Annotated in this window: 206 protein-coding genes, 7 pseudogenes and 3 riboswitches (1 of these 216 running past the window's edge); of the genes and pseudogenes, 123 read left to right on the top strand and 90 right to left on the bottom strand. The window is 45.9% G+C overall.

What is annotated here, in order from left to right:
- Positions 1-153 precede the first annotated feature (153 nt).
- A pseudogene (locus WA407_RS00515) lies at positions 154-1089 on the bottom strand (glycosyl hydrolase); the annotation flags it as partial.
- Positions 1090-1517: 428 nt separating this feature from the next.
- Between WA407_RS00515 and WA407_RS00520 the strand changes: the two are divergent.
- Positions 1518-1712, top strand: coding sequence for a hypothetical protein (locus tag WA407_RS00520; RefSeq protein WP_235306777.1), 195 nt, complete (start codon positions 1518-1520; stop codon positions 1710-1712).
- A 344-nt stretch (positions 1713-2056) separates the two neighbouring features.
- Here the strand turns inward: WA407_RS00520 and WA407_RS00525 are convergent, their stop codons facing one another.
- From WA407_RS00525 to WA407_RS00535, 3 genes and pseudogenes are all read right to left on the bottom strand, one after another.
- Positions 2057-3502 (bottom strand): DEAD/DEAH box helicase, encoded by a 1446-nt coding sequence (locus WA407_RS00525; protein ID WP_336076550.1) that lies wholly within the window; start codon positions 3500-3502, stop codon positions 2057-2059.
- A 418-nt stretch (positions 3503-3920) separates the two neighbouring features.
- A complete protein-coding gene (locus WA407_RS00530; protein WP_336076551.1) occupies positions 3921-4379 on the bottom strand; it encodes a GNAT family N-acetyltransferase in 459 nt (152 codons plus the stop codon).
- Between the two features lie 226 nt (positions 4380-4605).
- A pseudogene (locus WA407_RS00535) lies at positions 4606-4839 on the bottom strand (TetR/AcrR family transcriptional regulator); the annotation flags it as partial.
- Between the two features lie 325 nt (positions 4840-5164).
- Here WA407_RS00535 and WA407_RS00540 point away from each other — a divergent pair.
- The 3 genes from WA407_RS00540 (at position 5165) to WA407_RS00550 (ending at position 7284) form a co-directional block, all read left to right on the top strand.
- The gene (locus WA407_RS00540) at positions 5165-6121 is read left to right on the top strand and encodes an endo-1,4-beta-xylanase (protein WP_336076552.1); all 957 of its coding nucleotides are present in this window, start codon (positions 5165-5167) and stop codon (positions 6119-6121) included.
- 240 nt (positions 6122-6361) lie between these two features.
- Complete coding sequence (locus WA407_RS00545; protein ID WP_235306774.1) at positions 6362-6913, top strand: TetR/AcrR family transcriptional regulator; 552 nt, start codon at positions 6362-6364, stop codon at positions 6911-6913.
- Complete coding sequence (locus WA407_RS00550) at positions 6913-7284, top strand: DMT family transporter (RefSeq protein ID WP_235306773.1); 372 nt, start codon at positions 6913-6915, stop codon at positions 7282-7284. The genes WA407_RS00545 and WA407_RS00550 overlap by 1 nt, the downstream gene beginning before the upstream one ends.
- Positions 7285-7326: 42 nt before the next feature.
- On the opposite strand, the gene gnd is transcribed toward WA407_RS00550, so the two are convergent.
- The 4 genes from gnd to WA407_RS00570 all read right to left on the bottom strand — a co-directional run bounded on the left by gnd (position 7327) and on the right by WA407_RS00570 (position 12474).
- Entirely contained in the window at positions 7327-8730 is a 1404-nt protein-coding gene (gene gnd, locus WA407_RS00555) for a decarboxylating NADP(+)-dependent phosphogluconate dehydrogenase (RefSeq protein ID WP_336076553.1), read from the bottom strand.
- A 107-nt stretch (positions 8731-8837) separates the two neighbouring features.
- Positions 8838-10184, bottom strand: coding sequence for a GntP family permease (locus WA407_RS00560; protein WP_023991059.1), 1347 nt, complete (start codon positions 10182-10184; stop codon positions 8838-8840).
- A 27-nt stretch (positions 10185-10211) separates the two neighbouring features.
- A complete protein-coding gene (gntK, locus tag WA407_RS00565; protein ID WP_336076554.1) occupies positions 10212-11750 on the bottom strand; it encodes a gluconokinase in 1539 nt (512 codons plus the stop codon).
- Positions 11743-12474, bottom strand: a complete 732-nt coding sequence (locus tag WA407_RS00570; protein ID WP_254326328.1) for a GntR family transcriptional regulator — start codon at positions 12472-12474, stop codon at positions 11743-11745. Before WA407_RS00570 ends, gntK begins: the two co-directional genes overlap by 8 nt.
- A 221-nt stretch (positions 12475-12695) precedes the next feature.
- On the opposite strand from WA407_RS00570, the gene WA407_RS00575 reads away from it, so the two are divergent.
- On the top strand, positions 12696-13991 hold the full coding sequence (locus tag WA407_RS00575) for a GntP family permease (protein WP_336076555.1): 1296 nt from the start codon (positions 12696-12698) through the stop codon (positions 13989-13991).
- A 21-nt stretch (positions 13992-14012) separates the two neighbouring features.
- A complete protein-coding gene (locus WA407_RS00580; protein WP_336076556.1) occupies positions 14013-15158 on the top strand; it encodes a glycerate kinase family protein in 1146 nt (381 codons plus the stop codon).
- A gap of 173 nt (positions 15159-15331) precedes the next feature.
- Here the strand turns inward: WA407_RS00580 and WA407_RS00585 are convergent, their stop codons facing one another.
- The 5 genes from WA407_RS00585 to WA407_RS00605 form a co-directional block, all read right to left on the bottom strand.
- Complete coding sequence (locus tag WA407_RS00585) at positions 15332-16372, bottom strand: CdaR family transcriptional regulator (RefSeq protein ID WP_336076557.1); 1041 nt, start codon at positions 16370-16372, stop codon at positions 15332-15334.
- Between the two features lie 294 nt (positions 16373-16666).
- A complete protein-coding gene (locus WA407_RS00590) occupies positions 16667-17788 on the bottom strand; it encodes an RDD family protein (RefSeq protein ID WP_336076558.1) in 1122 nt (373 codons plus the stop codon).
- Positions 17789-18135: 347 nt separating this feature from the next.
- Positions 18136-18978, bottom strand: coding sequence for a GNAT family N-acetyltransferase (locus WA407_RS00595; RefSeq protein ID WP_336076559.1), 843 nt, complete (start codon positions 18976-18978; stop codon positions 18136-18138).
- A 123-nt stretch (positions 18979-19101) separates the two neighbouring features.
- Positions 19102-19539 (bottom strand): MerR family transcriptional regulator, encoded by a 438-nt coding sequence (locus tag WA407_RS00600; RefSeq protein ID WP_336076560.1) that lies wholly within the window; start codon positions 19537-19539, stop codon positions 19102-19104.
- 23 nt (positions 19540-19562) lie between these two features.
- Entirely contained in the window at positions 19563-20291 is a 729-nt protein-coding gene (locus WA407_RS00605) for an SDR family oxidoreductase (protein ID WP_336076561.1), read from the bottom strand.
- 150 nt (positions 20292-20441) lie between these two features.
- Between WA407_RS00605 and WA407_RS00610 the strand changes: the two genes are divergently transcribed.
- Together WA407_RS00610 and WA407_RS00615 are read left to right on the top strand one after the other, a co-directional pair.
- On the top strand, positions 20442-22394 hold the full coding sequence (locus WA407_RS00610) for a BglG family transcription antiterminator (protein WP_336076562.1): 1953 nt from the start codon (positions 20442-20444) through the stop codon (positions 22392-22394).
- A 165-nt stretch (positions 22395-22559) separates the two neighbouring features.
- The gene (locus WA407_RS00615) at positions 22560-24539 is read left to right on the top strand and encodes a PTS fructose transporter subunit IIABC (RefSeq protein ID WP_336076563.1); all 1980 of its coding nucleotides are present in this window, start codon (positions 22560-22562) and stop codon (positions 24537-24539) included.
- Positions 24540-24622: 83 nt separating this feature from the next.
- Here the strand turns inward: WA407_RS00615 and WA407_RS00620 are convergent, their stop codons facing one another.
- Positions 24623-24964, bottom strand: a complete 342-nt coding sequence (locus tag WA407_RS00620; RefSeq protein ID WP_254328054.1) for a DUF3243 domain-containing protein — start codon at positions 24962-24964, stop codon at positions 24623-24625.
- 160 nt (positions 24965-25124) lie between these two features.
- Positions 25125-26039: a phosphatidate cytidylyltransferase gene (locus WA407_RS00625; protein WP_336076564.1), complete on the bottom strand. Its 915-nt coding sequence runs from the start codon at positions 26037-26039 to the stop codon at positions 25125-25127.
- 94 nt (positions 26040-26133) lie between these two features.
- Between WA407_RS00625 and WA407_RS00630 the strand changes: the two genes are divergently transcribed.
- Positions 26134-26676 carry a hypothetical protein gene (locus WA407_RS00630; protein WP_023991046.1) on the top strand — a complete coding sequence of 181 codons (543 nt, stop codon included), beginning with the start codon at positions 26134-26136 and terminating at the stop codon, positions 26674-26676.
- A gap of 18 nt (positions 26677-26694) precedes the next feature.
- Here WA407_RS00630 and WA407_RS00635 read toward each other — a convergent pair whose 3' ends face one another.
- Complete coding sequence (locus WA407_RS00635; protein ID WP_336076565.1) at positions 26695-27585, bottom strand: diacylglycerol/lipid kinase family protein; 891 nt, start codon at positions 27583-27585, stop codon at positions 26695-26697.
- Positions 27586-27724: 139 nt separating this feature from the next.
- Between WA407_RS00635 and WA407_RS00640 the strand changes: the two genes are divergently transcribed.
- Together WA407_RS00640 and WA407_RS00645 are read left to right on the top strand one after the other, a co-directional pair.
- Positions 27725-28591: an SDR family oxidoreductase gene (locus tag WA407_RS00640; RefSeq protein WP_336076566.1), complete on the top strand. Its 867-nt coding sequence runs from the start codon at positions 27725-27727 to the stop codon at positions 28589-28591.
- Between the two features lie 189 nt (positions 28592-28780).
- Positions 28781-29122: a zinc ribbon domain-containing protein YjdM gene (locus WA407_RS00645; RefSeq protein WP_336076567.1), complete on the top strand. Its 342-nt coding sequence runs from the start codon at positions 28781-28783 to the stop codon at positions 29120-29122.
- Between the two features lie 40 nt (positions 29123-29162).
- Here the strand turns inward: WA407_RS00645 and WA407_RS00650 are convergent, their stop codons facing one another.
- Positions 29163-29918 (bottom strand): AIM24 family protein, encoded by a 756-nt coding sequence (locus WA407_RS00650; protein ID WP_068939217.1) that lies wholly within the window; start codon positions 29916-29918, stop codon positions 29163-29165.
- A gap of 237 nt (positions 29919-30155) precedes the next feature.
- On the opposite strand from WA407_RS00650, the gene WA407_RS00655 reads away from it, so the two are divergent.
- Entirely contained in the window at positions 30156-31208 is a 1053-nt protein-coding gene (locus tag WA407_RS00655) for an LLM class flavin-dependent oxidoreductase (protein WP_134902742.1), read from the top strand.
- Positions 31209-31310: 102 nt separating this feature from the next.
- Here the strand turns inward: WA407_RS00655 and WA407_RS00660 are convergent, their stop codons facing one another.
- The 3 genes from WA407_RS00660 to WA407_RS00670 form a co-directional block, all read right to left on the bottom strand.
- On the bottom strand, positions 31311-31820 hold the full coding sequence (locus WA407_RS00660; protein ID WP_336076753.1) for a DUF1036 domain-containing protein: 510 nt from the start codon (positions 31818-31820) through the stop codon (positions 31311-31313).
- An 81-nt stretch (positions 31821-31901) separates the two neighbouring features.
- Positions 31902-33410: an aminotransferase class V-fold PLP-dependent enzyme gene (locus WA407_RS00665; RefSeq protein ID WP_235306758.1), complete on the bottom strand. Its 1509-nt coding sequence runs from the start codon at positions 33408-33410 to the stop codon at positions 31902-31904.
- A gap of 135 nt (positions 33411-33545) precedes the next feature.
- Entirely contained in the window at positions 33546-34022 is a 477-nt protein-coding gene (locus tag WA407_RS00670; protein WP_023991039.1) for a DsrE/DsrF/DrsH-like family protein, read from the bottom strand.
- 242 nt (positions 34023-34264) lie between these two features.
- Here WA407_RS00670 and WA407_RS00675 point away from each other — a divergent pair, with 242 nt between their 5' ends.
- The 3 genes from WA407_RS00675 to WA407_RS00685 all read left to right on the top strand — a co-directional run bounded on the left by WA407_RS00675 (position 34265) and on the right by WA407_RS00685 (position 36872).
- The gene (locus WA407_RS00675) at positions 34265-34651 is read left to right on the top strand and encodes a hypothetical protein (protein ID WP_235306757.1); all 387 of its coding nucleotides are present in this window, start codon (positions 34265-34267) and stop codon (positions 34649-34651) included.
- A 97-nt stretch (positions 34652-34748) separates the two neighbouring features.
- A complete protein-coding gene (locus WA407_RS00680; RefSeq protein ID WP_235306756.1) occupies positions 34749-35711 on the top strand; it encodes a radical SAM protein in 963 nt (320 codons plus the stop codon).
- A 186-nt stretch (positions 35712-35897) separates the two neighbouring features.
- Positions 35898-36872 (top strand): aldo/keto reductase family protein, encoded by a 975-nt coding sequence (locus WA407_RS00685; RefSeq protein ID WP_336076569.1) that lies wholly within the window; start codon positions 35898-35900, stop codon positions 36870-36872.
- Positions 36873-36878: 6 nt separating this feature from the next.
- Here WA407_RS00685 and WA407_RS00690 read toward each other — a convergent pair whose 3' ends face one another.
- The 5 genes from WA407_RS00690 to WA407_RS00710 form a co-directional block, all read right to left on the bottom strand.
- Entirely contained in the window at positions 36879-37274 is a 396-nt protein-coding gene (locus WA407_RS00690) for a hypothetical protein (RefSeq protein WP_336076570.1), read from the bottom strand.
- 187 nt (positions 37275-37461) lie between these two features.
- The gene (locus WA407_RS00695; RefSeq protein WP_250260055.1) at positions 37462-39402 is read right to left on the bottom strand and encodes an ABC transporter permease; all 1941 of its coding nucleotides are present in this window, start codon (positions 39400-39402) and stop codon (positions 37462-37464) included.
- On the bottom strand, positions 39392-40153 hold the full coding sequence (locus WA407_RS00700) for an ABC transporter ATP-binding protein (RefSeq protein ID WP_254328063.1): 762 nt from the start codon (positions 40151-40153) through the stop codon (positions 39392-39394). Before WA407_RS00700 ends, WA407_RS00695 begins: the two co-directional genes overlap by 11 nt.
- Before the next feature lie 102 nt (positions 40154-40255).
- Complete coding sequence (locus tag WA407_RS00705; protein WP_336076571.1) at positions 40256-41260, bottom strand: sensor histidine kinase; 1005 nt, start codon at positions 41258-41260, stop codon at positions 40256-40258.
- Positions 41253-41948: a response regulator transcription factor gene (locus WA407_RS00710; RefSeq protein ID WP_235306750.1), complete on the bottom strand. Its 696-nt coding sequence runs from the start codon at positions 41946-41948 to the stop codon at positions 41253-41255. Before WA407_RS00710 ends, WA407_RS00705 begins: the two co-directional genes overlap by 8 nt.
- A 218-nt stretch (positions 41949-42166) precedes the next feature.
- Between WA407_RS00710 and WA407_RS00715 the strand changes: the two genes are divergently transcribed.
- Positions 42167-42796, top strand: coding sequence for a YfbR-like 5'-deoxynucleotidase (locus tag WA407_RS00715; protein WP_069290707.1), 630 nt, complete (start codon positions 42167-42169; stop codon positions 42794-42796).
- A gap of 174 nt (positions 42797-42970) precedes the next feature.
- Positions 42971-43957, top strand: coding sequence for an aldo/keto reductase (locus WA407_RS00720; RefSeq protein WP_254328065.1), 987 nt, complete (start codon positions 42971-42973; stop codon positions 43955-43957).
- Between the two features lie 91 nt (positions 43958-44048).
- On the opposite strand, the gene WA407_RS00725 is transcribed toward WA407_RS00720, so the two are convergent.
- From WA407_RS00725 to WA407_RS00755, 7 genes are all read right to left on the bottom strand, one after another.
- Entirely contained in the window at positions 44049-44348 is a 300-nt protein-coding gene (locus WA407_RS00725; protein ID WP_025719163.1) for a spore coat protein, read from the bottom strand.
- Positions 44345-44554 carry a hypothetical protein gene (locus WA407_RS00730; protein WP_235306748.1) on the bottom strand — a complete coding sequence of 70 codons (210 nt, stop codon included), beginning with the start codon at positions 44552-44554 and terminating at the stop codon, positions 44345-44347. The genes WA407_RS00725 and WA407_RS00730 overlap by 4 nt, the downstream gene beginning before the upstream one ends.
- 30 nt (positions 44555-44584) lie before the next feature.
- The gene (locus WA407_RS00735) at positions 44585-45721 is read right to left on the bottom strand and encodes a zinc-dependent alcohol dehydrogenase (protein ID WP_336076572.1); all 1137 of its coding nucleotides are present in this window, start codon (positions 45719-45721) and stop codon (positions 44585-44587) included.
- Complete coding sequence (locus WA407_RS00740; protein ID WP_336076754.1) at positions 45718-46098, bottom strand: spore coat protein; 381 nt, start codon at positions 46096-46098, stop codon at positions 45718-45720. The genes WA407_RS00735 and WA407_RS00740 overlap by 4 nt, the downstream gene beginning before the upstream one ends.
- 41 nt (positions 46099-46139) lie before the next feature.
- Entirely contained in the window at positions 46140-46391 is a 252-nt protein-coding gene (locus WA407_RS00745; protein ID WP_061829797.1) for a hypothetical protein, read from the bottom strand.
- A 165-nt stretch (positions 46392-46556) separates the two neighbouring features.
- Complete coding sequence (locus WA407_RS00750) at positions 46557-48095, bottom strand: FAD-dependent oxidoreductase (protein ID WP_336076573.1); 1539 nt, start codon at positions 48093-48095, stop codon at positions 46557-46559.
- Positions 48096-48272: 177 nt separating this feature from the next.
- On the bottom strand, positions 48273-48896 hold the full coding sequence (locus WA407_RS00755; RefSeq protein ID WP_069290703.1) for an acetate uptake transporter: 624 nt from the start codon (positions 48894-48896) through the stop codon (positions 48273-48275).
- A gap of 216 nt (positions 48897-49112) precedes the next feature.
- Here WA407_RS00755 and WA407_RS00760 point away from each other — a divergent pair, with 216 nt between their 5' ends.
- From WA407_RS00760 to WA407_RS00770, 3 genes are all read left to right on the top strand, one after another.
- Positions 49113-49469 (top strand): nucleotide excision repair endonuclease, encoded by a 357-nt coding sequence (locus tag WA407_RS00760; protein WP_023991017.1) that lies wholly within the window; start codon positions 49113-49115, stop codon positions 49467-49469.
- 116 nt (positions 49470-49585) lie between these two features.
- A complete protein-coding gene (locus WA407_RS00765; protein WP_336076574.1) occupies positions 49586-50530 on the top strand; it encodes a helix-turn-helix transcriptional regulator in 945 nt (314 codons plus the stop codon).
- A gap of 67 nt (positions 50531-50597) precedes the next feature.
- On the top strand, positions 50598-51119 hold the full coding sequence (locus WA407_RS00770) for a DinB family protein (protein WP_336076575.1): 522 nt from the start codon (positions 50598-50600) through the stop codon (positions 51117-51119).
- On the opposite strand, the gene WA407_RS00775 is transcribed toward WA407_RS00770, so the two are convergent.
- The 4 genes from WA407_RS00775 to WA407_RS00790 all read right to left on the bottom strand — a co-directional run bounded on the left by WA407_RS00775 (position 51052) and on the right by WA407_RS00790 (position 53652).
- Positions 51052-51588: a Crp/Fnr family transcriptional regulator gene (locus WA407_RS00775; RefSeq protein WP_069290701.1), complete on the bottom strand. Its 537-nt coding sequence runs from the start codon at positions 51586-51588 to the stop codon at positions 51052-51054. The genes WA407_RS00770 and WA407_RS00775 overlap by 68 nt on opposite strands.
- Before the next feature lie 36 nt (positions 51589-51624).
- Entirely contained in the window at positions 51625-52365 is a 741-nt protein-coding gene (locus WA407_RS00780) for an SDR family oxidoreductase (RefSeq protein WP_235306742.1), read from the bottom strand.
- 30 nt (positions 52366-52395) lie between these two features.
- The gene (locus tag WA407_RS00785; protein WP_061829804.1) at positions 52396-52974 is read right to left on the bottom strand and encodes a TetR/AcrR family transcriptional regulator; all 579 of its coding nucleotides are present in this window, start codon (positions 52972-52974) and stop codon (positions 52396-52398) included.
- A 132-nt stretch (positions 52975-53106) separates the two neighbouring features.
- Complete coding sequence (locus WA407_RS00790; RefSeq protein ID WP_336076576.1) at positions 53107-53652, bottom strand: glutathione peroxidase; 546 nt, start codon at positions 53650-53652, stop codon at positions 53107-53109.
- A 228-nt stretch (positions 53653-53880) separates the two neighbouring features.
- Here WA407_RS00790 and WA407_RS00795 point away from each other — a divergent pair, with 228 nt between their 5' ends.
- A complete protein-coding gene (locus tag WA407_RS00795; protein ID WP_165178168.1) occupies positions 53881-54660 on the top strand; it encodes a YheC/YheD family protein in 780 nt (259 codons plus the stop codon).
- A 115-nt stretch (positions 54661-54775) separates the two neighbouring features.
- Here the strand turns inward: WA407_RS00795 and WA407_RS00800 are convergent.
- Positions 54776-55228 (bottom strand): annotated as a pseudogene (locus tag WA407_RS00800) (SDR family oxidoreductase); the annotation flags it as partial.
- A 96-nt stretch (positions 55229-55324) separates the two neighbouring features.
- On the opposite strand from WA407_RS00800, the gene WA407_RS00805 reads away from it, so the two are divergent.
- Both WA407_RS00805 and WA407_RS00810 read left to right on the top strand, forming a co-directional pair.
- Complete coding sequence (locus WA407_RS00805) at positions 55325-55675, top strand: winged helix-turn-helix transcriptional regulator (protein ID WP_069290696.1); 351 nt, start codon at positions 55325-55327, stop codon at positions 55673-55675.
- A gap of 161 nt (positions 55676-55836) precedes the next feature.
- The gene (locus tag WA407_RS00810) at positions 55837-56325 is read left to right on the top strand and encodes a hypothetical protein (RefSeq protein ID WP_336076755.1); all 489 of its coding nucleotides are present in this window, start codon (positions 55837-55839) and stop codon (positions 56323-56325) included.
- Positions 56326-56412: 87 nt separating this feature from the next.
- Here WA407_RS00810 and WA407_RS00815 read toward each other — a convergent pair whose 3' ends face one another.
- On the bottom strand, positions 56413-57153 hold the full coding sequence (locus WA407_RS00815; RefSeq protein ID WP_336076577.1) for an SDR family NAD(P)-dependent oxidoreductase: 741 nt from the start codon (positions 57151-57153) through the stop codon (positions 56413-56415).
- 157 nt (positions 57154-57310) lie between these two features.
- Between WA407_RS00815 and WA407_RS00820 the strand changes: the two genes are divergently transcribed.
- Entirely contained in the window at positions 57311-58207 is an 897-nt protein-coding gene (locus WA407_RS00820; protein ID WP_336076578.1) for a LysR family transcriptional regulator, read from the top strand.
- A gap of 102 nt (positions 58208-58309) precedes the next feature.
- Here WA407_RS00820 and WA407_RS00825 read toward each other — a convergent pair whose 3' ends face one another.
- The gene (locus tag WA407_RS00825) at positions 58310-59179 is read right to left on the bottom strand and encodes an AraC family transcriptional regulator (RefSeq protein WP_336076579.1); all 870 of its coding nucleotides are present in this window, start codon (positions 59177-59179) and stop codon (positions 58310-58312) included.
- Between the two features lie 316 nt (positions 59180-59495).
- On the opposite strand from WA407_RS00825, the gene rlmN reads away from it, so the two are divergent.
- The 5 genes from rlmN to WA407_RS00850 all read left to right on the top strand — a co-directional run bounded on the left by rlmN (position 59496) and on the right by WA407_RS00850 (position 64999).
- The gene (rlmN, locus tag WA407_RS00830; RefSeq protein ID WP_023991003.1) at positions 59496-60593 is read left to right on the top strand and encodes a 23S rRNA (adenine(2503)-C(2))-methyltransferase RlmN; all 1098 of its coding nucleotides are present in this window, start codon (positions 59496-59498) and stop codon (positions 60591-60593) included.
- A gap of 139 nt (positions 60594-60732) precedes the next feature.
- Positions 60733-61434: a dihydroorotate dehydrogenase electron transfer subunit gene (locus WA407_RS00835; RefSeq protein ID WP_069290692.1), complete on the top strand. Its 702-nt coding sequence runs from the start codon at positions 60733-60735 to the stop codon at positions 61432-61434.
- Positions 61415-62347, top strand: a complete 933-nt coding sequence (locus tag WA407_RS00840; protein WP_061829812.1) for a dihydroorotate dehydrogenase — start codon at positions 61415-61417, stop codon at positions 62345-62347. The genes WA407_RS00835 and WA407_RS00840 overlap by 20 nt, the downstream gene beginning before the upstream one ends.
- Before the next feature lie 268 nt (positions 62348-62615).
- Positions 62616-64265: an ATP-binding protein gene (locus WA407_RS00845; protein WP_336076580.1), complete on the top strand. Its 1650-nt coding sequence runs from the start codon at positions 62616-62618 to the stop codon at positions 64263-64265.
- Positions 64262-64999, top strand: coding sequence for a response regulator (locus WA407_RS00850; protein ID WP_336076581.1), 738 nt, complete (start codon positions 64262-64264; stop codon positions 64997-64999). Before WA407_RS00845 ends, WA407_RS00850 begins: the two co-directional genes overlap by 4 nt.
- A gap of 50 nt (positions 65000-65049) precedes the next feature.
- Here WA407_RS00850 and WA407_RS00855 read toward each other — a convergent pair whose 3' ends face one another.
- Both WA407_RS00855 and WA407_RS00860 read right to left on the bottom strand, forming a co-directional pair.
- Positions 65050-66069 (bottom strand): 2-hydroxyacid dehydrogenase, encoded by a 1020-nt coding sequence (locus WA407_RS00855; RefSeq protein WP_336076582.1) that lies wholly within the window; start codon positions 66067-66069, stop codon positions 65050-65052.
- 17 nt (positions 66070-66086) lie between these two features.
- Entirely contained in the window at positions 66087-67142 is a 1056-nt protein-coding gene (locus WA407_RS00860; protein ID WP_069290688.1) for an AEC family transporter, read from the bottom strand.
- A 334-nt stretch (positions 67143-67476) separates the two neighbouring features.
- Between WA407_RS00860 and mmuM the strand changes: the two genes are divergently transcribed.
- Entirely contained in the window at positions 67477-68424 is a 948-nt protein-coding gene (mmuM, locus tag WA407_RS00865) for a homocysteine S-methyltransferase (protein WP_235306732.1), read from the top strand.
- Positions 68425-68534: 110 nt separating this feature from the next.
- Here the strand turns inward: mmuM and WA407_RS00870 are convergent, their stop codons facing one another.
- The 5 genes from WA407_RS00870 to rhaB all read right to left on the bottom strand — a co-directional run bounded on the left by WA407_RS00870 (position 68535) and on the right by rhaB (position 75685).
- Positions 68535-70805, bottom strand: a complete 2271-nt coding sequence (locus WA407_RS00870) for a GDYXXLXY domain-containing protein (RefSeq protein ID WP_336076756.1) — start codon at positions 70803-70805, stop codon at positions 68535-68537.
- A 138-nt stretch (positions 70806-70943) separates the two neighbouring features.
- Positions 70944-71837, bottom strand: a complete 894-nt coding sequence (locus WA407_RS00875; RefSeq protein ID WP_254328081.1) for an AraC family transcriptional regulator — start codon at positions 71835-71837, stop codon at positions 70944-70946.
- A 198-nt stretch (positions 71838-72035) separates the two neighbouring features.
- Positions 72036-72881 (bottom strand): rhamnulose-1-phosphate aldolase, encoded by an 846-nt coding sequence (gene rhaD / locus WA407_RS00880; protein WP_069290684.1) that lies wholly within the window; start codon positions 72879-72881, stop codon positions 72036-72038.
- 53 nt (positions 72882-72934) lie between these two features.
- Positions 72935-74191, bottom strand: a complete 1257-nt coding sequence (gene rhaA, locus WA407_RS00885) for an L-rhamnose isomerase (protein WP_254328083.1) — start codon at positions 74189-74191, stop codon at positions 72935-72937.
- Between the two features lie 12 nt (positions 74192-74203).
- Positions 74204-75685 carry a rhamnulokinase gene (gene rhaB, locus WA407_RS00890; RefSeq protein ID WP_336076583.1) on the bottom strand — a complete coding sequence of 494 codons (1482 nt, stop codon included), beginning with the start codon at positions 75683-75685 and terminating at the stop codon, positions 74204-74206.
- Between the two features lie 353 nt (positions 75686-76038).
- Positions 76039-76142, top strand: a riboswitch (purine riboswitch).
- 157 nt (positions 76143-76299) lie between these two features.
- Between rhaB and WA407_RS00895 the strand changes: the two genes are divergently transcribed.
- The 16 genes from WA407_RS00895 to WA407_RS00970 all read left to right on the top strand — a co-directional run bounded on the left by WA407_RS00895 (position 76300) and on the right by WA407_RS00970 (position 93377).
- Entirely contained in the window at positions 76300-76917 is a 618-nt protein-coding gene (locus WA407_RS00895) for a xanthine phosphoribosyltransferase (protein WP_025720187.1), read from the top strand.
- On the top strand, positions 76911-78218 hold the full coding sequence (locus WA407_RS00900; protein WP_336076584.1) for a nucleobase:cation symporter-2 family protein: 1308 nt from the start codon (positions 76911-76913) through the stop codon (positions 78216-78218). Before WA407_RS00895 ends, WA407_RS00900 begins: the two co-directional genes overlap by 7 nt.
- 748 nt (positions 78219-78966) lie before the next feature.
- Positions 78967-79170: riboswitch (cobalamin riboswitch) on the top strand.
- A gap of 217 nt (positions 79171-79387) precedes the next feature.
- On the top strand, positions 79388-80968 hold the full coding sequence (locus WA407_RS00905; RefSeq protein ID WP_336076585.1) for an ABC transporter substrate-binding protein: 1581 nt from the start codon (positions 79388-79390) through the stop codon (positions 80966-80968).
- Between the two features lie 15 nt (positions 80969-80983).
- Positions 80984-81913: a nickel ABC transporter permease gene (nikB, locus tag WA407_RS00910; protein ID WP_039271928.1), complete on the top strand. Its 930-nt coding sequence runs from the start codon at positions 80984-80986 to the stop codon at positions 81911-81913.
- Positions 81914-81927: 14 nt separating this feature from the next.
- On the top strand, positions 81928-82743 hold the full coding sequence (locus tag WA407_RS00915; protein WP_165178125.1) for an ABC transporter permease: 816 nt from the start codon (positions 81928-81930) through the stop codon (positions 82741-82743).
- Positions 82743-83660 (top strand): ABC transporter ATP-binding protein, encoded by a 918-nt coding sequence (locus WA407_RS00920; protein ID WP_336076587.1) that lies wholly within the window; start codon positions 82743-82745, stop codon positions 83658-83660. Before WA407_RS00915 ends, WA407_RS00920 begins: the two co-directional genes overlap by 1 nt.
- Positions 83657-84433 carry an ABC transporter ATP-binding protein gene (locus tag WA407_RS00925; protein WP_254328091.1) on the top strand — a complete coding sequence of 259 codons (777 nt, stop codon included), beginning with the start codon at positions 83657-83659 and terminating at the stop codon, positions 84431-84433. The genes WA407_RS00920 and WA407_RS00925 overlap by 4 nt, the downstream gene beginning before the upstream one ends.
- Before the next feature lie 142 nt (positions 84434-84575).
- The gene (nikA, locus tag WA407_RS00930) at positions 84576-86201 is read left to right on the top strand and encodes a nickel ABC transporter substrate-binding protein (RefSeq protein WP_254328092.1); all 1626 of its coding nucleotides are present in this window, start codon (positions 84576-84578) and stop codon (positions 86199-86201) included.
- 46 nt (positions 86202-86247) lie between these two features.
- Positions 86248-87192 carry a nickel ABC transporter permease subunit NikB gene (nikB, locus tag WA407_RS00935; protein WP_165178117.1) on the top strand — a complete coding sequence of 315 codons (945 nt, stop codon included), beginning with the start codon at positions 86248-86250 and terminating at the stop codon, positions 87190-87192.
- Positions 87192-88022 carry a nickel ABC transporter permease subunit NikC gene (nikC, locus tag WA407_RS00940; RefSeq protein ID WP_254328331.1) on the top strand — a complete coding sequence of 277 codons (831 nt, stop codon included), beginning with the start codon at positions 87192-87194 and terminating at the stop codon, positions 88020-88022. Before nikB (WA407_RS00935) ends, nikC begins: the two co-directional genes overlap by 1 nt.
- 20 nt (positions 88023-88042) lie before the next feature.
- Entirely contained in the window at positions 88043-88867 is an 825-nt protein-coding gene (locus WA407_RS00945) for an ABC transporter ATP-binding protein (RefSeq protein WP_235306721.1), read from the top strand.
- A gap of 38 nt (positions 88868-88905) precedes the next feature.
- The gene (nikE, locus tag WA407_RS00950) at positions 88906-89715 is read left to right on the top strand and encodes a nickel import ATP-binding protein NikE (RefSeq protein ID WP_254328093.1); all 810 of its coding nucleotides are present in this window, start codon (positions 88906-88908) and stop codon (positions 89713-89715) included.
- A gap of 143 nt (positions 89716-89858) precedes the next feature.
- The gene (locus WA407_RS00955; protein ID WP_039271912.1) at positions 89859-90668 is read left to right on the top strand and encodes a transporter substrate-binding domain-containing protein; all 810 of its coding nucleotides are present in this window, start codon (positions 89859-89861) and stop codon (positions 90666-90668) included.
- Positions 90669-90698: 30 nt separating this feature from the next.
- The gene (locus tag WA407_RS00960) at positions 90699-91415 is read left to right on the top strand and encodes an amino acid ABC transporter permease (protein WP_013312615.1); all 717 of its coding nucleotides are present in this window, start codon (positions 90699-90701) and stop codon (positions 91413-91415) included.
- Positions 91416-91419: 4 nt separating this feature from the next.
- Positions 91420-92187, top strand: a complete 768-nt coding sequence (locus WA407_RS00965) for an amino acid ABC transporter ATP-binding protein (RefSeq protein WP_029518797.1) — start codon at positions 91420-91422, stop codon at positions 92185-92187.
- A gap of 173 nt (positions 92188-92360) precedes the next feature.
- Complete coding sequence (locus WA407_RS00970) at positions 92361-93377, top strand: asparaginase (RefSeq protein WP_336076588.1); 1017 nt, start codon at positions 92361-92363, stop codon at positions 93375-93377.
- Positions 93378-93425: 48 nt separating this feature from the next.
- Here the strand turns inward: WA407_RS00970 and WA407_RS00975 are convergent, their stop codons facing one another.
- Complete coding sequence (locus tag WA407_RS00975) at positions 93426-94373, bottom strand: Gfo/Idh/MocA family protein (protein ID WP_336076589.1); 948 nt, start codon at positions 94371-94373, stop codon at positions 93426-93428.
- 112 nt (positions 94374-94485) lie between these two features.
- Between WA407_RS00975 and WA407_RS00980 the strand changes: the two are divergent.
- A pseudogene (locus WA407_RS00980) lies at positions 94486-95031 on the top strand (helix-turn-helix transcriptional regulator); the annotation flags it as partial.
- Between the two features lie 43 nt (positions 95032-95074).
- Here WA407_RS00980 and WA407_RS00985 read toward each other — a convergent pair.
- Entirely contained in the window at positions 95075-95320 is a 246-nt protein-coding gene (locus tag WA407_RS00985) for a DUF6953 family protein (RefSeq protein WP_013312611.1), read from the bottom strand.
- 213 nt (positions 95321-95533) lie between these two features.
- Here WA407_RS00985 and WA407_RS00990 point away from each other — a divergent pair, with 213 nt between their 5' ends.
- On the top strand, positions 95534-96934 hold the full coding sequence (locus WA407_RS00990; RefSeq protein ID WP_268819784.1) for a transcriptional regulator: 1401 nt from the start codon (positions 95534-95536) through the stop codon (positions 96932-96934).
- A gap of 211 nt (positions 96935-97145) precedes the next feature.
- Here the strand turns inward: WA407_RS00990 and WA407_RS00995 are convergent, their stop codons facing one another.
- On the bottom strand, positions 97146-98882 hold the full coding sequence (locus WA407_RS00995) for an ABC transporter substrate-binding protein (protein WP_336076590.1): 1737 nt from the start codon (positions 98880-98882) through the stop codon (positions 97146-97148).
- Positions 98883-99029: 147 nt separating this feature from the next.
- Between WA407_RS00995 and WA407_RS01000 the strand changes: the two genes are divergently transcribed.
- The 4 genes from WA407_RS01000 to WA407_RS01015 all read left to right on the top strand — a co-directional run bounded on the left by WA407_RS01000 (position 99030) and on the right by WA407_RS01015 (position 101954).
- On the top strand, positions 99030-100616 hold the full coding sequence (locus tag WA407_RS01000; RefSeq protein ID WP_336076592.1) for a DUF4153 domain-containing protein: 1587 nt from the start codon (positions 99030-99032) through the stop codon (positions 100614-100616).
- 13 nt (positions 100617-100629) lie between these two features.
- Positions 100630-101196: a hypothetical protein gene (locus tag WA407_RS01005; protein WP_336076593.1), complete on the top strand. Its 567-nt coding sequence runs from the start codon at positions 100630-100632 to the stop codon at positions 101194-101196.
- A gap of 12 nt (positions 101197-101208) precedes the next feature.
- Positions 101209-101355 carry a hypothetical protein gene (locus tag WA407_RS01010; RefSeq protein WP_254328102.1) on the top strand — a complete coding sequence of 49 codons (147 nt, stop codon included), beginning with the start codon at positions 101209-101211 and terminating at the stop codon, positions 101353-101355.
- Positions 101356-101516: 161 nt separating this feature from the next.
- Positions 101517-101954: a hypothetical protein gene (locus tag WA407_RS01015; protein WP_069012257.1), complete on the top strand. Its 438-nt coding sequence runs from the start codon at positions 101517-101519 to the stop codon at positions 101952-101954.
- 73 nt (positions 101955-102027) lie between these two features.
- Here WA407_RS01015 and WA407_RS01020 read toward each other — a convergent pair whose 3' ends face one another.
- Positions 102028-103143: a WG repeat-containing protein gene (locus WA407_RS01020; protein WP_336076594.1), complete on the bottom strand. Its 1116-nt coding sequence runs from the start codon at positions 103141-103143 to the stop codon at positions 102028-102030.
- 194 nt (positions 103144-103337) lie between these two features.
- Positions 103338-104051, bottom strand: coding sequence for an SAM-dependent methyltransferase (locus tag WA407_RS01025; RefSeq protein ID WP_322158988.1), 714 nt, complete (start codon positions 104049-104051; stop codon positions 103338-103340).
- 318 nt (positions 104052-104369) lie between these two features.
- Here WA407_RS01025 and WA407_RS01030 point away from each other — a divergent pair, with 318 nt between their 5' ends.
- From WA407_RS01030 to WA407_RS01050, 5 genes are all read left to right on the top strand, one after another.
- Entirely contained in the window at positions 104370-104687 is a 318-nt protein-coding gene (locus WA407_RS01030) for a PTS sugar transporter subunit IIB (RefSeq protein WP_013312603.1), read from the top strand.
- Positions 104680-105012 (top strand): PTS lactose/cellobiose transporter subunit IIA, encoded by a 333-nt coding sequence (locus WA407_RS01035; RefSeq protein ID WP_013312602.1) that lies wholly within the window; start codon positions 104680-104682, stop codon positions 105010-105012. The genes WA407_RS01030 and WA407_RS01035 overlap by 8 nt, the downstream gene beginning before the upstream one ends.
- An 84-nt stretch (positions 105013-105096) precedes the next feature.
- On the top strand, positions 105097-106425 hold the full coding sequence (celB, locus tag WA407_RS01040; RefSeq protein WP_322158987.1) for a PTS cellobiose transporter subunit IIC: 1329 nt from the start codon (positions 105097-105099) through the stop codon (positions 106423-106425).
- 72 nt (positions 106426-106497) lie between these two features.
- Positions 106498-107907 carry a glycoside hydrolase family 1 protein gene (locus tag WA407_RS01045; protein ID WP_250262157.1) on the top strand — a complete coding sequence of 470 codons (1410 nt, stop codon included), beginning with the start codon at positions 106498-106500 and terminating at the stop codon, positions 107905-107907.
- Between the two features lie 204 nt (positions 107908-108111).
- Positions 108112-108822 carry a GntR family transcriptional regulator gene (locus WA407_RS01050; RefSeq protein ID WP_039271892.1) on the top strand — a complete coding sequence of 237 codons (711 nt, stop codon included), beginning with the start codon at positions 108112-108114 and terminating at the stop codon, positions 108820-108822.
- Between the two features lie 93 nt (positions 108823-108915).
- Here the strand turns inward: WA407_RS01050 and WA407_RS01055 are convergent, their stop codons facing one another.
- On the bottom strand, positions 108916-110457 hold the full coding sequence (locus WA407_RS01055) for a family 43 glycosylhydrolase (protein ID WP_336076595.1): 1542 nt from the start codon (positions 110455-110457) through the stop codon (positions 108916-108918).
- A gap of 329 nt (positions 110458-110786) precedes the next feature.
- Between WA407_RS01055 and hmpA the strand changes: the two genes are divergently transcribed.
- Positions 110787-112016, top strand: a complete 1230-nt coding sequence (gene hmpA / locus WA407_RS01060; protein ID WP_235306700.1) for an NO-inducible flavohemoprotein — start codon at positions 110787-110789, stop codon at positions 112014-112016.
- A gap of 112 nt (positions 112017-112128) precedes the next feature.
- On the opposite strand, the gene serS is transcribed toward hmpA, so the two are convergent.
- Positions 112129-113418 (bottom strand): serine--tRNA ligase, encoded by a 1290-nt coding sequence (gene serS, locus WA407_RS01065; RefSeq protein ID WP_235306699.1) that lies wholly within the window; start codon positions 113416-113418, stop codon positions 112129-112131.
- Between the two features lie 296 nt (positions 113419-113714).
- A complete protein-coding gene (locus WA407_RS01070) occupies positions 113715-114098 on the bottom strand; it encodes an AbrB/MazE/SpoVT family DNA-binding domain-containing protein (RefSeq protein ID WP_442952015.1) in 384 nt (127 codons plus the stop codon).
- Positions 114099-114481: 383 nt separating this feature from the next.
- On the opposite strand from WA407_RS01070, the gene WA407_RS01075 reads away from it, so the two are divergent.
- Positions 114482-115213 (top strand): hypothetical protein, encoded by a 732-nt coding sequence (locus WA407_RS01075; RefSeq protein ID WP_336076596.1) that lies wholly within the window; start codon positions 114482-114484, stop codon positions 115211-115213.
- A 38-nt stretch (positions 115214-115251) separates the two neighbouring features.
- Here the strand turns inward: WA407_RS01075 and WA407_RS01080 are convergent, their stop codons facing one another.
- Positions 115252-115470: a hypothetical protein gene (locus tag WA407_RS01080; RefSeq protein ID WP_053326394.1), complete on the bottom strand. Its 219-nt coding sequence runs from the start codon at positions 115468-115470 to the stop codon at positions 115252-115254.
- 875 nt (positions 115471-116345) lie between these two features.
- Between WA407_RS01080 and WA407_RS01085 the strand changes: the two genes are divergently transcribed.
- The 4 genes from WA407_RS01085 to WA407_RS01100 all read left to right on the top strand — a co-directional run bounded on the left by WA407_RS01085 (position 116346) and on the right by WA407_RS01100 (position 123785).
- The gene (locus WA407_RS01085; protein WP_336076597.1) at positions 116346-118898 is read left to right on the top strand and encodes a DUF2339 domain-containing protein; all 2553 of its coding nucleotides are present in this window, start codon (positions 116346-116348) and stop codon (positions 118896-118898) included.
- 161 nt (positions 118899-119059) lie between these two features.
- Complete coding sequence (locus WA407_RS01090) at positions 119060-120409, top strand: sodium-dependent transporter (protein ID WP_235306694.1); 1350 nt, start codon at positions 119060-119062, stop codon at positions 120407-120409.
- Positions 120410-120683: 274 nt separating this feature from the next.
- Positions 120684-122642 carry an acyltransferase family protein gene (locus tag WA407_RS01095; RefSeq protein ID WP_336076598.1) on the top strand — a complete coding sequence of 653 codons (1959 nt, stop codon included), beginning with the start codon at positions 120684-120686 and terminating at the stop codon, positions 122640-122642.
- A 195-nt stretch (positions 122643-122837) separates the two neighbouring features.
- Positions 122838-123785, top strand: a complete 948-nt coding sequence (locus tag WA407_RS01100) for a polysaccharide deacetylase family protein (protein ID WP_254328110.1) — start codon at positions 122838-122840, stop codon at positions 123783-123785.
- Positions 123786-123865: 80 nt separating this feature from the next.
- Here the strand turns inward: WA407_RS01100 and WA407_RS01105 are convergent, their stop codons facing one another.
- The 3 genes from WA407_RS01105 to WA407_RS01115 form a co-directional block, all read right to left on the bottom strand.
- Complete coding sequence (locus WA407_RS01105) at positions 123866-124993, bottom strand: glycoside hydrolase family 88/105 protein (protein ID WP_336076599.1); 1128 nt, start codon at positions 124991-124993, stop codon at positions 123866-123868.
- A 49-nt stretch (positions 124994-125042) separates the two neighbouring features.
- Positions 125043-126575 (bottom strand): MFS transporter, encoded by a 1533-nt coding sequence (locus WA407_RS01110; RefSeq protein WP_013312587.1) that lies wholly within the window; start codon positions 126573-126575, stop codon positions 125043-125045.
- 112 nt (positions 126576-126687) lie between these two features.
- A complete protein-coding gene (locus WA407_RS01115) occupies positions 126688-128040 on the bottom strand; it encodes a right-handed parallel beta-helix repeat-containing protein (protein ID WP_336076600.1) in 1353 nt (450 codons plus the stop codon).
- Between the two features lie 331 nt (positions 128041-128371).
- Between WA407_RS01115 and lepB the strand changes: the two genes are divergently transcribed.
- Positions 128372-128992 carry a signal peptidase I gene (lepB, locus tag WA407_RS01120; RefSeq protein ID WP_336076601.1) on the top strand — a complete coding sequence of 207 codons (621 nt, stop codon included), beginning with the start codon at positions 128372-128374 and terminating at the stop codon, positions 128990-128992.
- Between the two features lie 61 nt (positions 128993-129053).
- Here lepB and WA407_RS01125 read toward each other — a convergent pair whose 3' ends face one another.
- On the bottom strand, positions 129054-130256 hold the full coding sequence (locus tag WA407_RS01125) for a GTP-binding protein (protein ID WP_336076602.1): 1203 nt from the start codon (positions 130254-130256) through the stop codon (positions 129054-129056).
- A 331-nt stretch (positions 130257-130587) separates the two neighbouring features.
- Between WA407_RS01125 and WA407_RS01130 the strand changes: the two genes are divergently transcribed.
- Positions 130588-132276, top strand: coding sequence for a methyl-accepting chemotaxis protein (locus WA407_RS01130; RefSeq protein WP_336076603.1), 1689 nt, complete (start codon positions 130588-130590; stop codon positions 132274-132276).
- 102 nt (positions 132277-132378) lie between these two features.
- On the opposite strand, the gene WA407_RS01135 is transcribed toward WA407_RS01130, so the two are convergent.
- Positions 132379-133209 carry a carbohydrate ABC transporter permease gene (locus tag WA407_RS01135; protein WP_039271872.1) on the bottom strand — a complete coding sequence of 277 codons (831 nt, stop codon included), beginning with the start codon at positions 133207-133209 and terminating at the stop codon, positions 132379-132381.
- Entirely contained in the window at positions 133209-134105 is an 897-nt protein-coding gene (locus WA407_RS01140) for a carbohydrate ABC transporter permease (protein ID WP_254328113.1), read from the bottom strand. The genes WA407_RS01135 and WA407_RS01140 overlap by 1 nt, the downstream gene beginning before the upstream one ends.
- A gap of 122 nt (positions 134106-134227) precedes the next feature.
- On the opposite strand from WA407_RS01140, the gene WA407_RS01145 reads away from it, so the two are divergent.
- The 7 genes from WA407_RS01145 (at position 134228) to WA407_RS01175 (ending at position 143051) form a co-directional block, all read left to right on the top strand.
- Complete coding sequence (locus tag WA407_RS01145; protein ID WP_336076759.1) at positions 134228-136087, top strand: cache domain-containing sensor histidine kinase; 1860 nt, start codon at positions 134228-134230, stop codon at positions 136085-136087.
- The gene (locus WA407_RS01150; RefSeq protein ID WP_336076604.1) at positions 136080-137726 is read left to right on the top strand and encodes a response regulator transcription factor; all 1647 of its coding nucleotides are present in this window, start codon (positions 136080-136082) and stop codon (positions 137724-137726) included. The genes WA407_RS01145 and WA407_RS01150 overlap by 8 nt, the downstream gene beginning before the upstream one ends.
- A gap of 106 nt (positions 137727-137832) precedes the next feature.
- On the top strand, positions 137833-139137 hold the full coding sequence (locus WA407_RS01155) for an ABC transporter substrate-binding protein (protein ID WP_254326265.1): 1305 nt from the start codon (positions 137833-137835) through the stop codon (positions 139135-139137).
- Positions 139138-139456: 319 nt separating this feature from the next.
- Positions 139457-140485 (top strand): NADH:flavin oxidoreductase/NADH oxidase, encoded by a 1029-nt coding sequence (locus tag WA407_RS01160; RefSeq protein WP_336076605.1) that lies wholly within the window; start codon positions 139457-139459, stop codon positions 140483-140485.
- A gap of 173 nt (positions 140486-140658) precedes the next feature.
- Positions 140659-141585, top strand: coding sequence for an ABC transporter ATP-binding protein (locus WA407_RS01165; protein ID WP_336076606.1), 927 nt, complete (start codon positions 140659-140661; stop codon positions 141583-141585).
- Positions 141569-142288 carry an ABC transporter permease gene (locus tag WA407_RS01170; RefSeq protein ID WP_336076607.1) on the top strand — a complete coding sequence of 240 codons (720 nt, stop codon included), beginning with the start codon at positions 141569-141571 and terminating at the stop codon, positions 142286-142288. Before WA407_RS01165 ends, WA407_RS01170 begins: the two co-directional genes overlap by 17 nt.
- 28 nt (positions 142289-142316) lie before the next feature.
- Complete coding sequence (locus WA407_RS01175; RefSeq protein ID WP_336076608.1) at positions 142317-143051, top strand: ABC transporter permease; 735 nt, start codon at positions 142317-142319, stop codon at positions 143049-143051.
- Positions 143052-143243: 192 nt separating this feature from the next.
- Here WA407_RS01175 and WA407_RS01180 read toward each other — a convergent pair whose 3' ends face one another.
- From WA407_RS01180 to WA407_RS01190, 3 genes are all read right to left on the bottom strand, one after another.
- Positions 143244-146834, bottom strand: a complete 3591-nt coding sequence (locus tag WA407_RS01180; protein ID WP_061829510.1) for a family 14 glycosylhydrolase — start codon at positions 146832-146834, stop codon at positions 143244-143246.
- Positions 146835-147141: 307 nt separating this feature from the next.
- A complete protein-coding gene (locus WA407_RS01185) occupies positions 147142-149310 on the bottom strand; it encodes an alpha-glucuronidase family glycosyl hydrolase (protein WP_061829509.1) in 2169 nt (722 codons plus the stop codon).
- Between the two features lie 35 nt (positions 149311-149345).
- Positions 149346-151544, bottom strand: a complete 2199-nt coding sequence (locus tag WA407_RS01190; RefSeq protein ID WP_061829508.1) for a glycoside hydrolase family 52 protein — start codon at positions 151542-151544, stop codon at positions 149346-149348.
- A 166-nt stretch (positions 151545-151710) separates the two neighbouring features.
- On the opposite strand from WA407_RS01190, the gene WA407_RS01195 reads away from it, so the two are divergent.
- On the top strand, positions 151711-152655 hold the full coding sequence (locus WA407_RS01195; RefSeq protein ID WP_336076609.1) for an AraC family transcriptional regulator: 945 nt from the start codon (positions 151711-151713) through the stop codon (positions 152653-152655).
- 59 nt (positions 152656-152714) lie between these two features.
- Positions 152715-152822, top strand: a pseudogene (locus WA407_RS01200) (SDR family oxidoreductase); the annotation flags it as partial.
- A gap of 112 nt (positions 152823-152934) precedes the next feature.
- On the opposite strand, the gene WA407_RS01205 reads toward WA407_RS01200, so the two are convergent.
- On the bottom strand, positions 152935-154113 hold the full coding sequence (locus WA407_RS01205; protein ID WP_322171973.1) for an MFS transporter: 1179 nt from the start codon (positions 154111-154113) through the stop codon (positions 152935-152937).
- A 156-nt stretch (positions 154114-154269) separates the two neighbouring features.
- On the opposite strand from WA407_RS01205, the gene WA407_RS01210 reads away from it, so the two are divergent.
- Complete coding sequence (locus WA407_RS01210) at positions 154270-154713, top strand: Lrp/AsnC family transcriptional regulator (protein WP_023990936.1); 444 nt, start codon at positions 154270-154272, stop codon at positions 154711-154713.
- Here the strand turns inward: WA407_RS01210 and WA407_RS01215 are convergent.
- Positions 154699-155880, bottom strand: a complete 1182-nt coding sequence (locus WA407_RS01215; protein ID WP_336076610.1) for a serine hydrolase domain-containing protein — start codon at positions 155878-155880, stop codon at positions 154699-154701. The genes WA407_RS01210 and WA407_RS01215 overlap by 15 nt on opposite strands.
- Positions 155881-156135: 255 nt before the next feature.
- Here WA407_RS01215 and WA407_RS01220 point away from each other — a divergent pair, with 255 nt between their 5' ends.
- The 3 genes from WA407_RS01220 (at position 156136) to WA407_RS01230 (ending at position 157624) form a co-directional block, all read left to right on the top strand.
- Entirely contained in the window at positions 156136-156327 is a 192-nt protein-coding gene (locus WA407_RS01220) for a hypothetical protein (protein ID WP_336076611.1), read from the top strand.
- Positions 156328-156848: 521 nt separating this feature from the next.
- Positions 156849-157022 carry a hypothetical protein gene (locus tag WA407_RS01225; protein WP_172828283.1) on the top strand — a complete coding sequence of 58 codons (174 nt, stop codon included), beginning with the start codon at positions 156849-156851 and terminating at the stop codon, positions 157020-157022.
- The gene (locus tag WA407_RS01230; RefSeq protein WP_322158962.1) at positions 157019-157624 is read left to right on the top strand and encodes a zeta toxin family protein; all 606 of its coding nucleotides are present in this window, start codon (positions 157019-157021) and stop codon (positions 157622-157624) included. The genes WA407_RS01225 and WA407_RS01230 overlap by 4 nt, the downstream gene beginning before the upstream one ends.
- A 191-nt stretch (positions 157625-157815) precedes the next feature.
- Here WA407_RS01230 and WA407_RS01235 read toward each other — a convergent pair.
- The 5 genes and pseudogenes from WA407_RS01235 to WA407_RS01255 form a co-directional block, all read right to left on the bottom strand.
- Positions 157816-158719: pseudogene (locus tag WA407_RS01235) on the bottom strand (helix-turn-helix transcriptional regulator).
- Positions 158720-158850: 131 nt separating this feature from the next.
- Entirely contained in the window at positions 158851-159147 is a 297-nt protein-coding gene (locus WA407_RS01240; protein ID WP_250260121.1) for a hypothetical protein, read from the bottom strand.
- Between the two features lie 244 nt (positions 159148-159391).
- Positions 159392-159739 carry a KGG domain-containing protein gene (locus WA407_RS01245; RefSeq protein WP_061829502.1) on the bottom strand — a complete coding sequence of 116 codons (348 nt, stop codon included), beginning with the start codon at positions 159737-159739 and terminating at the stop codon, positions 159392-159394.
- Between the two features lie 123 nt (positions 159740-159862).
- Entirely contained in the window at positions 159863-160624 is a 762-nt protein-coding gene (locus tag WA407_RS01250) for an ABC transporter permease (protein ID WP_336076612.1), read from the bottom strand.
- Positions 160621-161361, bottom strand: coding sequence for an ABC transporter ATP-binding protein (locus tag WA407_RS01255; RefSeq protein ID WP_336076613.1), 741 nt, complete (start codon positions 161359-161361; stop codon positions 160621-160623). The genes WA407_RS01250 and WA407_RS01255 overlap by 4 nt, the downstream gene beginning before the upstream one ends.
- Positions 161362-161608: 247 nt before the next feature.
- On the opposite strand from WA407_RS01255, the gene WA407_RS01260 reads away from it, so the two are divergent.
- The 4 genes from WA407_RS01260 to WA407_RS01275 all read left to right on the top strand — a co-directional run bounded on the left by WA407_RS01260 (position 161609) and on the right by WA407_RS01275 (position 166075).
- The gene (locus tag WA407_RS01260; RefSeq protein WP_336076614.1) at positions 161609-162208 is read left to right on the top strand and encodes a TetR/AcrR family transcriptional regulator; all 600 of its coding nucleotides are present in this window, start codon (positions 161609-161611) and stop codon (positions 162206-162208) included.
- A gap of 100 nt (positions 162209-162308) precedes the next feature.
- A complete protein-coding gene (locus WA407_RS01265) occupies positions 162309-162950 on the top strand; it encodes an SDR family oxidoreductase (protein WP_254328125.1) in 642 nt (213 codons plus the stop codon).
- 509 nt (positions 162951-163459) lie between these two features.
- Complete coding sequence (locus tag WA407_RS01270; RefSeq protein ID WP_336076615.1) at positions 163460-164170, top strand: MBL fold metallo-hydrolase; 711 nt, start codon at positions 163460-163462, stop codon at positions 164168-164170.
- A gap of 99 nt (positions 164171-164269) precedes the next feature.
- Positions 164270-166075: a glycosyltransferase 87 family protein gene (locus tag WA407_RS01275; RefSeq protein WP_336076616.1), complete on the top strand. Its 1806-nt coding sequence runs from the start codon at positions 164270-164272 to the stop codon at positions 166073-166075.
- 131 nt (positions 166076-166206) lie between these two features.
- Here WA407_RS01275 and WA407_RS01280 read toward each other — a convergent pair whose 3' ends face one another.
- From WA407_RS01280 to WA407_RS01295, 4 genes are all read right to left on the bottom strand, one after another.
- A complete protein-coding gene (locus tag WA407_RS01280; protein ID WP_336076760.1) occupies positions 166207-166911 on the bottom strand; it encodes a Crp/Fnr family transcriptional regulator in 705 nt (234 codons plus the stop codon).
- A 61-nt stretch (positions 166912-166972) separates the two neighbouring features.
- Positions 166973-167143 (bottom strand): rubredoxin, encoded by a 171-nt coding sequence (gene rd / locus WA407_RS01285; RefSeq protein WP_007432984.1) that lies wholly within the window; start codon positions 167141-167143, stop codon positions 166973-166975.
- Between the two features lie 2 nt (positions 167144-167145).
- On the bottom strand, positions 167146-168339 hold the full coding sequence (locus WA407_RS01290) for an NAD(P)/FAD-dependent oxidoreductase (RefSeq protein WP_336076617.1): 1194 nt from the start codon (positions 168337-168339) through the stop codon (positions 167146-167148).
- Positions 168340-168375: 36 nt separating this feature from the next.
- Positions 168376-169611, bottom strand: coding sequence for an FprA family A-type flavoprotein (locus WA407_RS01295; protein ID WP_190298233.1), 1236 nt, complete (start codon positions 169609-169611; stop codon positions 168376-168378).
- A gap of 228 nt (positions 169612-169839) precedes the next feature.
- On the opposite strand from WA407_RS01295, the gene WA407_RS01300 reads away from it, so the two are divergent.
- The 8 genes from WA407_RS01300 to WA407_RS01335 all read left to right on the top strand — a co-directional run bounded on the left by WA407_RS01300 (position 169840) and on the right by WA407_RS01335 (position 181395).
- Positions 169840-170181 carry a cupin domain-containing protein gene (locus tag WA407_RS01300; protein ID WP_025721355.1) on the top strand — a complete coding sequence of 114 codons (342 nt, stop codon included), beginning with the start codon at positions 169840-169842 and terminating at the stop codon, positions 170179-170181.
- Between the two features lie 191 nt (positions 170182-170372).
- Positions 170373-171146, top strand: coding sequence for a class I SAM-dependent methyltransferase (locus WA407_RS01305; protein WP_336076618.1), 774 nt, complete (start codon positions 170373-170375; stop codon positions 171144-171146).
- 269 nt (positions 171147-171415) lie between these two features.
- Positions 171416-173047 carry a response regulator transcription factor gene (locus tag WA407_RS01310; RefSeq protein ID WP_336076619.1) on the top strand — a complete coding sequence of 544 codons (1632 nt, stop codon included), beginning with the start codon at positions 171416-171418 and terminating at the stop codon, positions 173045-173047.
- Positions 173044-174807 carry a sensor histidine kinase gene (locus WA407_RS01315; RefSeq protein WP_336076620.1) on the top strand — a complete coding sequence of 588 codons (1764 nt, stop codon included), beginning with the start codon at positions 173044-173046 and terminating at the stop codon, positions 174805-174807. Before WA407_RS01310 ends, WA407_RS01315 begins: the two co-directional genes overlap by 4 nt.
- A 210-nt stretch (positions 174808-175017) precedes the next feature.
- A complete protein-coding gene (locus WA407_RS01320) occupies positions 175018-176685 on the top strand; it encodes an ABC transporter substrate-binding protein (protein WP_235306662.1) in 1668 nt (555 codons plus the stop codon).
- Between the two features lie 14 nt (positions 176686-176699).
- A complete protein-coding gene (locus tag WA407_RS01325; protein ID WP_165178022.1) occupies positions 176700-177680 on the top strand; it encodes an ABC transporter permease in 981 nt (326 codons plus the stop codon).
- 596 nt (positions 177681-178276) lie between these two features.
- The gene (locus WA407_RS01330; RefSeq protein ID WP_336076621.1) at positions 178277-179200 is read left to right on the top strand and encodes a carbohydrate ABC transporter permease; all 924 of its coding nucleotides are present in this window, start codon (positions 178277-178279) and stop codon (positions 179198-179200) included.
- Between the two features lie 62 nt (positions 179201-179262).
- Complete coding sequence (locus WA407_RS01335; protein ID WP_336076622.1) at positions 179263-181395, top strand: endo-1,4-beta-xylanase; 2133 nt, start codon at positions 179263-179265, stop codon at positions 181393-181395.
- A gap of 141 nt (positions 181396-181536) precedes the next feature.
- Here the strand turns inward: WA407_RS01335 and hxlB are convergent, their stop codons facing one another.
- Positions 181537-182094, bottom strand: a complete 558-nt coding sequence (hxlB, locus tag WA407_RS01340; protein ID WP_250260134.1) for a 6-phospho-3-hexuloisomerase — start codon at positions 182092-182094, stop codon at positions 181537-181539.
- 5 nt (positions 182095-182099) lie between these two features.
- Positions 182100-182735 (bottom strand): 3-hexulose-6-phosphate synthase, encoded by a 636-nt coding sequence (gene hxlA, locus WA407_RS01345; RefSeq protein WP_013312540.1) that lies wholly within the window; start codon positions 182733-182735, stop codon positions 182100-182102.
- A gap of 446 nt (positions 182736-183181) precedes the next feature.
- On the opposite strand from hxlA, the gene WA407_RS01350 reads away from it, so the two are divergent.
- Positions 183182-184057: a DNA-binding protein gene (locus WA407_RS01350; RefSeq protein ID WP_336076624.1), complete on the top strand. Its 876-nt coding sequence runs from the start codon at positions 183182-183184 to the stop codon at positions 184055-184057.
- A gap of 188 nt (positions 184058-184245) precedes the next feature.
- Here the strand turns inward: WA407_RS01350 and WA407_RS01355 are convergent, their stop codons facing one another.
- A complete protein-coding gene (locus WA407_RS01355; RefSeq protein ID WP_336076625.1) occupies positions 184246-185082 on the bottom strand; it encodes a methyl-accepting chemotaxis protein in 837 nt (278 codons plus the stop codon).
- 201 nt (positions 185083-185283) lie between these two features.
- Positions 185284-186519, bottom strand: a complete 1236-nt coding sequence (pepT, locus tag WA407_RS01360) for a peptidase T (protein WP_061829481.1) — start codon at positions 186517-186519, stop codon at positions 185284-185286.
- A 180-nt stretch (positions 186520-186699) separates the two neighbouring features.
- Between pepT and WA407_RS01365 the strand changes: the two genes are divergently transcribed.
- From WA407_RS01365 to gpmA, 5 genes are all read left to right on the top strand, one after another.
- On the top strand, positions 186700-187764 hold the full coding sequence (locus WA407_RS01365; RefSeq protein ID WP_336076626.1) for a LacI family DNA-binding transcriptional regulator: 1065 nt from the start codon (positions 186700-186702) through the stop codon (positions 187762-187764).
- Between the two features lie 199 nt (positions 187765-187963).
- Entirely contained in the window at positions 187964-190258 is a 2295-nt protein-coding gene (locus WA407_RS01370; protein WP_336076627.1) for a glycoside hydrolase family 2 protein, read from the top strand.
- 242 nt (positions 190259-190500) lie between these two features.
- Positions 190501-190788, top strand: coding sequence for a hypothetical protein (locus WA407_RS01375; protein WP_069290641.1), 288 nt, complete (start codon positions 190501-190503; stop codon positions 190786-190788).
- Positions 190789-190931: 143 nt separating this feature from the next.
- Positions 190932-191672, top strand: a complete 741-nt coding sequence (locus WA407_RS01380) for a Bax inhibitor-1/YccA family protein (RefSeq protein WP_023990900.1) — start codon at positions 190932-190934, stop codon at positions 191670-191672.
- Positions 191673-191806: 134 nt separating this feature from the next.
- Positions 191807-192556, top strand: coding sequence for a 2,3-diphosphoglycerate-dependent phosphoglycerate mutase (gpmA, locus tag WA407_RS01385; protein ID WP_013312531.1), 750 nt, complete (start codon positions 191807-191809; stop codon positions 192554-192556).
- A 64-nt stretch (positions 192557-192620) separates the two neighbouring features.
- On the opposite strand, the gene WA407_RS01390 is transcribed toward gpmA, so the two are convergent.
- Positions 192621-194117 (bottom strand): alpha-amylase, encoded by a 1497-nt coding sequence (locus WA407_RS01390; RefSeq protein WP_069290639.1) that lies wholly within the window; start codon positions 194115-194117, stop codon positions 192621-192623.
- A gap of 264 nt (positions 194118-194381) precedes the next feature.
- On the opposite strand from WA407_RS01390, the gene WA407_RS01395 reads away from it, so the two are divergent.
- Complete coding sequence (locus tag WA407_RS01395) at positions 194382-195209, top strand: HNH endonuclease (protein WP_336076628.1); 828 nt, start codon at positions 194382-194384, stop codon at positions 195207-195209.
- A 24-nt stretch (positions 195210-195233) separates the two neighbouring features.
- On the opposite strand, the pseudogene WA407_RS01400 reads toward WA407_RS01395, so the two are convergent.
- Positions 195234-195377, bottom strand: a pseudogene (locus WA407_RS01400) (rhodanese-like domain-containing protein); the annotation flags it as partial.
- 493 nt (positions 195378-195870) lie between these two features.
- Between WA407_RS01400 and WA407_RS01405 the strand changes: the two are divergent.
- From WA407_RS01405 to WA407_RS01415, 3 genes are all read left to right on the top strand, one after another.
- Entirely contained in the window at positions 195871-196302 is a 432-nt protein-coding gene (locus WA407_RS01405; protein WP_013312528.1) for a DUF1641 domain-containing protein, read from the top strand.
- A gap of 27 nt (positions 196303-196329) precedes the next feature.
- A complete protein-coding gene (locus WA407_RS01410; protein ID WP_061829474.1) occupies positions 196330-197511 on the top strand; it encodes an NAD(P)/FAD-dependent oxidoreductase in 1182 nt (393 codons plus the stop codon).
- Positions 197512-197709: 198 nt separating this feature from the next.
- Positions 197710-198513, top strand: a complete 804-nt coding sequence (locus WA407_RS01415) for a copper amine oxidase N-terminal domain-containing protein (RefSeq protein ID WP_336076629.1) — start codon at positions 197710-197712, stop codon at positions 198511-198513.
- 80 nt (positions 198514-198593) lie between these two features.
- Here the strand turns inward: WA407_RS01415 and WA407_RS01420 are convergent, their stop codons facing one another.
- Together WA407_RS01420 and WA407_RS01425 are read right to left on the bottom strand one after the other, a co-directional pair.
- A complete protein-coding gene (locus tag WA407_RS01420; protein WP_069290637.1) occupies positions 198594-199640 on the bottom strand; it encodes a stalk domain-containing protein in 1047 nt (348 codons plus the stop codon).
- A 255-nt stretch (positions 199641-199895) separates the two neighbouring features.
- Positions 199896-200072 (bottom strand): CsbD family protein, encoded by a 177-nt coding sequence (locus WA407_RS01425; RefSeq protein ID WP_071643790.1) that lies wholly within the window; start codon positions 200070-200072, stop codon positions 199896-199898.
- 156 nt (positions 200073-200228) lie between these two features.
- Between WA407_RS01425 and WA407_RS01430 the strand changes: the two genes are divergently transcribed.
- Both WA407_RS01430 and WA407_RS01435 read left to right on the top strand, forming a co-directional pair.
- Complete coding sequence (locus WA407_RS01430) at positions 200229-200744, top strand: DUF2179 domain-containing protein (RefSeq protein ID WP_023990890.1); 516 nt, start codon at positions 200229-200231, stop codon at positions 200742-200744.
- A 245-nt stretch (positions 200745-200989) separates the two neighbouring features.
- Positions 200990-201202 (top strand): cold-shock protein, encoded by a 213-nt coding sequence (locus WA407_RS01435; RefSeq protein ID WP_025721956.1) that lies wholly within the window; start codon positions 200990-200992, stop codon positions 201200-201202.
- Positions 201203-201357: 155 nt separating this feature from the next.
- Here the strand turns inward: WA407_RS01435 and WA407_RS01440 are convergent, their stop codons facing one another.
- The 3 genes from WA407_RS01440 to WA407_RS01450 all read right to left on the bottom strand — a co-directional run bounded on the left by WA407_RS01440 (position 201358) and on the right by WA407_RS01450 (position 204955).
- Complete coding sequence (locus WA407_RS01440; RefSeq protein WP_336076630.1) at positions 201358-202371, bottom strand: substrate-binding domain-containing protein; 1014 nt, start codon at positions 202369-202371, stop codon at positions 201358-201360.
- Positions 202372-202583: 212 nt separating this feature from the next.
- Positions 202584-203783, bottom strand: coding sequence for a glycoside hydrolase family 130 protein (locus tag WA407_RS01445; RefSeq protein ID WP_250260144.1), 1200 nt, complete (start codon positions 203781-203783; stop codon positions 202584-202586).
- Positions 203780-204955: an AGE family epimerase/isomerase gene (locus WA407_RS01450; protein WP_336076631.1), complete on the bottom strand. Its 1176-nt coding sequence runs from the start codon at positions 204953-204955 to the stop codon at positions 203780-203782. Before WA407_RS01450 ends, WA407_RS01445 begins: the two co-directional genes overlap by 4 nt.
- A gap of 235 nt (positions 204956-205190) precedes the next feature.
- On the opposite strand from WA407_RS01450, the gene WA407_RS01455 reads away from it, so the two are divergent.
- The 14 genes from WA407_RS01455 (at position 205191) to WA407_RS01520 (ending at position 219975) form a co-directional block, all read left to right on the top strand.
- On the top strand, positions 205191-206510 hold the full coding sequence (locus tag WA407_RS01455; protein ID WP_235306645.1) for an ABC transporter substrate-binding protein: 1320 nt from the start codon (positions 205191-205193) through the stop codon (positions 206508-206510).
- 67 nt (positions 206511-206577) lie between these two features.
- A complete protein-coding gene (locus WA407_RS01460) occupies positions 206578-207462 on the top strand; it encodes a carbohydrate ABC transporter permease (protein ID WP_235306644.1) in 885 nt (294 codons plus the stop codon).
- 2 nt (positions 207463-207464) lie between these two features.
- Positions 207465-208298, top strand: a complete 834-nt coding sequence (locus WA407_RS01465; protein ID WP_025721962.1) for a carbohydrate ABC transporter permease — start codon at positions 207465-207467, stop codon at positions 208296-208298.
- A gap of 60 nt (positions 208299-208358) precedes the next feature.
- Positions 208359-209408 carry a glycoside hydrolase family 130 protein gene (locus WA407_RS01470; protein WP_336076633.1) on the top strand — a complete coding sequence of 350 codons (1050 nt, stop codon included), beginning with the start codon at positions 208359-208361 and terminating at the stop codon, positions 209406-209408.
- Positions 209409-209419: 11 nt separating this feature from the next.
- Positions 209420-210379, top strand: a complete 960-nt coding sequence (locus WA407_RS01475) for an acetylxylan esterase (protein ID WP_336076634.1) — start codon at positions 209420-209422, stop codon at positions 210377-210379.
- 57 nt (positions 210380-210436) lie between these two features.
- Positions 210437-210536: riboswitch (purine riboswitch) on the top strand.
- Between the two features lie 69 nt (positions 210537-210605).
- Entirely contained in the window at positions 210606-211784 is a 1179-nt protein-coding gene (locus WA407_RS01480) for an MFS transporter (protein ID WP_235306641.1), read from the top strand.
- An 80-nt stretch (positions 211785-211864) separates the two neighbouring features.
- Positions 211865-212008, top strand: a complete 144-nt coding sequence (locus WA407_RS01485) for an RAxF-45 family protein (protein ID WP_016822706.1) — start codon at positions 211865-211867, stop codon at positions 212006-212008.
- A gap of 103 nt (positions 212009-212111) precedes the next feature.
- On the top strand, positions 212112-214187 hold the full coding sequence (gene abc-f / locus WA407_RS01490; RefSeq protein ID WP_336076635.1) for a ribosomal protection-like ABC-F family protein: 2076 nt from the start codon (positions 212112-212114) through the stop codon (positions 214185-214187).
- A gap of 343 nt (positions 214188-214530) precedes the next feature.
- The gene (locus WA407_RS01495) at positions 214531-215259 is read left to right on the top strand and encodes an ABC transporter ATP-binding protein (protein WP_250266909.1); all 729 of its coding nucleotides are present in this window, start codon (positions 214531-214533) and stop codon (positions 215257-215259) included.
- Positions 215256-216056, top strand: a complete 801-nt coding sequence (locus WA407_RS01500; protein WP_336076636.1) for an ABC transporter permease — start codon at positions 215256-215258, stop codon at positions 216054-216056. Before WA407_RS01495 ends, WA407_RS01500 begins: the two co-directional genes overlap by 4 nt.
- A 14-nt stretch (positions 216057-216070) precedes the next feature.
- Entirely contained in the window at positions 216071-216838 is a 768-nt protein-coding gene (locus tag WA407_RS01505; protein WP_336076637.1) for an ABC transporter permease, read from the top strand.
- Between the two features lie 197 nt (positions 216839-217035).
- The gene (locus WA407_RS01510) at positions 217036-218268 is read left to right on the top strand and encodes an ABC transporter substrate-binding protein (RefSeq protein WP_336076761.1); all 1233 of its coding nucleotides are present in this window, start codon (positions 217036-217038) and stop codon (positions 218266-218268) included.
- 16 nt (positions 218269-218284) lie between these two features.
- Positions 218285-219151, top strand: coding sequence for a carbohydrate ABC transporter permease (locus WA407_RS01515; RefSeq protein WP_053326352.1), 867 nt, complete (start codon positions 218285-218287; stop codon positions 219149-219151).
- On the top strand, positions 219151-219975 hold the full coding sequence (locus tag WA407_RS01520; RefSeq protein ID WP_235306635.1) for a carbohydrate ABC transporter permease: 825 nt from the start codon (positions 219151-219153) through the stop codon (positions 219973-219975). The genes WA407_RS01515 and WA407_RS01520 overlap by 1 nt, the downstream gene beginning before the upstream one ends.
- Before the next feature lie 108 nt (positions 219976-220083).
- Here the strand turns inward: WA407_RS01520 and WA407_RS01525 are convergent, their stop codons facing one another.
- The 3 genes from WA407_RS01525 to WA407_RS01535 form a co-directional block, all read right to left on the bottom strand.
- Entirely contained in the window at positions 220084-221769 is a 1686-nt protein-coding gene (locus WA407_RS01525) for a DUF4179 domain-containing protein (RefSeq protein WP_336076638.1), read from the bottom strand.
- The gene (locus tag WA407_RS01530) at positions 221729-222289 is read right to left on the bottom strand and encodes an RNA polymerase sigma factor (RefSeq protein WP_322158930.1); all 561 of its coding nucleotides are present in this window, start codon (positions 222287-222289) and stop codon (positions 221729-221731) included. Before WA407_RS01530 ends, WA407_RS01525 begins: the two co-directional genes overlap by 41 nt.
- Before the next feature lie 234 nt (positions 222290-222523).
- Complete coding sequence (locus WA407_RS01535) at positions 222524-223531, bottom strand: acrylyl-CoA reductase family protein (protein ID WP_336076639.1); 1008 nt, start codon at positions 223529-223531, stop codon at positions 222524-222526.
- Between the two features lie 357 nt (positions 223532-223888).
- Here WA407_RS01535 and WA407_RS01540 point away from each other — a divergent pair, with 357 nt between their 5' ends.
- The 3 genes from WA407_RS01540 (at position 223889) to WA407_RS01550 (ending at position 226756) form a co-directional block, all read left to right on the top strand.
- Positions 223889-225298, top strand: coding sequence for an MATE family efflux transporter (locus WA407_RS01540; RefSeq protein WP_023990870.1), 1410 nt, complete (start codon positions 223889-223891; stop codon positions 225296-225298).
- 258 nt (positions 225299-225556) lie between these two features.
- On the top strand, positions 225557-226570 hold the full coding sequence (locus tag WA407_RS01545; RefSeq protein WP_235306631.1) for a LacI family DNA-binding transcriptional regulator: 1014 nt from the start codon (positions 225557-225559) through the stop codon (positions 226568-226570).
- Positions 226571-226579: 9 nt separating this feature from the next.
- Entirely contained in the window at positions 226580-226756 is a 177-nt protein-coding gene (locus tag WA407_RS01550; RefSeq protein WP_155765236.1) for a hypothetical protein, read from the top strand.
- On the opposite strand, the gene WA407_RS01555 is transcribed toward WA407_RS01550, so the two are convergent.
- Entirely contained in the window at positions 226753-227709 is a 957-nt protein-coding gene (locus WA407_RS01555) for a sugar kinase (RefSeq protein ID WP_235306629.1), read from the bottom strand. The two genes, WA407_RS01550 and WA407_RS01555, sit on opposite strands and share 4 nt — an antisense overlap.
- A gap of 340 nt (positions 227710-228049) precedes the next feature.
- On the opposite strand from WA407_RS01555, the gene kduI reads away from it, so the two are divergent.
- The 4 genes from kduI to WA407_RS01575 all read left to right on the top strand — a co-directional run.
- Positions 228050-228880 (top strand): 5-dehydro-4-deoxy-D-glucuronate isomerase, encoded by an 831-nt coding sequence (gene kduI, locus WA407_RS01560; protein WP_250266902.1) that lies wholly within the window; start codon positions 228050-228052, stop codon positions 228878-228880.
- Between the two features lie 79 nt (positions 228881-228959).
- A complete protein-coding gene (locus WA407_RS01565; protein WP_025683172.1) occupies positions 228960-229604 on the top strand; it encodes a bifunctional 2-keto-4-hydroxyglutarate aldolase/2-keto-3-deoxy-6-phosphogluconate aldolase in 645 nt (214 codons plus the stop codon).
- A gap of 49 nt (positions 229605-229653) precedes the next feature.
- On the top strand, positions 229654-230430 hold the full coding sequence (gene kduD, locus WA407_RS01570; protein ID WP_061831955.1) for a 2-dehydro-3-deoxy-D-gluconate 5-dehydrogenase KduD: 777 nt from the start codon (positions 229654-229656) through the stop codon (positions 230428-230430).
- A 246-nt stretch (positions 230431-230676) separates the two neighbouring features.
- Positions 230677-230686, top strand: the start of a protein-coding gene (locus tag WA407_RS01575) for a CynX/NimT family MFS transporter (protein WP_336076640.1). Its footprint extends 1229 nt past the window's final position; only the first 10 of its 1239 coding nucleotides appear in the window; it begins with the start codon at positions 230677-230679; its stop codon lies off the right edge, out of view.

The raw sequence follows: 230686 nt of genomic DNA on the forward strand, positions 1-230686 counted from the left end.
TTGGTTTTCATTTGTTACCGTCAAGGTAAAACTGCCCTGCGTCGGTATGATCTTGTCGGAGATCAGGTAACCCGTATCCGCATAGGAGGACTTGGTTGTTCATTGTGCACTTACGACACACCGTTAATTGTTTTGGCCGTAATGATCTACATCCGGTAGCTCATCGAGCGTGATCACGTTTGGATGGTTAAACACTTTGTTCAAATGCTCCCGGCTATTGTTTGCGCCATCGGTCAGGAACTCTCCCGTCCAGGTAGTGAACCAGCTCCAGTTCGTTCCGTCACTGGAGAGTAAATCCGGATCCGGGATCGCGCCGTTCTCGGTTAATGCGACCAGCTTCTGGTTGTTCACAAGCGAGACGAGTGCGTCATACTTGTCAGTGACCGGACTATAGTCGCCCGCAGACGGATAATGATCCGTACTCACGATGTCTACAACATCGTGTCCCGGATACCACTCCGGTGCGCTAGAGTTCCAGACCCAAATCAAATTGTTCAGACCATGCACGCTCGTTAAGCGGTCGTACACCAGGTGGTAAAGTTTCTTTGACGGCTCCGGACCTTTTGCGCCCCACCAGAACCATCCTCCTTCAGCTTCATGCAACGGCCGGAAGAGCACGGGGATTTTCGCATCTTTTAGCTTTTGAAGCTGTGCCGCAATGGCATCGATATCCCGCAAAATAAGTTTATAATCCTCGGATTCCGGGTGGTTCAACGCGTAATCAACGTCGAAAGTGGTGGAATCCCCGAAGAATCCCTTGTACCACTCTTTACCAGGTTGGTCAATTAAACCCTTCGGCGCGTTCCAATGCCATACAACGGTGACAATACCGCCTTGGCTGTGCCAATCGATCGCATTCTCGATCTCAGAGGAGGAAGCGCCGTGCTCGACGCGAGACGGTGAATAATCCATCAGGTCGAATCCGACAATGGCTGGCTTTTTACCAATCGCGTCCTGCATCCAGCTAATGTTAGAACTGTTCTGCTGACCGGATAGTACACTCTTGCCGTATTGATCGACCAGATAGCTCATCAACGATTTGGCTTCAGGCGAGGCGTTGGGATTAACGAGTGTCTTCCTAACATAATGCTCCTTAGTGACCGTCGATTTTTGAAACTCGGCCACCCCCCCGTTCAGAACGCCTGATTCTGCTTCATACACAGCTTCAGACACGGTAACCGGTTCTTCGGATGCATGGGCAAAAGACAAAGGATACAGTAAAATTGCAACCCCTGCGGTACATAGAAGTGCTGGCCATCTTTTAAACATAAATCCTCCCAAAATAACTAAAAATTTATTCCTTTAATTTTGTTTTGCTAAAACCTGTTTTTATTATGTAATCTAGATTAGTTTGCAAAACACTATCATTTCATTGGCATTCTAACATTTACCAAATTTATTGTCAACAAATGTCGAATCCTAGATAAAGCTAACAGAGAAGGAAAAACTCACAGTTAAGGCAAAAGCAGAGCGAAAGAAAATAAAATCTACGTGATGGAGAAATTTTTGATTATCGCGTGTTTGTTGCTGAAGGATTCCAAGTAGTTCATGAAGACAATAAACGAATTCTGAATTTTCATATTAAAAACAAAGAACGTGGCTTGGCATTGGCCAGTCCCATTCTCGGTTCAGGGCTCCAAATTTCTGAAGCACTATCGCTTGATTTTCCTGATATTGATTGGTTTAAGGAAAAAGTAGATGTTACGAGGTAATAAAACGAAATTTCAATTGTTCTATTTAGACATTACATTTTTAATAACTTTAGACGTCGCAATAGTAAGTAATCTCTGAAACGATTCAGGAGTGCTTTTTCAAAATAACTTATGGATTAGGTGAAGCGGAAGGAATGAGAGATAGAATAAAATTAAGTTATTGATAAGGTGAAGATGACGATATGGTTTTATCCAAGAGAGCATGCGATTTTCTTGCAAATTCAAAATGGAAAGATAAATTAAACGATCAAGAGATAAACTCGGCAATCCCTCCCGTATAGCTAACGAAAACCATCGGCTATGCTGGGCGGGATTGCCTCATCCTCTTTAGTGCAGCGTATCTTCTACTTATTCCCTTTACGTACCTTTAACAGCTTACCCTTTACGGTTGTATTCTTCATAATCTCAAGCACCAGTGGACCTTTACCATTCAGAATCTCAACATCTGTCGCATAATCCAGAATCGTAATGATCCCGATATCATCTGCGGTGACCCCGTCAAGCTTAGCGATGGTCCCCACGAAGTCGACAGCTCTAAGTTTTTTCTTCTTACCGCCGTTAAAGTTCAGCTTCATAATCTGTTGGTTTAGTTGCTCGCGCTTATCTTTTTTGAGTGTGGTTTTTACATGCAGTTTCTGCTCAAAATCTTCTCTACGCAGATCAACAGCCTCTTCTGAGGGGGCTTTTACCTGCGGAATCGCGAACCCAATATATGCTTCAATATCAGCTAATCTTCGGCCATCCTTAGGAGTGATGAGGGAAATGGCTTTACCCGTTTTGCCAGCACGTCCCGTACGTCCTGTGCGGTGAACATAGCTTTCCTTCTCAAGGGGGATATCGTAGTTAATGACATGGGTGATATTCGTGATATCAATTCCTCTGGCGGCAACATCTGTCGCGATCAAGTAACGGAATTGACCCCTTCTGAATGCATTCATCACCTCAAATCGCTCATCCTGCTCCATGCCACCATGAATGCGATCACATGGATATTCAAGATCAGCCAATGCTCTGAATAATGTATCTACATTCTCCTGCGTACGACAGAAAATAATGCAGCTGTCAGGATTCTCAACAATGAGCAGATCTTGCAGTAGTGCCAGCTTGTCTGACTCCTTCACCTGAATAAGAGAGTGATCAATTGTAGCGGTCGTTATACCGGTTGCTTTTATTTCAATTTCAACAGGATCGTTCATATACTTGTGTGACAGTCTGGCTACATCCTCAGGAAAAGTAGCGGAGAATAACATGGTAACCCGGTCACTAGGTAGGGCCTGAATGATCGACTGAACTTGCTCGATAAAGCCCATATTCAGCATCTCGTCAGCTTCATCAATCACGAGGTAGGCCATTCGATCTAACGATAGCGTGCCTCGTTCAATATGGTCCAGTACACGTCCTGGCGTACCTACAGCCATATGTGTTCTTTGTTTTAACTCGGCCTTTTGTATATGAAAAGGATGTTTTCCATAAAGGGGCGTTGCTTTTATCCGCTTAAAGCGTCCAATATTCGTGATGTCCTCGGTGACCTGTAATGCAAGTTCACGGGTTGGCGTCAGGATTAAAGCTTGGGGCTTATTCTCATTCCAATCTACTAGCTCACAAAGTGGAATACCGTATGCCGCTGTTTTGCCGCTACCTGTTTGCGATTTGGCGACAAGGTCCTTCTTCTCAAGCGCAACTGGAATGACTTCCGTCTGAATCTCTGTTGGCGTCTCATAGCCCAAGCTATTCAGCGCTCTTACAATTTCTTCACTTAATGCGTAATCTGTAAAATGCTTCTGACTCATTTTCAACCTCTTCTGCGCTGTATTTGAATACCAATACATATATAATGTCATCGTGTATCGAACTTATACTCATCTAGTATACTCTATATCCAGGTTTACTCTAATACATATCGATATTAACTGTTTGTCTAACTGAATCCTTGGAGCGTTTAACGAAGGGCTCGTCCATTTTCTCGTGTATGGTATCTGATGTGTTGGTCTACTGAGCTATTTTGGAATTTAACGACCGACAAACTTTACCCATATGGATCTACGTTGAACAATTTCATGGAGAATTAATTTTGTCTTGCTGTTTTCCAGTACGTATCTTCAATTGTATCGGCATGTTTCCATATCCGCATGGCGTGAAAACATGTATTACGAACAAAGGGCACCCAATCGGGTGCCCTTTGAACTGCCGTTAGCGCGGAAAATCGTATCAAAAGTATTGTTGCGATGAAAAGTGAACCCAATCTCTCCCTTGGATAGCATCCATCTTTTTAAAGAAAATTTGAGCGCGTTTATTCTCAGTAGAAGTTATCCAGGTCATTTGAGCATATCCATGATTTTGTGAGAACTTTTGACATTCTAAAAAAAGCTGTGATTCTACTTCTGTATCTCTAAAGGGTTCCAATACAAATAGGTCGTTCATAACTGTGATTTTGTCTGCTTTCATCGTGCTAAAGGTAAAGAATAATGTAGCAAAGCCGATTAATTCTCCATTTTGTTCCGCCACAAACTGTATACCGTTTTGCTGCTCAAAAAGGGTTTGAATCAAATTATGAATTTTTTCGATAGGTGGCCTAGGGTTTTGATAAAAACCAACGATGTATTCATACATTAACTCGGTCAAACTGCTTAAATCATCAGGCTTAGCGTTTCTTATTAAAAATGACATTAGATGTACTCCCTTTTCATTGGTTTTGAATTAATATACATCATTAAGTATATATATGCAAAACTAAGATCAGTAAAGGAATCGTTTGAACTCATGCAGATGCGAAGAAGTATGTAATATGAGCGCAACAAAGGCTGCCGAGAAAATGTATCCGGCAGCCTTTGTTGCGCTGAGGGACATGTGCGTCGAGAATACACCCATTCGTTAAAATTGAATTCACTCTGAATTACTTAAGAAGTGTAAGTGTCACCTCTATCGTGTTATCAATAAATGATCGTTCTGGACGAGACTTTATCATTACCGTCAGTCCAATTAACGATACGACTAGCGCCTGTGATACAGCCTTCGCATCGAGCCCGATCTCAAGTTCACCTGATTGTATACCTCGTTCAATGGTTTCTTGAAATATAACTGATAGGTACATTTGATGTTCCCTTGTAAGAATTTCAAATTTCTCATCAACTTTGAGGGGATGGTTCCGCAAGCAGAAGTAAGCCAGCGTGCTAGCCAAAGTTATGTAGACGCAATTGCAAGAGCGCTTAATCCTTAAACTATTAAATGGGCAGTCTCCAAAGTGATATGCTACGAGGCTAGATTTTAATCGAAACGATGTGTTAAAGGAGCACCAGGGTGTTCAGTAACCCCGCAATGATGTAAAGTTTTTCGGGTAAAATCTTTACTTTTACATGTAGCGGACAATAACCTTTCATTCTTATAATTGGAAATGTAAGCGATTTATTTAGAGGTAGGAATATTAAAAACTATACGTATGAGGAGGAGATTTTATGTCGAAATTTAAAGTGGGCAAGTTGGTAAGCAGCTTGGCGTTGGCGGGTGTGTTGTTATCATCAGTTCTGATAAACCCGGCTAGTGCCAGTATGGCGAACGGTGGCAAATTCCTCGGGAATATCATTGCTGGTAGTGTCCCTGCAAGTTTCGGAACATACTGGAACCAGGTGACGCCAGAGAATTCGACCAAATGGGGGTCGGTTGAAGGCAGCCGTAACAACATGAACTGGTCGCAGGCGGATACCGCCTACAATTATGCCCGTAACAATGGCTTCCCGTTCAAGTTCCATACATTGGTATGGGGTGCTCAGGAGCCAGGTTGGATTAGCGGACTGTCGGCTGCTGATCAGAAGGCGGAAGTGACCCAGTGGATTAAAGCAGCAGGTCAACGCTATTCGAATGCGGAGTTTATAGATGTGGTGAATGAGCCCCTGCATCAGAAGCCATCCTTCCGCAATGCCATAGGCGGTGACGGATCGACCGGATGGGATTGGGTTATATGGTCGTTCCAACAGGCAAGACAAGCCTTTCCAAATGCCAAGCTGATGATTAATGAATATGGAATTATCAACGATCCCTCGTTAACCGACCAATATGTCAATATTATTAATCAGCTCAAGAGCAGAGGCCTGATTGACGGAATTGGTATTCAGTGCCACCAGTTTAGCATGGACACTGTTTCAGTTAACACGATGAACACTGTACTGAACAAGCTGGCGGCAACAGGATTGCCAATCTATGTGTCCGAACTGGATATAACTGGAGACGACAACACCCAGCTTGCCAGATACAAGGAGAAATTTCCGGTATTATGGAAGCATTCTGCGGTGAAGGGAGTTACGCTCTGGGGGTATATCGAGGGACAAACTTGGAAGCCGAACACACATCTGCTGAATTCTAACGGCACGGAACGTCCCGCGCTCCAATGGCTGAGACAATATGTGCAGAGTTAAACTATAAGTGGCACTTAAAACCCAACAGATGCGAACTTTTGCCAAATGTCTGGGCTGGGTAGATGTTTATTTGACGAAGTCTTGGCTGAAATGTTATAAGCCCAAGGCTTCTTTTTATTTAGCTTAAACCTAACGTATCAAAACCTAATCCAACTCAATTAGGCTTACATACCCAATTCATAACTTTAACCCACTTGAAATAAAACCGTCTGGACGGTATGGTAAAGAGGGGTGATCCATATGAATACAACTAAAAAAGCATTAAAAAGAGAATTAATTCTTAAAGCGGCCTCGATGATTGTGCACGAAGAAGGAGTAGAGAAATTAACGTTAGAAGCGGTGGCTAAGAAAGCGGGAATAAGTAAGGGAGGATTGCTTTACCATTTTCCGAATAAAGATGAATTGATTTTGGGAATGGTTGAACAACTATCGACCAGCTTTGTCTCCGAATTTAATGAGAGAGCAGAAAACGATATGCATTCCAAAGGAAGATGGACTCGCGCGTATATGAATACATCATTTTCTGGCGATCGGAATGCAAGTGACCTGTATACCGCTCTCTCAGCAGCACAGTTTACGAACCCTCACATGTTAAAATTACTTCAGGACGAGTATGAGAATATCCAAAATAAAATTGAAAACGACGAATTGGACCCCGTTCGTTCCACGATAGTCCGATTAGCTATAGACGGTTTGTGGTTTGCTGAAATGTTTGGGCTTGCTCCTCCCAATGAAGAAATGAGGCAAAAAATGATGGGAGAATTGAAAACATATATAAAGGAGAATGAATAATGGCTTATCTTTTCTTGGCAATCTCTATTGTTGGTGAACTTGTTGGAACTTCAATGCTTAAAGCTTCAGAAGGTTTCACCAGACTGTATCCGACTTTATTCACAATTGTGGCGTTCGTGATCTCTTTCTTCTTTATCTCCTTATCCCTTAAGACGCTCCCCTTAAATATGACTTATGCTATCTGGTCAGGTGTAGGAACTGTTGCTACAACGCTTATTTCAGTATTGATTTGGAAAGAAAAAATCAATACAGGAAGTATCGCAGGTATTGCTTTAATTGTTATTGGCGTGGTGGTACTGAACCTATTTGGTGCAGGACATGGTGAGGCAAAAGGAACAACAGAAGCAACGAGTTCAATCGTTCAAAAATGAGATGAAATAGTATAGACACTGGAGATTTACTACCACTATCGATCACTGCCAGTTTGTGTGAAAGGACCCTGCTGCATCACTTCGTTCATAAGTATGGGCACCAAAATAATCCCTTTGTGCTTGCAAAAGGTTAGCATTCGAAATGCCTGTCCGGTAACTATCATAATAAGTAAGTGAAGCACTTAAACATGGAAACGAAGTGCCAGAATTAATACCCTCACAGACAACTTTTCGCAATCCTTTTTGATACTCTTTAACCTTTTCAGCAAAATACGGGGCGATTAATAGATTAGCCAAATTCGGCTGTTCTTGATATGTTTCGCTTATTACGTTTAAGAATTCAGCACGAATGATGCAACCACCACGGAAAATAAGGGCTATATCCTTTAAAGGTAAATTCCATCCGTAAAGTTCAGAAGTCATTTTATATTGTATAAATCCTTGCGCGTAGGCACAAATTTTACCCATATAAAAAGCTTGTCTAATGTACTCAATCCACACATCTTTATTTAAACTTCGCTGATCAATCCCTGGTCCTGTTAGAATATTTTCTGCATAAACTCGTTCTTCTTTTAAAGAGGAGATGTAACGGGCAAACAATGACTCTGTAATAATGGATGATGGGATCCCATTGTCAATTGCTTGAATGCTTGTCCATTTACCTGTGCCCTTTTGCCCTGTTTTATCAAGAATCACATCGATTAGTGGTAAGCCTGTTACATCATCCTTTTTCCGTAAAATCTCTGCTGTGATTTGGATTAAATAACTTTTCAGTTCCCCTTGATTCCATATTTCAAAGATATCAGCAATTTCATTCACAGATAAACGTAACCTTTTTCTTAAAAATGTATATGTTTCTGCGATTAATTGCATATCTGCATACTCGATTCCGTTATGTACCATTTTTACAAAGTGACCGGAACCTTTTGGACCCATATAAACACAACAAGGGTCTCCGTCCACGTGGGCCGCTATTTTTGTTAGAATAGAAGCTGCTTTTTCATATACGTTTTTATCTCCACCAGGCATGATCGAAGGTCCATTTAAAGCCCCAACTTCGCCGCCGGAAATACCGATTCCTAAATAACCGATTCCTTTTGACTTCAATTCATCATATCTACGTTCCGTATCTTTGTAATGGGAGTTACCACCGTCCATGATCACATCGCCTGCTTCAAGGAAGGGTACTAATGTACCTATTACCGAATCGACCGGTTTGCCCGCTGTTACCATAAGGAAGATTTTCCTTGGAGTTTTTAAGGAGTAAACAAAATTTTGAATTTCGTAGTAGGGATGGATGGAGTGACCTTCACTTTTTTTAACAAGATCATCCGTTAAATCCCTCGTATAATTATAGACAGCGACTTGCTCACCCTTACCAGCCATATTTAAAGCGATATTACGGCCCATTACCCCTAAACCAATGACACCAATTGTGTTGGACATTTTTTCTGCTCCTTTTATTTGAAATGAATAGGCCATAGATCCTCACTTATAGGCTTAGAAGATTCTAAGAAAAATAAGTGGGGGATCTACCGCCCGGGAATCATGGTTTATACGAATAAACTTAGTACTAAAATAAATCCTAATCCAGCTACAGAAATGATGGTCTCAAGCAATGTCCATGTTGCAAATGTTTCTTTCATGCTTAAACCAAAATATTCTTTAAACATCCAGAAACCAGCATCGTTAACATGTGAAGCTATTAAACTACCCGCTCCCGTTGCAAGCACAACTAAAGCAAGATTAACGTCGGATTGTCCTAACATCGGAATAACTAAACCAGCGGTTGTTAAAGCTGCAACAGTTGCAGAACCTAAGGAAATACGTAATATTGCAGCGATAATCCAGGCAAGTAAGATGGGTGATAATGTAGTTCCATTGAATAATTCAGCCACATAGTCACCTACGCCGCCATTAATCAGTACTTGTTTGAAGGCTCCGCCACCCCCAATGATTAAGAGCATCATCCCAATATGAGTAATAGCCGTTGTACAAGATGCCATTACATTTTTGATTGGAATTTTTCGTGCTATTCCCATGGTGTAGACAGCTACCAGTAAGGAAATTAACATGGAAGTTGATGCATCACCAATAAAACGGATCGCTGCTAGTAAACTGCTATCTTCAAATCCCATTGTTTTTTGAAGCAAAGTAATAACCGTAGCAATAGACATTAAAATAACAGGAAGCATTGCAGTAAATACACTGATACCAAATCCCGGAGTTTCCTCGGATTTAAATACTTTTTGTTCACCTAAAGAGGCGATATTACCGGTTTTCGTAAATGATGCAGGTACGAGTTTTTTGGCAAGCTTAGTAAATACAGGTCCAGCTAAAATAACGGTTGGAATGGCAATAATGAAACCGTAAAGTAAAACCTCACCAAGGTTCGCGCCATATTCACCAGCAATAACTGTTGGCCCTGGATGTGGAGGTAAGAAACCATGTGTTACGGATAAAGCTGCAACCATCGGAATCCCGAGATATAAAATAGAAACTTTTAATTCTTTTGAAATGGCAAATATGATTGGAATTAACAATACTAATCCTACTTCAAAAAATAACGCCACACCGATAATGAATGAAGCAGCTACGACTGCCCATTGGATATTTTTTTCACCAAATTTGTCTACGAGGGTCATGGCAATTCGTTGAGCACCACCAGAATCGGCGATCAACTTACCTAACATCGCTCCAAGTCCAAAGATTAACGCTAAGTGACCAAGGGTTCCGCCTAATCCGGCTTCGATGGTTTTGACAATTTCCTCTAATGGCATTCCAAGTGCTAAAGCGACGCCGAACGATACAATGATTAATGAAATAAAGGTATTCAATTTGAAGCCCATTATTAAAACTAATAATGCTAAAATTCCAATCGCTACGATAACTAATGGCATTGTAATTACCCCCTGCTTTTTATCTTTTTAGTGTTTAATTAAGCTTCTTTGATAATTGGAAATCCGTGTATAATCATCTTCTAATACTCTGGATAGGTTAATGAAAATCGGCAGTAATTTCCTATATTCCTTGGTTGCTTCTTCTTTTGGTGTATGTTTGTTGGTACTGCCAACCATTTCAGAAACGACTTCAAAGGACTGGATTTGTCCGGTGGCATACAAGCCTAAAATACAAGCTCCTAGACAAGAACTTTCGTAGCTTTCTGGAACGACGACTTCAGATGAGAATATGTCAGACATCATTTGCCGCCAAACATCTGATCTTGCGAAGCCTCCAGTAGCTTGAATTCGGGTCACAGGACCGTCCATACATTCGGTTAAAGCTAAAAATACGGTGTACAAATTGTAAATGACTCCTTCTAGGGCTGCGCGAATCATATGTTCTTTCTTATGTGACATCGTTAAACCGAAGAATGAGCCACGTACGTCTGGATTCCATAATGGCGCACGTTCACCAGCGAGGTATGGATGGAATAACAATCCGTCAGATCCTGGTCTTACACGTTCAGCAATCTTGGTTAGTACATCATATGGATCAATTCCTAGCCTTTTCGCTGTTTCTACTTCTGATGAGGCAAGTTCGTCACGGATCCAGCGAAGGACCATCCCGCCATTGTTCACCGGCCCCCCAATAACCCAGTGCTTTTCTGTTAAGGCATAACAAAATATTCTTCCCTTTTCGTCTGTTTGAGGCTTGTCTATAATGGTTCGAATAGCTCCGCTTGTCCCGATTGTAACGGCAACTTCGCCTTTTCGTATCGCATTTACACCTAAATTAGAAAGGACTCCATCACTAGCTCCAATGACAAACGATGTTTGTGGATCGATCCCCATCTTTTTTGCTAAATCTGAATCACAGTTGGTAAATATCCTGGTTGTTGGCACGAGCTCAGATAATTGAGAAGGGGTTATACCAGCAATTTTTAATACTTCTTCATCCCAATCTAATTTTTCTAGATTCATCATGCCCATGGCAGAAGCTAGGGAATAATCCACTACATATTGATCAAAGAACTTTTTGAAAATATATTCTTTAATTCCGATATACTTTTTAACCTTGACAGCGGTTTCAGGAAGGTCATTCACAATCCAAGCTATTTTTGTTAAGGGTGACATGGGGTGAATGGGTGTTCCTGTTCGTTTATAGACTTCATGGCCATTCAGCTCATCTTTTATTTTATGTGCCCATGCTTCACTTCGATTATCTGCCCAAGTGATACAAGACGTCAGTGGGCGGTCATTTTCATCCATCGCAATGACACTATGCATGGCACTGCTAAATGAAACAAACGATAGCTTTTTTTGTGAGTGATGTTTCATGATATTCGAAATGGCCTGTAGGACAGCCTGAAATATCTCTTCTGGGTTTTGTTCAGCTGTCGCTATGTCCGGTGTATAAAGCGGGTATCCAATATTCTCTTGTTGGATGACTTCACCTTTTTCGCTAAATAGAACGGCTTTTGTACTTGTGGTCCCGATATCTACACCCAACATATAGTTAGTCATTTTGTTGCACGACTCCTTTAGATAGCATTTGTTGTGACATCCATAGGTCTTCTACTTTACCTTGAACATCATCAAAGTTTTCATGTAAAGACTTGATCATGAGGTCTCTATCTTTTACTTTGATTGCTTCAATATAAAGTTCGTGATTGTTTATAATCCGTGTAAAATCTTCATACTTTTCAGTGAAGCGCATACGCATCGACAAAAGAATGAGACTTTCCATAACAGGCTTTAAATTATTCCAGATCATCAGAATATGTGAATGATTGACAGCACGAATAATCGTTTCATGGAACAAGACATCTTGATATGAAAACTCATCAGCATCATTATATTTGACGGCGACTTTCATCATTTCGAGAATTTTACTAAGTTCCTTCGCCAAATCATTAGTGTCCATCTTTACAAGACGTTCAAATACGAAGGATTCTATGAGCAGACGGACATCATAAATTTCTTCTATCTCTTTTTCTGATAAACCAATAACAACGGCTCCCATTCTTTCTAATCGAATGATATTTTCGGATGCCAGTATTTTTAACGCTTCACGAATGGGTGAGCGACTTACAGTGAAATCAGCAGCTAGTTTATTTTCAGATAATATGGTACCGCTTTCAATCCCGCCAGAAATAATGCGCATTCTAAGCTCGGATGTTACGCGATCACCAGCTGAGGCTTTTAAAAGCCATTTGGAGGGATATAGGAATTCTGATTCGACCATCATTTCACCTTCTCAATTAATCAAGTATACTTGTATACAGGTATTATAATCTGAAATTTTAAATTTGCAAGCGTATTCATTAAATTTGTTTTGTAAAGGTTCCAATTGAAGTTCGGATTTTTTGTTCAAATGCACAATCAATTTCGTCTGTTCTTCAATATTTTTAACGTGCGGCAATCGATATAATGAAAGCGTAATCAAAAATTGCCCGGGGGGTTAGACAGATGGAAGGATTGACGATCAGTTGGATAGGAGCTCTGGCAGGGCTGGCTATTGCAATTATTCTGATATTAAGAAAGCTGAATCCGGTTTACGCTTTATTTTTGGGAGCTATTGTAGGCGCCTTATTAGGCGGAGCCAATTTGGAGCAGACGATCAGCGTGTTAATAAACGGTACGCAAAGTGTGATGGGGACGGTCATTCGTGTGCTTGCCGCAGGTGTATTGGCAGGTGTAATGATGGAATCCGGGGCAGCGGAGACGATTGCGCAGGCTATTGTAAAGAAGTTCGGCGGCAGTAAAGCGATACTCGCGCTAGCCTTGGCGACGATGATTATTACGGCGGTAGGTGTATTTATTCCCGTTGCCGTGTTGATTGTGGCACCTATTGCATTGTCGGTCGGTAACAAAATGGGGATTTCCAAGTTGGCGCTCCTGTTGGCTTTGTCTGGAGGCGGAAAAGCGGGGAACATCATCTCTCCCAATCCTAATGCGATTGCAGCGGCGCGCGGATTTAATCTGGATTTAAGCCACGTGATGTTGGCGGGTGTGGTTCCTGCGATATGCGGTTTAATCATGACTGTTTTGGTGGCATCTTTGTTGAAAACCAAAGGTGTGAAGGTGTCCGACCAGGATATCATGGACAGTGATGTCGATACATCGAAATACCCGGCGTTGGGACGGGCGATTGTAGCCCCGCTGGTAGCTGTTATTTTGCTGATGATTAACCCGATTGGTTCCATCTCTGGTATTGAAGCACTTTCGAATTTCAAGGTGGATGCAATGTACATTTTGCCGATCGCTGGGATTGTGGGTATGCTGGCCATGGGACAAGGGCGCAATATCCTGAAGTATTCGGCCTCCGGTTTGAATAAAATGACGGCGACCGTGCTGATTTTGATCGGTGCAGGAGGGATTGCGGGTCTGATCTCTGCCTCCAACTTGTCTGCTCAGGTGGTTGGCCTGATTGAAGCTTCGGGAGTTTCCGGTACATTTTTGGCACCGCTTGCAGGTATTCTGATGGCAGCTGCTACGGCGTCCACCTCGACGGGCGTTATTTTGGCAACAGGCTCGTTTGGGGAAGCTATTCTGAACATGGGAACAGCCCCACTCGCTGCAGCTGTGATGGTGCATACAGGAGCTACAGTCATTGATTCCTTGCCGCAGGGCAACTATTTTCACGTCACGGCAGACAGCATGAAAATGAGCATTAAACAACGGATGGGATTGATTCCTTACGAAGCTATTGTGGGTGGAACGATGGCAATTGTAGCGACAATTATGTATGGATTTTTACTTTAATATTCACGATGGGGTGAGAAGATGAGAGAGAAAACATTTGTGCTGGCACCAGATTCTTTTAAAGAAAGCATGACGGCTAAAGAAGTGTGTATCGCGATGGAGAAAGGACTGCGCAAGGTCTATCCGGCGGCGAATTATGTCCACGTACCGATGGCGGACGGCGGTGAAGGAACGGTGCAGTCACTGGTGGATGCGACAGGCGGGCAGATTCGTTATATCGAGGTGACAGGACCGCTTGGAGAACCTGTAACTGCTGCATACGGCTTGCTGGGAGACGGCACCACGGCGGCAATCGAGATGGCATCTGCTAGTGGAATCCATCTGGTCAATAAGGATAACAAAAACCCGTTAAAGACAACAACCTACGGCACAGGGGAGTTAATCCGTGAATGTCTGAACCAGGGAATTCGAAAAATTATCATCGGCATTGGTGGAAGCGCAACGAATGATGGCGGTACAGGAATGGCGGAAGCGCTGGGCGCTAGATTTCTAGATGCAACAGGCAATACTCTTCCGCGCGGCGGCGGTAGTCTGGGCGAGCTGGCCAGTGTTGATATTTCATCACTGGATGACCGCTTGCAGCAGGTACAATTGATTGTAGCCTGTGATGTGACAAATCCGCTGTGCGGAGAGCATGGGGCATCTCAAGTATTCGGGCCACAAAAAGGGGCAACCCCGGAGATGGTGCAGCAATTGGATGCCAATCTTGCTCATTACGCCGATGTGGTGAAACAGCAGCTGGGCAAGGATGTGCGCGATTTCCCAGGCGCAGGCGCAGCAGGTGGATTGGGCGCGGGCTTATTGATTTTCACTCAGGCGACGCTGCAAAAAGGCATTGAAATTGTGATTGAATACACCGGTTTAAAACAAAAGCTCGCCACTGCCGATATCGTTTTGACGGGGGAAGGCGGTATTGATTTTCAGACCAAATTCGGTAAAACTCCTTATGGAGTAGCTCAGGCGGCAAAACAGTCTGGTAAAAAGGTCATTGCGGTCGCAGGTTATATTGGGGACGGGATCGACACGTTGTACAAGGAAGGGATCGATGCGGTGTTTGGCATCGTGCCGGGAGCCTCGGAGCTCGGTAAGCTGCTGGCCGAAGGGCCGCAAAACGTAGAGCGTACGTGCGAGAATATCGCAAGAGTACTTCAGTTCAGCGAGAAATGAACAGATGGAGAAGAGGGTTATAAACATAAAACGGCATCATACAAATACGATATAATACGAGCGCTCGCCTGTAATCCCGAACTTAGCCAAAGCTGGATTGGCTGAGAAATTGGGGAGTGACGGCGAGCGGAAATATGATATTACTGGTGCATGGTCTGGCGTGAAACAGCAGTTCATTGATACAGTGCCAATAAGCCATGCGTAAGCTCAAAAAGCTGAAGGAGGTTCCGGGGATCTTTACCGGTTAAGGTATGGATGCGCTTCAGGCGGTATTGCAGCGTATTTCGGTGAATATTTAATTCATCTGCGGTAAAGGAGACACTGCCGTTATGGTTAATAAAGCTTCGCAGCGTATCCAGCAAATCCACAGTATCTTCCAGCTTGCTAACCAGATAGATCGTGTTCGTCAGGTTCGTTTGACTCAATTTGACCAGAAACTCGACTTCCGCAAAAGAAATTTTTTGCACAGGCGGGCGCAAAGCCAGTAAAACATTCATAGCTGACTTGGCTTGCATATAAACATCCGCAATGTTGTGCTCCTGTCTGCTGACCGTAATCAGCACATCGGGATGGCTGCGTACAAGTGGCTCTAGCAGTTTGTCTGTCGGCTCCTGATTTTGTATCAGGATGAGATAGCAGTCTTCCTCCATACGAAAGGACGGATGCTGCATGAATATATTGGACAACTCGGCTAAATGAGCTAGATCAGCAGGCAGATACTTTACATATACAGCCGAAGTTTTTAGAAGCAAATCAATGTGATATTGAGCTGCTTCTTTTTTTATTTTTTGCGTGTAGGCTCCCTGATGATTTAACAACATTTCCAGCACAGATTTTTTGCGATTGGCTTCATGGGCCAGATGCTCCAATGAGATCCGCTGTTCAATCAGGAGAGACACTGTAGTTTTAACAATATTGCAAAAAGGACGCACTTCATCGGGATTGCCTGAAATACCAATGACACCAACTAACTCATGATGAATGACAATCGGTTCATTGGTTCCTTTTTTCTCATAGTGGCCGTCCTGCCACACTTCAACCATTTTCCCAGTTTCGAGCGCCTGAACAGCTCCTTGGTGAATGGTTCCGATTCGTTCACTCTCGCCGCTGCCAATGATGATGCCTCGTTCATTCATAATATTGATATTGTATGGAATATCCTTCATCATTTTGTCTACGATGTCTTGGGCTTGTTTTTCGGAGAGCTGAAACAAAATCCGGATTCCTCCTTTATCTATAGTGATATAGCGTATTTTAATGTACCACCTTAATGAAAGGGTTTTCAATTCATTGTGCATCTGAACAATATGATAAGGCGGATTACCGAACATGTCAGTCAATTTTATCATAGATGTGAAATTGCAGCGTATTATGATAATCCATTAGACGATGTTATATATTTTTGTATTGAGTGTAATCTAAGGAAGAGTATAGTTGTACGCAAAAAAACAGGGCTCATAGGAGCACCTGCTTTTTGTGTCTATCCTTTTTATTGCCAGCCACGCTGTCTAATGACGAACCTCGCGGAAGCTATAGGTTATGTCGTGTAGTTCTTTCTTTAAACGGGCATCTTTAGACGCTGGTGCATATCCAAGCACCTGGTAGTAATTACTTTCGGTCTCAATAATCGCTACATGGGTAACATATTTGTCCACATCTTTCTTGCCTTTAATCACGAACTCAAGGGCAGGATATCCATAAATGGTTGTGTTAGAGACAGCTCCTACACTGGACAGGTTCCACTCTTTGGTTAAGTTATTTTCAGCTTTCTTACCATACTGTTGGAGAGTTATATTGCCCAATTGCTTTTTTGAGTGGGATAGTACCACAACGGACTTTTGGATGTACGGATTAAATATTGCAATCTCTGCCTTTCCTTCACGGTCCGGGTCTGTTGACCAGTCCAGCGGGGCCGTGATTTGAAATCGTCCATCTTTACTTACATAGCTTTGCTCTTTCTTGCTCACTGGAACTTCAGGAGGTACGTAACTGTCTGCAAGTATAAAAATAGCATTTACAAACGAGGCTCCCAAGATCACCATTGCGGTAAAAAATATAAAGAGCGAACGTTTCATTGTCTTTTTGCTAATCGGCTCTAAATCCCGTACCTTTACAACATATGTACCTGCAGCTAAATCTCCAATTCGTTGTCTTGATGCAGTTACTAACACACTGATACCAGCAGGTATCCCACCCATTAGCAATGGATTGGTGTCGATTAGCCTGAGCAGCGTACGAATGAGTGATTTAAGAAAACCAGGAGGCTTTCCTTCCCCGTTAACCACCTGAATACGAAAAACGAACTTACCCAGCGTATAGCCTGTGTAACCTTCCAAAAGTAAATAATAGCTGAAGAAAGCAATAAGCAGAATACAACGGGTTGCAATCGCTAAAGGCAAAAACCATCTGTCCGTTATTTGAATGACAGAAATAAAAAAACAAATATACCCGATTACAAAAAATATGCAATCAAAAACCGTTGCTCCCCACCGTCTAAACAGAGTAGAATTCCCGTATGTTTTTGATAACGCCGCCATCCTGTTTGGATCTACCCCATAATTTTGACCATGCTGAATGTACGTCTGTCTTGAAGTTTCCTGCGGATTGTGTGATATGTGCTGTTCGTCCAAAAAATACACCTCTTCTTAATAATTAAAAACACACTCCTTATATTAACGGTCATTTTATAATCCATGTTTAGGAAAACATTCTATAAACAAAGAAATTATTATAAATATCCCTTTCTCTCGTTGAACCGTATTCAGGCGCTAGTAGAGCCAGAGAATGCCCAATCCTTGCGGTTGCTTGAAAAAGCAGGCTTTCGGCAAGAAGGGCTCCTCTCCCAATATGAATTTACGTTAGGGAAATATGATGATCTTTACATGTGCGCATTGGTCAAATCAGAGTATATCAATCGTTCTCAGAAATGATAGATTAGGTGAATCAAGCAGGGGAGCATGGATAGGAAGAAGGTTGATCATTGTACAACATGATCGACCTTCAGCAGCATACCCATTTCATATTGCTCAATGGAGTCTTTCGAGAGATCTATTTTTTGGATAAAGCCTTCAAGAGAGTCATTGTCGGACAGACAGATGTACACCTTCTCAATCTTTTGGATCTCTGCTGCTCTATGAAGGAGGGCGCATCCTAATCCTTGGTTGCGATGCTTAGGATCGACCCAAAGAAAGTTGATTTTACCCTTAGCACTCATGCTCACCATGCCGAGGCACGTTTGATTTACTTCGTAGATGCCGAGAAAAGCTTCCTGTCTACTGGTGGCGTAATAAGGTGTGTCACTTTGCCAATGGATGTGGCAGTCGATAAGGGTCTTTCGAAAAGCTGCGATGTCATCAAATGTAACTTCCTTAAAAATATACGAAGATGAGAGGGCAGCGGGTGGGGCGGAGGGCAGAGTGCCGTTGTAGTATTTCAGCGTATAGCGTGGCTGATAGCCTTGCTTTTCATATAATTTGACGGCCCGATGATTATCCTTGATGACTTCGAGCCATAGCTGCTGGCAACCCGCGGAGATGGCTGTTTGTTTATGTAATTCCAGCAACTTGTTGCTAATCCCCTGACCGCGGTAAGCCGGAGCGATGCATAGCGTGCCGCAACGCATGGTCTTGTACCCGTCGAACTGCCGGACACCGCCGAGAATTAAGCCGATCGGTTGATCCTCATCCATGGCAAGGAAAGAGTGATTCCGTGTATTACCCTCTGGACCAAAAAAACGTGCTGCGAAATCGTCCTGATCCGTGGTCAGGCGAATGGAATAATCCGAGAACCCAAGCGAAAATGCTTGGAAAATGTGTTCCATGCTGACGTCGTTGCATCTCATATAGGTGATTATCGTTATTCCCCCCTAGAAATTCATGCTATATTTGGATTATAGGGAATTAAGGGTGCTCCATCAATCTCCCGCTGAAAATAAAAAAACCCCTTAAAAAAGGGGATTGGTGCTGTGTGTTGTAGGGTTGCAATTCTTATCGCTAAGATCAGGATTGGTAGAGAGGTCACGATAATGGTTGAGCTTATATTCAATAATTTTTTGGGTTTCCATCAGTCTGGAAATTTCTTGTTGAATCTTCTGATTATGTTTTTCAAGTAAGGAGTACCTGTCAGGAAGGGTAATGTTACCTTGCTCCGAAAGTTCTCGATAATGCTTCATTTCCTCTAGGATCATCCCAGTGGCTTTTAATCGGGTTAAAAAGATAATTCCGAGAATCTGATCTCTACTGTAGAACCTGTGGCCGTTAGGCTTTCGTTCCGCATAAGGCAGCAAGCCAATTCGCTCATAATAGCGTATGGTATCTTCTGTTAAACCTGTTAGTTCTGCGGCTTGGCTAATAGAGGTTATCGTCTCCGGAATTTCTTGCAAAGTATTCAGCTCCTTAGTAGCAGTTACCAAGGTACTTCTCCGTTGGCGTCGAAAAATCCTCCTGTCGGCCCTCCATCATTTAAAGTGGCTAAACGAACAACGACAGCAGCGGCTTGCTGTACCGAACCCGTTCCTGTAAAGCCATTTAAGTCGGTGGCGGTAAACCCAGGGTCAGCCGAATTGATTTTGAGAGGTGAGTCTTTGAATTCTTTGGCAAGGGTGACGGTGAACATATTAACCGCTGCTTTACTGCTATTGTAAGCAAGCAAATTAAAATGGGCATGCTTATGCTCAGGATCGCTATTAAAGGTTAAAGAACCAAGGCCACTCGACAAGTTAACGATTCTACCGCATGGGGATTCTTGCAATAAAGGTAGCATGGCTTGCGTCACGGCGACCAAACCGAATAAGTTTGTTTCATACGTTTCTCTTAAATCGTCCAAAGAGAACTGACTTGGAGGAGTGGCTCCTCCCCGAGATACGCCGGCATTGTTGATGAGTACATCAAGGGAACCGAATTCTTGTTTGATCTGTTGGACTGCGGAATCAATCGTACTTTGATTCGTCACGTCTAACAAAATCAATCGGGCTTCTACTCCCTCATTAGCCAACTTAGCCACCGCTTCCCGGCCGTTCTGCTCATTCCGTGAGCCAATCAGGATTGTAAGACCCATCCCCCCCAATTGTCTGGCTGTTTCATACCCGATGCCTTTGTTGGCCCCAGTAATAAGGGCTGTTTTCCCAATAGTCATGAGCGATTCCTCTTTTCATTATTCTTGAATTTGGCGGCCACCATGCTTTAAATGTACTACTTGGAGTATACTTAAAGTCAACACAAAACCAGCAAAAATATAGCTCGAAATGCCCTGGACATTCTTTATTTTGGAAGATGGGAGAATGGAATGAATAAAAGGCAAATGGAAATTTTACGCATGTTGCTAACTGAACCGGACCGGTTGTGGTTGGCGCAGGATCTGGCGGATCTGACCGACTGCTCTGAAAAGACGATCCGCAACGATCTGAAAGTAATTGAAGATTATATCGTCAAGCATTCTGATGCCAATCTGGTGAGAAGGCCGGGACGCGGCATTTATCTGGAGATGGGTGAAGCGGATCAGAATGAATTGTTCCATCGACTGTATGCGGACGAGAGTACAGCCCAACATGAGTCGGATGAGGAAAGGGTGCTGCATCTCGCCTATCGGCTCTTGATGAATGCCAAGCCTGTGACCATCCAGGATCTAGCTTCACAGTATTATGTGAACAAGACGGTGATTCGTAGAGATATGGAGAAGATCGATGGCTGGCTGCACAGCTTTGATCTGGCTTTGATTACCAAGCAGCGCGTTGGATTGACCATTCAAGGCTCTGAGAAAAATAAGCGCATCGCTTTGGCGCGGATGAACCAGCTGATTGACAGTCCTGAGTTAACAGGACAGATGATGCGCAAACAGTTTGAATCGCACGAGATTACAACCATAAATCATGAATTAAAAGCATTTCAAAAACGCCATGAGCTCAGCTTTACTGACGAAGCTTTCGAAGCTCTAATGCTGCATATCCTCTTAATGGTCAAACGAACCAAGATGGGGCAACCCATTTCGCTCTCCAAGCAGGACATTGCCTTTTTGCAGGAGAGACGCGAATTTACATGGGCTACGTCTTTTTTGCAGCAGTTGCAAAAGTTGTTTGCTGTGCCTTTTTCCAAGGAAGAGACGGCGTATTTAACTCTGCACCTGCTTAGCGGGAAGTTCCGTTACCAGCAGGAGGGAAGAACAGGAAAACAAGGTGAGCTGGCAGATAGCCACCCGCTTTTGCCTGAGTTGATTGAGCAGTTAGTCCGGCGGATGTCCGAGCTGAATATGATTGCCTTTTCTAAAGACAAGATGTTACTGAAAGGGTTGAATGTCCATTTATATACGACCCTGAACCGTCTTCAATATGGATTGACCGTGTCCAATCCTATGCTGGCCGAGATCAAGAAGATGTACCCCTACATGTTCGACCGAGTTATTATTACACTGGAGGAGGTGGGAAAATGGACCCGGCTATCCTTCCCCGAGGAGGAGGCGGCGTATTTAACGCTGCATTTTCAGGCTTCTGTGGAGCGATTGCACCAGAAAGAGAGTCATCCCCAGAGAGCCATCATCGTGTGTCACATGGGCATCGGTATGTCCCAACTGCTACGCACCAAGGTGGAACGTAAATTTCCGGCTGTATATGTGGAGACAACCCTTTCCAAAGCAGAAGTCCAGGACTATCTGGCAGCCCAGGAGGTGGATCTCGTCATTACCACTGTAGATCTCCCAGAGATGAACATTCCGCACATTCTCGTCTCTCCCTTGCTGGATGTCAAGGACGAACGTCGACTGGAGCAAGTGATCCGACGACTGGATGAGCCGGAACATAGGGCAGCAGAAGAATCGGTATTTTTTAAATATACAACACCTTTTTTGGTCTTTCCCCAGCAGGAAGTGCAGCATCCGGAACAATTGATCTCCAAGCTGGCGCAAATACTGGAGGACAAAGGATATGTGGAGCCCGGTTATGTGGACAGCGTACTGGCGCGAGAAAAAATGTCGGCCACGACGATTGGGGGAGGCATAGCCATCCCGCATGGCGGTTCTGAGTGGATAAGGCAGTCCTCCATTGTAATCGCTACCTTGAAGCAACCGCTTACCTGGGGAACCGAGAAAGTAGAGCTTGTGTTCTTGCTTGCGGTCAAACAGGATGGGCGGGAAGAGATGCGCCAGTTATTTAAGGAATTGTCCCTGATCAGTGAGCAGCCTGCTTTGGTTCATGCCTTATCTAAGGAGACTGATGCGATGAGATTATTAGGGAGAATGAAGGGATAAACTAAAAAGCTGTGCTCTGGAACAGGACTTATAGATAAGTCCTGTTTTTTGCCGGTATAATTCCTTTTTTCCGAAAGTTCCGGTAAAAAGTTCGTCCGATAACAGCAAGATAGGCGTTTATACTATCAATGTAAGCGGAAACAACAGAGAGAAGGGGAATAGACTATGAAGATATTGGCGATTACCTCATGTCCTAACGGAATTGCACATACGTATATGGCAGCTGAGAATCTGCAAAAGGCAGCAGCAAAGCTGGGCATCGAGATGAAGGTCGAGACACAAGGCTCCATTGGAGTCGAAAATCAACTGACCGAGCAGGAGATCCGTGAGGCAGATGGCATTATTATTGCAGCGGATAAAACGGTGGTTAAAGACCGCTTCGTCGGTAAGAAACTGCTGGTCGTTGGCGTACAGGATGGCATTCGCCGTCCAGAAGAATTGATCCAGCAGGTGATGAAGGGTAATGTACCTGTGTACCAAGCAGAGTCACGTTCTGCCGAAGGTAGCTCACAGGAGAACAAACCGAAACAAAATCCCATCTACCGCCACTTGATGAACGGTGTATCCTATATGGTACCCTTCATCGTCATTGGGGGATTGCTCATTGCCATTGCGTTGACGATTGGCGGTGAGAAGACACCAGGCGGTCTGGTTATACCGGACGGTTCATTCTGGAAGACGGTTCAGGATATCGGTTCGGCTTCGTTTACCTTTATGATACCGATCCTCGCCGGATTTATCGCGATGAGTATTGCAGATAGACCGGGGCTTGCACCGGGTATGGTTGGCGGATTCATTGCTGCGAACGGCAGCTTTTATGGAAGTGAGGCGGGGGCTGGATTTATCGGCGGCATTATCGCTGGTTTCCTGGCGGGTTATGTTGCACTTGGGATTCGAAAAATCAAGGTTGGCCGAGCATTACAGCCGATCATGCCTATAATTATTATCCCTGTATTGGCATCTTTAATTGTTGGATTAATCTTTGTCTTTGTGATTGGTGCTCCAGTCGCACAATTGTTTGAAGCTTTGACAGGTTGGCTTGCAGGTATGCAAGGTACAAGTTCAATTCTACTGGCATTGATTCTAGGTGCGATGATCTCCTTTGATATGGGCGGCCCTGTGAACAAAGTTGCTTTCTTATTCGGTTCGGCCATGATCGGCGAAGGGAATTATGAAATTATGGGGCCAATCGCCGTTGCGATTTGTATTCCGCCGATTGGGATGGGACTTGCAGCGATGATCAACAAACGTAAATTTGCACCTGCGGAACGCGAGGCTGGGAAGGCAACATTCACAATGGGGTTGTTCGGTATTACCGAAGGTGCAATTCCATTCGCGGCGCAAGATCCACTACGTGTTATTCCTAGTATCATGGTAGGATCCATGGTCGGTTCAGTCATTGCGATGTTGGGGAATGTAGGTGACAAGGTAGCTCACGGTGGACCGATTGTAGCTGTACTTGGTGCAGTAGACCATGTGCTTATGTTCTTTATCGCCGTTATTGTCGGCGCAGCCGTATCGGTTGTCTTAGTGAGCTTGCTGAAAAAAGATATTGCAGCAACTGTAACTCCGGATGCTACTGGGGAAGCTGGACAATCTGCGATTACTACAACGGACGCTACGGAGTCATCTGCTTCAACAACTGTTACAAATAATGGGCCAGCCGTTTCTCCACAAGCCATTCACATTGAGAAACTGACGGATATTGTAACGATGGATCTGATTAATTTGGATCTGGAAGGAACGACACGAGATGCTGTGGTTGATGAAATGATCGGAGCACTTGAGCGAACTGGAGCCGTAAGCTCTGCCAGTGATTTCAAACAGGCGATATTAGCCAGAGAGGAAGAAGGCTCCACAGGCATTGGAATGAATATTGCCATTCCTCATGGCAAATCGGAAGCGGTCCTGAAGCCAAGCGTGGTCTTCGGCATCAAGCAGGGCGGTGTTGACTGGAATAGTGCAGACGGAAGTGAAGCAAAACTGATCTTCATGATTGCCGTACCGCGCAACAGCAAGGAAAATGCGCATCTGAAAGTGCTGCAAATGTTGTCGCGTAAGCTGATGGACGATCATTTTAGAGAAGCGCTCATGGCGGTTAAAACGAAGGAAGAAGCATATCAATTGCTGGATCAGGTGCATTAATTCAATGCGATAAGAACTTGAATTAAAGAAGAGAGACTCCCGAAGTTTCAGCCGGGAGCCTCTTTTTTCTAAAGCATGTATTCTTACGAGGATTGTGCCATGCGTACTAGCATATGGGCAAGCGCATGCTGCTGCTCTTTGTCCCCCGCTTTCCACAGCTCCTGAAGGAGCTTCTCCTCGCTGTTTCGAGGTTCTTCTTTGGCTGCCAGATATCCAGCTATCTTCTCAGCTGCTTTTGCGATCAATTCCTCATTCAGACCAATATTTTGAGCCATTTCAATCTTGTCGCTCAAATAACTTTTGAATGAATCAAAGTTGCTCAGAATGTCATCCTTTTTGCTGTCGTCTATCCGATTTAAAGCGTTATCTACTTTGTTCAATGCCAATTCGCCTTCCTTATTTACAACATGATTGTGCTCTGCCATTTCTAATGCCTCCTCAAGATTGTTTTTAAGGGATAAGGACTTTTCCGATATAGTGTACTTACCCCGACTAACTAAAGTGAAAACGTGAGAAGCAAGCAGAGTATCGTGGAGTGATGAAGGAAAACAGAGTAGAGAGATTCCAAGAAAAATACAGTTGATCCTACATAAAGTCAAAAAAATAACGGATTACGTGGAAAAAGACGGGCGAGGTGTAGGTCAAGCTATCCACCCGGCTTAAGTAGCTTTTTTTCAAAGCATCGAACTTATCATCATCGCCGATTAATAAATCCCGCTTCAGCACGGAAACCGTTAAGCTGCCGAAGAAACCGCTCAAGCTGATTAGCATGCCGAAAATAATTCCAAATTTCAGGTCAAACGGCGTCAGGTAGGGATAGATGAGATAGGAGGCCGCTATAGTTGCGGGAAAAGCGAATGCAAAGCCTTCCCAAGTTATATTGGGATTGGATGTCGGGACGATTTTCCGCTTTCCGAAATAGAGTGATGCTAGATAGTGTACGACATCATTGAGCTGCGTCAGTACCACTAGAAAAAGTACAAGTTTCGCTCCGTATTGCGGCGTAGCAAACTGAAAATAGGCCAGATGACTCAACCCGAAAACCATCAGCATGAGTCCCCATTGGGTCGAGCTGACACTGCGCAAAAAACCAACCGTTCCTTTGTTGATCAATCGCGGAAGCGGTAGCAGCAAGAATACATAGATAGGGATAAAGACAATAAACATTCCGTACCACCCGATATAAATCCAATAAAATTGTACGGGAATCGCCAAGTATGCCCATAGAAACAATCTGCGATCAGCTTTTCTAGATCTAATCATGGAAAAGTATTCTTTTAGCGCAAAAAAGGTGAGTGCCATCAAGGAAAGCAGTGAAACGATCGGATTGAAAAGAGTTGCCAAGCAAAAGATAAAGAACATGCCCCACCATGTCTTGATGCGAAGCCCAATAGCTGCATAGTCTTTGTCTGGCTGTGTTTTGACTACTACTATGTAAATCAGATGGATGACCAATAAGGCTGTAAAAATAAGGATTAACGTTAATAGCGAACTATCCATTACCACTCACCAACTTATCGCGAAATAGGGTTCCATTAGGGCTCTATGTTATTATGAAGGAATAATTCAAACTTGATAAGGGGAAATTTCGTAAATGGTAGCAGATCAATCCGTCTTTATCTTGCTTACGAATACGGGAACGTTTCTTACGAGAGTCATTAAAAGCTATACGAGAGCGCCATACAATCACGCCTCCATTTCCTTCAACCGGGAACTTTCGGAGTTATACAGCTTCGGGAGAAAGACCCCTAATAACCCTCTGGATGGTGGTTTCGTGAAAGAAGATATTAAGACAGGTACATACAGCAGATTTCCGAATACAACATGTGTTATCTACGAGCTTCAAGTAACCGACCGTGAAGTTGAAAAAATGAAGCGAGTTTTACATGTATTTATCCGAAGTCGTCAAAAATATATGTATAACTTACTGGGTTTGATTGGTATTGCACTCAAAGAGCCAGTCGAGTTCAGCAATTCCTATTTTTGTTCCCAATTCGTCGCGGAAATTTTACAGCGATCCGGCATAAAAATATGGAACAAACTGCCCGCTCTTGTTACGCCAGATGATTTTCGTCAAAGTGATCGATTCCATTTGATCTACGAGGGGAAATTGAGCGAGTATGATCCTCAAGCTTGAGGACCAGCACCGCATTACTTAAACGTCTTCCGGCACAATTACCTCGATATGACGCGGTAAAATACCAAGCTCGATAGGCAAAGACGGCCCTTCCTCACCGTCTACATTCGTACTGACCGGTTCTGCGGAGCTGACACTTACATGCTTTGCGGTAAAGTAAACGATATCACTATGATCCTTCAGGTTGCCTAAAAATAAGGATATGCTGGCCGTCACGGTGTTCAATATATTGAGGTTTTTGAAAATAAAGCAGTGAAGTAGACCATCGTCAACAGCTGCATCGGGAGCCAGTTTCTCGAATCCGCCAACTGAATTGGTTAACGTAGCCAAAAAGAGTGGGGATTTGCCTTCCCAGGTTTTGTCATCATAGTGGATGATAAGTGAGTGGGCAGGATGGCTGATAAGCTCTTTCATGCCTTCTTTGAAGTAGGCAAACGTGCCAAACATGGATTTATCGTCTGATGATACAGCTGATAGCGATTCAGCAAGCGAACCTGTGGCAACCACATTGGCAAACATTCGGCCGTTTAAGAGGCCCATATCTACGTTTTTCACGCGGGTAGAAGTCAGTGTACGGATTGCCAGCTCAGGACTTAGCGGAATGTGTAAGGCACGGGCAAAATCATTGACTGTCCCAAGGGGGATGACACCCAGTCTTGGACGGTGGTCTTGATCCATGAAGCCGTTGATGGTTTCGTGAAGTGTGCCATCCCCACCGATGGAAACGACTAGGTCACAAGCTTCCTCACACGCATTAACGCAAAAACGGGTGGCGTCCAGTTCCTTTGCCGTCTCTTTAACCGTAACAACGTATCCTTGATCACGTAGAATTTCTTCTACGCTGCTGACATGTTGGAGGGATTCCTCTTTGCCGGAAGAGGGATTTACAATGATCATAGCTTTCTTCATATACAGGTTCCTTTCTCTGGGGAAAGTTTGGGTTACCCACTCTTACCCGAAAAGCAGACCTTTAGACTCTAGATTAGACATGTGTTATATTTTTAGTTACTATATAAAAGTAAACAAAAATCTGAATGGAGGATTTCATATGAAAATCGCATTAACAGGAGCAACGGGGCAACTGGGTTCCATCGTGGCAGATACGTTGCTTACATTTGTCTCCGCAAACGATCTTATTGTTAGCGTAAGAAATCCAGAAAAAGCAGAGAACTTAAGGTCTCGTGGCGTTGACGTTCGTCATGGCGACTTTGATAAACCGGAGACGCTGGATCAGGCGTTTGCTGGAGTAGACCGATTGCTGATTATATCCGCAGACGGGGATAATGATACTAGAATCCGTCAGCATAAAGCGGCTGTTGATGCTGCTGTACGTGCTGGAGTAGGCTTCATCACCTATACTAGCGCTGCCAATGCCGCTGACAGCACTCTATTCCTTGCCCCCGTACATCGCATCACGGAGGAGTTCATTCGCGAGTCAGGTATTCCTTACTCCTTCTTGCGTAATAATTGGTATCTGGAAAATGAAGCAGGCACGATCCAATCCGTACTCGCGGGGGCTCCTTGGCTAACCTCGGCAGGGTCCGGTAAAGTAGGTTGGGCTACCCGCGCAGATTATGCGCAAGCAGCTGCAACCGTTTTGTCTGGCGAAGGGCATGAGAATACAATATACGAGCTCTCCGGTAAGCCGATTACCCAAGAAGAGTTTGCAGCAGTACTTGCTGAGGTTCTGGGCAAAGACGTTCCTGTGCAGCAGGTGGATGATGCTACGTATGCCGAGGTTATGCTCGGTGCGGGAGTCCCGGAAGGTGCAATCCCTATTGTTGTCGGTATTCAACAAGCGATTCGCGAAGGAGCTCTGGATGTCGTAAGCAACGATTTCGAGAAGCTGTTGCAACGCCCCCTTACGCCGCTTAGCCAGGGAATTAGTGAACTGATAAAGCAAACAAAAGCATAACAAACGTGCCGTAGAGTACAATTTCAACATATGATACTGCTTATGATTAAAACGGATGCTACCTAGAGAGGTCAGCATCCGTTTTAGTTACATTCATAAGTGGAACCGCGACTGATTATCCAATATACTTGTAGGGAACTCCAAGGTAGGCTTGGAATAGAAATAAAAATGAATGGAGTACATAATACCATGTCTAATTTACCAAATTGTCCTGAATGTAATTCAGAGTACACTTATGAGGACCGCAGTCTGTTCATTTGCCCGGAATGCGCCCATGAGTGGTCTGCCGAGTCAGAATCTGAAAGCAGTGAAGACGTAAAAGTCGTCAAAGATGCGAATGGCAATATTCTGAAGGATGGTGACTCTGTAACGGTCATTAAAGACCTTAAAGTGAAGGGAAGCTCATCCGTCTTGAAAATCGGCACCAAAGTAAAAAATATCCGTCTGGTGGATGGCGATCACGATATTGACTGCAAAATTGATGGTTTTGGAGCAATGAAGCTCAAATCGGAGTTTGTAAAAAAGAATTAAAATGTAAGAAAGGAGAAGCCGGTGCTTCTCCTTTTTTTGTTTATAAGGGCGCTAACCATACGGTTCCTGTTCCCCTGTACACATTTACCAGCCCTTCGCCGGAAGCAGCCGAGCCCATTTTGGTTTTTCCAGATTTTTCGACGGTGAACTGTAAGGTATTGGACCACATGAGGGCAAAGTTACCATCCACCTTCAGCACATCATTTTGCAATTCTATAACGACCGCTTCCTCGGAAGGGATTGGCGCTTGAAGTGCCAGAACTCCTTTTCCGCGGGCGCTTAAATTAAATAACCCTTCTCCACCCAGTGCGGCAGAGGAAAGATTACTACGTGCAACGACGGATATGTCCAGCGTCGTGTCACAAGCCAAAAACAAGCCGTCTTCGATGGCAATATCATCATTGTCCACATCAATAAGCCAAATATATTGGTAGGTAGGCTCCAGCATGATGGTACCCGTGCCTTTATAGTGTGGTTTAATGGCACCTGTCCCGGTTACAGCACCGGACACCAAGTTTCGCATTAAGCCTCCAACGCCTTTTACACCGGTAGTCATTTCCATGCTACCCACAGTATATTGCATGGCTCCCGCCTTCATCATAATCTCGCTATTGTTGATTTCGATCATGAGTTGTTTGCGGCGCATATTACTTTTGCTCATATAGTAATTGTTTTTCGCAGCCTCCACCGAGGTGGAACTCAAATCTGTTATGTATTCCAGTACCGTAAATCCGCCTAATTGGTCAGTGATGGCAACATTGCTGTTATCCTTTAAATTGTTAATGACAAAAGCCATAAATGTATGTGCCTCCTTGTTGTATTCATGTTGTGGGATGGGAATCTTCTTTATTCCATACAATATTCGACAAAGAGACTTCTTTTCCTGCGGCGAATCTAGACACTTCCCTTGGCTGGTTTTCAGACTTAGAAAAAGAGAGCTTGAAAAAGATGCAAAAAAGGTTCAATATAAAGATATCGGTTTTTAAAATGATTGGCTTCGAAGGCAGCCGTATGAAAATAGGGGGTAGAACAAGTGGAGATAGGGATAAGCACGTTTGTAGAAACAACGCCGGATCCCCAAACGGGTGAGGTCATCAGTCATGCACAACGAATACGTGAAGTTGTCGAGGAGATTGTGCTTGCAGATCAGGTAGGGCTGGATGTGTACGGCGTGGGGGAGCATCATCGTAAAGATTATGCAGCATCTGCTCCGGCCGTTATCCTCGCTGCTGCTGCTGCGCAGACCCAACGAATTCGGTTAACCAGTGCAGTTACGGTGCTTTCATCGGATGATCCCGTACGTGTGTTTCAGGATTTTGCTACACTGGACGGCATTTCGAATGGACGAGCTGAGATTATGGCAGGCCGGGGTTCTTTTATCGAATCGTTCCCGTTATTTGGGTATGATTTGGATAACTACGATGAATTATTCGATGAAAAGCTGGAGCTATTATTGAAAATACGGGAGTCCGAGAAAGTTACCTGGAAAGGCGGACATCGGCCGGCAATCAACAATTTGGGTGTGTACCCGCGTCCAGTTCAAAATCCGTTGCCCGTATGGATTGGGAGTGGGGGCAATCAGGAATCTGTGGTTCGTGCAGGCTTGCTCGGATTGCCGTTGGTTCTGGCGATTATTGGGGGTAGTCCTGTACAGTTTGCCCCGTTGGTGGAACTGTATAAAAAAGCCGCTAGGCATGCCGGTCATGATGCATCGCTGCTTCCGGTTGCATCACACTCACATGGTTTTATCGCAGAGACGACTGAGCTGGCAGCGGATAAGTTCTTCCCTTCTACCCAGCAGAGCATGAATGTGCTTGGGCGTGAACGGGGTTGGGGTCCTTACACTCGCTCCAGCTTCGATGCCGCACGCAGCTTTGAAGGAGCGTTGTATGTAGGCGATTCCGACACGGTTGCCAAGAAAATCATCCATCTGCGTAAACAGGTAGGCATTACACGTTTTCTGCTCCACGTGCCCGTCGGGACGATGCCGCATGATGATGTCATGAGAGCTATTGAGCTATTGGGAACAGAGGTAGCACCACGGGTGCGTGAAGAGATATCCAAGTGGGAATCCGAGAGTAAATAAGCGGGTTACCTCATAGATAAAAGAGAAAGGAGCAGGCCATGGGGGGGAGGTCGCTCCTTTTTTGGGTTCTAAAAAACTATATGTGAGCTGGTAGATCGTTTTTTATTTTGTCCGTTTTTTATGCGTGATGCGTTTTTGCAATAGGGTTTTACCTTGTTTTAGTCTCTTAGGTTTAGCAGGAACTCTGCGCAAGATAGGTTTCTCTTGGGTTGCTTTGGAAGGCAATGTCATGCGGAGTGTGGAAGATGCAGGTTTTCTTTGACTGCTGCTCGTTACAAAGTTGATAGTATAGTCGAAGACGAACGGGCTAACTGCGATTCTCCGCAGTCCCACGCTTCTACAAGTGGTACAGCCTGTATCCCAGCACCAATTGAAGGCATTCTCAGGAACTTGAGTGAAATATGAACCCCGCCATTCGCGTCCAAAATCATCTTCAGCGTAATAAAAGAACGTATTCCCTCCTGCGAAGCCGCTCCACAACTGAACAGTCTGTCCGGGGTTAACACGGTACCAGCCTGCTTTAGAGTAGTTAACAGGAGTACAGCTGAAGTCCGGGTAGGCAAAGACTACAAAGATAGCCGCATTAGTACTGTTGCGAAAATTGAGACCCATTGTCGTCACTTCTTTCCTCATATATTAATCCTACAGAATATTCTATGAGAGTTTTGAAGGAAGGGAACGGACAGGAGTCTCTTAATCGCTAAAATTGAACCATTTGCTGATGTCTATTTTGTGATGTTCATTCATAGATTGCCATTCATTCGTATCTGGTTGATAGATATAATCTTTTTGCCAGGTCATGATGTTTTCCACGATTGCCCGTATGGAAGAGGCGATATAGGAGACTTCCTGATTCGTCATCATGGGATGGAGCGACAGACGCACCCAGCCCGGTTTTCGAGATAAGTCTCCCGCATGGATCAGGTCTGTCATGTGTTTAGATGTTTGTGGGTCGATGCCCAGCAAATAATGTCCGTAGGGGCCTGCACAAGAGCAACCGCCCCTGACTTGAATGCCAAACCGATCATTCAATAGTTTTACAATCAGGTTATAGTGAATATGGCCGACAACGAAAGAAACGATTCCCATTCGTTCTTGGCTGCTTCCTCCTAAGATGTGTAGCCCTGGTATGGTACTCAAGCTCTTTAGTAATAATGATGTCAGTTCCTTTTTGCGCTCCAACAGACGCTTCTGTCCCATCTGTTCTTTTAGCCGAATGCAGAGCGCGGTTCGAACGGCCTGTAGAAAGGCAGGCGTCCCTCCATCCTCACGGGCTTCAGCATTATCTTTATACTCGTATCCACCCCAAGGATTGGTCCAGTTAACTGTGCCTCCTCCGGGCTGATCTGGAGCACAATGGAGGAACAGCCTCGAATCCATAATTAAAACGCCGCTTGTACCGGGACCCCCAAGAAATTTGTGGGGTGAAAATACAATCCCGTCCAGTTTCTCAAGGGGATCTGTGCGGTGCATGTTGATCTCGGTATAAGGTGCGCTTGCCGAAAAATCAACGAAACAAACGCCGCCATGTTCGTGCATTTTGCGGGCTAGCTGGTAAATCGGTACTTCGAACCCTGTAACATTGGAGCAAGCGGTAAAGGCGCCGATTTTGATAGGGCGATGCCGGAATTGAAGCAGCAGTCGTTCGAGATGAGTTAGATCGACCATTCCGCCGGGACCTGGAGGAAGACACACAACGTCGCCAATGGTTTCTGCCCAGGAAATATGATTGGAATGATGCTCCATGTGTGTAACGAAAATAACGGGGCGTTCTTTTTCGGCGATGGGGTAGAGAGGCTTTAGTTTTTCATGTATTTTCAATCCTAACAGTCGCTGAAGCTTATTCACTGCACCTGTCATACCGGACCCGGCGAACAGGATGATATCATGTTCATTGGCATGAACGTGGCTTTTAATGATTTGTTTCGCTTCTTCATAGGCTTGGGTCATCAGAGTTCCTGTCAAATTAGACTCCGTATGCGTGTTCGCCACGAAAGGGCCTAATTCATTTGCTATTTTCGACTCGATGGGTCCATACAGACGGCCGCTGGCTGCCCAATCCGCATAAATCAGCTTTTTTTGCCCGTATGGAGATTCAAAGGTCTGGTGATATCCGATTGTACTTTCACGATACCTTTGGAAATAAGCCTCGTTAGAAGGCTGATACCTACAATTACTGCTTCCAATTCGAGCCATGAGCATACGGCGCCTCCCAAGTCGTTCTGTCTTCTTAGGGTACGTAGGTAGGCCCGAATGGGTTAAAAAAAATAGGCGAGTGTCATCATTTAGTCACAATAAAAGCCTCATCCAAAAGCGGGATAAGGCAGTAGGTCTATCTTATATAAACAACTGCATATCGGATTCGAGCGCATCTTTTAGATACGTTTTGGCCTCGATAATTTCCAGTTCAGGTATAAATTCTTCCGGTTTAAAACCCATAATATCGACCGATAGCTTACAGGCATAAAATTTTACATTTTTCTTCCGCGCTCCTTTCAAGAAATGAATGAGCTTCGGGGCTTCGTTATCTTCGATCATTTCCGTCAGCATCAGCTTGCCAAGGCCACTAAAATTCATTTTGGACAATGGCAGTTCCTCGGGTCCTTTTGGAGTCATCCAGCCCATGATTTTTTCATAAATCGTCTTGTCTTCAAACGTCATCTTGTCAGGGTCACGAACCAGAAATAGTCCCCAGAACGCAAAAAACATCGTCACGTCCACATCCAGCTCCCGAGCTGTATTTGCCAGAATCAGTCCAGCCATTGCCTTATCATAATCGCCGCTGAACATAAGCAGATTCATCCTTTTATCCATAATTCCCGCCTCCATTACCAACAGATATATTCAGTATGGATTTGGGAATGAGAAGTATGCCCAGTTCACATATTAATCACAATTACAGGACATGTGTCGGATTCAAGAGCACTATTCAATATATGTTATTATTATTATCTACGGAAATTACATAGCACCATTGTTTTATGGAATATTAGTAGGATAAATGTGAAAGGAACGGGGTTTGAAATTTATGAAAAGGGATGGATCATCCTAACGGGGTGAAAACGTTGGTGGTATTCCCTTCCGAGTCTACAGGTTGGCCGCTCGACCTGTCTTCAACTGGAGAATCGGAAGCCTTTGACGAGTTTGGGGAATTGAAAGCAGGCTATAGGCTTCAAGCGAGCGTTTACGACTTTGATCATGATGGAACTAACGAGTTAGTCATTGCAGCGGGTGACTTAGCTACGAATGCTGAGATATGGGTTTTTTCATTTACAAATGTAGAAAACATTAAAAAGATAGATCCTTTTCATCAGGAGTTAGCCGTAACAGGGCAATCCTATATTACTTTGAATGGACATGAATTAGATGTGCCTTATGGCTCTCAAGGTTTATTTGAGACGTATAAGTATGTAGATAAAGAATTTCTTACTTCTGTCAAGTAGCCCGCCGTTACCAATGTCATATCTACAAACCGCTCCCATCTGTATAATCTCAAGGGAATTCAAGACTTAAGCCTGAGATTGGGAGGATCATGAGAAAGTGAGTATAGACAACAAATATAAAGCACTTGAACTGGAAAAGCCGGGCATCTACGAGCTGGAGGGACTGGAAGTCGGGGTTACCTCCAATTGCAACTTCAAGTGTGATTACTGCTGTGCGTATCAGCGGAACGACGGGCAATGCATCAGCAGCAAAGAAGTCATTGATATTATTGATGACATTCCAACGTTAAAACGTGTGCGACTGTCCGGGGGAGAAGTGACCTTGAAATATGAGGATTGTCTGGACATCGTGGCTCACTGTTCAAGCAAGGGCATCGCTACCCAGCTCAACACCAATGCCAGCTTGCTCAGCCCTGAACGAATTGAGAAACTGCGTGATGCAGGACTTTCCAATATTCATATCTCCTTCAACTTCACGGATGCCGATAAGTATGCAGCTTATTATCATGTACATCCTCGCATGTATGAGAAGATTGTACAGAATATTCGGTTATGTACCGAAGCCAAGCTAGAAACGGTGCTGGAGACGTTGCTGTTTGCAGAGACGCAGAACAACATGCCAGCCATTAGTGAAAAGGTATATGAACTCGGTGTGCGCATCCATGAAATCCAAAACAGTATCGTGATGGATCATACGAACTGGAACGCTATTTCTACCAAGGAAGCGCTCGTTCGTTCCGTTCATGACCTGATTGCACATAAAAAGGACGATACTGTGCTGTATTTCACCTGTATGGACCGTTTTGCAGAAGCACTGGGCTTCAAGGAACAGCCGGGTGTTTATTTTTCCAACTGCGTTGATGGTAAAAAACAGCTCCATCTTCACGGGAACGGGGACATCCTGATCTGTGAGCTATGCCACCCTGTGGTCATCGGCAATATTTATAATGAAACTTCCCTAAAGGATATTTATAAAAATAAACCGAAGCAGCTTGAGGAGTTTCTCGATAAACTGCCTTGTCCTGCATATGATGCGCTTTTTCCTGTAGGAAGCAAGTAGACATGATTTAAGATTGTGAGGCTATGAGCATCTACCATCCAAATAGGTTGGATGGTAGATGTCCTTCATGTAACTCCATGAATCCTTTATTATTTCAGGATTTTGCAAAATCCTCATTTGTTTTAATGAAAGGGTTTACATGTTAAAATATAAAAATATGATCCTCTTATGAAAGAAGGAGTAGATATGAAATATAGAAATGTAGGCAACAGTGGTCTTAAAATTAGTGAAATCGGTCTAGGGAGCTGGTTGACGTACGGTACAGCCGCCGAGCAGGAAGCAGCTCATACCTGTATTGCCAAAGCCTTTGAACTCGGGATTAATTTCTTTGATACCGCGAACGCGTATAACCGGGGAGAAGGCGAGAAGGCTATGGGAGCTGCCTTGAAGCCTTATCGAAGAGAGAGCTATGTGTTATCTACCAAGGTGTACTTCCCTATGGATTCCGGTCCCAATGACAGGGGACTGTCACGCAAGCATATTATGGAGCAATGTGAAGCGAGTCTGAAGCGTCTTGGTACGGATTATATCGACATGTACTTCTGTCATCGTTATGATTCGGATACTCCTTTGGAAGAGACGCTGAGAGCGCTCGATGACCTTCAGGCTCAGGGTAAGATTCTGTACGCTGCTGTCAGTGAATGGAGTGCTGCCCAGCTCACGGATGCTTATGGGATTGGAAAAAGGCTGAATTTGCGCCCGCTGATTGCCAATCAGCCGATCTATAATATGTTCGAACGTTATATCGAACATGAGGTACTTCCTGTATCCGGACAGATAGGTATTGGCCAAATCGTATTTTCGCCTCTGGCTCAAGGGATTCTCACGGGTAAATACAAGCCGGGACAGCCTTTACCGACGGGTAGCCGGGGGGCTGATGCCTCTGTCAATAATGTCATCAGCAGTTACATGAACGATACCGTTCTAAACTGTGTTCAGGATCTGGATAAGCTGGCGAAGGACTTGGGTGTCACCCTGTCACAGCTCGCGCTTGCCTGGATTCTGAGAGAACCGGGTATCAGCGCTGCACTCATTGGGGCTACTAAACCGGCACAAATTGAAGAGAATGTGAAAGCAGTCGAAGTGACGCTACAACCGGAGACATGCGTGGAAATTGAGCGAATTCTGAAGCAAGCAGAGGGTTTTGCACCTTTGCGTTAAGCATTTTTAACTTGCTTCAAGCATGGCATAAATACCTGAACCCACACTAAATACAATCCCGCTCACTAAAACAAGGATTTGCTTTTTACTGAGATCCAGCGGATCAAAAAAGATGGGCAACAGCCATTTTAGGCTGATGACAGCCCATAAACCCTCCAGTAATCCTAGCATCAACACCTTTTGTCCCCAGTGAAACTTCATTTGCGGTGTTAGCGGACCTTCAAGAAACAGGTCACCTGAAGTATGGAGGTTCCAAGAAACGATAACTACGAATATAACAAGAGTTAATAGGGTCGACATAATATAGGTGATATCTTTTTTAGCCTCTTTCGTAAGTCTCGGCGATTTTTTAAACTCAGGCAAGCCAATCAGGAAAAAGACGATTCCTACGATAATAGCCACGCCTACAGAGGAACCAAGTATGATATTGGCTAAGATGCCGATGCCATTGATGATTAATAATAAAATAAGCTCTCCCCCTTTGGGGTTACGATGATAGTTATTTTATTGTACACATAGGAACGAAAATGCTCAAATATTTGGAAAATCCCCAGCGCTTTCGCCTGGGGCTTTTTTTGCTTTTTGCCGATTATAATGCTGATTTAATGACCTTTTTATAATACAGGATGGATAGTATCCCAAAAATGGAATATAAGGCGGTGTACAGCACCATAACGATGATCATAGGCATCCAAATTTCAGTTCCAAACAAGAACCAGCCGGATTGGACGGCGAAATAGCTATGTGAAAGGCCAATCACTAATGGGATGCCGAAGTTAAAGAGTTGTTTTATTTTAATACCTCTAAGCAGGTCACTTTGAGTGAACCCTAACTTTCTTAACACGGTGTAATTGGCTTTTTCGTCTTCGCTCTCATCCATTTGCTTAAAATAAAGGATACATCCTGATGTAATGAGAAAGGTGAGTCCTAAAAATCCAACTACAAACATGATCACTCCCATGTTCCGCTTCTGATTGCTGCTCATTTCAAGGCGTGATGTTTGTTGATCATTAAAATCCGCAGCTGCAAAGAGACGATTGGCTTCTTCAATCTGTTCTGCATTTATCATATCAATTCCAATATATAAGGATGATTTCTTTTGAATCTCAGGATTTACATCTTTCTTTAACCGCTCAAATATGGTTTCGTCTACAATGGCAGTGGGTAGTCCCCCGGCTGTAAAATAGTAGGGAATCACATACTCCTTTTTTAGACCCAAATATTGTTGATGTATGACTTCTTTTTTTCCCTTCAAATCCAATGGACCAAAGTTTTTCAAGGACATAAATTTCTGTAACAGATCATTATAGCCCATTAAAATTGCTTGACCTGGAGATACATCCGTACCCTCCACAGATTGATCGCTTATGACAGGCAACGTCATGGAATTCGCACCGATATTTAACCCTTCCAGAGGAGTCTCCATGATTTGCGCTGTGCCCACACTGACTTGAATAACTTCAATTTTCTTCTCACGATACTTTATGTCATGCTCCTGAAGTAACGTTTTGAATTTCTCAGCATCCGGTTCATTCGTCATTGCAAAATGGGAAGGTACATTGTCCTCAGCTGATTGATCCGCAGAATAATAGGCGATATAGCTTAAGGAAAGTAAACCGATGGCAAGTGCCGATACTGTTGTAATAATGGTCAACAACAAAGCATTGGATTTCATGCGGAACATAATGGATGAGAGAGATAGCACCTCATTAATGTTCAAATAGCCGCCTTTACTTTTTCTGATGATATTGGAAATAAAGCGGATAGATCCTTTATAAAAAAGTAGTGTTCCGATGATGACAGTGCCCAAAATAAACACCATAGCCATAAACAATTCATTCATGGATGTAAAGTCTCCGCCAAATAATTTGGAGGAAACATAGTAACCTAAAGCGATGAGAGAGATGCCAATGATCCCGATGATCATCTCATAGATCGTTATTTTCTTGATTTTCCCTTCGGTGGTTGAGTTCACTCTGAACAAAGATAAAATACTTTGTCTCTTGATAAAGGAATAATTCATGAGCATGATCAACAGGTAGATGATACAAAAAACGATGAGTGTTTGAATCAGTGCTTGGTTAGAGAAATATAGAGTGGCAATGGCTTCGACGCCTGTCGTCTTAAATAAGATCATGATCACTAATTTAGAAAAGGAAAATCCAACTCCGATTCCAATAAACAGGGAACTGAAGTATAGAATTAAGTTTTCAGCACTCAGGATGCGGAAAATTTTGTTTTTGGTCATTCCGATCAATTGAAATAGGCCAATTTCTTTGCTGCGTCTTTTTATAAAGATATTATTAGCATATAAAAGGAAGATGCAGACAATGGCGACCAATAAAACGGAAGCTGCCCTTATGGAAGCTGCCCCTTTAACAGAACCCTTCACTTCGTCCATGGAAGGATCGTATTGTAATGTGACGAAAGCGAAATAGAGCGCAACACTAAAAATGAGAGCAAAAACATACAGGTAATAATTCTTTAGATTTTTTTTCAAATTCTTTAGAATGAGCAGATTAATGTTCATATTGGACCCCGCCTAAGACCCCTTGGGTTTTCATGATATCCTGGAAGAAGCTTTGTCTTTCCTGCTCGCCTTTATGAAGCTGCGTATACATCTGCCCATCCTTAATAAAAATGACCCGACTGCAATGGCTGGCTGCGACAGGATCATGCGTGACCATAATAATGGTCGCCTTGCGTTTTTGGTTCAACTGGCCCAGCTTATTTAATAAATCGGAGGCCGACTTGGAATCCAGCGCACCCGTAGGTTCATCGGCAAAAATAATACTGGGCTCATGAATAAACGCTCTGGCCGCAGATGTACGCTGCTTCTGTCCACCCGAGATTTCATTAGGGTATTTGTCCTTGAGTTCATAAATTCCCAGTTCTGTAGCTACTTCCTGAAATTTTTGGTTGGCTTCTTTTTTAGGCGTTTTGGTGATGGATAAGGGTAAGAGAATATTCTCCTTCACGGTTAGCGTATCCAGCAGATTATACTCTTGAAAAATAAAGCCTAAATGCTGTTTGCGAAATTCAGCCAGTTGCTTTTCTTTCATTTTCGTCATTTCGATATCATTGATTTTAATGGAACCTTGGCTCACTTTATCAATAGAGGAAAGAACATTCAGCAGTGTGGTTTTACCTGAGCCGGAGGCTCCCATAATACTGACAAATTCCCCTTCTTCAATAAGAATATCTATTCCCTTCAAAACCTCCTGCATATTTAACTTATTACCGTAGCTTTTATGAATTTTATGGGCTTCTAAAATATTCACTTCGATGCACTCCTTATTGTTCTTGTAGCCTTATTATAAAAATAGAGCCGATGTTTTTCCTTTGATTGGGCGAACAATACATAAAAGCATGTGACATCTCTGTCACATGCTCACCATGCTCACGAAATCATTTCGTTTGGGAAAAATTAAAGTGAAGGTTGTACCCACGTTCAGTGTGGAGTGCACATCTATATGTATGAGCAAGGACTGGGCTGCTTTTTTCGTTAAATATAACCCCATGCCCGTTGAAGTATAATCAGAATGTTGGGTTGTGGAGGTAAAACCTTTCTCGAAAATACGGGGTATATCCTTCGGATCAATACCGCGCCCAAAGTCTTGGATCTCAAGCTGTATTCGATCCCTCTGTTCATAGCTGTGAATGATAATATCACTGGCATCGCTATATTTGATGGCATTAGTTAAGAGCTGTCTGATGATAAAGGCCAGCCATTTGGCATCACTCAGCACTTCCATGTGCTCCAATTGGATGTCAAAACCGATCCCTTTTTGGATGCACCATGACTGTAATGCTTTGATTTCATTAAAAACCAGAGATTTTAAATTCACTTGCTCGACATACAGATCATTTTCAATAAAGGATATGCGTTTGTGATGGAGCTGCTGATCCAGCAGTAAGTGGATTCGTAGCCATTCATAGGTTAACTGAGCTTTTAGGGGCTTATCGTCCAACCGCTCAATCATCAAATGCATGGTGGTCAAAGGCGTTTTTACCTCATGAATCCAGGATAATAGTTCATCTTTTTCATGTTCAAGTGTCAATTGATTTTGCGAGATGATCTGTTGTAACCGTTCGGTCTGGTCAGTGATTTTTTGTTCAATGATTTGCTCAAACGGACTCTCCGGTTCGCCTATACCCGTTAGTTCAAGAGGGCTCCTCCATTCTTCTAGTGTTGTATAGAATTTGGTTTCCTTGGGATAGCGCATGATTAAAAAAACCAAGAAAATCATCATGGATAAGAAGACGATATAAAGGATGGGCATTAACGGAATTGCTGCATCCACATAAGCAATGAACAGGATCAGAAATTGCTGGCATACAAACAGTAGAATCCAGCTCCGCCTCTCTATAAGATATTTTTTAATCATAGGAAGGTGCCTCTTCTGTAGCCATGTAGCCTTGTCCGACTTTCGTTTCAATGAAACGGCCCAAATCCAGCTCGTCTAATTTTTTACGCAGGCGGTTCAAGTTGACGGTCAGGGTATTGTCGCTGACAAAACGTTCATCATCCCAGAGGCTTTTAATTAATTCTTCTCGTGCGACAATTTTATTTTTTTGTTCGATTAGCAACTTCAAAATAAAAATCTCGTTCTTGGTTAATTCGATGGAGCCAGCCTCATTGGCTACTACATTTTTTTCATAATCGACCGTCGCTCCACACCATGTTTTCAGGGAGACGGGTTCTGTATTGTAATTATATACGCGGCGGAGTGTCGCCTGTAATTTTGCAATGAGTACATCAAAATGAAACGGTTTTTGGATAAAATCATCTGCTCCAAGCTGCATCGACATCACCATATCCGTAGGATGATCCCGTGACGATAAGAAAAGGATGGGGACGTTAGAGTGGGATCGAATCATTCGACACCAATGAAACCCATCAAATTTCGGCAATTGAATATCTATCACGACCAGATCAGGCTTTATCGTTGTGAATTCCTGAATGACTTTATTAAAGTCCTGGATGCCATACACATCATAGTTCCATTGAGTTAACCGATCCTTCATTTCATGGAACAAAGTTTCATCATCTTCAATTAGTAAGATTTTGAACAACGATTTCACCACTTTATACTTTTTTTGGTTTTTGGAAAATTCGATTCCAGTCGCTTATTGGATTTTGCAAACTCCTCTTTTATAAAGAGTATAGCAAAAATTGTGTATGTGCTACATGGTGGACTCAACTTGATATTGCGATAATCTACTGTTAATAGTTGAGGTTTATAGTGGGTTTATATTGACTATCTCATATAATTTAAAGGATGGATGCAATGATGGGAATTCACACGTATTTTCGGTCGCTAAATGAGCTGGAAAGAATCATCCGTTGTCCAGGGAAGTTTAAATTTGAGGAACACAGCGTATCGGCTCATTCCTGGAAAGTGGTGCAATATGCCAAAACGCTGGCTGATATTGAAGAAAGAAATGGTGTCAGTATTGACTGGAAAAAGCTATACGAGATTACGAGCAGTCACGATTACGGGGAGATTTTTATTGGAGACATCAAAACGCCCGTTAAGCATTCCTCTAAGGAACTACGGCTATTAATCCAGCAGGTCGAAGAAGGTATGGTTGAGTATTTTATTGAAGAGAATATTCCCGAGGATTTTAAAGCCATTTTTCGCAAACAGCTAAGGGAGGGTAAAGATGATTCTGTAGAAGGTTTAATCCTTGAAGTTGCGGACAAAATGGATCAGGTGTACGAAGCATTTGCTGAGCTTCAGCGGGGAAATACTGAAAAAGAATTTATAGTCATGTACCGTAATGCACTTGTGAAAATCAAGAATATTCAATTACACTGCGTTAATTATTTTTTGGAAAATATCCTGCCCGATATGGTTAAGGAAGAAACGCCCTCATCCATTGATATCAAAAAGATTACGGAAGAAGCCTTAGCTTTGTAAATGAATTCCCCTACCGTCCAGAAGCTACTGAAGCGCTTCTGTCCATACATAATAATTCCCCTTGCAAAACCAGACAACGCTTGACTTCAAGTTAACTTTAAGTAGTAACATACGGAATGTGACGTAGTGATTAGGAAATGCGATGACTATTCTGAGAATTGAGGAGTGATACAAATGAAAAAGAAACAACTGGGTAACAGTGACCTTCAAGTATCTGCACTGGGTCTGGGCTGCATGGGTATGTCCGAATATTACGGTGAGTTGAACGATCAGGAGTCGATCAAAACGCTTCATCGTGCGCTGGAGCTAGGGATAAACTTCTGGGATACTGCCGATGTCTACGGTGTGGGGAAAAATGAAAAACTGATTAGCCAAGTTTTGCGGAACCACCGTGACGAAGTAGTGTTAGCTACTAAATTTTCTATTATGCGTGGGGAAGATGGCGCATTTATGGGGGTAAGCGGCCGTCCCGAATATGTAAAAGAGGCATGCGACCGCAGTCTGCAAAGACTAGGAGTAGATGTGATTGATTTGTACTACCAGCACCGTGTCGATCCGAATGTACCTATCGAGGAAACGGTGGGTGCGATGAGTGACCTGGTTCAGGCGGGAAAAGTCCGCTATTTGGGGCTGTCCGAAGCTTCTCCTGGGCTCATTCGACGCGCTCACAAGGTACATGCGATTACAGCCCTGCAAACGGAATACTCCTTATGGAGCCGGGAAGCAGAAGATGAAGTTATACCGACGTGTAAGGAACTGGGCATCGAATTTGTGGCCTACAGTCCACTTGGACGCGGCTTTTTGAGCGGGCAAATTCAGAAGTTTGATGATTTTGCAGAAGATGATTTCCGTCGCTCTGTGCCACGTTTTCAACCTGAGAATTTCCAGAAAAATCTGGATCTCGTGCAGCATGTTAAGGACCTTGCTGCCCAAAAAGGGGTCAAACCTTCTCAACTGGCGTTAGCATGGCTGCTTGCGCAAGAGGGAATTGTACCGATTCCAGGAACCAAGCGGGTTACGTATTTAGAGGAAAATGCAGGAGCCGTCGATGTGGTTTTATCCGCACAGGAAATGGAAGCTATTAACGCAATCATCCCCAAAGGAATGGCAGCAGGCCTTCGGTATCCTGCAGAGCGGATGCCGAATTGGCAAGCTGAATAATGAAGATAATGAGATAAACCCAAAAGCCTTCTTTCACGCGGATCGGCGTGAAAGAAGGCTTTGCGGGTTTCATACGGCCAAAGTTATCTTTTTACAAAACGGGAGCTTGCAATGCAGTATTGATATTTTGCAGATCCATCGAAAGCTGCTCTTTTACGTTCCAAGGGTGATACCAGCCGCGTTCAATCATGTATGTGGAAATTTGTTCATGCGTATCAATAGCTTCATCCAGTTGCTTTGTAAGAATTGCCTTAATTTCTGGAGTTCCCGCTTCTGTTACGGCCATAGCGTAATTTCTCACACCGCTTTTGGCCGCGTTCAGAAAATCGGCTGCAATGACTTGGTCCGTTAAGGTATGCAGTCCGGTCAAATGCTCCAACAGTGTATTCATGGCTTAACCTCCTGTGAAATGGCTTGATCTAAGAGGGTGCCGAGTTCTTGTATTTGGCGGGTTGATAAGTCAACATCCTGCTGTAATATAGCTTTGAGAGTCGGATCAGAGATTAATGCTTGCATTGTTTTGGACTTGGTAAGACATACTGCCTTGAACGCTGACAGTTCATGGACTTCAAGGGTTTCATGCAGGCCATACACCATATGACGTTTGCCTCCATTCAAAATATATAGTTAAGGTTTAAGTACCACTTTGATGCAATTGTCTTGTCTGGTATCGAAAATTTCATATCCACGTTTGGCGTCGCTTAACGGAATGACGTGTGTAACAACGTCTCCTGGGTCCACCTTTCCCGTATCAATCAGCTCATACATATAGGGCATATAGTGAATAACGGGAGCTTGTCCCGTACGTAAATTAACATTTCGCTGAAAAATGTCTCCCAAAGGAAAACCGTTATATCGTCCGCCGTATACACCGGTAACTTGAATGGTCCCGCCTTTGCGGACAGCTTGTGTGGCTATGACCAATCCTCCTAAAGCTCCACCGTGAAGTTTGAGACCAGAAGCCAAGGATTCTAGCGGAGACATTTTACCGCTCATGCCGGAACAATCAATAACTACGTCCGCGCCTCCTTTGGTCATCTCCTTCAGGTAGTTGCCAACGTTTTCTTGCGATTCCACATTAACGATCTCCACGTGATTGGTACGCTTCGCATGTTGCAGACGATAATCCAGATAGTCTGCCGCAATGACTCGTTTTGCCCCTTTGAACCAGGCGAACTTTTGCGCTAACAAACCTACCGGCCCACAGCCAATAACAATGACAGTATCCCCGTCCGTTACCCCTGCATTATCGACGCTCCAGAACGCAGTGGTCATGGCATCAGAGATCAAGCAGAGCTTCTCGTCAGAATGTTCACAACTCTCCGGAATTTTGAAGTGAGTGAAGTTGGCAAAAGGCACACGTAAATATTCAGCTTGTCCACCCGGATATCCACCAGTTGTTCCTGAATAGCCGAAAAAACCGCCCATTTCTCCATGCTCATTAGAATGATCACATTGGCTTTCCAATTGGTTTTTACAATAAAAGCATTCACCGCACGCTATGTTGAACGGAATGATCACGCGGTCTCCCTTTTTCAAGTTGGTTACGCCGCTGCCGACTTCCTCTACAACCCCCATCGGCTCATGCCCAATTACATAATCCTCTTGTAGATTCGGAATCATTCCATGAATGAGATGCAGATCTGAACCACAAATAGCGGTTGTCGTCAGTCTGACAATCGCATCGTCGGCTTTATGAATACTCGGGTCCGGGACATCTTTAACCACCACGTTTTTGATACCTTGGTAGGTCACTGCTTTCATGCCTGGTTTCCTCCCATATGTTCGTCCGGCGTGCGATCAAACATACCCTTGCGGGTGGTATTGTCTGGGAACAGTTTCATTTTACTGATGTCCACCGTCTTGTTGGCTGATAGTTGATCCAATTGATACTGCTTTTGCAGATCATAGGGATGAAACCATTTTTTTCGTACCATAAGATCAGTGATTTCCTGATGAAACGCGATGCCTTGATGCAATTGATTGCGCAACAGAGTTCTGGCATCTGGAGAGACGGTTTCCGTCAAGGCTATGGCTGTATTTCGAACCCCTTCCTTGACGCGAATCAGAAAGTCCATCGCAAATGTCATGTCTGCCATTTCCGGCATATTTAATGAGTTTTTTGGATCCACATAATCCATTCTTGCGGACTGGGTCTGATTTAATGTCACATCATTTCACCTCAATTTAAAATTGGTGTTGGTCGGAATTCTGGAACAGGTGCCTGAAACGGTGCTTTAACATACAATGCTTGCAAATCGGCAATAGCTTGTATAGATTGCTGAACATCTTTTTCCATTAAATCCTTTAGCTCTTGATCGAATACCAAGCCCTGCATTAATTTGGACTTGGCTAAGCATAACGTTTTAAAATTTAGCGCTTCGTGGATCTCTAGGGACTCATGCGCCGCTAATGCAGACTGTTGGCTTATCATAGGATCACCTTTCTTTTATGATTCTCAAAGGTATGTTGTCCAGCGTAACTATGTTTATTCAGAGCTATGAAAAGGTTAGGTTACCGAACGAGGGGGACTCTTTTGGAAGACCAGCGAGCGATTCCAGTAAGGCCTGTGCTCTTGAGTCTCCTTCAAAGGTTGGTGCTATTCCCCTTCAACCTTGCCAAGCGATTTTTTGGCCGGACCTTCAATGACTTCGCCTTGATATGAAAAGCGTGAGCCATGACAAGGGCAATCCCATGTTCTTTCCGCCTCATTCCACTCGACTTCGCAACCCATATGGGTGCATGTTGTGTCCACTAGGTGTAATGCTCCTTGTGGGTCTCGGTATGCGCCCGCCCTTTTGCCGTTCACCCGAATGACCGCCCCTTCGTCGTGCTGCAGTTCTTCGGCTTTTTTGTAGTTGATCCCCAATTTCCCAGCAATCAAATGTTTAGCCACATTCGCATTTTGAGTCACAAATGTTTTAATGTCGGGGTCCATATGAAATCTTGAAGGGGAGAAAAGATCCTGATACGGGCTTTCCTCCCTGGTAATCAGATTTGTATTTAATAAAGCCGCCGCTACACTTGTGGTCATCCCCCATTTTCTATATCCCGTAGCAACGAGGATGTTAGAAATGCTAGATAGTTCCTGCCCAATATAAGGGAGTTTGTCTAGCGTATACAAGTCTTGAGCCGACCAGCGATAAACGATCTCCTTTAATCCAAATGTTTGCTCTGCAAACTTTTGTAAAGCTTCATAGTACTGGAAAGTACAGATTCCTTGTCCCGTTTTGTGGCCTTCCCCACCGACGATGACCATCGGTTCACCGTTTATTAGTACAGAGCGAAGCGAACGTTTGGGGGTTTCCGCACTTAGGTACATACCACCCGGATAGGTTTTGTCCGTCTTGACCGCTAGTACATAAGACCGCTCGGCATGCAATCGCGCAAAATAAAGACTGTTTGGATCATTGAACGGAAAATGCGAGGAGGATACGACATAGTTGCAGGTGATTTTGTGCCCGTCGCTTGTATTAATAATGGAGGGGGTTCCCTTATCCACACCCACAACGGTGGTCTGCTCATAAATCTTCCCGCCTTGCCGGATGACTTGATTGGCTAGATACCTTAAGAAAGGAATCGGATTAAACTGAGCTTGGTTTTCCATCATAATAGCTGCTTTAGTTGAAAAGGGCAGAGGCGTTTGTTCGACATAACTTCCCGGGATGCCAAGTTCCTTGTAAGCTTTATATTCGTCGTTGATTTTTTCCACATGCGTATCCGCACATGTATAAACGTAGGCATCTTCTTCTGTAAATTGACAATCGATATGATACTCTTCTACCGTTTGTCTGATAAATTGAAGAGCATCACGGTTAGCTTCATAATAGAGTCGGGTTTTTTCCTTGCCAAAATGTGAAAGAAACTCGCTGTAGATCAAATCATGTTGTGCGGTAATTTTGGCGGTCGTATGGCCCGTTGTTCCATGAAGTATCCGTCCTGCGTCGACGACTGCGACGTTTAGTCCTTTTTTAGAAAGTAAATAAGCAGTGGTAATACCAGTAATCCCCGCACCTACAATGGCAACATCCACCTGAATATCTTCACTAAGTTTGGGAAAGTTGGGGATGTCAGTTGAAGCTAACCAATATGATTCGGGAAATTGCGGAAATGTGGTACGACATTCGCCTTGTGTCATTTTTACAAATACCCCTTTGATTACAATTTATGTATATTGTTATCATTGTGGGCTTTTATATTCACTAAACGACTCTCTTTAGTTTTTTTTTGATACGGAGGGAGTGATGGAAAAGAAACAAAACCGTCCTTAACGCGGATCGGCGCGAAAGGCGGCTTTGTAGGTTTACATATACAGCTAAGGACGTGGCTTAAAAATGCCGAAAGGACGCCCGACGGGCAGGAATGTACGGCCAAAATGAGCATTCAGAACGGCAGCTCCTGTACCATACAGTGAGAGCAGACCAATGCCCATTTCAGCATAAGCGGCGATGGTATGGAACACCTCTGGGGCAACGCCAAATGCATCGAAGCTAAGACCGAGGAACAGAAAATCAATCAACACAAAAATAAAGAATAGAACCTTATGCGTCTCCATCGCTCCAATGGTCATGAAAAGCGTAAAGATGAGATAGCCCGCAAAGGCAAAGCCGAGCTGTTTGCCATCTACAGCAGATGCCAGCTCTGAGCCGAATACGCCCATTTTAATCATCCAGCTACTGGCTACGGCCAACCAGAAGAAGGCGTAAGCACCAAATGCCGTCATGCCGAAGGTGTTGTTATGTTTTGCATCCTGAATGGAGGCAAATAGCTGTGCAAAAGCACCGAGAAATATAGCCCAAGGGATGATGAAGCTTAAGCCTTCGGTGAGGCCAAGCTTTTGGGATGAAGCCACAAGCGTTACAATAGCCAAGCCAAACAGGCCGATCGCACTCGGATCGGCCGTTATGATTTTTACGTTAGAATGAGATTCATTTTGCATAAAAAAATAGAAGCCTCCAATAATGTTCAAGTACGCGTCAATCTGCCGATGCCAGAATCACACTGACATATTGTAACGGAAACCGACGTACTCGCATAGTAGGTAAGTTATAAAATTTCTACCGATCTGTCTTGTGATGGGGCAAGGATTATTAAATGGTGTTACCGCAGGATTTGTGATAATATTTACACCTATATAGAATGAGGAAGTGACATAGTGATTAATATAACAATTCCAACTCCGGATATCACGATTACCAAACAGGTTAACCCTGAGCTTAGCCATATTTACGGATTTACCGACTTTCACCTGATCCCTAGAGATAAGGCTGGTATCTTTATGTTCTACAACACACAGGAGGAATTGCTGTTTGTTGGTAAAGCAAGAAAGCTGAGACAAAGAATCAAAAAACATTTTGAAGATACCGTATCGCCGATCAAGGACAAGCGGAACGAAGTAGCGATTATTGAGGTTTGTATTGTGGAAGATGCAGTAGAGCGAGAAATTTATGAAACCTACATCATCAATTCACAAAAGGCTAAATATAACGTCGAAAAAGTATTTTTTAAGTAATGGAGTAACTTCCATATGAAAAAAGAGCAATAAGTCGCAGTGACTGTACTGCCCTTATTGCTTTTTTGTATTTCTGCATTTTTGCATTTTTGATCCTTCCAGAGAGGGGCCGTGGTATGAATAAAACAGATCGTATGCTAGCGATCTTGCTAGAGTTGCAGCGTAAGGATATTGTACGAGCCGAGGATTTGGCAGCCATATTCGAAACGAGTGTGAGGACCATCTATCGGGATGTTCAGGCTCTAAGTGAATCGGGCGTACCGATTGTAGGAGCACCGGGCATTGGATATTCCTTGATGGAGGGGTACTTCCTGCCCCCCTTGAGCTTTACCGCAGAAGAGGCTGTGGCGTTGCTAATCGGAACGGATTTTGTCGAACAAAAATTTGATACAGACTACGGTATCAAGGCGCAAGCTTCCCGCAGAAAGATTGAAGCCATTTTACCGGAGAGCGTTCGCAGGGAAGTCTCCCGGGTGCGTACGACCATCAGACTGCTCGCAGTGGGTGAAGGAGCAAACCATAGAGAGAAAACCTATCTGGAAACGCTGCGTCTCGCTGTATTGGAAAAACGGAAAGTACAGTTTGGCTACTCCAAAAGAATGCCAGAGGCTGACGGGAATCGTCAAAGTGTGCGTGTGGTCGCTCCTTATGGTCTTGTCCTGCTCCGTGGTTCTTGGGTGTTAATTGGGCAATGTGAATTGAGGCAGCAGCTTCGTCATTTCCGTCTGTCACGTATGGACGAGCTTATCGTGCTGGAGGACAGGTTTCAGTTGCCCGCCGATTTTCATTTGCAGGATTACAAGCAAACCGATGACCGTCATGTAACTGTTCGCATACTAGCACGTTCGGATATCGCAGATAAGGTGAAGGAAGCGAACAACTTTTATATGGAGGCCATAGAGGAGCGTGCAGATGGACTACATATACTCTTCCGCGTCAGACAGCCGGAGGAATTACTGCAATGGGTACTTGGATGGGGCGCGGATATGGTTGTGCTGGAGCCTGAGTCGCTCCGGGAGCGGATACGTACGGAAGTGGAAAAAATGTTGAAATGCTACTGACATAATGCTGTCAGTAGCATTTTTGTATAGTAAAGCTACTTTGATAGAGAGGGGCAATTATTAATATATGAATACAACTGAAACATTACAGCGTTTCGAAGAAACGGCACAACACTATCTTCTTGAATTGGACAGCTTTAGCTTGGAGCAACTGCAGTACACACCTCAGGAGGGTCAATGGTCGCTTGGACAAATGTATCTTCATTTGGTGAACTCTGCACTGTATATGCATCTTAAGAACATTGATCTTTGTCTACAGCCTAATGGGGGGACCGGAGTTAAAACGGAGGCGGGTACGGCCATTTTTAATCTGGGGAGCTTTCCACCAATGCGTATCCAAGTTCCACCATCCCCGCAGTACACTCCCCAACAACCCACTAGCAAAGAAGAGATTGTGGAGGGATTAAACGTCGTGATCCGCAAGATGAGAGAGATTGAGCCAACCGTTGGGAAATCAACAGGGCCGTCTACCGTCTCTCATCCCAGTTTCGGCGCGCTGAATGCTGGAGAATGGTTTTCGCTCATCGAGATGCATTATCGTCATCATCTTTTGCAGAAGGAGCGCTTGAAGCACGCAATAGCCGATTAATCGTCTCCCGACGCAGCCCTATAAACTGGCCGATTTCCTCCTGCGTCAGCACGTCCGTTAACGTGGCGGGTGCGATGTAGGAGTGGAACCAGCGTTGAAGCTTCCGAAGCTTCTCGGCAGGTGACACCTCGGTGAGCTGGTCAATTCGTTGCTGCATCATGCGCAATTTGTCCTGTAGCTGCAAAGCGATCTCCCGACATTGAGCTGGGTCTTGCTCCAGCTTTAGATACCATTCTTTTTGCGACAAAACCCCAATCTCAGAGGTTACCAACGCCACCGCTGTACCATAATAAGGATTGGGGCTGATCAGGGAGTGGTGCGGGATGATTTCATCGGGCACAATCACATTAACTAAAATTTGCGAGCCGTCTTCATGGACTCGGACAATTTTTAACAAGCCGCTCTTTAAGTGATATAAAGGACCGGATTCTCCTTGTCGAAATAAGGTCTCGCCTTTGTGTAATATCATGAACGTAAATAGCCTCCATTCCATGTATTCCAGCTTTTAGATAAACCCGCCATTGACGCGGATCGTCTGCCCGGTAACCCACTGTGATTTGGCGCTGACCAGGAACTCAATCACATCAGCGATATCTTCCGGTTCGCCGAGCCGACCCATAGCATTCATTTTTTTCATGCCTTCGATTTGCTGCTCGGTTTTTCCTGCTTGGAAAAGCTCGGTGTTCACAGGACCGGGAGCCACGGCGTTGATCGTAATTTGCTTGCTTCCGAACTCCTTGGCTAGCTGACGTGTAAATTGCTCCACTGCGCCCTTGGTACCTGCGTATACGCTATATGCCGGGAACATTTGTCCGATCACGGATGTGGACAGGTTCACGATTCTTCCGTAGTTCTCCATATATTTCATGGCTTGCTGACAGGCAAAGAAAGTGCCCTTTACATTCAGTGCGAATTGTTTGTCAAAATCAGCTTCGGTTACCTCAGCCAGAGGTTGGGTGATCATCAGCCCAGCGTTGTTAACCAGAATATCCACTTTACCGAATTCAGCAATCGTATTTGTAAATAATGCTTCAATATCACTCATTTTGCCCAGATCAGCGTGAAGTGCTATGGCTTTGCCGCCTTTTTGGATAATGCCCTCCACGACTTCTTGGGCTTTATCCGGACTGCTGGCATAATTGATGATTACATTAGCGCCTAGATCAGCCAGTTGCTCGGCAATGGCACGTCCAATCCCTCTGGAGGACCCGGTGATAATTGCTGTTTTTCCGTCCAAATGCTCCATATGTGTTCAGCCCTGCTTTCCATATCTATTTTAAGTGATTCCTTTTTCTAAAAGCGTCCACACATCCGAAAACTCTTGATTAATCACAGGGCTCTTCCATTCGTAAGCATGAGCGGGGTGATGAAAACGGGCTGTGGCATAGAAAAGGGTACGCGCCAGTTGGGCTGGCTGATCTGATATGATGTCCCCGCGTGCAATGATATCAGCGAGATGATCCACAATGTGGGCGATATGCTGGTCGATTAAATCAGCGGCTTGCTCGGTGACCCTCGTATACATCTCGAACATTTCCTCGTCGTCGCGGGCATAATACTGTTTGAGTTCAACCAAGGTCTGTATATATCGTTTTAAGTGTGGCGTTCCCAGTATAGATGAATTCTGACAGACCTCCGTTAACGGGCCAATAATCTTTTCGTTCAGCCATTTCTCGGTCACGCCTTCAAGAAGCTCGGCCTTACTTTTAAAGTGTCGGTAAATGGTGCCATGACTTACTCCCAATACTTTGGCAACATCGGTTACGGAGGTTTTGGCTACACCAAAACGCCTAAGTGTGTCTTCAGTAGCAATGAGAATCTGTTCCTTGGTTAGCACATCTGAGGATTTTTCCATAGGGACACGGTCAAGTGCCGTGTGAGTCACCTCCTTGAAGTCAGGATAACACAAAGAGTATCAAATGACAAATATTCATTTTTGTCATTTGATACTCTTTTTTTTAAGAATCCAAAGAAATGAACAGAAAAACTACAATAGCGATTCGATGACAGGATCAATGGTGCAGGACTCCGTTGTTACTTCAAACCTTCCTTTTACCTGGCCATCGCGATCGACCAAGAATTTAGAAAAATTCCACTTGATACCGTCGCCATCGTATATTTCTGGATACTTATCCCGCAGGAAATCCTCCATCCATTGACCGTCTTTGGTTTGGGTATCGAAGCCTTGAAACGGTGCGTGTTGGGTCAGATATTGAAATAAAGGATGAGGAGATGAGCCTCTTACATCCGTCTTCTCAAAGAGCGGGAAGGTTACTCCATGGTTAATTTGACAGAATCCCTGAACCTCCGAATTGCTACCTGGCTCTTTTTCATTGAATTGGTTACAAGGAAACGCGAGGATTTCAAAGCCTTGTTCCCTCCGTCTCTCGTAGAGCCTCTGCAGATCCGCGAATTGACTGGAGAAGCTACACTTGCTGGCTGTGTTTACAATGAGGAGAACCTTTCCTCTGTAGTCTGAGAATTCAATCGGTTCCCCGTTAATTGAGGTTGCTTGAAAATCATAAATAGACATGTTAACGTTCCTCCTCACGTTATTATTTAATACATCATATATCCAGAATTATTATTGGTCTAATATATTATTGGGATCAACTTTATAGGTATTTACAATAACTTCGTCATGCAGAATACATTGTCCATCTCTCTCTTGAAATCAAAGAAGACTCGCCTTAAAGAAAGTAGGAGATTTGCCTCTTTCATAGCAAACTGTGGCATTCGCCGTTACCAAGATAGAATATAGATGCATATTCATGTAATGTGTGCAAAAACCCAACAGAATCGAGGGATATTCGTGCCCATTGGAAAGATGATTCAATACAAGGAAATGCAACAACATCCCATTTTACGTTCTCACTTGCCCGAAACCCGCTGGATCAGTAATGCAAGGATTTTACGGATGCTGGATTCCTATCGCACAGTCTTTATCAAGCCTAATTATGGGAGTGGAGGAACTGGCATCATACGTGCGAAAAAGCTGGGGAGGAAATATGAGGTTCGTTGTGGCTCCAGTCGCAGAGTCGTTAGATCCCACGCCGTAAGAAGAGCAGTTAGAACCTATCGGAGACCTCATCGTCGTTATTTGGTACAGCAAGGACTTAAGTTAGCCAAGTACAAAGGTTCCATTTTTGATGCCAGAGTGTATATGCAGAAGCCGGAATCGGAATGGGTCATTTCAGGAATAACCGGTCGTGTCGCTGCACCTCGAAAAGTCGTTACCAACTATCGGAAGGGAGGACATGCGGCGCCGTTGTCCAAAGTGCTTTTAAGGGTCTTTAAAAATGACAGAATAAAAATGAAAGAGATTCTGGACCAGATCATCGAGCTTTCTAGAATCATTGCCGACACGATAGATAAAAATCATCCGGTTCGCGAGCTGGGTATCGATCTTGCTATTGAAAAGAGCGGTCAAATCTGGATTATCGAGGCTAATCCGCATCCCGGACATATGTTGTTCAGGCAGCTCCCCAATCACAAGATGATTCGCAACATTTTGAGAAACAAACGTCGTATTCATCATTAGGATAAAGTTTTTGAAATCATTCATTGATAAGAAAAGGAGGAGAACGCCCAAGCAAAAGTGCGGGAGCGTTCTCCGTTTTTTTTGTTAAATGACTGACGGATTTAAGACGAAGCTTTTATGTTAAAATATGTCCGCCATCCACATGAAGGACGGTTCCGGTCACAAACTGATTTTGAATCAAATAAAGTACACCTTGTGCAACATCCTCCGCAAGTCCAACTCGCTTTACAGGAAGCTTATGCGCGACCGTATCATAGAATTGATTACGCGTATTTTCAGGCATTTTGCTGCGGGAAGGTGTATCAATAATGCCGGGTGAGACGACATTCACGCGGATGGGAGCAAGTTCTAACGCCAAGGTTTGACCAAGATTCGAAACCGCTGCATTCACAGCACCGAGCGCAGAGGAGCCAATCATCGGCTTGTATGCCACCACTCCTGAAAATAAAGTAATGGAACCCTTGGTTGAGAGTTGGGAAGCCCCGTATTTAGCTGCATAATATTGGCCCCAAAATTTGTTTTCGAATAGCTTGCGGGCTTGATCCGTCTCCAACTGAAGGAATGACCCGCTTTAGGGAAGTAGTGATATTTAATTCATATAGTTTCCCAAAAGGAACTATTGTGATACCATTGGTTTTAACAGATGATTTTTGGAGGAGTTCCCATGCACGCCCAAGAACCTATTGAATTGACCAAAGGAATACCAGGCAAGCCGTGCCCTATTGCCCAAACACTTGATTTGATCGGAACGAAATGGACTTTTCTAATCATCCGTGATCTGCTTATCGAAGGAACACTGAGATTCAGCCAACTTCAGAAATCCATGAAGGGGATTAGTCCCAAAACGCTTTCCCTACGCCTGAAGGAACTTGAAGATAACGGCCTGTTAGAAAGAAAGGTATATGCCGAGGTTCCACCGCGAGTTGAATATTCGTTAACGGAAAAAGGGAAGCGACTGGAAAGTGTTTTTATTGAGCTGAAGAGATTTGGCTTAGATTTAGAAGCAGATCATTGAGGGATATGACTGCAACATTCCGAGGTATCGTTGAGCTGAACGATGCCTATTTCTTATATATATAAAGGGAAGCGCTTACTATAAAGTTCACAGAAAGTTCACTTATGTGGAGGTTTTGACTATTTATATAATTACCAAGGTACACAGAAGGGATGATGGAATTGCCAACAACGAAGAAAGAAAATTTTTATTTTGGTTTAATGATGTGCTTGGGGATGGTCGTATTCATGACATTTTATAATCTATATACAAATGACTTGATTGGCATAATATCTCTAAAAGTAATGTTTCTTCAATTTATTTTATGTTTTATCATTGCTTTCGTATTGGAATTATTTATTGTCGGTCCACTAGCAAAGAAGATAGCCTTCTCATTACCATACGACAAATCTAAAAAGGTATTTGTGATTCTGTCCCTTTCATGCTGTATGGTCATTGGAATGGTTCTTTGTATGTCACTTTATGGATTGGGAACAGCTTACTTTTTTAATGGTCTTTCGGGAGATTCATTATTTAAAAATTACTTATCTTTAGTTTTTAAGAATTTTATTTTTGCTTTCCCTCTGCAGCTCTTAATTGTAGGGCCGCTTGTTCGGTACTTATTTGCTAAATTCGTGAAAGGAACACGAATTGCGGTATCTATAAGCTAAAACGTAGTCAATGACGTTATACGATAGCTCAAAAGCCGCCTTCTGTCTGAGAAGGCGGCTTGTTTTTACCCAGAAGTCTCAGTATCTTTACAGTGTTTGTCCGCTGTCCACCGTAATAATCTGGCCTGTCATGGCTTCCTGTTCCAAAGCAGAGCAGATCATGCTGGCAATATCCTCCGGCGTAGAAATGCGCTGTAGGAGCAAATGAGGAAACAGTTGCTTCATTTGTTCTTCCCTGCCTGCCCACCATCTTGTCGCCACGGCTCCCGGCACGATGCAATTGACGCGAATATCCGGTGCCAGTACTCGTGCTAAAGATTTGGTCAGCCCGTGGACGGCCGCTTTGGATACCGCATAGGGAAGAGAGGAACCTAGCCCTGTTTGCCCTGCTATACTTCCCAGATTGACGATAGCTCCTTGTTTACTACGCTTCATAAAAGGAGCTACGGCTCTGGCACAGTAAAACATGCCTTTTACATTTACATCAAATAGATCATCCCATACCTCTTCCGTGGCTGCCTCCAGATCATCCATAGGAATGTGATGTGTAATGCTAGCGTTATTCACGAGTATATCAATCGTACCGAATTGCTGGACAATCTGGCCAACCATAGTTCGAACTTCCTGATCTCGGGAAACATCTGCCTGTAATGCGATAGCACGTCCGCCCTTTTCAAGGATCATACGTACCGTTTCCTCAGCATCGTTTTTAGAGCGGGAATAGTTTACGACTACCGTAGCTTTTCGATCTGCCAAGGCCATACATACGGCTCTCCCAATTCCTGTACCTCCACCTGTAACCAGTGCTACTTTTTGATGTAAATCCATATATATTCGCTCCTTCTCCAAACAGTTCATTTTGCGTCTGAAAATAATATGATCTGATATGTATCATTGTAGAGGATGTATTGTGTTCTGTATAATTGAATTAACTGAATTTATGATTCAATAAAATTGAATTAATTGGGCATATAGGAGACTGAGAATGGACATTAAAACGCTTAAAACATTTCAAATGATTGTGAATTACGGGAGTTTTATGCGTGCAGCGGAAGAGTTGAATTATGCACAATCTACCGTGACGATGCAAATACAGAAGCTGGAGTCCGATATGGGAATTCAACTGATCGAACGGGGCAAGAAAATAAAGTTAACTGAAGCGGGCAGGATGTTTTACGAGCAAAGTCTACATATTGTAAAGGATATGGAGCAATTGCAGGAAAATATGGACAATCTGCAAAGAGGGACTACAGGTAACATTCGTATAGGAGTGACCGAACCGACTGCCAGTTATCGACTACCAGAAATTTTAAAACGCTTCTTAACCCATTATCCGAATATTCGGGTTTCTATTGAGTTTGGGAATACCCCTACCTTAAGCGAGCGTATTCTCAAGGGAGATATTGACTTAGCGCTGTGTTCCACACCAGATGTGGGCACAGAGCTATATTTTGAACCTTTATTTAAGGAGAATTTTGTAGTTTTGATGCCTGAAAATCACCCGCTTGCGGAAAAAGAAAACATTGGGCCAGAGGATTTACAGGGGCACCGGTTGCTTATTACATCGGCCACCTGTCCATATCGTCGCAAACTTGAAATGGTCATGAAGGAATATGGAATAACCACGCTAGACACGATGGAGATTGGCAGCATGACGGCTCTGAAATTTTATGTGGAAAGCGGTTTGGGTATTGCCCTTGTGCCACAGATTCTGGTCAGTCCTATCCCGGCAGGAGTAGCGGTGAGGGAATTAAGCGGCAGCCTGATCGATATGACCTTCGGCCTTCTTTGCAAAGCAACAGACTATCCGCTAAGGCTGGCAAGCTCAAGGCTATATTCTGTGTTGAAGGAGGAGCTTGGGGAATGGTCCTCGGTGCATTGAGCTAGAGTAGCGAGTATGCAGGGAATTGTGTTTTCTGTCACCTTATGATGTAAATGTAGTACGGTATAAAACCGACTGCAATCGGCAGTCGGTTCGGTTTGTTTACTTTTTCTTAATCGGAATCCAAACTTCACTTCGGTAGTCTTCAGCATGTGAATCTCCCATAGTGTACACTTCCAGTTCCGGGCCGCCTGAATGCTCATAATTACTGGCAGGGAACCATTCCTGAAAAATTCTTTGCCATACCTTTTGGATCGAGTGAGGCATAGGGCCGATGGATGTAAACACTGCCCAGGTTGAAGCCGGAATGGTTCTGGATTCCAGCCCATTCGCGGTCGCTACGTCTTCGCTGCCTTCTGCGGCGATTAAGTAACTAAACGTCTCCTCCCCATGTTTCATGTCCAAGCATATACCGAGTATATCGTCGCCTGTCCCCAAGGCATGAATCCGATCCGATGTACCATCCGCATTCAGTTCGTTCCAGAATTTTGGGATTTCTCGAAGATTATCGCCGTTCTTAGTGGTGACTTGAATGGACTTGCCAATGACCGTAAAGGCCGCTTTCTCTACAATTTTGTAATCCATTTCCTGATCTCCCTTCAACGATAGATGGAAGGTGATGCGTGGAAAAGCTTTCAGGTTCACCCCAGGGCTTCTGGCCTCAGTGGGAGAAATACCGTGTACCTTCCGGAACGCTTTAGAAAAAGATTCGGGGGAATCATATCCGTATTTGAACGCTACATCCAACACCTTGGCGGAAGAAAGACTCAATTCCTGAGCAGCCAAGGTCAATCGACGTTTACGCACATATTCTGCTACCGTGACGCCGGTTAGCATATGAAACATACGTTGAAAATGGAAAGGAGACGAATAGGCTGCCTTTGCAATTTCCTCGATATCGAGTGGCTGCTGCATTCTCTCTTCCATCAGATCGAGAGCGTTCTTGATCCGAAGCAACCATTCCAACCGCATCACCTTCCTTAGTTGTAATCATATCATTAGGAGTATCTGTAATCCTGTCTTTGCGTGCTCTAGTTGAACAGGTTCTGTCGCCTAGTTTAATGTGGCTTGTACTTGGTTTCAAGACATAATTTCACAATGAAATTTTGGAGAAACAATGTGCCTGCCCCCTTGTGTTCATAATTAAAATTTGGGACAATGAAAGAGGCGCTTAAATAGCGCAGATAGCTTAAACATGCTATGATGCAATGATGGTTGAGACGAATGGTGCGTGCTTAGTTTTATATAGAGGAAGACGAATTTGAATGTTTTGAAAAGAGGATCGAACATGAAAAAAGAATCCATTTATGGATTAACGCTAGATCAATTGACAGCATGGCTCATCGAGCATGGACATAAGAAATCCCGGGCATTGCAGGTATGGGACGCATTGTACCGGAAGCGGGTTACTGATTTTGCAGCGATGGCAGAGGTTCATGAGGATTGTACTCGCCTGTTGGCAGAGCACTTTTCCATTGAAACACTTGAAGAACACGTGAAGCAACAGTCAGCAGACGGGACGGTCAAGTTCTTGTTCCGGCTTCAGGATGGTAATTTGATTGAGACGGTATTGATGCGGCATAAGTTTGGCTTATCCGTATGTGTGACTACGCAGGTAGGATGTAACATTGGGTGCAGCTTCTGTGCGAGCGGATTGTTGAAGAAGAGCCGTGATCTGTCCAGCGGTGAAATTGTAGAGCAAATTATGAAGGTCCAGCTGTATCTGGATCAGGAACGTCCGGGCGACCAAGTCAGTCATGTTGTTGTGATGGGAATTGGCGAACCGTTTGATAACTTCGTGAACCTGTCCGATTTCATTCGGGTCATTAAGGATCACAAAGGGCTGGCGATTGGGCCGCGGCATATTACCGTTTCCACAAGTGGACTTGCTGATAAAATCATTGAATTTGCAGATTCCGACCTGCATGTCAATCTGGCGATCTCCCTCCACGCTCCGAATAATGAGATTCGTACTCGCATTATGAAGATCAACCGTGCGATTCCGATTGAGAAACTCATGCAGGCGATTGATTATTATTTGGACAAAACAAATCGTCGGATTACGCTGGAGTACATCCTGCTGAAGGATGTTAATGACGGTAAGGAGCATGCGCTCGAACTGGCTGAGCTGGTGGGCCATCGTCGTAATCTGGCCAATGTAAACCTGATTCCGTACAATCCGGTGGATGAGCATAGCCAATACCAGCGGAGTGAGTCGGAGTCGATTACGGGCTTCTATGATGTGCTGAAAAAACAAGGCATTAGCTGTAGTGTTCGGCTGGAGCATGGAGTCGATATTGACGCAGCCTGCGGACAGCTACGCAGCAAGCAAATCCGTAAGGATGCCAAGGGTAGCCGCAATGCGGAGCGCGAAGCCATTAGTTAAATACACAAGCGTACTCTCTAACAGGAGTACGCTTTTTTATATCACGAGTCGTAGGGCGAAACGTTGCCCTAAAATGTGAAAATAGTCACGTAATAGTTGCTGCTTTTACGTTATAGTGAGTGGTTAGTGGAGGGGTTATATGGCTAACGTAATTTCGAATGTGGCGCTCGTTCCGGGCATCTATGTGATGAAAATAGAGGGAAAGTTTAAAGGGAACATGGGGCAGTTTTACATGCTGCGCAGCGGGACAGGTTATCCACTGCTGCCCAGACCCATCAGCATTTATGATATCGGGGAAGAGAGTATTTCCTTTTTGTACCGGGTTGTTGGAGAGGGGACAAATTTGTTTTCCCAATTACAGCCTGGTCAGGAGATTCAGTTAGAAGGACCTTTCGGAAACGGTTTTCCGCAGGTAGAGGGTAGTTTGGCTTTAATCGGCGGTGGCATGGGTACAGCTCCGTTGCTGTTGGCTGCAAAGTACTACCCGCATGCGCATGTTTACCTGGGGTTTGCACAGCAAGCCTTCGGGGTTGAAGCGTTCGAAGCTGTGGCGGCATCTGTACAGGTCAAGGTAGGGGGAAGCATCGTCGAACAGGTCGATCCGACGCTTTATGCAAATATGTTCTCCTGCGGGCCAACTCCGATGTTGCAAGCACTCGCCATGAAAACGGTGGATACGTCGTCCCGTTTATATATTTCAACTGAAAGACACATGGCCTGTGGTATTGGCGCATGTTTGGGCTGTACGATGCGTACCCGTGGAGGCAATCGGAGGGTATGTAAAGAAGGGCCTGTATTCCCGGTGGAGGAGGTGGAGTTCGATGATCTCCATGGCGTGTAATATTGCGGGTGTACCGTTCAAGAACCCAATCATCATGGCTTCCGGTACGTTTGGATTCGGACGTGAGTATGCGGAATTTTATTCTCCTGAATTATTGGGCGGTATCGTCGGCAAGGGACTAACCCTGCATCCGAAGGCTGGTAATACGGGATCACGAATACATGAGACAGCATCCGGCATGCTCAATAGTGTAGGGCTGGAGAATCCGGGGGTTGCCGCCTTTTTGAAGGATGAACTGGATGACATGACTCACTGGAACACGGCTATTATTGCCAACGTAGGCGGCTCCAATCTGGAGGAATATGTTCAGGCCGTAGCGATGATTACGGAAAACGCGCAAAAACGACGCACGATGAATCGAAGAGGCGTCGATATGCTGGAATTGAACATTTCGTGTCCCAATGTGAAGCAGGGTGGAATGCAATTTGGTATCCAGACGGAGGTAGCGCGGGAGGTTGTGCGTCAGGTGCGCAATGTGACTGCGCTTCCATTGGTCGTCAAGCTGTCTCCAAACGCAGAGAACATCACGCAGATGGCGGTTATGTGCGAGGAAGAAGGCGCAGACGGAGTTTCGCTGATCAATACATTTTCTGCAATGAAAATAGATATACGCCGGCGTCGCAGTGTCTTCGCCAACACGTATGCTGGTCTTTCCGGCCCGGCAATTAAGCCAATTGCCTTGCGCATGGTTCACCAGGTGGCACAGGCGGTGTCGATTCCGGTAATCGGGATGGGCGGGATTAGCTCGGTAGAGGATATTATTGAATTCACCATGGCAGGGGCCGCTGCCATTCAGGTGGGAACGTACAACTTTGTCCATTTACATGCAGGGGCTGAACTGGTACATGGACTTGAACAATGGATGCAGCGGGAAAAGGTGCAGTCATTGGATGAGATACGGGGAATTTTGTGAATTTGAAATCTTTTAGCATACACTAATTCATATAGAACCGGCTTGTCTTTAAAAGACAAGCCGGTTTTATTTATTTACTGAAATAGCCAAGCTTCAACTAGTGGTTAATATCGCACTTGTTCAAGATGAACGAAATTTTTGATTTTCCAGCCGATGAATGGCTTACGAAATAAGAAGGAAATTGTCAAACGGTGTCGAATAACAAGGGATTATAGGGAAAGAGATAGGCTCTTTTTCCTAATGGAGAGCTTGACAAAGAAGCTGGGTGATGGGATTGCGGTTAATAGGTAAGTCGAAGCCGAGACGACAATTCAAGGTTTCGCTACAATTCATGATTATTATTTTGGTTGTTTTAGTTATTATTATTTCCTTAATTATATCCTTGCTTCTCATTCGTAATTTCGTAATTAACCAACATTTTGATAATACGAAGGAAAAACTTTCGGGTATTGCCAAGGTGGTCGCTAGTGACAACGATGTTATTCGTAATGTTGAGCAGAGAGTCCCTGTGAAGCAGATCCAAGACTACTCGCTTGGAGTCATGCACAACGTTAATGTGGATTTTGTAGTCATTCTGAACCACGATTTAATTCGGCTATCTCATCCGAATGCAACGATGGTTGGCAAACCGTTCTCTGATTTGAATGATGCCAGAAGAGCGCTATCCGGTCAGGGACATTTTTCTGAGAATATAGGTATTTTGGGCAAAGGTTACCGATATTTTACGCCGATATTTAATCAACAGCATGAGGTCATTGGGATTGTATGTGTAGGGCTGACCATGAGAACCCTAAATCATGATTTGATGCAGGCGCAGTATACCATTTTTGGGGGGCTGATGCTGGGACTCTTTAGTGGAGTTTTGGGCGCGATCATTCTGGCTCAGAAAATCAAAACGATTTTATTTGGGCTTGAGCCGCAAGAGATAGCAACACGATTGCGCGAAAAAGAAATTATTGAAAATGAGGTCGCTGAAGGAATTATAGCCATTTCGGCGGACAAGAAAATTATGCTCATGAACAAAGAAGCTCAGGCCAAGTACCAACTGGCGAACCAAGAGATAAAAGCCCCGATTGGCGAGCAGCTAGATACCAACTTTTATAACGTGCTCTTCAAGAGAGTGTTTGATGATAAGAAGAAGATCAAGGATCGCTCATTTTATGTGAATGGTATAGAAGTCATTGCGACAGTAACCCCTATATATATAGAAAATGAGTTTTTTGGAGCGGTTGCAACGTTACGCGACCAATCCGAGATGATTCATCTTAGCAACCAGTTAAGTGGTACAAAATATTATATTAACTCCCTTCGCGGACAGACCCATGAATTTATGAACAAAATGCACGTAATATCCGGGCTGATTGAAATGAGGAAATATGCGGAGGTCAGTCAATATATTCAGCAGCTAAATCACCGGTATCAAGATGAGGTAGGTTTTCTGACTGAGAGAATTAAAGTTCCGGCATTAGCAGGTTTTATTATGGGTAAAATCAACGAAGCACGCGAACAGAATATTTCGGTTCTTCTTGCAGAAAGCTCGAATGTCTCTAATGTGGAGATGCAGGATATCGTTCATGATGTCATACACATCCTGGGTAATTTTTTTGACAACGCCATAGATTCCATCTTACAAAAAAAAGAACCCGGCAAAATTGAGCTGAAATTGAACTATGAGTGTGAGGGAAATGTATTTATTTTGAAAGTGAAAGATAATGGGTTGGGGATTGATTTTGAAATGCAAAAAAGAATATTCGAGCATGGCTTTTCAACCAAAGGAGAAGACAGAGGCTACGGCTTGAATCTGGTAAAAACCATGGTGGAAAATCATCAAGGAATCATTGAGCTTGATAGCCAACCGGGTCTGGGAACAAGTATTTATGTAGAGTTGCCCTGTACATTGGAGGTGACAAATGAATGAAAGTTCTAATTGTTGAGGATGATCCGATGGTTGCTGAGCTCAATCAACAGTTTATCGAGCGCATGGACAATTTGGACGTTGTATGTAAGGCAGATACCGTCAAGAAAGCACAGGACTGTCTTCAAAAATGGAAACCGGATCTGGTATTACTGGACGTTTATTTACCTGGAAAAAGCGGATTAACTTTATTATCACATATGCAGGAGCATCAATATCATGCTTCGGTTATTTTAATTACGGCTGCAAAAGATATTCAGACGGTGAAGGAAGCTGTTTTTTATGGTGTTGCAGACTATTTAATTAAACCCTTTACATTCGAACGCTTTAGACTGGCTGTTGAGAAAATCCAGCGCCTAGCCTCGGTGATGGAGGAAGGGAACGGAATTAATCAAGCTGTCATTGACCATTATTTTAATAAAGAAGAGTATACGGGTGTGGAGAAGAAAAAACCTGTTGAACATCCATCGCATAATCTACCGAAAAACCTGTCTAAAAATTTGTCCAAACTGACCATGACTACGATACTGAAGAGTATTCAAGAGCTGGACGGACCATTCTCGGTTGAAACGTTAGCCAGAGAAGTGGACCTGTCCCGTATCACGGTAAAAAAATATATTCAGTTCCTGGTGGACGATGGCTTCCTGGTTGAATCGATAGAATATCACAAGGTTGGCAGGCCGCTAATGCTCTATCAGTTAAATCCTGATGTAAAAGAACCGCTATTTCCATTGTAATCTGGAAATAGCGGTTCTTTTTTTGTTCACAAGAGTACCGGGCTTCCTAATTATTTCATAGAGAGAACAGGAAGTGGGACTAGGTTATCTGAAGAATGAGTTGTAACGATATCATGGAAGTTGTCATAGCTAGTTTCAATCATGTTGGATAACGCCGTAACGGTATTCGAGCCAGCATGAGGCGTTACCAAAACTCTTGGATACAGCTCCACAAGCTTCTGGATCGTTGGGTCCGGGAGCATTTGCCATGGTTCAAAGGCTCTAAAGAATAATTCATCTTCTTTAGGGAAGACATCCGTAGCGAAGCCTTCCAGATGGTTACTGAGCAAAGCGTCCAAAATGGCTTGGTTATCTTGTAATTCTCCACGTGATGTATTGATGAGAATAGATCCTTTTTTCATTTTTGCTAAAAAGCTGGCGTTAATCATTTTGTCGTTCTGTCCCGGCAGATAAGGAACATGCACACTAACGACATCACACTCTGCCAGTAATTCATCCAAGGTTGTGAATGGAATGACTTCCTTGGCCGCGTCCGATTGGTACACATCATAGCCGATAACAGAAGCACCTAATCCTTTAAATAATTTGGCTTCCGTCAGACCGATGCGGCCGACCCCAATAATCCCAACTTTACAATTGTGAATCTCTTTGCTGAATGTATGCTCGTCCACAATGAAATTTTTGAACGAGCTTTTGGTAGTCATATAAGCGGTGTGTCGGAACAGCATCATTGCTAAGGTTAAGGAGAGCTCGGCGATGGCATTCGGAGAGTAGGATGGCACGCGTGCCACCTTCATTCCGAATTCGCTGCAGGCATCCAAATCAATGTGGTTGATTCCGACTGTTCTGGTAAAAACATATCGAATGCCGTATTTATTGAATTTTGTGATATTTTCCCGATTGGCAGCACAGTTTCCTCTTAGCAAAACGGCATCGTGATGCTGTGCCAATTCTGCATTGCTAGTGGTTAACAACTCTTCTACCAGCGTTAGTTGAAAGTTATATTTATTGAGATCCTGGAAATAGGGTTTCTCATAAGAACGGACACCATAGCAAATGATTTTTAACATGTTGTTTTCCCCCTGATTTAGAAAATTCCAATTTTATCAATGACATTGAGCGTAACGATCCACACTGGAATCATGACGACAGAAGTAATAGTTGATAGAAGCGATGCATTGGAGGTCAATATGGCTTCCTTATCAAAACTGATCGCATAGGCTGCGGCTACGGTAGCTGTTGGAGTAGCCATCATGATGACAATAGTAGCTAAAGCGACAGAATCGACTGACAGAATATGAGATACAGTCAACAAAGCCAGCAAAACGATGTTAACAATGGGTACAAGCCAAACCTTAACTATGCTGTAATACCAAGAGGTCTTATCAGTAGCTGCCGACTTGAAGCTGATCTCCCCTAATGTCGAGCCAATCGATAACCAGGCTAACGGAGAAGCTAGTCCAGCAAGGTAGGTCATGGGCTTGAACAGCCAGACAGCGGTTTGATCAATTCTCAGAAAGGCGAACTGCTGAATGGCCCCATCCTCTGTAGCTACACTCATCTGTGGCAAATAACCTTGAAACAACCAAACAAACAAGCCTAGAAACGTGGCGATAACGATCGGATTCAAAAACATGGTTTTGAGATTTTTAAGCTCCATTTTTAAGCCGCTCATTTTGATATAGCCATAGGAGTATAAGAAAATGCGGTACCCTATGTTAAAAATGGAACTGTACATGACTCCGGTAGGACCGTAAATGGCTCCGACAATTGGAATTCCGAAGAAAGTCGTAGAACCGAAAATGGTTAACACCCGTAAAACATCCTGTTTATCCTTGTTGTAGCTCAGAAAGAACGGTTTAGAAATAAAGATGAGAATAATATAAATTAGAACTCCCCATATTAAAACATTCATTCCTTGTTTTAACATTGTAGGATTAATGTCCTGCATGAAAGAATTAAAGGCTAGTGCTGGTAGAGCCACGGTTAGAACAACCTTGGATAACATCTTTCCTACTGCTGCGTTAAAAATCCCCTTCTTGCGGCAAAAGAAACCAAGAAGAATAATAAAAACGGTGGAAGCGATAGAACTGACAATTTTGTTATCTGTTAAGGTCGCTGTAATCATTTCTAGTAAAGACATAGATAAAACCCTCTCTTGTACCTTTTTTCACATAAATGACGATGCAGAATGTGACGATGCAATTCCCTGATCTTTTGGCCAAAGTGTTGGTTTGCACTTTTATAGTAAAATGACTTTGTGAAAAAAAGAACAATATCTAATTAATTTAACTTATGAAACTAATTTAAAAAATTTATACGTTACATCAGATGGCAAATGAAACGAAAGGGGAAGTCTTCACGGAATGATTATTTCTTGGCTTTGTGAGTGCTCATCAACATTCGTGCTATAATGTAAATCATTAAAACCCACTTGATTAGTGGGTTTAGTAGAAAAGACGAGCAGGAGGGGCCGCATGAATCCGATACAACATATACTGGACGAATTTCAGCTGATCGTGCTGGACGGCGCAATGGCGACCGAGCTGGAGCGTCATGGACATGATCTGAACGATAGCTTATGGTCAGCTAAAATCCTCCATGAGCACCCGGAGTCGATCAAGCGCGTACATAGAGATTATTTTGAGGCTGGGGCAGATTGTGCGATTACTGCGAGCTATCAGGCCACCGTTGAGGGCTATGTTAAACGAGGCCTAAGCGAAAATGAGGCGCTGGAGCTGATTCAATCATCGGTACGGATTGCTGTGCAGGCACGCGATGAGTTTTGGGCTGACGTGATGGCTACTGCAAGTCAGCGACATCGTCCCAAGCCGCTAGTCGCGGCCTCTGTAGGCCCTTACGGGGCGTTTTTGGCAGATGGATCAGAGTATCGCGGCGATTACAAGCTGAGCGAGGAACAGCTAGTAGAGTTCCACAGGCCGCGTATGAAAGCTCTGATTGAGGCGGGTGCAGATATTTTAGCTTGTGAAACAATACCCTGTCTGGTTGAAGCCAAGGCCATCGCCCGATTGCTGAAGGAATTCCCTGGCACGTATGCCTGGATCAGCTTTAGCGCAAAGGATGGGCAGCATATCAGCAATGGTGAGTCTGCCGCTGCATGTGCTGAGTGGCTGAATGGGCGTGAGCAAGTGGCTGCTGTGGGAATCAATTGCACTTTGCCGAAATTCGTTCCATCGCTTATTCACGAAATACGCAGCCGCACGGATAAGCCTGTGGTGGTATATCCCAATCTGGGGGAGGAATATGACCCGGTCACCAAGACATGGCACGGCAGCACATGTACAGAGACATTCGGACAAAGTGCCCGCCAATGGTATGAAGCGGGAGCTCGTCTGATTGGCGGTTGTTGCCGGACTCAGCCGCAGGATATTGAGGAAATAGCATCATGGTCGAGAGATGAATAAACGGAGATAAACGATGGCCCGAAAAAGAACAAGCAGGCTGAACCAAGTTGTGCTCCAGTAATGGAGGGGCTTGGTTCAGCCTGCTTTGTTTACTGCCTTCGCCGATCCGGTCAGCTTTCTGCCAAACGTTCCAGCAGCCCGTCTCCATTGCGACTCACCCGAATATGGGCAAAATGAGCGTTCTGTTCTACAGTGCGTCCGGTTCCCTCAGGAATGAAATAATTCTCAATACCGTACAGAATACGGGAACCATACCATTGTCCATTTAGAATGACCTCATGGCTGGCAAGTTTTTCACCATCTTGATATAGGCGATCCGCGACGTATACTCCTTGGCTATCTGGTGTGAGAACGACTTTGACCTTGCCTCGGCTCCATTCCTCCTCCTGAAGAGGGGGCTTGGAAGGCGGGGTAGATATGTCGTAATTCAGTGCCACATAATCGCCTTGCAGCAGGGAGCGCGGGTCTACAGGAGCTAGTTTGAGCTTAATAGAAGCCCCTGTGGCGAGCAGGGTTTCACTTCTCGCCGTCTGATAGCCGATGATCCCCAGCTGTAGCACGATGACAATAGCGATGAGTAACGGGCTTAAGCGCATAAAGCTAAAGCTGCGGTGATCGGCATCGAATGCTGCTTTGCCGCTATGGGCCATTCGCCGATCCGCCCACCAGGTAATTCCGAGCGCAATGATCCCCAGTAGCGCCAGCGTAAAAGATTTATACAGTAGCGTCCACAATAAATCATAATATTTGAAGCCGATAAAAATAAACCAGAAGACAACGCTCGTGATAGCCTCCGATTTTTGTTTCAGACGGGCAAAGGCAAAGACCATCCCGGTAACGATAACAAAATAAAAAATGTTAATGAACATATAAGAGTGTGGAACGACATCCTCGAAAAACGTCGCCCAAAACAGGAACAGCAAGCTGAAAAATAATGAGCTATTCCGTAGATGTTCTTTTAACTCCGTCTTGGATATAAAGTAACTTACCCCATATAACACGGCATTGACGATGAAAAGAGAGAAGATGATGAACTTATAGGTCCAGTTCCAACCATCCCACTCCTGATACTGCTGAAATAAAATGGTCGCCAGATTCAGGTTTACAAAGGTGTAGGCAAAAAACAACTGCCTTTTCCCCTTGGAGCGAAACCATCCAGCGATGGAAACGATCAGAAATAATACCGAAAGCAGCGACTGATCTGACCATAGAATGGCCGCCAAGCCTGTAATATAGCTGATGGTCAGCAGTGTATAACGTATTACCGAATCCAGCTTTGATTCCGGTATGACAATCATCAAAATCATAAGCAGCAACGACACAACCAACAGTACATATTCGGTGTGGTTTACATTCGTGCTAATCATAATCAATCCGATGAGAGATATACTGCCGATCAGCACTCCAACCACTTTGATCACACGGGATACGGTTTTGCTAATCCATTCACTGCCATGTTCCTCTTGGATGGTCGTCTCAGTCTTTGATGTACTAGTGTCCGTTGTCCCTGCTTCCGGCAGTGTTTTCCCCAAACGATTCAAATAGCGGAAAAACCACACGTTACCCGTCAGCAGCAACGCCACAAAAATCAAACCAAAAACAAAAAACAGAGATGAGGAGTATGCCTCTGCTAGTTCAATAAATTTAAAGACAGCAAAAGCCGAAAGTGCCAATGCATTCAAGGTCAGTAGCGTTTTATTCAGCCGCACCTTGATAAATATATAAAATCCTAAAGCAATCACAGCAATATGCGGTACATTCATGATCAGGCCATACTCATCAAATGCAAAAGAATTGGTCATCGCTAACATGGCTATATGGAAAACCGTAAAGCTCATATATTGTAGTGGAGCAGAATGTATACGATGGAGGAACGTCAATAAAAATAGCAGCAGATTGACTATTGCGAACATTCCGGCAATGGACAACGATTCCAGATCGCTATAAGGCACACTTTGCATCGTAGGGTAAAAATAAAGCCACAAACCAAGATGAATTAGTACATAAGACAGCATATAAAAAGGATTGTAGCGAGTAATCCAGCTAAGCAGTAGAGCCGGCACCGACCAAATGAAAAACAATCCGTAGCTGTCCGCATGGGAATTGTAAATTTGACCGAGCAATGCCACGGAAACGCCAAAGGCTATACAGCCAGCCACCAAAAACATATTAGACAGAAAAGCTTGTTGACCGGGAACAGCACGTATCCGTGCAAATACAAAAGACAAGCCATAGAACAGAACAATAAGCGCAGCAGCAAGTACAATCTTGAATGTCCGATCCAGTCCGCCCCAATTGGAGGCGAAAAAATAAATAATTGCGGCCAGTATCAGTGAGATGCCCAGCAGATAGCCCGTACGTATCGCATTGAATCGCAGCATGGATTTCACGTACCTTTCCTGTTGGTTTGATGCCTATTATAGCGTTGAAAGGGCTCAGAACCAAGTGGGAATTAGGATCAGGTCATAAAAAGAGAGACATCGTATACGGCGGCTCTCTTTAACGTTACTGGATTCCGACTAAGCGTTGACGGTACGAATCTCTTGCCGGGACTGATGTCGGAAGCGATACTCACGCGGTGGAATCCCTGCTGTTTTCTTAAATGCCTTGGAAAAGGTGGACATATCGGTATAGCCGATGGACTGGGCTATGATCGACAAATTGTAAGTCGTCTGCTCCAGTAATCTTTTGGCTTCGTTAATCTTGAGGTTTTGCAAATACTTGGCGGGAGAGATGAGGAAGGTGGAATGGAATTTACGTGAAAAATGCGCACGATCCACACCTACATGCTCGGCAATTTGTTCAATCGTAACACGGTCACAATAATGCATTTCAATGTAATCTTTCCCCTGCTGGAGCCAATAATCAGAGCATACAAAGTTGCGCAGCACATCAGATGTGTTGCGGGATAACTCCTCGAAGATCTGGTGCAGTGTAATCAAGCGGGCCAGATCGCTGCCCTGTCTGCTGTTGTCGTGTACGATGGAAAACAGGTTGGAGATAAGTCTGAGGATTTCCTCGCTCGTTGCGTTAGCCATCAATGGCGTAGAGGGATTAATTCCGATCCGCTCCAGCAATGCGAGGGACTTGGGTCCCTCAAAGGCAATCCATACCTTTTGCAACGGGTGCTCCTGATCGGTGTAATATTCATGGGCAAGATGCGGAAAAAAACAGAATAAATCAGACTTTTGGACGCGGTACTTTTGTTGCTTATAAATAAACTCAGCCTGACCTTCAAGTACAAAAATCAAATAAAAATAAGGAACAGCCTTGGGACCGACATGGTAGCTTGTTTTCGAAATATCCATACCTAGTCTGACAGGCCAAACGGCACTGGATTTTTCCAATTCGGTGGCTGTGAAATAATGGTCTTCCACGATGTCGAAGTGATCTTCATTTTTTGCTCTTTTCATAACTTGTCACCTCTCCTTTGGTGGAGATAAGGGAATTTTGATTTTATTGTATATAAAGGAAAGCATAATTACAAGTTAATTCATTGGAATTAAGGGTTATATAATTGAAACTAGGTATGCCAAAGGCTCCATGGCCGGTTTGAGACGATCCATGGAGCCTTTTAAGTTCTGTATTATGAGATAAAGATTAGCCTATATTTATACGTTCAGGATTCCTTCTTTTGGAGTAACGTTGAAGGCTTTGGCCAGATCGGCCAATTCCTGATCTGTAATCCGTTGCTGAATATTATGGTGAGCAATGAGCATATAAATTTGCGCCGCTTTTTCAATCGTTTCAATCAGGCCAAATGCTTCATCAATGGAGCTGCCCGTTCCGAAAATGCCATGATGAGGCCATAATACAGCGTGATGATCCTTCATTTTTTTAGCCGTTTCGCGGCCGATTTCGCTGGAACCCGGTACCATCCAAGGGATTACACCGATACCGTCTGGGAAGACGACAATACATTCAGTACACATTTCCCACAGCGTTTTGGTGAATTGGTTTTCGTCCAGACTATGAATGAAGGTCATGGCAATAACATGGGTGGCATGATTATGAATCACAACACGATGGCTAGGATCGACCTTCAAGCGCTCAATATGGCTCATAAAATGGGAAGGCAACTCACTGGTAGGCACTGCGCCATGTTTGAGGCCCCATAAGACTTCCAACTGCTCGCCATCCTGGGAGACACGAAGAACTCCTAAGTTAGCTTCTGGATCTGCAATTACGTTTTTAAAATATTTCCCTGATCCGGTGACGATAAAATATTTACCAGCCAGTTCATTCACTGGGAAAGCAGGTTTAATCGTCCGAATGACCTGATGAATATCTATATATTTTGCAACCTCAGCTTCATCCAGAATATAGCTTACATTACCTCCATTGCGTTCATCCCAGCCGAATTTCCACATGTTTTGTGTAATTTCCGCCATCTCGCGAACAAATGGGATATCCAGTCCCGATTTTCGTTCTTTTTGATTCTCCAGTACAGTAGTCATGGATAATCTCTCCCTTTTGGATGATATGAATATAAGCATTATCAGTACAGTGGTTAACGTTTCAGCAGTACCTGTTGTTCATAATTTTTAACTTCGGCCAGCCATTCCTCACGAACAGGAACGCCGTTTTGAGCGCAATAGTAATCCCATATGGCACCAAACGGATACGATTTAAACTCTTCGACCAGAGCAAGACGAGTGGTAAAGTCCCGTTCCTCTTCCGCCTGCTTTAATGCTTCAATCGGTTCGAGCATAGCGCGAAGCAGCGCTTTGATCGTGTTGCGTGTTCCGATGACCCATGCTGCTACATGATTGATACTTCCATCAAAGAAATCAAGACCGATATGGGTTCGGGAAAGCAATTCACCGCGAACCAGCTCACGGGCAATGTCTAGCAATTCGTCGTCCATCGTCACGACATGATCACTGTCCCAGCGAACCGGTCTGCTGACATGGAGCAATAATTGATCGGTGAACATCAGCACAGAGGACAGTTTGTTCGAAATGACTTCGGTTGGATGGAAGTGACCAGCGTCGAGACAGATAGATTTACCGCGTGTCAGGGCGTAACCCATATAGAATTCATGGGAGCCCACGACATAGCTTTCCGAGCCAATGCCAAACAGCTTGCTTTCAACCGCATCGATGTTGTATTCTTCACTGATTTTCTCGCTGAAAATTTCGTCCAAAGCATCACGCAGACGTTCTCTTGGAGCCAACCGATCAACCGGAGTATCTTTATAGCCATCCGGCATCCAGTGGTTTGTGACACAGGGCTGACCGAGTTCTTTTCCAAAATGCTCTGCAATCCTGCGTGATTTTTTGCAGTGTGTGATCCAGAAATCACGGATTTCCGAATCCTTATGGCTCAGTGTGAAGCCGTCTTCCGCTTTGGGATGGGAGAACAAAGTTGGATTAAAATCAAGCCCAAGCCCTTGCTGCTTAGCCCAGTCTACCCAGTTCTGAAAATGGCGTGGCTCTAGTTGATCCAGATCCACTTGTTCAGTGGTGTCCGCATAGATTGCGTGCAAATTGACCTTGTGTTTACCCGGAATGAGTGATAGAGCTTTCTCTAAATCCTGACGCAACTCATGCGGCGTGCCTGCTCTGCCCGGGTAGCTGCCCGTTACGGCAATCCCCCCGCTAAGCTGTTTGTCATTGAACAGAAATCCCTGAACATCATCTCCCTGCCAGCAGTGCAGTGATATTTTAATTTGTGAAAGCTTCCGTAAAATATCGTCAACTTGAATACCGTGGCGGGCATACAGCTTTTTCGCTTCGTTATAACTGGCTTCAATAGCTTCGTTCATGGCTTTACTCCTTTATTGAGATATTTGAATAGTGGACATCACTTGTCTCTTAAGGTGCTCCCAACGCTCCAGCAGCTCTTTCGATCCTTCCAGCAATTGTGGCTTATAGAGCTGCGTCGGGAAGGAATGGGCAATAACTTTCCCAGCTGCTTTGAGGTCTTTAAGAGCACCGGAGCTAATTAATTGCACGATAATATTGCCGATGGCCGTAGATTCGGAAGGACCTGCCTGAACCTCAATTCCCAAGAGATCGGCGGTTAGCTGACATAGTAATTCGTTGTTAGCGCCTCCGCCGACAATGTGCAATCTGGTAATTGTTTCGTCTGTTAAACATTGCAGTTCGTGTAAGGCATCGCGGTAGCTTAAGGCCAGACTGTCAAAAATACAGCGGGCGAGTGAACCCGACGTCCTGGGGATGGGCTGGCCTGTTTCTTCACAGAATCGCTGGATTTCAACGGTCATACTATCCGGGTTTAAAAAGGATGACTGGTTACAGAGGACGAGACTGACAAACGGTGCCTCTGCTGAAGCCAGTTGGGCCAATTCGGCAAAGCTATGTGCGGAACCGCCCTCTCTCCTAACCTCCTGAATCATCCATAATCCCATAATATTTTTCAGAAAACGGTACGTACCGTAAGCGCCCCACTCATTCGTGTAGTTCGCCTGCATGGCTGCCTTGGTATTCAAGGCTTCGGATCGTTCCATTCCCAGTAGTGACCACGTTCCGCTGCTAATATAAGCCCAAGGTTCTTCCCGCTGTGACGGTACACCTGCAACAGCCGATGCAGTATCGTGAGTCGGCGCAAGAATGATCTGACAGTTCGGAAGATCGTATTTTTGAACAAGCTCCGGCAAAAGAGAACCCAGAACCCGTCCAGGCTCGGCAAGCTCTGAAAACTGATTGCGTCGCAGTTGGAGCAGGGAGAGAAGGTCTTCATCAAACTCTCGGGAGTTCACGTTGAGAAGCTGCATCGTGGACGCATTCGTCATTTCATTGATCATGATGCCTGTCAGGCGATAGTACAGATAATCGGGGACCATCAATATTTTATCCGCCTGGGCAAGCTGTTCCCGATCATGGACGAACAGTTGATACAGGGTATTAAAGTTTAATTCCTGAATGCCTGTTTTCTCATACACAGCCTCTCGACTGATGAGCTGATGCAGCCTGTCGGGCGCATGGAGGGTACGTGCATCCCGGTAAGCGTATACCTCATGAATGCGGTTACCTTTCTGATCAAGCAGCACGTAATCTACAGCCCATGTATCAATGCCGAGCGTACAGGAATGAATCCCTTTTTGTTTAGCTTTTTGCAAGCCCTGAATAATCTCATTTAATAGTTCGTCGATATTCCAGTAATCGTGTCCGTTTTTTTCGGTAAAGGAGTTGTTGAAACGGTGAAGCTCTTGCAAGTGTAGCTGGTCACCTTGCAGAGTTGCACTTACGAGCCTTCCGCTTGAAGCTCCAATATCAACAGCAAGATAATTATTCATATCCAATCTCCTTGCATGGATAAAATACGGGCAGCCTGAAAGTCTGCCTTTTGTTTTCTTAACTAACTCCATACTACTTCCGTTTTTCTTTGCAGTCAACAGAAACGGAAGTGGGATTTGTGGTTTTATTTTTGTTTTTTAAAATTATAATTAAAATCAAGTGTTGTTTTATATGCATTTTTGTTTTTTTATCTGTTTTCTACAATCAGGATAATGCAAAGTCCTCACAATATATATACCTTGAACAAAGGTCGATTTGATTTTACGATATTCCAATTGTGGAAGGTTCTCCAAATGCCGCTGTCTGTATGAAAAATAGTCTTGAAACCGCCCGCCAGAGGGTGTAGTATACAAGATATCAATTTCATATGACTCGTATAATATTGGGGATATGGCCCAAAAGTTTCTACCGGATGACCACTGTAATCGTCCGACTATGAGTGATAGCGCATCGGCTTTGGATGAATGCGGGCATTTATTTGTGCGCCAATCCGTCAGGGATGACAACCCCAAGGACAGGCTTCACTTGAGAAACAACTCAAGGGAGCCTGTCCTTTTTTGGTTTTGGCAGGTTTTATACTATTTTAAAGTACAGAAGGAGCGATACTCGCATAATGAAAGCTTTGGAGGAACGTATTCGTCAAGAGGGACAAATTTTATCTGACACCGTATTAAAGGTAGATTCATTTTTGAATCATCAGGTAGATACAGCATTAGCTTTGGAGATTGGTAAGGAGTTTGCACGCCTTTTCGGCAGTGCTCCGATCACCAAGGTGCTTACAATTGAAGCTAGTGGTATTCAATTTGCTATGGCTACTGCTATTGCCTTGGGGGTCCCGTTCATTTATGCGAAGAAAAAGAAGGCAATCACGCTGAATGAGCAGGTATACTTCGCAGAGGTTCATTCGTTCACTCGGCAGGAAACCTATCAGGTGAGCATTTCTCAAAAATATCTCGATGCCAGCGACCATGTGCTGATCGTGGATGATTTTCTGGCTACTGGCGCAGCCTTGGTTGGACTTACGGATATTGTGAAGGAAGCAGGAGCGGAGCTGGCCGGGGTTGGCTGTGTAATTGAGAAGAGCTTCCAGGAAGGTCGTGGACTGTTGGAGCAAAGAGGCATTGCTGTGCGCTCTCTTGCGCGTATCGCTTCCATGGCACCGGGCGAGGTTCATTTTATAGAGGAAGCTGGAGCGGTGATTCCTCCCGTTAAGGAGAATGTGGGATGTTAAGTAAACAAAAGTTATTCGCGCTGGGCTTTCAGCATGTCATGGCCATGTACGCTGGAGCAATTGCTGTACCTCTAATTGTAGGGGGAGCATTGCACCTGACGCCAGCCCAGATGGCTTATTTGGTGGCTGCCGATTTGTTCACTTGCGGGATTGCTACGTTATTACAGATTATGGGCACACGCTTTTTCGGTAGTAGACTGCCTGTCATTTTAGGCTGTACGTTTACGGCAGTAGGGCCCATTATCGCGATTGCTTCGACCTCAAATTTAGCGACAGCGTACGGTGCTATCATTTTGTCCGGTATATTTGTGGTATTAGCGGCACCGTTGTATGGCAAGCTGCTACGCTTTTTCCCGACGGTTGTTACGGGTTCGGTCGTTACGATTATCGGTCTATCTCTTATTCCGGTGGCGATGAACAATGTAGCAGGGGGCCAGGGCAGCTCGGATTTTGGACAGCCACGTAATTTGCTGTTGGCGTTAGTTACACTACTGGTTATTCTGCTTGTGAATCGGTTGGCAAAAGGCTTTTTGCGCTCGATTTCCGTGCTTATTGGTCTGTTCGCGGGTACGGTGGTTGCTTATGGAATGGGAATGGTGCATTTTGCACCCGTGGCGGAGGCCTCATGGGTGAGTGTCGCGCAGCCGTTTTATTTTGGTAAGCCAGAGTTTAGCATGATGGCAGTTTGTACGATGATTATCGTCAATATTGTCAGTATGGTTGAGTCTACAGGCGTTTATCTGGCAGTAGGCAAAGCGATTGATCAGAAGGTGGAACAGAAGCAGATCGTCAATGGTCTGCGTTCCGAAGGACTTGCGATTATGCTTGGGGGTATTTTTAATGCGTTTCCTTATACAGCTTTCTCGCAAAATGTTGGTCTGATCTCACTCACACGCGTCAAATCGCGGAACGTTATTTTTGCTGCGGGCGGGATCATGGTTGTTCTCGGTTTGCTGCCTAAGCTGGCTGCCTTAACGACAGTGATTCCTAACGCTGTGCTAGGCGGGGCGATGATCGTCATGTTTGGCTCGGTTGCTGCATCAGGCATGTCTATTTTGTCAGAAGTGGATCTGCGGAAGGAAAGCAATCTGCTGATCGCAGCATGCAGTATTGCCGTGGGCCTAGGCTCTGCCGTTCTGCCACAAATGTTCGACCAGCTGCCGAGCTTTGCCAAAATGCTGCTGCAAAATGGGATCGTTTCGGGTTCGATTACTGCGATTGTCTTGAACATTGTTTTGACGAGAAAACAAGGGGAATCGGTCAAAAGCGTGACGGTTTCGGAGGTTCCACAGAAGGTTTGATGATTAGGAATAAATAAAGATAGCCGGAGAGAGGACGTATGCCTCTTTTCCGGCTTTTTGGCATGGAGTTATCCAGATAGTAGATACCCTTGCCGCCTGGGGACATATAGATAAAGCTGCGGGATGAAATGGGTAGCTCTAATTTGGTGTGTTTTCCAGTTTATGAGCTAGAAGAATTTGCTAGAGTGGTAGGAAGGGGCATGGTATAATCTAAATTATGGATTTTGAATAGTGGTGGATGTTTTCGGACCACGGTGCAGCTTCCCGAAAGGGGGTGAAGCCGATGGTGAACCTTGTGTCGTGCTACGATGTGTTGCGTTGGATGGTTACGTTACTAAGCCTGGTGTTTAGTATTCGTAAACTTTATCGCTGGCTACGTCGGAAATTTCGGACAAGCGAAAACCCACCGCGTAATTAGGTTAGGCGCCTAACGGTGGGTTTAGCTAAGTATTTAGCGCGCCGTGGTGATCCACAGCCTTTCAAGTCCTAAGAGTCTTTGCCGTTGGCGCGGCGAAGACTCTTTTTAGTATACGGACACAAAGGTTATCTCTATACCTAATTTTAGCACGTTCATTTCGTGCACGCAATGAATAGCCATTACCTTCATTCTCGCCATATCATTCAAATTTGAATTATTATACAGCATTTATTGACAAGCTTGTGACAACAAAATAAGATAATCCTAAATCGTAATGAAAAGAAATAATAGAAGAAAACAGGTGTGAGCCGGACGACTCTGTGTATGGGGTTTTATTGAGACCATGTGGATAGTTGTTGAGCGTGTTCACTTAAAAGGGAAGTTCGGTAGATCCCGACACGGACCCGCCACTGTATACAGGCATCAGTAGGATACTACTGGAGCTTTCAGAACAGCCACTGGAACTGTGAAGAACCGGGAAGGCCTGAAAGATACGCCTGGAGTCAGGAGACCTGCCTGTTTTGACATCACTGTTAGACCCACGGGATTGCTGGGGAGGTGGTTAGGCGTGCTGCATACGGAATGTCTGAAACCGATCTGATCCCTTCTATATTATTAGAGTTGGCTTCGAGGTGAGTTTTGACATTTTATAATGGAGCATTTCTGACTGCTGATCAAGTGGTCCGGAATGCTTTTTTCGCGTTTTGCGTTAGGTTTATATGATTTTACAAGATAGAGGGGGATTCATCGAATGATTAGCAATCATAGCAGGCGCTCATGGTTGATATGTACAGGGGTGATGCTGCTGCTGGCAGTTATGGCTCTTTCGGGATGTACTAGCAATAAGACGTCGAATAGCTCCGGCAAAGATGAGAACGCGTCAGCACAACAAACAGCGACAGGTAAAAAGCTGGTAATGGCGTATACATGGAAACCGTCAGGTGTTGATCCGCACGGAGATAATAGCTGGGATGTGATGCGATCCGGTGCAGGTGAGACACTGGTACGTTTGAATGAAAAGCTGGAGCCTGTGGCTTGGCTGGCAAAGGAGTGGAAGCAGGATAGTCCTACAGTTTGGACGTTCAGCTTGCAGGATAAAGTCACTTTTCATAATGGAAAAAGTATGGATGCAGCAAGTGTAAAAGCATCTTTGCTACGCTCTATCGAGAAAAGCCATCTGGCGAAGGATTTACTGAATGTGAAGTCCATTGATGTAAGCGGCCCGCTGGCCTTAAAGATTACGACAAACCAGCCGAATGCGGCGTTGGTGTCCAATCTAGCTGATCCATCGACGATTGTACTGAATGTGGCATCGATGAAGGATGAGCAGAGCTACCCAGCGATGACAGGCGCCTTTAAAATCAAAGCGTTCAACAAGGACCAATCCTTGGTCGTAGAGCGTTATGACGGATATTGGGGCGAGAAGGCACGATTGGCTGAAGCGACGATGAAGTTCATTACGGACGGGAATTCGCGCCTGATGGCGCTGCAATCCGGCGAGGTGGACGTAGCGACGGATATTCCGGTTGATAACGCAGAGGTACTGAAAAAGAACGACAGGCTACAAGTGCTGTCGGCTCCCTCCTTGCGCACCCATATGCTCGTGTACAATATGGAATCCCCAGTATTCAAGGATGCGGCGAACCGTAAGGTGGTGGACAGCCTGATTCCACGCACATCGATTGTGAGCGCCGTCATGAGGGGCTTCGGTACGGAAGCAAGCAGTCCGTTCCCGAGCATTCTTCCCTTCGGTAAAGTTGAGCGTAAAGCGCTGGACGGAACGGCGGATCAGCTGTTAACGAAGGATGGCTGGCAGAAGGACGCCCAAGGGACATGGACTAAGCAAGGCAAGCCGTTCGAGGTTACGCTGCTGACTTTTCCTCAGCGTCCTGAGCTCTCTGTTATGGCTGAGGTCATCCAAAGCCAATTGCTGAAAGAGGGAATTCAGGTCAAGATTCGCAAGGTGGAAAATATCGACGAGGCGTTGACCAAAAACGATTGGGATTTTGCTATGTACAGTATGCTTACTGCTCATACAGGAGAGCCACAATATTTTATGGACATGTTTTATTCTTCGCAAAGCGAAGCCAATGTAAGCCGTTATAGTTCCAAACCGCTGGAGAGTATTCTTAACAGCTTGAAGCTGGCGAAGGATACAGCGCAGCGTAATGCTGTGACACTACAAGCGCTGGATATCATCAATACGGATTTGCCACAGTCGTTCATTGTGCATCCTGACAATGTGTTTGGTGTGAAAAAAGGGGTGGAGGGTTTTACACCCCATCCGATCGAGTATTACTACATTACAGCGCAATCCGATATTGCGGAATAACGAGCGGCGTATCCTATGATTCGTTTTATACTGGAACGTGTGGCGCAGCTGCTCATCATTGTATTCGTTGTATCCACGCTGACTTTTGTACTGATGAGGCTGGCTCCTGGTGACCCTGCTACCATTTTGCTCACCGCGCATAATGTCCCTGCCTCTGAGGAAGCGTTGACGACGCTACGGCAGGAACTGGGCTTAAACGAACCGTTTCATATTCAATATGTGAACTGGCTGCGGGATGTGTTCACAGGGCATTGGGGCACCTCGTATGTATCCAAGGAATCCGTGCTAGCCGAACTGTGGAACAGACTGCCTGCTACTGTGGAGCTAGCTGCTGCGGGCTTTGCCGTCATGACGGTGCTTACGCTGGGGTTGGGACTGGCTGCCTCGCTAAAAATCAGCGGTCCACTGGATCGCCTGGGCAGGCTGTTTGCCCTGCTGGGATCGTCGATCCCCTCTTTTTGGCTTGGGTTTCTGTTGATCTATCTATTCTCCGTTCGCTTGGGCTGGCTCCCATCCATGGGAAGAGAGGACTGGACACATCTAGTGCTCCCAGCGCTGACTCTTGGTGCAGGTTTGGGAGCTGTGCAAGCCCGTGTACTGCGCGCTCAAATGCTGGAGCTGGGTGACCGGAATTTTGTGAAAGCAGCGAAGGCTCGAGGCTTTTCCCGTATGCATATCCTGTTTTTTGAGATATTTAAGCATGCGGTTCTGCCTATAATTACACTGCTAGGTACCAATCTATCATTTATGCTGGCAGGTAATGTCATCGTAGAGACCATTTTTTCATGGCCGGGGTTGGGCAAGTATTTTATAGATGCAATTACACAGCGAGATTATCCGGTGATTCAGGGGTATGTTATTTTCGCCGTATTTTTAATTGTAGGAGTTCAGTGTTTGGTGGATGTGGTCCAGACGGCGATAGATCCGAGGCTGCGTTTGCGTTAAGGGGGAAGCTGAAAATGAAAAAGATACGGCTTTCCTTTCAAGGGAGCTTGCTGGCAGGAGGCGTACTGTTTGGTCTGATCGTGCTGCTTGGGTTATTGGCTCCATGGGTCGCTCCTCATGATCCTCTTCAAGTGGATCTTTTGAACCGTCTGGCACCACCCAGTCGGAAATATCCTTTCGGTACGGATCATCTGGGTCGGGATGTGCTGTCAAGGCTAATTTACGGGATTCGGATGAGCGTGCTAATCGCATGTGCAATTACTGTAGCTACGTTGTGTTTCAGTCTGCCTATAGGGTTGCTCATTGGTTATGTGCGTGGACGTGTGGATCAGCTGATCATGCGGGGAATCGACGGTGTACTGGCTTTTCCTGATATTATTTTAACGGTGGCAATTGTGGGCATTTTGGGCCCAGGTTTTGTTAACATGACCCTTGCGATTATTGCGGTACGGTGGGCGGGTTATGTCCGGTATATCCGTAGTCTGGTTCAAAAAGCCTGTCAGGAGGACTACGTTCGATATGCCCGTTTATCCGGCAATTCACACGTACGTATACTGAGCCGTTATGTATTGCCACAAGCGTTGCCGCAGTTGTTGGTTTATGCGGTATGGGATATCGGGCGCGTGGTGCTGATGATCGCTGGGCTGTCCTTTCTTGGACTGGGTGTACAGCCGCCCAAGCCAGAGTGGGGCGTGATGCTGCATGATGCAACCTCATATTTTCAGGTGGCTCCGCATGTCATGATTTTCCCGGGCTTGGCGATTATGCTATTCGTACTTGCCTGCCAGCTTTTGGGCGACCGCTTTTCGGAAAAGGGGGCGGCCAAATAGTGGAGGATCAAACAGCCCTTGGGTGCAAGGATACGATAGAGCAAGTGGCAGGGCGAAAACCGTTGTTACACGTGGAACATTTGGAAATCTGCCGCACAGGCGTAGGAGCAAGCGGAAGTGGGAGCAAACCACTGCTGCGTGATGTGAGCTTTTCCATATATTCAGGGGAGATTGTGGCCCTGACCGGACCGAGCGGATGCGGCAAGAGCCTGACCGCACACGCAATCGCAGGCATGCTGGAGCCAGGTATTAATGTTACGCAAGGGCGTATCTACTATAACGGGGAAGACATTCTCCCGTTCCAGGAACGGCGCTGGCAAAGGCTGCGCCGAGAAGATATTGCCCTGCTCATTCAACAGTCGCTGAGCGGGTTGAACCCGATCCGGACTGTCCGCGCCCAGCTGATGGACACGCTTAGACTGCACGGGCGGCGTCGGATGCCGCATGACCAAATGGAGCCGGAGCACGCTGATGCTGTCCCATCCCATACTGCACCGCAGCAAGTCCACCCGCTGGGCGTGCTGCCATGGATGTGGCAGATGCTGAGCCGTGCCACGGAGATAGCCAGAGGAGGCGCTACTCCAGTGCGGGAGGCCTATTTGCGCTCTCTGCTCCGCAAGGTTGGATTTGCAAATCCTGAGCATATTTTGTCGTCATATCCTTTTGAACTAAGCGGGGGCATGTGTCAAAGGGTGCTGCTGGCTGCAATGTTAAGCTCCGGTCCGAGCCTCTTTATTGCCGACGAGCCTACTACGGCGTTGGATGTTATCAACCGGGACAAGGTCTTGGCATTGCTGCAACAGTTGAGAGAAGACTTTGATCTCACCATATTGCTGATTTCACATGATCGCCAGGGGATGAGCCGCATAGCAGATCGAGTGTTGGAGATGAGCCCGGAAGGAAGGATGCACCAGTGATGCTGGAATTGAAGAATGTGACCAAAGCATACCCTGTCCGTAAACGGAGAAAAGGCTGGTTCAGCACGCAAGATAGCGAACAGGCTGTGAAGAAGGTGAATCTGGAGCTACGACAGGGGGAATGTCTTGGACTGGTTGGAGAAAGTGGAAGTGGCAAAAGCACGCTGGCACAATGTATTCTAGGGCTGGAGTCGTTGACCTCAGGAGAGATTTGGCTGGATGACCAGCCCATTCACACCGGAAGGATGAAGGATATCTACCTGTACAAGCGAATCCAGTTGGTTGCACAGGATTCGTCTTCCTCGCTCCATCCTCGCATGACCATACGAGATATTTTAGAGGAGCCAATCCACAATTATTTTCCCGGACGAAAAGCTCAAGTACTGGATATTTGCCAGTCTTTACTGGAATCTGTGGGGCTGGACACGGAATGTCTGGAAAAATACCCAACACAACTAAGTGGCGGGCAAAAACAGCGGGTATGTATTGCCCGAGCGTTGGCGGTGGAGCCCGATATTATCTTGTTCGATGAATCGATCGCCAATCTGGATACGACAACGCAGTTTTCCGTGCTGGGCATGCTTAAGAGAATGCAGCAGGAGCGTGAGTTGTCCTACTTATTCATCACTCACGATCTCCAATCTACTCGTCAGTTTTGTGACCGCGTTGCTGTTATGGTTCAGGGGGAGATCGTGGAAATATTTAAGGAATGGGATGAAGACTTGTTACAGCATGAGTACACGCGTGCTCTGTTTCAAACGTTGGCGAATTAAGCCATAAATTTAATATTCTACAAATTTAAAATAAATAAGAGGATGGCTTGTCGAATGTTGTTGACAAAATAGAACGTGGTACCTATTCTAAATATGATTATGATAATCATTATCACATATATAGAAAAGGGGAAATACATTGATGTCCGTTCGACACCGCAAGACTGCCACCCTTATGTTGGTAGCGCTCCTCTTATTATCCGTTGTTTTGGGCTGCGCGAAGCAGGAGAACGCACCTGCATCCACCTCTACTGACGGAGCTGCCAATGAAAAGTCGATCACGCTATCGTGGCCGCGTGACATTGGTACGATGAATCCTCACGTATACAATCCTTCCCAACTTTTTGCACAATCCATGGTCTATGAGCCGTTAGTCAGCTACAAGCAAGGAGGCAAGCTGGAGCCTGCTTTGGCTGAATCCTGGACTATTTCCAAGGACGGCAAGATATATACGTTTAAGCTGCGCAAAGGTGTGAAATTTTCGGATGGAACGCTATTTAATGCAGCCATTGTCAAAAAGAACTTTGACGCTATTATGAAAAATGAGAAGACGCACAGCTGGCTTGGTATAGTAGGCGTTCTCGACAAAACTGAAGCTGTAGATGACAGCACCTTCCGAATGACGCTCAAAGAGCCATACTACCCGGTGCTTCAGGATTTGTCTGTCGTTCGCCCGTTCCGTTTTCTAGGTGAAGCGGGGTTCCCGGATGATGGAGATACGTCCAAGGGAATCAAGAAACCTGTAGGTACAGGACCTTGGATGCTGGATGAATACAAGCAAGATGAATATGCAACCTTTAAGCGTAATCCAAATTATTGGGGCACTGCACCAAAGGTGGATAAAATTACGGTAAAAATCATTCCCGATGGCGAAACCCGTGTAATGGCCTTTGAAAAAGGCGATCTGGATCTGATTTATGGAGAGGGTGTCATTAGTCTGGATGCTTTCAAACAGCTTCGCGACACGAATCAGTATGTTACCACGCTGTCCGAGCCTGTCGGTACAAGAAGCCTGTTGCTCAACTCATCCAATCCCAAGCTGGCAGACCTTCGGGTACGTCTGGCACTCCAGCATGGCTTTAACAAGCAGGCAATGGTGGAAGGTGTAACCTCGGGGCTGGAGGAAACAGCGGATACGGTTTTATCCAAAAACTATCCGTATACGAATGTAAACTTACAGCCTGTTGGTTATGATGTGGAAAAATCCAAATCGTTGCTGGATGAGGCTGGCTGGAAGCTGCCCGCAGGCGGTACAGTACGGGAAAAAGACGGACAACAGCTAGATTTTGAGCTGATTTTCGATAAAACCGATCCGATCCAAAAGGCGATGGCTGAAACCATTCAGGCTGAATGGGGAGAACTGGGTGTCAAAGTGAACCTGACCGGACTGGAGCTGACGGTTCAAATTAAGCGCCTTAGATCCAACCAGTTTGATCTGTACTTCTGGTACAACTATGGTGCGCCTTATGATCCGCATTCCTTTATTAATGTTATTGCTAAGAAGAGCTTTGGAATTTCCGAGGTGCTGAGCGCCCTTCCGATGAAGAAAGACCTGGATCAGCAAGTACACGAAGCGCTCTCATCGACAGATGAAACCAAGCGCCAAGAGCTGTATGCTTCGATTCTGAAGACGCTCCAGGAGCAATCTGCCATTGTACCTATTTCGTATATTAAGAAAACGGCAGTGTACCAGAAAAAGATTACAAACTTTGTATTCCCGGCTAATCGGGATGAAAATCCGTTTGAGGGAATTGAAATCGGAAAGTAGCTGAAGCCGACGGGTAACGGTAGTTTACAGGATAGGAGGACAACTCATGATCAGCTATATCGGGAAGCGAATGGTAGCGGTCATTCCTATTGTTCTCTTTGCCACCCTCGTTACCTTTGCACTCATTCATATTTCACCAGTTGATCCGGCCGAGGCCTATTTGACGGCTGCTCATATTTACCCTACTCCAGAGATTCTGGAGCAGAAAAGACATGAGTTCGGGCTGGATCAGCCTTTGCTGACGCAGTATATGCATACACTTCAAAGGATCAGTCAATTGGACTTTGGTACTTCGTATCTAACCAACAAGCCGGTGTGGGATGAGGTCAAGGTTCGGCTGCCCGCCACTTTTGAATTGGCTGTGAGCAGTATGTTGCTATCTATTGTGGTAAGTATTCCGCTGGGCGTGCTGGCGGCGATGCGTAAAAATGGCTGGATCGACCTGCTTAGTCGAGGAATTTCATATTTTGGCGCGTCTATACCCCAGTTCTGGCTGGGATATTTGTTAATCTTCTTTTTCTCTGTCCGATTGGATTGGCTCCCTGTAGAGGGGCGAGGAACGTGGCAGCATCTGGTGTTGCCCACGTTGACCCTGTCGCTGGTTCTGATTGCTTTATATACGCGCCTGCTGCGTTCCAGTGTGTTGGAGCAGCTTCAGGAAACGTATGTGCAGTATGCCAGAACTAGAGGAATTCGTGAGCGGGTGATCATGCTCAAGCATGTACTGAAAATTGCCATTGCTCCACTGATTACAAGTATGGGTATGAATCTGGGCAAGCTTCTGACCGGAACAATTATTGTGGAGCAGGTGTTTTCATGGCCCGGGTTTGGCCGTTATTTTGTGGAAGCGATTTTTAACCGGGATATTCCCGTCATACAATGCTATGTGTTTTTGGCGGCATGCCTGTTCATCGTATGCAATTTGCTCGTTGATCTGGTGCATTTGTATATGGACCCCCGAATTTCATCGAAGGGACGAGCAGAGCAGTGATGATAAGGTTGCGTACAATGTTCAAAGGTCAAAAGGTAATCGTGGTCTGCTCTGTCGTACTGGCTGCTCTTTTTATCATTATGGCGCTAGCTCCTTGGCTGGCTCCCCATGATCCGGTTAAAGTCAATTTACTGCACAAGCTGGAGGGACCTTCGAAAGAATACTGGCTGGGGACCGATCATTTGGGTCGGTGCAATTTATCCCGGTTGCTGTATGGAGCGCGGATTTCCCTCGGCTTTGCGACATTAATTTTCCTGTCCTCGCTTAGTATCGGCGTTGTGATCGGGTCGCTTGCAGGTTATGTGGGTGGCTGGGTCGATAGTGTGTTGATGCGGTTTTGCGAAGGTATTATGGCGTTTCCGAATTTGGTGCTTGTGCTGGGCATTGTCGGTATTTTTGGGCCGGGCCTCATGCAGGTGCTGCTTGCTTTAATGATGGTGCAGTGGGTGTATTATGCCAGAATGTGCCGCAATATGGTCGTCAGTCTGAAAGAACGGAATTTTATAGCTGCTGCAAGGATTAGTGGGTCCTCCTCAGGGGCCATTATCCGGCGGCATATTATTCCGAATGTGCTACGGCCGATTGTGGTCATTGGTACGCTGGAAATGGGCTGGGCGATCATGGATATTTCCGCGTTGTCGTTCCTTGGTCTAGGCATTCAGCCGCCGACCCCTGAATGGGGAGCCATGATTCATGAGGGAACGGGATACATTCGCAGTCATCCGGAATTAATGATCTATCCGGGGGTTATGATTCTGGTGGTGGTAATGGCCTTCAATATATTGGGGGAGGCGCTGTCCGACCGATACGGAATTGCCAAACGTCAGTAAAACAGGAGTGAGTTACAACGATGGACGACAGGGCGAAGGTGCTGGAGGTCAGCGGCTTACAGGTGAAGCTCAAAACCGATGCCGGGGCGGTATCTCTGCTGAAGCCAATTCATTTTGAGCTGAAAAGGGGACAAGTTTTGGGTCTTGTCGGCGAGAGTGGAAGCGGCAAAACGGTGACTTGTAAAGCGTTGCTCCAATTGCTGGATCGCCAGACGATGGACGTGGAAGGTAGTGTCCGTCTGAACGGGCGTGAACTGAACGGAATGGCGGCCGAGGAAATGCGGCGTATTCGGGGCAAGGAAATCGCATTTATTATGCAAAATCCGATGAGCGCCTTTACGCCAGTGTATACGATCGGAGCTCAGTTTATGGAAACGGTCCGTACGCACACCGGATTAACCAAACGACAGGCCCGTGATCTTGCCATAACGGCTCTGGAAAATATGAATTTGCCCGATCCAGCTAAGCTGATGAAGCGTTATTCGTTTCAGTTGAGCGGCGGGATGCTGCAACGGGTCATGATTGCCATTTCCATGTGCCTGCGGCCAGCAGTGGTTATTGCGGATGAACCAACGACGGCGCTTGATGTGGTCAATCAGCTACAGGTGCTAAGAGAGCTGGATCGCTTGCGTACGGAATACAATACGTCCATTTTGCTGATCTCGCATGATCTGGGCGTCATTTCCCAATTGGCGGATGAAGTGGCTGTCATGCAGCAGGGTCGTATTGTTGAGCAGGCTGAGGTCCATCAGTTGTTCGATCACCCGCAAGATGAATATACCAAAATGCTGCTACAAGTCAGACCCAAGTTGTCCATTCGGGGCATGAATCAGGAAGGTGGTTAGTCGCCTGTTCGACAGTTACACTTTCAAAAGGGGAGCGAATGCGTATGCTACAAGTGAAGAAAGTAACTCATAGCTATGGAAGGCGCAAATGGCTGGGCCGTTCTGAACCACGCCCCCCTGTGTTGGCTAACGTTTCACTTACTATAGAGAGTGGGTTTTGCCTAGGCTTACTTGGAACCAGTGGAGCCGGTAAAAGCACGCTGGGCAAGGTTATTCTGGGGCTGGAGAAGCCGCAGGAGGGTCAGGTGCTGTTCCAGGGACAGGACATTTATAATGCGAGCCCTCAAGTCCGCAGGGGAATGCGACGGGATATGCAGGTCGTATTTCAGGACTGCTACTCTGCTGTAAACCCCCGAATGACCGCCGGGCATATTATTGGGGAGCCATTGGACAATTACGAACGGTTATCGGTGCAGGAACAAAAAAGAACGGTCGAAAGCCTACTGGAACGGGTCGGCCTCAAGCCAGAGGATCGGATTAAATATCCGCATCAGTTCAGTGGCGGACAATTGCAGCGGATCAATATTGCACGGGCGATTGCGCTCAAACCAAAGCTGATCGTGCTGGATGAGTCCGTCAGCAGCCTCGATATGGTTCACCAGATGCATATTTTATCCCTGCTGGGAGAACTGAAATCTTCGTTTGGATTGTCATATCTGTTCATCACGCATGATATTCGGGCAGCTTATGCTGTCTGCGATGGCATTGCTGTGATGGAGCAGGGGAGACTGATCGAGCGCTGTGATGAGAAGGATCAGATTTTTGAATCTGCTCATCCGGCTGTACGACGGTTGATCTCGTCCATTTTGCCGGAACATCCAGCAGAGCGTTTTCCGCTTCATGGATGACATTGGACCCGCAAGGGTCCTTTTTTTGTGCAACATATAGCTAAATAATCAATATGAAATTTACTTGTTGTATTATTTGAATAACCCGTTATAATATAAAATCATAGTAAATTACTTGGATATTAAAAAGGGGATGTCATAATATGAAGAAATCTGCTTTGGTAGCAGCGATTGGCCTATCTCTTGTGTTATTAACGGGTGCCTTGAGTGGATGTTCCTCGAAGGATGCGGCATCGGGGGATAAGGTCATCTATGTCGGCACACAAAATGACTACCCACCGTTTGCTTTTACGAATGATAAAAACGAGCTGACTGGATACGATGTGGAAGTAGTCAAGGAGATCGACAAGAAGCTGGACGGCTATAAGATTGAATTTGTACCTTCGGGCTGGGATGCGATATTCCTTGCACTAGATTCAAATAAAGTTCAGATGATCGCCGATGAAGTTGCCAAAAATCCCGAACGTGAGAAGAAGTATTTGTTCTCGGATGAGTCCTATTTCTCGGCTCAGTCGGTTATTATTGTGAAAAAGGGTAGAACGGATATTCATTCCCTCAAGGATTTGGAGGGCAAGAAGGTAGCGGCCTCGGTAGGCGACTCCTACACACAGTTGCTGGAACAGTATAATGCGGAGAACGGAAATAAAATTATTTTGAAATACAATGATACAGGTACTTCGTCTGATAACCTTCAAGACGTGCAAAATGGCCGAGTGGACGCTTATGTGAATGATCCGGTTATGGCGGCGGCAACGATCAAGAAGGAAGGCTTGCAGGTGGAAGCTGTGGGTGAGCCGGTGCAAAGCGATAACATCAACCTGGTGTTTAAAAAGGATAAGCAGGGCGAAGAGTTGAAAGCTAAAATCGACCCGATTATTAAAGAGCTGAAAGCGGACGGAACACTGAAAAAATTGTCTGAGCAGTGGACAGGTGGAGAATTTATTCCTCAGTAATAACAATGTAAAGGGTAAAGTGGGGTTCCTATGGAAAAGCTGTTTGATCTTGATTATATGCTGAAAAGCCTTCCCCAGATCGTCGAGTATCTTCCCGTGACCTTATGGATTGCGTTTGTGTCCATGCTGCTGGGTGGGATCATCGGGTTAGCTACGGCCTTAATCCGGATATACAAGGTGCCTGTCTTGGCGCCATTGTCTACGTTGTATGTCTCGTACATTCGGGGAACACCGCTCATTGTGCAGCTGTTTCTCGTATATTACGGAATACCCAAGTTTCTGTATTATTTCCAGAGCGAATATGGATTCTTACAGCAATTCAATGTCTATGTCATCCCGCCCGAGCTGTTTGCGTTGCTCTCATTTTCATTGAACCTCGGGGGATATTTGTCGGAGACGTTCCGGGCGGCGATTCATTCAGTCGACCGGGGACAATTTGAGGCTGCTAATTCCATCGGTATGAGCCAAACACAAATTATGCTCAAAATTGTATTGCCGCAGGCGTTGACGGTCGCTTTGCCCAATTTGGGAAACACGCTGATCAGTACGGTGAAGGATACGTCTTTTATTTTTATGATCGGTGTCGTCGATATGATGGGACAGGCTAAAATTATGGGCGCGCGAGCGTTGGCTTTTTTTGAGGTATATGTTGCGGTGTCTCTGATTTACTGGTTGGTGTGCATTATTATTGAGCGCGGGCTTGTCGTGCTGGAGAAGCGTATTCGAATTTACGAAAGAAGTGAGTAAGGGTATGATTCAACTTCATCAAATTCATAAGCATTTTGGACAGCATCACGTGTTGAAGGGCATAGACCTGACGGTAGGCAAGGGAGAAGTCGTAGTGATCCTGGGCCCAAGCGGATCGGGGAAGTCCACGCTGCTGCGCAGCATTAATTTTTTGGAACAGCCGACCAGTGGTGTTATTGAAATTGACGGTGTAAAGGTCGATGCCGCCAAGGCGGGAAAAAAGGACATTCTCGGACTACGGATGGCAACGGCAATGGTATTTCAGCAATATCAGTTGTTTAAAAATTTGAATGCACTCCACAATGTGATGATTGGTCTGACCAGTGTGAAAAAGCTGGATCGTAAGCAGGCGAGGGAGATCAGTGAAGGCATTCTGGAAAAGGTCGGGTTAAAGGATCGTATGACCTATTATCCTGCCCAGCTTTCGGGTGGACAGCAGCAGCGAGTTGCGATTGCCCGTGCTTTAGCACTAAATCCACAGGTGTTGTTGTTCGATGAACCGACATCCTCACTTGATCCTGAACTGGTGGATGAAGTGCTGTCCGTGATTCAAAAGGTGGCGAGTGAAGGCAATACGATGATTATTGTCACGCATGAGCTTGGTTTTGCGAGAGATGTAGCGGATCGGGTCGTACTAATGGAGCATGGCGTGATCGTGGAGCAGGGACCCGTCGAGCAGTTTTTCACCAATCCGAAGGAAGAACGGACACGGCAGTTTCTGGGCAAAGCGTTGGTACAGAGAGCGCCACAGGAGCAGCCTGTATCCCCATAAAAAGCACGTTAGACAAGTCGCAGGAGGAAGGAAAGCCCGCGCTTGTTTGTCGTGCTTTTTTTGGCCCCTCATATCCCCAATTCTTTTCCATTGCAAAGTAGCTTATCACACTTATTCATGATAAATTCTAAGAACAATACAGTGAAGATGTAATCGGGAAGGAACATTGGCATATGAAAAAGGTTTTGTTCATTAATACCGGAGGGACCATTTCTTCCTCCTATCAGGAAAACGGCCTGACACCGACCCAATCGGCTGAAAATATTTTGGCGGAAATTCCGGAGCTGAAGGAGATTTGCGAGATTGATGCCCATAATCTGATGAGCATTGATAGCACAAATACACAACCTGAGGATTGGGCTTCTATCGCCCGGATGGTACATCGTTCGCTCGGTCAATACGACGGTATTGTCATTGCACACGGCACGGATACGATGGCTTATACGGCTTCAGCCTTGAGCTTCATGCTGGGAACCGTAGACAAACCCGTCGTCGTGACAGGTTCGCAGGTTTCCATTTTGGCGGAGCACAGCGATTCCAAAAAAAATGTAATCGACTCATTCCTGACCGCATGTGGCGAGGTGGCCGGGGTTTTTGTCGTGTTTAACGGCAAAATTATTAACGGCAGCCGCAGCTCGAAGATCAGAACACGCAGCTATAATGCTTTTGAGAGTATTAACTATCCGTATATCGGACTCGTGGAGAACGGTAAGGTGGTCTATACGGAGGGCGTATTTGCAAATCGCGGTACGACTCGTCATCCATACAACGACGGGTATGCTTCGGAGGTATTTCTGCTCAGGCTGATTCCGGGTACGAATCCGGCGATTTTCGATGCCATTCAGGGCTTGGGCTATAAAGGTATCGTCATTGAGGGCTTTGGTATGGGTGGCGTTCCTTTTAAAGAAAGAAGCCTGATCAGCAAAATTGAGGAGCTGATGAAGGATGGTATGAGTATTGTCGTGACTACTCAATGTCCTTATGAGGGCGGGGATTTGACGATTTACGAAGTGGGGCAAAAGGTACTGGAGAAGGGCGTTATTCCGGGGTATGACATGACAACGGAAGCGCTGGTGACGAAAATGATGTGGGCGTTGGGGCAGACGACCGACCCGGCAGGGGTAGCCAAGATTATGGCAACGAACTACGCTGACGAAGTTTCCTTGCCTGCGGATACAGCTTCCTTATAGGAAGCTGTATCCTGGTAGATAAGAACAGGCATAAGAAAAAATACGGGGTTAACGCTGGGCTTGCCCCAGTCTGCTTTTAATCTCAACAGCCACTTTCAGCGCTTGTACAGCCGATTCCAGTGGAATCAGGCTTTCCGAATGTCCGCCAAAGCATTCAAGTGCATGATCCAAACTTTTTTCATATGGATTGGCAGATTCGAGGTTGATTTTTTGCTGTCCTGATCCGGTGTACTCATATAATGCGGTAGGTATAAGATCGTTTTCGTCGCTTTCATGAAATACCAGCTTGGCCTTTTCAAAATAAGCCTCATAGGCCACTGTGAAGGGGTAGCTTCCCGGCATGTGGGATGAGGCGATGACTTCTGTGAATGTATCCCGATGCTGAAAGTGAGCCCGAACCTGTGCTTGTTCAGGATGGGTAACTTCTGTACCCCAGACTGTACATGGATCACAGGGGCCTAATAGCCAGGTCAATAAATCCAGTTCGTGAATCATGAACTGAGTAGGAATGGAGCTTAGTCCAAGATCCCCCCACAGAGGAGGCGTTTCTCTTTTCAAAGATAAGGAGATGAGCTTCCCGTATTTCTGTTGGCGGTATGCCTCATACAGATAGGTATAGGCGGGATCAAACTTAATGAACTGGTTGACCAGAATCTTTTTGCCATATTGCTTCTCAGCTTGTTGCATAAGAAGAGCGTCTTCGAGATCAAAGCAAACCGGTGTTTCACAAAATACATGCTTACCGTGCTTCAGCGCATCCACGGCATAGGACCTATGCAGCTGGGAGGGCAGGCATAGATCGACGATATCCACGTCTGGGTCCAGCAGAATATCCTCTATATTTTGTGTGACTTCTACGTTTAGCTCCTCTTTCAGCTTTTGCAGCTTGGTTTCGTTCCTTCCAAATACCATGATTCTGTTTACTTTGGGATGGTTGTTTAACAGTGAGGCATGATACGCGCCGAATCCCGTCCCCAATATTCCAATATTCATCATCCATTACACCCCTTTACTTCTATGATACACACCTATTACTGCCAACAGGGTGTCAACAATCTTTGCATCATCTTTTCAATTCGGGTTAACCATCTATTGTGGAGGTATGATTGTGAGACTGCATCGTTTAATCGCGATTTTATTATGTATCGAATCTAGAGGGAGAATGAAGGCCAAAGAATTGGCGTTGGCACTGGAAACCTCTGTACGCTCTATTTACAGGGACATCGATCTCCTGGCTGAAGCCGGCGTTCCGATTGTTACCGCATCCGGCCCGAAGGGTGGAATTTATTTAATGGAGGGTTATACGGCGAACTTGAAACAGTTGAATGGCGGGGATGTCATTCAGTTGTATTTAACAGGGATGGGCATTTATACAGGCGGGCCCACGGAATCGGGTTTGAAGTTAAAGAATGCTCTGCTCAAACTGGAACAGACGATGCCAGACCCGTATCAGTCCGATATTAAGAAAGCTAAAGCGAGGTTTTATTTTGATGATACGCCGTGGTGGACGGAACGTATAGCCATTCCTTGTCTTGAGGCCGTGAGAACTGCAGTGTGGGGGTCACATAAAATAACTATTCAATATGAGAAAGCTGACGGAATCTGTTCTTCCCGTCATGTGCATCCCTATGGACTTGTGGTGAAAAAAGGAGATAAATGATTAAAAAAACACCTGCCTAGGGCAGATGCTTTGCTTGTTAAGTCCAGGCCCAGAGAAATCCGTCACGATCCCAGGCAATTCTACCACCATGAAGCTTGCGGAATGCTTTTTTGATTTCTTTTTCCAGAGATACATGACCATGCTCGCTTATAAACACATACTGCTCTCCATACTCAGAGCGTACATATGCAATTGCATCTTCTTGTTTCAGGGTGCCCACTTCACGGATCTGCGCGACCATCCATTGTGCAATCTCTTGTTCTGTTGTAGGGGTGTTGTCCATTTGTCGTATCCTTTCCTGCGTACCGATTGGGTGTAGCTGTTCGGCTCACCTCCCCGTAGTATACGGCAATTCGGAGAATTATTGAATTTTTTGATATAAATTTACTTGAGCGGTTGGCTAAGTGTTCTTTCTTTTGTATAATTAAGGGAATATTCACGGGAATTTTCTTTTTTTGTATTGTAATCATGCAAGTAATCCCTGGGGGTGCCTGATTTGAAGGAAACAACCACAATTCGCGCAGAGCTGGAGCAGTACATCAGACGAGAAGGAATTACGATTAGTAAGTTTGGGGAGAACACAGGTATTAATGCAGGAACGATCAGTGCCATTATTAACGGTAATCGTCCGATTGCGATGCTGCTATTGGATCGGATTGGTGCAGGCATGGGGCTTGAAGAAGGGAGCCTCTATGAGTTATACATTGATGAATTTATACGGAATACGGCACCGAATTGGCGACGGGTTCGTCCCTTTTTGCATCGCTGTGCAGAGCTGAACAAACTGGATTGTATTAAGCAAGTCGTGGAGTTTATGATGGACTATCTCATATACGCCCCAGCTTTGTTTGAGACAGCAGAAGAATTATTCAGTGAAGGTAAGTTCGAGGCTGCGGCAATTATTTATAAAAATGTTTCGGAAAGTGAGAAGTACCAACATTCAGAGCGTCTGGCGCTCTGCCAATACCGTTTATTTACGATTGCCGTTGGCGATGACCAAGACGAAAATTTATGGGCAGCCACACACTTTGAAAGCTTTGTGGAGCGATTGGGTGAAGCAGATCAACTGGATGCCTTAAGAGACCTGGCTAATGCCTATGCTTCCTTGCGGCGTTGGGATAAAGTAGAATGGTTTGCTGAAAAAATGGCTCAAAAAGCCAAGGTACAATACGAACAAAAATACGGGAATACCAGAAGATCAGAGCGTGGCAAGGAACCCAAGGGTCCTTTGTTTATGTATATTGTATACTCTTACGTGTTGCGTGCCGGGGTGTGGGATGAGCGCGGGGATTATCAGAAGGCGCTGGAGTATGTATCGCTATACTCTGATTTGAGCTGGGTGCAAGAGGATACGGAAGAAGCTCGGCGTTTGAAGGCCCTTTGTAGCAACTGGGCTGAGGCCAACGGGTATTTGTATCAGTTGATGTCAGGCAGCCTGGATGTGATTCCACAATATGTGGATTATTTGAAAAAAAACGAAGGCGAAATTCTGGTGGGGTTGCATAAAATTATGGTAGCGGCCAACCGTTATGATTTTAATGTAGATCATGTACTGTTGCACTTTGAAAAACAAATTGAGGCATTTGCAGATCAACATGTCAAGGTAGGCACCTATACGGAGCAAATGTCAGCAGATCTTTATGCACGATTTTTGGCAGAGATGGCTTGTTATGATCTCAACAAACACCGTTATACCAAAGGCATGAAATTCTTGCTTGAGAGTCTTTCTTATTCCGTCATGCTGAATGGTAATCCTGTCACAATCAAATGTGTAGGACTATTTGAAAAGTATCGGCATACTGCCACTTCTGAGGACAAAGAGGAATATAAAAACTTACTTGGAGAGGTAGAGTACATCCATGATAAAAAAGATCGTTTTTTCTCTGCTCGCATTTAATGTTTTTGTCCTATTGAATTTTTCACCCGTTCCCCCCCCTATGGAAGATCCTAGCGACGTCCACAGTCATGGGTTGGGGGGATGGGCTTTTTCATCCCTTGAACCATCCGCTTAGAGGATCTAGAAAGCGGCATTCAAAAAGGTATTCTCTTATGAAGAAGAGGATACCTTTTTTTGATGTGGAAGTGCATTTGAAGGAGCACTTTTGCCGTCAAGAGTGGGGAGCTGGAAGTTGAGCAGGCGGAAACCAGACATGACGCAGATCCACCCAGCCCTGACTGTTAAAAGATACGCCACGCACAGAAGGGAGATAGGCCGTCTGAACGGGCTTTTCATATAAAATATGCAGCTGGTGCTCATCCATGAGCCGAGTTTCGATATGTTCAAATTGCTGCGCCCTAACAGTATGATCGGCCTCCCGTGCAATTTCACGCAGCAGTCTTTCGATATCCACACGGCTATGAGGCTCCACATGCCCAGATACATTGAGATACAAGTCAAACAGGCGTAATTGCTCATCACGGTCACGAAAGAGAGAAAAGATGATTAAGTCTGACTCCATACGGATAGATGAGCTTTTGAATTCGTTCATAGATGCGGCCACGATGTTACAGGTATACCCACAGGATTCGAGCTGAGCCGCAACCCGGTCTGCGTCTGCTTTATACTCGGGAATGGTAGCAATTTGCAGCGCCGCCAGTGGTTCATAAGAATCGTTAGATGAATCCACTGCTGGAGGAAGGGAGCGATGATCCAGACATGCTACAATGCGGGCACGTATTTCTGGATTGCGTAGTGGTCCATCCTTGTGTGTATTACATGTGATAAATTTGCGTACCGAAGCCGCCGAGTGAATCTGGCTCCATGCGGTATCCGTATCTCCCGCCGATACGGGATTATGGATAATGTGAAAAGAAGAAGCGGTGTCTTCCGTATCCGACGATTCCAGCTTAGTCGCCCATGGGAGTTGGACAATTTCCACTCGGTCCAGATGAGCCCGGCCTTGAAAATAAGGTGCGAAAGCCTCCAGTGTACACAGGCTTTCGTTCATTTCCGTGACTTTGAATGCCCCTGTACCGACAGGGCGGATGCCAAAGGCGGCTTCACCCACCTGATTAAGCTCACGTGGCACAATCGCAGCCCGGCTGGTACACAGGAAGGATAGAAACAGCTCGTTCGGCTCCTTTAGTACGAAGCGTACTATCGTTGGACTTAGCGCCTGGACGTGCTGAATTTGCCGGACGATAAAATGGTAAAGTCTCCTTCCCGGCGCCCGACTCAGTCGCTCAAAGGTATAGACGACGTCTTCAGCGCTCAGTATTTTTCCGTTATGAAACAACACTTCTTTACGCAGGAAAAAGGTCCACTGTGTACGAGTGGTATCCACCTCCCAAGCGTGCGCCAATCCCGGCAAAATCTCGCCGCTTTCGTTCGCCCGGCGGGCCAGACCATCAAAGACGTGGCTGGATACGAAGGACTCGGCGAGCCAGTTCAAGTACAACGGGTCCAGCGTATAGAGCTGCTGGCGAATAGGCAGACGCAGCGTGTCGATCTGCTGCTGATCACTGCGCACCTCTGCGTGATGCCCAAAATAATTCAGCAACCAGCCTTGCAAATGCTCCTGCATGGTGGAGGAGCGTGAATGAACTCGAATTTCATCCAGAGCGCGTTTGATATCATGGCGGTCTATGGCTTGCATCATGGATTGCACGGCAATGTCTTCCGGCTGAATGAGGAAGCGCAGACTGGAGCGGCGACCTCTGCCTCGCCGGGGAGTCCATTGTATCCAGTCATGCTGCTCCATTTTCTGAATGATCATCAGGGCGTTGCGGTGAGTACAGTCAAAAATAGCCGCAAGCTCATCCAGCGTCGTCTCTATGGTATGGTTATCGTCCTTGTCGTCAGCTGCGTGGGAGTGAAGCCGTAAAAATTGGGCATGGAGTTTCATTCAAGGTTGCTCCGTTTCCTCCATATTTGATTAAAAGCGTCGTCACTTTTATAAAATAGGAAATTTTGTTTGAATTAATTTCTCTTTATCTTCTTATTTTATCATCTACAATAAGGGTTATAAAGCATATTTGTGGAGGTATTTACCATGCATGACAAGATGAATGGAACGTCTTTGCCGAAAACGTCGTTTCTGTCCGCCTTTGCTGGCGCAATTGTGTTGGCGCTGGTTCATCAATATCTGTTTTACGGACATGGGCTGGGCGTGTCTGTGCCAATTTTTGTTATTGGGTTTTACGCCTATATGTATGCCTTTAATCGAGATCGTTTCCAGTCCAGATCATGGATAGGGCGTTTGCTGTTTGTGATCATTTTCATGCTGGCATTGACATACGCGCTGTTCAATAATCCGGTCCTATATGTGTTAAATGCGCTGGCGATACCTGCTCTGATTAGCGTACATATGGTGCTGCTGTTCGGGGAGAAAAGGCATGGCTGGTCAGAACCCGGTATTATCGGTCAGGCGTTAAGCCATTGGTTTTATCAAAACTTTCGTCATATCGTGACCCCCTTTCGGATGGTCAAGACAGTAGCCCTTCGAAATGTAAAGGATGAGCGTAAGCGTGTATTGGGAAAAGTGCTGATCGGTTTACTTATTGCCTTGCCGCTACTGTTCATTATCATATCTTTGCTGGCTTCGGCGGATGGGATGTTCGAAAAGTTGTTAGCTGGAGTACCCGAATGGATCGGAACGCTGTCCTTTGGGAATGGCATGCTGCGGCTGATCTGGACCTGCTTTTTCACCTTCTGTTTCTTCTGTTATTTGTGGGGGTTTGTACAGCCTGCTCCGCGTAATACGCAGAGAGAGACCCAATCATGGCACGGGTTAAATGAGCGCACGAATGGCCAAACCACCGAGCATGATGGTCACTCTTCAGTGATGATTGACCGACCAACGGTGCCTTACCACGAGCCGGTCGCGATTAAATTTGACCCTGTCATTACCGCTACGGTGCTGATTGTCATGAATCTGGTGTATGTTGTGTTCGTTGTGTTGCAGTTCGGATATTTGTTTGGTGCATGGGAAGGTGCTCTGCCCGAAGGAACCTCGTATGCCGAATATGCGAGAAGAGGATTCGGGGAGCTGGTTATAGTAACAGGTATCAACTTTGTGCTGATGATCAGTGTATTGAAGTGGACTGAATTTGGCTCAGGTATAGTGCAAAAAATGAACAGCGGCCTGCTGTACATACTCGTGGGTTGTTCGGGTGTGATGCTGTATTCGGGATATACCCGGCTGGTTATGTACGAAGAAGCATACGGCTATACGTACACCCGCTATTTGGTACACGCGTTTATGATTTTTCTGGGCTTGCTACTGCTTATTGCAGCAATGCGCATTCATTTCCGTCAACTGCCGTTGGCGAAATATTATATTGTACTCGCTCTGGTCGCCTATGTCGTCGTGAACTATGTGGGCATTGATATACGGATTGCTGAAAATAATCTCGAACGGTATCGCACGACATCGGTGATAGATAAGGAATATTTGAGTGAGCTATCGGCGGACGCGATTCCGCTGCTGATTGACTTTAGTCGTAAGGAACATGGATCACTAGATGAGTTTTTACAAGCCCGTTTGACGAGCATGATGAGAGAAGAATCGACTTGGCCTGAATTCAATTGGGCAAAGTATCGAGCGCAACGGGAATTGCACGACTATATTTTGGAATGAGAGGTGTTTGGGAATGATCGGAACAGAAACGGTACAGGGTATGGTACTGGAGCTACAGGATGAAATGTCACAGTATCAGCATCAGTTTGGTGTAAGACGGAACGATTTTCTCGTGGAGGCTATGTCTTACGGAATGAGTGAGGAGGAAGCTCGGTCTTATGCTATCCAGAGTATCGGTCCGGTCGTTCCCGTCGCCTATATGCCTACGTTGGCTCCCGGTAAAATCCGACCACTCAGTCCAATGCTGGCAGCGCGGTACCGATATGCGGGGGATTGGAAGGATATTGACGAGCATCTGCTCCTACCTGACGAAGTCCTGCGGATCGCAGGTACAGAGCAGTTCCGCAACTGGATCAGCGATATGCGGAATTACTGGGTGGAATCGGCTCCATACCGATTCGGGGATGATCGTCTTTCGCTGCTATCGGTTGCGAGCGAGGAAGAGGGTCACTTTTCCATGCTCGTCTGGAAGGACCCCGGTGAAGAGCCAGAAGTATGGACGTATGCTTCGCAGCATGAATACCGATTCAGTCATTTGCTCCATTGGTTCAAGTGGCTGAACGGGCGGAGTGAAGAATGAGAGGTACAGATGATGAAAAAGAATCGTAATTGGATCGTGTTATTTATCGGCATCGCTCTGATGATGGGGGCAGCAGACTATTTAACACAAGCTAAGCCTACGACTACTCCTGAGCTTATCGTTCCAACCGTAATCAGTGAAGAAAGCCTTCAGTTATGAGAATGAAGTTAATTTTTTGTAGTATTACGTTGTTAAAGTAAGCCGGAAATCACCCTAATAGTTGAGAGGGAATTGGGGACAACATCAATGAATGTGGAGCCATTCAGATGTTCAAGCGACTCCGTCGTTTCCTCTATAACTTATATTCAGGGGGAATTTCAATGGCTAGAAGTGCAAGTACTTACGCATCTGTAATTGACGGTTTTAAGGTAGAAACGAACAAAAAGTATTCGCCAGTAGGTGGAACGAAGTGTAATATTTTTGCACAAGATGTGATGTCTGCGATGTCGGCTTCCCTGCCAAGTGGCTTAGCCAATCAAATGGCTGATGCTTTACTGGGTAACAATGCGCCGGGATGGTACACTGTAACCTTTCAGGATGCTCAAAAAAGAGCAAATCTCGGGTATCCTACCATCGGAATCAAAAAAGCAGATGGGCATGGTCATGTGGTCGTTGTCAGACCGAAGGGTTCATCGATCACGATTTTGAAGGAGGTACAGGTTGCACAGGCGGGGACCAAAAATTACAACAGTAATACCATTAATTATTCGTGGGTGGCAGCAGATCTGCCTGGGGTAAAATTCTACACACACGACTAATTGTATACGAGATATTGGAAATCTAATGACCCCGGAAGCAGATCCACTCGATCTGCCTCCGGGGTCGTCTTTTTTATTTTGAAATGGAATGTTTAGATACAATGAACGCTTTGCCTGGCTTGATAAAAGCAACAGCATAGCCATTGGAGAAGGAGGAGGATTCCACTCTGTACTCAAGTTTAGTTAGCAGTTGCCCTTGACGATTGATGTAGCCAAATTTGCCGTCTGAGACGGATGATTGTGTTTGTTTACCGACTAAAGCTAAGCCTTCTTTGAACGGAGAGGCAATATCATATTTTTGTTGATATTTAATGACCAGCGTTCCGTTTTTATCAATAAATCCGACTTCGTTTTTTGCATTTTTCACACTCGCCAGGCCTTCACTAAAATCCTGGGCATCCGTAAATTTAAAGGGAATCGCGACTTTTCCCTGTTTGTTGATGAATCCCCATTTTCCCTTGGTATTTTGCACCGGGGCCAATCCTTCCGAGAAGTCTCCACCGGATTGATATTGAGGAGGAATGACTTCTTTCCCTGCTGTATTGATATACCCGTACAGCCCTTTGCTATTTTGAACAATAGCCAGGCCATTCGAGAAACCACGACTATATTTGTATTGATAAGGAATTTCTAATTGACCAGAAGCATTCACAAAACCGATCTTGCCAGTGTTGGGGGCGTAGGCGAGGGCCAGACCGTCTGTAAATACATATTCTGACTCCCCATTTTCTTTAAAATGAGAAAGGATTTTTCCCGTTCGATCTATAATTGCATTTTCTTTGGTGTCTGCTATGGTAACCTTGGCTTTTCCTTCGGAAAAGAAATTGGCTTCGGTATATTGGCAAGGGATGACCAGTGTCCCTTTGGTGTTAATGTATCCATAGAGATTGGTCTTTGTATTTTTGACTACGGCTCGTTGCTCATGGAAATCACCAATGGGTTTAAGCTCGGCGGGAAGTGAGAAAGCTTTCTCTCCTTTGGTATTGTAATACACGAGGTTTCCAGCAGATGTTTCAGCAGCCAATAAGCCATCATGAAAAGCACCATCGCTCAGCGGGCGGGCAACGTTGTAATCCAGAGCAGTTTTAGAAACTTCAATGGTTGTTGTGCGGGATGCGGCCCAGCCTGTTCCAGTAACGGAGAGGCTAGTAACCAGAATTAATGCAGCTAATCCTAACTTTTTTAACATGCATAAGCTCCTTTGTGAGTTGATTTTTTAACTTTGGGCTTCGAAAAATCTTACCTTCATACGTAAGGTATTCCATAATATAGACGATAAAAATGTAGGAATGTTTCTTAATATTCTAAATTTTTCTAATTTTCATCTCGATAACCAGAAAGGGAGCAAGCGATTAGCTTGCTCCCTCTACACCTAAACCTGCCCTATATCTTTCGTATGCTTAACAGAGAGTTGCCGTTACGCATAAACTCATACGGAACCTTGGCCTCTGTCACCCGTAAGCCTTCTGCCTCCAGCTCAAGAATCAAACGATCTAGCAGATCGTAACGAGTTCCCGTTAAATCGGTCAGAGGAAAAATGCGGACTTCCTCTGAAGCCACTCGCAGCAGTTCGTGTACCGTATTCTTATGAAACTCATAGTCGAGTCGATCACTATACATAAACAGAAAATGGGCAGACAGCACGATATTAAACTGTTCATCTTCAAAGGGAAGCTCCGGTAGTACCGCAGCAACGTAGCGTTCTGGGTGCTTCCTCATATCCTGCGTGCAATCCTGCAGTGCTTGATGGCGCTGCTCGCTAAGCCCTTGCACATCTCCATAACAGCTCCAAACATAATTATCTTTTGCACGTTCTAGCGTTTCCATTGCATGCTCAATATCCAATAGGCCTTTGCGTTTCAGATCATCAATCTTGTGATCGTAGGCGATATCACTTGCGGTGATGTCCAGCGAGGCTTTGGTGCCCAGAGCGGTGAAGGAACATGCTCCCGCAGGACAGTCCAAAATCTTTTTGCCTACAAGTTCAGAAATTTGCAAATTGAACATTTGGACGTACTCCTCAAACGTGCGGCCGATGAACACGACCCGGTCTAACTCTTGCTTGGTTTTACTTTGACTCTTCTCATCTCTACTCATCTCTTCTCACCTCAGCTATTCTTTGGCTACGGAGGAGCAATCAAGTTTACTCCGTAAGCTCATGTTAACAGTTTACAGAATCGAATAACATATCATTTGGCAGAACCTCTTATAGTGAAAATCGATTACTATTGAGAGATTAAAGATAAGAGATTACGTTCATTTTCAAGAAAAAAAGTGAGAAACAGTGTCATTTTAAAAAAAGTCTATACATATATATTAAATGTATAGACAAATCAAAAGACTGGATTTATAATTACGCTGTAAACGTTTTCTAGTAGTTAACATCCAATCAGACCTTGAAGGGAAGGAACAATCATGAAGAAAATTTTGCTGGCGTGCAGCTCAGGTATGTCTACAAGTTTGCTGGTTACTAAGATGCAGGATTATGCTAAGTCCATTGGAGACGAGGCTGAAATTTGGGCAGTAGGTCAAGATCAGGCGGCAGAAGACATGGCTAAGGCTGACGCAGTATTGATTGGCCCGCAAATGAGTTTTCTTAAAGGACAGCTGGAAAAGGAAGCAGCCCAATATGGTATTCATGTAGAAGTGATTGACATGATGGCCTACGGGATGGTTGACGGTAAGAAAGCCTATGAGCAAGCAGTGAAGCTGGTGGAACGCAAAAATGGATAAAGTCAATATAGCCGAACTGACGGAAGAGCAAATTAGTTTCCAACTTATTCTTCATAGTGGAAGCGCTCGCAGTAAAGTGATTCAGGCGCTGACCGAATACCGAAATGAGAATGTAGAGGGTGCGGACGAACTGCTCAAACAAGCCAAGCAGGATTTACGTGCTGCACATGATATCCATTTTCAAATGGTTAAGAAGGAAGCGGGAGGGACCCAAACTCCCTTCTCGCTCCTTCTGATGCACGCCGAGGATCATCTGATGTCCACGGTTACCATGAAGGATCTGGTTCTAGAATTGCTGGAGCTGTTCAAATCCAGAAATTTATAACGGAACATGTAAGTTTGTGAAATTTGGGACATGAAAAGCTTGCAACCCTATTGATGCAAGTCACTTCGCGGGGAGGAATAGGCTTTGTTTGAGAAATTAAGCCGGATACTGATACCTATTGCCGGTAAACTGAACAACAACCGCTATCTTACTGTACTGCGTGATGCATTTATGTTGTCATTTCCATTAACAGTTTTTGGCTCTATCATTGTCGTTATTATCAATCTGCCGTTTCTAAAAGATTGGATGGGCGACGGTAAATATGCGACTTTTAACAGTCTGCTGAACATTGCGCCGAGTGCCACCCTGAACATCATGACCTTATTCGTGGTTGTCGGGATCGGCTATTATTTATCCCGAAGTTATAAGGTCGAGCCCATATTCGGTGGCATGATCGCGTTGGTCAGCTTCTTGATGCTCACCCCGTTTGTGCTGACACAAGAAAGCGGTGCCACGATTGCTGGTGTCATTCCGTTGGATCGGATTGGGGCCAAAGGCATGTTCCTTGGCATGATCGTTGCTTTTATAGCTGCTGAAATTTACCGAAGAGTGACACAGCGGAACATTGTTATCAAAATGCCTCCAGGCGTTCCGCCAGCCGTTGCCAAATCGTTTGCCGCTTTGCTTCCGGCGTGTATTACATTGGGCATATTTTTGATCATTAATGTTGTAGTTACACTGACTCTTCATAATAACCTGCATGATCTGATTTATCATGCTGTACAGGCACCTCTGGTGCACTTGGGCAGTGGTATTATACCTACATTAATTGCTATTTTCTTTGTTCAGCTTTTATGGTTCTTTGGGCTTCATGGTCAGATTATTATCAACTCAGTCATGGAACCGATCTGGAATACGCTGGCACTTGAAAACTACGAAGCGTACTCCAAAGGAGCGGAACTGCCGCATATTATCACCAAGCAGTTTGTGGATATTTATACCGTAGGTATCGGTGGTACAGGTATGACACTGGCCGTAGTGCTCACGATTCTGATCTTCCTGAAGAGTAAGCAATTGAAGCAGGTCAGTAAGCTGGCCCTTGGACCGGGTCTGTTTAATGTCAACGAGCCCGTCATATTCGGTTTGCCGGTTGTGATGAATCCGCTTATTTTTGTCCCATGGGTCATTGCTCCAATGATCGTTACGCTGATTACTTACTTCGCCATGTCTACTGGGATTGTACCGCCGCCAAACGGAATACAGGTTCCTTGGACGATGCCGTTGTTCTTTAGTGGAATGATGGCTACGGGATCTCTGATGGGAGGCGTACTGCAGTTGTTTAATATGGCTGTCGTCTTTGTCATCTGGTTCCCGTTCCTAAAAATTATTGATCGGATGAACGTTCGTAAAGAGCAGGAAGAGGAGCTTAACCAAACAGCCATTGCAGGTAAGGATCAAACTGTTGGAATGTAATGTGAATAAGCTGCTAGATTAGCAGCTTATTCATGCAAAAGAGAGAGGAGTAGAGCTGTGAATCATACCGAAATGAAAGATATAGAGCAGCAAACCATTCAATACCGTTTTCCATCCGACTTCTGGTGGGGCTCATCGGCCTCGGCTACCCAGACAGAAGGAACCGTGGAGGGAGACGGCAAAGGACCGAACATTTGGGATTATTGGTTTGAGCAGGAGCCGAACCGTTTTTATGACGGCGTTGGACCTGGCGAAACGTCCCGTTTCTATACCCGCTATAAAGAAGATATTGCACTCATGAAAGAGCTTGGTCACAACTCCTTCCGGTTCTCTATTTCCTGGTCGCGTCTGTTTCCGGCAGGAAGAGGTAAATTGAACCAGCAGGCAGTTCAATTCTATAATGCCGTCATTGAGGAGTTGCATCAGGCGGGTATTGAGCCATTTGTGAACTTGTATCATTTTGATTTGCCGATGGCTTTACAGGAAAATGGAGGCTGGGTGAACCGGGAGACGGTTGAAGCTTACGTGGATTACGCTAACACTTGCTTTGAGCTATTCGGGGATCGTGTAGCCAAATGGTTTACGCATAACGAGCCGATTGTCCCGGTGGAAGGCGGCTATCTATACGATTTCCACTATCCGAATGAAGTGGATTTCGGTAAAGCCGTACAGGTGGGATATCATACCTTGTTATCGAGCGCGAGTGTCATTAAGGCTTACAGAGAAGGCGGTTATAAGGGCAAAATCGGAATTATTTTGAACCTGACGCCGACTTATCCGCGTAGTCAGCATCCGGCAGACGTGCAGGCTGCTGAAATATGCGATGCGTTCTTTAACCGTTCCTTCTTAGACCCATCTGTGACGGGAGAATTCAATCCTTTGCTCGTGGAGCTGTTACGCCAAGAGGGATATGTACCAAGCATGGAAGACGGAGATCGGGAGATTATACGCCAGGGCACTGTAGACTTGCTGGGTATTAACTATTATCAGCCGCGCAGAGTCAAGGCTCGTGAAAGTCTGCCGAACCCAGATGCACCTTTTGTGCCGGAACGTTTCTTCGATTATTACGTCATGCCTGGTCGCAAGATGAATGAGATGCGGGGCTGGGAGATTTATGAGAAAGGCGTTTACGACATCCTGACCAATGTCAGGGAAAATTATGGCAACATTGAATGCTTCATTTCAGAAAACGGAATGGGCGTTCAAGGTGAAGAAAAGTTCAGAGATGAACAGGGTATGATCCGCGATGACTATCGCATTGATTTTATCCGTGAGCATCTCAAGTGGGTTCAACGGGCCATCTCAGAGGGCTCCAATGTGAAGGGCTATCACTTATGGACCTTTATGGACAATTGGTCCTGGACGAATGCTTATAAAAATCGCTATGGTTTTGTGTCTGTCGATCTTCAGAACGGTGGCAAGAGATCCGTTAAACAGAGTGGGCACTGGTTCAAACAGGTGATCGAGAATAACGGATTCTAAGGTGGTCCTCTGGACCGCCTTTTTTTCTTCATCATCATCAAAGAACTGTGCTGTACGCCGCTGGTGAGAAAGTATAATGTTCGGTATACTTACTTATACCGTAATACCTCAATGTCCCCGCCTGCAGAGCCAAAAGAACCAGCGCTACCGATGTTTTTGGTAAAATGCTGACATAAAACAAATTTTAGTACAGGTGGTAGACCAATGAACAAATACGAACGGATTGCACAAGAGGTCAAGAAGCGTATTATAGACAAGACCTATAGCAGTGATGATCCGATTCCCGATGAAATTTCACTGGCCAGTGAGTTCCGGGTAAGTCGGATGACGATTAAGAGGGCATTGGATACGTTGGTGTCGGAAGGGCTGTTGAATCGTAAAAGAGGACACGGAACCTTTATCGTCAAATCGATCTACAATGGCCCGGTTAATGTCGTTGTGAATGAAATGCTGGGGCTGACAAACGTACTGCGCGGGAAAGAAATCAAAAGTAAAATTATAGCCTTTGACGTTCAATTTCCATCTGAAGAGGTAGCGGCGCATCTATTTATTGATGCCAATTCTCCTGTGTATCGTGTAGTCCGTCTGCGTATTGTAGAGGGCGAGCCGTATGTGATAGAGCGCACATACATGCCTACGAAGCTGATCAGCGGTATTACCGAGCAGGTGTTGCACGGCTCAGTGTACAAACATATTAAGGAGGAGCTGGGCCTTAATATTGTCAGTTCACATCGTACCATCCGCGCGTCCAAGTCGACCGAGCTAGATTGGGAGTATTTGGATTGTGGTGCGGATGATCCGGTTTTAGAAATTGAGCAGGTAGGTTATCTGGATACGGGTATACCGTTTGAATACTCATTCTCACGGCATCGGTATGATAAATTTGTGTTTACCACAGTAAATCGGGTACGTTGAGCGAATGAGTACGAAACAGTGGTAAAGCAAACATGGCAGAAGAAGCCTATCTAATATGGGATTCTCCTGCCATGTTCTTTTTAATGAAGCAAGTTAATTGCCAAGCAATCTTACTTCATGCTCCGTCGGGGTATACCAGTTGTTTGGATTATTAAATAACACCGCATTTACAAGATTGATTCGTACGTAACGGGCCTGAAAATTAACTTTGTCACTGGTAAAACCATACGTGGTATTACCTGTGCGGTCAATCGTGGAGTAGTTAACTCCATCCGTGCTGTATTCAATTTTATATTTGTAATACGCTTCAGATCCTTTGTACATAAACCATGAAATATCCACTTCGCTGATGGTCTTGGTACTGCCCAAATCGACCTGCCACCAAGCGGGCCAGGATGCGGAAGTAGCTTTCCACGAGGTTTGGGCGTTGCCATCGTTCGCCAGTGAAGCTGGAGAACTGGATGCGGCTGAGCTCGCAGTCGCCGTTTTGCCCTGTGCGTGATTCACAAGGGACGGTAGGATTACTGTGCCTGTCGCAGCATCCAGATCCCAGCTACTGTACCAGTTCAGGGTTGCTGTTTTATTGGAGTCATTCAGAGTTAGTGGCAACCAGATGAATTTGTGGTCGCTCAGATTGAGCGGATTCCAGCGGTCGCCCATATAGATGTAGCTGGTTCCTGCGCTACCCGTAATCGTGGCGATGGAATGGATTTGCGAGCCGTAAGCTGCCGGATCACCGAAGGGCGACAGAGCAGACCAGCTTCCAGTTATGGAACTGGCGGTTGCGTAAGCGCCCTGATTCGGATACCAGCCGGATGCCTGCGAGGTGAACAGGTAGTAGGTATTGTTCTTTTTCACAACAGCAGGAGCTTCGCGATAGCCATTTTCAAAAATCCAGCCAACGAACGACTGTACGCCTGTATAATCGGCTGTCAGCTTGAAGATCGCCATCGTATCGTTGGCGCCGCCATTTTTACGGGAAGCCGTAATAAGGTAGCCGCTACCGTCAGTATCCGTGAACACCGTCATATCCCGAGACTCGTAATTCAGCGGGCGGAAGCTGCCTTGGTAGGCAAAATTTCCGTCGGGTGTATCGCTGGTAGCGACGGCTACACGACCGAGTGAGTAGTCCGTGCCATTTTCATAGTGCGCCCATAGTACATATTTTCCGGTGGTTTTGTTGTAGATGACTTTGGGACGCTCAATTTTGCTCGAATTCAGCTCAGGGGCGGAATCTTTGGTGAGAATACTGCTGCGGAAGGACCAATTTTTCAAATCGGTTGAGGTATATACGTTCACTTTTTCAAATTTCCAGTTTTCGGCGTGCTCGCCGTACCAATAATAAGTAGAACCTACTTTTAGAATATTACCGCTGTTCGCCTGAATCGGGTTACCTGCGGTGTCTTTCCAATCCGTTCCGTTCGTAATGGCTGTGCTTGCTGTTGCGCTCAGGGATAGTTCAGCATTGGCGACGTCCAAACCATTCAGCGCTTGGTTCACCTCGGTCCCGTAGGTTGCTTGCGTAACGCCTGTTGTATGGGCATGTGCTGTATCGGGTTGAAGACCCGCACTGGCCACTGCGAATAGGATACAAATCCATGCGGCTAACCATTTGCTGCTGTTGATCCACTTCACGATATCATCTGCCTCCTTTAACACGGATAGGATAGGCCGAAACGGCTTGTCCGGCACTTCATCTTCGATTTTATCCTATTTGGAAGCGTTTACAAGTGGAATAAATTGAGGTCTTTAGCATGGTGAAAGCTCGTCAGTTATGTGGGAAGTATTTGTAATTGTGCGTTTTGTCATTGACACGTTCACATTATTTCAAATTTAAAGTGACTGGAATCACATAAACGGTTACTTTATGTGGGTATACTGGGTTTTAAATTGAGGATTAACAAATGGGACATATGTTGAAATACCCTTTGTTATCTTATTTTGGAGAGAAGAGGGATACAAAGATGCTAAGTGAGCAAACCATTGCAACGATCAAATCGACTGTACCTGTTTTGGAGGTACACGGAACTACAATCACCAAGCGTTTTTACCAGATGATGTTTGAGGCCCATCCCGAGCTTCTCAATATATTCAATCACGCGAATCAGAAGCAAGGACGTCAACAGGGAGCGCTGGCCAATGCTGTATATGCGGCTGCACAGCACATTGACCGCCTGGAGGAAATTATTCCGGTGGTACGCCAGATTGCACATAAGCATCGCAGTTTGGGAATTAAGCCCGAGCATTATCCTATCGTCGGAAAATATCTGCTCGCTGCGATCAAGGACGTACTGGGAGATGCTGCTACAGACGAGATCATTGCCGCATGGGCCGAAGCCTACGGTGTGATCGCTAACGTATTTATAGACATGGAAGCTGAAATGTACAAGGAGGCTGGACAGCAGCAGGGAGGCTGGTCAGACTTTAAGAGCTTTGTTGTGCAGAAAAAGGTTAAGGAAAGCGACCAAATTACGTCCTTTTATTTGGTGCCGCAGGATGGGCAGGTGTTGCCTGAATTCGAGCCTGGACAATATATCAGCTTAAAGATGGAAATTCCGGGCGAACACAATACCCACATCCGTCAATACAGTCTTTCAGATGCGCCAGGCCAATCTCACTACCGGATATCTGTAAAGCGTGAGGATGCTGTAGAGTCCCGCCCGGCAGGTAAAGTATCCGTGTATCTGCATGAGCAGGTGCAAGAGGGCGATGTGCTTCAAGTATCTGCACCGGCGGGTGATTTTACGCTGGATCGGACAGATCGCAGACCTGTCGTGCTGATCAGCGGTGGGGTCGGGCTAACCCCGATGGTTAGTATGCTGGCTTCTTTGGTGAAATCTGCTCCGCATCGGCCTATCACTTTTGTCCACGCAGCAGTCAATGGGGATAACCATGCTTTGCGTAATGAGGTAGAAAAGCTGGTCGCCACACATGCACAGGCTGCAGTTCGCTGGTGTTACAGCAGACCAACGGAGCAGGATCGGCTGGCACAGGCTTTTCACAAGGAAGGCCGTTTGGATCTGGCCTGGTTACAATCCGTGATACCGGATCGGAACGCCCAATATTATTTTTGCGGCCCTGAGGGATTCATGCAATCGGTATACGGCCTGTTGAAGGAGTGGAATATCCCTACTTCGGATATCCACTATGAATTCTTTGGTCCTGCCAGCGCATGGGAAGCAGAAGCACAATGACACAATGAAACATCAAAAAAGACGAAGGATATTTATCCTTCGTCTTTTTTGCGATGATTATAATCGAAAATCCTGCTCATTGGGTACTACTTTTCAAAGTGCGCTCCTGTTTTCATAACAAGGGAGTACGCAAAAATTCCATACCTCGCGGCATATATGGGCGTAAGGCCTCCGGAATACGGATCGAACCGTCCTCTTGCTGGTGATGCTCCAGCAACGGAATCAGAATCCGGGGTGAAGCGACCGCTGTGTTGTTGAGCGTGTAACAATATTTCAGCTTGCCGTCCGCATTGCGGTACCGGATGTTGGAACGGCGTGCCTGGAAATCAAGCAGCTGGGACGACGAATGTGTCTCGCCGTAAGCTTGGCGGCTGGGCATCCATGTCTCGATGTCCACCTGCTTGTAGGTTTTTTGCGCCATGTCGCCTGTACAGACAGCCATCTTGCGATAAGGCAGCTCCAGCTGTTGAAGCAAATCTTCCGCATTGCGCGTAATTTCTTGAAACATCTGCTCCGAAGCGTCCAGGCTGGCTTCGCAGATGACGACCTGCTCAACCTTGGCAAACTGGTGCACACGATACAGTCCGTGCACATCTCTTCCGGCTGAGCCGACTTCATTGCGGAAGCATACGGACACGGCAGCCAGCCGAATCGGGTCGGTAACATCCACGATCTCACCGCTGTAATACGAGACTAGCGGCACTTCCGAAGTGCCTACAAGCCACTGATCCTCTCCTGTGATGCGGTACGTCTGATCCAGTCCGAGCGGGAAGAAACCAGTGCTGCGCATCGCCTCTGCACGTACCATCAGTGGAACGTCCAGTAACTGGAAACCACGTGCAGTCAGCAGATCCACCGCAAGCTGCTGCACAGCCCGATGCACTGCAACCCCTGCTCCCGTCAGATAGTAGTTACGGGTACCGGCTGTTTTGACACCCCGAGGGACGTCGATTAGCTTATGAAGCTCACCGAGCGCCATATGATCCTTTGGTTCAAATCCGAAGTTTGGAACTGGCCCGACCCGCTCCAGTTCTACATTATCGTCATCCGATCTTCCCCGTGGCGTATCTGGCGATACGATATTAGGCATCAGAAGCAAAAGCTGTTGAAACTGTTCCTCTACTTCCTGTTGCGGGGCTTCCAGAAGATCTAGCCGTTCGTTAATTTCTTTGACCTGCCGCTTTGCCCCTTCTGCCTGTTCACTCTTGCCGGCATGGATTAGCGCGCCAATATCCTGACTACACTGATTACGCTTCTGTCGAAGCTGTTCGACTTCCTGAAGTAGCTGTTTTCTCTGATCATCCAGGGTCAACAGCTCCACGACCGATACCTGTATTCCTTTGCCGTCTGCTGCTGTCTGAACTTGCTCTTGATGCTCTCTGATCCATTTGATATCCAACATGACACCGCACTCCTTTTCGGATAAAAATACAAAAAGCGCCCTCATCCACATGGGACGAGGAGCGCTTTGATCTCGCGGTGCCACCCAAATTGACCGGACAGCATGACAGATGTCATGACTCTCCAATCCACTTTGCTCCGCTGTAACGGGCGGGTCCGGTTTACTTAGGTACATATCGCCATATCCTACGCTAACGTATGGTCCTTGGCGTAAACGCCTCCGAGTTGGATGCTCTTCACAGGCATAATATCGTTTGCTTTTTTGTTAGTATACGGATTTTCGGCAGGTTAATCAAGCTACAACAACTTTTTAAGCTGCGATATACGGACTTGTGACACGCCAAGCCATTGTGCATATTCGCCCTGCTTGGCATGGGGATGCTCATGCAGAAGTTCCCTTAGGTGTTGGATTAATTTTTGTGATGATTGGTTTACTCTCTTTCCTTTGTGCACAGGTTTCTTAGCCATTGGAGCAGGAGTGCGGCTTACGGCTATATTTTCTTTTAACTCTTGTATACAGGTCTTACATAAAAGTGAATCCCTAAAATAGGTCAGATCTTCATCAGCATTACATAGGTTACAAGCGACCCCGATATACTTTCGCATACTCAAAAAAACCGTTTCGATATCCATATAAAATTCTATAGGATCGCCAACATCTATCCCCATAGACATCCGCATTTCTTTAGGAATAACGATTCGTCCTAACGAATCTAAAATCTATCCTTTGACCTAAAGGAAATGGCAATTCCATCTTGTTAAAAGCTTTGGAAGGTTAGCTATCTAGGAGAGGGGATTCATTTATAGGGGATTATTGAATTTTATGGTAGGTAATTAGAAGTTTTGTGATACAATCATTATTGTAAATATTTCCTTTGATTAAAAATTATAATAATAATTAAATATTTTTGGCTATGTGGTTTCTCATGCAAATTTCTTCACTCTACTTTTTACTCGATTACATAACATTACATACTCATATATTTATTAGCGTTGTTAGTCACCTTTTTTGTAAGCTTCTATGCAAAAAAGTTCTATAAAATAATATTATTGGAGGGATTGCTTTGAAAAAGAAAAGTATTGCATTGTTTGCTCTATCATTAGCTCTATTTTCTGTTCCGGTTGTATCTGTTGCAAATGCTGAGGTAACTAATTCTAATGTTGCTGTTAGTGAGTCAGCTACTTCACAGCCTGAAGTAGTTAAAGCCTACATAACTACAGAGAGTGGTTTGGAAGAAATCTCGTTAAATGAGTATCAAAGGCTCCTTTCTCAAGAACAGCCACAGACAGTCACAGCTCAAGTTTATGATAGCGGAAATAGGATTAGTCCAATGGCTGATACTGGTCTTGACTTTGTTTTTAAGCGTAAATTAATTCAATCCGCATATTATCCTCAACAATTACAAGTAGATCAGAAAACCGATATAACTGACTATATTAAAAATTCAAGTAAAACTACCACATTAACGCAAATGGTAGGTTGGTCAAAAAGTTTTTCGTGGAGTGCGAATATGACCATTTCCGCTAAATGGAATGACGCAGTAACTCAAGTTCTAGGAGGTGGCTGGTCGACTACTGAAACCCATCTTTATAATAGTTCTCTAACTGTTCAGCCTGGATATCAAGCGAAACTACAATTCACCCCTATTTATAAAGTAGTTAGAGGGGATCTAGTTGGTTATAATTATGTGGGCACGGTATTAGAGCGTATCAAAAATGTTACCATTAAATCACCTGTTAAACTTGCGGGTGGTAAAGTACAAGGTGTTGTCACAGTAGTAGAAAGAAGGCTCTAGTACTTAAATTATTAAGTTATAATGTAAAAGAAGAAGGCCTAGGCCTTCTTCTTTTTTTTCAAATATCCATATTCACTTATAATTAAGTAAGCTACTCCAATAATCAAAGCCATTACGGCAAAAACTTTTAAAGAACCAAACGGAGCATAAAAAGGATTTAACTGCCCGGCTCCTGTAATTGCTGCACAAAGATAATAAGAAGAATACAATATAGCAGATATAAAACAGAATATTGTTCCTGTCGCAGCCCTATTCATTGTCATCATCCTTTATAATTTTATGTAATATATCCAAAAAATATAAACATGATTATTATAATCCAAAAGGTTGCGCACATCAACTTTTGGAGATTATCAATATTCATCACTTCTTTTCCCCTCTCAGTCATCCTGACAGAATCAAAACGAAGGATGAATTATTTGTGAAAAAACTTCAGTCAAAGAATGAAGTGGTTTACAATGTTCCAGAGGCTACAGATAAAACCAAAGTAATTATTGCATATGACGTACTTATGTTAAGGAAGAATAACAATCGTTAAAATTTACACTCATTACAAAAAATAAGAAAGCTAATTTTAAGTGACATGCAGAAAGCTCTAAAGCCTGTGACGACTTTCATGAAAAAGTATTAATTTTGTGTAAGGAAGAATCCTAACAGGGTTCTTTCTTTTTTTGTGGAAATCTAGAACGCTTAGATAAATCTGAACTACACACTCTACTTTATTTCTTTTTATGACTTACTTTTTTCATCATGATCCTTCCAATAAAAATAAATACAAAGAAAGATTAAGATAAGTGGAAATAAGTAAAAAGCATCATTAAACCCTGAGGAATGGGTGACTCTTAAATAGTATAAAAGCCAAAACATAGACATGCTTGAGATCAAAGCTATAGTACCGCTTACTGAATACATGTATATCTCCTTTCAATTTGGATTTCATGTTTGCGAAGGGGAAAGGTAGGCTTTTTTTCATATGTATATCCATTCTACTTCATCTGCGATCATGAAACTGGAAGAATATATAAGTAAAAGCCCCAATTTACCGTCCAAAATGGGCTATAGTCTCTATAATGACTTTTTAATTTCATGTAAAATGTAATGATTACCAAAATGGACAGCAATGGAGGAGAACATGGAGGATTTTAAAGATCGTTTACATACGATCCGCCAAGAACAGAACAAGCTGCTCAAGGAGTATCAAACATTAATCGCGGACTATGAAGCCTCAGATATCATTTTGGAGAATGAGGTTCTGCGAAAAAAGTTCGAGGATTATCAGGCTCGCTGCATTCACTTGGAAGAGCGAGTACGACATATTGAGCAGGAAAATGGAAAGCTGCGCACTGCGCTGACGGAGCAAATGCTGAGTGAAAAGGCGAATATGATTCGCATTTCACGTGAAAAGCTGGAGACCTATTTTGCTTCCAGAACCGCAGAAGGGAGAAATCGGCTGACATCCTTTGAATATGGGGCTAAAAACCGGGTGGACCAACTTATTCAGCAAACTACGCATGAGCTTAAGGAAGATCAGGACGAGATCGTCGCCAGACTGCGACTGTTCTCAGAGGAGATTCGTGACCGGATCATGGAACAACGCGAGCGGTTTCAGGAGGCCGAGCGCCAATTGCTTCATCAGACGGCAAGCGAGTTTAAGCAACTCGGAGAAGAAGAGATCAGCGAGGAAACGATGCAGAAGCGCATGAAGCAAAATCAGTTTGAAATGAAGCTAGGCTTGAACTGGATCAACAAGCTGGGGATTTTGCTCATTATATTGGGTGTGGGAGCCGCTTTTAAATACTCATACTCGAACTGGTTCACAGGAAATATGAAGGGCGTGGCCTTCTTTCTGCTAGGAGCGCTGATGCTAGGAGGCGGCGAATGGCTGTACCGCAAGCAGAAGCAGACCTTTGCGCTCGGTATTTTGGGCGGCGGTATTTCTGTACTGTACGGATCGATTTTTTACAGTTACTTTTTGTTAGAAATCATAGGAATGTATACAGGCATAGGCTTGTCCGTACTCGTTACAGTGACCGCTGTGCTACTGTCATTAAGGTATGAATCCCGAACGATATGCTCTTTCGGTTTAGTAGGGGGGTATCTTCCGCTCTTTTCTTATATGGCAGCCAACGGGCTGGAAGGGAACGCCGTGTATATCGCCATGGGCTATTTGTTCCTGTTAAACTTGCTGATTCTGCTTGTATCCTTCCGCAAACGGTGGGGCGTCGTGCAATATATCAGCTTTCTGCTTAATACGCCCTTGATGATTGTGCTGGCGTGGTTATCGGAAAGCACCGTAGCGAGCATGCTGTATGCAGTCATTACATTTGCGATGTACCTCGGGATGACACTGTGGGTGCCTTTCCGTTTAAAAACAAAACTGTCATGGCTGGATTTCTCCCTATTGGCTCTGAATACAGTCGTGAGCTGTTCCGTTCTGTATTCTCTATTCGGCGATGCAGGCCTGGATGATTATAAAGGCTTGCTGGCTCTGGTCTTTTGCTTGGTGTACGGAGGTCTGGGACAATGGGTCCGTCGATATATTCCAGAGGAGAAACAAACCAAAATATTATTTTATGCGACTTCTTTGACCTTTGCCATCCTCATGATTCCGTTCCAGTTTGGAGTTAGATGGTTATCTATGGGGTGGTTGATCGAAGCAGTTCTTCTTACATTATATGGACACCGTTACCGGTTGAAGGAATTGGAACGAGCGGGCTGGGGCATTTTATTACTGTGTCTAGGCGCATTCTTTTTCGTCGATTTCCCTATATATCTGTTGTCAGGATTTGAGACGGATTATTTTGGACTCAAATATACGCTCATTACACTGGGAATGTTGATCGTTACCGTCTTCTATGCGATTGAATTTAGCCGTCCGAATGCTTTCAAAAACAATCGGTTGTACGAAATGCATATCATGCAAGGATTTAAATATGTAGCTTTGGTGAACGTATATTTCTACCTTTTGTATGAAGCAGGGCATTGGTATAACATCGTCTTATCCGACGAGTTTGCTCATTACACCTTGTACAAAGTATTGTTGTATGCCTGCATATCGCTGGTGTTGGCTTATTTCCTGCCTAAGGTGAGGTTGCTGTATGATCGGGTGATTAAATACTACAGCTTGGCGTTGTACGTCATAGGCTACGCGCTGGCACTGGTGGTTACTGTAACGGTTCCGACCTTGCATGAAAATTATGCGCAAAATACGGCTGCTGATTATGTGGCATTGGTGGTACTCGCAGCCTTTAATGTGCTGGTATTCTTCAGCAGCAGGGATTTCCTGAACGCACTGATGACCCGACATTATAGAAGTAACGAGTTGTATCCGGTCATTATGGGTGTATATTTGCTGGGCATCATAACGGCCTTTCTCGGAGTTCAGTTCCGTCTGGGGGATGCTGGTCTTGTGTTCAGTCTGGTGTATTTGCTACTAGCCATTTTGTATATTGTATACGGCTTCCTCAAGCGAGTGGTCTACATTCGCAGATTTGGATTGGGCTTGACCTTGCTGTCGACAGGTAAGCTGCTGTTGTATGATCTACATCTGTTAACGACTGGAAGCACGATTGTAGCCTACTTCTCTTTTGGTGTTGTACTGTTGGCGATTTCGTATATTTATCAAAAAGTATCTAATCGCATGGGAGAGACCATAATAAAGAAGGATGTTGAAGAAAATATGTAGTTTTCTGTTGTATTTTGTAGATACCGAACATTATGAAAATAAATCCGGTAATAGTGAAAAATTATGCATGACCTTACATCCTACTTACGCTATAATGAGTAAAAATTATTTATGTACGCATGCTCAGTTTATGCGTAAGTAGAGAGAATGAGGGGGATATAATGAGTTTGAGCAAGGGGCAGAATAGCCTGTCTGATAAAAATGAACGCTTCTCGTCTGCTGGATTTATATTGGCGGCGATCGGCAGTGCGGCAGGACTAGGTAACATTTGGAAATTTCCGTATATTACAGGACAATATGGCGGAGCTGCATTTTTCTTATTGTTTATTGTCTGCCTGTTGCTTGTTGGTTTGCCTGTACTTTTAGCGGAGCTTGCACTTGGTCGTGCAGGTCGAGGAAGTGCTGCTTCTGCAATGGTAAAAGTAGGCGGTCATCCGATTTGGGGCAAGATGAGCATCATGTTTGTTATCGTGCCGTTTGTTATCTTGTCGTTCTATGCCATTGTAGGGGGCTGGACACTGCATTATGCCGTTGAGGCATTTAGCGGAAATCTGTTTTCGAATAATGATTTTGCTGGACAGTTCGCTTCTTTTTCCTCCGGCTATGCGCCGTTGGTTTGGCTGTTAGTTGTTTTTGCATTTACAGCAGTTGTGGTAACTCTTGGGGTATCGAACGGGATTGAAAAGTTCAATAAAATTTTGATTCCTGCCAAGGTCATCCTGTTGCTCGTGTTGATGATTAACGCTCTTATGCTGCCAGGCTCTGGTGCGGGCGTATCCTTCTTTCTGAATCCCGACTTCTCTAAGCTAAGTATAGAGTCTGCATTGGTTGCTTTGGGACATGCCTTCTTCTCACTCTCACTGGGGATGGGAATTATGATCACGTACGGTGCGTACGTAGATCGCCGTCAATCGCTGGGTGGAGCTATGCTGGCCGTTGGTGGCGGAGATTTAATCTATGCGTTTATCGCAGGTATGATTATTTTCCCTACAACCTTCTCCTTCGGAATTAATCCGGCTCAAGGACCATCGCTGGTTTTCATTGCTTTACCGGCTGCTTTCTCGGCAATGCCTTTTGGTGCATTCTTCGGCGGTTTGTTCTTCGTACTGCTGGCGGTTGCTGCATTAGGTTCTATGGTATCCTTGCTGGAAGTTCCAGTAGCCTATGTCATGGAGCGTATGCGTTGGAGCCGGGTTCGCTCCGTTATCGTCGTATCGGTCCTGTGCTTGATGCTGGGCGTCCCTTCTGCATTGTCCATGGGGCTGGTGCCTGAACTAAAAGTAGGGGATAAATCATTCTTTGATTTCGTAGACTTTACCGCATCCAACATCTTCTTACCGTTAGGCGGTTTGTTGATTGTTATATTCACAGGTTATTACTGGAAGACTGCGGCTGAGCATGCGAACATCAAACCCTTCTGGTTCAACGTATGGTTATTCGGCCTTCGGTATGTTGCACCGATCCTGATGTTGTTGGTCTTCCTTCATACCTCAGGTATCATCAAATTTTAAGAGAATAGAATACTAATAAAAAGGCATTTTCTTCCTGAGGGAAGAGATGCCTTTTTTTGTATATCTATCAGTGGTTACCTAACTGTGGAAAGGAATGATATAATAAAAACATTGTCATTAATTTTAACTTCATTGAAATCATTACGATTATGAAGTTTTATATAATGAATGAAAAGGCTACAGGGCATCGCAGACGATGTGCAGGAGAGGGAAAGGGCAGAAGAGCATTGAAACAGACAGGGAGCTTGAATTTGCAAGAAGGACGGCGGCTGAAATGAAGTCTAATCGGTTGTCGTCACAACGTCGTTATATGCAAGGTTTGGATGGTTTAAGAGCGCTGGCGGTCATCGCAGTCATTGTGTATCATCTGAATCCGGATTGGTTGCCGGGTGGTTTGTTGGGTGTAGGTGTGTTTTTTACTTTGTCGGGGTATCTGATTACAGATATTTTGGTTAGTCAGTGGGATACATATCATAGTTTTAAAATGAAAGATTTCTGGTTGCGTCGTGCCAGAAGGTTGCTGCCTGCCATGTTGACGGTTGTGGCTGTCATTGTCCTGTGCTCGTTGCTTTTCGATCCGTCACGGCTAACGGCCTTGCGCGGAGATGTACCTGCTGCATTAGTGTATATGAGCAATTGGTGGTTTATTTTCCATCAGGTTTCGTATTTTGAAAGTTTCGGCCCACCTTCTCCGCTTGGGCATCTGTGGTCGCTGGCGGTGGAGGAGCAGTTTTATATCCTGTGGCCCTTACTGCTGGGGCTCGGGCTAAAATTCATGCCCAAGCGTATTGTGCTCGCAGGCTGGGTAACTTGTCTGGCATTAATATCTGCGCTCCTGATGGCCGTGATTTACGTACCGGGAAGCGACCCGAGCCGGGTGTATTACGGCACGGATACGCGTGGATTTGCTTTACTAATTGGTGCGGCGCTGGCCTTGGTATGGCCAAGCGGCAAACTGAAAGAGCAAGCTTCTGCTAAGGCGCGTATGCTCTTGGATAGCATCGGTGCAATAAGCCTGCTGTTGCTTTGTCACTGGGCGTGGGCCTCGAATGAATACGACCCATCTCTGTACCGGGGCGGCCTGCTGGGCATAGCCTTGGTCACTGCTATTGTGGTCGCAGCGTTGGCTCATCCGGTAAGCCACCTTGGTCGTCTCCTTGGAATCAAGCCGCTACGTTGGATTGGAGCCCGTTCCTACGGACTGTATCTGTGGCATGTTCCGGTTATCACGCTAACGACGCCTCAGGTAGATACCGATGGCGTGCATGTGCTGCGCATCATTTTACAATTGCTAGCTACCGTATTGCTGGCGTCTCTCTCGTTTAAATATATCGAGGAGCCGATCCGCCATGGAGGATTCCGCCACTGGATCACAGGAATCCGTTCTGCGGTTCGTAGACAGGCACGGTGGAGATGGATGCCTACAACTACAGCGGCTGTGCTGTTTGTAGGTATTCTCGTGGGTACCGTCCACCTGTACGTGGCTTCTCCTGATGCAACGATTCAGGCGGCATCAAGCGATGAGAATCCAGTCGCAAAGGCAAAGGCGATGCCGCCGCTTCACGGAACGGTATCCGTGGCTTCCAAGGAGCCCCAAGCCATCAAGCTGCAAGGGTCCGAGGGCAGCAAGGCGCAGACCCCAGTCCCGTCTCAAACCCAGACGCCTAAGAATACGGCGGTCCAGGCTGGTACTACGGACGATGTTACGAAACCGACGGAACCTTCGGACAAACCCAAAGAAGCTACGCCTATGACACGTGATGGCTCGAGTGTTACCGCCATTGGAGACTCTGTCATGTTGGATGTACAGTCGTACATTCAGGAATCCTTCCCGGGAGCTGTTGTAGATGGGCGGATCGGCCGTCAGATGGCGGAGGCGCCTGCCGTACTGGAGCAGCTAAGACAGAACGGACAGCTCGGTAAGACGGTTATTATTGAGCTGGGCACGAACGGCGCTTTCACCAAGGACCAGTTATCCGATCTGTTGGCTAGCCTGAAGGATGCGAAGCGTATTATACTTGTGAATACCCGTGTGCCTCGGCCGTGGGAGAGTATTGTGAACAAGCATCTTGCCGAAGCAGCGTCCCAGGACCCGCGAATTACAATGATTGACTGGTATGGAGCCAGCTCTGGTAAAAACTCCTATTTCGAGCATGACGGAGTACATTTAAAACCTAAAGGTGCTAAAGCTTATGCGTCCTTGTTGGCTCAGGCCCTCACGAAGCAATCGTAATAAACTGCAATGATACTCATAATTATGTAAATGCAAGACAAGAAAGCCACCGGGAGTAGGTTGTCCTCTGGTTGAAGCGCATCCCTAAATTTTCATCGGCTAAACCTAAGGGTTTTTCCAATGTCTATTCTAAGGTGTGTACACCAACCCTGATCCGGTGGTTTTTCTTATTTTAGTATGGAGGTACATAAGCTAATGGAAAAGGGCTATTCACATAGTAGAACGAGTGAGCACCGCTTGAAGAGGAACAGAAGAAGGCTGATACTGATTGCTATTATATTATTTGTGGCAGGCTGCATTACTTTCATTGCGATAAAGGTTTCGGATAGCAAGCCACACGCGCCGACCCAGGAGCTTGCTAAAAAAACGGATTCCGGATCATCAAACGTTAAATCCAGCGCAGGGGCAAAGGGTAAAGCGGCCTCTCCAAAAAACGATCCCGATGTAGAAGACGGTGCCTTTGTTGAAAAATATTTAAATCAGCAAATGTTAGGACAAATGCCCGATGGAGCTGATGGTAAAAAAGTGGCCTACTTATCCTTTGATGACGGACCATCCGTGACGGTCACACCTCAGATATTGGATATTCTGAAAAAGCAGAAGGTCAAGGCAACCTTTTTTATCGTAGGAAAAGAAGCCGATGAAAATGAACATACCAGGAACATTATCAAAAGAATTGTTAAAGAGGGTCATGCGATAGGAAACCACACGTACTCTCATAATTATAAGTATTTATATCCTAACAGGCGGGTAAGCACAGACCATGTTATGCAGGAGATCGAGAAGAACAATCAGGTTCTAAAAAGTATTCTGGGGCCGGAATTCTCCACCAGAATGATCCGCTTCCCTGGGGGGCACATGACATGGAACAGAAGAGATCCACAGGGAATGGCTGCTCTGGATAAGGTTTTGCGTCAAAAGGATTACCATCAGGTGGACTGGAATGTATTAACGAAGGATGCAGAGGGAAGATCCAAGAAAGCACCGGCACTAATCAACCAGTTTATAAGGTCAGTCAAAGGTCGAGAAAAAGCAATTATACTCATGCATGACACCTATGGTAAAGAAGAAACAGCCAAAGCATTGCCGCAAATCATAGAATATCTGAAGAAACAGGGATATGAATTTAAAGTTATGAAGTAAGTAAGATAGGCATAAATGAGGAAAGGACGGGGCTGATGGCCACCGTCCTTTTTGCTATTAAGGTATATCGTTCGCGTATTTTAGATGCGTTCTGCTTCACCCATCGCCTGAATGAAAGCTCCGATACCTTTGGGATCGTTGGTTATAATCGGCTCGCTGATATAGTAAGTGAAGGTACCATCCCGACGATCTTTACCACCCAAACCGCTTACTTGCACCGTTTTGTTCAGATTTACGAGTCCTTCTTCAGTAATCGTGATAAATTCATCGATAATTCCCTTACGGATGATTTCTGCCTCTTGACGATATTGCTCTGGCAGATAGCCTTTGCGAACGCCCTTGGCAATAGCATAAAGAATCATGCAGGAAGCAGAGGCTTCCAGATAGTTGCCTTTCACATGGCCCAGGTTGAGCACTTGATAAAAGACTCCACTTTCTTTATCACGCACTTTCAGCAGGGCTTCCAGTGTTTCCGTCAGCATATCGATCAGGACAGGACGGTCTGCATGATCCTCTGGAATATAGTCCAGCACGTCAACGAGTGCCATAACGAACCAACCCATCGAGCGTCCCCAGAAATTTTTGGAACAGCCTGTTTCCGGGTTGCACCAATGCTGCTCACCCTTCTCATCCCAAGCATGGTAGAGCAGACCTGTTTCAGGATCACGCGTATGTTCGTAGCAGAGCTTGAATTGCAGGGTCACATCGTCAAACTCTGACGGATCTCCGAATTCGCGGATGAATTCAGCATAGAACGGGGCACCCATGTACAAGCCGTCGAGCCAAATTTGATACGGATAAATTTGCTTATGCCAGAATGCGCCCTCGCTTGTGCGTGGGTGTTTTTCCAACTGACTGCGTAATTGGTAGGCTGCCTTTTTGTATCGTTCATCTCCTGTGGCACGATACAGAGAGAAGAGCAGCTTGCCGTTATTCACGTGGTCAATATTGTACTCATTTACTTTATAGCGCTGAATTACGCCATTTTCGTCAACAAAATGATCCATATGTTTTTTTATAAATTCCATGTACTTGGGATCGCCTGTCAGTTCGCCAACCCATTCCAGACCTCTGTAAATCACGCCATGGTCATATTCCCATTTTTCGTAAAATTCCGGGCTCCGTTGTAGAACGGAATCGCTCATACGTACAGCCCAAGAATCTGTTTTTGTAGGACTGGTGGTTGGTTGTGATGTTGGATTTGCCATGATACAGTCACCTCTTTAGTAAATGTTTAATCTGTAATTGTTATTGTTGTTACATAGATGGAGTGTGTGTCTTAGGGTCAACGGGTTTGTTCTTGAAGCCCACATTATTGTTACCCCAGCACCGATCGTAATGGAAACCTGTCAGTTCCTCGAATACCTTCCGGGCTTCCGGTTTAGCTGATTTCATGGAGCCACCGTTTTTGAGGCGGTCAATTTCGGCGATTAGCTTCTTGTGGCTGTCAATATCCAGCTTCATCACGACAGAAGCAATCATACCGATGATCGCGAGAACGATAGTACCAACCACGAGTACATAAAAGATGGCGTGCTGAGCAGCGACGGGCTGACTATCAGCCCCGGATACAAAACCAAAATGCTGTAACACCCAGCCGAGAATGAAGACGACAACGGCCCGCACCATTTTTCCGGCAAAAGTCATCATACCTGCATAAATACCTTCCCGGCGACGGCCGGTCAACGCTTCATCCACATCGGCAAGGAACGTGTATTGATTCCAAGGAATGTAGTAGACGCCCCCAGTACCAAGCCCCATGAACAGGGTGATGACATATAGCCATACCATCGTATTCGAGGCTCCCGTTATATAGAGCAGGCCATAACCTGCTACGCTAAAGCAAACGACAACGAGTGCGGCGATGAAAGGCATACGGAACCCTTTACGCACGCAGAATTGGATGAAGAAATAGGTAGAAATCAATTGAATGACAGAGTTAAAGCTGTTCAAATTGGATACCATCTCCGAGCTTTGGAACAAGGAGAAGACAATAAAGTACGTAAAAGCAGAAGTAAACAGCCACTCAGCTGAAAAGCCGCCCAGGTACATCCCGAGATGATGACGGAACGTTTTGACTCGGAAGGTAGAGGAAATGTCGACAAACAACTTTTTCATCGAATCTATAAAGGATAGCGGAGCTTCACCTTCCAGTTCCTTTTGCAGTTCCTCACTTGGACGTTCCCAGGAGTTTTTGTACAAGAATGCCATCGCAATCAGCAGAATAGCTGCAAAAACGAGACCGGTATAAAAGAAAGGCAATGGAGAGTCTTTGCCATACTCGGCAATAAAGCGACCAGGGATAAAAGCGGCAGCGAAATTGGCAATTTTGCCAAACATGGCCTTCCATCCAGTCAATCTGGAGCGTGCGCCGAAGTCTCGGGTCATCTCTGACGCTAGTGCTTCATACGGCACCATGACAGAGGTATACACTAGTTCAAACAGCACGTACGTGCTCAGGTAATACCAGAAGCCCAACCCATCTACCCAAAGCATCGGATACACGAGCATCAGCGGGATACCCATCATGATGAAAAAGCGTCGTCTGCCGAATTTACGGCCCAAGCGGGTCCGGTGAAAGTTATCGCTGATAAAGCCCATGATCGGATTGCTGACTGCATCTATGATGCTGGCAACAGAGAAAATGGCCGCGGCCTGAACGGGAGACAGTCCGCAAAAGGTTGTATAAAAGTACATTAACCATGCACCACTAATAGCAAGTGCGCCACTTCCTAGCATGTTACCGCTTCCATAGGCGAGTGTATGTTTCAGTGTGATTCTTCGTTCCATGATCTGTTCACCTCATATTTTGTCTGGTTATGAGGACAATCACCGGTCGCTATATTATGCAAAATTGTCTGAGTTGGTAGATGGGCCAGGGCGTCCTGATTAGGCGGGGCTTTTAACGTGCCCCTATATTTTTTCCGCTCGGAGTACCCGAGCCGATCAGATCGCTTCCTTTGGCCAGCTTAAGGAAATCACCTAGCTGGATGGAACCGTCTGCACTTCGAGTGATAGAAGGCGTGAGACTAACAAAGTCGTCTGCACTGACTACCAGACCTTTGGCATTTGTCGATTTTTTGTTTTTCCACCAAACGCTAGAGTTGTCTTGATCTGTACCGCTTGTTTTGTCACTGGCGCTTCCCTCAAAGGAAAGATTGTTAATGAACACGTGATCACCCTTGTCAAAAGCAAAATTACTTTGTCCATTGTCCCACGAAGTATTATTGGTCAACGTAATGCTGCCGGGGTTGCTATTGTAGGTGAAGCCGTGTTTTTTGTTCTGGAAAGCAATACTGTTTTTCACAATATGGTTGACTTTGATTTTGTCTCCACCCAGCTTAAAGCCGTTGCCGTCGCTGTTCGCGGTAGACGTTCCATCTGCGGTCTGCCCGTTGTGGTGGGCCACACTGTTCAAAATGGTTACTTCGCCGATAGGACCCGTTTCGGTTTTGCTATACAAATCCCAGCCATCGTCTACGTTGTACGCAGCCAAGCAGTTATCAAACACATTGCCTGATCCCACAGTCAATTTGGCAGCGAAGCCATCGGCATCCTCACCATTATCGGGATCAGCGTTATCGTGAGAGTAAGAATTCAAAATCAAATTGTTCGATGGCCACTCACTATTGGAAGCGTTAGGGGAGTAACGTCCAAGCTGAAGTCCAGTATCCCGGTTGTGGTGGGTTTCCACGTTTTCGATTCGGTTATTGCTGCCGCCGATATAGATACCATTATCTCCGGCCCCCTTTACTTCAAGGCCCTTTACCAGCCAAAAGTCTCCGTTAAGCTGAAGTCCACGATTGGCTGAACCAAAGGCTTGAGCAGAGAAATCAAGTACCGGCTTTTCACTACCGTACGCGACCAACCCTTTGAGTGAGCCGTTATTGCCGCTATTTTCACGCTGAATTGTAATCGTTGAGGAGTAGGTGTAGTTACCACCGCGCAGGTAAATGGTTTTACCAGGAGCAATTTGTGTAAGTGCTGCTTCGAGCGTGGTAGGACTGGATATTGTACCCGGATTGGACACGTTACCATTTGGCGCCACATACAAATCTCCTGCCGCTAACGTTGTGGAGACGGTGGTTGAGTCGGTTGTACTAACTGCCTCTTCTGTAAGTGCGGAAGAAGGGATGTCGTTGGATAACGTATCTGCGTAAGCGGTTCCAATAAAGAAAGAAGAAGCAAAAACAAAAGAAACACCGAGTCTTAGAGCGTTAAAGCCGGTTTTTGGACGATCATTTCGTTTAAACATGTAATTTCCTCCTTATTTGAGCTCATATTTTAAAAGAAGATAGCATCTATAAAAGTGACTCATGCTGTCTTTCCACTAAAAACAGGACACCTCCTGGGGGAACAGATTGATCTACCATTAGTCCAAAACGCTCTAAGAAGTATATGCACAGTGTAATATATGTTAACGTTTGCATCAACAGTTTTTTACTGTTTTTATGATATTGTGAAAAAAAGTTCACACTTTTGTTTCAACTAAAGTTGTAGTTTTGCCAGACTGGGAAAATTTGATTATACTTAAACATTATACATATAATAGGAATGAAAACTGTGGGAAAGGGTGAGTGTAGCGCATGGAGAGTGGAAATCATTTGACGGATTCAACTGTCGAGCAATTGCAGGAAAAGCAGCCACGAGTGAAAAATGAGATGATCGATTGGCTTAAGGCCATTATTGTAGCCATTGTGCTCGTGTTCATTATACGTTGGCTATTATTTGCGCCATTTATTGTTGAGGGAGCGTCCATGGAACCGAATTTCAAGACAGATGAACGAGTGGTCGTGAACAAGGTGATTTACGATTTTCGTGATCCCAAGCCGAGTGAGGTTGTTGTATTCCATGTGAGAAAGGAACAAAAAGACTTTATTAAGCGTGTTATTGGAGTGGCTGGAGATACGATTCAGTATCAAGGCGACAATCTTTATGTGAACGGTAAGAAAGTAGAGGAGTTATACATTCAGGGAGCTATTCAGGATGCGCACGCCAAGGGAGAACTATATAACAATGTTGATTTTCCAAATGGAACCATAACCGATTCCAAGGTACCTGAGGGGTATATTTTTGTGATGGGTGACCACCGCAATAATAGTAGGGATAGTCGTGCTATTGGCTTTGTCTCTATTAAAGATATTGTTGGCCGTGCGGATGTGATTTTTTGGCCGGTGGATAGCGCACAATGGGTTAAGCATAAATAATATAAGAGCGCCTAAGAGGGGGGGATTCCTCACTTAAGGCGCTTTTTATTTTATAATCTCATTATACTTTTTTCGTAAACGGGTCAGGAAGCTTGCGCCAATCCTGCTCCATTTCTTCAGGGGTCAGCAGTGTCTCATCCAGGGTGCGCTCGATTTCTTCCCGGTTCATGTCGATGCCAATAAATACGAGTTTGGTAACCCGATCACCATACTCTTCGTCCCAGTCAGGTGTTTTTTCAAAATCTTCACCGAGATAGTATTGGCGTTCTTCTTCAGTCAAAGCAGATACCCACAGTCCTGCGCGTGCGAATTGTTTGGAGCTACCCGCCTGGCTGAATGTAAAAGCAGTGCGGTTCTGCGTGGCGAGCCACACCAATCCCTTGGAGCGTACAACCTCAGCAGGCCATTGAGCCAGCCATTTCAACAAACGTTCGGGATGAAATGGGATTTTGCGCTTGTACACAAACGAAGCAATGCCATATTCTTCTGTCTCCGGTACATGCTCTTCTTTGTTCATTTCCTGTATCCAGCCTGCCGCCTGACTAGCTGTTTCAAAATCAAAGCGATGCGTGTTCAAAATCTCTTTTGGGTCCACTTTACCGTACTCGGAACGGATGATTTTGGCGTTTGGTTGAATGCCGCGTAACGCTTTTTCCAGTCGTTCTAGCTCCTCAGGGGATACCAGATCGCATTTGTTAATGATCAGCACATCACAAAATTCCACCTGCTCTATGAGCAGATCAACGATGCCGCGTGCATCCTCCTCTGAGGCTTCCTGTCCGCGATCCTTGAGGAAGTCTCTGGAGTAGAAGTCCTTCCAAAATTCCGGTGCATTCACGACGGTGACCATAGTATCCAGTCGGGTCAGCTTGGTCAAATCAATTCCATTTTCCTCGTCTACATAACTGAAGGTCTGTGCTACCGGAATGGGCTCACCTATACCCGTGGACTCGATAAGAATATAGTCAAACCTTTTGTCGAGTGCCAGTCGTTCTACCTCTTTTAATAAATCTTCCCGCAAGGTGCAGCAGATACAACCGTTGGACATTTCCACCAGCTTCTCATCCACACGAGATAATCCTCCACCTTCACGAACGAGATCAGCATCAATATTTACCTCACTCATATCATTGACGATGACTGCTACCCGCAAGCCTTCCCGGTTGTTCAGCACATGGTTCAGCAGGGTGGTTTTGCCGGAGCCGAGGTACCCGCTTAGTACCGTGACCGGTATTTTCTTTTCCAATTCCATAGCGTTTGCCAACGTAATCACTCTTCCCTTCGAAAGTATCATGAAATGTCGAATGTGCTGTAGTGGTTATCATGCGAGATAGGAAAGCAGAGGTGCTTTCTTTGTTTTACTTAATCGTAATAATTACGAATAGTAAAATTAGTAAATCATTATTAAGAGGAATTGTCAAGGAAGGCAACACCAATACACCTGATAAGAACTGAATTAATTTTCAAATCGATAAATAATTAAAATTTTAGGTAATTTGTACGATAAAATAAGTATCCATGATGGAACAGATTGAGCTTAAGTTGTATAGAGTTGTGGCGGCATGGCGTCAGATTAGAGAGGACGTATCCAATACATGCGGACAATAGGGATAGGCACTAAAATTAGTGGTATGGTGATCGGTATTTTGGTTGTGTTGTCTGTCGTAATTGCTTATGTTGTTACTAGCCGAATGCAGGAGGGAATTGAGGCTTTTGCTACCGAAAAGGCTAAAAATGACTTGAATATGGCAACCCGCCTGCTGGACTACAAATATAGCGGGGCATGGCAGATCAAGGACGGGCAATTATATAAGGGAAGCCAACGGATTAACAATAATGAAGAAATCGTCGATGAAATTGGCGGGGCAACAGGCGATACGGTGACTTTCTTTCAAGGGGAGCAACGGGTAGCGACGAATGTCATGCTGGAGGGCAAACGCGCTGTAGGCACGAAAGTATCCGAGAAGGTGGCTACCGTTGTCTTAAAGCAGGGTCAACCCTATTATGGTCAAGCGGTAGTAGTTGGTAAAACGTATCAAGCTGCGTACACACCCATTCGTAGTGCAGACGGTGCTGTGATTGGCATTCTGTATGTAGGTGCATCGCAATCGATCATTGACGGGATCATTAGCGGGTTTATCCGCCAATTTATGATTGTGATTGTGATTGCTATTGCAGTGTCGCTAGCCGTGATTCTCTGGTACATGAGCAGGGTAAACCGCAGGCTGGGCCGTGTAGGCCAGGCGCTCGCCAAGGCAGGTCAGGGGGATTTCACTTCTGTTCTGCATGATCAAAGCAAAGATGAGCTCGGGCGGCTGAGTACCAACTATAATGAAATGCGGGGAAATTTGGGCATTTTGATTTCCGAGGGCATGCATGCTTGTGGAGCGGTAGCCGATTCAACGGGACGGCTTGCCGTCATTGCTGAAGCATCGACGAGAGAGGCAAATAGAATTGCAGACACCATACGGCAGGTTGCAGACGGAGCCGAAGCGCAGACCCGAAGCGTATTGGAAAATCAGACGGCGATGGAAGAGATGGCTCAGGGCATTCAGAATGTCGCGGAAAACGCCTCAGAGATTGCCGAAGCTGCTATCTACTCCAAGCAGCAGGCGGAGGCAGGCGCGGAAACCGCGCGCCTCACGGTGGAACAGATGGGAGAGCTGCATTCGTCCATTCAGCATACGGATGCTCTGATTCAAGCGCTGCACCGTCAATCAGGTGAAATTACCGGAATCATGCAGGTTATTCAGGGAATATCTGAACAGACGGGACTGCTGGCGCTGAATGCTTCTATTGAAGCTGCTCGCGCAGGTGAGCAGGGACGAGGATTCGAGGTTGTAGCATCCGAGGTGCGGAAGCTAGCAGATCAATCGGGAATAGCCTCCCGTCAAGTGGCGCAGCTCATCCAAAACATTGATGGAGATGTACAGCGCTCGGCGGAAGCGATTGGACATGTGGTAGCGCATGTGGACAGCGGGCTGCGGATGATGAACGAGACACATGACAGCTTCGAACAGATCGTAGAAAGAAGCACTCACATTGCAGAACGGATCGAAAGCATGGCAGCAACCGCAGAACAAATGTCAGCAGGTGTGCAGGAAGTTACCGCTTCTGCTACTGAAATTATTGTCATCGCCCGCAGGACGAGCGGCGGCTCACAGGAAGTGTCGGTTGCAGCTTCCGACCAGATGGAAGAGATTAACCGTCTGAATGCCTGCTCTGCTGACCTACAGCTTGCTATGGAAGAGATGCTGAAAGCGCTAGGCCAGTTTAAGGCTTAATGAATACTGTACAGAAGCCCATGATGGATATCACGAAGACAAGAGGACTTGCGCGAACAACACGCAAGTCCTCTTTTTTGCATCTGGCTTCGATTCCTTGACTCAGCCTTTGACGGCTCCAGCAACGACGCCTTTGACAATGTATTTTTGCAGAAAAATAAATACGATGATCGAAGGCAGCACAGCCATTACCATCGCGGTCATGGCATATTGCCAGTCTGACGTATACTGTCCGACAAAGGTGTAGGCGGCCAGCGTCAGCGTCTTGGTGCTAGGTGAGCCGTTAACCATGAGAAGCGGAAGCAGAAAATCGTTCCAAATCCACATCACGTCGATAATGACAATGGTAGCAGTGACTGATTTCAGCAAGGGGAAAATCACGGAAAAGAAAAGCCGGAAGCCCGAGGCCCCATCGATCTTGGCACTTTCATCAATCTCGACCGGAATACCTTTCACGAAGCCGTGATAGATAAACACTGCCAGCGGTGCGCCGAAGCCCCAATACAGCAAGCCAAGTCCCCAAGTGCTATCTGCCAGATTTAAGTCTTTTGCCAGTCGCAAGACAGTGAGCATGATGGACTGAAACGGGATCAGCATCGGCATAATGCACAGCATGTAAATCACGGAGCTCCATTTGCTTTTGGTTCTTGCCAGCTTGTAGGCCGCGATGGAAGATATCAGTACGATACCTGCCAGTCCGACGACGGTGATAATGGTGTTATTCAGAAATAGGCGTGGATAGTCAATGAATTTCCATACATATACGTAGTTATCCAGCGAAAGCTGCTTGGGCAGCGCAATGACGTCGGTCATGACCTCAGCGAAGCTTTTGAACGAATTGTTAATGGCGAGAAACAGCGGGTACAAAAATAACAATGATAATACAATCATGCCCGCTTCTAGCAAAATACGTCCCGTACGGCTGCGTTGCATCAGGCTTCAACCTCCCTGCGTTTGAAAATAGACAATTGAATAATCGTAATGATCAGGACTGCAACGAATAAAATCAATGCTTTGGCTGTTCCGTAGCCATACAGATTGTTCTGGAACGTGTCCCGGTAAATATCATACGCAATGCTGTATGTTGTACCACCGGGCCCACCGCCGGTCAGGGATAAAATGACGTCAAACACTTTGATCGAGTTGGTCAGTGCCATGAAGACTGAGATCGTAATGGAAGGTGCGAGCATCGGTAGAATAATACTGAAAAATCTCCGAATCGGCCCCGCGCCATCGACAATGGCAGCCTCTTTTAAATCCTCTGGCACAGATTGCAAGCCTGCAATATAAATGACCATGTAAAAGCCAATGGATTGCCAGATCGATACCGCCAAAATGGAAATAAACGCGAGCCCTTCCTCACCCAGCCAGCTTAGCTGGAAGATGCCCCAGCCTGTACTGTGTCCCAGTGACTCAAAGCCTTGCATGAAGATGAATTTCCATATAAAGCCGACAATCACGAGACTGAGGATATACGGGATAAAGAAAGCCGCCCGCAGCCAAGCCGAGCTTTTCAGCTTCATATCGAGAACGAGCGCCAGCAAAATGGCCAGCACATTCACCAATACAATGTACAGAATGGCATACTTGACGGTAAACCAGGCTGCATGTGCAAAATTGGCGTCTCCAAGCAGGATTTGCTTGAAGTTATCCAGACCTACAAATTTCGGATGTTTGGATATGCCGTTCCACTTCGTCAGGGAATAGCGTATCGTCATCAAAAACGGAATGTAAAATGCAATCGTAATGCACAGGATTACGGGCAGTGTGAATAAACCGAATTCCAGTTTACTGCCCTTGTCGCCCCGAGTTCCCCTTTTTTTCAGCATAACGCACCTCTTTTTCTCAACATTTTCCGCTCTTTCTCTCCAAGCTGTTTAAGATATAATGAAAGTATAGGATAGCCCCTAGGGCCGGACCAATGGATTTAAGAAAACAGTTGAGGGTAAAAATGTGTACGCTTTCAAAAGGGGCGATTATCATGATGTCAGAGCGTGTAGGAACGTTTCTTCGCTCCACGTGGAGGAGAATCACGCAAAAATTAGTGAACAAGCTCATTCTACTTTTTACCTCGGTGATTATTCTGGTGGTGGGCTCACTCACAATTATTTCCTATCAGATGATTGAAAAGGAGTCGGTTAACCATAGCATCGCCAGCACGACCAATAATCTGTTGCTGGTCAATCAGAATTTGGAGGATTATTTGGAGGGAATGCAGCAGTTGGCTCTTCCGCAGCTTCGTTATAACGATATCATGAACGCCATTGCCAATGAGAATCAGGACTATGCTTCGAGAATGGTCATTGAAAATTACTTGCGCAGCATGTTTTATTCACGTAATGATCTGGAAGCGATCTATCTGTACGTGGCGGACCGACATCAATACTATGTGGTTACCAGGGAGACGTACAACATTACGGTGCGCAAAGGAATAAACACAGATATTCCCAAGCTTCCTTGGTATAAAGAGGCGATGGCTAGTACCACGAACGAATCATTTCAATCCTTTGTAGGGTCCCGCTCTGATATGGGCTATGTGGCGCCACAAGCGAGCTTTATGGCATACCATCGAGTGTTGAGGTCGATTGCATCCCGCCATCCGCAGGCGGTGCTGTCCTTTTATTACAATGCGAGCGCCGTGGACGAAATCATGCAGAACATTCCACTGGGCAAAGGGGACCAATTGATGCTAATGAGCCCTAAAGGGGTTCCCTTTTATGTGAACAGCTTTCCGCTATATGAGCGGATGCGTGATTCTGGAGTGTTGACACAGATCGGCAAGGGAGGAAGCGGGCGAGTAACGTGGTCAGATAGCAGTGGGGACCAGGAATATTTGGTCGTCTATGATGCTGGTGAAAAAGATGGGTGGCAGCTCATTAAGCCCATCCCATACCGCCAGATTTATGAAGCAGCTACAACAACACGGAATTGGAGCTATGCCATCGGGGCTTTATTTTTAGGTGTGTCTATTATATTAGTGACACTGACCTCGAACGCCATTACCCGACCTTTACATAAGCTGTCCACCCAGATGAAGCGGTTTAGCACCGGAGATTTTGGAGCAACAGCTCCTGTGAAGGGACATGACGAGATTGCATATTTGTCGCTGCATTTTAACGAAATGGTACAAAGAACCGAAGAACTTATTAATGAGCGCTATCGCATGAAGCTGGTCGAAAAGAACGCCATACTCAAGGCGTTGGAGGCTGAAATTAATCCTCATTTTCTGTACAATGCCCTGCAAGCCATATCCACGCAGGCATTAAAGCGGGAGATGTTCGACATGGCGGATATGGTAGATGCGTTGGCCCAAACGTTGCGGTATTCCATCAACGGCAAGGATATCGTAGTTGCCCGCGAAGAGCTCAAGCACATTGAACGGTATATAGGTCTGCAAAAAGCAAGGTTCGGAGCGAGACTGCGGGTCGAAGTGGTATGGGAAGAAACGCTGATGGAGCTGCCGATTCCGAGATTATCTGTGCAGACGTTGGTGGAAAACGCTATCAAGCATGCGTTGGAAAAAGTATCAAGCGATATTCTGATCGTCATTTCAGCCGAATCGAGTTCTACAAATGCAACAATTACAGTCAGGGACAACGGACCTGGGATTTCAGAGGACAAGCTGAAAATGGTGCTGGATTCATTCCATGAAAAATGGGAAGAACGGGAGAGCGAGCATATTGGCTTGAAAAATCTGAACACACGGTTGAAGCTTTTGTATGGAGATCAGGCAGGATTATTCATACTTACGGATGAAACGGGAACGGAAATGAGAATGCAAATTCCCCGGGGAGGAAGTAGTCATGTATAACGTATTGATTATTGACGATGAAGAGCCGTTGCGCGAAGCCATTCGTATTATCGGGGACTGGGACCGTCTGGGCATTGAACATATTTATGAGGCGACGAATGGAAGGTTGGGACTGGAGCTGTTGGGTCAGCACCATATAGATGTGGTGATGGTCGATATGAAAATGCCTGAGCTGAACGGTATCGAATTTCTTCGTGCCATCGAAAAGGCATATCCCCACCTGCTGACGATTGTCATTAGTGGCTACAATGACTTTGAATTTACACGGCAGGCGATTCAATCCCGGGTGGTGGACTATCTGCTCAAACCTATCAATCGTCAGGATCTGAACCAGGCACTGCGCAAAGCAGTGGACATTCTGGAAAGTCGAGAGCAAAGCAAAAACAAGTTCATTAGCCAGAACATTACACTGAATATGTCACTGCCGAAGCTGAAAGAGAAGCTATATTTGTCCATTTTGGACGGTAGCTTCAAAAGGCAGGCCAATACGGCGTTGCTCCCATTGATCGGAGCGGATCAGCCGGGGAATCGCTTTGGGGTGATCGTGCTGCGGCTGCTGAACAGGGATGAGATTCGCAGGACGCGTTTTCATGGCGATGCCGATCTGATGGATTTTGCCGTGACCAATGTGTTAGCTCAGACGTCAGATGAAAGGTTGAGTTGTTTTAGCTTCTCCCATCCGCGACGGGAGCGTGAGGTCGTTTCGATCTGTACCTTGGCCCCAGGACAAGAAGAACATATGGCCTTACTATTGGCACAAGTGACACAGAAGGCGGTGGCGAACCTGCATGGGCTGTTCAGCATGGTGGTAGTTGCCGGATTGGGTAAGCTCTGCACAGATGTATTGGAGCTAGCGTCTGCTTATATGGATGCCAAGACGCTCATTCACAGCACGGATGTGTTGAAGCTGGAAGGGGAATCCATTCTTCATACAGTGCCACGGCAAATGGGTACGTTAGAGGAAATGTCATGGACGGAGCGACTGTTGTCGATCCAAAAGGATGCTCAGACAGGTCAGGCGAACCGGGCAAAGGTACTGCTGGGCGATCTGCTAAAACAATTGGCATCAGGCCCTATTTTCCGTTTACAGGATGCGGATCGAATGATGAAGGAGTTCCATTTTTTACTGAGAGAAGCTGCGATTGAGTTAGGTGCGTCTACGTCAGCGTTGAATCAAGATGGAGCTTTGGAAGAACCGGAGCAAGTGGGGGAAAGCGATTTGTCTGCTGATTTTACGAGCTTTGTCCACTACGGTCAGAGATTGAATCGGATGCTGGAGCTTTATATTGCTGGGGTCCAACATGCTCAAGCGGGGAACCAGTCCTTTGACATAACGGACATCAAAAGACACATCGACCGTTATTATTTTGAGGATATCAAAATTTCGTTTTTTGCCGAAACCTATTTTTTGAGTCGGGAATACCTGATGAAGCTGTTTAAGCAGCAGTTTGGTTACGGTATTCACGAATATGTACAGAAGGTTAGAATGGACAAGGCGAAGGAGCTGCTGGGTGATTCTAACCTGAAAATACAGGAAATCTCGGATATGCTCGGCTACAAAGATAAAAATTATTTCAGTAAGGCTTTCCGTAATTATTATCAGGTGTCACCGTCTGAGTATCGCGTAAGCCTGCAATAAACCACTTTTTTACCCTTAACGCTTCACTAATCTGCCTTTTTAAATGGGAGTATATTTTTTAGAATGATCGCATGGACGTTGATCACAAACAAATGGGGGAGTATCCATGTTAAAGAAGATGATGGCGTTATCCGGCAGTTTGCTTTTGACGGTCGGTTTGTTGAGCGGATGTGGAAGTAGCGGCGGCACGGATGCGTCGAAAGAAAGTGCTGGCGGCAAAGAAGATTTGAAAACGGTTACAATAAACATGTTCACAGCTTCACCAGAGTATACCGATGCTTTTAACGCGTATATCGAGGAGTATAAGAATGTCAAACCTAACGTGAAGATCAATCTGGAGATCATGCAGGCAGACTACAACACGATTCTGAAGTCGAAAATAGCCTCAGGTAGTACACCGGATGTATTCCAAACGACGGCAGGAGGCGACATCGACACGTATGCAGATTATAGCGCCGATCTGACCAATGAGCCGCTGGCAGCAGCCATGACGGATGCTGTTCGAGCGAATATGAGCTCCAGTGACGGGAAAGTGCTGGGACTCCCGGTAAAAGGGAACCTGTTTACGCTGATTTACAATAAGGATTTGCTTACCAAGGCTGGGGTAACCTCCCCGCCGAAGACGATTGCAGAAATGCAAGATGCGGTCACCAAGCTAGAGGCGAAGGGCATTACTCCATTTGCCAATGCATATAAAGAGTGGTGGGTATGGAAACATATCTTCCAACACTATGTAGATGCTGCCGCGCAGGATGCAGGCGTGGAACCGAAACAGCTCGTTAGTGATTTTATCGCAGGCAAAGCAAAAATCAAGGACTACCCAGTGCTGTACAACAACTTCTTTAACTTCATTGATTTGACGGTGAAACATGGCACAGATAAGCCACTGGAACGGGACAGCAATGCGGAAGTAAGTGATTTTGCATCCGGAAAAGCTGCATTTATGACGGGTAAAGGTGCATGGGATGAGGAAGCAATCAAGAAAATTAATCCTGATCTCAAGATTGGCATCATGGGATATCCGGTGAGTGACAAAGCGGATCAATCGGTTATCATTACCGGTGCGGATCAGGCGTTGCGTATCAACAAGGATTCCGAAGTATCCAAGGAAACAATTGAATTTTTCAACTGGCTGTACACTTCGGAATACGGTAAGAACTGGTTCTCCCAGGTAGCGAAGGTGATTCCTCCAATTAAGGATGCACCGCTTCCTGATCTGGAAATGCCTAAGGAAATGGAAAGCATTTTGAAAACGTCGAAGTCCGGTGATCTGTCTGTTAACTACTCGCTGGATACGTTCCACCAAAAATTTGGTGAGCTGATGCAGGCATATATCAGCGGTAACATGAACAAGGATCAGGCGGTTGCAGAGATTGAGAAGGCATGGGTACAATTAGGTTCAGCACAATAAGATTGGTATTGCAGAGGCGTCCGTAAGGGCGTCTTTTTGTATTATAGCTAGGAGGCGGAGAGGGGAAGGACAAAAAAATATTTAATAATATTTAAATATTTACTTGCAAAAAGTTATTGAGTTGTGGATAATAGGTTGTGTGCAATATATCTACAACATACGACATACATAATGACTGCAAGTTGCAAATGTGAGAGATCCCCCGTTGGAGGAATCTCTTTTATTCCGTTTGGACTATGCCGATTATGTTTTTAATAGACCGTGTAATTTGGAGCGTATTTTTCGTTTATGTGACGAAGATAAAAAGGAGATGAACGTTTTGACGAATTCGTTGTTTACACCGTATACACTGAAAGATTTGGAATTAAAGAATCGTGTGGTGATGCCCCCGATGTGCCAATACTCGGTGACAGCCAAGGACGGGATTCCGAATGATTGGCATCATGTCCATTACCTGAGCCGGGCTATTGGAGGCACGGGCCTGATTATTATAGAAATGACGGACGTGGAACCGGATGGACGGATTACAGATTATGATCTGGGTCTTTGGTCAGACGAGCATGTCCCAGCTTATAAGAAGCTGGTTGACGGCATTCATGCGCACGGGTCCAAGGTAGGCATCCAGATTGCTCACGCGGGCCGTAAAGCTGAGGATGCAGCTGAGCCAGTTGCTCCTTCCGCGATTGCATACCCGGATGCGAATTATAAACAGCCACGCGCGCTTACGACGGAGGAAGTCCGTGGCATGGTGCAGAAATTCGCAGACGCTACCCGGCGTGCAGTTCAAGCGGGCGTGGATACGATTGAACTTCACGGGGCACATGGTTACTTGATTCACCAATTCCATTCGCCAGTTACAAACAAGCGGGACGACGAGTACGGTAAGGATTTATCCCGTTTCGGTGTTGAGGTTATTCAGGCTGTACGCAAGCAAATGCCTGCGGGTATGCCGTTAATCTTACGCATCAGCGCGGTGGAATACGTAGATGGTGGGTACGATGTGGATCATGCCATTGAGCTGAGCCGTGCATATCAGGCGGCAGGCGTAGATGTGATCCATGTTAGCTCGGGCGGGGAAGGCCCTGCTGGCGCCAGAAAGCCGGGCAACTATCAGGGCTATCAAGTGCCGTTCGCACGCCAAATTCGCGAGGCACTGAACATCCCGGTGATCGCTGTAGGCGCACTGGATGAGCCAGCCTTGGCGCAGTCCGTTATCGGCAACGAGGATGCCGATCTGGTCGCTGTGGGACGCGGATTGCTGCGCGATCCATATTGGGCGATTCATGCAGCAGTGACGCTGCGCGGCGAAGAGCCTTCCATACCTGAACAATATCAACGTGGCTACTGAGGCCTAAGTAATCCCACGTTGTTTATATATAAACAAGGCACCTGCAACGAAGTGTACGCTTCGTCAGGTGCCTGTTTTGTTTTATGGACAGATGGTACAGTGTAAGCAATCTTACAGGTAGTAGTGGTTATATTTTGTATACTTGTATTATTTAGTGATTAGGAGGTTTGAAAGTGGAATATATTATCGAAACGAAAAAGCTCCGCAAACAGTTTGGGGGGTCTGTAGCCGTAGACGACATATCCTTACATGTGGAGCGTGGCAGTATCTACGGTTTCCTCGGTGAAAATGGAGCTGGTAAGACAACCACTATCCGCATGCTAATGAGGCTAATTGAGCCTACAAGTGGGGAGGTTTTTTTATTTGGCGAGCGGCTGGAGAAAAACTATCCTTCTATTTTCTCGAAAATAGGTACAATTATCGAAACGCCTGGTTTATATGAAAATTTGAGCGCACGCGACAATCTAAGAATTTGCTGTATGTACATGGGGGTGCAGGATGATGGGAGAATTGAACGAACATTAACTACTGTGGGATTAGAGCATACCGGCAAAAAAAAGTTCAAGAATTTTTCCCTAAGAATGAAGCAAAGATTAGGGATTGCAAGGGCGCTTGTTCATGACCCTGAGTTGCTTATATTAGATGAGCCGACGAACGGACTGGACCCATCTGGAATTAAGGAAATTCGTCAGCTATTGAAGCGGTTGTGCGAGGAAGAAGGAAAAACGATTCTTATTTCCAGCCACATCTTGAGCGAAATTCAGCAGTTAGCTACACACATCGGGATTATACATAATGGAAAACTGTTAGCGGAAGATCGTTTGAGCCGATTAGAGGAAGGTTTTGAGCAATATACAGATGTAAAGGTAGACGATGCAGAAGCAGTGCAAGCATTTCTGCAAGAGCACATGAAGCAACTTCAATCTAATGTGATATCCCCACAACAACTAAGAATTCATAGTCAGATTGAGAATACAGCTGCGTTAAATAAGCAGCTAATAGATCATCAGTTTTCAGTCTATGAGATACACACCTCCAAGCAGACACTCGAGGAGTACTTTCTGACTCTCATTTCAGGAGAGGATGGGCGACGTGATTAGAGCAGAACTTATTAAACTTAAAGGCTCTAAAGCCTTCTTGTTGAGCTATATTATATTGCTGGCTGTTGTGCTGTTGGAATTTGCGACGAGCGCTATTTTTTACAGATATTCAATTGATAAACGGGGTTGGACTTACTATTTCGAGGGCATAGTTCTCTTCGTCAATGTTGCAGCCGGATTTATCAGTTACTACATATTAACCGGTCATATTTTTGCAAGAGAGTATCAGGAAAACACGCATCTATTTATGTTTACCACGCCTGTCACCAGGGTTAAATTTTATTTTAGTAAATTGATCATTATTTATGGATTTATTATTGTATCCTTATTTCTCGTTCTGTTTTTGTCTGCCTTATTAGGCATGTCCATTACAGATCGACCTTTAACGATGGCTATCTGGGTATACCAAATCCAAGTGTTTGCTAAAATGTGTCTGATGCATGTGATGTTAATCCCAATCGCCTCTTTTTTTGCTATACGCTGGAAGAGCATCATGGTGGTTGTGCTCGTAGTTTGTACTGCAATATTTTTGAATTTTATATACAAAAGTGAATGGTATCCGTGGATTGTTCCGTATCTTTTATCTCCTAATGAAAGAAATGCGACTATACCTACCAATGTTTCAGTAGCATGGTTCAGCTTATCGGTGACCTTTCTTCTTGGATTGCTTTTATCTATATGGACATATCAAAGAAAAGAATAAATAGAGAGTTTTCGAGAGGAGGGTTACTATGCTTGACCTGTTTAAAGCAGAGTGCTTGAAGCTGAAAGGAACTAAAATTGTTTGGTTGAGTGTAATGATTTTAGTATTAACCATTTTTTTAGAATTTTATAGTTACGCGGATAGTCCCAAGTATTCCATAGATCGTGATGGTTGGAATGACTACTTTATGAGTGTTGTTATTCTTATTAATTTTCTGACTGGGTATATGAGCTACTATATTTTGACCTGCTATATCTATGCGAGAGAGTATCAGGAGAAGACCCATATTGCACTGTTTACAAACCCGATTCGCCGGACTCGTATTTACTTCAGCAAACTACTCGTTATTTATATGTACATCGCTGTTAGCCTACTGATGGCATTTGTGCTATCTACAGTATTGGGTACGTTTATTACGACCAGACCGCTAACCTTTGAAATTGTTATGTATCAGCTTGGGGTATTTGCTAAGATGATTCTTATGCACGCTATGCTCATCCCGATCATCACGTTCTTTGCTATTCGCTGGAAAAAATTTGTACCCGCCATTATTGGGATGTGTACGGTTATGTGCTTAAATTTTGTTTTGATTAATACACCGGGGAATACCTTTTATCCATGGACAGTTCCGCTATTGTTTTCTCCCCATGGACAAATGGGCAGAACATTCACGTATGTTCCTGGAGGGGTCATCAGTATTTTCTTTATATTTGTGCTGGGACTTTTTTTAGCGTTGCGAAGTTATGTTCGTATAGAAAAATAAGTAGAGTATAACAAAAAGAAATAGACCGCCCTGGAGAGGGGAAACACGGTCTATCTCTAATAGCTAGCCCTTTTCAGCCGACCGCTCTTCAAAGCGGCTGTTGCCAAGAGTAGGGATGTTACAGCATCCTTGCTCTTTTTTTAGTATATCCTTCTACCATTTATTTTAGCACAATTGAATATTCGGTGTAACTTATTTGGTGAAAACTTTAACTTCCTTTGGAGCGAGAGTCACGGTGATCGAACCGTTGTTAATCTGAATGGAGTCGTTGCTCAGCTGGTTGGTCAGACGGGTACCGTTGGACAGATTGTCGAAGTTGCCAATCGTGCGAGTTTGACTGCTCCATGAGTTGTTGATAAGTACGATGGCCTCGTCGCCGTTTTTAGAGCGCTGGAAGCTGTAAAAGGAGTCGTCTACCCATTTTTCCTTTTGGCTCCCGTTTTGCAGGGCAGGGTGGCTGTTGCGCACAGAGTTCAGCTTAGCGATGTACTGATACAGATCATGATTGGCGTTAAACACAACGTTTTCCCGGTTAGCAGGATCATCTCCGCCACTAAAGCCTTGCTCGGTGCCTTGATAGATGATAGGAATCCCGCGTGAGGTCAAAGTAAAGCCTAAGGCAGTTTTGAGCTGTGGCCATTTGTCATAGTTAGCACCCGGCTTGCCGGAGGCGTCATTCAGGAAACGTTTTACATCATGATTGTCGATAAATACACCGTTGGTCTGGGCATCGCGATAGTAACGATCATCTGAGTAGCGCTCCTTGATTTTCCTCATAGATTGATCGTGTCCGAACACATCCTTGATTGTATAATACATCGGAAAATCTAATGCGGCATCGAGATATCGGGTGTAATCCCCCACATAAGCAGGGTCGCCATGGAAAATTTCACCCATGGTGAAGGTATTGGCGGCTTGGTCAAAATCCTTTAGAAAACCCTTCGGTACATGCTTGGCGGTATCCAACCGCAGTCCGTCAATGCCTGTCTCATTAAGCAGCCATTTGATCCAGTTTTTAAGCTCATTTGCGGTAGCGGGGTTTTCATGATTTAGGTCATCCAGTCCAGCCACATCACCGTTTTCAATTTTCCATTGGTTGTTGGAGTTGTAGTCTCCCCCTGTAATGTCGCCATTGTGATGATACCAATCTGCTTTGTCAAAGGGAGCCTTGGCGATGCCGTTCCCAGGTTGAAAATCGCCGGTGTGATTGGGAACTACGTCCAGCATAACAGCGATATTTTTGTCGTGTGCCTTACCAACCAGCTCTTTGAACTTGTCCATGGTACCGAGATGTCCGTCTACCGCATAAAAATCATACGTATGATAGCCGTGGTAAGCGTATTCGCTCTTTTGCATCGTTACTGGAGTAATCCAGATGGCGGTAAACCCCATATTTTTAATGTAGTCGAGTTGGTTAATAATACCTTGAAAATCGCCACCGTGCCACTTGCGCTGATCGCTGTTGTTGGAATTGAAGCCACCGTAGTTATCGTTGGATGTATCTCCGTTGCTGAAACGGTCTGTCATGATAAAATAAATGCTCTGTTTGCTCCAGTCTGTGCCAAGGGGAGTGGGCTTGGAGAGGGTATTCAGATCTATAGGAGTGAAGGCGCTCGAAAGCGCCTCCGTTTGAGCAGTTACTTCAACTCCGTTAACATTGGGTGTGTAGGTAGAAGTGCTTACGTTTAAGGATACACCCGAAAGTTTTTCTGTTTGGATAGGCCCTGCCACTTCGTTGAGGTCGGTTGCGTAGGTGGAAGTCACTACGCTGACGGCACTTCCTGAAGGTGCCCCCGTTCGGATAGATCCTGCAGCTCCGTTCAAGCCGGGTGTGTAGGTAGAAATTCCCGTGCTGAAAAGGTAATTTTTAGTATTGTTGCTGTCCCAGCTGTTATTGCCGTCGTTAAAAGCGGCTTCCAATTGGGGGGCAGAACCGATATCGACGGTAATTTTAGCATAGCCGCTAATTTCGTCTTCCTGCATTTTCACACCCGGTGCAGCAGTCCAGCTACCACCAGCCGGACGGTAGTGAATGTAAGGCGAGTTAAAGCCTTTTTTGTAGTATACCGTTACTTTGTTAGTTGTACCGCCGCCATCCCCGGGATTCACGCCCGCTGGAGCGCCTGAAGTGATCGTTCCTGCATTGCCACTATTACCGGGCGTGTACGTAGAAGTGCTCGTGCTGAAGGAGTAGTTTTTGGTGTTGTTGCTGTCCCAGTTGTTATTGCCGTCGTTAAAAGCGGCTTCCAATTGGGAGGCAGAACCGATATCGACGGTAATTTTGGCATAGCCGCTAATTTCGGCATCCTGCATTTTCACACCCGGTGCAGCAGTCCAGCTACCACCAGCCGGACGGTAGTGAATGTAAGGTGAGTTAAAGCCTTTTTTATAGTATATCGTTACTTTGTTGCCTGTACCGCCATTATTGTCAGACTTGGCTTTGCTGATGATATATTGTTTGAATCCACTCAACTCACCGGTTGGTGAGCCATCATTGTTGACGAGATTGTTGATGCGCAATAACGTAAACCCGTGATAACCGAACTTCGTGATTTTTTCCTCGATTTTTTGGAAGCCGCTGCCGCCTGTCGGGAGTGCATTTTCACCATTCAGGCGAACACCCTTGGCATTCGCGATGGAGGAGACGGTATCAACCAGGGTGGACGGCAACGAATAATTCGGTGCTGTGCCACTGTCACTCATCTCCAGGCAAGTAAATGTCAAGTCTAGATCGGCATCCTTGAATTTCTGAATGAGACGGTTGTAATCATAATATCCACCCGCTTGTTCTGTGCTGTGCGGCATGGCAGGATTGTTCATCTGCCAGTGCAGACCGGAAATCTTGGCTCCGATACGGACACCGAACACAGAATCGAAGTTTTTGTGTGCAGCTGCTCCGATGACGCCCAAATGCTTCTCAAGCACACTTTGGTACCACGACAGAAAATCCTTTCCATACGTGGAATTATATCCCCCATTCGTGTAAAATCCGTCCCCATCGGTCGGCGGATTGATTTGGCTAAGGCTACTCAGCTTGGTACCCCATGCTGCATTAATCTTGTCCATTGATCCGTACTTTTCATTCATGGCCGTGCGGAACGCACTTTTGGCTGTTTCAGTGTAGGCTTGGAATTTGCCCCGTGCAGGATAACTCCATCCCGCTGCCGGATAGTATGAAGGATATCGCAATTCTCCAGAGGGCCCACCACTTAAATAAATTTTGGGAATGATGCTTTTGTAGCTAGCAAAGGTTTGAGCAAATGAGGCATATAGCTCGTCATATTGTTTACCAGTCCCGCTCCATAATGGAGAGAGGGCTTCGTTATTGGCAAAACCGCTTTCGTCCTTGAACTGCATTTCATCTGCACTGCCCTTGCTCGACAGCCAGCTTGGCAGTGGGATGTTGCAGTCATCTCCCACATTTCCTCCACACTTATGCGTTGAGATGATAGGAACCCACTTCAGTCCCGCTTCTTTCACGGCATCTGCATAGGTCTTGTAGTAGCTCCAATCGAACTGGTTGTCTCCTGCGCTCTCCACATAGCCCCACCAGACGTCGGTAGTGATGGCATGCACGCCATTGTTTTTCAACGTTTGCAGTTGCTTTTTAAAGGAACCCCAGTCGTTAATTTTCGCCAGCGGTCCCATAACGGAAGCCTGAAAATCATCTGCAACCGCAGCGCTCGCCGTATTAGAGGGTGAGCCAATGAAGGCGGTCAGAGACAGCACAAGGCTTAGTAGAAGCATACACCCTTTTTTCCATAGACTTCGATACAAGGTCAAACCGATCATCCTCCCCAATGCATAGTCTAATTCGACAACATTTTGTAAACGTCTACAAAAATAGTATAAAGCAAGCGGTTGCATAAAAAGAAGAATTTATTGCACACTCAGAGTGGACAAATATGACATTTTACGTAAGCAACCGTGTGCTTAAAAGTTTCCAGGCAAAAAAATAAGGCATAGGTCTGAGTAAGACGCATGCCTTTTAATGATGTGTGGATAGACAATGCCAGTATAGGAGAAAGCGAATCTAGGCGTAGAGAAGCCTTGTTCCAGTCTGTATGAAAGTATTGCCGAGGCAGCTTGCTTAATAAATAGGGCGATCCTTCTGGTCGGCAATGCCGCTTTTACGGTAGAAATACGTATTGATCCGATCCCGCCATTCTTTGGCATGCTCAGTCTGATGCTCCAGCCGCTTCAGAACCTGTTCATACATGGCATCACTCAAATGCCCTCGTAGACTAACCCATGTGTCTCGGAGAAGGGTTGCACGTTCTGCACCTTCAAAGTGGGTATCATAAATGTGCTGTATGACAGTTTGGCCGGAGTGGAGCAAGTGTGTATAAGGAACATGGTGAAAGAATAAGAGCAGCTCATCCGGGCAGGTGTCCGTAGCTTCGTAGATATTAGTATTGGGAGAAAAATATTGTCCTGCATAGCCCGTTCCGGTTGCGGACGTGCGATCTACCCCGATCCCCCGGCAATCAGCAAAATGGTAGGTGCCCCACATAGAATATTCGTACCCGTCTACATCCGGCCCATAGTGGTGATCGGGACTGACCATCCAGCCGACCCCGAGAGGGGCGGTGTAGGATTCGTAGATATTCCATGAATCGAGCAGCATCTGCTTAATGCTAGAAATCAAATTTGTGTCGCCGTCGCTATTCCCTTGTCTGCCAAACGTCAGCCGAACCCACTCATCAGCGATTTCGTCTGCGGACAGGTCCGGGTCCCAAGCCAACCGACCATAGCCATAAAGATTGGATTGGGCGAGCAAATGTCCGGTCCAATTGGTGTCTGCACCGATATTGGATACAGCGGCTATTCCATAGTTGGTATGCTTGGGAGAATGCAAAGCGCCACTCACGATACGCTTGATGGTGGAGCCTTTTCCTCGGGCGTAGGTGTCAAAATCCAATACCTCCTTCCATTGCGGAACAAGGTAACATAGATGTTTCTGTTGGCCGGTGTACTCTTGTGCAATTTGAAATTCCAGCAGTACCTGAGTGGATTCTAGCGCACCGAACAGGGGGGAGACAGGCTCCCGCACCTGAAAATCCATGGGACCATTTTTGATCTGTAAAATGACATTTTCCCGAAACAGCCCATCCAGCGGTTTAAAATGGTCAAAGGCTGCGCGGGCCCGATCCGTCTTGCGATCGCGCCAGTCCTGCTTGCAGTTGTAGACAAAGCAGCGCCAAATCACGCGTCCGCCATAGGGCTGCAATGCATCTGCCAGCATATTGGCTCCATCGGCGTGATGGCGTCCGTAGCTGAACGGTCCAGGCCGATTTTCGGAATCGGCTTTGACCACAAAACCACCCAGATCAGGAACGGCGGCGTAAACTTCCTGGGCTTTGGTCTGCCACCATTCAGCTACAGCTGATTCTAAGGGATCGGCCGTGGTTAACCCGCCGAGCTGAATAGGACTGGCATAGTTAATGCTCAAGTAGATCTGTATGCCATAGGCGCGAAACACCGCAGCTACTTTAGCCACATCCGGTAGGAATCTATCTGTAATCAGCTCGGTTTCTACCTGATGGACATTCACATTGTTGATGGATAGTGCTTGAATGCCTACAGAAGCGAGCAGACGGGCGTAGTCTCGCAGGCGCTCCATATTTGTAGTAAAGGCATTATTGTCGTAGAAAATAGATCCGCCCGCATATCCACGTTCAACACTACCATCCATGTTATCCCAGTGGTTGATCATGCGGATGGGATTAACAGGGTTGGATAATTGGTCTAGAATGGGGGCGTGCAATGATTCGTTGGTGGGCTTCAACTTCCCATCTAGTCCTCCCTGCAGGTAGCGCAGCAGATGAAAGACTCCGTACAATACGCCTTTGGAGGTCTGCCCTGCGACTGTAACGTATTGTCCTTTGAACTCATCGTTACCATGCGAAGCTGAATATGCCGGATCTGGCATCTCTATCCCGCGAATTCGGTAGCCTTCTGCACCCACTTCTGCCTGTTCCTCTGCGCTGAATCGTTCTGCGACCAAAGGATGCGCTGGGAACGTACCCAGCGCAATGAATGGCGCATTCACAGGAACGGCGCTGATCTTCGGCTGCTGTCCAAACATGGAGGTCAATCCGTGCTGAAGCTCACTCGCAGCCGATTGAAGCACTTCATCTGTCTCATGGACCACGATGACCCTGCACCAAGCGGGCAGCTTTTCTACCTTACTATTGCGGCTGTAATGCAGCCAAGCCGCATAGCCGCTCTCTTTTGGCATATCCATAAGCTTGCTCATATTGGAGCCTCCTTTTGGGCAGGTGAAGATGATCCTCAGGCATGCTGTTCCTGATCCTGACTCATATGCTCAGGGAGAGTCAGACGGTTGCCGTTGCCTTCATACAGCCACAAAATAGCAGTAACTCCGCGTGGATAGTATTTGCTGCCGTGAGCAACACCGGACAGTATCTGATCGCTCCAGCACCAATAGGATTCTTCAGGGTGAAGGAGCCATGAGACGTGGGCAGCGTCTGCGGCCTGCCCAGCTTCTTCCCAAGGCAGTTCCAGCAGCTCGCGGGCAATAAACTGTGACAGATAGATTTTGCTCAGCCAGGAGTTGTTACTGGTCGAGGACAGCTTCCAGCCTCCGTCTTCAAACAGACAAACTCCCGGTACCAGCACAGTTTCCAAATGGCGCCGCAGTGCTTGGATATATCCACCGAACCGTCCATCAGGCTTAAGCGCAGCCTCACATCCTGTAAAGTAAGGGAAGATCAGCCCCTCAATGGCAGGAATAATCTGCGAGTCATTGCCTTCCTTAATAACTGCAGGAATATAGCCCTTGTCTGTCATATGTGCTGTGATTGCGGCTGCGCATTTGTCCGCCTGTAAGCCAGCCTCCTGTGAGAGGGAGTTAAGCCCTTTTGAGGCAAATATTTTTTCCAGTGCAACATATACCGCCCAGCATTTGCTGCCTAGATAAATGTTGTTGCGGGACTGACCCAGAGATACGTCCAGACTGTCGTAGGTTGTAATTTCTGCGCCTCCCCGGGTTCTAGAGCTGTCCAAGCCCATCAAGCCGTTTCGTTGTGCCGGGTCGGGGTGATCCCGCCGCAGCATGCTTTCGAAGCAGTCACACAAGACAGGCAGCATGCGTGTTGTAAATGACTGATCCTGTGTCTGCTCGATATATACCGTGGCGCAGCAAAGCCAGTTCACCAGCTCCTCATGGCTCATGTAAGAGAAGCAGTCGTCAATCCCTGCCAGCTCATAACAGGAGTATCCCTGCCGGGAGAACACGTTGGCCACGCCCATATCATGCGTAAACGTGATACCACCCGGATAGGTCTGTTCCTCTCCCGGAAAGCGTACCTCATCCCGATAGCTGTACCTTTGGACAAACCACTCCAGCTCGTTGCGCACCGTCCATGGATTTAAAATCAATTCATAGTAGAGCTGATCTGCCGTCAAATCGAGTGTATTCATCATCCGATACTCGCCTTCGTTCACAACCCAGATCGGTTCTCCGTCCGCTTGGTGACTAAGCAGTTGGGTGCTGCCGTAGTAGCTGTGGATCGCCTGAGCGAGCATGAATTCCTGATCCGGGCTCAGGTTGGCCGACTCCATCCAGCGATTAGCCTGAACACAGGCTGCGGTGAGGTCTGTAAAATGCTTCAATGCATAGCTCCCCACGTCTTCAATATCCTTGAACAGCCGGGTATAGTAATACGATGCTTCGATGCCTGTCGTTACGATGCCGCCGCGATAGAAGCATATGGCGAAGGTATACGTGCGCTTCTCACCTGCGGGAACGTCCATCAGAAGCGCACCCGTCACGCCTAGGCCAAAGGATAAATTCTCGGCCATGGTCTCCCCAAGCAGCTTCTCCATTGCAAATCCGCTGGCAGGTACTGCTTCGCTGCTGTTGGTCACAATGGCTGTGCTGCGCCCTTGGCCGATGCCTGTGAGTCTTCCCTCCAATGGGGTAGAATCCGTAGTGTCCCTGCGCGGATCTTCTCCTATAATGCGTATGCCGCTATACGGATCACTGCCCTGATAGCCGAAAAAAGCTTTTCGTGCTGCAGTTCCTTGCGTGTTATCGACGGTTAGCTCAGCGAATACCGCCGGAACCAACGCTGCTCGCAGCTCATCCATACCCGCGGTTCCCGGCTCGGGCACCGGGCGAACAGGAGAGTACAGTCGGAACGTCAAATCACCAGCCTGCCATGTATCCGTTCCTGCTTTTAGCTCACGGGTAATGTCTGAATCGGCAAAGGCCATAAGCTGTGGTTCCGTTCGTTTACCCTTTTTCTCCACGTCGTAGCGGGCACTTTCATCCTGTGTGGATGCAAAAAAGGGAAGCGCCTCGTATGATCCGCCATCTCTGGATTGCAGCCCGATATATACATTTTCGTCGGCAGGCTTGCCCAGTTCCAAACCAAGTCCGCCGCGATTGCCCTTAAACCCAAGCGTAAAGCTGGAAAAAGAACCGATCGGTGCATGCTGTGTGTTATAAAATATATTTTTCGACATATAATGAAACCCCTTTCATAGTAAGGTTTAACTTTGACTAACTTCACTTAGAGCCTAGCATGTCATGTGGCGGGGAACCATTGTCAAATCGCGCAACTATTTATCCAAATCGCGCGGAAAGCGATATACTGGAGTATATCCATGTAAGTAAGCCGGGAGGGAAAACATGTCGTCACCACGTTTACCGAAGCAACCTCATCATCCAGACCTTGCAGCTGCCGGAGAGGAGTTCTTTTTTCCTGATGTGCGGACCACAGTCAATTTGTTTGCCATTCATACACGAAGTGTCGGAAGAGAGTGGAGCTATCCGCCACACGAGCATCCTCAATATGAAATTAACATCGTGCTTGCGGGAGAACAGATCATGGTTGTGGATGGTTGCAGCTATACCCAGCGACAGGGTGATCTGGTGCTGCTGCGCCCGGGCATTGTCCATTCGAGCCATAGTAACGGAGAAGGATTTACGTATTTTTGCATGCATTTCGACATTGATGATAAGCTGTTTCTCTCGCTCCTGAGTCGTCTGGAGCAGGTGATGTTTCCAGCTGAAGGCACAGTGGCAGGTCAGATGGGACCAGCGTTGAGCAAGCTGCTTGATCTTTCAACGCCAGAAGACATAGGAATAGGTAGTGATTCGGTGGCAAAGCGTATGCGAATTCAATCTGCTGTGTTTGAACTGTTCGCAACATTGTGGGAGGCTGTATCCAGTGAAGCGGCCCATCTGCCGGGGCGTGGATATGTGCAGGCAGAGCTTGCCCATCAGATTGCCAGTCGTCTTCAGGGCAGAGTAAATCAGCCTTATGGACAGGCCGGATCGGTGGAAAAACAGGATGGGATCGAGGGGATTTCATCCGAGCTAGGTATTAGCGTGTCCCATTGTAATCGTGTATTCCGTAGCGTTTTCGGCGTATCTCCCCGTGTATATCTATCTGAGCTTGTGCTGCATGAGGCCAAGTTGCTGTTAGCTGACCCGCAATGGTCGGTGCAACAAATTGCCGATATGCTCGGCTATGGGGATATTGCGCATTTTAGCAGACAGTTCAAGCGCTGGTCGGGCCAATCGCCGACATCCTATCGCAAAAGCACGGTACAGGAAAGCCCATACGAATAAAAATGAGTATGTCTTAAAAATAGTTACGATATAATCCTTATAAAGGAGCTGACAATAATATGCATTTACATAATCAACGTGTCGTCGTGATTGGCGGCAGTGCAGGTATAGGGCTGGCAACAGCCATAGAAGCAGCAAAGCAAGGGGCAAGCATCGTGATCGCTGGGCATGATCTAATCCGACAGGCAGGAATCAATCTTTAAACAAAAATCGGTTCAACACCATACAAAGTGTTGAACCGGTTTTTTATGATAACAGGCTTGGCCCTCTTGCAACTCTTTAGCTTTGCACATCTAATCCTTTATATTTTCGCATAATACTTGGATAAATCAACTTAGATCCGATGCATACCATCGCCAGCATGGCGAACAGCAAACCGCTCCATAACGTCCCATAGATCCCCGCTCTGGCAATAAACCACCCCCCTGCCAGCGAGCCCAGTGAGACCCCTAGGTTAATAAACGAGATATAAAGACTGTTGGCAAACGCGGGAGCTTCTTTGGCCTCATCAATCACCCAAATCTGGGCGACAATCAGCCCGCTGGTATGAACGGCCCCCCACACGATAATGATGAAGAGCGTAGGGATAAATGAAGAACTGATCCCGTACAACAACAAATAGGTGCCCCCCAAGACTACTGGATGAAAAAGAGCGGTCCGTACCTTATGCAAGCCCATGAGCTTGCCAGCCAACAGATTGCCGAGCATTCCGCCGATGCCGAAAATAATAAGCAGAAAACTGATAACCTTGCTGCTCATCCCTGTATTTTGCCCCAAATATTCGGCAGAATAGCTATACACCGAGAACATGGCTGCAAAAATAAAAGTAGCCGCCCCGATATTGAGCCATAGCGATACTTTACGCAAAATGCCAAGCTGCTTCCGATAGGAGAACATTTCGGCTTGCGGTGTATCCGGCAGCATAAATAAAATACCGATCCCTGCAAGCCCATTCGCTACCGCAGTAAACCAGAAGGAGGCCTCGTATGAAAATTGATTGGCGATATAGGCTGTAATTGGAATACCGAGTACCATTCCCATGCTCGTGCCGAGAAAGGCCTTGGCGGAAGCTTGCGTTGCTTTTTCCGGGGGATACAACGCAGTGGCAGCGACAAAGGCAAGCGAGAAATACACCGGGTGAAACAGAGCCGGAATGATACGTAAAATCACTAGTAGATAAAAGTTGGATGTATAGGCTGACAGCAAGCTTGTTATGGCAAAAACAAACAACGACATTGTCATGATTCGCTTGCGGTTAAACCTGGACATCAATAGCACCATGAAGGGACCGAACAGCGCGATGATCAATGCAAATGAACTGACAAGAAACCCGGCCTGAGCTGCCGTAATATGAAAACGTTCAATGATGACCGGCAAAATGCCAACCACACCGAACTCAATCGTGTATACACCAAATAGGCCAAGCGCAATGAAAAGCAGGGGCTTACTATATTTCATTGGTTTCATTCCCTTTCCACGTCTTCCTGCTTTACGTCCTTGATTTTGCATGCTAATATTTCATTAAATCATAAAATAATAAGGCAATATTCGAAATAATACATAATAATAATTGTGTTTTTGTAATATTACCTTGAACTTAAGGAGGATGGTTTGATGGATCAAGTGGATCATAAAATTTTGTTGTGTCTACAAAACCAGGCGCGTATCTCCATGACCGAGCTGGGTAAGGAGGTTGGGCTTTCCCAGCCTGCCGTAACGGAAAGAGTGCGGCGCATGGAGGATAAAGGTATTATCACCGGGTATCGTGCCATAGTTTCACATGAGAAAGTCGGAAAGCCGATCATGGCTCACGTGCTCGTGCACACGAATCAATGCAATTCATTTGTTGAGTTTTGCCAATCTGCACCTGAAGTCATTGAGTGCCATAGAATCAGCGGCGAGCAAAATTACTTACTGAAAGTCATGGTTGAGTCTATGCTCAAGCTGGAGCAGTTCGGGGATGAGTGTGGAAAGCACGGGCACTCTACCACGTTAATTGTCCTGTCCTCGCCTGTAGACCATAAACATGTAACCCCCACTTTATTAGATCCTATTTGAGCTACCGTAAATGGCTTGGCAAAGCTCGGTTGTAAACGGACCTGACATCCCTTCGAATGCTGTATTGGTAAAGGCGACCACACTAAGTCTTAGTGCGGGATCAACGAACCACGAATGACCGTAAGCTCCTCCGAGACGCCACGTTCCGGGTGATTCTGCTGTTCCACTTTCGTCGGGATTTTGGAGTACGGTGAATCCTAGTCCAAAGCCCCGCCCCGGCCAGCCTGCCAAGGGGAGGTTCCCGGTCTGGATGGTGCCCATTTCACGGACCCATTCCTCTGAAAGTAACGGATTGCCGCCGTTTCGCAGTGTTTCCAGTAGCCGCATAAAATCTTTTGCGCTGCCAATCATACCAGAGCCACCAGAGTGGAAAGCCGAGGGATCAAAGGCTCGTGCAGGCTGAAAACGAAGTCCTGCGGTGCCTTCAAAAACCTGCGCAACCTCAAGCTCACGCATCCGCCGGGGTTCTGATATATCGTTGACATAAGGAGCCGCAAGCCGTCCAGCATCCGCGATCGCAAAACTGGTGTCGTGCATACCGAGAGGTTCGGTAACGAGCTTTTTAACAGCTGCATCAAGGGTTGTGCCACATACACGGCTAATGATAGCGCCGAGCACATCAGTAGCAATCGAATATCCCCACGCTTTACCCGGTGTATATAACAGTGGCACAGAAGCCAAACGTTGCAAGTTCTCTTCCAGCGTAAGATTTGAGAAATCCATGCCATCTGATACGCCTGCACGATGATAGGGACCGCCGCCTTCTTCCTCTAAAAAGCCATAGGTCAACCCGGCAGTATGGGTCAGCAATTGGCGTATTGTAATGGAGGGCTGCTCACCACTGATTAATCGGGGGCGAAAGTCGGGCAACCAGCGTTCAATAGATTCATCGAGTTTAATCAATCCTTGGGCTGCCAAAACCAAAGCCGCAGTAGATACAATCGGTTTGGATACAGAAGAAAGCCGAAATAAAGCATCCTCATGCATAGGACGTTGTTCTTCTCGATCAGCCAGCCCCGCTGCTCGGACATACACGGGTGAACCGTCCATATATATCATGACGACTGCGCCGACTAGGCGCTTCTCGGCAAGGGTTTGATCTATAACTGCATTTACACGTCCGTCCAGACCAGCTTGTATCGCAAAAACTCTATTATCCAAACCCATAAATATCTCATCCTCTCTATGATCCAGCGGTTACCGCTTGATGGAACTTAGTTTACAGGATGGGAAGACGACATTACATAAGGTAACAAAGGTATTCAGCGAGTATTTACGTTAAAATAAAATTATATGGAAAGAATGGCCTTGGATTTAAATGAATGGGGTTTTACAAGAAGTTATGCTGCGTTTTACAGTGCCTTTTTAAGTTGAGATACGTTGAAAATAGGTGGTAAAATTTACAACAAAGGGGGTTATTTATTGAGGATTGTATCGCGTAATAAGTTGGCTTGCTTGGTTGTCTTAGGAGGGATTTTGACCGTAATTGCTACAGGTTTTGGAGGAGGTAAGGAATCTTATAAACTTCCCGATAAGCCCAAAGAGGCTGCTGTCTCGACATTTTCAGAATATATGAACGCTTCTATACTACAGAACGGTCGAGTACGAGCCTGACAAAGTAGACGACAATTTAGAAGGTGATTTCAAGTGACTTTAATTTTTTAATTTTCTAATCAAACGGTCCAAAGCGTATCCAATGAGATACCAGAAAATTAGTGTAGTGAAGTAAACAATAGTTATGGGGATGTCTGCCTCTCGCACAAATCGAAATGATTCATACATCCAAACTAGCGGGCTAATGATAGCCAATAGCATGTTATAGTCGTCGTACCCTGTAATATTGATAGTAATAACTAGACATGAGATTAGGACTAGCCAAAAACGAAAAGATTTCATTGCCTGTACCTCCGCAATTGTATTTGTTATTATAGACGAATAAAAAAAACTGAAGGTAGCATTTATTCCAAATTTATTTATTAAAATGTATTAAAAAGACAATATTTCGATCCTATTTACTTGTCACGATTTTTAGCCGTGCGGTATTCGTATGGATTTGAGTGACGCTGGATTCTTTCAGACTTTTCGATTTATGATATACTCTCGATATATGATTTGGATGGGATGGTGATGGCTGAATGAATCGTACACACGACCTAGGCAAGTTAATCAAACTAACTGGAGATAGAGCAAAACTGGACGCTAAAGCAAATGGCACATATATTGTCTACAAAACGTCGGATGGTCAATTTGTTAAAGAGTACAGTAATGGTCAAGTCGAACGAATTAAAGAGCAGGATATTTTATCATGAGTGAGCCGTTTGCTACTATGTTTGTGTTCGCAGGAAACAATGGAAGTGGTAAGAGTACAATTCGTAATCTAATCGTTGATAAACTTGGTGTAAGTGTTAATATCGATCCAGATGCGTTAGCGCGAGGGATTGATCGTAAAAACCCTGATCGATACAAAGTATCGGCAGGAAAGGAAGCGATTAAGCTAGCACGGGATTGTATAAGAAATAAACGAGATTTTACCGTAGAGACGACACTTGCTGGTGGCAATGTGATTCGACAAATGCGAGTGGCAAAAGAAAATGGCTTTGAAGTTATCATGTTTTATGTGGGCCTTGGTGATTATCGTCTTAATATCGAGCGAGTTGCTGCACGAGTTCGAAATGGGGGCCACCACATTGATACCGCTGATATTATAAGACGGCATCAGACCTCACTAGACAATCTGCTCTTACATCTTAAACTTATCGATCATTTAATTGTCATTGACAACAGCAGCTCAGATGGCGTGATTGTATTGGAATCAGATAGTGAAACGATAAAACATCATGTGGCCTTGTTACCGGATTGGGTTAAAATCATTGATAGTTACTTGCAAAATAAAAATACTGATCAAGAATAAACCGACAACTGTATGATTCAGGGATCGGTTTATTCTGTATTTACATCGTATTATGACCACAATGTCAATTCGATGTGTATTGCATCTCAAGATGGAACCCGTTAGTAATAAACTGTTATTATTTTTCAACAGACTTTAGCAAGACGATGAACAGCATCCTGATCGTAGCGGCTTCTTGGGATTCTTTTTCTCTACACTTTTTTCACTGGACGTAACACTGCGTATCCGTATCTTTCTGGGAAATGCCGCTGATAATCTTGCTTTGTTTCCTCATCCCATTCATACCCTAGGCTGCTAGGGTCAAAGTTCCAAGCCTTCTCCTCCACCATTCTCATAACGTCTCCGTTGTTTTTTTAAATAATTGAAGGGTGGGTGAAAAAACACCAGGTAATCTGATTCGGGGATGTCCCGACACTTCATTCCTGCGGGAATCTCTCCATTGTAGTCAGCGGCGACCGGTATTCCATAGAGGTAGCCTTTCTGACCATCTTGATAGAACCAGCCCGCAGTTTGGCCCAATTGTTCGGGAAGCTTGAGATGAGACATGCTTTCCAATGTTCCGCAAATTTCATCACAATTGTGACCGTTTCTCCAGAAATCACCGTAGTTTCGAGAAGAAGTATCCCAGATTTCAATAAATTTGTGTGCTGGTATATGCTCGATTTTGACTTCAGCTTCTTGCAAATGATCCTTAACCATCTTATCCCGCTCCTTCAAATGGTAATGATAAGGAGAGAACACCTCAACGCGAATGGTCAGCGGAATAGGTCGGGGCTCCTTTTGGTATACAGCCGGAGTTACCTCAAACGCTTTTACAAATGCCCGTGTAAAAGCCTCTTGTGAAGAAAACCCATACTTTATGGCAACATCGAGGATGCGGACATTGCTATCCCGGAGTTCCAGTGCAGCACGGCTAATCCGGCGCATCCACACATAATCCCTTAACGTCATTCCTGTAAGAGAATGAAACTGTTTTGTACAGTAGTAAGGGGAGTAGCCTAACTGACTGGACATTCTCAGCAACGAAGGTGCTGAAGTAAGATTATTATCAATCCAATCGATCATGAGCTGCACCATTTCGTTCCATTCGTACACGAGGGTTCCCTCCTTTCGACTCCATCTTAACAGTCGGAATGCAGGAATATTTGATTTGAGTTGCATGCACTCTTTTGTATCCATGAAGCTTTAACCAAGGGCTGTGTTAGTCCCTTGTTGTCTTGTTCTGTTTACTCCTCTACATAACGGATATATGGGTGTTGAAAGTACCTTTGATCAGACACGAAATAATATTGTTTGCCTATAACCAGAGGAGGGATCACAGACTTTGGGGAAATATATAATTCTTTATATTCACCTCCGCTAGAAGCATCTCTCTGTATGACCAAGTAATCATCTGTAGTTTTAACTAATTTAGCGGTTTCTGCCGAGTGATGACCTGAATAATAATAAATCCAGCTGAAAATCAGTAAAAAAAATATAATTCTTAGAATAGTTGCAGCCGTTTTATTCTTTGTAATCAACATTCGCGCAAACCTCCTATAATCCATTCTTTCATTTGTAATAAAATATGTATGATTGGTTATTTAACCTGTTTATGTATATTGTAAGGCGTATGATCGGTTGACGAAAGTAACTTTCACACAAAAAGCCTATCTGCCGTTGTTCCGGCAGATAGGCTTTTATAACATAAACGTCCACTATACTTCATGTTTATATGCAGTCTGTGCCTCTACATTGCAATTGCACCGACCACATACTCCCTATTTGTCAGTTATCTCTACGCTGACGTGCGCGGGCTTCGCCGCCTTTACGGCCAGCTTCTTCCCTGCTCATTTTCCCGTCGCTATCACTTTGGTCTGAGTTGCCACGGGCTTCGCCGCCCTTGCGTCCGATTTCTTGATAGAATTCCTTGTCATGGTTTTTGGAAGTGGCTTCGCCGCCTTTTTCACCAATTTCCTGGTAGAAGTCCTTGCCATGACTTTTGGAAGTGGCTTCGCCACCTTTTTCGCCAATCTCTTGATAAAATTCTTTGTCGTGATTTTTAGCAGTAGCTTCTCCACCTAAACGTCCTGCCTCTTCGCGACTCATTTTGCCATTTTGGTTGTTGTTAGCCATGTTCAATCACTCCTCATCGAATTTTAGTAAAGCGGGTACGTGTATCTATTAACCTCTGTGTCAGGAATTAAACATGTCTCTTTTATTTTGCGAAATCATAGATAACTGGGGATATTCACCTGATTAGCGTTCCCATGCTTCTGTGTGCAGTTGTTGCTGGCGGTTAAATAATGCCGGATAAATGAACAGGCTGAGCAGCACGCTGGTCAAAATAGCAGAGGTCATGGTGGTAAATACGATGAGCAATTGCAAACGCACGGCGGCAATCGGATTGGCACCTGCGATGATTTGTCCGGTCATCATGCCGGGCAGCTGGACAAGCCCCAGCGTTTTCTGCCCCTCAATGGTTGGAATCATACTGGAACGTATGCAATCCTTGAGTATAGGGAAGATGGCTTGTCTAGGCGTGCCGCCTAACGCCAGAATGAGCATGATTTCAGGCTTGCGCAGCAGGACTTCCGACTTGAGCCGGGACACCAGCAGGCTGGACAAAATCATAGAACTGCCAATGATCATGCCGCTAATCGGAATCATATACCGGGCTGTCGGAGGAATGATATGCAGGCCAATGAGGAATGTCTGTGTAACGATTTCCACACACAGCAGCGTCAGGAATGATTTCCACATGAGACCGGGGATAAATCGTCCTTTGCGCGCAACATTTTGTGAGGCTACGGTAATCATGAGCAGAATGAATAATACGATAAATCCGTAGCTTTGCATCCCAAAAATCAAATGCAATACATATCCAATCGCCAGCAGTTGAACAGACGCTCTGATCGTGGCGATGATCATGTCTCGGTCCAGACCGAGTTTGAAGGATTTGGACATGACGATGGCGATAAATACAAAACCGAGAGAGAGAATCAAGGCAACAATCGTCATACCCATTCTCCCGCTACAAACCTGCGGGTCTCACTATGCTGTGGAGCATCAAAAAACGTCTCCGTATCCGCTTGTTCTATCAGTCTTCCGTCGATCATCAGCCATGTTTCGTGGCCTACCCTGCGGGCTTGTTCCATATGATGCGTAATCCAGATCATCGTTGTTCCCTCTTCTTTGTTCATTTGCAGCAACAGTTCCTCAACCTCTTTGACCGAGGCAGGGTCCAGTGCAGAAGTAATCTCATCCAGCAGTAAAATATCCGGGCGGTTCGCAAGCGTTCGCGCCAAGGCCAAGCGCTGTCTTTGTCCGCCGGACAGTTCCTGCGCCTTTTGTTCCAACAGGTCGCGAGTAAGTCCTACGCGTTCCAACAGGCCGGCAGGATCATCCAGCACTGTACCGTGCAGCCGTTCTACGGTTTGGAGATTGTATAGGACCGTTCCCTGAAGCATGGGGGCATCCTGAAAAACTAATGCTACTTTCCGTCTCAGTTCAGGGATCTCCCACTCCGATATAGGTTTGCCGAGGACATGGATGTCTCCTTCATCCGGTGTCATTAGGAGGTTGCACAGTGAAAGCAACGTGCTTTTACCAGACCCCGATGGACCGACCAACGTGGTGATTTTGCCGGGGGAGACTTTTGCCGTAATCCCGTTCAGAACAGCACGTTGCTGTCCAGACCCGGTGAAATATTTGATAATGTGATTGAATTCAATAGCTGGAAGTGGCTTGGGTTCCATAGATATAGCTAGCTCCTTTGTAAGGGATCGAGAAAGGGATCAGATCCGTTCCGTTTATGATCTTATTTTTTTATTATATCAATAATGAACGCCATGCTCTTCTATAAAGGTTCGATGCAGGTCGGCTGTTGTAAATGGCATTTTCTTTGTATAAACTAACAGGATTAGTTAAAATAGAATCTGGATCGACTCAGTATATGCATAAGGAACCGGATTACATAGAAATTCGATGGAAGGAGACAGGATGATGTCGCCTAGAAACGGAGTAAAACTGCAAGATATCCTGCGGGCTGCCGAGGATATTGCCAATGAACACGGGATGGGGGATGTCACGCTCACCACGCTAGCGCAAAAGCTGCACATTCGCCCTCCGTCCTTGTATAACCACGTGAACGGATTGAACGGACTGCGCCAAGTACTGGCATTGCACAGCCTCGAACAGTTGGAGGAAGCTTTGATGAGCGCAGCGGTTGGTAGAGCGGGCGAAGATGCGCTGACCGCTATGGGGAAGGCGTATATGCGGTATGCTCGCGAGCGACCAGGTTTGTATGAAGCGATGCTGTATGCAACTGACCGAAATGATACCGAAATGAGGCAGGCTGCGGATCGCGTGGCTGAGCTGGTCATTACCGTCCTGTCCAGTGGTTATGGCTTTAAGGAAGAAGATTGCATTCATGCAGCGAGGGGATTCCGTAGTCTGCTTCATGGATTCGCCTCGCTTGAACAAAAGGGCGGCTTTGGTTTACCTGTGGAAGTGGATCGGAGTATTGAGGTGATGATGGCTACCTTTTTGGCAGGTCTGGGTGTGCGGCAAAAGCGAGATGCCGAGCTTACCAAAGAAGTCTGATTTCAACCTGATGCAGCTAACATGATTGCGTCGCAGACCCGAAGGGTAAAATACATCTGTATAATGTAGATGAGAGACTGCGAATACAGGAGGGGTATGAGTGAACGTACTGGTGATTGGCGCAAATGGAAAAGTAGGCAGACATCTTGTTCGCCTACTGGGGCAAAATAAATCGCATCGCGTAAAGGCGTTGATCCGCCATTCGGATCAGGCCGAAGCGCTTGAACGTTTGGGAGCAGAAACGGTGGTAGCTGACCTCGAAGGGACGGTTGGTGATATTGCCGCAGCTATAAAAGGCAGCGATGCTGTCGTATTCACAGCAGGCTCCGGTGGAAAAACAGGAGCGGATAAAACGCTGCTTATCGACCTGGATGGAGCGGTCAAGGCGATGGAAGCCGCCGAACAAGCGGGTATCCAGCGCTTCGTTATGGTCAGCGCCCTTCATGCAGAGAATCGGGAGCAGTGGCCTGAATCCATTAAACCGTATTATGTGGCGAAGCATTACGCTGACCGCCTGTTGGAAGCGAGCAACCTGGACTACACGATTCTTCGTCCGGGTGGCCTGACGGATGATGTGGGCACCGGAAAAGTTGCTACCGGTGAGGAGCTCACCAGTCACACCATTTCTCGTGAAGATGTGGCGGCAGCGGTGGTAGCAGCGCTGGAGGAACAGCAGACGTATCATCGTGCAATTAATCTGGTGTCTGGCAGTACGCCTATTGCTGAGGCAATCCGGCTGTAATTACGGATGAAGTTGTTGCCCAAAGGACGCTTATAAATGACAAAAAAGCGAGAAGACGGCCACAATGGTCATCTTCTCGCTTTAATAACTTTACAGCTTGGTTGGATCTATTTCTTTTGGGAATGTTTCTTCAAAGTTGTCTTTTTTCTCGTATAAGTTGTACCAAGTTTCTGTAATGATATCTGGATTTACTACCTATTTATTCCAATATCATACATGAGGCTGGTTATTTATGGGCATCTGGAATTACTCTGTTTGATAAAGAGGAAATAGCCAAGAAGGCTTCGTTATTAATAACAGGAGGAAAAGATTAATTCTTGTTTTGAGAGGCATCCCCGGGGGCAGAGTCCCGGGGATGCTTTTTGCTGTTTTCTCAGTACGACCGTCCCCGTAGCAGTTCCAAGCTCCAACTCCAGCTGAATAGCAGCAAAAGTATTTGCTTAAAACTAATTATATTATTTATAATACTAATATAATTAGTTTATAATTAAGTCAAGGAGATGAGATAAATGCGTATTGTTCAGGTGCAGCATGTGTATCAATTGACGTTTATGCCCCGGCTGTTCCCGGTGAACTGTTATTTGGTGGAGGAGATAGAGGGGCTCACCTTGGTAGATGCCGGATTGCCATACAGTACCCGTGGTATAGAGCAGGCTGCGGCGCAGATCGGGCAGCCGATTATTCGAATTGTACTTACCCATGCCCATGGGGATCATGTGGGTGCGTTGGATAAGCTCAAGGCAAGGTATCCTGACGCGCAAGTGTTCATTTCAAGGCGGGACGCACCGCTGCTACAGGGCGATGTATCGTTGGAGGCAGGAGAACCGGATACTCCTATTCGAGGCGATGTACCGAAGCATATCCTTACCCAGCCTGACGTTTTACTGGAGGATGGGGATCATGTAGGTTCGCTGTTGGCGATCAGTGCACCGGGACATACGCCGGGCTCGATGGCATTTTTGGATACTCGTACCCGTGCGCTAATTGCAGGCGACGCCTTTCAGACCCGAGGTGGTATAGCGGTATCGGGAAGGCTTAAGCCGCTGTTTCCTTTTCCGGCACTGGCTACCTGGAACAAGGGAATTTCGCTGAAAAGCGCCAAAAAGCTGGCGAGTTTCAATCCATCTTTATTAGCTGTCGGTCACGGCAACATGCTGAAGCATCCACAATCTCAGCTGGAAAGGGCGATTATGGAGATGGAACGACAATCTTCAGTGTGATGATTTCGTATTCAGCCAACATTCAGCCAGAACTCACAAAGTCCTAAGCTAAGACAGATACAATATGGGAAAATAGAAACAGAGAGAGGTGCATCGGGTTTGAACGTTTGGAAAGCGAACGGTCTGAAATATATACTTCTATGTAGTCTCATATTGTGTGCTGTCGCTAGTGTCGTTTCGTTATGGAGTTATTCAGGTAGTTCTGCGTCCCAGTCTGCGGCTGTTAGGCAGGGACCATCCGGCGGGTTTGGGGGAGGAGGCGGACCTGGCGGAGGTATGAGGGGGACGGATTCGGCGAATAGCGCTGACAGCAAGAATCAGGGGACGACAGACCAAACTACCAACTCCTCCACTGAGGGGACATCGACATCGGGTGACAAAGGTACAACGACCGGGAATGATACGTCTGTATCGGGCGGCAGTGGTGTTGCCAGAGACGGACAGCACAGAGGCCCCGGTGGCATGTCTGGTAACGGATCTGGCATGGGCGGTCCTGGCGGTGGTATGGGTGGTGGAAGAAGTGGGAACTCCTCATCTGCTTATGCTACTCCGCTGGCGATTTTCGCCGCTTTGTTCTTCGGTGCGTTCGTGTTTATTGCGTATCGGTTTCGGGCTCGTGAATGGAAGCTCGGGGAACGTAATCGAGGACTGATGTTGTGGACTGTGCTGGGTGTGGGTTTCTTTTTAAGAATGGCGATCGCCCCATGGATTTCGGGTCACATGGATTTAATGCTATTCCGGAACTGGGCTACGACAGCAGCGGATAGCTTATCGGGCTTTTACACGAACGGATCAAGTGATTATCCGCCGTTCTATATTTATATTTTATATGTGATCGGTCAAATCGGCTCTACGGATGCTTTCAGTCCCTATATGTCCGTGCTGCTGCGGCTTCCCAATATATTAGCCGATATCGTGACAGCGTACATGCTGTACCGGTTGGCGAGCAAACGGGTCGGCTATGGAATAAGCCTTGGATTGGCTATATTCTACGTGTTTAACCCGGCGGTGTTTATCAATTCGACCTTCTGGGGACAGGTAGATTCTTTCTTTACGATGCTGATTGTGGGCATGATTGTGCTGCTTGTGGAAAACCGGGTCGGCTGGTCCGCCGTATTGTTTACGGTAGCCGTATTGATGAAGCCGCAGGGAATTATTTATGGGCCTGTTCTGTTTTTTGAGCTGTTGAGACAACGTAAAATACAGCCTTGGCTGTTGTCCATTGGCGGTGCCGTTGTGACGACCATTCTGGTCATATTGCCATTTTCGTGGGGGCAAGAGCCGTTATGGCTACTTGACCTATACAAGGGAACGGTCGGCGAGTATCCGTATGCTTCGGTGAACGCGTATAACTTTTTTGCATTGATCGGTGGCAATTATACGCAGGACACTACAACATTGTTCCTGTTCAGTTACCATACATGGGGTATGATCTGCATTGTGTTGGTGACTCTATTTACATGGTGGATGTATATCCGCAGTCGCAAACCACAATTTGCAGCAGCAGCTGCGCTGGTGCTCATTGCAGGTGTATTTACCTTCGCTTCCAGCATGCATGAACGGTACTTGTTCCCTGCGGCCGCGTTAGCTGTACTGGCGTATCTGTATTTACGAGACCGCAGATTTTTGTGGCTTGCGGGTGGATTCAGTCTTACGATTTTCCTGAACACCTTTGATATTTTCTATAGCTCCAACTCTCGGGATCAATACGGTATTATTTTGTGTGTGACATCATTGTTGAATGTGTTGTTGTTTGGGTATTTGGTCAAAGTAGTGTGGGATTGCTCCAAATCGGCCACGATTGAGACTGCCCCTTCCACAGACAGAGTTTCGCCAGAACTTCCTTCAGCGCAGCCTGCATGGGGAGCGTCTTCCCAAGGTGTGAACACGACAATTGATAGTTAGTGGAGTATAAAATATGCTAAAAAACCGCCTTTTAGCGAAATGGAAGTGGTTGATAGATCAACTGCAATCCATAAGTTAAAGAAGCGGTTTTTTGTTGTCCTCATGTTAGAGTAACATTGTATCTATGTGTCTCAATCCATATATTCGTTCAGTTTCTGTACATCGCAGATGGTAATCTCTCTTGCACCCTTGCTATGAATAATCCCCAGCTGTTCAAATTTTCCGAATTTGCGACTGATGGTTTCGCGGGTGACACCCACATAATTAGCCATTTCCTCGCGTGAAAGGGGGAGGTTTATTTTAATGTAGGAACCATCCGGCTTGCCGTATTTATGTCCAAGCTCAAGAATCATATAGGCGATGCGGATTTCCGGGTCTTTGGTAGCTAGGCTTTGAGCCAGGTTTTCGGTATGTGCCAAGCGTTTAGTAATGGTTTTGAGCAGCTTCAAAGAGATATCGGGATTGTTGCGGATCAACTGCTCCATATCATCCTTGGTGAGCATACAAATATCAGTATCTTTTAAGGCATACGCACTAAAGTTACTCAGCTCATCGCTGTTAAATATGTTCAACTCGCCAAAAAAATCGCCAGTTGTCAGAATGTGCAGAATTTGCTCCTTGCCCTGAGGCGTCATCTTCAGCAGCTTGACATGCCCGCTTTTAATAATGTACAGCGTATCGGATGCTTGTTCCTCGATAATCAGGGCTTCACCCTTCTGATATTTTCGGTGTCGGATCATGGAGCTGACCTTACACAAATCTTCGCAGGACAAAGAGGAAAAGATAGGCACTTTGCGGGCACAGGGCTCCTTTTCGCACTGGCAGGGACAGGACATCTCATTCACATTCATTCACTCCATTCATAAACCGGAAACTACAGGTTATAGCGCATGGTTGTTATTCTGTATCATCTATTGGGGCAAAATGACTTTGATCCTCACCGCAGACGGGACAAACCCAGTCTTCTGGAAGATCCTCAAACGCTGTACCAGGCATAACGTCTTCATCGGGGTCACCGATAGCAGGATCATAAATGTATCCACAGGGCTGACAAACATATTTTTTCATCTCTAGTTCTCCTTGTCATTCAAAATTTTTGTAAGCTCTGGTGCGTCCGGTTTGAGTCCCTGCATGATGGCTGTTTTGTATGGTAGTGAAGCAAGGGCATCTCCAAAGCCAATCACGCCGCAGATAGAGCCGTTTTGTATGAACATACGTGTATAAGAAGCTCGACTTTTAATAATCAGGCTGGTGTCGCAGACTTGTTCATCTACCAGACCGATGGAAAAGAGAGGAGATTCATAGCAGTTTGAAAGGGTTACAGGGAGGGGACGCTGATAGCTGACGGATGCGCCCGCCATATTAGCGCCTGCTATTTTTCCCTGCTCCATTGCGCTTTCCCATAACCCATCTACTTTACTTTGAAATTCGGCTGCATCACCTGCTGCATAGATATTGGCGGAGCTGGTCTCCATCTGTGCATTCACCAGAATGCCTTGTCCAATATCAAGGCCGATTTGGCGAGCAAGCTCCGTATTCGGTACAATTCCGATAGAGTACACGACATGCTCGCAAGGGATAACAGAGCCGTCCTGTAGTTCCACACCTTCTACGTGATCTGTGCCTTTAATACGTTTTACGCCTTGCCCAAGGTGGATCTGAGTACCCCGTTCGGTCATTTGATCGGTCAAAATAGCGGAGGCCTTTTCATCTAGCTGGCGGGGCATAAGCCGATGCGAAGCTTCCAGTATGGTTACAGCATACCCGGCTTGCTGGAAGGACCAGGCGGTTTCCACGCCTTGAATACCGCCGCCGATGATACATATCCGGTCTCCCTGTCGCAATTCTGCTTTAAGGCTATCTGCATCTTGTCGAAAACGGATATTGTGAACGTTCCTTAGAGAAGCCCCATCCAGCACAAGCTTACGGTTGTGAGCTCCTGTACACAGCAGCAGCTTGTCATAAGCAACGGTTTGTCCATCTATTGTTTTGATAGTACAATCCTCTGGATGTATCTCGGTTATCTTGATGCCGGAATACACATGAATTCGTTGATTGGCAAACCATTTTTCCTTTTTGATCAGGATTTTGTCACTGTGCAAATCAGTAAATAGTCCCTTGGAAAGTTTGACTCTGTTATACGGAAAGGATGCTTCCTCCCCGTAAATAGAAATTTCGGCCAGCTCATCATGATCTCTAATCGCTTTTGCCGCGTTGACGGCGGCGACACTGCCTCCGATAATAACGTAATGTTGGTTACCCATTCAGTATCTCTCCTATTCGCTATACGCTACTGTGTTTTAAATAACACTAAGCAGTAGATCTGAGACAAATTCAGCGGCATTTTTAATTTTTTTCACTTTTTCAACTTCTGTAGGAGAGAAACGAATACGTACCGGGAATTCCACATGGGTCATACCCGTTGATTTGATTACATCTGAAGTGCTTTGCACCTTCATGTTAGTACCGTTCAAGTAATCCTGTACAACTTCAATGGCTTCCCCGCTCCAACCGTAGGAACCAAAGGCAGCAGCCAGCTTGCCTTCCAGATTCATCTTTTGCATTTGTTGCAATAGATCTTCCAATTTGCCCGTCATATCGGCATATTTAGTAGAGCTACCAACGAACACAGCATCTGCTGAGGCAATACTATTCAATATTTCTGTTTCATCGGCTTTATCCACGTCCCATAGCTCCACCTTGATTTGGTTCTCCAAAAAGCAGTCCTTCAGGATGTTTGCCATTTTTTTAGTATTATTTTTTAGGGTGGCATAGACAATCGCTACTTTTTTATCTTCCTTGGTTTCGGTACTCATAGAGGCGTACAAATCAATAAACTTGGCAATATCATGCCGGATCGCGAAGCCGTGGGAAGGCGCAATCATCTCAATATCCAGATCGGCAACAGCTTCGATTAATGTGCGCACATATCTGCGATGTGGATGAATAATAGCCTGATAGTATCCGATAAAGTCCTCGGTGATATCAAAACCAGCCTCATCGGCAAATAGATGCTCTACAGCCACGTGTGTACTGAAAATATCGCAAGGGAACAAGATTTTATCTTCTATACAATACGTAATCATGGTTTCTTCTGTATGCAGGTAAGGTGTTTCTTTGAACAGCAGCGTTTTGCCTCCAATGTCCAGTTGATCCCCGTCCTTGATTACGAGGAAGTTGCGATGCTGAAGCTTGTACATTTGTTGAATTTCCGGAACGGCAATCTCAGTGCAGACAATTGTAGCGTTCGTTGCCTTGGAAGCAAGTGCCGCCAATCCGCCCGAGTGATCTGGTTCCGTGTGATTGACAATGATATATTGAATATCCAATGGATCGATCAATTCGGTTACAGCTTCGGCAAATTCTCTACCGAACGCCATATCCACGGTATCCACAATGGTTGGCTTTCCGGTTTTTAATAGATATGCATTATAAGTTGTACCCTTTGATAGTAGAAGACGATGAAAGGGAACCTCACGATTATCAATTTTTCCTACCCAATAAATATCCTTTGCCAGCTTGAATCCGGGCTTCATAGGAATAACCTCCTGCTTGTTATTGTTTTAGCATCTTGCATAATCCGATTCTAGTTGGATGTGTCGATGAAAAAGATGATTGAAATCAAATTTTTAAATAATTAAAAGTATTTTTTACTTAAATTTAGTTTTGTGATTGCAATCACAAGGCGAGCGAAATAATCCAATACAATAAAGGTATTCATCCATCTTAAGCAAATCTAATTTCAAACAGGAGCGTGAATCAATATGAAAAAATCAAACCTCATTCAATTTCAGGAATATAAGGAAGCTGCGTTTACAAAACGAATTGTGCATAAGGAAGCTGACAATGTAATTTTTATTCTCAACTTTACTCCTAATGCGGAGTTGCCAACACATAATCACCCAGGAGCAAATGTATATTTGCTTGTTCTTGAAGGCAGCGGGACTGTAACTGTGAACGGCGAAGCAACGGAAGTTGTCCAAGGGGATATCATTCATGTTACGGGCGATGAGCACTTTTCCTATCGTGGCGGTGCAGAGGCGAATTCCAGTCTGCATGTAGTGTTAACCCAAACGCCAAGCGAAAGCTATGCGCAGAACATATAAAAGAGGACACAGCACCATCATTGTATAAATGGGGCATTGGCATAAATCGTAAGAGCGGGTCTCCGATCGGCAATATATAGATATTGAATGATGCAACATGCTCATATCAAAAAAAGAAAAAGGTTATTTTTTTACACTCGTATTGATAATGAATATCATTATCAAATTTTAAAAAGAGGTGTTAATAGCCAATGCAGACAGTAGATTACAAACAGGTGCCAGGGCACTGGATATTAGCAAGTCTCGGTAAGCGCGTGCTTAGGCCCGGAGGGTTAAAAACGACACGTTGGATGATAGAGGGACTTGACGTAACCGGGCAGGATGAGGTTATTGAGTTTGCCCCCGGATTGGGTATAACTGCCCAAATCACACTGCGGCTTAATCCCCGTCGTTATATTGCGATTGAACAGAATGAGAAGGCGGCTTCTATCGTAAAAACGTATGCAAGCGGAGCAAATCGGGAAGTCATTATTGCCGATGCTGAACAGGTTCCGTTGCCGGATGCCTCTGCGACGGTGGTATATGGGGAAGCCATGCTGACGATGCACACAAGGGCCAAGAAAGCGCAGATTATTTCGGAAGCCAGGCGGCTTTTGAAAGCAGGTGGGAAGTATGCTATTCATGAGATGTGCCTTGCTTCTAACCATATTGAGCCTGCGCTCAGAAAACAAATTTACAAGGATTTGGCTGTAGCCATGAGAGTTAATGCGACACCGTTGACGGTGTCAGAGTGGGAACAGCTGCTGAAAGAGGAAGGCTTTAAGGTCGTTAAAATCTATACGGTTCCCATGCACTTATTGCATTTGCCACGTATCATTCAGGACGAGGGCTGGTTGAGATTTGGGAAAATTACCTTTAACCTTATGCGTAACCATGCTGCCCGGACAAGGGTTATGGGTATGCGCAAGCAGTTTGTAAAGTACGCCGACCATCTGCAAGCGGTCAGTATCATCGCTGAGCGATAGCCTGAATTCACGAATAAGAGAATAAAGCTTTTTACGCAATACCAAAAAAGGAGACGAACCCCTATTCAGGGATTCGTCTCCTTTTTGTATATTTGCTGCTTTGGCTTGGCTGCTGGCGTGCACATGCTTTGCACCCCTCTATTCGTCATATAATACGCGTAACGAAAATTTCCAATTCCTGATGTTTTACATTACCATAGTGACTGAGATCATTGGAATAGTTAATCAAAATAATAAAATAGGCATACTTCAAAAGGAGGAAGCGTGTTATGAAGCTGCATCGAGCCATTGTGGTGGATGATGAAACCTTTACTCGTAAAGGGCTGCTTCAACTCATGGATTGGCAAGCCTGTGGTTTTGAAGTCGTAGGAGAAGCTGATAACGGTGAGGATGCGCTGGAGCTAATCAGCCGTATTCACCCGGACCTGGTCATTACCGATATTCGTATGCCTGTGCTGGACGGATTAGAGCTGATTCGGTCTGTGCTCGAACAGAGTACAGAACATCCCGCGTTTATTATCTTAAGCGGCTATAGTGATTTTGCTTATGCGCAGCAGGCAATCCGCTATGGGGTTCATGATTTTATGCTTAAGCCGATTGATGAGGGTGACTTTTCGGCTACATTGCGCAAGCTGAGTGAAAGACTGCATCGTGAACAGCAGAGTGCGCAACGATATCAGAATCACCATGCAGGTGGGCTGTTAGAGACTGTGATGATGAACCCAGTGGATGATGTAGTGGTGACACAGTGGGAGCAGCAGCTACGGCTTGGGGAAGCCACTTATATGTACTATGTACTCGTCGAGCTGAATGACCAACATCCCTGGCGCTCCAGTGACAATAATATCATGCTATCGCTTTTCCAATTCAGGGAGCTTATAGAGCAAGCGCTTCATCGGTTAATGGATGGCAAGTACCCTCTCTATGTTCATGAGCATCGTAACCGGATTGGTCTTATCGTACCGGACTTCCTTTTGGAGTGTTTTGAAGGCAAGGTCGAAGTTTTTATGAAAGCGCTACAACGCGAGATAGAGGGGATGAAGACACTAAAAGATCAGCTGGGAAGTCGAGTTTTCATCTATGCAGGAAAGCCTGTGAATCGGTTGCAGGATATCCAGCAGTCCTATGCCTGTGCGAAGGAGGCAGTGCTCCATAAATACATTTATGACCATGGCGGTATTGTTGTATATCTACAGAAGGAAATGCCACCACTTCACTATAAGACCCTCCCTCAGGACGTACTGGATCGCTTGACGGAACAAGTTGAGGAACTGCGGTTGGATGAGCTGCGTGTGGCCGTGGATTATGTATTTAGCAGCTTTCGGGAGGAGTGTTATGCTCCTGAGGCTATGAAAATGAGTCTGCATCAGTGCGTACTTAGTATCGTTCGGGTCATTCAAAACATGCAGGGAGATGAGCGCTCACTTCAGTCACTAGAACCGATGATGAACTGGCAGGACATGAACCTGTCCCTGGGTGAAATACAGCGATTGTTTACAGCTTTTGCCGAGGAAAGTGGAAGGTATATTGGGGTTCTGCGCAAGGATTGTCAGCAGGGAGGCATCCAGCACATCCGTGCTTACATTGAGCAGCATGCCGCCGAGAATATAAGCCTGAAAAGTATTGCGGCTCGCTTTTACATGAACCCGGTATACCTCGGTCAATTGTTCAGAAAAACGTATGGTGTGTACTTTAACGAATTTCTGCTGAAATTGCGCGTTCAGGAGGCGAAACGCTTGTTGCGGCAGACGGATCTGCGAATTTATGAAATTGCTGAGCGCGTGGGCTTCGGCAGTTCAGACTATTTTGTTACCCAGTTTGAAAAGATGGCGCATGCCACACCAAGCGAATACCGCAACAGCCTGATTGTTGGCAACGAGTCAGAGAGGGCCGGCGAATGAAGATGCTGAGAATGACTCTTAATCATGTACGACTGCGAGATAAAATGCTGCTGCTTTATTTTCTCTGTGTTTTTACGCCTGTAGTGCTGACCAATCTGATTTTTTACCATGTCACCTCGCAAAACGTGAAGGAACAGCGTATGCAGGATATTTCGCGCGCACTGGAACAGATTAAAATTGAATTTTACCGTGAATTTGAAGATGCGATGGAAATCTCGTCTATCTTTTATACGGATCATCAGCTCAATGAGGTATTGGAAGAAACATATCCCCACCCTGCTGACTATATCGCCGCTTATGACTCTTATTTACGTCATATCTTGAACAACACTTACAGTCCTGCATACCATTCCGTAGGTGGAATTACGATCTACACCAATAATTCAACGTTGCTGAATTCCGGGGGAATCAGCTTTATAGATGAGGGAGTCAGAAGTTTTCCCTGGTATACCAAAATCTCGCCTGGACGCCAGTCCAAGCCTATATTTGTACGTACCGATGACAGCACAGGTGAACAGATGTACCCTTTTAGCCTGATTCGGCGGATGAACTACTTTTATTCCCAAAATGGTCGTGAAAAAATACTGAAAATAGAACTGCGAATGTCGTCCATTCGGGAGATTTTCAATAACCTGAATTTGCAGGGAAGTCTCTTTCTGCTGAACGAACGAGGGGGAATCGAATATACAACGGACCCCAAAGTGGATATAAACCACAAAAGTGTGGCCTATAACACTCTCAAGCTGCCCGAGGACACGATGGAGTTCAAGACGAATTATGTGCTTACGAGCAATCTGAATGGCTGGAGCATTGTGGCTGCGGTATCGAGAGATGCAGTGCTGTATGAAATGCAGGAATCCCGCAATTTTGTGCTCTTGTTAACCTGTGTAAATATGCTGCTGCCTACATTAATCATTATTTGGATTACACGTTCGTTGAACGTGAGGATTCATCGTATTTTAAAGCACATGAAAAAGGTGAAAAACCAGCATTTTGAGCTGATTCGCGGTATAGAGTCGCGAGATGAGATCGGGCAATTAACAGGTGAGTTTAATCGGATGACGCTGAAAATAAAACGACTGATTAACGATGTCTATATGGCCGATATACAGCGAAAAAATCTGGAAATTCAGCGCAGACATGCCCAGTTGAATGCACTTCACAGCCAGATCAACCCACATTTTCTGTTCAATGCACTGGAGACGATTCGCATGCGGAGCCTGATGAAGCATGAGGATGAGACGGCGCGCATTATTCATAACATGGCACGGATTTTCCGCAATTCGCTGGTGTGGAACAAGGATCGGGTTACTTTGCGGGAGGAGCTGGAGCTGATCCGTTGTTTTCTGGAAATCCAGCAATATCGCTTTGGTGAGCGAATACAGTACGAAGTGCAGGCGCGCTCTGAAGATTTGGACAATCTGCTTCCCAAAATGGTCGCGCTGACACTGGTTGAAAATGCAAGTATCCACGGCATTGAGCCGCTAAAGCATGGGGGACGCATTGAGATTCATTTTGAGCATGAGGAAGGACAACTGATTCTAACGGTTCGGGATGATGGGGTGGGCATGTCTGTGGAGCAGGTACAACGCTTATATGGTTACATGCAAAGGCAGGAAGAAATGGGTGAGCGTATAGGTCTACAAAATGTCATCTATCGTCTTAAACTTTACTACGGGAGTCGCTTTGAGCTTGCCATTCGCAGTGCACCCGGCGAGGGTACGGAGATACGAATTAGGATTCCTGCGGATCGGGAGTGAGGTGGAGAGCAGTACCTATTTTGCGTTGAAGGACCTTTACCTATAGTTTTCTAAGTAACACCTTTAGATTGACAGGTGAACGAAATGAACAGCATTTTATAAAATGAAAGTGCTTACAATTTAGGGTGTGCGGGATTCCCAATGCTTGAGGTACGTGCGCACGATATTCACACACAATCGACAAAAGAGGGCGAAAGGGGAGGGTCTGGCATGACAAGCAAAAGGTTCGGAATCATCACTCTGGTAATGGTTATGATGGCGTCTATGATCGCTGCTTGCTCAGGGAGCTCGGGCAAGGAGCCGGCGTCAGGAGATAGCAAGGAGAAGGTCACATTCACGTATTTTAATGCCACTGCGGGGAGGGACACTAATACCAATGAAACACGGATCGGCAAAATCCTGGAGGATCAGACGGGGGTAAACTGGAAGCTGGAGCATTTGGTGGGTGATTCCAATACGAAGATCGGTACATTTATTGCCAGTAACGATTATCCGGATGTGATAGTACCGGATGGCACGATCGATAAGCTGCTGGATGCCGGGGCTTTTATTCCCCTGAATGATTTGATCGACAAATATGGACCGAATATTAAGCGTGTATATGGACCGTACTACAACTTGATGAAGGCGGAGGATGGGAACATTTACTTTCTGCCGCTAAGTGCGGTGGTAGGCGATTATTTACCTGCGCCTAACTTAGAGCAAGGAGCCTTTTGGGTGCAACGCAGGGTATTAAAAGAAGCGGGATATCCAAAAATCAAAACACTTGACGAGTATTTAGCTCTGATTCGTAACTATGCGAAAAAGCATGCAGATGAGGGCTTGACTGGGTACCTGGCGTTAACCACGCAGGATAGGTTTTATGCTCTTACGAACGCGCCGATGCATCTGGCAGGCTATCCGAATGATGGCGGCACGATTATTGATATGAAAACACACCGGGCCACGGATTATGGAGATATGGAAATCACAAAGCGGTATCTGAAAGAGCTAAATCAGCTCAATGTAGAGGGCCTATTTGATAAATCGTCCTTTGTGGACAATTACGATCAATATTTGGCGAAGCTGACCTCGGGTAAGGTGCTGGGCTTTTTCGACTACCGCTGGCAGGCGGGGCAGGCCCTGAATAATCTGCAAGAGGCTTCCAAGCAATCGGGCAATGATGATATGGAGTATGTAGGGCTGCCTGTTGTATACGACCAGAATATAAAGGATCAGTACATTGATCCTTCGTCATTCGTTAATAACCGAGGCATAGGAATTACGGTCAGTGCCAAGGACCCGGTGCGTATCATCAAATTTTTTGACAACCTGCTGACCGACGAAAACCAGATATTATCCAACTGGGGAATCAAGGGAGAAACCTATGATGTAGATAAAAAAGGACGCTTTTACCGGACTGAGGAGCAAATTAAGCAGACTGGTCAGGACGCGTTCCGCGAATCATTTGGGTTCAAATATTTTGAATACAGTTGGCCGCGATACGGTAGCGGTTCTACCCTGCCTGACGGCAACTCGGTTGGCCCCGGACGGCAGCCTGAGGTTGCGCGTATGTCCTACACCGAGGGAGATAAAAAGCTACTAAAAGTCTATGGTGTAGAGTCCTTCTCGCAAATGTTTTCCGCACCTGACGAGCGCCCATGGTATCCGGCCTGGAGTATTCCGATTGCTCAAGGCTCAACTGCGCAGCTCTTCCAACAAAAGAAGGGGGACCTACAGCGCAAATATTTCCCGCGTTTGGTGCTGTCTGCACCGGAGCAGTTTGATGCGATTTGGAATGAATACACCACTGAATTCAACAAGCTGGATGTAAAGGCGTATGAGGAGCTGATCACGAAGGAGGTTGCCAAAAAAATCGAAAATCCCGGTAAAAAATAAAGGAGGAAGCAGCTATGGGCCACTCGTCACCACCACCTGTCACGATCTCCTCGGATCATTTGCCGCCCTCGCGGCGAACCGGCTTTAGGGGATTTATGCACAAGCTGAATCAGCAACGGGCACTGGTATGGATGTCCGTCCCTTTTTTAATCTGGCTGTTCATCTTCAAGTATTTGCCCATCTGGGGCTGGACGATTGCCTTTCAGGATTTTAAGCCTGCCCGCAAGTTGCTTGATCAGCAATGGGTCGGATTAAAACATTTCCATTTTCTATTTCAGGATGAACACTTTCTGCGGGTCATGCGCAATACGCTGGCGATGAGCTTTATTAATCTGGTGCTGGGCTTTGTCACCGCTATAACATTAGCGATTTTGCTGAATGAGCTTCGTCAGATCATGTTCAAGCGGGTCGTGCAGACGGTCAGCTATCTGCCACATTTTATTTCGTGGGTGGTCGCGGCTAGCATCATCAGTACGGCGCTGTCTGCGGATGGCGGCATCATCAATGAGGTGCTGATGTGGCTGGGGTTGATTAAGGAGCCTATTCTGTGGCTGGGCGAGGGGAGCTATTTTTGGGGCATTCTCGGTGCATCGGAGGTATGGAAAAATGTCGGCTGGAACACCATCATTTATTTGGCCGCGATGACGATGATTGATCCCTCGCAGTATGAGGCAGCCGAGATGGACGGAGCAGGGCGTTTTCAGCGGATTTGGCATGTGACATTACCGGGATTGAAGCCTGTATTTATCATCCTGCTCATTATGAACATTGGCAATTTACTGGAATCTGGCTTTGAGCCGCAATACTTACTGGGCAACGGCATGAACGTGGATTACTCGGAGAATCTGGATATTTTCGTGCTGAAATATGGTATTCAGATGGGTAATTTCTCGCTTTCCATTGCTGCTGGGATGTTCAAAACGGTGGTCAGCTTCATCTTACTGTTTAGCGCCAATCATATTGCGAAGCGGTTAGGGGAGGAGAGATTGTTCTGAAAGAAGAGTGAGTTATGGTGGGGGACGGCCGCTTCGCGTGCGGATTGTTCTTCCGATCGCTGTTATCCCCGTATTTTCTTATTGGAATAAAGATCATAGGTTAAAATCCGGGGATAAAGGCGAACGCTCCGCTTCTTCAGAACAATTCCGCCCGCTCCGCTGCTACCCGCCGTAAAGTCACTTTTTTTGAGAACTGAGGGTAGTGGCAAGGGGAGAGTTTAAGGAAGGCGCGTGACTCGCGCTTCCTTGGGTAAATGTGCCATCATGGCTGGCTCAGCTTCGCTATCGCTTGTTTTTAGGATTGTACTAGTGGTGGTGGTAACAGAAGGCGCATGCTCATGCATACTACAGGTGCAAGTCAGTGGATTTTTAGCAGGCCGCTTCGCTGACCTCATCAAAACCTTATCAAACGAACTAAAACATGACTTCTTATAGTACCAATAATATTCCACCAAGGTTAACTCCAATTGCCACTAATATAACCACTCAAAATAACAGTTCCAAGTAACAGCACCAACAAGCTCCAATAACAATTAGTTGAATTAGGGTGCGGGATCCAAATGCCTAAACTATTTTTTTGAAAGGAGCGGAAAGTCATGGGCAAAGGGAAGGCCGTACACGGGCGATTTCGGGCGCCCTCGGATCGAATTTTTGATGCGTGCAATATCGTGTTTATGCTCTGCCTGATGGTGTTCACGCTGTATCCGTTTTTAAATACGCTGGCGGTTTCGTTAAATGAAGCGAATGATTCGATTCGGGGCGGGATCTATTTGTGGCCGCGTGAATTTACGTGGAGTAATTATGAATTTGTGTTCAAGGAAGCGACGATTTTCCATGCTACGCTGATTTCTGTATTACGTACAGTTGTGGGTACAGTGACTTCGGTGTTTTGCTGCGCGATGGTGGCGTACACGATCAGCCGGCCGGAATATGTGCTGCGCAAATTTGTTTCAATTGCTTTTATTTTAACGATGTATTTTAGCGGTGGATTGATTCCGAACTTTCTCCTGATTCGTGAGCTTGGGATGCTGGGGACTTTCTGGGTGTATGTCGTGCCGGGATTGATTGGGGTGTTTAATGTGATTGTCATTCGCTCCTTTATTGAGGGATTGCCGGAAGGGATTTTGGAGTCGGCGCGTATTGACGGGGCTGGGGAGTTTGCCACTTTTATGCGCATCGTTTTGCCGCTGTGTGTTCCCGTACTGGCGACGGTGTCGCTGTTTACAGCGGTGGCACAATGGAATTCCTGGTTCGATGTGTTTTTGTACAATTCATCATATGAGCAATGGAGCACTCTTCAATATGAGCTGATGAAAATACTGCAAAATTCCAACACGTCTGTTAACACTCAGGACTATGCGAGCCAATTCGCTGGTTCGGAAAATCTGGCGAAGTCGGTCACGCCTACCTCGATTCGGGCCACGATGACGATTGTCGCTTCAGTGCCTATTATTTTAGTTTATCCCTTTTTGCAAAAATACTTTGTGAAGGGTATGACCTTGGGCGGTGTCAAAGGATAGTAAATGAAAACCAATGGTGCCAAATACCAATTCCAAAAAATTGGAGTACGGGAGGGATTGCTTTGCGGTCATGTTGGGTTAAGCCTTTTTGTCTGGTACTGGCTGGAGCGCTGTTGTTATCGCCTGTCGGTTGGTGGGGAGCGTCTGTGGCGAAGGCAACTCCGTCTATAGAACATTCCCCGTCCGTTTCGGATATGGTGCTATCGGCGGGTAGTATCCATAAGACCATTGGAACGTATGGATTTGAGCAAGGAAACAGCGACGGCTGGAAGCCGCGAGGAACTTATACCCAAATTGCATCCGTCACGGAAGCAGCATATGGCGGCACGCACAGTCTGAAGGCAACCGCTCGTACAGCGGCTTGGAACGGGGCGGAGCTGGATGTGAAGTCGCTGTTGCAGCCGGATGTGGAGTATGAAATTAGTGGCTATGTGAAGCTGGATGGTCATTCTGCGGTTCCGAGCATGGTTAAACTTACAGTGGAGCAGCAGCCCACAGGCGGGACTACGACATGGAAGACGGTAGCGCAGACGGAGACGGCGGATACATCGTGGATCAAACTTCAGGGGAAATATACTTTTACCGGGGGGATGGATGCATTGAAGCTGTATGTGGAAAGCTCGAATCCCGCGCAGGCCTACTATGTGGATGAGATAGAAATAACACAGGTACCGAAGACGCCAACGGAGCCGGGCAATGGTATCGTATCCGGGTTTGAAGATGGTACGGCTCAAGGATGGGTGTCCCGTATGGGAGTCGAGACCGTGCAGGTTTCGGACGCCGATGCACGAAGCGGCTCATACAGTCTGCTGACAACAGGCAGACAAAAGACATATGCCGGACCCAAGCTGGATGTGACTGCTACGATGCAAAAGGGCAGCCGATATACGGTCAGTGCCTGGGTGAAGCTGGCGCCGGGTGAGCAGCCTGCCAAGGTGAGGCTCAGCGTACAGCGTGATCATCAAGGGGATAGTGCGTATGAAACTGTTGTAGGCGACACGGCTACTACGACAGAGGGATGGATGCATTTGTCTGGTATGTATACGCTCGCGCATGATGCAGACACTGTTTCTATGTATTTGGAAACGGCAGAAGGAACGTCTTCCTTTTATATGGATGATTTCGAGCTGTCACTTGTACCACCGCTGGCTATTGAAAAGGACATTCCTTCTTTGCATGGATTATATGGGGGACAGTTTAGCATTGGCACGGCGATTGAAGCTTTCCAGACCGAAGGGGCTTACGGAGAGTTGGTACAGAAGCATTTTAACAGCGTCGTTGCAGGGAATGCGATGAAGCCGATCTCCTTACAACCGTCCGAGGGACAGTTCCATTGGGAGGAAGCAGACCAAATTGTGCAGTTTGCTAGACAGCATGGACTGGAAATTCGCTTCCATACTTTGGTGTGGCATAACCAAACTGGGGATTGGATGTTCAAGGATAAGAATGGACAGCCGATGACGCCGACTGTTGAGAATAAAAAGCTTTTGCTGGATCGGCTGGAGACGCATATACGCGCTGTTGCAGCCCGATATAAAAATGTCATCACCGATTGGGATGTGGTGAATGAGGTCATTGATCCCGATCAACCGGACGGCATGCGCCGCAGCAAATGGTATCAGATTACCGGTACTGATTATATTGAAAAAGCATTCCGTGTCACGAGGGAAGCGACGGGTCCGAACGCACGGCTATTCATTAACGATTACAACACGCATGAGCCGAAGAAACGGGATTTTCTGTACAATTTGGTACGTGATCTGCTCGCTAAAGGTGTACCGATTGACGGGGTAGGTCACCAATCGCATATCCGCCTGGAGTTTCCCGCTATTAGCGAGATTGAGCAGTCCATAGAGAAGTTTGCTTCGCTTGGTCTGGATAATCAAATTACCGAGCTGGATATGGGTCTTTATTCCAATGACACAGATCGCTATGAAACGATTCCAGAATCTATGCTCATCCGGCAGGCTCACCGCTATCGGGCGCTGTTCGATATGTTTTCAAGACAGCAGGAACATATCAGCAATGTGACGATTTGGGGTACGGATGATGGAAATACGTGGCTCAGCACGTTTCCGATAGCCCGGTTGGATAAACCGCTACTATTCGACGAACGGTTAAAGGCCAAATATGCCTATTGGGCACTTGCTGATCCGTCCAAAGTCCCGTCGTTGCCAGCAGGGAACAACGAATAAATGGTTTGAATACATGCCGGGCTTGTTTTGCCTTATTCTATGCTGTATCGAACGTCGCCTTATACAAGCATAAAAGCAGGCTGTTCTTCACATGTGACATGTAAAGAACAGCCTGCTTTGCTATCGTAAAGGAGTGCACTTTTATTCCAAATTGGCGTGTTGACCAAACATAGATTTGGAGGTCAGCTTGCGCAGATCCATCGTTCTGAGTACCAATGCGTCACCGTACAACAGCAGGGTTTGCTCAAACAATGAGCCCATGGGCTGGATCGTCTGGTAGTCCTTGTTGGACCGGTCCTTGGCCGCACCAGGCAGCTTGACGATGATATCGGCCAGTTTGCCAATGGTGGAACCGGGAGAAGTGGTTAGTAGCGCCAGAGAGGCTCCGAGTTTCTTTGCTTTTTCTGCCATGGAGATCAGGCTTTTGGTTTCACCAGAGCCTGAACCGATAATGAGCAGGTCGCCCTCGCCCAAACCGGGAGTTACGGTTTCCCCGACTACGTAAGCTTGAATTCCCATATGCATCAGCCGCATTGCCAGCGAGCGAATCATGAACCCTGAGCGGCCCGCACCTGCCACGAATACCTTATTGGCAACGGCGATGGAATGGATCAGCTGTTCCGATTCCGTATCACTGATCAATTGTGGAACCAATTGTAGCTCCTTGAGTACCTCAGATAAATATTGAGAGGTTTCCATTGGGGTTAACCTTGTTTGATGAGCTGTTGCATTTGGGAAGCTACAGCCTTTTTGTCGTCCTCGCCAGTGATACCACCGCCGACGATAACCAGATCCGGTTGAGCCTTTACGACTTCAGCCAATGTACTCAGCTTAATACCGCCAGCCACAGCAGTTTTGGAGTTTTTCACGACTTTTTTGACGGTTTGCAGTGCTTCGAACGGGCTTTGTCCTTCAGCTTGCAGATCGTAGCCTGTATGCACACAGATGTAGTCAACGCCCAGAGCGTCGATTTCTTTCGCACGTTGCTCCAGGTTTTTAACACCGATCATATCCACCAAGATTTTTTTGCCACCTTGTTTTTTCGCTTCTTCTACTGCGCCTTTGATTGTTGCATCTTCAGCTACAGCCAAAATCGTAACGATATCTGCCCCAGCCTCGGAAGCTTTTAGCACTTCATAGCCCCCTGCATCCATAACCTTCAGGTCAGCCAGCACTTTCAGATTCGGGAATGCTTCTTTCATTGCTTTTACCGCATGAAGTCCTTCATTGATGACAATCGGCGTACCGATTTCTACGATATCAATATACGACTCTACTTCTTTTACCAATGCAATCCCTTGCGGGATATCTACTAAGTCTAAAGCCAATTGAAGTTCCATGTTATTAACTTCACTCCTTAAGTGAATTTATATTTTGATGAACAGGTACATGCTCTGTTGAGTACCAATCTATACTTTAGTTTCATGCACAGGTTTGATTGTAAGGCCCAGCTACCCGCTTGAAAAGTACGCACTAATTCGTAACGTAGTTACCCCCACGATACTATAGCATCATAAAAACCATCCATGAGAGAGCCTACATTTTGTTTTCTTTTAGCATTATTTCTATAAGGGGAGTCGACTATTCATAACCGATAACCGTACACAGCAATGTAAGGTTGCAAAAAAAAGAAGATAGCGATGATTGAATTGACTTCAAGTTAGGTTTTGACTATATTTGTAATATAATGGTATGCAAAAGATGGAGGCTAAGAGCATGACTCCTCTGAAGAGTAGCCGCTGTGCTAAGGGGTAATCGCAATTTTCAGATAGGGAGGCGGGTTTTAGTGGAAGAGGTCCTGAACCAAAGGGAAGCCATTTATTTGTTGTCGGACAGCCACGAACTCGATAAAGCTTGTGAGTTGTTTAGAATCAGCTACACACATAATGATTGGGATGAAGCGAACAAAGTAGCAGACTATCTGCATACGTTGGCTGAAAACCTGTATCACACCCAACTGAGAAATGCTGCAGACGGCAAGTATCAGACATTGGACACCAAACACCCGCTAGTGTTTTATTATGCTTACAGTTATTTGGCGAAATCTATTTACTATCAGAATATGGGCAAGTATGAGGAAGCCAGAAACTATATTATGAAGTATAGCGAAATGGGTTGGTTTATGGGGCTGGATCAGAGCGGTCACGAAGAAGTAGAGAGATTCCGTTTCCTCGCCAAGGCCAATTTATTTACGATTGAATTACTTTCGGGGAGAAGGGAACTTTTGCCTGAGTACGTTCAATTTCTTCACGACAATGACGAGGAGCTACTTCCAGGATTGGTTGGTATTGCCGAAGCAGCTAACCTGAATAATTGGAATATAGACGACCTGCTGAACGATTTTGCCGATGATATTAAGATATTTGAAGGTTATGAAGATAGAGCAAACCGCGTATATTATTTAAAACTGGTCAACCAATTGGCCATTTACCATTTCAAGAAGAAGCAGTACTCCGTTGCCTTAAATTATGTCCTTGATTCTCTGCAATTCTCTGCCAGTGTAGAAGCGGATGCCGATTTCAGGACACTGGTTGCTCTGTTTGAGACTTATCGAGATTTGGCAACACCATCACAGCAAGAGCAATACCAAACCATTTTATTAAGGGGGCTTCATAATGAAAAAGGCATTAATCTCGGTAACTATGGTCTTGGCGTTTCTTAGTATTGCTCTTCCGTTGGGGAATATTTTGGGAGGGTTAGACCCTGTGATTCCTTCAAATCATGGTGTTTTTTCTTATACTGCTTGAGTTTCAGATTTAGACCTTCAAGCCCGATATGGCTTTTGTACATAAAAGGAGCACACTTTTACGCATTTTGCGATCAGTGTGCTCCCCTTTTTTATGCCAAGATTTATTTTACGACATACGAAGTCAGGTCATTGGCCAGATGTTGCATCGTTTCACTCGCCTTTTGCATACGCTCCATCACTTCAGTGAAAGAGCCTACCAGAGTCGCCTGCTCCTGAGAAGAAGAAACAATTTGCTCAATTTCCTGCTCCATTTGACGCATGGAGTTCTGTACATCCTTAAGGGCTCCTTCAATATCGACTGTCGCCTTTTTGGATTCTACGGATAGCTTGCGCACCTCTTGAGCGACGATACCAAAGCCTGCACCTGCTTCTCCGACACGCGCGGCCTCGATCGCTGCATTCAATCCAAGCAGGTTGGTTTGATCAGAAATTTCCTTGATGAACACAGCTACCTGATTGATTTTACCCGAGTTTTGTACGGCGATTTGGGTGTTTTTCAAAATCTGTTCACTGGTTGCCTGAAGCTCCTCGGAATGAGCCGCCACATGCTGTACCATATCAATGAGCTGCTCAGTGATGGAGAGGTTCTCGGATACGATTTGATCCAGTTGATTTTTGTTAGTCAAATTATAAGAGGCCGCAAATGCTGCGATGACTTCACCTTTCTCGTCAAATACAGGAATACTGATCATATCAAGAGGAAGCCCTAGAATTTCAGCAGGGATGTGGGTCAGGCTGGGCTCACGTCCATTTTTAAGCATGGCAAAATCTTTATAGTCTTCGAGCAGCTCCGAGCCCGTTTCAAAGCCGAGGTCCATACCCTCCGATTGGGTATACATAAGGACATGAGTGCGGTCGAAGAGAGCAAGAGTTACTTTCTCACGCATAATCTGTTGTATGTAGGGAATGGCTGCAATTAATGCATCTATTGTATTCAAATAGATAACCTACCTTTCTTTACTAGGTATATTTTTTATAGTCTCGTATATAGTTGTCGGTCTAAAGACGGATAAAAGTTATAAAGATATTGAAAATTTAAAGGGAAATGAAAGCTTCAGAAAAAAAAGGCATACCGTTTCCATTACGGAACGATATGCCTTCTATTTAACCTTAACGTGTCAGTGCTGTGTATAGGTAGTTCACTTACCGCGTTGCTCGAACAGTTGTGCGATTTCCACAATAACCTTGGTAGCAAGTACCATGTTGTCCACCGACACGTATTCAAACTTACCGTGGTAGTTCTCCCCACCTGTAAAAATATTCGGGGTAGGCAGTCCCATGTAGGATAGCTGTGAACCGTCTGTACCGCCACGAATCGGCTTAATAATGGGTTCGATATTCAGCTTTGTCATTGCTTCATAAGCGACATCGACGATATGCTTGACTGGCTCTATTTTCTCTTTCATGTTGTAATACTGATCTCTCAATTCCAGCGCAATACGGTTTTCTCCATATGCGGCCTGCAGCTCTTTGACTACATTTGTTAAATAAGCTTTCCGGTTTTCAAAGCTCTCGCGGTCAAAATCACGGATAATATAGTATAGCTTAGCTTGTTCTGCCGTGCCTGTAGACTCCAAGAGATGATAGAAGCCATCATATCCGTCTGTATATTCTGGGGCTTCGTTTGCAGGTAACCGACTGTGCAGCTCCATAGCGATTTTGGCAGCGTGGATCATTTTGTTTTTAGCCGTACCGGGATGCACGTTCACACCGTGAATGGTAATATGGGCGGCTGCGGCGTTAAAGCTCTCATACTCCAGTTCTCCGAGCGGTCCGCCGTCTACCGTATAGGCATATTCGGCGCCAAAAGCGGCTACATCAAAGCGTTCCGGCCCTCTTCCAATCTCTTCGTCCGGTGTAAAGGCAACGCGAATTTTGCCATGTTGAATTTCTGGATGGTCAATCAGGTAGTGGATAGCTGTCATGATTTCTGCGATCCCGGCTTTGTTGTCTGCACCGAGCAGGGTGGTACCATCTGTTGTGATCAGGGTGTGGCCTTTATATTGAGTTAGTTCGGGAAACTCACGTGGAGAAAGAACCACACCAAGCGAAGCATTCAGCGTGATATCGCCCCCATCATAGTTCTCCGTCAATTGCGGCTTTACCCCTGCGCCAGTCAGTTCGGTAGCCGTATCGAGGTGAGCGAGAAAACCGATGACGGGAACCTCTTTATCCGTATTGGAAGGAAGGGTCGCCATCACATAACCATTATCATCAATAGTTACGTCTGTCATACCAATGGCTTTCAATTCGCCCACCAAGAGGTTGCCCAATGTGAGCTGTCCGGGTGTAGTGGGGCAAGTGTGGCTGCTTTCATCAGATTGGGTATCTACCTGAACGTATGTAGTCAGGCGGTCAATCAGTTCCTGTTTCATGTGTGTATCCTCCTTAGTGTCATTTCTATTATGGTACGTATTTTATCATGATTAGGCTTATAATATGAAAAAAATGGTTGACCCTTTTAGGAATGACGGGTTGTGTTGCACAGGGGAGACGAGTAAGATAATAGTAAAATAAAAGTAAAAAATAGAGTAAAACGATTAAAGGAGTCTGCAATGCCTACGTTAAAAGATATCGCCCAGGAGGCAGAGGTTTCGATATCCACGGTCTCCCGAGTGCTGAATTATGATGAAACATTGTCTGTATCAGAGGAAACGCGGCGTAAAATTTTTGAGGTTGCCGAGCGCATGAAATATACGACGGTTAAACGTAAAAATGGCGGTATTGGTCGTCAGCCCCGCAAGAAGGCAGAGGGACCCATCCGGTTAGGTATGGTACACTGGTTTAGTGCGTACGAGGAACTGGAAGACCCTTATTATCTATCTATCCGGTTTGGCGTGGAAAAAGAGTGCCGCCAAAGCGGGGCGCAGCTGGAGCGTATTTTCAGAAGAGAGGACCTAACTACACTGAAGGCATTATCCGAAGGGCTACATGGACTAATCGTGCTGGGGCATTTTAGCAGCGAAGAGGTAAAACGTATGCTGGAACTGCCCATTCCTTGCGTCTTTCTGGATCATCCGGTAGAGCGTACAGGGGCAGACTATGTGGTCATTGACCTTGCTCACGCTGCGGCTGATGCACTGGATTATTTGATGGGCGCGGGCCATCGTCACATCGGATATGTAGGTATGGGTAAGGATGAGCAGTCCCATGATTCCGAACAAGTCGAGCTAGATGCCCGCTATGAGACGTTTTTGCGGTATCAGGAACAGCATAGGCTATGCACGTCGGATGATATTCATGTGTGCGGAGGAACAGCGGCAGACGGCTTCCGTGCGATGGAAGCGGCTATTCTGGCAGGACCAGAAAACCTGCCTACAGCCTTCTTTGTCGCGAGCGATTCGGTGGCTATTGGGGTGTTGAAGGCACTGGAGCAGCATCAGCTTGCGGTGCCGGAACGTATCTCAATTGTTGGCTTCAATGATATTCCGACAGCGGAATATTTGACCCCATCTTTGTCAACAGTCAAAACGCATACCGAACTGATGGGAGAAACGGGCGTTCAGCTCTTGCTGCATACAGTACGCAATGGTGCAAACGAGGTGGGGCGCAAGGTCATCATTCCGACCGAGCTAATGATTCGCAACAGCAGTGCGCCGCTGCATACCGATGCCAAATAAAATCGACGCTATGGATTTGGACAGCCCCGCCTTCCGGGGCTGTTTTTTGATTATAAAAAGATACAAAAATGGATTGACAATTGTCTTGGAAATGCTTACATTGAACATATATTTATTTTACTAAGTTTTACTCGTCATTTTTACTTAAATATTTTACTATGGTATAAGAGTGGAAAATAAAAGGTTGAGGTGACTGCCCATGCGTACCATTTTGCCGTTGAATGACCAATGGTTTTACCTTCCTGAATATGTCGAGAGCGAAATAAGCGCAGGCATTGATGCAGGTCGGTATGAGCCAATTCAGCTGCCGCACACCAATGTAGAGCTTCCGTATAATTATTTTGACGACAAGGCATTTCAGTTTATTTCTACGTATAAAAGAGAGCTGAACATTCCGGCAGATGCCAAAGGTAAGCGAGTGTATGTTGATTTTGAAGGAGTCATGACCTATGCCCAGGTATATCTAAACGGGGTAAAAGCGGGGGAGCATAAAGGTGGATATACACCGTTCAGCGTTGAATTGACCGAACTTGCCGAGTATGGCGGCTCCAATGTGCTCACAGTCATTGTCGATTCCACGGAACGGGACGACATCCCTCCCTTTGGGGCAGTCATTGACTATCTGACCTATGGCGGTATTTACCGCGAAGTGCAGCTGCGAATAGTGGAGCCTGTACACCTTGGAACGATATTCATTCAGACACCGGAGCCGCTTGCGGCAAATAAGGCGGTGCGCGTGGTCGTGGAGCTGGAGGGCATCGGCGATCAGCAGGACGACTTGACGGTCGCGCTGCAATTGCTGGACGGAGCGAGCGTGAAGGCGGAGACCGAGCTGGCAGCGGTGACGGCGGCGGAAGTAACGCTGGAGCTGAAAGAGCTGGGCGGCCTGCGGCTTTGGGATATAGATGATCCCAAGCTGTATGAAGCGAAGCTGACGCTGCTACGAGGCGGAGAAGAGTTGGATCAGGTGACCGTGCGCTTTGGCTTCCGCGAGGCTGAATTTCAGCCGGACGGTTTTTACTTGAACGGGCGGAAGATCAAGCTGCTCGGCCTGAACCGTCACCAGTCCTATCCGTACGTTGGTTATGCTATGCCCAAAAGAGCGCAGCGTCGTGATGCAGATGTGCTCAAGGAGGAGCTGGGGCTGAATATGGTACGGACATCCCACTACCCTCAGTCCCGTCATTTTCTAGACCGCTGTGATGAAATCGGATTGCTCGTTTTCGAAGAGATTCCGGGTTGGCAGCATATTGGCGGTGAAGCGTGGAAGGAGCAGGCGGTGAGGGACGTAGAGGACATGATTATCCGTGATCGAAATCATCCCTCCATTGTAATCTGGGGCGTACGAATTAATGAGTCGCAGGATGACCATGATCTGTACACGCGTACCAATGAGCTGGCACGAAAACTAGATCCGACCCGTGCTACGGGTGGTGTGCGTTATATTGTAGGCAGTGAGCTGCTGGAAGATGTATATACGATAAATGATTTTGTTCATGATGGTGGGCACAAAAAATATTTGGCGAAGGAAATCCGCAATTTTGATACGTATGACGATACAGAAGGCGTAGATGGCGAAACGACAGGCTTGCGCCAGCCGTCTCTCGTTACAAAGCTGGATCATTCGGTTCCTTATCTGGTAACGGAATATAACGGGCATATGTACCCGACGAAACGTTTTGACCAGGAGGAACGGGTAATGGAGCATGCACTGCGCCATACGCGGGTCCAAAATGCTTCCTATGCCGATGAGGGCATTGCCGGAGCGATTGGCTGGTGTGCTTTTGACTATAACACGCATGCTGATTTTGGTTCCGGTGATAAAATCTGCTACCACGGTGTCATGGATATGTTCCGCCTGCCTAAATTTGCAGCGAGCGTGTACCGGAGCCAGAAGAACGTCGAACAGGAAACCGTTATGGAGCCGGTCACTTACTGGTCTCGTGGCGAGCGGAATATCGGGGGTATCGTGCCGCTGGTCGTGTTCACCAATTGCGATGAGGTGGAGTTCGTCTACGGTCATGAGCGCAAAGGTATTTATCGTCCGAACCGAGAAAAGTACCCGGCGCTTCCTCACCCTCCTGTCGTGATCGATGAGTTGACAGGTCACTGGGGCATGAAGTGGGAAGACGCTGTATTCATTGGGTACGTAGATGGGCAAGAAGTGATCCGCAGATACTATTCACGTAATCCGGTGCCGACAGAGCTACGGGTAGCTGCAGATGATATGGTACTGGAAGCTGGCGATTGGGACGTAACCCGAGTAGTAGTGGATGCTCTGGACGAATACGGCAATGCCCTGCCGTTCTATGCAGATCCTGTTTCGGTGGAGGTCGAGGGAGTGGGTGAATTGATCGGTCCTTCAAGCTTATCCCTAATTGGTGGACGCATTGCATTCTGGATTCGTACAAAGGGTGAGGCTGGCAATATCCGCGTGAAGGTTTCAGCGCCTTCTCGTTTCGGTTTGCAGGAATTGAGCATTGACGTGCAATAAGGAAGCAAAGGCAACATACAATCCTGCTAACTGCTTTTATACTGTCTGATACTTCTATTATTTAGTAAGGAGTTGTCCGCAGATTCTGCAAAGAATCTGAGAGGGCAACTCCTTTTTAGCATAGGTTAGGGTACGTTAATCTATAAGTCTTTCAAATTGTGTCTTATTACTGAGTCACTTAACGTTACGCTCGTAGATTGGAAGCATAGAATACACTATCAAACGCAAGGGAGGTGAAAACTATGGCGATTCTTTTACCTCAACAAAACTTTACGATAGCGGCTGGTATCGGCAAATCGTATTATGAAAATTTGCGTGGTGGTGCAGATGCAGCAGTAACCGTTAATAATAACGGTCCCTTTCCGATTGATCTTGTCCTTACTGTTGTCAATGCGCCTGTGATTACCTATACGATCCCTGCATTCACTAGTCTTACGGTGGAAGTTGCCTTATTGCTGGTAGCTGGTTTATTGACTAGCGCGGCCGGAGGCACATTTGGTACGATTCAGATTGCGACAGCTGATCTTTAACCTGTAACGACCTGATCCTCTAACTCTAGCTTTGCCATGTGGCAAGGTTAGAGTTTTTTTGAAATTTTCTGAAACTTTTTTCATATTGTGCCGATATATACATATAGCATAGCAAACAACAACATCGAAAAGGAGTACCCTGTATGAGCTTTAGCAATCCGGTTTTACGTGATGACATCTTTTTGCGCGAAGATGAAAGAGAAGCTAGTGAACAACGCATGACCATCGGAGGAACGGTGAACAAAACGTTGCTTCTGCTGGTTCTGCTCATCGTCTCTGGAAGTATTACCTGGTACATGACCTACGAAGGAACCGTAGAGGTGCTATCCTTGCTGACGGCAGGCTTTATTGGTATGGCAGGCGTAGCACTTGCGATATCCTTTTTTCCAAAAACGGCTCCATTACTCTCTCCTGTATATGCGATTCTGAGTGGTTTTGCTTTGGGTGGCGTTTCAGCTTTTATGGAGTATGAGTACCCTGGAATTGTAGCCAATGCCATTTTGCTGACCGTGGGTATCTTGTTCTTGATGCTCTTTATGTACACACAGCGAATCATCAAGGTGACACGCGGCTTTATCTCATTCGTGGTCCTGTGTACGATGGCGATTTTTCTGGTGACGCTGGTTGATTTTATCTTGAACTTTTTCGGTATGAATGTTCCCTATATCCATGAAACAGGTTGGCTGGGAATTGGCATTAGTTTATTTATCGTGATCATTGCGGCTTTGAATCTGCTGGTTGATTTCAATTTTATTGAAGAGCAAGCAGATCAAGGCGCACCCAAATATATGGAATGGTATGGTGCTTTTGCATTGCTGGTGACTCTAGTATGGCTGTATGTACGGATTTTGGATCTGTTGGCCAAATTCAGTAAGAGGGACTAAGTGCAGGGTGAGAAGAAAAGGATGGCTGAATGCCGTCCTTTTTTGTATTAAATAGACGGTTTAAAAATTGCATTTTACGTTAAATACATAGAAGTTGGGTAAAACATAAAGACAGACAGGAGAGGAGTGAGTGCATGTATCAAGTGGTGCTGGTTAGGCATGGACAGAGCGTGTATAACCGACAAAACCTGTTCACAGGCTGGACGGACGTGGACCTGACTGAACAGGGGACTCATGAGGCCATTGAGGCGGGACGCATTCTCAAGGAGGCTGGATATACGTTTGATTTGGCATTTGCCTCTGTGCTAAAACGTTCTATCCGCACGCTGTATCATATCTTGGATGAGCTGGATCATCTGTGGATACCTGTGCAGAAGTCATGGAAGTTGAATGAACGCCATTATGGTGCCCTTCAGGGGCTTAGCAAGCTGGATTCCGCCGTGCAATACGGCGAGGAGCAGGTTCATATCTGGCGGCGTAGTCTGACGGTGCGGCCCCCCATGCTGGATGAGAAGGACGAGCGGAGTCCGCATCGGGAAGAGCGTTATCGCAATATTAAGCCAGAAGAGCTGCCGCTTGGGGAAAGCCTGGAGGACACCGTGCATCGGGTCGGTGAGTTTTGGAAGCAGCGGATTGTACCTTTGATTCTCAAAAAGGATCGAGTTATCATTTCTGCACATGGTAACACTTTGCGGGCCTTAATCAAGTATATGGAGAATCTGGACGAAACCGCATTGCTGGATTTGAATATTCCGACAGGCATTCCACTGGTGTACGAGCTGGATGAGCATATAGATCCCATCCGGCGTTTTTATCTCGGTGATCCGAGTCATGTAGAGGCTAAGAAGCAGGCCGTGGCCAACCAAAGCAAGGTAACGGAGTAACTTTCCATACACAAAAAGGACAGGGCGCTTCCTCGCATCCTGTCCTCTTTGTGTTGGGTATAGATTAAGCGTTCGCTTCCTCTTCTTCTGTTTCCTGGCTGTCTTCCTCTGCGGGAAGTGCCCACACCGATACACTGCCGGCACGAACGGGAAATATGCCGTAGCCATCCTGCTCAATTTTTACGGTATGATCGTGATGTCCGGTCAAATCCATCCATTCTTCCCCTGCACGTTGTTTGCCTACGAACATGCGCTTTTCTCCGTCATTTGCGTTGGTGATCACCACAGCACATCCGGAGCCTTCCAGCTCAGGCACGCCTTGACGAACCCATCCAATCGTATGGGGATCATCGAAATAATCCTTTTGCTCACCATAAGCTTTATGGTACCGGGCATATAGAAGCGGGTCTAGCTCAGCTTGCTTGCCTTTCACGGGCGTTTGCCCCTGGATACCGTAGTAATCGCCGTAGAACACACAGGGATAACCGTCCTTGCGCAGCAAGATGAGTGCATAGGCGCTAGGCTTGAACCAGTCCTCCACCCAGGATTCGAGCGCTTCATGCGGCTGGGAATCATGATTATCGACAAAAGTAACCGAGTTCAGGGGATGGGTATGAACAAGCGTATCCTCGAAAATGGTGCTTAAATCGAAATCCTTGCCACCCAAGGAAGCGCTATGTAGTTTGTAGTGGAGGGATACGTCAAACAGGTCGATTTTATAATCAATGGTATCCAGGAACTTTTGACACGATTCCAGATCCGGTTTCCAAAACTCGCCTACCATATAAAAATCCTGCCCGCGTTTTTTAATCATTTCTGTAGCAAACTCTCGTACAAATTCATGATTAATATGCTTGATTGCATCCAGACGGAATCCGTTGCATTGCAGAGTATCTACCAGCCATTTCCCCCAACGGATCATCTCTTTGCGCACATCCTGATGATTATAGTCAATATTGGCGAACATTAAATAATCATAATTGCCGAATTCATCATCTACATTTTCGCTCCAGCTTTTATTTTTACCTAAAATACGATAGATTCCTGTCCGGTCCTGGCTTGCATCGTAATCGGTTCCGTTAAAATGTTCAAAGTTCCATTGAAATGTGGAATACTGACCTTGACGGCCGGGGAACGTAAATTTAGTCCAGCCTTCGATATCAAAGGGCTCAGAAATGACTTCATTGCGGTTATCCGGGTTGACCTCGACGACCTTGAATACTTCAGTTTCATCCGCGCCGGCCTTATGATTCATGACCAGATCGACATAGACGGACACGCCGTGGCGAACACAGGCGGCAACAGCCTCCAGCAGGTCTTCCCTGGTTCCGTATTTGGTGCGCACCGCACCTTTTTGGTCAAATTCGCCCAGATCATAAAGGTCATAGACGCCGTATCCCGTATCCTCGGGCGATTGGCCTTTGGTGACAGGTGGAATCCATATCGCGTCAATTCCTTTGGCCTTCAGTTCCGGCGCCAGGCGGGTAAGCTTTTTCCAGTGAGAACCGTCAGCTTCGACATTCCACTCGAAAAATTGCATCATCGTATGGTTCCTTTTCATGTACGTCCCTCCTTCATATATAACAAGTTACCCACCAAGTGAGGGGGGCTAAACGTCAGACGGCCAATATGATGCTGAATGAAGAACAAGGATCGCTGTATAACGTATGCTGAATCATTAAAATTTGTTATACCTGAGTGTTCACAACGACTCGGGTAGCTAGAAAAGAGAACGTGAAAACGGTAAAATGAATCTAACTTTAACAATAGTTCGGGTTTCGGGCAAACTGTGAAGAGTGAGCAACAGAGGAAAGGAGGGGTGGACGTGACAGAAACGCAGCAGAACAAGGATGAAGCGAGCAAACCGCTGATTAAAAAATGTACGTATTGTCAGGAGATGAAACCTTTAACGGACTTTCAGCGCAGAACGGGTCGCCGGGCTGGTCCTTATTCCCGGCGTGGTCCTTGCCGTTCCTGCCGAGGGTTGGGCCCGCAAGAACGTGCGGCTACGTCCGCTCCTTCCGGCGAGAAAACGAATCCCTCGGCTGCTCCCGTGACGCAGCATAGCCTTGAAGCCAATACGGCTGCGCACAGCCTGGAGGCGTCGCTACCTATGGAGGCACAACACCCCCGCAGGAAGCCGGTCACGGACAAAGCGCGTGAGCGCCACCGGCAACGGGTTCGGCATCTGCTTAGCAGGCTGAAGCCTGCGGATACCCGGGCGTTGCGGCTCAATCGCAATGGCATGATTCGGCTAAGAGGCAAAACCGACCAGGGGAGACGCTGGCATCAAGAGATTGAGCTTGATCTGGCCATGACCCTGGTCAGAGAGCGTATGGCGGTGATTGTTAATCCATACACCGTGCGCAGACTGTATAGCAACAAGGAATTTCGTCAATATGTGCTTAAGCGTGACCGTTATACTTGCTTTTTTTGCGGGGGCTACGGTGACACGATTGATCATTTACTGCCTCGGGCAAAAGGGGGGCACACGACGCCGGTCAATTGTGTATGTGCTTGCAATGAATGCAATCAAGTTAAGGCTGCCCGCGATGTAGATGAGTTCATTGAGTCTGGTGTACCGCAACCGTCTCCTGATGATTTCGAGGCACCTGATAATCCTGATGCTTCTGAAGGCACCCTACATACGTAGGGTGACTCTTGGAGCGTAGATCCCTTAGTACAGTTCTACTTCAAAGCCGGATTCCTTCCAGGCTGTTGTTCCGCCTTCGATAAAAGCTACATTGGTAAAGCCCATCTGCTGGAGTGTATAAGCTGCCAATGCAGCTTGTCCACCTGCCCCACAAGTGGTGATGATCGGGCCTCCGTATGAATATATTTTGTGTTATTTTCATATTATCGAACTAAAACGCACTCTCTTTATTACCCTCCTCTAGCATAAGATGACCCTTTTTTTAAGGGAAACTTGGACAAAAATCGAGCTTATTCTAATTTTTATCTAAAATAACAATAAAAATTTTGCAGAAATTTGTGCAAATTTAAAATTTCTTCGACGATTGTGTCGTGAAAGGTGTAATATAGAGGTATAGGGTTCCGTTTCGGCCTGTTGTAGTCACGAAGGAGTGCTTCGTGGAATATTCCGCAGCAGTAACAACAGAATACCGTCTGAGCAATATACAATTGGCATCTGCGATAAATCAGTCTTGCCCTTTAGGGTATAGGCCGGTTTTAGCTGTGCTTCTTGCATGTTTAAGGGCGTGAATTCGATGAACGTTTTATTGCTAGAGTTTATGGATACAGGTTACGAGAAAGGAATGGACTTCTATTTTCACAGTAAAGGAGGACGTTCACGCATGTCTGAAAACCAACAAGAGGTGGCAGTAACACAGGAAGCTACCAAAGAGTCTCGGGATGTATTGGACCAATTGATGAAACCGGAGGTTCAGCAATCGCTGACCGTGCTGGTAGAAAATCTGCCCAAGTTGACTGAGATGGTTACTTTGATGACCGACGCTTATGATGTAGCTCGCAGTCTGGCGACTGACCCTGTCTTTATCGGAGATATGAAAAGCTCCATGGGAGAGTTTGTGAAGCCTGTTACAGATTCGGCTAAAGGATTGGCTTCTGCTGCAATTGAAGCAAATGACCGTGTACAAACTACGGACGGCAGTGTAGGTCTGTTTGGCCTGCTCAAAATGCTTAAAGATCCGAATGTACAAAAAACGCTGCGTTTCAGCCAGGCTTTCCTGGATATTCTGAATGAGCGCCAACGCGAAAGCAAATAATTACCTGATCGAGAACGGAGGATGGACATGTCGAAGCAAATTTTGATCTTGGGCGGCGGGTACGGCGGATTGCTAGCCGCTCTTACAGCACGCCAGCATATGGACGCTAGCCAAGCAACCATTACAGTGGTTAACCGCTTTGCGTCGCACCAAATTATTACGGAACTGCACCGTTTGGCGGCAGGTACAATTGCCGAAAAAGCTGTTGCGCTTCCTTTGGAAAAGCTGCTGCGTAACAAAGAAATTATCCTGAAAGTGGATACTGTTTCCGAAATCAAGCCTGACGATAAAAAAGTAACCTTGGCCAGTGGCGCTACGTTGAGCTATGACGCTCTCGTTATTTCCCTGGGCAGCGAAACGGCTTACTTTGGTATTCCAGGACTGCAAGAGCATAGCTTCACGCTGAAATCTGTGGCAGAAGCCAATCGTATTCGTGCACATGTGGAAGCTCGTCTGGATGCTTACAAGCAATCCGGTAACCAAGCAGACGCTACAATCGTTATCGGTGGTGGCGGTCTGACAGGCGTGGAGCTGGTGGGTGAATATGCTGACAAATTGCCTGTAATTTGTCGCGAAAAAGGTATTAACTACGAAGACATCAACTTGTATTGCGTAGAAGCTGGACCATCTATTTTGGCAGGCTTCCCTCAACCACTGGTTGATCGTGCAGTAACAAGCCTTGAAAAACGTGGCGTTCAAATCGTAGCGGGTGTTCCGATTACAGAAATGAAAGCTGACGAGGTTCTCTTGAAAGACGGACGTTCGATCAAAACGAACACACTGATCTGGACAGGCGGCGTACAAGGTAATGCACTGGTTGGCGCATCTGGTATCGAAGTAAACCGTGGTCGCGCAACTGTGAATGGTGCACTGCAATCGACTTCTCACGAAGACATCTTCCTCGCTGGCGACAGCGCAGTGGTGTTCCCGGGTGAAGGCGAGCGTCCATACCCTCCAACTGCACAGTTGGCTTGGCAAATGGGCGAATTAGTTGGTTACAACATCTTCGCTTATTTCAACGGAGCGAAAATGGAACGCTTTACACCAGTATTCTCCGGTACACTGGGCAGCTTGGGCAGAACAGACGCGATCGGTACTGTAGGCGCGAATGGCACCCAACTGAAAGGCGCTGTAGCTACTTTGATGAAGGAAGGCAGTAACATCCGTTACTTATCCCACATCAAAGGACTTTTTGCATTGGCCTATTAATATTCCTTACTTTTATATGCTTTATCCAAAGAGAGTGCAATTCTGTACTCTCTTTTTGTTTTGCAGTTTAATCCATTATATACTATTATATGTAAAATTTAATGTTTATTTTTGGGTATATGTTGTAAATTATGGTTGAAATGATATTTTTGTGACGATACACTGGTAACGAACAATAACGAGGAGGGTATTATGATTATGAAAATTAGGTTACTAATCTGTCTTATGATTGTATTGAGTTTGGGTGCTACAAACACGAATTGGGCATCAGCTCAAGCTCAAGGCCAAACGCCCATACACCTAAAGGTCAATGATCATTACGTTTTATACACTTATCCTGCCCCTCCCTTTGTGGATCCGAAGGGCAGACTGTTTATACCACTCCAAGCGGCTGAAGATATACTGGGCGGCAAAGTAACTTATAATGCAGCGAACAAAACGGCTTCTGTTGATTTGCTAGGCCGTAATGTAACGACTACGATCGGATCACCCGAAATATCGGTTAACGGTAAGCCAGTGACAATGGACACAGTCCCCATCATGAAAAGCAACGCGATGTTTTTACCAGTTTCCATTTTGTTGAAAGATACAGATGCGCAGATGGAGTGGGATTCCAAGCGTGGCTTATTGAAGCTAAGGCATGATAGCTTTACAGAAAGTCCAGTTCTTATGAGGTTCAAGGGACAAGACTTGGCCCAAGTCATTGACGCGAATGCATTTGATCTTTTTTCCTTTGGCTGGGATCAAAGGCAAGGTGTATTGAATATTCATGCTACGTATAAGAGCGACTTATCGCCCGCCTTCAAGCAAATTGACTTTAATCCTATGATTGTTTATAGCAAAGGGACCTATAGTGTATATCCTTATTCTAAACCCAGTATGTTTTACAAAGTTAAAATAACCAGTCCTGGTAATTTGGTTTATACAATGAATATCGATACAACCAATGCGGATGAAGATTATATAAAATATATTACTTCTGTTGGCAGATTAATTAAGTAGTGGAATGTATGTTGCTTGTACATCATAAAAAAGCGACAAAGGCTTAAGGGCCTTTGTCGCTTTTTTGAAAAAAGTGCGATTTAGAACGAAGTTATCGTGTTGCTGTTTTCGCTAGACTTAATTTTACCCACTACTCGAGATACCGAGTTTCTGTTTTTAAGCTCATAAAGAACATTCTCTATAAGAGAGTTTCTTTGCGCATTAGTAAGTGTATTGTTCCAAGCGTCAGTCTTTACATATACATCCACGCTAGCTTCACTGCTGTCGCCTCTTACTGTGAAATCAAAGCCAACGCCAGCGTAATTGCCATATCTATTAACCAAATCACGTTGAATCGTACTTGCATCCAAGGAAGAAGCTACATCCTTCAAAGTAACATCTCCTCTGCTGTTGGTTGTGAAGGTCGCCATTTTATCTCTATTACTGGAGTTTTTAACCGTACCCTCTACATCGGCATCTTTATACTCTTTCAAAATATCTTCCACGATGTCCTCCAGGAAGCTTTCCTTTCTGCTGTCAGATAACTCAGTCCATCTGGATTTTGTCATTTCGATGGTCACCGTAATATCGTTTTTGTTACCATCCAGAGTGATATCCGAGTTGGTGTTGTAGTCATCCCTGTGATCATCGTTCAGCTTCTTTTGAAGATCTTTCAAGGAGCTAGAGCTATTTTTGCTTGCTTCATCTTTTAGCGTCTGGTTGTCTTTTTGCAATTGAGCAATGGTAGCGTCCTTCGTTGTGTTCGCTGCTTTCGCTGTGTTGAGCTCTTGAGTCAGCGTCGTAATCTGGTTGTTCAACGCCGTCACTGTAGATTGATCAATCGGGACGCCGTTGTCGGCAATGACTACGCGTTTGTTTGTGCCATCCCATGTTACCTTTTTATCCAAAGCTGTACCTGCCAGCTTCAGTGGGATATACGTTACGCCATCCAGCAGGAATGGTTCTGTTTTGGCATCATAAGGAACCTCGGTTCCGTTGTAGATGATTTTGATATTGTTATATACTGCTTGGATCGGCTTAGTCACTTGTGCGGCATATGTGGATTGGCTGAAAAGAGCCCCGGATATGGCCAAGGCGGATACGGCAGTGATGATGACAGGTTTTTTGATAGATTTCAGTGATTTCATTCGTTGGTCTACCCCTTTATTTAAGAATTATAGCCTGGTTCATAGACTAGAGTAACATTAATGCCTACAAAATCCAACAGCTTGGAGAGTCATTATGGGTTGTGCTTATATTGGTTAGACGCAACAGCAACCGTAAAAGTTGCCCTGTTTGCGCAAAAGTTTTTCCAAAAGTATCCGAACAACACAAAACAAGCCCGCTGCACAAGACAGCGAGACTTGTTGGTAAAACAGTGCGTCGAGGTTATCCATTCAGGATTATTTGCCGTCCTTCAGTTTGCCTGCTGTTTCCTGAAGATGGCCTTTGACCTTATCCAGTTTGCCTTCGGCTTGAAGGGACTTATTATCGGTAGCGTTCCCGATTTGGTCCTTGATTTCACCTTTGGCTTTGTTCACATTACCTTTGATTTTATCGCTAGTTCCGTTATCCTTCATGTTATAGCCCTCCTTATGTGATCGAACTTTCATTCAGCATGCTGTAGTTAGTCATTACCCGAGCGAGGGTAATACGAAACCAGAGGCTGTATATCACAGACGGGGGTATAATGTTGGATACGGATTAAATCAGAACGTGAAGTGGGGAGTGAGCGCATGCTCAAAATTTTATTGTTTATTCTCGTTATTCAAATTATTTACGTATCGGCGTATACACTGCGCATGATTCTGACGCTGAAAGGACAGAAGTACATTGCTGCGCTCATTAGCACCGTGGAAGTTACGGTCTATGTATTGGGCTTGAATGTTGTGCTTAAGTACCTGGATCAAGTGGCAAGTCTTGCAGTATACGCCATTGGCTATGCATTGGGCATTCTTATTGGAGCATGGATTGAGGAAAAAATAGCGCTCGGTTATGTCACCGTTAAGGTGATCAGCAATGAGATCAATGGAGGAATTGCCAATGCGCTGCGGGACAAAGGATACGGCGTTACAGCCTGGCTGGGCAGTGGACGTGATGGAGAGCGCCTGGTAATGGAAATTTTGGCTAAACGAAAAAATCAGAATAAGCTGTATCAGTCCATTCTGGAGCTGGACCCTAAGGCTTTTGTCATTACGGTAGAGCCGAAGCAGTTTCATGGCGGCTTCTGGACTAAGGCTATCCGTAAATAAACATTTTGGTAAATTGCGCATATTTTTTGGAGGTTGGAGCATATTAATACCCGCACAGGTGAGGATTTTGCAAAAATTCAATAAGCGAATTCCAATGAACAAGATATAGATCGAAATGGTTTAGTTCGTCTATATCTTGCACTTCGGAGCGACTGGAATCGAATTTTGCAAAATACTGGCATTGATAGAAATTAACAGTAAGTCGACAGGGGATATTACCCTATAAAAACCGAGGGGGGATATAGATGTACAGACGCCAGGCCCCGGAAATCATTCCAGAGGAAAATACGGCTATTTGGTCGTGTACAAACGAGGGTTGCAACGGTTGGATGCGAACGGATTTCACCTTTTTGAACGAGCCAGCTTGTCCATTTTGCCAAGCCTCAATGGGGCAGGAAATGCGGATGCTGCCGATTCTCAATCGGGCGGGCAATTCCTTTGTCGCCCAGCGCTCCTAATCCAGGATTTTGCAAAATCCACCATTGAAAGTGAGTACGAGATCATACTGCAGAATTTATGAACGTCAAAAGCCGCTCCAGCGACATGCTGAGCGGCTTTTGATTGTGGAATATTGGGGTAGGGGTGACCTGTCCCCAAGTAAAGTGTGTGTTGATCATGGTCTCTGGATGGGCTGTACGGAATCACGATATACAATATGACCCTGTACGAGGACTCGACCAAAGCGGCCGCCGGGATGACTTATTTTTTTCATCATCGAATCAATCGCAGTACGTGCCATCTGCTCGATGTCTACGCCGACTGTGGTCAGTTGCGGAACAATAAGAGTGGCGTATACATCGTTGTCAAATCCGACCACAGAGCAGTCCTCAGGCACGCGGTATCCCAGACCAATGAGCTTGTGTACCAGATTGTGAGCGACCTGATCGCAGTTACATACAAAGGCAGTCGGTAGCGGCTGAGGCAGCTCCATTTCAACAAAAGCACCTTCGTCGTCCCGGTCACTGAGCACCCACTCGTTACGGAGGGGCAGTCTGTGCTCCAGCAAGGATTTATAGTAGCCGAGGAAACGATCCTGAATACTACTGGTGGAATAGATATTGCCTACATATGCAATATCACGATGCCCCTGGGCGATCAAATAGTTGGTCAGCTCATAGGCTCCGTAGAAATTATCCGTCACCACGGAGTCGATATCGGCATGTTCATCATAAAAATCGAGAAACATTTTGGGTAGATCCATGGTTTGTATCAGCTCGATATATGGCTTGCTCACTTGACCCAGGAGAATGAAGCCGTCCACCTTGCGGTCGTAATAGATACGTGGCAGATTAAGCTGTTCTTCGTCTTCGCGATGAAGGATGTGAAGAATGCCATAGTAGCCGTATGGCTCCAGTGCTCGTGAAATTTGCTGGTAGATGTGCAGATAAAACGATTGGCCGGGGCCAGTAAAACGTTCAGGAATGACAACACCTATGTTATAGGTGAAGCCCTCCTTCATGGACTTGGCAACGGTATTGAAACGATAACCCATTTCGCCCGCGAGCGTCTTAATACGCTCTTTTAGCTCCTCGCTAACCCCATCCTTGTCATTGAGCGCCTTCGACACGGTCACGCTGCTTACTCCCAGCTTATCTGCAATATCCCGCATCGTAACGTTGCTCTTCATTCCTGTTCCGCCTTCCAATTTTAAAAAGATAAGCATTTTGCCTAATCCAGAGAATGGATGCAAAATGCTGGGGAATATATCAGTAGCTTAGCCGCCTGTAAAATCCAAAAAACTTAGCAGCGTAGCTGCCCATAGAACAACTATTAGCCTGCGGGTAACAGTTGTTCTATGGATAGTATACATGGTTCCGCAAGCAGGATAAAGCCTGCGGCTTATGTCCGCTGGGAAGGACGGGAGTGTGCTTGTAATAGCGCTTCATTGTGATGAATTAGCTCGCGGCGAACAGCGGCGCTGCCGAGAGAGCGCAAGGGATCGGATGGTGTATTGAAGGTGTAGTCCTCCAGCCGAGCGATGGTGGTCGTCGCTACGTGAATACGGGTATCGCTGGACGCGTAGTAAATAAAGACTTCATCTTGCTCGTTAACAACAGCCCCGTTGCAAAAAATAACATTCGAAACGTCGCCCACGCGTTCCTCATCATAAGGAGCCAGAAAGTGTCCACCGGGCTTGGCGATGACGCGCGTAGGGTCTTCCAGACTGGTGGCAAAGGTATACAGCACATACCGTAGTCCGGCGGCTGTATTGCGTACCCCGTGAGCGATATGAATCCAGCCGCGACTGGTTTTGATCGGGGCAGGCCCCTGTCCGTTCTTGGCTTCGTACACCGTATGATAACAGCGCTCATCAATGACGGTTTCGTGTTCAATCACGGGTTGTGTAATATCTTTGCACAGGCCGAAGGCGATGCCTCCGCCTGAACCGGTGGAAATAAACCCGTCCTGGGGACGAGTATAGAAGGCATATTGACCGTCCACAAATTCAGGGTGCAGGACAACGTTGCGCTGCTGTGGGGACTGGGTAGTGATGTTGGGAAGCCGGGTCCATGTACGAAGATCACGAGTGCGGACCAGTCCGGCCTGAGCGACAGCACTGGAGGTATCGTGGGGTGGTGCGTCAGGGTCCTTTTTTTCCGAGCAATAAATACCGTAAATCCAGCCGTCTTCATGCTTTACCAATCGCATATCGTACATATTTGTTTCTTCCGGGTCGATATCCTCCCATACGAGGGGAGCGTCAATGAATCGAAATTGATCAATGCCGTTATCGCTCTCTGCCAAAGCAAAAAATGACTTTCGATCCAGTCCCTCGGTGCGCGAAACAAGAATGTATTTTCCTTCATGATAGATCGCCCCTGGATTCAATGCCGCATTTACACCCAGCCGCTCCATGAAAAAGGGATTGGTTTGCGCATCCAGATCGAACCGCCAGTGAAGTGGAACATGATGGCGTGTGAGCACTGGGTAGATGTAGCGTTCGTAGATACCATTATAAAAGGTAGTTTTAACCTCATTGGGGCGTGTAATCAGTTCCTCTTGCTGCAACCGCAGCTCATTATATTTGCTATGGATCATTGGTTTTCCATCCTTTCTAGCATTTCTATGCAAAATCGGCTGTTGTGATAAGGGCACTTCCAAGGTCCTGCAATCTCTCTCGCATCAGGCTTACCATCCGCTTGAACTGACCAGAACCATTCGCCTCCGGGGCGCGGATCGATGATATGTTGCCGGGTATAGGACCATAGATTTTTCACAATTTGCAAAAAACGTTCGTCTTTTGTACGTTGAAACGCATTATAAAAACCAACCATTCCCTCGGCCTGTACCCACCAGATACGTGAGGTGTCTACCCGCTCTCCTTCCCGCTCATTGATGAGCGATCCGTCTGGCTGAACAGCGCGCTCTGCTACCGCATTGGCAATATCCATCACCATATCCACGTATTCTGACGGGTAATAACCCAACACACTCATAGCGTCCTCAATCAACCAGCTGGCTTCGATGTCGTGACCATATGAGGTCAGGTCAAGCAGAGAGCGCCATTCACGATCGAAAAATACCCCCAGTCGTCGAGCAGAAGCATCGTAAACACGATGATATAAAATATCCAGTACGTTCGTCAGTGCATCTCGAACCTCTTCATTTGGCCAGACGCGCAGCAATTGGGTGTACGCCTCCAAAACATGAATATGCGTATTCATGGTGATATGCGCGGTAACCCCATTTTCGCTGAGTAGCTCATTAGGCTGCATGTTCCACGAGCGGTCATATTGTTCGCCGTATGCCTGCCGGGTGGGATCATATCCTTTTTGCTCCAGTAGGTGGAACAGCTCCATAGCTAGTGGTAATGCATTCGGGTCGTCTGTGGCACGTGCATACTCTGCTATCGCATAGATCGCGAATGCCTGCGCGTATACATGCTTGCACGTGTCCACGGGTTGCCCGGTGTAGTCCACCATCCAGTACATTCCTCCATGTAATGGATCAAGCAGGTGATCTCGCAGGAATGTGAATGCATGTCGTGCGGCTTCTGCATAGGTATCTTCCCCTGTTACACGGGCAGCCGCCGAGAATGACCAGAGTAGCCGTGCAGTGGCAATCCCTCCTTTGTCGGCTTGGTTATGAATGTGCAGATCCACGTCCACCTCGCCGTAAAACCCACCGTGTGTCTCATCCTTCAGTCCAAGCCAGAATGGGAGTATGTGTTCCTTCCATTCCTGTCTAATTTCGTCCAGTAATGTTTCCAAGAGACAAAGCCTCCTTCGGAAAATAAATTATTAAGTTATCGTTAACTTTACAGGAGTATCATATCTAGCTGTTTGTAAACTGTCAACCATGCTAAATTGGTGTTTTTTCATAAGATGTGACCCATTCCACTTTACAAAAAGAATATTGTAATTGACACAGTAAGCGCTAACATAATAAAATGATTTTGTTACTTTAACGATAACCTTATTTGAAAACAACAGGAGGGGTCGTCTCATGAAGTTGTCCAAGGTTTTGATGTCATTACTATCCGTGGTTTTGTTAGCGGGGCTGTTTACTGGCTGTACCTCAAAGAAGGATGAGCCAGCTGCCAGCTCTGATCCGAAGGGTGTGGAAGGTGAAATTACGGTTATCACACAGCGGACTGATATTGTGGATACCGTATTTCAGGATTACGCCAAGGAATTTAACAAACTTTATCCGAACGTGAAGGTCAATTTTCAGGCATTGGCCGATTATGAGGGTCAAATTAAAATCCGGATGGGGACCAGGGATTATGGAGATGTTTTGCTGATTCCTGGCAGTATTCCAGTTGAAGAGCTGCCCAACTTTTTCGAGCCGCTGGGTACTTATGAGGAGATGAAAAACAAGTATACCGGCCTTGAAGAACGTACGGTGGATCATAACAGCTACGGTATTCCAATTGCGATGGTTTACTCTGGTGTGATTTATAACAAAAAGGTGTTCAAGGACGCAGGAATCACGCAGCTTCCCAAAACACCGGACCAATTCCTGACAGCGTTACAGCAGATTAAGGACAAAACCAAGGCGGTACCGCTGTTTACGAACTATGCCTCTGGTTGGGCACTGACCCAGTGGGAGTCTAGTCTGGCAACATTGGCGGGTACAAAGGAATATGTGAATGTCACACAACCGAATACAGATGACAATTTCACGAAGGGCCAGCCCCACTATGAACTGTATAAGGTCCTGTACGATGCGGCTAAAAAAGGCCTGATTGAAAAAGATCCAACGACTACAGATTGGGAGACCTCCAAGGCGGATCTCGCTCAAGGCAAAATCGGTACGATGGTGCTTGGCTCTTGGGCGATTGACCAGATCAAAAGCACAGCTTCTAACAAGGATGATATCGGTTTTATGCCTTTCCCGACGAATGCCTCCAAGGTGCTTGTGCCTCTGGCTGGTGATTTTAACCTCGGTATTAACGTAAACAGTGAAAATAAACCGGCGGCCCGTGCCTGGGTGGATTGGTTTACCGAAAAGTCCAACTATGCCGTAGAGCAGGCAGGTAGCATTAGCCCGCTGAAGGGTGCCCCAATGCCTAGCATTTTGAAACAATACGAAGATCAGGGAGTCGTTTTTGAAACGCTTACTCCATCTCCAAAAGGACAGGAAGGGATTGTCGATAAAATCGACAAAAAGGGAGAAATCGGCTTGTGGCAGCCTGACTTCAAAAAACGCATTATTGAGGCAGCAGTCGGTAACCGCCCGGAATCGTATGACACCATTATGAAGGATCTGAACGACGCATGGGTGAAGGCGCGTGCTGAAGTGGCTGCAAAGGAAGCAAAATAGCCATCTGAACTGACGAAAAGAAAGGATCGACGTAATAGTAGATGGACGGACAGCCAGGAGGTGCAGCATGTTAAAATTTTCGAATCTCAGCTACTCCAAACAAAGATTGGCGATTATTGTTGCCTTTTCGTTTATTCCGCTAGCGCTGCTGATCACTTTTGCGTACTTGCCAGTGATCAATATGTTTAAGTACAGCTTTTCGGACTGGAACGGCTATAGTAAGCGTCTGGAATATGTGGGCTTTGAAAACTATATCAAAATCTTTACCGACCCCGAGTATTTCTCGGTGTTTAAAGTCAGTCTGTATTACTTTGTAGCCACCTTTGTACAGATGGGGCTGGCCCTTTATTTTGCAACCATTCTTAGCTTTCAAACCTGGTTTAAAAATTTCTTTAAAGGCGTTTTGTTTTTTCCTTCCCTGATGAACGGGGTAGCTATTGGTTTTATTTTTCTATTCTTTTTTAAGCCAGACGGTACCCTTGATACACTGCTTCAGGCGATGGGGCTGGGTTCGTATGTCAAGCTGTGGCTGGGCAACCCGGAGATTATCAATATTTCGCTGGCTGGCACGTCGATCTGGAGATACATGGGCTTTAATTTTATCGTGTTTCTCGGTGCGATTTCCTCCATATCCAGTGATCTGTATGAAGCGTCTGATATAGACGGGGCTAACCGCTGGCATCAATTCCGCTCTATTATTTTGCCGAGTATCAAGCGGATTTTGCAGTTGAATCTCATCTTGGCGATTAGCGGGGCGATCAGTGCGTTCGACATCCCGTATATTATGACCGGTGGCTCCAACGGCAGTGAAACATTCGTCATTCAGACGCTTGATGTGGCATTCAAATACAGCAAGGTCGGTTTGGCCTCAGCGATGGCGGTCGTTCTGCTGCTGATCGTGATTGCTGTCACACTGCTTCAACGGTTGCTAATTCGGGGAGAGGAGGACTAATCATGTATAAGCTGAAAAGAATACTGGGTAGCAGCATCAAGTATGCCGCGCTACTACTAGGTGCGTTCATTGCACTGCTACCGATTGTCGTAATTTTGTTTGCATCTTTGAAGACGAAGGCTGAATATGCGGCAACCAGTCCTCTGACTCCCCCCGTAAACTGGCTGAATTGGGCTAACTATACCAAAGCCTTTATCAACGGAAATATGCTGACCGGATTTGTAAACACAGCTTTTATCCTGTTGATTTCGATCATCGGAGCTACGTTGACCGGTTCCATGATCGCGTATATTTTGAACCGTTTTAAATTTAAGGGCAAAAGTCTCATGCTGGGTGCGTTCTTGCTCGCCACGCTCATTCCGGGGGTGACGACACAGGTGTCGACATTCCAAATAATCAACAAGCTGGAGCTGTTTAACACGCCTTGGGCGGCGATCTTGCTGTATTTGGGAACGGATATTATTGCGGTGTATATTTTTCTGCAATTTCTGGATTCCATCGCGGTGGCGCTGGATGAATCGGCCATGCTGGATGGGGCCTCCTATCTGACGATCTACTGGCGCATTATCTTGCCCCTGCTGAAGCCTGCCATTGTGACGGTGATCATTATCAAGGGCGTTAATATTTACAACGACTTTTACACCCCGTTCCTGTATATGCCCAAAACAAGCCTTCAGGTCATATCGACGGCGCTGTTCAAGTTTAAAGGGCCATATGGCTCGCAATGGGAAGTCATTAGCGCGGGCATAATCATTGCCATTATTCCGACGCTGATTGCGTTTTTATCATTACAAAAATATATCTATAACGGTTTCGCGCAGGGTTCGGTGAAATAGAACAATGGCGAAATAGAAAATTTGGTGAATCAAATATCTCGGTGAGAGGGGAATACACGTATGAATAAATTGAATGTGGATTTGGGAGTAGATAGCGTACGAATTGTGGGAGGTAGTCTGCCGGAAATGCCGTGGCAGGATAAGCCTGAAGGCAGTGAGGCTCCGGTATGGAGACATAGTGAGAATCCGGTCATTGGACGGAATCCGGTACCGGGCATTGCCCGTATTTTCAACAGTGCAGTAGCTCCGTATGAGGGACGGTTTGTAGGAGTATTCCGGGCTGAAACGATTAATGGACGTCCGCATTTGCACCTAGGCTGGAGTGACGACGGGTTGGCTTGGGACATTGACACAGAACGTTTGCATTTGGTTGATGAGGAAGGGAACGATTACCAGCCAAATTATGCTTACGATCCGCGTCTGGTTCGCGTGGAGGACACGTATTATATCATCTGGTGTACAGATTTTTACGGTGCAGCATTGGGGATAGCACAAACGAAGGATTTTAAAAGCTTTGTACGATTGGAAAATCCGTTCCTGCCGTTTAATCGTAATGGTGTGCTGTTGCCCCGCAAGCTAAACGGAAACTTTATGTTGCTATCCCGTCCGAGCGACAGCGGACATACACCATTTGGCGACATTTTTCTGAGTGAAAGTCCTGACTTGGTCTATTGGGGCAAGCACCGTCATGTCATGAGCAAGGGCGGACAGGGCTGGTGGCAATCGGTAAAGATTGGCGGCGGACCGGCTCCGATTGAGACGACAGAGGGCTGGCTGATGTTCTACCACGGGGTGACAGGCACGTGCAATGGGCTGGTATACAGTATGGGCGTAGCCGTTCTTGACCTGGATGATCCATCTAAAGTTAAATATCGTTCCTCTAATTTCGTGCTGACTCCGGAGGAATGGTACGAAGAACGGGGTTTTGTGCCGAATGTGGTGTTCCCGTGTGCTACGCTGCATGATGCGGACACCGGGCGGATTGCGATTTATTATGGAGCCGCTGACACGTATGTAGGTATTGCATACACGACAGTGTCCGACATTATGAAGTATGTCATCGCAACGGATGAAGTGGTCGCAGACGACCGTGAGTCAGGCCGGATGTAGGAGGAACTTGAATGCCGGAGGATATGTCTTTACAGCAATTGCAGTCATATATGGGGAGTAACCCGAAGCCACCGGATTTTGACGCATACTGGGAACGGGCATTACAGGAGCTGGAGCGGCAGCCGCTTGATTATACACTGGAGCCTGCTGATTTTATCTCTCCGATGGTGGAGTGTTACCATCTATATTTTACTGGAGTGGGCGGAGCAAAGGTTCATGGGAAGCTGGCTCGTCCCAAGCACCTTACGGAACAAGGGCCAGCTTTGGCCATGTTTCATGGATATTCCTGCGACAGTGGCGACTGGTTCGACAAGGTAAGCTATGCGGCACACGGATTCACTGTGCTGGCCATGGATTGCCGGGGGCAAGGTGGGCTGTCCGAGGACAATTTGCAGGTTCAGGGAACGACGGTACGCGGCCATATCATCCGAGGGATTGACGACCCGGACCCGGATCGGTTGTATTACCGCAATGTATTTTTGGATACGGTACAGACGGTGCGCATTCTGATGTCTATGGAGCAGGTCGACCCTGAACGGATCGGCGCATTTGGCTGCTCCCAGGGAGGGGCCTTGACGGTTGCCTGCGCTGCATTGGAGCCGCGTGTCCGTATGGCAGTTCCGGTATATCCGTTTCTGTCGGACTATAAAAGAGCCTGGATGCTGGATGCCACTACATCTGCATATGAAGAACTGGTTTATTATTTTCGTTGGTTTGATCCGAACCATCTGCGCGAGGAGGAGCTCTTTCACCGACTAGGCTACATTGATATTCAACATTTGGCAGATCGTATTCGTGGTCGTGTGTTGTTTGTGACAGGACTGTCGGACATCATCTGTCCGCCTTCCACGCAGTTTGCGGTGTACAATAAAATCGTATCAGACAAGGAAATACTCCTGTATCACGAATACGGTCATGAGTACCTACCTTATCTGTCAGATCATGCTATGAGCGAATTTTTGCGGCTGTAGGGGGTTGAACTTAGCCACAGGCTCCTTTATAGTAATAGCTATAACCTTCGTGAATGCGTAATAAATGAATGCCCCATTTGTATAACCTCAATAATATGGTTTGAGGGTCTCTACCAGGAACCGATAAATCCTGATTACAAAAAGTGTACGTCTTGTACATTTCTTGTGGTCAGGATTTTTTTGCGTAATACGAGGGAATTTACATGACAGCAAAGGAGCTAATGTAATGAACTTCAAAGTAGTTATTTTAACGATTGCGACCTTTACGGTGGGGCTGGTGGAGCTGATTATCGGTGGCGTGCTACCCCAAATTGCACAGGATTTGAATGTCTCCGTAAGCACGGCAGGACAGCTTATCATGATCTATGCGCTCGTGTATGCTATTGCTGGGCCAACTCTGTTGGCGTTGACAGCCAAAATTGAACGAAAACGACTGTACCTGTGGTCGATGTTTATTTTTATTCTGGGAAGTCTGCTGGCCTTCTGGAGTCCGAATTATGCAGTCTTGTTTGTATCCCGTATCATTACCGCTGCAAGCGGGTCGCTGATCGTTACATTGTCACTGACCATTGCAGTCAAAGTGGTGTCCAAGGCTTATCAGGCCCGTGTCCTCGGTGTCATCTCCATGGGGGTTAGCTCCTCCATCGTTCTAGGTATTCCAGCCGGGGTGCTGATTGGAAATGCATTTGGCTGGCGGGTGCTTTTCCTGATCATTGCTTTATTGACGGTCGTTGCTATGATCGTTATCAACTTGTTTATGGAGCGGATTCCGACAGAACATGTTGTACCTATGCGTGATCAGTTGAAATCTTTAAAAAATGTTAAAGTCATCAGTGCTCATTTGGTGACCACGCTGACACTGGCGGGCCATTACACGTTATATGCGTATTTCACTCCGTTTTTAGAAAATATGATGGGCTTGAACGCTTCATGGGTTAGTGTGGCCTATTTTGTCTTTGGGCTGGCGGCAGTGAGCGGTGGTTTTATTGGCGGCTCTTTGGCAGATCGGTTCGGCACAGCGAAAAGTATTCTAGTCGTCGTAGGCGTGTTTATCGCCGTGATGTTCTTGCTGCCATTCTCAATTCACTCGATTTATGTATTTGCGCCGCTACTGATTATCTGGGGCATACTGAGTTGGGCCTTGTCGCCCCCGATGCAAAGTTATCTTATTGAAAATGCACCCGAATCGGGTAGTATTCAGCAAAGCTTTAATTTCTCCGCGCTCCAGGTCGGGATCGCTCTCGGTTCTGCCTTGGGAGGAGTAGTGATTGAGAATAGTGAATCTGTTGCCACTAACGCTTGGGTAGGTGGGGCATTTGTGATTGTTGCTTTCGTCTGCGGCGTATTTTCGATTACCAGAGCCGGGACTTCGCAGGCTGTCAGAGGACACCACTCTGTTTCATAGCTCGATGGACCATCGTCCTCTTTCATAATACGAGCAAACATGTTATACTACACACAATTATGAAGAAGGAGGTGAGGTAGGTGAATCACGAGATGCTGAACAACCGTATTAGCCAGCTGCCGATTGCTATGGCTGGCATTGTTCATGCTTTTCCATACAACGGGAGAAGTCTGTCCAATTTTAATCATACGGTTGTAAACATCGCGAGAAGACGCCTACCTTAACTCGAACGGATTTCTGTATCTTCCGAAGAGTCGCGGGGTTGCTCCTGCGGCTCTTTTTGTGTTACCCGGGTAAGGGTCTTCCTAAATAAAGGAGAGCCTGAACATGTATATAGTAAACGGTCAACAATTGAAAAAATACCACGCTGCCAATCTGATTTTGGATGGTGCATCGTTTGATATTCATACGGGAGAAAAGGTGGGGCTCATCGGCCGTAACGGAAGCGGTAAAACCACCCTATTACGCCTAATTGCACGTTTGTCCCGCCCAGATGAAGGGCAGCTCGTCATCGCCAAGGATACGAAAATCGGCTATTTACCGCAAATTCCGGCGGAGTTTGAGAGCTTCACCGTGTACGAAACGCTGGCTTACGCCTATCGTGAGCTGAAGGATTGCCGCAATCAGATGACCACACTGGAACGGGAAATGTCAGATCCGGTTGTGGCAGCGGATGCGAGCCTTCTGGAGAAGCTACTGCAATCGTATGCTGCCTTGCAGGAACGGTTTGAACGCAATGGCGGCTATGAAATGGATGCAAACATTGACCAGGTAGCGGATGGGCTGCGTATTCCCAAAGGCATGTATACGCGCAGCTTCGGCTCGCTGTCGGGTGGAGAGAAAACAAAAATAGCGCTGGCATCACAACTCATCGGACGACCGGATTTGCTGCTGTTGGATGAGCCGACCAACCATCTGGATTTGAAAGGGCTGGAATGGCTGGAGCAATTTTTGCAGGGCTATACAGGTGCGTGTGTGGTTGTATCTCATGATCGTTATTTTCTGGATCGGGTCGCCGTTAAAATGATTGAGCTTGAGGATGGCGAGGCGTTTACGTATTATACGAACTACAGCGGCTATGTTAAGGAAAAGGAAGAACGATTGCTACTGCAATTTGAAGATTATAAGGAACAGCAAAAGCGGATCAAAAAGATGAAAGAGGCCATTCGGCGTTTTGAAGAGTGGGGTCGCAATGGCGATAACGAAAAGTTTTTCAAAAAGGCAGCCTCCATTCGTAAGGCATTGGAGCGCATGGAGCTGGTTAAGCGGCCTGTATTGGACCCGCAGGGGGCGGAATTTCACTTAAAGCTGGAGGATCGTTCCGGTCGCCGGGTACTGCAGTTTGAAGAAATTGTTAAAGCCTATGGAGAGCGACAGATATTAAACGGGGCAACGGGTAGTCTGGAATTCGGCGAAAAGGTGGCCTTGCTGGGTGATAATGGGTCAGGCAAAACGACGTTGCTCAAGCTGCTGCTTGGTCAGGAAAGCGCAGATGCAGGCACGGTCCAGTGGGGTGCGCGCGTGGAGTACGGATATTTGGCGCAGCAAGAAAGAGAACGGAATAGCCGGGCAACTGTGCTTGCCTACTTCAAGGAGGAAGCAGGGGTGGAAGAAGGCGAGGCACGCGGGTTGCTAGCGAAGTATTTATTTTACGGTGCCGATGTGTTTAAGCCCGTGAGCATGCTGTCCGGTGGTGAATGGTCCCGCTTGCGGCTGGCGTTGCTGGTCATGAAAAAGCCAAATTTGTTGGTGCTGGATGAGCCGACGAACCACCTGGATATTGACTCACGCGAGGCGCTGGAGGAAGCGTTAGACACCTACACGGGAACGGTGCTGGCGATTTCACATGACCGCTACTTTGTGAATAAGCTGGCAGGGCGCGTGTGGGAGCTGGAGGATGGAAAGCTGACCTTTTATCTAGGCAGCTTTGATGAGTACCGAGCGAAGAAGCGTGAGCTGGAGAACGCTCGTCTACAGAGCGAGGGGGATACCGGGACACGCCCGACATCTGCAAGCAGAGCCGCATCGGGTGGCGGCTCTGGCTCGGGCTCAGCTGTACATTCCAGTGTAGCGAGCAATGGCATGGGGGCGGCTGCGCATACGGGAGCGACTACGGAAGACGATGCGAGCCGTGCACGCTCAGGTCGCTTGGGCTCGCCCGCTGCCGGGTCTGGGGCACGCGAAGCGAAGGCCGCGAAGCCATCACGCACGCCCGCTGCATCCAGCGAGCGGTTGGAGCGGGCCATCGCCGCCAAAGAAGCAGAATTGGCGGCGGCGGATGCCGAGCTGGAGCTGCTCGGCACAAGCGACGACACGATATACATGGCGGAGCTGTGGGACGCGCGTGAGCGACTGCAAGCGGAGCTGGATGTATTGCTTGGCGAGTGGGTTGAACTGGAGTAGGTGACAGGTTAGTAGTTACTGGATAGAAAACAGTTTATTTTATATAGAGGGTAGCCCTGAGGTAGAACGTTTACCGAAGGGCTACCTTTTTTGCAGTGTAAAGACAAAGAGATCATCACGAAAATTAATGACCATTAATTAAGATAAATGGAATTGATGTATCATTATTATTATATTTTACATATAAAGAAAGTTGTTTGCATTTCGCAACATGTGATATTTTTAAATTGAATAAATAATATGTTTCATTGTTAAGTGAAGTATGTGTTGTCCATCATGATCTTACATATCAAATGCACGCGTTGGAACTTTGTTGTGATTTGTTATGGATGGAGGGAATAGTATGTCAGACTCCTTACTGGAGGTCAGTCAGGTAACGAAAAGAATGGGGAAAAGGCATTTGTTAGACCGTGTTTCCTTTAAGCTTCAGAAAGGGAAGATATATGGATTCATCGGACCTAATGGAGCTGGTAAAACTACAATGATGCGAATCATGACCGGATTAATGCAGCCAACCAGCGGCTCTGTAAAGATAGCTTCATATGATGTACAGACGGATCGGGAAAAGGCGCTGTCCAAGGTGGGGGCTATCATTGAATCTCCGGTCTTTTTTGATTATATGACAGGCAGACAGGTTTTGCGCAATTTGTCACGGTTACACTCTGAGATTGTGCCCTCAGATCGGGAGATACATATTGAAGAGTTGCTTACAAAGGTGAGACTGGAAACACGGGGAGATGACAAGGTGAAAACCTATTCGCTGGGAATGAAGCAAAGGCTAGGTATTGCGCAGTCCATGCTGGGTGCTCCTGAGCTTTTATTGCTGGATGAACCGTCTAATGGGCTTGATCCTATGGGAATGCGGGAGCTGAGAGATATCGTGCTTCAGCTACGTGATTCAGCGAATTATGCCTTTTTTATATCCAGTCATCTGTTGGATGAACTGCAACAGATGTGTGACGAACTCATTGTTATCAAAGAGGGCAGGCTAGTTTGGCAGGGACCTGCTGATCAACTAGTAGAGGACGGCCAACGGCTAGAGGATGCTTTCATGGGATTGATGGGACTATGAAATCATTAATATACAGTGAGTTCGAGCGATTATGGAGACGAAAGTGGTTCTGGCTCATGGTGTTATGTACGCCGCTGCTTGCTTGTTCGACAGGAGTATATTTTTTGCGCACGATGAAGGTTCCTGTTGAGGTATTATCTTTAAACTTTGTCGTTACTGGTCTGCGTGAGAATTTGTTTTTAGTATGCAACATAGCTGTAGCTGCTTTAGCTGCTGCTGTATACACAGAGGAATTTCGAAGCGGGCAACTGCGGTTGTTATTTATGCGCCGATTTACCCGCGGGCAGATTTTCTGGAGTAAACTGCTGGTTTTAAATGCTACTATTTTGTTTCTTCTCATTGTATTTGCAGTATCATCGCAGGTGATCGTTGAAGTATGGACTCTTTCATATGATGTAAGTGATGCGGGGTTGTCCGAATCTCAAGGACTGCAGATGCTTAAATACTATGGTTGGGCGCTTGCCTCATTATTAGCAATATGCTCCTTCTATTGTTTCGTCGCTATGTATAGCAAAAGTGTAACGTATGCCATCGGTGTTTGTATGGTATACAATCTGGGTTCTCTGTTGTTTGATTCATTATATTTAAAATTGGCCTCTTTTGTTTCCCATATCCCATACCTATACAATCTGATCGCATTTATGATTATTCCATATATGCAGCATACAGGATTAGATAGGTCCTTAATGGGCAATTCGTCTGTGAATGGGGCGATTATCACCGTTGTTAGTCTATATCTTATCTTGTTTACTTGGGGCGCATACCGCCGTTTTGTGACTGATGATTATCTGTATTAGGGGGGGACTTCCTCATGCTGGCAATCTGGCGAAGTGAAATGGAACGAATTTGGAATCGCAAATCCACTCTTTTATTATATATAGCCTATATATTCATCGTGGTTGCAATTATATGGAGCCATAAAGTAACGGGTACGAAGGTCTTACGTTTTGGTGAAGGAACTGTGGTCGTAAATAATCTGAACCTGCCGTGGCTGATGATGAGTGAGGTTGCCTTATTTCTAGTTACAGCAATCCTGCCCATTCTGTACGTGGATCAGTTAAGCGGCGATCTCTATTCTGGAGCATATAGGCTATATATGCTACGACCGTATCGACGTTTTCATTTTTGGCTTGCCAAGTTGCTCGCACTATCAGCCTCAACGGCCATTTTTATGGCGACAAGCTTGCTTATAGGTGTATTCGCCGGATGGTTGTTTTTCCCACACAGCTCTACTTTTTTTAAATATGGTTCATCCGTCGCCTCTTCCCCATCAGATGCCGTACCCTACATACTTTCGTTTTATTTGGTATTAACGCTGGTTTGCTTGGTAAAGCTCATGTTGAGTAGCGCTGTATGTTTGTTCATGTCACGGCCACTGTTTGCTTATATAGTGATTCTTATCTTATCCGTATTTCTCTTTGAGTTGTTTAGGCCCCTCATTATGTTAATGGACCCATTTCAGCAAATAATGCTTGCTTTAAGAGTAGACAGTTCTTTTAATTTTTGGATGTGTGCAGGTGGATTGATTCTGGTAAGTATCATTATTAGTTTTACACGATGGGAAAAAAAGATTGTTTAGAAATAAGACTTGTAACCTGAACATCATAAAAGTAAAAGAAAGATCCAACCGACCGTTTGAGGGTCAATTGGATCTTTTTTAACATTGGTTCCTCCTGTTATCAGATTGTTGTAGCGGTATCGTTTCTTTTCCATAAGGGACGGGTATTAATTGTCTAGTCCCGCATAGATTGACATAGGGGAAAAGGAGGTATGAGCATGTGGTGTTGGGTCAAAAAGCTGTCTACACTGGCGGCGATCCTTTTATTGGCTTTTTTTGTAAGCGCATGCAACAAGGGTGATGCTTCGGGTAAGGTGAAAATTGAGTTTTTTCAAAACAAGCCGGAGGCCAAGGGTTCATTCGATAAGCTAATCTCTCAATTCAATCAGGAACATCCCGGTATTGAAGTGACACAGGTCAACCCGCCAGAGGCAGAGACTGTCTTATTGACCCGGGTTGTCAAAAACGATGTACCTGACATTGTAGGGCTTGGGGCCACTGATACCTACTCCATTTTGGCGCAAAGTGGTATTTTTACGGACCTGGCGAATACAGAATTGCCACGTACGATTGACCCGATTTACCTCAAAATGCTTAAGGATGTAACCGGGGTCGATCCCGTGTATGGAATTCCTTATGCTGCGAATGCGAATGGTGTGATGTATAACAAAACGCTTTTCAAGGAAATGGGATTGCAGGTGCCCAAAACGTGGGATGAGCTGATTGCAACGGCGCAAAAGATCAAAGCTGCTGGAAAAATCCCGTTCTATTTTACATATAAAGATGATTGGCAAACGAACCTCCCCTTTAATGCGCTGGGCCCGAATCTGGTGGGCATTGATTTTTTCCTGCAACGGCGTGAAAATCAGGTCACTTTTCAGGACAAGTACCGCGAGGTTGCGGAAAAGCAGCTGGAGCTACTGAAATACGGACATGGTGATAATTTTGGCAAAAACTATGCCGATGGTAACCGTGCCTTCGCTAACGGGCAGGGATTGATGTACATTCAGGGCTCGTGGGCCATATCTGAAATTCGCAAAGCCAATCCGAAAGTGGAGCTTGGATTTTTCCCATTACCAACAGGGAATGACGAAAAGGCAGTCAAGCTGGTGTCCGGTATAGATACGCTATTAGCCGTATCGGAGAGCACTCCGCATAAAAAGGAAGCCGAGGAGTTCATTGCCTTCTTGTTGAAGCCGGAGAACAGCAAGCAATACATTACAGAGCAAACGCTGTTTTCAGCGGTGAAGGGAGTCACGCAGGATGATCCGAGTGTGGCAGAGCTGTTGCCGTATTTTAAATCGGGCCGCGTCGTTGATTTTGCCGATCACTATATTCCCAAAGCGGTCCAATTGAATTCGATTGTGCAGGCCTTCCTGCAAAACAGAGACATCGACGACTATCTAGCTAAGCTCGACCGTGAATGGAATAAGGTAGCTAACCGCCGATAGGAGAGGAGGAGGAGACATGAATAAGCGACTAACGACTTTTTACTGGATGACGGTGCCGGCGGTGCTATTGTTTTTTGTATTTTTGACCTTGCCTGCCTTGCAGGGCTTTTATTATTCGCTTACAAACTGGAACGGCTTTGGTCATCAGTATCACTTTGTCGGGTTTAAGAACTATATTAATTTGTTTCAGGACGACAATGTGGGGAACGCATACTGGTTTACTTTCAAATTTGCGATTGTGGTTACCATTGCGACTAATATCCTTAGTTTGCTGATTGCGCTAGGGCTGAATGCTAAAATACGGTTTCGTAACTTTTTCCGCGGTATTTATTTTCTGCCTAATATTTTGAGCGTGTTGATCGTGGGTTACATATTCAATTACTTGTTCTCGAACGTGTTTACGATTTGGGGGCAAAATTTAGGTATTACCTCATTGTCGACGAACATTTTGGGCAGCGAACAACTGGCTTGGGTGGGGGTTGTCATCGTAGCTGTATGGCAGGGGATTGCCTTTAATACGATTCTCTATCTGGCCGGGCTGCAAACCATTCCGACAAGTCTGTATGAGGCGTCCAACCTAGACGGTGCGGGTAAATGGCGCGAATTCTGGAGCATTACTTTTCCGTTAATTGCTCCGTTTTTCACGATTAATATGGTATTGGCGATGAAAAATTCCCTGATGGTGTTCGATCAGATCGTGGCTTTGACGAATGGCGGGCCGGGACGGGCCACCCAGTCGATTTCCCACCTGATATACACCGGGGGATTTAGAGGCGGAGAATTTGCTTATCAGTCGGCTAACTCTGTTATTTACTTTATTGTGATCGCGATCATTTCCATCTTACAGCTGCGATTCCTCCAGAGAAGGGAGATGGATAACTGATGAAAACAAGCAGACGTACCAACTGGCCTGTGCTGCTTCTAGTAGCGTTGGGGACAATATTTATCCTGTTTCCTCTCTATATGACGGTAACGATAGCACTTAAAAATCCCGAACAGATGGCGCATTCCGCCTTTGCCTTTCCGACCGAGCTGCATTGGGAAAATTTTAGTCGTGCCGTAGAAATGACCAACTTCTTCAGCGCTTTTCAGAACAGTGTGATGGTCACGACATCGACGGTCGTATTAACTTTGCTAACCAATTCGATGGTCGCTTATGCGATTGCCCGTAATATGCAGCGACGCTTTTTTAAGGGATTATATTTTTACTTTGTGAGCGCCATGTTTATTCCGTTCCCGATCATCATGCTGCCGATTGTAAAACTGGCCTCGGGCCTTCATATGACTAATCTGTTGGGTCTCATTATGCTGCATACGGTGTATGGTTTGGCGTTTAATGTTTTCGTGTATGTCGGTTATATTCGCTCCATTCCGGTGGCATTGGAAGAGGCGGCCACGGTAGATGGTGCGACGACATGGGGTACTTTTTGGCGCATTATATTCCCGCTGATGGCGCCGATTAGTGCTACGGTGGGAATTCTCACTTGTCTGTCCACATATAACGACTTCCTGCTGCCGCTCATTATTATTAGCGATGCGGAGCAATATACGCTACCGCTCGTCCAGTATGTATTTCAGGGGCAGTTCAATACCGACTTCAATTTGGCCTTTGCCTCGTATCTAATGGCCTTGCTGCCGATGATTATTGTCTATCTGATTGCACAAAAATGGATCATCAATGGCGTTACGCAAGGTTCTGTAAAGTAGGACGGGAGTCAATCGTTTCAGGCAGAATGTGCCTTCCTAGGAAAATAAAAAGGGGTCCCCTATACCACGGTTCACACAGGTATAGAGGACCCTCTTTTTAAAGCATTGCTATTTGGATGCTTCGCTGTTGCTTGTCAGAGGCTGCAAGGGTACGGTTGTCTCTGCTTCCGGGTCGTCCGTTGTATAGTAGAACATATAGATAGAAGCTTCCTTCCCTTTGAAGTTCTTGTAGACATCCACTGCCTTGTTATTGCCGTCTCCGGAAAAATTGGCTGTGATCGGCTTGCCGATAATCCGTTCTTTACCCAGGCCAATATGCGTCTGGTTAATCCCTCCAAAGTGAGCATCCTCGCTTTCGGTTTCTACGAATAAGTCTGATCCTTGTTTGTAGTAGGTCCACTTCACAGGATAGCCACCGACTTGCGTCGTTAGTGTCTGTTTTTGCTCAGAAATATCAGTTAAACGCTGTGGCGTTTTGTCATCCGAATGGGTCGTAACCTTGTATTTGCCTGTAAAAGTAATAGGAGTGTCCTTGGTAATCACAAGATTGGAAGGTCGTTCAAAACGGATCGTGTTCAGATCGTGTTCCTGATCAGGTGAAGACCAACGACTACCTTCTAATGTTGTGCCGTTCACAGAAAGAAAGTACTTTTGATAAGGTAACATGGCGAATTTCTTTTCGCTTCTGATTGTGACACGGATTTGTGTAGGTGTGACAATCATTTGTTCTAGCGTAAAATTCGGATTGCCGTTCTCCAATGGAGTGTTCAGTACGCTTTTAATCGTCCCGCTTTCCATTTTCTTCTTGCTTAGCTGCAGATCAAAGTTTATGGGTTCATGTATACTTTTCTCAGTTTGTGCATATTGCAGTTTGAAAGCAGTCTGTCCTTCCGGTATATCTGCTTTAGTAAAATATTGTTGTGCGGTATACTCCCCGTTATCACCGGGTTTGCCAAAAGCCCCTCCAGGCTGCGACATCACAGGCTCGTCGCCTTTGTAGGCAATAATTTGTGGATTGTCCCATCTCTTGGGTATGGACGAATCGAAGGTAATCGCTGAGGACAGCATCAGTTTGTCCTTACCTTGTTCGAATACCTGTACCTTCATATCTTGTAAGCCGCTACGATCCAGCTTGAACGTCTGTATTTGAGGCGACCGAATATCGAGCGGCAAATCCAGTTCCTGAACGCTGGTGAGCTCTATATGATCTATGGTCAGCTGCACGTTCTCTGTTTCTTGCTGCGGTGTCCAATCACTTTCAAAGTACCCGTTGTACCGTTGATTTTTCGGGTCCCATTGCTGGAAGTTATATTCCCCTGCACTGCTTTCCCCCGCAGCACTTTTTAGCGATACGCCTTTAACATTCCAAAACTCGTTGTCTGCACGTTTTCCGACCTCCAAGCTGTACAGGATCACGGTCCGGTTCTCATCGACAATAGCTGTATGCAGCGTTAGCTTCACTCCGTCTCTGGTCACGGACTGCTCCAGCGGTTGCCCGAGGTTTTGCTTTAATGCTGTCTGGATGCCACTTCTTCCGCGTAGCAGATTGTCCCAGTTGTAGTGGATGGCGGCATAGACAGGAACTGCAACCAGAAGTGCGCTTAGAGAGGCGGCAATAGCTATTTTGCGCCAGTTTCTGTGTCGGTGGGGAGTGAATGAATCGGAAGTGTCGGTTAGCGTAGGGGCAGTATGCCCTGTCTGTTCCATCCGGTTCCACATCTCATCGAAGTCAGGATAGGCCATTTCCGAATCATCATTTAACTTGCGCTTCAATGCCTTTTCTATGTTGTTCATAGTTCTCTCCTTCCATCTCGGGAATTTGTACCCCTGCATCCCGCAATATTTGCTCCAATAACTTTAGTCCTTTGTGAGTCCTCGATTTGACGGTTCCCAGCGGAATTTCCAGCAGTTTTGATATTTCCGCCAGCGTGAAATCATGCATATAGCGGAGTGTCAGCACAGCGCGGATTTTGGCCGGAAGGCGATTCATATAAACGGCCCATTCCTCTGCCGATTCGCGTTCTTCCACCAGCCTGTCTACAGGTTTACCTTCCGCGCCGCTAAATAGATAGGGATTAGCCGATACCTTCAAATGCAGGCTTTTCTGGCGTTTAAGGTAATTCAGACAATGATTGACCGTAATCTTCATAATCCAGGCTTTTAGACGTTCGATCTGTTCACGATTGCTGCGAAACAGGATGATAAACACTTCCTGCGTTAAATCCTCTGCATCCGATGCATTATGTACCATGTAGTAGCAGGTTCGGTATACATCTCGTTGATACAAATCAAACAACTCTCGATTGCTCTCCAATGATGTGCTCTCCTTTCTCGTGCAGTTTATCTATATAACAACTGAGGTTCTCAAAAGGTTCATTTGGTTGCGAAAAATAAACCGTCTGCTTCAAATGTACCACACGAAAAAAGAAGCCTGTAAATCTCAAAATTGCAGATTTACAGGCTTCTTACATGTTCCTAAGCTAGACCCTAAGGGATGACACTTCTTCACGCGAAAACACGTCAATGGATAGCTTGCGGACTACTCCGCTTAGTCGACCAGCCGTACTAGCGTTCTTCCTTGCGAGCGGGCTGCAAGGATGTCTTCGAGCGCGCTTGGCAGGTCAGCCAATCCGACTTCGCGCTCAACGAGCTGCTCCAGCTGTTCCGGCTTCCATTCGCTGCCGAGCCGCTTCCAGATTGCTACGCGGGTGTCGTATGGGCAGAAGACAGAGTCTATGCCCAGCAGACTTACGCCGCGCAAAATAAACGGCAGCACCGTCGTAGGCAGCTTGGTGCCTGCCGTCAGGCCGCTCACGGCAACGGAGCCGTTGTAGGCGATCTGGCTTAGCAGCGAAGCGAGCGGCTTTCCGCCTACAGGATCAACAGCCGCTTGCCAAAGCTGCTTGCCCAGCGGGCGGACGCTCTCCGCACCGTCGTAGACCTCCTCGCGGGAAATAACCTCGGCTGCTCCGAGCGCCTTGAGGTAATCATGCGCATCGGCTTTACCACTGCTGGCTACCACATGATAGCCCCTCTTGTTCAGCAAGGCAATGGCTGCCCCGCCCACACCGCCCGTCGCTCCGGTGACGAGTACCTTGCCCTGCTCCGGAGTAACGCCGTTTTGCTCCAGTCGATATAACGACAGGGCTGCGGTGAATCCGGCTGTCCCGAAAATCATTGCCTCTCTCGGCGTGAGTCCGTTCGGAAGTGGAACCACCCAGTCCGCAGGCACGCGTGCATATTGGCTGAATCCCCCGAATTGAGTCACACCCAGCCCATATCCGGTAACGAGCACCGCTTGTCCTTCGCTAAAGCGGCTATCCTCCGAAGAGACGACGGTTCCCGAGCAATCTATGCCTGGTACGAACGGATAGGCTTTGACAATATTGCCATCCTTGCGGGCAGCAAGCCCATCTTTATAATTGATGCTGGAATAAGCGACACGAATCAATACTTCTCCAGCAGGTAAACTGCTAGCTTCCAGAGAACGTACCTCTGCTTGAACTTCACCGTCCTGTGTCTGATCGACGACAAGAGCTTGAAATGATTGAGTCATCTGTAAAAGCCTCCTTTATTACCTTTTAACCCTATGAATGTCCTATATATTCCATCTTTACTTCACAAATTATGCTTAGGAAGCATACAACAATCTTCACAACCTGTCAGCGGCAATGCTCACAGGCTCGTATTCTATTATACTCTTTAGCTCATAATTGCGTCGAAAAGACCAGACTACTGATATATTCTTGCAATATCCTGTTTCAATAAAGTTCGATAATCAATTATAAAGAGGGTGATAAATGAATTCTTACGCATTTTGCAAATCATTTTACGTAAACGGGATGTATTTTCAGAATGACTGTGCTAACATACCTTTTGATCGTTAAATAAATCTATGAAGAAAGGTGAATGAATGACAACCAGAGCACTAAAAAAAGGTTCGGTATTGTCCGAAGCTAAGGAACTGAATTTGTTCCGTTTAACATGGCCTATTTTCCTTGAATTGTTTCTGTTTATGCTAATGGGGAGCGTCGACACATTCATGATCAGTTCTGTATCTGATAATGCGGTGTCGGGTGTGGGCGCGTCCAATCAAATTATTTCAATTGCTATCCTTGTACTGGAGGTTATCGGCAACGGCGCTGCTATCGTCGTAGCTCAATATATCGGTTCTAAGAAACTAGTCGAAGCGGCCCAGGTTACAGGTACGGCCATTACGTTGAATTTGATGGTAGGTCTTTTGCTTAGCGTAATTTTTCTCGTATTTGGTACGCACATGTTGCAATGGCTGAATGTCCAGGGTGAGATTCTGGCTTACGCGGAGTCTTATATGAGCATCGTCGGAGGTGCCATTTTTCTTCAAGCATTGATTAATGCGCTGGCGGCGACTATTCGTACACATGGTTTTACCAAAGAAACAATGTATGTATCGGTTTTTATGAACGTGATCCACGTGGTCGGCAACTATGTTTTGATTTTTGGGCATTGGGGAATGCCTGCACTTGGAGTAGAAGGTGCTGCTATTTCTACAGTAGGTAGCCGCTTTATTTGTCTCCTGATCTTCTTCTGGCTGATGTACCGGGTCACTGAGGTTCGTGTCGAGTGGAAATATTACGTCCAATTGTCCAAAAAGTTCATCTCTAAAATATTGCGCATTGGTGTACCATCCGCGCTGGAGTCCATTATGTATCAGTCGTGTCAGCTCATCTTCACACTGTACGTGACTTATCTGGGCGCAGAAGCAATGGCGACACGTCAATATGCGAATAATATTTCGAGCTATATTTACTTATTCAGTATGGCAGTTGGTATGGGTACGGCTATTGTGGTAGGAAGGCTCGTGGGAGCCAGACAGAAGGATACGGCTTATAAACGTGTATTGACCAGTGTGAAATGGGCGCTACTCGTGACCGTGATTATTGATGCGGTGGTCATCTTTTTCCGTGTTCCCTTGCTTGGTTTGTTCACGGAAAACCCTGAAATTATTCGTTTGGGAGCACAGGTCATTTTACTTAGCATTCTGCTAGAAACTGGCCGGACCACGAATATCGTCATTATTAACTCGTTACGTGCTGCTGGAGATGCGAAGTTCCCGGTCTTTATGGGTCTGATCTCCATGGTCTGTATGAGCTTGCCGCTTGGTTATCTGCTTGTGTTCAAGCTGGACATGGGGCTCGCCGGTGTGTGGCTGGCCATTGCTGCTGATGAATGGACTCGTGCTGTCATCATGTATGCTCGCTGGAAAAGCCGATTATGGGAAAAGCATGCGCTGGTCGAGCACGATACACCAGATCAGTCTGCAACGCCCGTTCCGGCACATTGATGTCGAGCAGCATTTAGGGCCAGCTGGAACCTAGCTTTTCGATAAAGTTGTGTACGCGGAGGCAGTTCAAGAGAACATCTTGAACTGCCTTCTTTTTGCTGCTGGAGAACCATACTTCTACACGGTGGCACGATAGGCAACTTTGAAGTTCGACTTATATCATAATGGCATTCATAAATTGAAGTGTGGTAAATTTACTAAAAAAAAGATATACTTTTGTTGCACTAACGCAGTACATGAAAGACAAGGAGTGTACCGATGAAGAAGCCGACGATTGAAGATGTTGCCCAGAAGGCAGGAGTGTCTAAAAGCACTGTCTCGCAATTTCTGAACAAACGATATAAATATATGAGCGACCAGACCAGAGACCGGATTGCCGAGGTTATTCAAGAGCTGAACTATCAGCCTAACGGGCTGGCCCGCAGCTTGAAGCAAAACCGGACGTTTATGGTGGGGGTCATTGTAGCCAACATTGACTATACCCTTTCGATCCAGTCTATCCGTGCGATTGAGGAGGAATTGCAACGTTTTGGCATTCAGGTGATCATTTGCAACGCCGATGAAAACCCGGACAAGGAGGGTCAGTATATTGAGATGCTCAAGGCTCGGCAGGTGGATGGCCTGATCATCTTCCCGACAGGCAAGCATGCAGACATTTACAACCAGCTCATTCGTGAGAAATATCCATTGGTGTTTTTAGACCGCTTGGTGGACGGTGTCAATACGCGCAGTCTGCTGCTGGATAACGAAATGGCGGTTAAGTTGGCGATTCAGGAACTTGTGGCTCACAAGCATGAGCGAATTGCGCTGATTACCTTGCCCCTTGGCCTGAATCGGATTACTCCACGAGTGGAGCGGCTTAGCGGATACAAAAAGGCGCTGGAGGAGCATGGCTTGCCATCTCGTGAAGAATATATGCACAGTGTGCCGAGAGAAGAAATCCAGCGGACGCTGAAGGAGCTGTTCCAACTGCCGGAGCCGCCGACTGCGCTGTTGGCCGGGAATGATATCGTGTTGGCTGAGGTGTTAAAGTATGTGAATGCCCGCCGTATACGTATTCCGGCAGAGCTGTCCATTATCGGGATTGACGATGCGGAGTTTGCCCATATTTACAATCCGCCGATTACGACCATTACACAACCCATTGCGGATATGGGGAAGCAGGCAGCAAAAACACTGCTGTCCAGCATTGAGGAAGGCGGCGAATCAGTCCCGATTATTTACCGATTTGTGCCGGATATCAATCGGGGAGAATCCGTCAAAACGCTGTAGACGAGCAATGTGTCATATATTATAAAAATAGCCCGTATTCCTTTGTACGATCTGAGTATGCGTATGCTGCTCAGATCGTACAAACGCGAATACGGGCTATTGGAAGTTAAGGCTGACTTTGGATTCGGCCTTGTTGAGCTTGCGCTTATAGCGGTGAAGGTTATGCGGGGAATAAACCCCGACTAATTTGTGCTGGCGCTGAGCAAAAAGGATTCCAGCTCGGCTCGTGTCGGATAGCCGTCCATATCTCCGGCTGACATGACGGCCAGTGCGCCGAGGGCATTCCCGCGTTTGACTGCTTCTGCCAGGGGCAAGCCCTCCAGCAGCGCGCTGATAACGCCTGCGGCAAATCCGTCACCGGCACCGACGGTATCCACGACATGATCTACGCGGAAACGTTTGACATATCCCTCCGCATCTGCGGATTTGTAATAGGCGCCTTCGGTTCCCAGCTTGATAATGACCAGCGAGGTACCGCGATCGAGGTAGAACGAAGCGATATCCTCCGGTGAGGTGTAGCCTGTTAATATTTTACCTTCATGAATGCCGGGTAGAAGCCAGTCACAACCCTCGGACGCTTCGTTAATCGCCTCCACCATCGTTTTCGTGTCAGGCCATAACTTAGGTCTGAGGTTCGGATCAAAGGATACGGTTTTGCCAGCCTTTTTCATAAATTGCCGTGCATGACGTGCGAAATCACGGCACTCAGGGGAGAGGGCGACAGAAATACCTGTAAAATGCAGATGGCGAGCTCCGGAAAAGTAAGCCTCGTTAAAATCAGCGATGCTTAATGTAGAAGCGGCGGAATGTTTGCGGAAATATTCCACCTCGGGGTCCCCACTTGTAACTTTGGATTTAATCAGCATGCCGGTAGAGTGGTCTTTGGTAAACATGACGTTCTGTGTGTCGATCCCTTCCTCACGTAGCGCACTGGCAATGAACTTGCCGAACGTATCCTCGCCGAGTTTAGTCACGAGTCCCGCCCGTAGACCCAAACGCGCCAAACCGGCTGAAACATTCGTCTCTGCCCCGGCCAACGCTTTGGTGAATGAACGCACCTCATCCAGAGAGCCTGCTTCATTGGCATAAAACATGGCCATCGGTTCTCCGAAGGTAACAGCATCCAATGTTGCGGTCATTTGTATTCCTCCTTATGTTTAGTAAACTTAATCTGTAAGCGCATGCACCAACTGAATAAATTGAAATTATCACATAAATCGGTTTTTCACAATGATGAAGTTGATATATTGGATAAAAACTTTTTAGGTAATACAGATAAAAAAATGTGGTTTTGTTTATCAAAAGGTAAAAAGTGTGTAAAACTTCGTATGTACTAAGGTTTTTTCTAGGAATAGTGAAGTTTTGGGTTGACACCCTCTTAGATAATTATTACAATTCTAGCTAAGAAGTAGAGTTAGAAACCGCTTTTATAACAATTCCGTTGATAAAAAAGTTTATCTAAACAGGAGGAATGTTTTTATGGAAATGCGTTATTCAACTCATCCCGAACATGCCAAGCATTTTACGACTGAAGAGTTGCGTCAGCACTATTTGATCCAGGAACTGTTTGTACCTGAGGAGGTAAAGCTGGTCTATACGCATGAAGATCGTGTCATTATCGGGGGCATTTATCCCGTGAATAAATCTGTTGCGCTGGAAGGTAACGATCAAATCAAAGCAGAAACTTTCCTGGAGCGCCGCGAACTGGGCATTTTTAATGTCGGCGGCAGCGGTACGGTCAAGGTGGACGGTGAAACTTACGAGCTGGCCACAAAAGACTGTCTCTATGTAGGCAGAGGGGCCAAGGAGTTGATCTTTGAAAGCGATTCCAGTGAAAAGCCTGCGAAATTTTATATCGTTTCGGCCCTGGCTCATACTACGTATCCGACGACGAAGCAGTCTTTTGCCGATGTACCGTCTGAAAGTCTGGGTTCACAGGAAACAGCTAACAACCGTACGTTGCGTCGCTTTATCCATGATGAAGGCATTCAAAGTTGCCAATTGGTTATGGGGATGACGACGTTGGAGAACGGCAGTGTGTGGAACTCCATGCCGACACATGTTCATGACCGTCGTATGGAAGTGTATTTCTACTTTGAACTGGATGAGAATGCGAGAATGTTCCACCTGATGGGTGAACCGAACGAAACGCGCCATCTGGTCATGAAAAATGATGAAGCCGTTATTTCTCCACCTTGGTCTATCCACTGCGGTGCGGCTACGGGCAGCTATACCTTCATTTGGGGCATGGCCGGTGAAAATAAAACATATAAAGACATGGATCAGGTTGCCATGAGCGAGTTGCGTTAATCCAATCAGTGTATTGGAGCGTGGACCTGCAAGTGGCTGAGGGTACATGGTCATCCCATTCGTGGAAAGGATCAGGAACATGACGAAAAAGAAAGTTTTGGAACATATCACTTCAGTAGGTGTCGTCGCAGTCATTCGGGGAAACACGGCGGAGGAAGCATATCTAATGTCTAAAGCCTGCATTGAAGGCGGCTTGGATAATATTGAGCTTACGTTTACGACGCCGGATGCGGATCAGGTCATTCGAAGATTGAGAGACGAATTTAAGGATCGGGCAGTGATTGGTGCAGGAACGGTACTGGAGTCACTGACGGCAAGAATTGCTATTCTAGCCGGAGCAGAGTTTGTCGTGAGTCCTTCTTTTGAAGAAGAAACAGCGAAGCTATGCAATTTGTACGCGATTCCTTATATGCCCGGCTGTATGACGCTGAATGAGATCAAGGAAGCCATGAAATTGGGTAGCGATGTCGTGAAGTTGTTCCCAGGCAGTGCGATGGGGGCGGACTTTGTTAAGGCTGTCAGAGGTCCAATGCCTCATGTACAGATTATGCCAACTGGTGGCGTTGATCTGGACAATATGGAAACCTGGCTGCGTAACGGATGTGTAGCCGTGGGAATTGGGGGTAATTTGACGGCTCCAGCCAAGGAAGGTCGCTACGACTTGATCACAGAAAATGCAGCACGTTATGTAGCTAAATATAAGGAAGTACGCGCAGCGCTATAGGCTTCAGGAATTATAGGTTTTTATACTAATTTGTGATGGAGGCGTAGGCATGGGTCTGGACAATTTTTCATTGGATTTTTTCAGTCTAAAAGGTAAAACGGCGATTGTAACAGGAGGCAACACTGGTTTGGGTCAAGGATATTCCGTAGCTTTGGCCAAAGCAGGTGCAAATCTGTTCATTGTAGCTAACAATGATGAATATGAAGAAACAAGACGTTTGCTGGAGCCAACGGGTGTGAAGGTTGCCTTTTATCAGGCTGATCTGACAGAGAAAGAATCCATTAAGAAAATTGTAGAAGAATGCGTCAATGAATTCGGTAAAATTGATATCCTTGTAAACAATGCAGGTACGATTCGTCGCGCCCCTCTGCTGGAGTATAAAGATGAGGATTGGGACGCTGTTATGGAGATTAACCTGAATGCCGTATATCACCTGAGCCAGGAAGTGGCAAAGGTGATGGTAGAGCAAAAAAGCGGGAAGATTATCAATGTCGCTTCTATGCTTGCTTTTCAGGGTGGCAAGTTCGTTCCGCCGTATACAGCGAGCAAGCATGCGGTAGCTGGTTTGACCAAGGCATTTGCGAATGAGCTGGCGGTTCATAACGTTCAGATTAATGCGATTGCGCCGGGTTATATTGCTACGGCAAATACAGCTCCAATCCGTGCGGATGAAAGTCGCAATCAAGAAATCTTGTCGCGTATTCCTGCGGGTCGTTGGGGCGATCCGTCTGATTTGATGGGAGTTGTGGTTTTCCTCGCTAGTCAGGGTTCCGACTACATGAACGGTCATATCTTGGCGGTGGACGGCGGCTGGCTGGTACGTTAAGCAGCGCTGGTCGCATCGAAGTTTATGAACTGAAAGCTGCCTCAAAAGGAAACTATCCTTTCAGGCAGCTTTTATTTTTTAATGAAGCTATATGCTGAACTTGAAGACTTGGAGCGCTGTTTCGATCCGTCCTATGCATATGGCACGAATGCCTTTATAATTTAATGAGATAAAAATTGCTAGGCTCCAGCCGTACACTTGGTTGGAGCCTTTGAGCATAACACAGATAGATAGGAGAATGGAGAGATGAGTTCAC

Origin of the sequence: Paenibacillus sp. 203 (assembly GCF_037027525.1) — a bacterium.
Taxonomy (GTDB): domain Bacteria; phylum Bacillota; class Bacilli; order Paenibacillales; family Paenibacillaceae; genus Paenibacillus; species Paenibacillus polymyxa_B.

Coding starts and splice junctions, on each gene's coding strand:
- WA407_RS00530 (WP_336076551.1), bottom strand. CDS start 4,379: ATGTCATTTTTAATAAGAAACGCTAAGCCTGATGATTTAAGCAGTTTG.
- WA407_RS01170 (WP_336076607.1), top strand. CDS start 141,569: ATGGGCGACGTGATTAGAGCAGAACTTATTAAACTTAAAGGCTCTAAA.
- WA407_RS00765 (WP_336076574.1), top strand. CDS start 49,586: ATGAATAAAACAGATCGTATGCTAGCGATCTTGCTAGAGTTGCAGCGT.
- WA407_RS01130 (WP_336076603.1), top strand. CDS start 130,588: ATGCGGACAATAGGGATAGGCACTAAAATTAGTGGTATGGTGATCGGT.
- WA407_RS00615 (WP_336076563.1), top strand. CDS start 22,560: ATGAAGATATTGGCGATTACCTCATGTCCTAACGGAATTGCACATACG.
- WA407_RS00550 (WP_235306773.1), top strand. CDS start 6,913: ATGGCTTATCTTTTCTTGGCAATCTCTATTGTTGGTGAACTTGTTGGA.
- WA407_RS01445 (WP_250260144.1), bottom strand. CDS start 203,783: ATGATCCATAGCAAATATAATGAGCTGCGGTTGCAGCAAGAGGAACTG.
- WA407_RS00995 (WP_336076590.1), bottom strand. CDS start 98,882: ATGAAACTCCATGCCCAATTTTTACGGCTTCACTCCCACGCAGCTGAC.
- WA407_RS01420 (WP_069290637.1), bottom strand. CDS start 199,640: ATGAAATCACTGAAATCTATCAAAAAACCTGTCATCATCACTGCCGTA.
- WA407_RS00860 (WP_069290688.1), bottom strand. CDS start 67,142: ATGTCTTTACTAGAAATGATTACAGCGACCTTAACAGATAACAAAATT.
- WA407_RS00740 (WP_336076754.1), bottom strand. CDS start 46,098: ATGGATTATGTGGATCCAAAAAACTCATTAAATATGCCGGAAATGGCA.
- WA407_RS01175 (WP_336076608.1), top strand. CDS start 142,317: ATGCTTGACCTGTTTAAAGCAGAGTGCTTGAAGCTGAAAGGAACTAAA.
- WA407_RS01010 (WP_254328102.1), top strand. CDS start 101,209: ATGAAAAAGAATCGTAATTGGATCGTGTTATTTATCGGCATCGCTCTG.
- WA407_RS01320 (WP_235306662.1), top strand. CDS start 175,018: ATGACAAGCAAAAGGTTCGGAATCATCACTCTGGTAATGGTTATGATG.
- WA407_RS01415 (WP_336076629.1), top strand. CDS start 197,710: ATGAAAATTAGGTTACTAATCTGTCTTATGATTGTATTGAGTTTGGGT.
- WA407_RS00795 (WP_165178168.1), top strand. CDS start 53,881: ATGCATATTCATGTAATGTGTGCAAAAACCCAACAGAATCGAGGGATA.
- WA407_RS00640 (WP_336076566.1), top strand. CDS start 27,725: ATGAAAATCGCATTAACAGGAGCAACGGGGCAACTGGGTTCCATCGTG.
- WA407_RS01240 (WP_250260121.1), bottom strand. CDS start 159,147: ATGTTGATTACAAAGAATAAAACGGCTGCAACTATTCTAAGAATTATA.
- WA407_RS00635 (WP_336076565.1), bottom strand. CDS start 27,585: ATGAAGAAAGCTATGATCATTGTAAATCCCTCTTCCGGCAAAGAGGAA.
- WA407_RS00975 (WP_336076589.1), bottom strand. CDS start 94,373: ATGATGAATATTGGAATATTGGGGACGGGATTCGGCGCGTATCATGCC.
- hmpA (WP_235306700.1), top strand. CDS start 110,787: ATGCTAAGTGAGCAAACCATTGCAACGATCAAATCGACTGTACCTGTT.
- WA407_RS01325 (WP_165178022.1), top strand. CDS start 176,700: ATGGGCCACTCGTCACCACCACCTGTCACGATCTCCTCGGATCATTTG.
- WA407_RS01440 (WP_336076630.1), bottom strand. CDS start 202,371: ATGAAGAGCAACGTTACGATGCGGGATATTGCAGATAAGCTGGGAGTA.
- gnd (WP_336076553.1), bottom strand. CDS start 8,730: ATGTCCAACACAATTGGTGTCATTGGTTTAGGGGTAATGGGCCGTAAT.
- WA407_RS00730 (WP_235306748.1), bottom strand. CDS start 44,554: ATGGTGTATGGCCTGCATGAAACCCTTGAAGTCCATGAACTGTCAGCG.
- WA407_RS00805 (WP_069290696.1), top strand. CDS start 55,325: ATGCACGCCCAAGAACCTATTGAATTGACCAAAGGAATACCAGGCAAG.
- WA407_RS01070 (WP_442952015.1), bottom strand. CDS start 114,098: ATGCGGATGTCTATGGGGATAGATGTTGGCGATCCTATAGAATTTTAT.
- WA407_RS00695 (WP_250260055.1), bottom strand. CDS start 39,402: ATGAACATTAATCTGCTCATTCTAAAGAATTTGAAAAAAAATCTAAAG.
- WA407_RS00825 (WP_336076579.1), bottom strand. CDS start 59,179: ATGCGGTTGGAATGGTTGCTTCGGATCAAGAACGCTCTCGATCTGATG.
- WA407_RS00670 (WP_023991039.1), bottom strand. CDS start 34,022: ATGGATAAAAGGATGAATCTGCTTATGTTCAGCGGCGATTATGATAAG.
- WA407_RS01525 (WP_336076638.1), bottom strand. CDS start 221,769: ATGAACAACATAGAAAAGGCATTGAAGCGCAAGTTAAATGATGATTCG.
- WA407_RS00775 (WP_069290701.1), bottom strand. CDS start 51,588: ATGATATTACACAAAGGCGAGACCTTATTTCGACAAGGAGAATCCGGT.
- WA407_RS00630 (WP_023991046.1), top strand. CDS start 26,134: ATGGTAGCAGATCAATCCGTCTTTATCTTGCTTACGAATACGGGAACG.
- WA407_RS01250 (WP_336076612.1), bottom strand. CDS start 160,624: ATGACGATTGTTGCCTTGATTCTCTCTCTCGGTTTTGTATTTATCGCC.
- WA407_RS00645 (WP_336076567.1), top strand. CDS start 28,781: ATGTCTAATTTACCAAATTGTCCTGAATGTAATTCAGAGTACACTTAT.
- WA407_RS01195 (WP_336076609.1), top strand. CDS start 151,711: ATGTCGTCACCACGTTTACCGAAGCAACCTCATCATCCAGACCTTGCA.
- WA407_RS00605 (WP_336076561.1), bottom strand. CDS start 20,291: ATGACTATTGGGAAAACAGCCCTTATTACTGGGGCCAACAAAGGCATC.
- WA407_RS01025 (WP_322158988.1), bottom strand. CDS start 104,051: ATGAGTAGAGATGAGAAGAGTCAAAGTAAAACCAAGCAAGAGTTAGAC.
- WA407_RS00525 (WP_336076550.1), bottom strand. CDS start 3,502: ATGAGTCAGAAGCATTTTACAGATTACGCATTAAGTGAAGAAATTGTA.
- WA407_RS01455 (WP_235306645.1), top strand. CDS start 205,191: ATGAAGTTGTCCAAGGTTTTGATGTCATTACTATCCGTGGTTTTGTTA.
- WA407_RS00705 (WP_336076571.1), bottom strand. CDS start 41,260: ATGATTAAAAAATATCTTATAGAGAGGCGGAGCTGGATTCTACTGTTT.
- WA407_RS00815 (WP_336076577.1), bottom strand. CDS start 57,153: ATGGATTTACATCAAAAAGTAGCACTGGTTACAGGTGGAGGTACAGGA.
- WA407_RS01310 (WP_336076619.1), top strand. CDS start 171,416: ATGAAGCTGCATCGAGCCATTGTGGTGGATGATGAAACCTTTACTCGT.
- WA407_RS00820 (WP_336076578.1), top strand. CDS start 57,311: ATGGACATTAAAACGCTTAAAACATTTCAAATGATTGTGAATTACGGG.
- WA407_RS01330 (WP_336076621.1), top strand. CDS start 178,277: ATGGGCAAAGGGAAGGCCGTACACGGGCGATTTCGGGCGCCCTCGGAT.
- WA407_RS01305 (WP_336076618.1), top strand. CDS start 170,373: ATGCAGACAGTAGATTACAAACAGGTGCCAGGGCACTGGATATTAGCA.
- WA407_RS01150 (WP_336076604.1), top strand. CDS start 136,080: ATGTATAACGTATTGATTATTGACGATGAAGAGCCGTTGCGCGAAGCC.
- kduI (WP_250266902.1), top strand. CDS start 228,050: ATGGAAATGCGTTATTCAACTCATCCCGAACATGCCAAGCATTTTACG.
- WA407_RS01185 (WP_061829509.1), bottom strand. CDS start 149,310: ATGAGCAAGCTTATGGATATGCCAAAAGAGAGCGGCTATGCGGCTTGG.
- gntK (WP_336076554.1), bottom strand. CDS start 11,750: ATGACTAACTATATGTTGGGTGTAGATATCGGGACCACAAGTACAAAA.
- WA407_RS00850 (WP_336076581.1), top strand. CDS start 64,262: ATGAAAGTTCTAATTGTTGAGGATGATCCGATGGTTGCTGAGCTCAAT.
- WA407_RS00720 (WP_254328065.1), top strand. CDS start 42,971: ATGAAAAAGAAACAACTGGGTAACAGTGACCTTCAAGTATCTGCACTG.
- WA407_RS00985 (WP_013312611.1), bottom strand. CDS start 95,320: ATGGACAACACCCCTACAACAGAACAAGAGATTGCACAATGGATGGTC.
- WA407_RS00545 (WP_235306774.1), top strand. CDS start 6,362: ATGAATACAACTAAAAAAGCATTAAAAAGAGAATTAATTCTTAAAGCG.
- WA407_RS01460 (WP_235306644.1), top strand. CDS start 206,578: ATGTTAAAATTTTCGAATCTCAGCTACTCCAAACAAAGATTGGCGATT.
- WA407_RS01380 (WP_023990900.1), top strand. CDS start 190,932: ATGAGCTTTAGCAATCCGGTTTTACGTGATGACATCTTTTTGCGCGAA.
- WA407_RS00875 (WP_254328081.1), bottom strand. CDS start 71,837: ATGAAAAGAGCAAAAAATGAAGATCACTTCGACATCGTGGAAGACCAT.
- WA407_RS01230 (WP_322158962.1), top strand. CDS start 157,019: ATGAGTGAGCCGTTTGCTACTATGTTTGTGTTCGCAGGAAACAATGGA.
- WA407_RS01365 (WP_336076626.1), top strand. CDS start 186,700: ATGCCTACGTTAAAAGATATCGCCCAGGAGGCAGAGGTTTCGATATCC.
- WA407_RS00745 (WP_061829797.1), bottom strand. CDS start 46,391: ATGATAAGCCAACAGTCTGCATTAGCGGCGCATGAGTCCCTAGAGATC.
- WA407_RS01210 (WP_023990936.1), top strand. CDS start 154,270: ATGGATCAAGTGGATCATAAAATTTTGTTGTGTCTACAAAACCAGGCG.
- WA407_RS00620 (WP_254328054.1), bottom strand. CDS start 24,964: ATGGCAGAGCACAATCATGTTGTAAATAAGGAAGGCGAATTGGCATTG.
- WA407_RS01095 (WP_336076598.1), top strand. CDS start 120,684: ATGAAGTCTAATCGGTTGTCGTCACAACGTCGTTATATGCAAGGTTTG.
- WA407_RS01145 (WP_336076759.1), top strand. CDS start 134,228: ATGTGTACGCTTTCAAAAGGGGCGATTATCATGATGTCAGAGCGTGTA.
- WA407_RS00845 (WP_336076580.1), top strand. CDS start 62,616: ATGGGATTGCGGTTAATAGGTAAGTCGAAGCCGAGACGACAATTCAAG.
- WA407_RS00785 (WP_061829804.1), bottom strand. CDS start 52,974: ATGGAAAAATCCTCAGATGTGCTAACCAAGGAACAGATTCTCATTGCT.
- WA407_RS00570 (WP_254326328.1), bottom strand. CDS start 12,474: ATGATGGTCGAATCAGAATTCCTATATCCCTCCAAATGGCTTTTAAAA.
- WA407_RS00915 (WP_165178125.1), top strand. CDS start 81,928: ATGAAAAAGATACGGCTTTCCTTTCAAGGGAGCTTGCTGGCAGGAGGC.
- WA407_RS01410 (WP_061829474.1), top strand. CDS start 196,330: ATGTCGAAGCAAATTTTGATCTTGGGCGGCGGGTACGGCGGATTGCTA.
- WA407_RS00560 (WP_023991059.1), bottom strand. CDS start 10,184: ATGCCATTAGTTATCGTAGCGATTGGAATTTTAGCATTATTAGTTTTA.
- WA407_RS00840 (WP_061829812.1), top strand. CDS start 61,415: ATGATCTCCATGGCGTGTAATATTGCGGGTGTACCGTTCAAGAACCCA.
- WA407_RS01375 (WP_069290641.1), top strand. CDS start 190,501: ATGGCGATTCTTTTACCTCAACAAAACTTTACGATAGCGGCTGGTATC.
- WA407_RS01225 (WP_172828283.1), top strand. CDS start 156,849: ATGAATCGTACACACGACCTAGGCAAGTTAATCAAACTAACTGGAGAT.
- WA407_RS01215 (WP_336076610.1), bottom strand. CDS start 155,880: ATGGGTTTGGATAATAGAGTTTTTGCGATACAAGCTGGTCTGGACGGA.
- WA407_RS01540 (WP_023990870.1), top strand. CDS start 223,889: ATGACAACCAGAGCACTAAAAAAAGGTTCGGTATTGTCCGAAGCTAAG.
- WA407_RS01280 (WP_336076760.1), bottom strand. CDS start 166,911: ATGTCCTGTCCCTGCCAGTGCGAAAAGGAGCCCTGTGCCCGCAAAGTG.
- nikB (WP_039271928.1), top strand. CDS start 80,984: ATGATTCGTTTTATACTGGAACGTGTGGCGCAGCTGCTCATCATTGTA.
- hxlB (WP_250260134.1), bottom strand. CDS start 182,094: ATGGAAACCTCTCAATATTTATCTGAGGTACTCAAGGAGCTACAATTG.
- rhaD (WP_069290684.1), bottom strand. CDS start 72,881: ATGACTACTGTACTGGAGAATCAAAAAGAACGAAAATCGGGACTGGAT.
- WA407_RS00965 (WP_029518797.1), top strand. CDS start 91,420: ATGATTCAACTTCATCAAATTCATAAGCATTTTGGACAGCATCACGTG.
- WA407_RS01085 (WP_336076597.1), top strand. CDS start 116,346: ATGGAGGATTTTAAAGATCGTTTACATACGATCCGCCAAGAACAGAAC.
- pepT (WP_061829481.1), bottom strand. CDS start 186,519: ATGAAACAGGAACTGATTGACCGCCTGACTACATACGTTCAGGTAGAT.
- rhaB (WP_336076583.1), bottom strand. CDS start 75,685: ATGAATAATTATCTTGCTGTTGATATTGGAGCTTCAAGCGGAAGGCTC.
- WA407_RS00870 (WP_336076756.1), bottom strand. CDS start 70,805: ATGCTGCGATTCAATGCGATACGTACGGGCTATCTGCTGGGCATCTCA.
- WA407_RS01115 (WP_336076600.1), bottom strand. CDS start 128,040: ATGTTTAAACGAAATGATCGTCCAAAAACCGGCTTTAACGCTCTAAGA.
- WA407_RS00540 (WP_336076552.1), top strand. CDS start 5,165: ATGTCGAAATTTAAAGTGGGCAAGTTGGTAAGCAGCTTGGCGTTGGCG.
- WA407_RS00725 (WP_025719163.1), bottom strand. CDS start 44,348: ATGAATACACTGTTGGAGCATTTGACCGGACTGCATACCTTAACGGAC.
- abc-f (WP_336076635.1), top strand. CDS start 212,112: ATGTATATAGTAAACGGTCAACAATTGAAAAAATACCACGCTGCCAAT.
- WA407_RS01245 (WP_061829502.1), bottom strand. CDS start 159,739: ATGGCTAACAACAACCAAAATGGCAAAATGAGTCGCGAAGAGGCAGGA.
- WA407_RS01315 (WP_336076620.1), top strand. CDS start 173,044: ATGAAGATGCTGAGAATGACTCTTAATCATGTACGACTGCGAGATAAA.
- WA407_RS00575 (WP_336076555.1), top strand. CDS start 12,696: ATGGAAGGATTGACGATCAGTTGGATAGGAGCTCTGGCAGGGCTGGCT.
- WA407_RS01105 (WP_336076599.1), bottom strand. CDS start 124,993: ATGGCAAATCCAACATCACAACCAACCACCAGTCCTACAAAAACAGAT.
- WA407_RS00650 (WP_068939217.1), bottom strand. CDS start 29,918: ATGGCTTTTGTCATTAACAATTTAAAGGATAACAGCAATGTTGCCATC.
- WA407_RS00580 (WP_336076556.1), top strand. CDS start 14,013: ATGAGAGAGAAAACATTTGTGCTGGCACCAGATTCTTTTAAAGAAAGC.
- WA407_RS00855 (WP_336076582.1), bottom strand. CDS start 66,069: ATGTTAAAAATCATTTGCTATGGTGTCCGTTCTTATGAGAAACCCTAT.
- WA407_RS01030 (WP_013312603.1), top strand. CDS start 104,370: ATGAAGAAAATTTTGCTGGCGTGCAGCTCAGGTATGTCTACAAGTTTG.
- WA407_RS01090 (WP_235306694.1), top strand. CDS start 119,060: ATGAGTTTGAGCAAGGGGCAGAATAGCCTGTCTGATAAAAATGAACGC.
- WA407_RS01255 (WP_336076613.1), bottom strand. CDS start 161,361: ATGGAACCCAAGCCACTTCCAGCTATTGAATTCAATCACATTATCAAA.
- WA407_RS00960 (WP_013312615.1), top strand. CDS start 90,699: ATGGAAAAGCTGTTTGATCTTGATTATATGCTGAAAAGCCTTCCCCAG.
- WA407_RS01545 (WP_235306631.1), top strand. CDS start 225,557: ATGAAGAAGCCGACGATTGAAGATGTTGCCCAGAAGGCAGGAGTGTCT.
- WA407_RS01045 (WP_250262157.1), top strand. CDS start 106,498: ATGAAAGATATAGAGCAGCAAACCATTCAATACCGTTTTCCATCCGAC.
- WA407_RS01300 (WP_025721355.1), top strand. CDS start 169,840: ATGAAAAAATCAAACCTCATTCAATTTCAGGAATATAAGGAAGCTGCG.
- WA407_RS00595 (WP_336076559.1), bottom strand. CDS start 18,978: ATGGAACACATTTTCCAAGCATTTTCGCTTGGGTTCTCGGATTATTCC.
- WA407_RS01515 (WP_053326352.1), top strand. CDS start 218,285: ATGAATAAGCGACTAACGACTTTTTACTGGATGACGGTGCCGGCGGTG.
- WA407_RS01100 (WP_254328110.1), top strand. CDS start 122,838: ATGGAAAAGGGCTATTCACATAGTAGAACGAGTGAGCACCGCTTGAAG.
- WA407_RS01140 (WP_254328113.1), bottom strand. CDS start 134,105: ATGCTGAAAAAAAGGGGAACTCGGGGCGACAAGGGCAGTAAACTGGAA.
- WA407_RS00625 (WP_336076564.1), bottom strand. CDS start 26,039: ATGGATAGTTCGCTATTAACGTTAATCCTTATTTTTACAGCCTTATTG.
- WA407_RS01270 (WP_336076615.1), top strand. CDS start 163,460: ATGCGTATTGTTCAGGTGCAGCATGTGTATCAATTGACGTTTATGCCC.
- WA407_RS00900 (WP_336076584.1), top strand. CDS start 76,911: ATGTTAAGTAAACAAAAGTTATTCGCGCTGGGCTTTCAGCATGTCATG.
- WA407_RS00970 (WP_336076588.1), top strand. CDS start 92,361: ATGAAAAAGGTTTTGTTCATTAATACCGGAGGGACCATTTCTTCCTCC.
- WA407_RS01435 (WP_025721956.1), top strand. CDS start 200,990: ATGTACAGACGCCAGGCCCCGGAAATCATTCCAGAGGAAAATACGGCT.
- WA407_RS01565 (WP_025683172.1), top strand. CDS start 228,960: ATGACGAAAAAGAAAGTTTTGGAACATATCACTTCAGTAGGTGTCGTC.
- WA407_RS01000 (WP_336076592.1), top strand. CDS start 99,030: ATGCATGACAAGATGAATGGAACGTCTTTGCCGAAAACGTCGTTTCTG.
- WA407_RS01520 (WP_235306635.1), top strand. CDS start 219,151: ATGAAAACAAGCAGACGTACCAACTGGCCTGTGCTGCTTCTAGTAGCG.
- WA407_RS01290 (WP_336076617.1), bottom strand. CDS start 168,339: ATGGGTAACCAACATTACGTTATTATCGGAGGCAGTGTCGCCGCCGTC.
- WA407_RS01015 (WP_069012257.1), top strand. CDS start 101,517: ATGGCTAGAAGTGCAAGTACTTACGCATCTGTAATTGACGGTTTTAAG.
- WA407_RS00770 (WP_336076575.1), top strand. CDS start 50,598: ATGAATACAACTGAAACATTACAGCGTTTCGAAGAAACGGCACAACAC.
- WA407_RS01555 (WP_235306629.1), bottom strand. CDS start 227,709: ATGACCGCAACATTGGATGCTGTTACCTTCGGAGAACCGATGGCCATG.
- WA407_RS01535 (WP_336076639.1), bottom strand. CDS start 223,531: ATGACTCAATCATTTCAAGCTCTTGTCGTCGATCAGACACAGGACGGT.
- WA407_RS01475 (WP_336076634.1), top strand. CDS start 209,420: ATGCCGGAGGATATGTCTTTACAGCAATTGCAGTCATATATGGGGAGT.
- WA407_RS01510 (WP_336076761.1), top strand. CDS start 217,036: ATGTGGTGTTGGGTCAAAAAGCTGTCTACACTGGCGGCGATCCTTTTA.
- WA407_RS01405 (WP_013312528.1), top strand. CDS start 195,871: ATGTCTGAAAACCAACAAGAGGTGGCAGTAACACAGGAAGCTACCAAA.
- WA407_RS00790 (WP_336076576.1), bottom strand. CDS start 53,652: ATGTCTATTTATGATTTTCAAGCAACCTCAATTAACGGGGAACCGATT.
- hxlA (WP_013312540.1), bottom strand. CDS start 182,735: ATGGAACTTCAATTGGCTTTAGACTTAGTAGATATCCCGCAAGGGATT.
- rlmN (WP_023991003.1), top strand. CDS start 59,496: ATGAAAAAAGAATCCATTTATGGATTAACGCTAGATCAATTGACAGCA.
- WA407_RS01050 (WP_039271892.1), top strand. CDS start 108,112: ATGAACAAATACGAACGGATTGCACAAGAGGTCAAGAAGCGTATTATA.
- WA407_RS01080 (WP_053326394.1), bottom strand. CDS start 115,470: ATGAATAGGGCTGCGACAGGAACAATATTCTGTTTTATATCTGCTATA.
- WA407_RS00780 (WP_235306742.1), bottom strand. CDS start 52,365: ATGGAGCATTTGGACGGAAAAACAGCAATTATCACCGGGTCCTCCAGA.
- WA407_RS00610 (WP_336076562.1), top strand. CDS start 20,442: ATGAATAAAAGGCAAATGGAAATTTTACGCATGTTGCTAACTGAACCG.
- WA407_RS01505 (WP_336076637.1), top strand. CDS start 216,071: ATGCTGGCAATCTGGCGAAGTGAAATGGAACGAATTTGGAATCGCAAA.
- rd (WP_007432984.1), bottom strand. CDS start 167,143: ATGAAAAAATATGTTTGTCAGCCCTGTGGATACATTTATGATCCTGCT.
- lepB (WP_336076601.1), top strand. CDS start 128,372: ATGGAGAGTGGAAATCATTTGACGGATTCAACTGTCGAGCAATTGCAG.
- WA407_RS00715 (WP_069290707.1), top strand. CDS start 42,167: ATGGGAATTCACACGTATTTTCGGTCGCTAAATGAGCTGGAAAGAATC.
- WA407_RS01260 (WP_336076614.1), top strand. CDS start 161,609: ATGTCGCCTAGAAACGGAGTAAAACTGCAAGATATCCTGCGGGCTGCC.
- nikB (WP_165178117.1), top strand. CDS start 86,248: ATGATCAGCTATATCGGGAAGCGAATGGTAGCGGTCATTCCTATTGTT.
- serS (WP_235306699.1), bottom strand. CDS start 113,418: ATGTTGGATATCAAATGGATCAGAGAGCATCAAGAGCAAGTTCAGACA.
- WA407_RS00895 (WP_025720187.1), top strand. CDS start 76,300: ATGAAAGCTTTGGAGGAACGTATTCGTCAAGAGGGACAAATTTTATCT.
- WA407_RS00685 (WP_336076569.1), top strand. CDS start 35,898: ATGAAATATAGAAATGTAGGCAACAGTGGTCTTAAAATTAGTGAAATC.
- WA407_RS01465 (WP_025721962.1), top strand. CDS start 207,465: ATGTATAAGCTGAAAAGAATACTGGGTAGCAGCATCAAGTATGCCGCG.
- WA407_RS01370 (WP_336076627.1), top strand. CDS start 187,964: ATGCGTACCATTTTGCCGTTGAATGACCAATGGTTTTACCTTCCTGAA.
- WA407_RS00955 (WP_039271912.1), top strand. CDS start 89,859: ATGAAGAAATCTGCTTTGGTAGCAGCGATTGGCCTATCTCTTGTGTTA.
- WA407_RS01155 (WP_254326265.1), top strand. CDS start 137,833: ATGTTAAAGAAGATGATGGCGTTATCCGGCAGTTTGCTTTTGACGGTC.
- WA407_RS01425 (WP_071643790.1), bottom strand. CDS start 200,072: ATGAAGGATAACGGAACTAGCGATAAAATCAAAGGTAATGTGAACAAA.
- WA407_RS00750 (WP_336076573.1), bottom strand. CDS start 48,095: ATGACACAAGGCGAATGTCGTACCACATTTCCGCAATTTCCCGAATCA.
- WA407_RS00835 (WP_069290692.1), top strand. CDS start 60,733: ATGGCTAACGTAATTTCGAATGTGGCGCTCGTTCCGGGCATCTATGTG.
- WA407_RS01035 (WP_013312602.1), top strand. CDS start 104,680: ATGGATAAAGTCAATATAGCCGAACTGACGGAAGAGCAAATTAGTTTC.
- WA407_RS00660 (WP_336076753.1), bottom strand. CDS start 31,820: ATGGGTCTCAATTTTCGCAACAGTACTAATGCGGCTATCTTTGTAGTC.
- kduD (WP_061831955.1), top strand. CDS start 229,654: ATGGGTCTGGACAATTTTTCATTGGATTTTTTCAGTCTAAAAGGTAAA.
- WA407_RS01135 (WP_039271872.1), bottom strand. CDS start 133,209: ATGCAACGCAGCCGTACGGGACGTATTTTGCTAGAAGCGGGCATGATT.
- WA407_RS01190 (WP_061829508.1), bottom strand. CDS start 151,544: ATGTCGAAAAATATATTTTATAACACACAGCATGCACCGATCGGTTCT.
- WA407_RS01110 (WP_013312587.1), bottom strand. CDS start 126,575: ATGGAACGAAGAATCACACTGAAACATACACTCGCCTATGGAAGCGGT.
- WA407_RS00905 (WP_336076585.1), top strand. CDS start 79,388: ATGATTAGCAATCATAGCAGGCGCTCATGGTTGATATGTACAGGGGTG.
- WA407_RS00665 (WP_235306758.1), bottom strand. CDS start 33,410: ATGCTCATGGCTCGAATTGGAAGCAGTAATTGTAGGTATCAGCCTTCT.
- gpmA (WP_013312531.1), top strand. CDS start 191,807: ATGTATCAAGTGGTGCTGGTTAGGCATGGACAGAGCGTGTATAACCGA.
- WA407_RS01500 (WP_336076636.1), top strand. CDS start 215,256: ATGAAATCATTAATATACAGTGAGTTCGAGCGATTATGGAGACGAAAG.
- WA407_RS01005 (WP_336076593.1), top strand. CDS start 100,630: ATGATCGGAACAGAAACGGTACAGGGTATGGTACTGGAGCTACAGGAT.
- WA407_RS01390 (WP_069290639.1), bottom strand. CDS start 194,117: ATGAAAAGGAACCATACGATGATGCAATTTTTCGAGTGGAATGTCGAA.
- WA407_RS01480 (WP_235306641.1), top strand. CDS start 210,606: ATGAACTTCAAAGTAGTTATTTTAACGATTGCGACCTTTACGGTGGGG.
- rhaA (WP_254328083.1), bottom strand. CDS start 74,191: ATGAACGAAGCTATTGAAGCCAGTTATAACGAAGCGAAAAAGCTGTAT.
- nikC (WP_254328331.1), top strand. CDS start 87,192: ATGATAAGGTTGCGTACAATGTTCAAAGGTCAAAAGGTAATCGTGGTC.
- WA407_RS00945 (WP_235306721.1), top strand. CDS start 88,043: ATGGACGACAGGGCGAAGGTGCTGGAGGTCAGCGGCTTACAGGTGAAG.
- WA407_RS00735 (WP_336076572.1), bottom strand. CDS start 45,721: ATGAAAGCAGTGACCTACCAAGGTATCAAAAACGTGGTGGTTAAAGAT.
- WA407_RS01295 (WP_190298233.1), bottom strand. CDS start 169,611: ATGAAGCCCGGATTCAAGCTGGCAAAGGATATTTATTGGGTAGGAAAA.
- nikA (WP_254328092.1), top strand. CDS start 84,576: ATGTCCGTTCGACACCGCAAGACTGCCACCCTTATGTTGGTAGCGCTC.
- WA407_RS00755 (WP_069290703.1), bottom strand. CDS start 48,896: ATGCAAAATGAATCTCATTCTAACGTAAAAATCATAACGGCCGATCCG.
- WA407_RS01205 (WP_322171973.1), bottom strand. CDS start 154,113: ATGAAATATAGTAAGCCCCTGCTTTTCATTGCGCTTGGCCTATTTGGT.
- mmuM (WP_235306732.1), top strand. CDS start 67,477: ATGAATCCGATACAACATATACTGGACGAATTTCAGCTGATCGTGCTG.
- nikE (WP_254328093.1), top strand. CDS start 88,906: ATGCGTATGCTACAAGTGAAGAAAGTAACTCATAGCTATGGAAGGCGC.
- WA407_RS01430 (WP_023990890.1), top strand. CDS start 200,229: ATGCTCAAAATTTTATTGTTTATTCTCGTTATTCAAATTATTTACGTA.
- WA407_RS01470 (WP_336076633.1), top strand. CDS start 208,359: ATGAATAAATTGAATGTGGATTTGGGAGTAGATAGCGTACGAATTGTG.
- WA407_RS01020 (WP_336076594.1), bottom strand. CDS start 103,143: ATGTTAAAAAAGTTAGGATTAGCTGCATTAATTCTGGTTACTAGCCTC.
- WA407_RS01495 (WP_250266909.1), top strand. CDS start 214,531: ATGTCAGACTCCTTACTGGAGGTCAGTCAGGTAACGAAAAGAATGGGG.